This is a genomic window from Aeromicrobium sp. 636 (assembly GCF_024433585.1).
Classification (GTDB): Bacteria; Actinomycetota; Actinomycetes; order Propionibacteriales; family Nocardioidaceae; genus Aeromicrobium; species Aeromicrobium senzhongii.
The window spans coordinates 340,429-568,651 of record NZ_WNJU01000001.1 but is presented as its reverse complement, the minus strand read 5'-3'; the positions used below and the strand labels follow the sequence as shown (position 1 = coordinate 568,651).

Annotated in this window: 224 protein-coding genes, 2 tRNA genes, 1 pseudogene and 2 riboswitches (2 of these 229 running past the window's edge); of the genes and pseudogenes, 127 read left to right on the top strand and 100 right to left on the bottom strand. The window is 69.3% G+C overall.

The features are described 5' to 3' along the window. From carB to GL325_RS02745, 3 genes are all read left to right on the top strand, one after another. Positions 1–2,123, top strand: the 3' portion of a protein-coding gene (gene carB, locus GL325_RS02755) for a carbamoyl-phosphate synthase large subunit (RefSeq protein ID WP_187411891.1). The gene continues 1,192 nt to the left of window position 1, outside the view; 2,123 of the gene's 3,315 nt are visible here — the last part of the coding sequence; its start codon lies off the left edge, out of view; its stop codon occupies positions 2,121–2,123. Beyond that, on the top strand, positions 2,120–2,941 hold the full coding sequence (gene pyrF / locus GL325_RS02750; protein WP_154595114.1) for an orotidine-5'-phosphate decarboxylase: 822 nt from the start codon (positions 2,120–2,122) through the stop codon (positions 2,939–2,941). Before carB ends, pyrF begins: the two co-directional genes overlap by 4 nt. Positions 2,942–3,059: 118 nt before the next feature. Continuing rightward, a complete protein-coding gene (locus GL325_RS02745; RefSeq protein WP_187768527.1) occupies positions 3,060–3,374 on the top strand; it encodes a hypothetical protein in 315 nt (104 codons plus the stop codon). 84 nt (positions 3,375–3,458) lie between these two features. Here GL325_RS02745 and GL325_RS02740 read toward each other — a convergent pair whose 3' ends face one another. Genes GL325_RS02740 through GL325_RS02725 form a run of 4 tightly spaced genes read right to left on the bottom strand, consistent with a single transcriptional unit; the run spans position 3,459 to position 8,593 of the window. After that, positions 3,459–5,909, bottom strand: coding sequence for a CHAT domain-containing protein (locus GL325_RS02740; protein ID WP_187768526.1), 2,451 nt, complete (start codon positions 5,907–5,909; stop codon positions 3,459–3,461). A 7-nt stretch (positions 5,910–5,916) separates the two neighbouring features. Continuing rightward, entirely contained in the window at positions 5,917–7,545 is a 1,629-nt protein-coding gene (locus tag GL325_RS02735; protein WP_154595112.1) for a S8/S53 family peptidase, read from the bottom strand. An 8-nt stretch (positions 7,546–7,553) separates the two neighbouring features. Beyond that, on the bottom strand, positions 7,554–8,000 hold the full coding sequence (locus GL325_RS02730) for a hypothetical protein (RefSeq protein ID WP_154595111.1): 447 nt from the start codon (positions 7,998–8,000) through the stop codon (positions 7,554–7,556). Beyond that, entirely contained in the window at positions 7,997–8,593 is a 597-nt protein-coding gene (locus GL325_RS02725) for an RNA polymerase sigma factor (RefSeq protein ID WP_255467395.1), read from the bottom strand. The genes GL325_RS02730 and GL325_RS02725 overlap by 4 nt, the downstream gene beginning before the upstream one ends. A 103-nt stretch (positions 8,594–8,696) precedes the next feature. Here GL325_RS02725 and GL325_RS02720 point away from each other — a divergent pair, with 103 nt between their 5' ends. From GL325_RS02720 to GL325_RS02635, 18 genes are all read left to right on the top strand, one after another. Further along, positions 8,697–9,128, top strand: a complete 432-nt coding sequence (locus GL325_RS02720) for a hypothetical protein (RefSeq protein ID WP_154595109.1) — start codon at positions 8,697–8,699, stop codon at positions 9,126–9,128. 10 nt (positions 9,129–9,138) lie between these two features. After that, a complete protein-coding gene (gene mihF / locus GL325_RS02715; protein ID WP_187411893.1) occupies positions 9,139–9,459 on the top strand; it encodes an integration host factor, actinobacterial type in 321 nt (106 codons plus the stop codon). After that, positions 9,452–10,048 (top strand): guanylate kinase, encoded by a 597-nt coding sequence (gmk, locus tag GL325_RS02710; RefSeq protein ID WP_222865873.1) that lies wholly within the window; start codon positions 9,452–9,454, stop codon positions 10,046–10,048. The genes mihF and gmk overlap by 8 nt, the downstream gene beginning before the upstream one ends. Positions 10,049–10,074: 26 nt before the next feature. Beyond that, on the top strand, positions 10,075–10,365 hold the full coding sequence (rpoZ, locus tag GL325_RS02705) for a DNA-directed RNA polymerase subunit omega (RefSeq protein ID WP_187411894.1): 291 nt from the start codon (positions 10,075–10,077) through the stop codon (positions 10,363–10,365). 10 nt (positions 10,366–10,375) lie between these two features. Continuing rightward, complete coding sequence (coaBC, locus tag GL325_RS02700; RefSeq protein ID WP_154595107.1) at positions 10,376–11,578, top strand: bifunctional phosphopantothenoylcysteine decarboxylase/phosphopantothenate--cysteine ligase CoaBC; 1,203 nt, start codon at positions 10,376–10,378, stop codon at positions 11,576–11,578. A 78-nt stretch (positions 11,579–11,656) separates the two neighbouring features. Next, entirely contained in the window at positions 11,657–12,844 is a 1,188-nt protein-coding gene (gene metK, locus GL325_RS02695; RefSeq protein ID WP_187411895.1) for a methionine adenosyltransferase, read from the top strand. Positions 12,845–12,849: 5 nt separating this feature from the next. Next, positions 12,850–14,739: a primosome assembly protein PriA gene (locus GL325_RS02690; RefSeq protein ID WP_255955437.1), complete on the top strand. Its 1,890-nt coding sequence runs from the start codon at positions 12,850–12,852 to the stop codon at positions 14,737–14,739. Between the two features lie 31 nt (positions 14,740–14,770). After that, on the top strand, positions 14,771–15,694 hold the full coding sequence (gene fmt / locus GL325_RS02685; RefSeq protein WP_187768525.1) for a methionyl-tRNA formyltransferase: 924 nt from the start codon (positions 14,771–14,773) through the stop codon (positions 15,692–15,694). Then, positions 15,691–16,962, top strand: coding sequence for an RsmB/NOP family class I SAM-dependent RNA methyltransferase (locus GL325_RS02680; RefSeq protein ID WP_187768524.1), 1,272 nt, complete (start codon positions 15,691–15,693; stop codon positions 16,960–16,962). Before fmt ends, GL325_RS02680 begins: the two co-directional genes overlap by 4 nt. 18 nt (positions 16,963–16,980) lie before the next feature. Further along, positions 16,981–17,637, top strand: coding sequence for a ribulose-phosphate 3-epimerase (gene rpe / locus GL325_RS02675; RefSeq protein WP_154595105.1), 657 nt, complete (start codon positions 16,981–16,983; stop codon positions 17,635–17,637). Between the two features lie 33 nt (positions 17,638–17,670). After that, a riboswitch (FMN riboswitch) is annotated at positions 17,671–17,799 on the top strand. Between the two features lie 89 nt (positions 17,800–17,888). Next, positions 17,889–18,896, top strand: a complete 1,008-nt coding sequence (gene ribD, locus GL325_RS02670; RefSeq protein ID WP_255499382.1) for a bifunctional diaminohydroxyphosphoribosylaminopyrimidine deaminase/5-amino-6-(5-phosphoribosylamino)uracil reductase RibD — start codon at positions 17,889–17,891, stop codon at positions 18,894–18,896. Further along, on the top strand, positions 18,896–19,495 hold the full coding sequence (locus GL325_RS02665; protein ID WP_154595103.1) for a riboflavin synthase: 600 nt from the start codon (positions 18,896–18,898) through the stop codon (positions 19,493–19,495). The genes ribD and GL325_RS02665 overlap by 1 nt, the downstream gene beginning before the upstream one ends. Next, positions 19,492–20,733: a bifunctional 3,4-dihydroxy-2-butanone-4-phosphate synthase/GTP cyclohydrolase II gene (locus tag GL325_RS02660; RefSeq protein ID WP_187768522.1), complete on the top strand. Its 1,242-nt coding sequence runs from the start codon at positions 19,492–19,494 to the stop codon at positions 20,731–20,733. Before GL325_RS02665 ends, GL325_RS02660 begins: the two co-directional genes overlap by 4 nt. 1 nt (position 20,734) lies before the next feature. After that, a complete protein-coding gene (gene ribH, locus GL325_RS02655; protein WP_187768521.1) occupies positions 20,735–21,214 on the top strand; it encodes a 6,7-dimethyl-8-ribityllumazine synthase in 480 nt (159 codons plus the stop codon). A gap of 10 nt (positions 21,215–21,224) precedes the next feature. Next, entirely contained in the window at positions 21,225–21,488 is a 264-nt protein-coding gene (locus tag GL325_RS02650; protein ID WP_154595100.1) for a phosphoribosyl-ATP diphosphatase, read from the top strand. A gap of 7 nt (positions 21,489–21,495) precedes the next feature. Further along, positions 21,496–22,341, top strand: a complete 846-nt coding sequence (gene hisG, locus GL325_RS02645; protein ID WP_154595099.1) for an ATP phosphoribosyltransferase — start codon at positions 21,496–21,498, stop codon at positions 22,339–22,341. A 5-nt stretch (positions 22,342–22,346) separates the two neighbouring features. Next, the gene (locus tag GL325_RS02640) at positions 22,347–22,760 is read left to right on the top strand and encodes a PH domain-containing protein (RefSeq protein WP_187768520.1); all 414 of its coding nucleotides are present in this window, start codon (positions 22,347–22,349) and stop codon (positions 22,758–22,760) included. Further along, entirely contained in the window at positions 22,757–23,233 is a 477-nt protein-coding gene (locus GL325_RS02635) for an SseB family protein (RefSeq protein ID WP_187768519.1), read from the top strand. The genes GL325_RS02640 and GL325_RS02635 overlap by 4 nt, the downstream gene beginning before the upstream one ends. Before the next feature lie 485 nt (positions 23,234–23,718). Here GL325_RS02635 and GL325_RS02630 read toward each other — a convergent pair whose 3' ends face one another. Both GL325_RS02630 and GL325_RS15885 read right to left on the bottom strand, forming a co-directional pair. After that, positions 23,719–24,441, bottom strand: coding sequence for an AIM24 family protein (locus GL325_RS02630; protein ID WP_187768518.1), 723 nt, complete (start codon positions 24,439–24,441; stop codon positions 23,719–23,721). Between the two features lie 19 nt (positions 24,442–24,460). Continuing rightward, positions 24,461–25,768, bottom strand: coding sequence for a M15 family metallopeptidase (locus tag GL325_RS15885; RefSeq protein WP_187768517.1), 1,308 nt, complete (start codon positions 25,766–25,768; stop codon positions 24,461–24,463). Positions 25,769–25,996: 228 nt separating this feature from the next. Between GL325_RS15885 and infC the strand changes: the two genes are divergently transcribed. The 10 genes from infC to GL325_RS02575 all read left to right on the top strand — a co-directional run bounded on the left by infC (position 25,997) and on the right by GL325_RS02575 (position 37,014). Continuing rightward, positions 25,997–26,701 carry a translation initiation factor IF-3 gene (gene infC / locus GL325_RS02620; RefSeq protein ID WP_222865912.1) on the top strand — a complete coding sequence of 235 codons (705 nt, stop codon included), beginning with the start codon at positions 25,997–25,999 and terminating at the stop codon, positions 26,699–26,701. Positions 26,702–26,703: 2 nt separating this feature from the next. Next, positions 26,704–26,898 (top strand): 50S ribosomal protein L35, encoded by a 195-nt coding sequence (gene rpmI, locus GL325_RS02615; RefSeq protein ID WP_187411898.1) that lies wholly within the window; start codon positions 26,704–26,706, stop codon positions 26,896–26,898. A 36-nt stretch (positions 26,899–26,934) separates the two neighbouring features. After that, positions 26,935–27,327, top strand: coding sequence for a 50S ribosomal protein L20 (rplT, locus tag GL325_RS02610; protein ID WP_146825451.1), 393 nt, complete (start codon positions 26,935–26,937; stop codon positions 27,325–27,327). A 22-nt stretch (positions 27,328–27,349) separates the two neighbouring features. Further along, entirely contained in the window at positions 27,350–28,138 is a 789-nt protein-coding gene (locus GL325_RS02605) for an RNA methyltransferase (RefSeq protein ID WP_187768516.1), read from the top strand. 10 nt (positions 28,139–28,148) lie between these two features. Then, positions 28,149–29,186, top strand: coding sequence for a PAS domain-containing sensor histidine kinase (locus GL325_RS15880; protein ID WP_187768515.1), 1,038 nt, complete (start codon positions 28,149–28,151; stop codon positions 29,184–29,186). 21 nt (positions 29,187–29,207) lie between these two features. Next, positions 29,208–30,311 (top strand): phenylalanine--tRNA ligase subunit alpha, encoded by a 1,104-nt coding sequence (gene pheS / locus GL325_RS02595; RefSeq protein ID WP_187411901.1) that lies wholly within the window; start codon positions 29,208–29,210, stop codon positions 30,309–30,311. A gap of 1 nt (position 30,312) precedes the next feature. Further along, entirely contained in the window at positions 30,313–32,823 is a 2,511-nt protein-coding gene (pheT, locus tag GL325_RS02590) for a phenylalanine--tRNA ligase subunit beta (protein ID WP_187768514.1), read from the top strand. A gap of 36 nt (positions 32,824–32,859) precedes the next feature. After that, entirely contained in the window at positions 32,860–34,293 is a 1,434-nt protein-coding gene (locus GL325_RS02585; protein ID WP_154595090.1) for an aspartate ammonia-lyase, read from the top strand. Between the two features lie 167 nt (positions 34,294–34,460). Then, on the top strand, positions 34,461–36,062 hold the full coding sequence (cimA, locus tag GL325_RS02580; protein ID WP_187768513.1) for a citramalate synthase: 1,602 nt from the start codon (positions 34,461–34,463) through the stop codon (positions 36,060–36,062). Positions 36,063–36,072: 10 nt separating this feature from the next. Continuing rightward, complete coding sequence (locus GL325_RS02575) at positions 36,073–37,014, top strand: hypothetical protein (protein WP_187768512.1); 942 nt, start codon at positions 36,073–36,075, stop codon at positions 37,012–37,014. Here GL325_RS02575 and GL325_RS02570 read toward each other — a convergent pair. The 3 genes from GL325_RS02570 to GL325_RS02560 form a co-directional block, all read right to left on the bottom strand. Then, positions 37,007–38,185, bottom strand: a complete 1,179-nt coding sequence (locus GL325_RS02570) for an HNH endonuclease signature motif containing protein (RefSeq protein WP_187768511.1) — start codon at positions 38,183–38,185, stop codon at positions 37,007–37,009. The two genes, GL325_RS02575 and GL325_RS02570, sit on opposite strands and share 8 nt — an antisense overlap. 74 nt (positions 38,186–38,259) lie before the next feature. Continuing rightward, positions 38,260–38,811 (bottom strand): hypothetical protein, encoded by a 552-nt coding sequence (locus GL325_RS02565; protein WP_187768510.1) that lies wholly within the window; start codon positions 38,809–38,811, stop codon positions 38,260–38,262. Between the two features lie 42 nt (positions 38,812–38,853). After that, on the bottom strand, positions 38,854–39,291 hold the full coding sequence (locus GL325_RS02560) for a VOC family protein (RefSeq protein ID WP_154595085.1): 438 nt from the start codon (positions 39,289–39,291) through the stop codon (positions 38,854–38,856). 56 nt (positions 39,292–39,347) lie between these two features. On the opposite strand from GL325_RS02560, the gene GL325_RS02555 reads away from it, so the two are divergent. Next, on the top strand, positions 39,348–39,764 hold the full coding sequence (locus GL325_RS02555) for a GNAT family N-acetyltransferase (RefSeq protein WP_187768509.1): 417 nt from the start codon (positions 39,348–39,350) through the stop codon (positions 39,762–39,764). Between the two features lie 11 nt (positions 39,765–39,775). Here the strand turns inward: GL325_RS02555 and GL325_RS02550 are convergent, their stop codons facing one another. Genes GL325_RS02550 through GL325_RS02515 form a run of 8 tightly spaced genes read right to left on the bottom strand, consistent with a single transcriptional unit; the run spans position 39,776 to position 46,555 of the window. Continuing rightward, on the bottom strand, positions 39,776–40,177 hold the full coding sequence (locus tag GL325_RS02550) for a YccF domain-containing protein (RefSeq protein ID WP_187768508.1): 402 nt from the start codon (positions 40,175–40,177) through the stop codon (positions 39,776–39,778). 50 nt (positions 40,178–40,227) lie between these two features. After that, a complete protein-coding gene (locus GL325_RS02545) occupies positions 40,228–41,040 on the bottom strand; it encodes an ABC transporter ATP-binding protein (RefSeq protein ID WP_187768507.1) in 813 nt (270 codons plus the stop codon). After that, entirely contained in the window at positions 41,037–42,029 is a 993-nt protein-coding gene (locus GL325_RS02540; RefSeq protein ID WP_223110951.1) for an iron chelate uptake ABC transporter family permease subunit, read from the bottom strand. The genes GL325_RS02545 and GL325_RS02540 overlap by 4 nt, the downstream gene beginning before the upstream one ends. Beyond that, positions 42,019–42,978: an ABC transporter permease gene (locus GL325_RS02535; protein WP_187768506.1), complete on the bottom strand. Its 960-nt coding sequence runs from the start codon at positions 42,976–42,978 to the stop codon at positions 42,019–42,021. Before GL325_RS02535 ends, GL325_RS02540 begins: the two co-directional genes overlap by 11 nt. Before the next feature lie 2 nt (positions 42,979–42,980). After that, positions 42,981–43,943, bottom strand: a complete 963-nt coding sequence (locus tag GL325_RS02530; RefSeq protein WP_187768505.1) for a siderophore ABC transporter substrate-binding protein — start codon at positions 43,941–43,943, stop codon at positions 42,981–42,983. Between the two features lie 60 nt (positions 43,944–44,003). Beyond that, the gene (locus tag GL325_RS15875; protein WP_187768504.1) at positions 44,004–45,404 is read right to left on the bottom strand and encodes an ATP-binding protein; all 1,401 of its coding nucleotides are present in this window, start codon (positions 45,402–45,404) and stop codon (positions 44,004–44,006) included. Between the two features lie 52 nt (positions 45,405–45,456). Next, complete coding sequence (locus GL325_RS02520) at positions 45,457–45,969, bottom strand: 2'-5' RNA ligase family protein (protein ID WP_187768503.1); 513 nt, start codon at positions 45,967–45,969, stop codon at positions 45,457–45,459. A 31-nt stretch (positions 45,970–46,000) separates the two neighbouring features. Next, complete coding sequence (locus GL325_RS02515; protein WP_255955423.1) at positions 46,001–46,555, bottom strand: GNAT family N-acetyltransferase; 555 nt, start codon at positions 46,553–46,555, stop codon at positions 46,001–46,003. Positions 46,556–46,666: 111 nt separating this feature from the next. Between GL325_RS02515 and GL325_RS02510 the strand changes: the two genes are divergently transcribed. Next, positions 46,667–47,497 (top strand): SDR family NAD(P)-dependent oxidoreductase, encoded by an 831-nt coding sequence (locus GL325_RS02510; protein WP_187768502.1) that lies wholly within the window; start codon positions 46,667–46,669, stop codon positions 47,495–47,497. 18 nt (positions 47,498–47,515) lie between these two features. On the opposite strand, the gene GL325_RS02505 is transcribed toward GL325_RS02510, so the two are convergent. Then, a complete protein-coding gene (locus tag GL325_RS02505) occupies positions 47,516–49,093 on the bottom strand; it encodes a Na+/H+ antiporter (RefSeq protein WP_187768501.1) in 1,578 nt (525 codons plus the stop codon). A 292-nt stretch (positions 49,094–49,385) separates the two neighbouring features. Between GL325_RS02505 and GL325_RS02500 the strand changes: the two genes are divergently transcribed. Further along, positions 49,386–49,658: a hypothetical protein gene (locus GL325_RS02500; protein WP_187768500.1), complete on the top strand. Its 273-nt coding sequence runs from the start codon at positions 49,386–49,388 to the stop codon at positions 49,656–49,658. Positions 49,659–49,667: 9 nt separating this feature from the next. Here the strand turns inward: GL325_RS02500 and GL325_RS02495 are convergent. The 3 genes from GL325_RS02495 to GL325_RS02485 form a co-directional block, all read right to left on the bottom strand. Further along, a tRNA-Gly gene (locus tag GL325_RS02495) sits at positions 49,668–49,741 on the bottom strand. Positions 49,742–49,815: 74 nt separating this feature from the next. Further along, positions 49,816–50,535 carry a GAF and ANTAR domain-containing protein gene (locus GL325_RS02490; RefSeq protein ID WP_187768499.1) on the bottom strand — a complete coding sequence of 240 codons (720 nt, stop codon included), beginning with the start codon at positions 50,533–50,535 and terminating at the stop codon, positions 49,816–49,818. A gap of 195 nt (positions 50,536–50,730) precedes the next feature. After that, positions 50,731–51,387 carry a response regulator transcription factor gene (locus GL325_RS02485; protein ID WP_255955420.1) on the bottom strand — a complete coding sequence of 219 codons (657 nt, stop codon included), beginning with the start codon at positions 51,385–51,387 and terminating at the stop codon, positions 50,731–50,733. Positions 51,388–51,476: 89 nt separating this feature from the next. On the opposite strand from GL325_RS02485, the gene GL325_RS02480 reads away from it, so the two are divergent. Further along, positions 51,477–52,457 carry a TIGR03557 family F420-dependent LLM class oxidoreductase gene (locus tag GL325_RS02480; protein ID WP_187768498.1) on the top strand — a complete coding sequence of 327 codons (981 nt, stop codon included), beginning with the start codon at positions 51,477–51,479 and terminating at the stop codon, positions 52,455–52,457. 52 nt (positions 52,458–52,509) lie between these two features. On the opposite strand, the gene GL325_RS02475 is transcribed toward GL325_RS02480, so the two are convergent. The 4 genes from GL325_RS02475 to GL325_RS02460 all read right to left on the bottom strand — a co-directional run bounded on the left by GL325_RS02475 (position 52,510) and on the right by GL325_RS02460 (position 60,689). Then, a complete protein-coding gene (locus GL325_RS02475; RefSeq protein ID WP_187768497.1) occupies positions 52,510–53,292 on the bottom strand; it encodes a CPBP family intramembrane glutamic endopeptidase in 783 nt (260 codons plus the stop codon). A 38-nt stretch (positions 53,293–53,330) separates the two neighbouring features. Beyond that, positions 53,331–55,841 (bottom strand): ATP-dependent helicase HrpB, encoded by a 2,511-nt coding sequence (gene hrpB / locus GL325_RS02470; RefSeq protein WP_255955417.1) that lies wholly within the window; start codon positions 55,839–55,841, stop codon positions 53,331–53,333. Positions 55,842–55,859: 18 nt separating this feature from the next. Next, positions 55,860–58,991 (bottom strand): M14 family metallopeptidase, encoded by a 3,132-nt coding sequence (locus GL325_RS02465; RefSeq protein ID WP_187768496.1) that lies wholly within the window; start codon positions 58,989–58,991, stop codon positions 55,860–55,862. Positions 58,992–59,069: 78 nt separating this feature from the next. Further along, complete coding sequence (locus tag GL325_RS02460; protein ID WP_255955414.1) at positions 59,070–60,689, bottom strand: helicase; 1,620 nt, start codon at positions 60,687–60,689, stop codon at positions 59,070–59,072. 253 nt (positions 60,690–60,942) lie between these two features. Between GL325_RS02460 and GL325_RS02455 the strand changes: the two genes are divergently transcribed. The 4 genes from GL325_RS02455 to GL325_RS02440 all read left to right on the top strand — a co-directional run bounded on the left by GL325_RS02455 (position 60,943) and on the right by GL325_RS02440 (position 63,806). Next, a complete protein-coding gene (locus GL325_RS02455) occupies positions 60,943–61,317 on the top strand; it encodes a PaaI family thioesterase (protein WP_222865876.1) in 375 nt (124 codons plus the stop codon). Between the two features lie 382 nt (positions 61,318–61,699). Further along, positions 61,700–62,278, top strand: coding sequence for a dihydrofolate reductase family protein (locus tag GL325_RS02450; RefSeq protein WP_187768494.1), 579 nt, complete (start codon positions 61,700–61,702; stop codon positions 62,276–62,278). 53 nt (positions 62,279–62,331) lie between these two features. Next, a complete protein-coding gene (locus GL325_RS02445) occupies positions 62,332–62,778 on the top strand; it encodes a hypothetical protein (protein ID WP_187768493.1) in 447 nt (148 codons plus the stop codon). Positions 62,779–63,026: 248 nt separating this feature from the next. Further along, positions 63,027–63,806, top strand: coding sequence for a hypothetical protein (locus GL325_RS02440; RefSeq protein ID WP_187768492.1), 780 nt, complete (start codon positions 63,027–63,029; stop codon positions 63,804–63,806). A gap of 339 nt (positions 63,807–64,145) precedes the next feature. Here the strand turns inward: GL325_RS02440 and GL325_RS02435 are convergent, their stop codons facing one another. The 12 genes from GL325_RS02435 to GL325_RS02380 form a co-directional block, all read right to left on the bottom strand. After that, on the bottom strand, positions 64,146–64,793 hold the full coding sequence (locus GL325_RS02435; RefSeq protein WP_187768491.1) for a hypothetical protein: 648 nt from the start codon (positions 64,791–64,793) through the stop codon (positions 64,146–64,148). A gap of 356 nt (positions 64,794–65,149) precedes the next feature. Then, positions 65,150–65,995, bottom strand: coding sequence for a hypothetical protein (locus GL325_RS02430; protein ID WP_187768490.1), 846 nt, complete (start codon positions 65,993–65,995; stop codon positions 65,150–65,152). Positions 65,996–66,034: 39 nt separating this feature from the next. Next, positions 66,035–68,674, bottom strand: a complete 2,640-nt coding sequence (locus GL325_RS02425; protein WP_187768489.1) for a TrlF family AAA-like ATPase — start codon at positions 68,672–68,674, stop codon at positions 66,035–66,037. Positions 68,675–69,106: 432 nt separating this feature from the next. Then, entirely contained in the window at positions 69,107–69,829 is a 723-nt protein-coding gene (locus GL325_RS02420; RefSeq protein WP_187768488.1) for an alpha/beta fold hydrolase, read from the bottom strand. 20 nt (positions 69,830–69,849) lie between these two features. After that, complete coding sequence (locus GL325_RS02415; RefSeq protein WP_187768487.1) at positions 69,850–70,674, bottom strand: alpha/beta fold hydrolase; 825 nt, start codon at positions 70,672–70,674, stop codon at positions 69,850–69,852. A 118-nt stretch (positions 70,675–70,792) separates the two neighbouring features. Then, positions 70,793–73,546: a helix-turn-helix transcriptional regulator gene (locus GL325_RS02410; protein WP_187768486.1), complete on the bottom strand. Its 2,754-nt coding sequence runs from the start codon at positions 73,544–73,546 to the stop codon at positions 70,793–70,795. A 73-nt stretch (positions 73,547–73,619) separates the two neighbouring features. Further along, complete coding sequence (locus GL325_RS02405; RefSeq protein WP_223110950.1) at positions 73,620–74,066, bottom strand: GNAT family N-acetyltransferase; 447 nt, start codon at positions 74,064–74,066, stop codon at positions 73,620–73,622. Then, a complete protein-coding gene (locus tag GL325_RS02400) occupies positions 74,063–74,923 on the bottom strand; it encodes a 3-methyladenine DNA glycosylase (RefSeq protein ID WP_187768485.1) in 861 nt (286 codons plus the stop codon). The genes GL325_RS02405 and GL325_RS02400 overlap by 4 nt, the downstream gene beginning before the upstream one ends. Beyond that, entirely contained in the window at positions 74,911–75,300 is a 390-nt protein-coding gene (locus tag GL325_RS02395; protein WP_255467461.1) for a Fur family transcriptional regulator, read from the bottom strand. The genes GL325_RS02400 and GL325_RS02395 overlap by 13 nt, the downstream gene beginning before the upstream one ends. Next, on the bottom strand, positions 75,293–76,123 hold the full coding sequence (locus tag GL325_RS02390; protein WP_154595057.1) for a metal ABC transporter permease: 831 nt from the start codon (positions 76,121–76,123) through the stop codon (positions 75,293–75,295). The genes GL325_RS02395 and GL325_RS02390 overlap by 8 nt, the downstream gene beginning before the upstream one ends. After that, a complete protein-coding gene (locus GL325_RS02385) occupies positions 76,120–76,899 on the bottom strand; it encodes a metal ABC transporter ATP-binding protein (RefSeq protein WP_187768484.1) in 780 nt (259 codons plus the stop codon). The genes GL325_RS02390 and GL325_RS02385 overlap by 4 nt, the downstream gene beginning before the upstream one ends. Next, the gene (locus tag GL325_RS02380) at positions 76,896–77,828 is read right to left on the bottom strand and encodes a metal ABC transporter solute-binding protein, Zn/Mn family (RefSeq protein WP_187768483.1); all 933 of its coding nucleotides are present in this window, start codon (positions 77,826–77,828) and stop codon (positions 76,896–76,898) included. Before GL325_RS02380 ends, GL325_RS02385 begins: the two co-directional genes overlap by 4 nt. A 134-nt stretch (positions 77,829–77,962) precedes the next feature. Here GL325_RS02380 and GL325_RS02375 point away from each other — a divergent pair, with 134 nt between their 5' ends. From GL325_RS02375 to dusB, 3 genes are read left to right on the top strand one after another with little or no spacing between them, the layout of a single operon-like run. After that, complete coding sequence (locus GL325_RS02375; RefSeq protein ID WP_187768482.1) at positions 77,963–79,348, top strand: glycine--tRNA ligase; 1,386 nt, start codon at positions 77,963–77,965, stop codon at positions 79,346–79,348. A gap of 2 nt (positions 79,349–79,350) precedes the next feature. Then, on the top strand, positions 79,351–79,908 hold the full coding sequence (locus GL325_RS02370; RefSeq protein WP_187768481.1) for a hypothetical protein: 558 nt from the start codon (positions 79,351–79,353) through the stop codon (positions 79,906–79,908). After that, positions 79,905–81,032: a tRNA dihydrouridine synthase DusB gene (dusB, locus tag GL325_RS02365; RefSeq protein ID WP_308209231.1), complete on the top strand. Its 1,128-nt coding sequence runs from the start codon at positions 79,905–79,907 to the stop codon at positions 81,030–81,032. Before GL325_RS02370 ends, dusB begins: the two co-directional genes overlap by 4 nt. Here dusB and GL325_RS02360 read toward each other — a convergent pair. Further along, entirely contained in the window at positions 81,019–82,329 is a 1,311-nt protein-coding gene (locus tag GL325_RS02360; protein WP_187768480.1) for a PH domain-containing protein, read from the bottom strand. The genes dusB and GL325_RS02360 overlap by 14 nt on opposite strands. Further along, positions 82,313–82,819, bottom strand: a complete 507-nt coding sequence (locus GL325_RS02355) for a PH domain-containing protein (protein WP_154595051.1) — start codon at positions 82,817–82,819, stop codon at positions 82,313–82,315. Before GL325_RS02355 ends, GL325_RS02360 begins: the two co-directional genes overlap by 17 nt. A gap of 122 nt (positions 82,820–82,941) precedes the next feature. On the opposite strand from GL325_RS02355, the gene GL325_RS02350 reads away from it, so the two are divergent. The 3 genes from GL325_RS02350 to GL325_RS02340 are packed head-to-tail and all read left to right on the top strand — an operon-like array spanning position 82,942 to position 87,150. After that, positions 82,942–83,142, top strand: a complete 201-nt coding sequence (locus tag GL325_RS02350) for a hypothetical protein (protein WP_154595050.1) — start codon at positions 82,942–82,944, stop codon at positions 83,140–83,142. 52 nt (positions 83,143–83,194) lie between these two features. Further along, positions 83,195–86,737 (top strand): chromosome segregation protein SMC, encoded by a 3,543-nt coding sequence (gene smc / locus GL325_RS02345; protein ID WP_187768479.1) that lies wholly within the window; start codon positions 83,195–83,197, stop codon positions 86,735–86,737. Next, a complete protein-coding gene (locus tag GL325_RS02340; RefSeq protein WP_255467484.1) occupies positions 86,734–87,150 on the top strand; it encodes a thioesterase family protein in 417 nt (138 codons plus the stop codon). Before smc ends, GL325_RS02340 begins: the two co-directional genes overlap by 4 nt. Position 87,151: 1 nt before the next feature. On the opposite strand, the gene GL325_RS02335 is transcribed toward GL325_RS02340, so the two are convergent. Beyond that, entirely contained in the window at positions 87,152–87,973 is an 822-nt protein-coding gene (locus GL325_RS02335) for a hypothetical protein (RefSeq protein WP_187768478.1), read from the bottom strand. Between the two features lie 100 nt (positions 87,974–88,073). Between GL325_RS02335 and GL325_RS02330 the strand changes: the two genes are divergently transcribed. From GL325_RS02330 to glsA, 15 genes are all read left to right on the top strand, one after another. After that, a complete protein-coding gene (locus GL325_RS02330; protein ID WP_187768477.1) occupies positions 88,074–89,504 on the top strand; it encodes a cytochrome ubiquinol oxidase subunit I in 1,431 nt (476 codons plus the stop codon). Between the two features lie 10 nt (positions 89,505–89,514). Next, a complete protein-coding gene (gene cydB / locus GL325_RS02325; RefSeq protein WP_154595047.1) occupies positions 89,515–90,510 on the top strand; it encodes a cytochrome d ubiquinol oxidase subunit II in 996 nt (331 codons plus the stop codon). Beyond that, positions 90,507–92,102 (top strand): thiol reductant ABC exporter subunit CydD, encoded by a 1,596-nt coding sequence (gene cydD / locus GL325_RS02320; protein ID WP_187768476.1) that lies wholly within the window; start codon positions 90,507–90,509, stop codon positions 92,100–92,102. Before cydB ends, cydD begins: the two co-directional genes overlap by 4 nt. After that, the gene (cydC, locus tag GL325_RS02315; protein WP_187768475.1) at positions 92,099–93,727 is read left to right on the top strand and encodes a thiol reductant ABC exporter subunit CydC; all 1,629 of its coding nucleotides are present in this window, start codon (positions 92,099–92,101) and stop codon (positions 93,725–93,727) included. The genes cydD and cydC overlap by 4 nt, the downstream gene beginning before the upstream one ends. Before the next feature lie 9 nt (positions 93,728–93,736). Then, positions 93,737–94,921, top strand: coding sequence for a signal recognition particle-docking protein FtsY (gene ftsY / locus GL325_RS02310; protein ID WP_187768474.1), 1,185 nt, complete (start codon positions 93,737–93,739; stop codon positions 94,919–94,921). A 140-nt stretch (positions 94,922–95,061) separates the two neighbouring features. Continuing rightward, a complete protein-coding gene (locus GL325_RS02305; protein WP_187768473.1) occupies positions 95,062–96,321 on the top strand; it encodes an ammonium transporter in 1,260 nt (419 codons plus the stop codon). An 18-nt stretch (positions 96,322–96,339) separates the two neighbouring features. Then, positions 96,340–96,678, top strand: coding sequence for a P-II family nitrogen regulator (locus GL325_RS02300; protein WP_154595043.1), 339 nt, complete (start codon positions 96,340–96,342; stop codon positions 96,676–96,678). Further along, a complete protein-coding gene (locus GL325_RS02295; protein ID WP_255955699.1) occupies positions 96,612–98,924 on the top strand; it encodes a [protein-PII] uridylyltransferase in 2,313 nt (770 codons plus the stop codon). Before GL325_RS02300 ends, GL325_RS02295 begins: the two co-directional genes overlap by 67 nt. 26 nt (positions 98,925–98,950) lie before the next feature. Next, positions 98,951–100,537, top strand: a complete 1,587-nt coding sequence (gene ffh / locus GL325_RS02290; protein WP_154595041.1) for a signal recognition particle protein — start codon at positions 98,951–98,953, stop codon at positions 100,535–100,537. 37 nt (positions 100,538–100,574) lie between these two features. After that, positions 100,575–101,087, top strand: a complete 513-nt coding sequence (locus GL325_RS02285) for a gluconokinase (RefSeq protein WP_187768471.1) — start codon at positions 100,575–100,577, stop codon at positions 101,085–101,087. Further along, positions 101,080–102,414 (top strand): GntP family permease, encoded by a 1,335-nt coding sequence (locus GL325_RS02280; protein ID WP_187768470.1) that lies wholly within the window; start codon positions 101,080–101,082, stop codon positions 102,412–102,414. Before GL325_RS02285 ends, GL325_RS02280 begins: the two co-directional genes overlap by 8 nt. Before the next feature lie 4 nt (positions 102,415–102,418). Continuing rightward, positions 102,419–104,152 carry an ABC transporter ATP-binding protein gene (locus GL325_RS02275; protein ID WP_187768469.1) on the top strand — a complete coding sequence of 578 codons (1,734 nt, stop codon included), beginning with the start codon at positions 102,419–102,421 and terminating at the stop codon, positions 104,150–104,152. Further along, complete coding sequence (locus tag GL325_RS02270) at positions 104,149–106,059, top strand: ABC transporter ATP-binding protein (protein ID WP_154595038.1); 1,911 nt, start codon at positions 104,149–104,151, stop codon at positions 106,057–106,059. The genes GL325_RS02275 and GL325_RS02270 overlap by 4 nt, the downstream gene beginning before the upstream one ends. A 9-nt stretch (positions 106,060–106,068) precedes the next feature. Further along, a complete protein-coding gene (gene der / locus GL325_RS02265) occupies positions 106,069–107,391 on the top strand; it encodes a ribosome biogenesis GTPase Der (RefSeq protein WP_255467485.1) in 1,323 nt (440 codons plus the stop codon). After that, positions 107,391–108,524 (top strand): glutaminase A, encoded by a 1,134-nt coding sequence (gene glsA / locus GL325_RS02260; protein WP_187768468.1) that lies wholly within the window; start codon positions 107,391–107,393, stop codon positions 108,522–108,524. Before der ends, glsA begins: the two co-directional genes overlap by 1 nt. Here glsA and GL325_RS02255 read toward each other — a convergent pair. The 3 genes from GL325_RS02255 to GL325_RS02245 all read right to left on the bottom strand — a co-directional run bounded on the left by GL325_RS02255 (position 108,521) and on the right by GL325_RS02245 (position 111,514). Further along, positions 108,521–109,711, bottom strand: a complete 1,191-nt coding sequence (locus tag GL325_RS02255) for an HNH endonuclease signature motif containing protein (RefSeq protein ID WP_187768467.1) — start codon at positions 109,709–109,711, stop codon at positions 108,521–108,523. The two genes, glsA and GL325_RS02255, sit on opposite strands and share 4 nt — an antisense overlap. 62 nt (positions 109,712–109,773) lie before the next feature. Further along, a complete protein-coding gene (locus GL325_RS02250; RefSeq protein ID WP_154595034.1) occupies positions 109,774–110,739 on the bottom strand; it encodes an L-lactate dehydrogenase in 966 nt (321 codons plus the stop codon). Between the two features lie 37 nt (positions 110,740–110,776). Then, complete coding sequence (locus tag GL325_RS02245) at positions 110,777–111,514, bottom strand: CAP domain-containing protein (RefSeq protein ID WP_154595033.1); 738 nt, start codon at positions 111,512–111,514, stop codon at positions 110,777–110,779. 139 nt (positions 111,515–111,653) lie between these two features. Between GL325_RS02245 and GL325_RS02240 the strand changes: the two genes are divergently transcribed. Beyond that, a tRNA-Pro gene (locus GL325_RS02240) sits at positions 111,654–111,727 on the top strand. A gap of 110 nt (positions 111,728–111,837) precedes the next feature. Here the strand turns inward: GL325_RS02240 and GL325_RS02235 are convergent. Further along, positions 111,838–112,413 (bottom strand): TetR/AcrR family transcriptional regulator, encoded by a 576-nt coding sequence (locus GL325_RS02235; RefSeq protein ID WP_187768466.1) that lies wholly within the window; start codon positions 112,411–112,413, stop codon positions 111,838–111,840. A 20-nt stretch (positions 112,414–112,433) separates the two neighbouring features. Between GL325_RS02235 and GL325_RS02230 the strand changes: the two genes are divergently transcribed. Further along, positions 112,434–113,609 (top strand): SDR family NAD(P)-dependent oxidoreductase, encoded by a 1,176-nt coding sequence (locus tag GL325_RS02230; RefSeq protein WP_187768465.1) that lies wholly within the window; start codon positions 112,434–112,436, stop codon positions 113,607–113,609. A gap of 78 nt (positions 113,610–113,687) precedes the next feature. On the opposite strand, the gene GL325_RS02225 is transcribed toward GL325_RS02230, so the two are convergent. Further along, positions 113,688–114,293: a TetR/AcrR family transcriptional regulator gene (locus GL325_RS02225; RefSeq protein WP_154595023.1), complete on the bottom strand. Its 606-nt coding sequence runs from the start codon at positions 114,291–114,293 to the stop codon at positions 113,688–113,690. 110 nt (positions 114,294–114,403) lie between these two features. Between GL325_RS02225 and GL325_RS02220 the strand changes: the two genes are divergently transcribed. Further along, on the top strand, positions 114,404–116,044 hold the full coding sequence (locus GL325_RS02220) for an FAD-binding protein (RefSeq protein WP_187768464.1): 1,641 nt from the start codon (positions 114,404–114,406) through the stop codon (positions 116,042–116,044). A gap of 222 nt (positions 116,045–116,266) precedes the next feature. Next, entirely contained in the window at positions 116,267–116,458 is a 192-nt protein-coding gene (locus GL325_RS02215; protein ID WP_223110949.1) for an AlpA family transcriptional regulator, read from the top strand. Positions 116,459–117,042: 584 nt separating this feature from the next. Here the strand turns inward: GL325_RS02215 and GL325_RS02210 are convergent. Then, positions 117,043–117,903, bottom strand: a pseudogene (locus GL325_RS02210) (transposase). A gap of 468 nt (positions 117,904–118,371) precedes the next feature. Between GL325_RS02210 and GL325_RS02205 the strand changes: the two are divergent. The 9 genes from GL325_RS02205 (at position 118,372) to GL325_RS02165 (ending at position 128,187) form a co-directional block, all read left to right on the top strand. After that, positions 118,372–120,489, top strand: a complete 2,118-nt coding sequence (locus GL325_RS02205; protein WP_187768463.1) for an acetate--CoA ligase family protein — start codon at positions 118,372–118,374, stop codon at positions 120,487–120,489. 35 nt (positions 120,490–120,524) lie between these two features. Then, positions 120,525–121,658, top strand: coding sequence for an extracellular solute-binding protein (locus tag GL325_RS02200; protein WP_187768462.1), 1,134 nt, complete (start codon positions 120,525–120,527; stop codon positions 121,656–121,658). Positions 121,659–121,709: 51 nt separating this feature from the next. Beyond that, positions 121,710–122,567 (top strand): ABC transporter permease, encoded by an 858-nt coding sequence (locus GL325_RS02195; protein ID WP_187768461.1) that lies wholly within the window; start codon positions 121,710–121,712, stop codon positions 122,565–122,567. Continuing rightward, positions 122,564–123,361, top strand: a complete 798-nt coding sequence (locus tag GL325_RS02190) for an ABC transporter permease (RefSeq protein WP_187768460.1) — start codon at positions 122,564–122,566, stop codon at positions 123,359–123,361. The genes GL325_RS02195 and GL325_RS02190 overlap by 4 nt, the downstream gene beginning before the upstream one ends. A 31-nt stretch (positions 123,362–123,392) precedes the next feature. Then, entirely contained in the window at positions 123,393–124,505 is a 1,113-nt protein-coding gene (locus GL325_RS02185) for an ABC transporter ATP-binding protein (protein ID WP_187768459.1), read from the top strand. 61 nt (positions 124,506–124,566) lie between these two features. Next, positions 124,567–125,334, top strand: a complete 768-nt coding sequence (locus GL325_RS02180; RefSeq protein ID WP_187768458.1) for an enoyl-CoA hydratase/isomerase family protein — start codon at positions 124,567–124,569, stop codon at positions 125,332–125,334. A 117-nt stretch (positions 125,335–125,451) separates the two neighbouring features. Then, a complete protein-coding gene (locus GL325_RS02175) occupies positions 125,452–126,615 on the top strand; it encodes an acyl-CoA dehydrogenase family protein (RefSeq protein WP_187768457.1) in 1,164 nt (387 codons plus the stop codon). A gap of 34 nt (positions 126,616–126,649) precedes the next feature. Further along, positions 126,650–127,450 carry an SDR family oxidoreductase gene (locus GL325_RS02170; protein WP_187768456.1) on the top strand — a complete coding sequence of 267 codons (801 nt, stop codon included), beginning with the start codon at positions 126,650–126,652 and terminating at the stop codon, positions 127,448–127,450. After that, on the top strand, positions 127,447–128,187 hold the full coding sequence (locus tag GL325_RS02165; protein WP_187768455.1) for a VOC family protein: 741 nt from the start codon (positions 127,447–127,449) through the stop codon (positions 128,185–128,187). Before GL325_RS02170 ends, GL325_RS02165 begins: the two co-directional genes overlap by 4 nt. 98 nt (positions 128,188–128,285) lie before the next feature. Here GL325_RS02165 and GL325_RS02160 read toward each other — a convergent pair whose 3' ends face one another. The 3 genes from GL325_RS02160 to GL325_RS02150 all read right to left on the bottom strand — a co-directional run bounded on the left by GL325_RS02160 (position 128,286) and on the right by GL325_RS02150 (position 132,690). After that, positions 128,286–129,551 (bottom strand): CdaR family transcriptional regulator, encoded by a 1,266-nt coding sequence (locus tag GL325_RS02160; protein ID WP_187768454.1) that lies wholly within the window; start codon positions 129,549–129,551, stop codon positions 128,286–128,288. A 90-nt stretch (positions 129,552–129,641) separates the two neighbouring features. After that, positions 129,642–131,108, bottom strand: a complete 1,467-nt coding sequence (locus GL325_RS02155; protein WP_255499313.1) for an MFS transporter — start codon at positions 131,106–131,108, stop codon at positions 129,642–129,644. A 133-nt stretch (positions 131,109–131,241) separates the two neighbouring features. Continuing rightward, positions 131,242–132,690: an aldehyde dehydrogenase family protein gene (locus tag GL325_RS02150; protein ID WP_187768453.1), complete on the bottom strand. Its 1,449-nt coding sequence runs from the start codon at positions 132,688–132,690 to the stop codon at positions 131,242–131,244. Between the two features lie 223 nt (positions 132,691–132,913). Between GL325_RS02150 and GL325_RS02145 the strand changes: the two genes are divergently transcribed. From GL325_RS02145 to GL325_RS02130, 4 genes are read left to right on the top strand one after another with little or no spacing between them, the layout of a single operon-like run. Beyond that, the gene (locus GL325_RS02145) at positions 132,914–133,135 is read left to right on the top strand and encodes a hypothetical protein (protein WP_187768452.1); all 222 of its coding nucleotides are present in this window, start codon (positions 132,914–132,916) and stop codon (positions 133,133–133,135) included. Between the two features lie 22 nt (positions 133,136–133,157). Next, positions 133,158–133,814, top strand: a complete 657-nt coding sequence (locus GL325_RS02140) for a type II toxin-antitoxin system RelE/ParE family toxin (RefSeq protein WP_187768451.1) — start codon at positions 133,158–133,160, stop codon at positions 133,812–133,814. Then, complete coding sequence (locus tag GL325_RS02135; protein ID WP_255955395.1) at positions 133,741–134,343, top strand: DDE-type integrase/transposase/recombinase; 603 nt, start codon at positions 133,741–133,743, stop codon at positions 134,341–134,343. The genes GL325_RS02140 and GL325_RS02135 overlap by 74 nt, the downstream gene beginning before the upstream one ends. A 38-nt stretch (positions 134,344–134,381) precedes the next feature. Next, entirely contained in the window at positions 134,382–134,837 is a 456-nt protein-coding gene (locus GL325_RS02130; protein WP_187768449.1) for a serine hydrolase, read from the top strand. On the opposite strand, the gene GL325_RS02125 is transcribed toward GL325_RS02130, so the two are convergent. Further along, positions 134,738–135,580, bottom strand: coding sequence for a gamma-glutamyl-gamma-aminobutyrate hydrolase family protein (locus GL325_RS02125; protein WP_187768448.1), 843 nt, complete (start codon positions 135,578–135,580; stop codon positions 134,738–134,740). The genes GL325_RS02130 and GL325_RS02125 overlap by 100 nt on opposite strands. Positions 135,581–135,791: 211 nt before the next feature. Between GL325_RS02125 and GL325_RS02120 the strand changes: the two genes are divergently transcribed. Beyond that, positions 135,792–137,165: a hemolysin family protein gene (locus tag GL325_RS02120; protein WP_223110947.1), complete on the top strand. Its 1,374-nt coding sequence runs from the start codon at positions 135,792–135,794 to the stop codon at positions 137,163–137,165. Then, positions 137,162–138,193 carry a CNNM domain-containing protein gene (locus tag GL325_RS02115; RefSeq protein ID WP_187768447.1) on the top strand — a complete coding sequence of 344 codons (1,032 nt, stop codon included), beginning with the start codon at positions 137,162–137,164 and terminating at the stop codon, positions 138,191–138,193. The genes GL325_RS02120 and GL325_RS02115 overlap by 4 nt, the downstream gene beginning before the upstream one ends. On the opposite strand, the gene GL325_RS02110 is transcribed toward GL325_RS02115, so the two are convergent. Beyond that, positions 138,190–139,656, bottom strand: a complete 1,467-nt coding sequence (locus tag GL325_RS02110; RefSeq protein WP_187411917.1) for an APC family permease — start codon at positions 139,654–139,656, stop codon at positions 138,190–138,192. The genes GL325_RS02115 and GL325_RS02110 overlap by 4 nt on opposite strands. A 222-nt stretch (positions 139,657–139,878) precedes the next feature. After that, positions 139,879–141,285 carry a glutamate decarboxylase gene (locus tag GL325_RS02105; RefSeq protein ID WP_154595016.1) on the bottom strand — a complete coding sequence of 469 codons (1,407 nt, stop codon included), beginning with the start codon at positions 141,283–141,285 and terminating at the stop codon, positions 139,879–139,881. Between the two features lie 287 nt (positions 141,286–141,572). Here GL325_RS02105 and GL325_RS02100 point away from each other — a divergent pair, with 287 nt between their 5' ends. Beyond that, entirely contained in the window at positions 141,573–142,148 is a 576-nt protein-coding gene (locus tag GL325_RS02100; RefSeq protein WP_255499310.1) for an MOSC domain-containing protein, read from the top strand. On the opposite strand, the gene GL325_RS02095 is transcribed toward GL325_RS02100, so the two are convergent. Further along, a complete protein-coding gene (locus GL325_RS02095) occupies positions 142,145–142,612 on the bottom strand; it encodes a PPOX class F420-dependent oxidoreductase (RefSeq protein WP_154595014.1) in 468 nt (155 codons plus the stop codon). The genes GL325_RS02100 and GL325_RS02095 overlap by 4 nt on opposite strands. On the opposite strand from GL325_RS02095, the gene GL325_RS02090 reads away from it, so the two are divergent. Beyond that, a complete protein-coding gene (locus tag GL325_RS02090) occupies positions 142,611–143,054 on the top strand; it encodes an NUDIX hydrolase (protein ID WP_255499309.1) in 444 nt (147 codons plus the stop codon). The two genes, GL325_RS02095 and GL325_RS02090, sit on opposite strands and share 2 nt — an antisense overlap. 6 nt (positions 143,055–143,060) lie before the next feature. Here GL325_RS02090 and GL325_RS02085 read toward each other — a convergent pair whose 3' ends face one another. Beyond that, positions 143,061–143,927 (bottom strand): class II glutamine amidotransferase, encoded by an 867-nt coding sequence (locus GL325_RS02085; RefSeq protein ID WP_187768445.1) that lies wholly within the window; start codon positions 143,925–143,927, stop codon positions 143,061–143,063. Between the two features lie 144 nt (positions 143,928–144,071). On the opposite strand from GL325_RS02085, the gene GL325_RS02080 reads away from it, so the two are divergent. The 5 genes from GL325_RS02080 (at position 144,072) to GL325_RS15870 (ending at position 149,052) form a co-directional block, all read left to right on the top strand. Then, complete coding sequence (locus GL325_RS02080) at positions 144,072–144,569, top strand: DUF1269 domain-containing protein (protein ID WP_187768444.1); 498 nt, start codon at positions 144,072–144,074, stop codon at positions 144,567–144,569. 45 nt (positions 144,570–144,614) lie between these two features. Continuing rightward, the gene (locus GL325_RS02075; protein ID WP_187768443.1) at positions 144,615–145,886 is read left to right on the top strand and encodes a hypothetical protein; all 1,272 of its coding nucleotides are present in this window, start codon (positions 144,615–144,617) and stop codon (positions 145,884–145,886) included. A 9-nt stretch (positions 145,887–145,895) separates the two neighbouring features. After that, entirely contained in the window at positions 145,896–146,141 is a 246-nt protein-coding gene (locus GL325_RS02070; protein ID WP_187768442.1) for a hypothetical protein, read from the top strand. Continuing rightward, positions 146,138–146,362 (top strand): hypothetical protein, encoded by a 225-nt coding sequence (locus tag GL325_RS02065; RefSeq protein WP_154595009.1) that lies wholly within the window; start codon positions 146,138–146,140, stop codon positions 146,360–146,362. The genes GL325_RS02070 and GL325_RS02065 overlap by 4 nt, the downstream gene beginning before the upstream one ends. A gap of 116 nt (positions 146,363–146,478) precedes the next feature. After that, the gene (locus GL325_RS15870) at positions 146,479–149,052 is read left to right on the top strand and encodes a LuxR C-terminal-related transcriptional regulator (RefSeq protein ID WP_187768441.1); all 2,574 of its coding nucleotides are present in this window, start codon (positions 146,479–146,481) and stop codon (positions 149,050–149,052) included. Between the two features lie 4 nt (positions 149,053–149,056). Here GL325_RS15870 and GL325_RS02055 read toward each other — a convergent pair whose 3' ends face one another. Together GL325_RS02055 and GL325_RS02050 are read right to left on the bottom strand one after the other, a co-directional pair. Then, positions 149,057–149,593: a potassium channel family protein gene (locus GL325_RS02055; protein WP_187768440.1), complete on the bottom strand. Its 537-nt coding sequence runs from the start codon at positions 149,591–149,593 to the stop codon at positions 149,057–149,059. 169 nt (positions 149,594–149,762) lie between these two features. Further along, the gene (locus GL325_RS02050; RefSeq protein WP_187768439.1) at positions 149,763–151,304 is read right to left on the bottom strand and encodes a protein kinase; all 1,542 of its coding nucleotides are present in this window, start codon (positions 151,302–151,304) and stop codon (positions 149,763–149,765) included. A 111-nt stretch (positions 151,305–151,415) separates the two neighbouring features. Here GL325_RS02050 and GL325_RS02045 point away from each other — a divergent pair, with 111 nt between their 5' ends. The 6 genes from GL325_RS02045 (at position 151,416) to GL325_RS02020 (ending at position 158,950) form a co-directional block, all read left to right on the top strand. After that, on the top strand, positions 151,416–152,927 hold the full coding sequence (locus GL325_RS02045; RefSeq protein WP_187768438.1) for a SulP family inorganic anion transporter: 1,512 nt from the start codon (positions 151,416–151,418) through the stop codon (positions 152,925–152,927). Positions 152,928–152,963: 36 nt separating this feature from the next. Next, on the top strand, positions 152,964–153,773 hold the full coding sequence (locus tag GL325_RS02040) for an aldo/keto reductase (RefSeq protein ID WP_187768437.1): 810 nt from the start codon (positions 152,964–152,966) through the stop codon (positions 153,771–153,773). Positions 153,774–153,790: 17 nt separating this feature from the next. Beyond that, complete coding sequence (locus GL325_RS02035; protein WP_187768436.1) at positions 153,791–155,281, top strand: hypothetical protein; 1,491 nt, start codon at positions 153,791–153,793, stop codon at positions 155,279–155,281. Then, positions 155,278–156,126 (top strand): ABC transporter ATP-binding protein, encoded by an 849-nt coding sequence (locus tag GL325_RS02030; protein ID WP_187768435.1) that lies wholly within the window; start codon positions 155,278–155,280, stop codon positions 156,124–156,126. Before GL325_RS02035 ends, GL325_RS02030 begins: the two co-directional genes overlap by 4 nt. Beyond that, positions 156,123–156,911 carry an ABC transporter permease subunit gene (locus GL325_RS02025; RefSeq protein ID WP_187768434.1) on the top strand — a complete coding sequence of 263 codons (789 nt, stop codon included), beginning with the start codon at positions 156,123–156,125 and terminating at the stop codon, positions 156,909–156,911. Before GL325_RS02030 ends, GL325_RS02025 begins: the two co-directional genes overlap by 4 nt. A gap of 197 nt (positions 156,912–157,108) precedes the next feature. Further along, on the top strand, positions 157,109–158,950 hold the full coding sequence (locus GL325_RS02020) for a phosphoenolpyruvate carboxykinase (GTP) (RefSeq protein ID WP_154595002.1): 1,842 nt from the start codon (positions 157,109–157,111) through the stop codon (positions 158,948–158,950). Between the two features lie 72 nt (positions 158,951–159,022). Here GL325_RS02020 and GL325_RS02015 read toward each other — a convergent pair whose 3' ends face one another. Together GL325_RS02015 and GL325_RS02010 are read right to left on the bottom strand one after the other, a co-directional pair. After that, positions 159,023–159,946, bottom strand: a complete 924-nt coding sequence (locus GL325_RS02015) for an EamA family transporter (protein ID WP_187768433.1) — start codon at positions 159,944–159,946, stop codon at positions 159,023–159,025. Between the two features lie 111 nt (positions 159,947–160,057). Then, on the bottom strand, positions 160,058–162,055 hold the full coding sequence (locus tag GL325_RS02010) for a peptidoglycan DD-metalloendopeptidase family protein (protein WP_187768432.1): 1,998 nt from the start codon (positions 162,053–162,055) through the stop codon (positions 160,058–160,060). 197 nt (positions 162,056–162,252) lie between these two features. Here GL325_RS02010 and GL325_RS02005 point away from each other — a divergent pair, with 197 nt between their 5' ends. Beyond that, on the top strand, positions 162,253–162,738 hold the full coding sequence (locus tag GL325_RS02005; protein WP_187768431.1) for a copper resistance CopC family protein: 486 nt from the start codon (positions 162,253–162,255) through the stop codon (positions 162,736–162,738). Continuing rightward, the gene (locus GL325_RS02000; protein ID WP_187768430.1) at positions 162,725–164,704 is read left to right on the top strand and encodes a bifunctional copper resistance protein CopD/cytochrome c oxidase assembly protein; all 1,980 of its coding nucleotides are present in this window, start codon (positions 162,725–162,727) and stop codon (positions 164,702–164,704) included. Before GL325_RS02005 ends, GL325_RS02000 begins: the two co-directional genes overlap by 14 nt. Positions 164,705–164,785: 81 nt before the next feature. Here GL325_RS02000 and GL325_RS01995 read toward each other — a convergent pair whose 3' ends face one another. After that, on the bottom strand, positions 164,786–165,403 hold the full coding sequence (locus GL325_RS01995; protein WP_187411920.1) for a superoxide dismutase: 618 nt from the start codon (positions 165,401–165,403) through the stop codon (positions 164,786–164,788). Between the two features lie 299 nt (positions 165,404–165,702). Here GL325_RS01995 and GL325_RS01990 point away from each other — a divergent pair, with 299 nt between their 5' ends. From GL325_RS01990 to GL325_RS01930, 13 genes are all read left to right on the top strand, one after another. Next, entirely contained in the window at positions 165,703–166,272 is a 570-nt protein-coding gene (locus tag GL325_RS01990) for a CDP-alcohol phosphatidyltransferase family protein (protein ID WP_154596173.1), read from the top strand. Continuing rightward, positions 166,269–167,072, top strand: coding sequence for a DUF881 domain-containing protein (locus tag GL325_RS01985; RefSeq protein WP_187768429.1), 804 nt, complete (start codon positions 166,269–166,271; stop codon positions 167,070–167,072). The genes GL325_RS01990 and GL325_RS01985 overlap by 4 nt, the downstream gene beginning before the upstream one ends. Next, positions 167,069–167,401, top strand: coding sequence for a small basic family protein (locus GL325_RS01980; protein ID WP_187411921.1), 333 nt, complete (start codon positions 167,069–167,071; stop codon positions 167,399–167,401). Before GL325_RS01985 ends, GL325_RS01980 begins: the two co-directional genes overlap by 4 nt. Next, on the top strand, positions 167,394–168,104 hold the full coding sequence (locus GL325_RS01975; protein ID WP_154594996.1) for a DUF881 domain-containing protein: 711 nt from the start codon (positions 167,394–167,396) through the stop codon (positions 168,102–168,104). Before GL325_RS01980 ends, GL325_RS01975 begins: the two co-directional genes overlap by 8 nt. A 23-nt stretch (positions 168,105–168,127) precedes the next feature. Next, positions 168,128–168,505 carry a glycine cleavage system protein GcvH gene (gcvH, locus tag GL325_RS01970; protein ID WP_187411922.1) on the top strand — a complete coding sequence of 126 codons (378 nt, stop codon included), beginning with the start codon at positions 168,128–168,130 and terminating at the stop codon, positions 168,503–168,505. 133 nt (positions 168,506–168,638) lie between these two features. Then, positions 168,639–169,028, top strand: coding sequence for an FHA domain-containing protein (locus GL325_RS01965; RefSeq protein ID WP_255467508.1), 390 nt, complete (start codon positions 168,639–168,641; stop codon positions 169,026–169,028). Further along, on the top strand, positions 169,025–169,741 hold the full coding sequence (locus tag GL325_RS01960; RefSeq protein WP_187768428.1) for a MerR family transcriptional regulator: 717 nt from the start codon (positions 169,025–169,027) through the stop codon (positions 169,739–169,741). Before GL325_RS01965 ends, GL325_RS01960 begins: the two co-directional genes overlap by 4 nt. A gap of 12 nt (positions 169,742–169,753) precedes the next feature. Continuing rightward, on the top strand, positions 169,754–170,233 hold the full coding sequence (locus GL325_RS01955; protein ID WP_154594994.1) for a bifunctional nuclease family protein: 480 nt from the start codon (positions 169,754–169,756) through the stop codon (positions 170,231–170,233). 140 nt (positions 170,234–170,373) lie between these two features. Then, positions 170,374–170,949: a MerR family transcriptional regulator gene (locus GL325_RS01950; RefSeq protein ID WP_154594993.1), complete on the top strand. Its 576-nt coding sequence runs from the start codon at positions 170,374–170,376 to the stop codon at positions 170,947–170,949. 50 nt (positions 170,950–170,999) lie between these two features. Next, a riboswitch (glycine riboswitch) is annotated at positions 171,000–171,086 on the top strand. 81 nt (positions 171,087–171,167) lie between these two features. Further along, positions 171,168–174,005 (top strand): aminomethyl-transferring glycine dehydrogenase, encoded by a 2,838-nt coding sequence (gene gcvP / locus GL325_RS01945; RefSeq protein ID WP_187768427.1) that lies wholly within the window; start codon positions 171,168–171,170, stop codon positions 174,003–174,005. Positions 174,006–174,198: 193 nt separating this feature from the next. Further along, the gene (locus GL325_RS01940) at positions 174,199–174,561 is read left to right on the top strand and encodes a hypothetical protein (RefSeq protein ID WP_154594991.1); all 363 of its coding nucleotides are present in this window, start codon (positions 174,199–174,201) and stop codon (positions 174,559–174,561) included. Beyond that, positions 174,554–174,943: a hypothetical protein gene (locus GL325_RS01935; RefSeq protein WP_187768426.1), complete on the top strand. Its 390-nt coding sequence runs from the start codon at positions 174,554–174,556 to the stop codon at positions 174,941–174,943. Before GL325_RS01940 ends, GL325_RS01935 begins: the two co-directional genes overlap by 8 nt. Before the next feature lie 100 nt (positions 174,944–175,043). Next, positions 175,044–175,499: a hypothetical protein gene (locus GL325_RS01930; RefSeq protein WP_187768425.1), complete on the top strand. Its 456-nt coding sequence runs from the start codon at positions 175,044–175,046 to the stop codon at positions 175,497–175,499. Here the strand turns inward: GL325_RS01930 and cobA are convergent. Beyond that, positions 175,447–176,652, bottom strand: a complete 1,206-nt coding sequence (gene cobA, locus GL325_RS01925; RefSeq protein WP_187411356.1) for a uroporphyrinogen-III C-methyltransferase — start codon at positions 176,650–176,652, stop codon at positions 175,447–175,449. The genes GL325_RS01930 and cobA overlap by 53 nt on opposite strands. Next, the gene (locus GL325_RS01920; RefSeq protein ID WP_187768424.1) at positions 176,649–177,440 is read right to left on the bottom strand and encodes a phosphoadenylyl-sulfate reductase; all 792 of its coding nucleotides are present in this window, start codon (positions 177,438–177,440) and stop codon (positions 176,649–176,651) included. The genes cobA and GL325_RS01920 overlap by 4 nt, the downstream gene beginning before the upstream one ends. Positions 177,441–177,546: 106 nt before the next feature. On the opposite strand from GL325_RS01920, the gene GL325_RS01915 reads away from it, so the two are divergent. Together GL325_RS01915 and GL325_RS01910 are read left to right on the top strand one after the other, a co-directional pair. Further along, positions 177,547–177,693 carry a GPGG-motif small membrane protein gene (locus GL325_RS01915; RefSeq protein WP_187411358.1) on the top strand — a complete coding sequence of 49 codons (147 nt, stop codon included), beginning with the start codon at positions 177,547–177,549 and terminating at the stop codon, positions 177,691–177,693. A gap of 178 nt (positions 177,694–177,871) precedes the next feature. Next, complete coding sequence (locus tag GL325_RS01910; RefSeq protein WP_154594988.1) at positions 177,872–178,495, top strand: L-threonylcarbamoyladenylate synthase; 624 nt, start codon at positions 177,872–177,874, stop codon at positions 178,493–178,495. Here the strand turns inward: GL325_RS01910 and GL325_RS01905 are convergent. From GL325_RS01905 to GL325_RS01870, 8 genes are all read right to left on the bottom strand, one after another. Next, positions 178,455–179,033 carry a DUF1992 domain-containing protein gene (locus tag GL325_RS01905; RefSeq protein ID WP_187768423.1) on the bottom strand — a complete coding sequence of 193 codons (579 nt, stop codon included), beginning with the start codon at positions 179,031–179,033 and terminating at the stop codon, positions 178,455–178,457. The two genes, GL325_RS01910 and GL325_RS01905, sit on opposite strands and share 41 nt — an antisense overlap. Before the next feature lie 40 nt (positions 179,034–179,073). Then, complete coding sequence (locus tag GL325_RS01900; protein ID WP_255955379.1) at positions 179,074–179,379, bottom strand: DUF1905 domain-containing protein; 306 nt, start codon at positions 179,377–179,379, stop codon at positions 179,074–179,076. A gap of 2 nt (positions 179,380–179,381) precedes the next feature. Further along, positions 179,382–180,086: an anti-sigma factor gene (locus GL325_RS01895; RefSeq protein WP_187768422.1), complete on the bottom strand. Its 705-nt coding sequence runs from the start codon at positions 180,084–180,086 to the stop codon at positions 179,382–179,384. Further along, a complete protein-coding gene (sigK, locus tag GL325_RS01890) occupies positions 180,083–180,673 on the bottom strand; it encodes an ECF RNA polymerase sigma factor SigK (RefSeq protein ID WP_255467008.1) in 591 nt (196 codons plus the stop codon). The genes GL325_RS01895 and sigK overlap by 4 nt, the downstream gene beginning before the upstream one ends. Before the next feature lie 28 nt (positions 180,674–180,701). Further along, the gene (locus GL325_RS01885) at positions 180,702–181,319 is read right to left on the bottom strand and encodes a fasciclin domain-containing protein (RefSeq protein WP_154594984.1); all 618 of its coding nucleotides are present in this window, start codon (positions 181,317–181,319) and stop codon (positions 180,702–180,704) included. A gap of 68 nt (positions 181,320–181,387) precedes the next feature. Further along, complete coding sequence (locus GL325_RS01880; RefSeq protein ID WP_187768421.1) at positions 181,388–182,896, bottom strand: molybdopterin-dependent oxidoreductase; 1,509 nt, start codon at positions 182,894–182,896, stop codon at positions 181,388–181,390. A 62-nt stretch (positions 182,897–182,958) separates the two neighbouring features. Next, entirely contained in the window at positions 182,959–183,216 is a 258-nt protein-coding gene (locus GL325_RS01875) for a hypothetical protein (protein WP_154594982.1), read from the bottom strand. 48 nt (positions 183,217–183,264) lie between these two features. Beyond that, positions 183,265–184,083, bottom strand: coding sequence for a DUF1206 domain-containing protein (locus GL325_RS01870; RefSeq protein ID WP_187768420.1), 819 nt, complete (start codon positions 184,081–184,083; stop codon positions 183,265–183,267). Between the two features lie 143 nt (positions 184,084–184,226). Here GL325_RS01870 and GL325_RS01865 point away from each other — a divergent pair, with 143 nt between their 5' ends. The 3 genes from GL325_RS01865 (at position 184,227) to GL325_RS01855 (ending at position 188,635) form a co-directional block, all read left to right on the top strand. Beyond that, positions 184,227–187,049, top strand: a complete 2,823-nt coding sequence (locus GL325_RS01865; protein WP_187768419.1) for a thioester domain-containing protein — start codon at positions 184,227–184,229, stop codon at positions 187,047–187,049. 111 nt (positions 187,050–187,160) lie between these two features. Beyond that, positions 187,161–187,703, top strand: a complete 543-nt coding sequence (locus GL325_RS01860) for a sigma-70 family RNA polymerase sigma factor (protein WP_187768418.1) — start codon at positions 187,161–187,163, stop codon at positions 187,701–187,703. Then, complete coding sequence (locus tag GL325_RS01855; RefSeq protein WP_187768417.1) at positions 187,703–188,635, top strand: hypothetical protein; 933 nt, start codon at positions 187,703–187,705, stop codon at positions 188,633–188,635. The genes GL325_RS01860 and GL325_RS01855 overlap by 1 nt, the downstream gene beginning before the upstream one ends. 87 nt (positions 188,636–188,722) lie before the next feature. Here the strand turns inward: GL325_RS01855 and GL325_RS01850 are convergent, their stop codons facing one another. Genes GL325_RS01850 through GL325_RS01830 form a run of 5 tightly spaced genes read right to left on the bottom strand, consistent with a single transcriptional unit; the run spans position 188,723 to position 190,935 of the window. Beyond that, positions 188,723–189,109, bottom strand: a complete 387-nt coding sequence (locus GL325_RS01850; protein WP_187768416.1) for a VOC family protein — start codon at positions 189,107–189,109, stop codon at positions 188,723–188,725. Next, positions 189,106–189,627, bottom strand: a complete 522-nt coding sequence (locus GL325_RS01845; RefSeq protein ID WP_187768415.1) for an SRPBCC family protein — start codon at positions 189,625–189,627, stop codon at positions 189,106–189,108. Before GL325_RS01845 ends, GL325_RS01850 begins: the two co-directional genes overlap by 4 nt. Next, positions 189,624–189,941: a helix-turn-helix transcriptional regulator gene (locus GL325_RS01840; RefSeq protein WP_154594978.1), complete on the bottom strand. Its 318-nt coding sequence runs from the start codon at positions 189,939–189,941 to the stop codon at positions 189,624–189,626. Before GL325_RS01840 ends, GL325_RS01845 begins: the two co-directional genes overlap by 4 nt. 41 nt (positions 189,942–189,982) lie before the next feature. Further along, the gene (locus GL325_RS01835) at positions 189,983–190,507 is read right to left on the bottom strand and encodes a TIGR03086 family metal-binding protein (RefSeq protein WP_187768414.1); all 525 of its coding nucleotides are present in this window, start codon (positions 190,505–190,507) and stop codon (positions 189,983–189,985) included. Positions 190,508–190,515: 8 nt separating this feature from the next. After that, entirely contained in the window at positions 190,516–190,935 is a 420-nt protein-coding gene (locus GL325_RS01830) for a VOC family protein (protein WP_154594976.1), read from the bottom strand. Between the two features lie 98 nt (positions 190,936–191,033). Between GL325_RS01830 and GL325_RS01825 the strand changes: the two genes are divergently transcribed. The 3 genes from GL325_RS01825 to GL325_RS01815 are packed head-to-tail and all read left to right on the top strand — an operon-like array spanning position 191,034 to position 192,611. After that, positions 191,034–191,486 carry an OsmC family protein gene (locus GL325_RS01825; protein ID WP_187768413.1) on the top strand — a complete coding sequence of 151 codons (453 nt, stop codon included), beginning with the start codon at positions 191,034–191,036 and terminating at the stop codon, positions 191,484–191,486. After that, positions 191,486–191,869, top strand: a complete 384-nt coding sequence (locus GL325_RS01820; protein WP_187768412.1) for an amino acid-binding ACT domain-containing protein — start codon at positions 191,486–191,488, stop codon at positions 191,867–191,869. Before GL325_RS01825 ends, GL325_RS01820 begins: the two co-directional genes overlap by 1 nt. 10 nt (positions 191,870–191,879) lie before the next feature. Next, complete coding sequence (locus GL325_RS01815; RefSeq protein ID WP_154594973.1) at positions 191,880–192,611, top strand: VOC family protein; 732 nt, start codon at positions 191,880–191,882, stop codon at positions 192,609–192,611. Here GL325_RS01815 and GL325_RS01810 read toward each other — a convergent pair. The 3 genes from GL325_RS01810 to GL325_RS01800 form a co-directional block, all read right to left on the bottom strand. Beyond that, a complete protein-coding gene (locus GL325_RS01810; protein WP_187768411.1) occupies positions 192,589–193,473 on the bottom strand; it encodes a GNAT family N-acetyltransferase in 885 nt (294 codons plus the stop codon). The genes GL325_RS01815 and GL325_RS01810 overlap by 23 nt on opposite strands. Before the next feature lie 6 nt (positions 193,474–193,479). After that, on the bottom strand, positions 193,480–194,334 hold the full coding sequence (locus tag GL325_RS01805) for an alpha/beta fold hydrolase (protein WP_223110946.1): 855 nt from the start codon (positions 194,332–194,334) through the stop codon (positions 193,480–193,482). Between the two features lie 111 nt (positions 194,335–194,445). Next, a complete protein-coding gene (locus tag GL325_RS01800; RefSeq protein WP_255955373.1) occupies positions 194,446–196,800 on the bottom strand; it encodes an excinuclease ABC subunit UvrA in 2,355 nt (784 codons plus the stop codon). Positions 196,801–196,982: 182 nt separating this feature from the next. Here GL325_RS01800 and GL325_RS01795 point away from each other — a divergent pair, with 182 nt between their 5' ends. Together GL325_RS01795 and GL325_RS01790 are read left to right on the top strand one after the other, a co-directional pair. Next, positions 196,983–197,408, top strand: coding sequence for a YciI family protein (locus tag GL325_RS01795; RefSeq protein WP_187768409.1), 426 nt, complete (start codon positions 196,983–196,985; stop codon positions 197,406–197,408). After that, positions 197,386–198,648: a sigma-70 family RNA polymerase sigma factor gene (locus GL325_RS01790; protein ID WP_255955371.1), complete on the top strand. Its 1,263-nt coding sequence runs from the start codon at positions 197,386–197,388 to the stop codon at positions 198,646–198,648. Before GL325_RS01795 ends, GL325_RS01790 begins: the two co-directional genes overlap by 23 nt. A gap of 16 nt (positions 198,649–198,664) precedes the next feature. Here GL325_RS01790 and GL325_RS01785 read toward each other — a convergent pair whose 3' ends face one another. Continuing rightward, the gene (locus GL325_RS01785; RefSeq protein WP_187768408.1) at positions 198,665–199,318 is read right to left on the bottom strand and encodes a 4a-hydroxytetrahydrobiopterin dehydratase; all 654 of its coding nucleotides are present in this window, start codon (positions 199,316–199,318) and stop codon (positions 198,665–198,667) included. A 111-nt stretch (positions 199,319–199,429) separates the two neighbouring features. Between GL325_RS01785 and GL325_RS01780 the strand changes: the two genes are divergently transcribed. Further along, positions 199,430–199,993: a dihydrofolate reductase family protein gene (locus GL325_RS01780; protein WP_187768407.1), complete on the top strand. Its 564-nt coding sequence runs from the start codon at positions 199,430–199,432 to the stop codon at positions 199,991–199,993. Between the two features lie 7 nt (positions 199,994–200,000). On the opposite strand, the gene GL325_RS01775 is transcribed toward GL325_RS01780, so the two are convergent. The 3 genes from GL325_RS01775 to GL325_RS01765 are packed head-to-tail and all read right to left on the bottom strand — an operon-like array spanning position 200,001 to position 201,880. After that, the gene (locus GL325_RS01775; RefSeq protein WP_187768406.1) at positions 200,001–201,020 is read right to left on the bottom strand and encodes an LLM class flavin-dependent oxidoreductase; all 1,020 of its coding nucleotides are present in this window, start codon (positions 201,018–201,020) and stop codon (positions 200,001–200,003) included. Between the two features lie 27 nt (positions 201,021–201,047). Further along, entirely contained in the window at positions 201,048–201,272 is a 225-nt protein-coding gene (locus tag GL325_RS01770) for a helix-turn-helix transcriptional regulator (protein ID WP_154594965.1), read from the bottom strand. Continuing rightward, a complete protein-coding gene (locus tag GL325_RS01765; protein ID WP_187768405.1) occupies positions 201,272–201,880 on the bottom strand; it encodes a DUF2975 domain-containing protein in 609 nt (202 codons plus the stop codon). The genes GL325_RS01770 and GL325_RS01765 overlap by 1 nt, the downstream gene beginning before the upstream one ends. Positions 201,881–201,984: 104 nt before the next feature. On the opposite strand from GL325_RS01765, the gene GL325_RS01760 reads away from it, so the two are divergent. Both GL325_RS01760 and GL325_RS01755 read left to right on the top strand, forming a co-directional pair. Further along, positions 201,985–202,521 (top strand): GNAT family N-acetyltransferase, encoded by a 537-nt coding sequence (locus tag GL325_RS01760; RefSeq protein ID WP_187768404.1) that lies wholly within the window; start codon positions 201,985–201,987, stop codon positions 202,519–202,521. Beyond that, positions 202,518–202,928, top strand: coding sequence for a MauE/DoxX family redox-associated membrane protein (locus GL325_RS01755; protein WP_154594962.1), 411 nt, complete (start codon positions 202,518–202,520; stop codon positions 202,926–202,928). Before GL325_RS01760 ends, GL325_RS01755 begins: the two co-directional genes overlap by 4 nt. Here GL325_RS01755 and GL325_RS01750 read toward each other — a convergent pair. From GL325_RS01750 to GL325_RS01740, 3 genes are read right to left on the bottom strand one after another with little or no spacing between them, the layout of a single operon-like run. After that, the gene (locus GL325_RS01750; protein WP_187768403.1) at positions 202,894–203,514 is read right to left on the bottom strand and encodes an alpha-ketoglutarate-dependent dioxygenase AlkB; all 621 of its coding nucleotides are present in this window, start codon (positions 203,512–203,514) and stop codon (positions 202,894–202,896) included. The genes GL325_RS01755 and GL325_RS01750 overlap by 35 nt on opposite strands. A gap of 55 nt (positions 203,515–203,569) precedes the next feature. Beyond that, positions 203,570–204,712 (bottom strand): serine hydrolase, encoded by a 1,143-nt coding sequence (locus GL325_RS01745; protein WP_187768402.1) that lies wholly within the window; start codon positions 204,710–204,712, stop codon positions 203,570–203,572. Positions 204,713–204,722: 10 nt separating this feature from the next. After that, positions 204,723–205,214 carry a phosphoribosyltransferase gene (locus GL325_RS01740; RefSeq protein WP_154594959.1) on the bottom strand — a complete coding sequence of 164 codons (492 nt, stop codon included), beginning with the start codon at positions 205,212–205,214 and terminating at the stop codon, positions 204,723–204,725. A gap of 26 nt (positions 205,215–205,240) precedes the next feature. On the opposite strand from GL325_RS01740, the gene GL325_RS01735 reads away from it, so the two are divergent. The 5 genes from GL325_RS01735 to GL325_RS01715 all read left to right on the top strand — a co-directional run bounded on the left by GL325_RS01735 (position 205,241) and on the right by GL325_RS01715 (position 210,114). Beyond that, the gene (locus tag GL325_RS01735) at positions 205,241–205,879 is read left to right on the top strand and encodes an MBL fold metallo-hydrolase (protein WP_154594958.1); all 639 of its coding nucleotides are present in this window, start codon (positions 205,241–205,243) and stop codon (positions 205,877–205,879) included. 78 nt (positions 205,880–205,957) lie between these two features. Continuing rightward, positions 205,958–207,496 (top strand): UDP-N-acetylglucosamine 1-carboxyvinyltransferase, encoded by a 1,539-nt coding sequence (locus GL325_RS01730; protein WP_187768401.1) that lies wholly within the window; start codon positions 205,958–205,960, stop codon positions 207,494–207,496. Between the two features lie 40 nt (positions 207,497–207,536). Then, entirely contained in the window at positions 207,537–208,298 is a 762-nt protein-coding gene (locus tag GL325_RS01725) for a glycerophosphodiester phosphodiesterase family protein (protein WP_187768400.1), read from the top strand. Next, a complete protein-coding gene (locus GL325_RS01720) occupies positions 208,295–209,641 on the top strand; it encodes an MFS transporter (RefSeq protein ID WP_187768399.1) in 1,347 nt (448 codons plus the stop codon). Before GL325_RS01725 ends, GL325_RS01720 begins: the two co-directional genes overlap by 4 nt. 83 nt (positions 209,642–209,724) lie before the next feature. Beyond that, positions 209,725–210,114 carry an RNA polymerase-binding protein RbpA gene (locus GL325_RS01715; RefSeq protein ID WP_154594955.1) on the top strand — a complete coding sequence of 130 codons (390 nt, stop codon included), beginning with the start codon at positions 209,725–209,727 and terminating at the stop codon, positions 210,112–210,114. On the opposite strand, the gene GL325_RS01710 is transcribed toward GL325_RS01715, so the two are convergent. Genes GL325_RS01710 through GL325_RS15865 form a run of 3 tightly spaced genes read right to left on the bottom strand, consistent with a single transcriptional unit; the run spans position 210,104 to position 213,359 of the window. Then, complete coding sequence (locus tag GL325_RS01710; protein ID WP_187768398.1) at positions 210,104–210,829, bottom strand: polyprenol monophosphomannose synthase; 726 nt, start codon at positions 210,827–210,829, stop codon at positions 210,104–210,106. The two genes, GL325_RS01715 and GL325_RS01710, sit on opposite strands and share 11 nt — an antisense overlap. Then, complete coding sequence (gene lnt, locus GL325_RS01705) at positions 210,826–212,283, bottom strand: apolipoprotein N-acyltransferase (protein WP_154594953.1); 1,458 nt, start codon at positions 212,281–212,283, stop codon at positions 210,826–210,828. Before lnt ends, GL325_RS01710 begins: the two co-directional genes overlap by 4 nt. Then, on the bottom strand, positions 212,280–213,359 hold the full coding sequence (locus GL325_RS15865) for a Xaa-Pro peptidase family protein (protein ID WP_187768397.1): 1,080 nt from the start codon (positions 213,357–213,359) through the stop codon (positions 212,280–212,282). Before GL325_RS15865 ends, lnt begins: the two co-directional genes overlap by 4 nt. A gap of 83 nt (positions 213,360–213,442) precedes the next feature. On the opposite strand from GL325_RS15865, the gene GL325_RS01695 reads away from it, so the two are divergent. Then, a complete protein-coding gene (locus GL325_RS01695) occupies positions 213,443–215,005 on the top strand; it encodes a M28 family metallopeptidase (protein ID WP_187768396.1) in 1,563 nt (520 codons plus the stop codon). A 73-nt stretch (positions 215,006–215,078) separates the two neighbouring features. Beyond that, a complete protein-coding gene (locus GL325_RS01690) occupies positions 215,079–215,978 on the top strand; it encodes a 5'-3' exonuclease (protein ID WP_187768395.1) in 900 nt (299 codons plus the stop codon). On the opposite strand, the gene GL325_RS01685 is transcribed toward GL325_RS01690, so the two are convergent. The 13 genes from GL325_RS01685 to arc form a co-directional block, all read right to left on the bottom strand. Beyond that, positions 215,968–218,688, bottom strand: a complete 2,721-nt coding sequence (locus tag GL325_RS01685; RefSeq protein ID WP_187768394.1) for an RNA helicase — start codon at positions 218,686–218,688, stop codon at positions 215,968–215,970. The two genes, GL325_RS01690 and GL325_RS01685, sit on opposite strands and share 11 nt — an antisense overlap. Before the next feature lie 19 nt (positions 218,689–218,707). Beyond that, positions 218,708–219,550 carry a twin-arginine translocase subunit TatC gene (tatC, locus tag GL325_RS01680; RefSeq protein WP_255467010.1) on the bottom strand — a complete coding sequence of 281 codons (843 nt, stop codon included), beginning with the start codon at positions 219,548–219,550 and terminating at the stop codon, positions 218,708–218,710. A 5-nt stretch (positions 219,551–219,555) separates the two neighbouring features. Further along, positions 219,556–219,780, bottom strand: a complete 225-nt coding sequence (gene tatA / locus GL325_RS01675; protein ID WP_255499288.1) for a twin-arginine translocase TatA/TatE family subunit — start codon at positions 219,778–219,780, stop codon at positions 219,556–219,558. A 10-nt stretch (positions 219,781–219,790) separates the two neighbouring features. Further along, the gene (locus tag GL325_RS01670; protein WP_187768392.1) at positions 219,791–220,753 is read right to left on the bottom strand and encodes a YafY family protein; all 963 of its coding nucleotides are present in this window, start codon (positions 220,751–220,753) and stop codon (positions 219,791–219,793) included. Further along, positions 220,750–221,706, bottom strand: a complete 957-nt coding sequence (locus GL325_RS01665) for a YafY family protein (RefSeq protein ID WP_154594947.1) — start codon at positions 221,704–221,706, stop codon at positions 220,750–220,752. The genes GL325_RS01670 and GL325_RS01665 overlap by 4 nt, the downstream gene beginning before the upstream one ends. Before the next feature lie 10 nt (positions 221,707–221,716). Further along, positions 221,717–222,598 (bottom strand): FKBP-type peptidyl-prolyl cis-trans isomerase, encoded by an 882-nt coding sequence (locus GL325_RS01660; protein WP_187768391.1) that lies wholly within the window; start codon positions 222,596–222,598, stop codon positions 221,717–221,719. Between the two features lie 96 nt (positions 222,599–222,694). Next, positions 222,695–224,056, bottom strand: coding sequence for a Pup--protein ligase (gene pafA, locus GL325_RS01655; RefSeq protein WP_154594945.1), 1,362 nt, complete (start codon positions 224,054–224,056; stop codon positions 222,695–222,697). 73 nt (positions 224,057–224,129) lie between these two features. Beyond that, positions 224,130–224,822, bottom strand: coding sequence for a proteasome subunit alpha (gene prcA, locus GL325_RS01650; RefSeq protein ID WP_154594944.1), 693 nt, complete (start codon positions 224,820–224,822; stop codon positions 224,130–224,132). A 10-nt stretch (positions 224,823–224,832) separates the two neighbouring features. Then, positions 224,833–225,645 carry a proteasome subunit beta gene (prcB, locus tag GL325_RS01645; protein ID WP_187768994.1) on the bottom strand — a complete coding sequence of 271 codons (813 nt, stop codon included), beginning with the start codon at positions 225,643–225,645 and terminating at the stop codon, positions 224,833–224,835. Then, positions 225,645–225,839: a ubiquitin-like protein Pup gene (locus tag GL325_RS01640; RefSeq protein ID WP_154594943.1), complete on the bottom strand. Its 195-nt coding sequence runs from the start codon at positions 225,837–225,839 to the stop codon at positions 225,645–225,647. The genes prcB and GL325_RS01640 overlap by 1 nt, the downstream gene beginning before the upstream one ends. 9 nt (positions 225,840–225,848) lie before the next feature. After that, positions 225,849–227,351, bottom strand: coding sequence for a depupylase/deamidase Dop (gene dop, locus GL325_RS01635; protein ID WP_187768390.1), 1,503 nt, complete (start codon positions 227,349–227,351; stop codon positions 225,849–225,851). Between the two features lie 64 nt (positions 227,352–227,415). Then, entirely contained in the window at positions 227,416–227,868 is a 453-nt protein-coding gene (locus GL325_RS01630; RefSeq protein WP_255955362.1) for a GNAT family N-acetyltransferase, read from the bottom strand. A gap of 14 nt (positions 227,869–227,882) precedes the next feature. Continuing rightward, positions 227,883–228,223 carry the 3' portion of a proteasome ATPase gene (gene arc, locus GL325_RS01625; RefSeq protein WP_154596161.1) on the bottom strand. 1,309 nt of this gene lie beyond the right edge of the window, so the window shows 341 of its 1,650 coding nt (coding positions 1,310–1,650); its start codon lies beyond the right edge, outside the window; its stop codon occupies positions 227,883–227,885.

Sequence of the window (228,223 nt, the reverse complement as noted above, 5' to 3'; positions counted from 1 at the left end):
CCCTGCAGAAGGCGCTGCGTTCGCTCGACCGGCCCGCCGCCGCGTTCTCGTGGGAGCGCGAGTGGGTCGATCTGGACAAGGACGACCTGCTGCAGCGCGCCTCCGTGCCGCACGACGGCCGGCTCAAGCTGGTCATGGACGCGCTGCGTGCCGGCGCCACCGCCGACGAGGTCTTCGAGGCCACTCGCATCGACCCGTGGTTCGTCGACCAGCTGGCGCTGCTCAACGAGGTCGCGGCCGAACTGACGGCGGCCGAGCGGCTGACGCCCGACCTGCTGCGCCACGCCAAGCGCCACGGCTTCTCCGACGCGCAGATCGGTCGCATCCGCGGCATGTCCGAGGACGTCGTCCGCGGCGTCCGGCACGCCCTGGGCGTCCGTCCGGTCTACAAGACCGTCGACACCTGCGCGGCCGAGTTCGCGGCCAAGACGCCGTACCACTACTCGTCCTACGACGAGGAGACCGAGGTCGAGCCGCGTGAGCGTCCGGCGGTGCTGATCCTGGGCTCCGGCCCGAACCGCATCGGCCAGGGCATCGAGTTCGACTACTCGTGCGTCCACGCGTCGCTCGCGCTGTCCGATGCCGGGTACGAGACCGTCATGGTCAACTGCAACCCCGAGACCGTCTCGACCGACTACGACACGAGCGACCGGCTGTACTTCGAGCCGCTGACGCTCGAGGACGTGCTCGAGGTCGTGCACGCCGAGTCGCAGGCCGGCCCCATCGCGGGCGTCGTCGTGCAGCTCGGTGGCCAGACTCCGCTGGGCCTCGCAGCCGGGCTCAAGGCCAACGGCGTGCCCGTCGTGGGCACCCAGCCCGAGGCGATCGACCTGGCAGAGGAGCGCGGTGCCTTCGGCCGCGTCCTGGCCGAGGCCGGTCTGCCCGCGCCCAAGCACGGCACCGCCACCACGTTCGACGGTGCCAAGCGCATCGCCGACGAGATCGGCTACCCGGTCCTGGTGCGCCCGTCCTACGTGCTCGGCGGCCGCGGTATGGAGATCGTGTACGACGAGGAGTCGCTCTCGTCCTACATCGAGAACGCCACCGAGATCTCGCCCGACCGGCCCGTGCTGGTCGACCGCTTCCTCGACGACGCGGTGGAGATCGACGTCGACGCGCTGTTCGACGGCGAGGAGCTGTTCCTCGGCGGCGTCATGGAGCACATCGAGGAGGCCGGGGTCCACTCCGGCGACTCGGCGTGCGCCCTGCCCCCGATCACCCTGGGCAGCCTCGAGATCGACCGGATCCGCGCCTCGACCGAAGCGATCGCCCGCGGTGTCGGTGTCCACGGCCTGCTGAACATCCAGTTCGCGCTCAGCTCGGACACGCTCTACGTGCTCGAGGCCAACCCGCGCGCCTCGCGCACCGTGCCGTTCGTCTCCAAGGCGACCGCGACGCCGCTGGCCAAGGCCGCCGCCCGGATCATGCTCGGCGAGTCCATCGCCGACCTGCGCACCGCCGGTGTCCTGCCCGCCGAGGGTGACGGAGGCCGACTGCCGGCCACCGCGCCGATCGCGGTCAAGGAGGCGGTCATGCCGTTCAACCGCTTCCGGACCTACGACGGTCGATATGTCGACACGTTGCTCGGCCCCGAGATGCGCTCGACCGGTGAGGTCATGGGCATCGACGCCTCGTTCGGCTCGGCGTTCGCCAAGAGCCAGTCGGCGTCCGGTCCGCAGAACGGCCTGCCCACCTCGGGCACGGTGTTCGTGTCGGTCGCCAACCGCGACAAGCGCCACATGATCTTCCCGATCAAGCGTCTGGCCGATCTCGGCTTCGAGATCCTGGCCACCAGCGGCACGGCCGAGGTCCTGCAGCGCAACGGCGTCCAGGCCACGGTCCTGCGCAAGCTGCACGAGGAGGGCTCGACCGGCAGCACGGTGGTCGAGAAGATCAACGACCGCGAGGTCCAGCTGATCGTCAACACCCCGCACGGCCTGGGCAGCGGTGTGAACGCGCGCATCGACGGCTACGAGATCCGCACGGCCGCCGTGGCCGAGGGCATCCCGTGCCTCACGACGGTGCAGGCGCTCGCCGCGGCGGTCCAGGGCATCGAGGCCGAGATCGCCGGCAGCATCGGCGTCCGCTCGCTGCAGTCCTGGGCGGAGACGGTGACGCGATGAGCTTCGGCAGTCGCGCCCAGGTGGCGATGCAGGCGTACGGTCCGCTGTGCGTCGGCATCGACCCCCACCCTCATCTGCTCGAGGAGTGGGGGCTGGAGGACTCGGTCGAGGGACTCGACCGGTTCGCCGCCACCTGCGTCGAGGCGTTCGCCGGCAAGGTCGCGTTCGTGAAGCCGCAGTCGGCCTTCTTCGAGCGCTTCGGCGCCCGCGGCGTCGCCATCCTCGAGCGCACGCTGCAGGACCTGCGGCACACCGGGTCGTTGACGATCCTGGACGTCAAGCGCGGGGACATCGGCAGCACCACCGAGGCCTACGCCGACGCCTACCTCGACGACGACGCCCCGATGGCCGCCGACGCGATCACCGTCAGCCCGTACCTGGGCTTCGGGTCGCTGACGCCGTTCTTCGCGGCCGCCGAGAAGAACGACGCCGGCGTGTTCGTGCTGGCGTTCACCTCGAACCCCGAGGCGATCCGCCTGCAGACCGCGACGACCTCGTCGGGGATGACGGTCGGCGACCAGACCTTGGCCCAGTTGGCGCTGGCCAACGAGGGTGCCGAGCCGATGGGCTCCTTCGGTGCCGTCATCGGGGCGCGCGTGGCCCACGTCGACGCGCGGCGCCTGGACATCAACGGGCCGATCCTGGTGCCGGGCTTCGGCGCCCAGGGCGGCACGGTCGAGCACCTGCGCGAGCTGTTCGGGTCGGTCCTCGACTCGATCATCCCCAGCACCTCCCGCGAGGTGCTGGCGAAGGGCCCCGACGTCATCGCGCTGCGTGCCGCCGCCGCTGCGGCTAACGACTCGCTGTCCCTGCTCTAGCCCGGGATCTCGGAGAAAAGCGGCCTCGCCTGCCCCTGGTGACTCTCATGTCGCAACGCGACCGCATCGTGGATGATCGGTTTGTCGTCCCACGCTTCTGACCGGTTACGTTCCTGGCGTGCCGAACTCGGGGGAGTGGCTGATCATCGGCGTCGTGATCGCGATCGCGATGACGCTTGTCGTCGCCGCGTCGACCCACCATGCAGGCCTGGACACGACCACTCTGGCGCCAGGTTACGTCTGGGCGGAGCCCGCAGCCCTCATCGACTGGGCGTTCGGTGACTCCATCCCGGTTCGCCCGCTCGCCGCAGTCATCAGCGTGGGCGATGTCCTGCTGCTGCTCGGCTTCGGACCCCTGCTCGTGTGGTTCCTCGTCGGCGTGACCGCCTATGCCGTGGTGGCTTTCGCTGCGCCGTTCACCCGTGGTGCCTGAGCGAAGATGAGTTGTGGCGTTGCGCACCTTCTGAGGCCTCAGAAGGTGCGCAACGCTGCACATCGTGCGCGGCGGGGCTACGAGTCACCAGCCGGCGCCGAAGCAGACGAACGAGGTCGGCCGGTCGGCCGTGGCCTCGGCCAGCGCGACGGCCGGGGGAGTGCCACCGGCCATGAGCCGGTGTACGTCCTGCAGGAGCTCGCAGGCCTCGTCGTCGGCGACGGCGGCCGGTGAGGCGATGACGCAGCGGGCGCCCGCGTGCAGCCACGCGTTGACCATGCCGAGCGACTCCTCGGCCCAGCGCTGCGTCGATCGGCCCACCTCGCAGGCCGAGAGGATCACGACGTCGGGCACTCGGGCCAGTTCGTCGAGGTCGTAGCCGAAGAGGGGTCCGTCGGCCAGCCGGAGACCCGAGAAGAGGGGGTTCTCCACCGCGTGGCGGCCATGCGCGGAGATGTGCAGCAGGTCGACCTGTCCCGCGGCGGCCAAGGTGGCGGCGACCGTCGCTGCGTCGTCGGTGAGCGTCACTGCTCGCGGCCATCGCGCCGCCGACTGCTTGACCTCCTCCGTGGCTCGGACCACCTCGGGCCCGGCCACGAAGGCTGCTCGGCGCGGCTGCGGCAGGCCGCGGGTGGCCAGCCAGCGGGTGGCCGCGGAGGCGACCGTGACGGGCCGTCCCGCGAAGCCGGGAAGCATCGACCACGGGATGCCGGCGAGGACGCCGGCCTGGGTGACGACGACGCGCCGATCGCCGACCCGGTCGAGGAGCGGCGCGACGAGCGCATCGCCCACCTCACCCAGACGACGCAGCAGACCTGCCCGCACCACGCGAGCGATGGCGTCACCGGAGCGCCCTGCGCTGACGTCGAGGTCCGCACGCAGGCCGCCGAGCAGGCGCAGGATCGGACCGGACGCGCCCAGGTCGACCACGGAGCGGGCCGCATCGGTGACGACGAGGGCGCTGATCCGCGCGGCGCCGTCCCACACGTAGCTGACCAGGGCGCTGTCGTGACCCAGCGCCCGTTCGAGGTCGTCGAGCGCGCAGATCTCGTTCACCTCGCCGGAGCCCGCGTCCAGCCACGCCCGTTGCCGGACGCGCTCGCGCAGGTTCTCGAGTCGCCGGGCCGCGCTCGTGTCCGGTTCGGGCTCGGCCACGGTCAGCGCACGGATCTCCATCAGGTCTGCGGCCGTGGCGCCGTCGCGGGGCGGTCGCACGGGAACGACCCGTGTCGTCAGCGCCCGGGCGCGCTCCGACCACTCGAAGACCAGCTCGGGCGATCCGCCGTCCAGCGTCAGGCGGATGCCCGATGCGGCGAGTCCGCGGCCGTGGCCGACCACCGAGCTCATCATGTCGAGGCTGCCGAACGTCGACTGCCAGTCGTGGAGGAGACCCAGTCCCGCGCGCAGATGCGCCAAGGCGTCGTCACGGGACCCCTCGGCCAGCGCGAGATCGGCCATTGCGGCCCGCTCGAGCAGCCGCTCGGTGAGGGAGTCGGTGCTGGTGGTGCGGCTGCGCTGCATCCGGTTCCGTGCCGCGGTCAGGTCGCCCACGGCGATCGCGGCGCGGGCGGCGTTGAGATCGAGCAACTGTGCCTCGTGATCGAGGCGGCGCTCGCGCAGGGCGGCAGCCAACCGGTCCGTCCACGGCAACCAAGCCGCGGGCACGGTGGCGATGCGCGCCTGCGCGACCGCTTCGAGGATCTCGGCGCGAAGAGCCCATGACTCGCTCCCGATCCGGCGCAGTCGCTGTGCCGTGAGGCGCGCGAGTCGCCGGGACCGCTGCGGGTCCGTGGCCAGCAGGGCTCGGGCGGCGACCAGGTCGCACTCCGCCCGCATCTGGTGGTGGCGGTGTCGTCCCAGGATCGCGGCGCTGGCCTCCAGCAGGCCGATCGCCTCGCTGGCCATGCCGGCGTTGAGCAGTGCCTCGGCCCGGTCCTGGTCGACGAGCGCCAGCGCCACCTGCGAGCCCTCGGCCAGGACGGGACGTGCCGCCTCCATCAGGCGCAGTGCGGTGGCGAGGTCCCACCGGCGCATCGCCGCGTAACCGCTGTTGTGCTGCGCCGTCGCGTGGCCCACCGCGTCGCCAAGTTGTTGGAAGGCGGCAGCGGCGCGGGCGAAGTCGCGCTCGGCCGCGGCGAAGTCGCCGAGTCGCAGCCGGACGACACCCAGATCGTTGAGGCTGTTGGCGAGCTCCAAGGACGCGTCGGGCAGGTGGTCGATCGACTGCTCGTAGAGCGCCAAGGATCGGTCGTACTCGCCGCGCCGCTGGTGCAGCGCCGCCTCCTGGCTCGTGATGAGCGCGGTGACCTGCGGCGAGTCGACGCCGAGGCCATGGGCCTGCCCGCACAGTTCGAGACCTGTCTCGGGCTCGCCCAGCTCCGTCACTGCCAGGGCCAGGCTGACCAGGATCCGCGCCTGCAACTCCAGCGACGGGTCGCGGGTCAGGGCGCGCTGGAACTCACGGCGTGCCGAGGCGTACCGCCACTGGTGGAGGTGTTCGAGCCCCCGACGGTGCAGCTCCTGCGCGGTGAGCATGCCTCCATCATGGTCGAGCGGCGACGAGCTTGGCCACGACCGACGCGTTCTGCTGGACGATCTCCTCGGCCGGACGTTCAGGTGCGTCGGGTGGCGGCAGCTCGCGGCTGAGACGCTGGGCGAGCTCCGCCGCGAACACGGGGGCGGCGAACGAGGTCCCGCTCCACACGGCGAAACCGCCTCGGTAGTCGTCCGGGTCGATCGCCTCGCGGACCCGCGAGCCATGGCGGATCCGAGCGACGGGCTCGAGTCCGCCCTGGAACGGTGGCACGGTGCTGACGAGGGACGAGCCGGGGCGATGCACGGCGACCCAGGGCCCGGCGTTCGAGTACAGCGCGTCGGTGACGGCGTTCGGGTTGAGCGCGCCCACCGCCACGATCGGAGTGCTGCGGGGGTCGTGGACCACGATCTGGTCGGCGCCGTCCCACGGAGCGAACGCCGCCGGGAACATCGGGCGAGTGGTGGCGTCGTTGCCCGACGAGCAGACGACGACGGTTCCGGTCCGGCCGATCGCGGCGAGGATCTCGTAGAGCGTCGGGTCGAAGAGGTGGTCGACCGGTGTCTCGTGGTAGTACCCGAACGAGAGGTTGAGGACGTCGAGGTCGAGTCCGCCACCGGTGTCGCCGAGGCGCACCAGCTGGGCGATCCGCATGAGCACCGTCGCGAGGTCGGACTCGGGCGTGGTGCCGTCGGAGTCCAGGACCCGCCACCAGTGGATGTCGGCGTCGGGCGCACCCTGATGGAGCAGACCGACGATGAACGTGCCGTGACCGGAGGCCTCGTCGAGCGAGCCGTCCAGCGGTCCGGAGACGTCACCCACGGACTCGGGGTCGGTGGCCGTGTCGGTCCGGCCGATCGTCGCGCCCGGCAACAGCCCGCTGCCGTCGTGCACGGCGACGGTGAACCAGGGATGGGCCCCGCAGCCCGTGTCGACCACTCCGATCCGGGCGCGACGCGGCCCGTCGGGGTCGTCCGGGGCACGGCCCGGAGCCGGGCCGACGTACGAGACGGGTTGACGGCCCCCGCTGCCCTGGTCGGCGTACGAGTCGACTCCGTTGCCTCGCGTCAGGGGATTGCCTCGGGTCAACGGGTTGCCCCGGGTGAGCGGGTTGCCCCGCGTGAGGGGGTTCCCGCGGGTGAGCGGCGAGGTCGACAGGACGTGGTCCAGGCCGATGCCCCGCAGCAGGTCGCCGTCCGGCGAGCTGGCTCGCGCCGCCTGCAGGAGCGTCCAGGCGTCCGGCGGGCGCGTGGGGGAGTTCTGGGTGGCCGAGATGACCACCCGGGCGAGGCCGAGCACACCGGCGGCCCACGGGTAGCGCTCGAGGCGCTCGCGACGCTCCTGGGGTGACTCGTCGAGCGTGATGCGGGGGAAGTCGGGGTCCTCCTCGACGAGCCAGTCGAACGCCCGCGCGGCATCGCGCAACAGGGCGATCGCCGCGTCGACGTCGATCAGCGTCGACACCAGGAGCCGAGTGCTGAGGTAGGCGGTCGGGTTCGCCCGCACACCGTCGACCAGCGCCCCGGACTCGGCCGCGAGCAGGCGGCCCTGCTCCTCGGCGATCGATCGGGCGCGCGTCCAGTCGTCGAACGACTCGAACCGCGGGGTCCGGCGGTGGCCGTTGTCCTCGGGGGCCATGGTGCTCCTCAGATCTCGAAGGTCGGGGTGGCGAGGTTGTCGCGGTCCGCGACCTCGAACCAGATGCGCACCAGGCCGGCGGGCACCTCGTCGAACTCGAACCGTCCGGCGACGAGGTCGGCCGTCAGGGCATCGTCTCCGCGCTGGAGCCGGGCCCCGCCGTCGTGGGCCGGGGTGACCCAGCCGTCGATGCGGCGGGTGTCGGACGTCGGTCCCTCGGTCACGCGCACCAACACCGTGACGTCGTCGTAGGCGAACTCGATCGTGAGCGGGCCGGAGCCGCGCGTGCCGACCAGCGCCGTGCTGCGGTTGACCAGGCTCAGCAACTCGTACTCGTTGTCGAGGTCCTCGGCGGCGATCACGGCGATCATGGCGTCGGCCAGGTGCGCCGGCGGCGGGTCGATGGCCTCGTACATGGCCCGGAGGTCGCTGAAGACCGGTTCGCGTTCAGTCATGACGAGGCCCCCTTGGCGATGACGGACTTGAGCTTCTCGAGGCAGCGGCGCCGCGTCGGGCCGATGCTGCCCACGGGCATGCCGAGGTCCTCGGAGATGTGGTGGTAGTCGGGCCGGTCGTCGAACGCGATCACCCGCAACAACCGCTGGCACCGTTCGTTCAGCTGCGCGACCGCGTGCCAGAGCCGATGGTTCTCGTCGGCCTCGACGGCCTCGGACTCGGCGGCGCGCGTGGTCGGCAGGACCGGCGCCAGCACCTCGTCGTCGGTGGCGTCCTCGCGGCGGTTGCGCGTGGCGACGCGCCACGCCTGGCGCCGGGCGGTGATGATCAACCACGACGCCACGGCGCGGGGGTTCTCGACCGCGTCGGCCTTGCGCACCAGGGTCAGCCAGGTGAACTGGATGACGTCCTCGCAGACGTCCTCATCGAGCCGGTAGGCGCGGACCACGTGCCACAGCACCGGGGTCATCTCGCGCACGAGCTCGTCGATCGCTGCTCGGTCTCCGTCACGCCAGCGTGCGAAGGCCTCGCCGGAGCGGATCCACGGGCCGTCGTCGGCTTCTGCTGGTTCGTGTGACTTGCTGTCGGTCACAGGTTTCATTGTGCGCACATCCGGGACGAGTCGAGAAGGGGTCGGCCTGATACACGCCGACACGGAGCGCTGTCCAATCGACCCGCGCAGGTAGCCTGTCGGGGTGCGACGACCCATCCTGATGCTCTGCCTGGTCCTCGGTCTCGGCACGGTGGCGGGATGCTCCGGTGGCGGTCCGTACTGCGACGCGATCGACGAGGCCAAGGAGCCGTTGACCTCCTTCGGCAAGCAGACCGACACCGCCTTCGCCTCGTACGCCGAGGTCACGCAGGACATCGCCGAGGTCGCACCGGCGGAGGTCAAGAAGGAGTGGCAGGCGATCGCCAAGGCCACCCGCAGGGTCGTCGTCGCGCACCGCAAGGCCGACTTCCGCCTCCAGGACATGAAGGACGAGGTGAAGGTGAACGCGCTGTCCAAGGAGGACATCGACCGCATCACCGCGGCCCACGAGGCCTTCAACGACACGAAGTCCCAGCGGGTCACGGTCGTCGAGAACGTGGACGCCGAGTGCGGCATCGACCTGTCCCAGAAGTGAGGAGTTGATCGTGGCACTGCCCGAACTGACCGACGAACAGCGCCGCCAGGCGCTGGCCAAGGCTGCCGAGGCGCGCCAGGTGCGCGCCGAGGTGAAGAACCGGCTGCGTCACTCCGGTGCCTCGGTCGCCCAGGTGCTCGCCGAGGCCGAGCGCAACGAGGCGATCGCCAAGATCAAGGTGCTCGACCTGCTGCAGAGCATCCCGGGCATCGGCAAGCTGACCGCCCAGCAGATCATGGACGACCTCAAGATCGCCCAGAGCCGGCGCCTGCGCGGCCTCGGGGCCAACCAGGCCAAGGGCCTCATCGCCGAGATCGCCCGTCGTGGCTGACCGGCACGGGGCCGTGCGCGGCCGACTGATCGTCCTGGCCGGCCCGACCGCCGTCGGCAAGGGCACCGTCGCGGCGTGGGTGCGCGAGCACCACCCCGAGATCTGGATGTCGGTCTCGGCGACGACGCGTCCGCCCCGCCCCGGCGAGATCGACGGCAAGCACTACCACTTCGTCTCGAACGAGGAGTTCGACCGGCTGGTCGCCACCGACGGTCTGCTCGAGTGGGCCGTCGTCCACGGGGTCAACCGCTACGGCACCCCGCGCGCCGCGGTCGAGGCGAAACTGGCCGAGGGCGAGTCGGTCCTGCTCGAGATCGACCTGCAGGGCGCTCGCCAGGTGCGCGAGCACATGCCCGAGGCGTACCTGGTGTTCCTGGCACCGCCCAGCTGGGAGGAACTGGTCAAGCGCCTCGTCGGGCGCGGCACCGAGACCGAGGCCGAGCGCGAGCGACGCCTGGAGACGGCGCGCGAGGAGTTGGCGGCGGTCTCGGAGTTCGACACCACCATCGTCAACACCGAAGTCGATGAAGCGGGGCGCGAGTTGGTAGACTTGTTCAGATCCCACCCGACGGCCGACCCTGCCGGGTGACCCCACCACACTTCTGGAGATTCTGAGTGTCCACGACACGTTCTGCTGCCGAAGGCATCACCAACCCGCCGATCGACGACCTGCTCGAGAAGGCGGACTCCAAGTACAAGCTGGTCCTGTACAGCGCCAAGCGCGCCCGTCAGATCAACGCCTACTACTCCCAGCTGGGCGAGGGCCTGCTCGAGTACGTCGGCCCGCTGCTCGAGACGCAGGTCCAGGAGAAGCCCCTGTCGATCGCGCTGCGCGAGATCAACGCCGGCCTGCTGACCGTCGAGGACATCACGCCCGACGCCGCCGCGTCCACCGACGAGGCCTGAGCCTCTCGCGATGAGTCGCATCGTCCTCGGCGTCACCGGAGGCGTCGCCGTCTACAAGGCGGCGCTGCTGCTGCGGCTGTTCACCGAGGCGGGGCACGACGTCCGCGTCGTCCCCACCGATGCCGCACTCGAGTTCGTCGGCGCGCCGACGTGGGAGGCGCTGTCGGGCCACCCGGTCCAGACCGGCGTCTTCGAGAACGTCCCCGAGGTCCCGCACGTCAAGCTCGGCCAGACCGCCGACCTCGTCGTCGTGGTGCCGGCCACCGCCAACACCCTGGCGCGGGCCGCCCACGGGCTGGCCGACGACCTGTTGACCAACACCTTGCTGACGGCGCGGTGTCCGGTGGTCATGGCCCCGGCCATGCACACCGAGATGTGGCAGCACCCGGCCACCGTCGCCAACGTCGAGACGTTGCGTGAGCGCGGCGTCCTGGTGATCGACCCCGACTCCGGGCGCCTCACCGGCACCGACACCGGTCCGGGACGCCTGCCCGATCCCGAGGCGATCTTCGCCTTCTGCCTGCAGGTCCTGCACGGGCGCCCGCGCGATCTCGCCGGCCGGCACGTCGTCGTCTCGGCCGGCGGCACCCGCGAGTTCCTCGATCCGGTGCGCTTCCTGGGCAACCGGTCGTCGGGCCGCCAGGGGATCGCCCTGGCCGAGGCCGCGCTGGCCCGCGGCGCCTCCGTCACGCTCGTCGCCGCCAACGTCAGCCTCGACGTCCCGGCCGGTGCCGAGGTCGTGCGTGTCGTCACCACCGCCGAGCTGCGCGAGGCGATGCTCAAGGCCTCCGCGTCGGCCGACGCCGTCGTCATGGCGGCCGCCCCGGCCGACTTCCGGCCCGTCTCGATGGCCGACGCCAAGATCAAGAAGCAGGCCGACGGCGTCGCGCCCACGATCGAGCTGACCGAGAACCCCGACATCCTCGTCGAGCTCGTGCGCACCCGCACGGGTCGATCCCCGGTCATCGCCGGCTTCGCCGCCGAGACCGGCGACGCGAACGGCACGGTCCTGGACCACGCCCGCGCCAAGTTGGCCCGCAAGGGCTGCGACCTGCTCGTGGTCAACGACGTCGGATCCGAGCGCGTGTTCGGGCGCCCCGACAACGAAGTCACCATCTTGTCCGACGATGGATCCGAGCAGCCGGTGCCCCGGGCGGCGAAGGGCGAAATCGCCCACGCCATCTGGGACGCGGTCGTCCAACGGGTGGAATGAACCGGGCGCGTCACCGTACGCCCACTACAGTCGACACGACGTCCGCGACGTCGTAGCCCATCAGCCAGAGAGGTAACCGTGAGCCGTCTTTTCACCTCCGAGTCCGTGACCGAGGGTCACCCGGACAAGATCGCCGACCAGATCAGCGACAGCATCCTGGACGCCCTGCTCGCGCAGGACCCCAAGAGCCGTGTCGCCGCGGAGACGTTCGTGACCACCGGTCTGGTCCTGGTGGGCGGCGAGGTCACCACCGAGGCCTACGCCGACATCGCACGGATCGCCCGTGACCGCGTGCTCGAGATCGGCTACGACTCGTCCACCAAGGGCTTCGACGGCGAGTCCTGCGCCGTGCAGGTCACGCTGGACGCGCAGTCGCCCGACATCGCCCAGGGCGTCGACACGGCCGAGGAGGCCCGCGTCGGCGGCGCCACCGACCCGCTCGACCTGCAGGGCGCCGGCGACCAGGGCCTGATGTTCGGCTTCGCGTGCGACGAGACGCCTGAGCTGATGCCGCTGCCGATCACGATCGCGCACCGCCTCTCCGAGCAGCTGACCAAGGTCCGCAAGGACGGCACGCTCCCGTACCTGCGTCCTGACGGCAAGACCCAGGTCACCATCGAGTACGACGACAACGACCGGCCCGTCCGCGTCGAGGCCATCGTCATCTCGACCCAGCACGAAGAGGGCGTCGACCTCGAGACCCAGCTGCCCGCCGACCTCAAGAAGCACGTCATCGACGAGGTCCTGAGCCAGTACGACATCGACGCATCGAACTACAAGTCGCACATCAACCCGACCGGCAAGTTCGTCATCGGCGGCCCCATGGGCGACGCCGGCCTGACCGGCCGCAAGATCATCGTCGACACCTACGGCGGCTACGCCCGTCACGGCGGTGGCGCCTTCAGCGGCAAGGATCCGAGCAAGGTCGACCGCTCGGCCGCCTACGCGATGCGTTGGGTCGCCAAGAACATCGTCGCCTCGGGTCTGGCGACCAAGGCCGAGGTCCAGGTCGCCTACGCGATCGGCGTCGCCCGCCCTGTCGGCTTCTACGTCGACACGTTCGGTACCGAGACCGTCCCGGTCGACACCATCCGCGACGCCGTGCTCGAGGTCTTCGACCTGCGTCCGGCCGCGATCGTGCGCGACCTGGACCTGCTGCGTCCGATCTACGCCGCGACGGCCGCCTACGGTCACTTCGGCCGCCCGGGCCTGCCGTGGGAGAGCACGGACCGCGCCGACGCCCTGCGCGCGGCAGCCGGCCTCTGACCGGAGTGAGTCCCGCCCAGCGGCGTGTCGCGAGAATCCTCGTCGACACGCCGCTGTCGCATCTGGACCGCCCGTTCGACTACGCCGTCCCCGACGACCTCGAGGTCGTGGCGGGGTGCCGCATCAAGGTGCGGTTCGCCGGGCGCCTCGTCGACGGCTACGTGCTCGAGCTCGCCGACGACACCGCCCACGAGGGCAAGCTGGCGACGATCGCGAAGGTCGTGTCGCCCGAGCCGGTCCTGACGCCCGAGATCGCGCGGCTGGCCCGTGACGTGGCCGACCGGTACGCCGGCACGATCGCCGACGTGCTGCGCCTGGCGATCCCGCCGCGGCACGCCCGCGCCGAGGCCCATCCCGGCGGTGCGACGCCGCCCGGGCCGCCCGACATCGGTGACGCGTCGTGGCACGCCTACGTGCACGGCGCGGCCTACGTGCAGGCGCTCGCCGCCGGCCAGTCGCCCCGCGCCGTCCTCAACGCCCTGCCGCGCCACGAGCCCGAGCGCGCCGTCGCCGAGGCGGTGTCCGCCGTCGTCCGCGCGGGCCGCGGTGCCGTCGTCTGCGTGCCCGACGTGCGCGACGTCGCGCGCTGGGACGCGGTCTTCGCCGAGGCGCTCGGTCCCGGCGCCCACGTGACCCTGACCGCCGCAGACAAGCCCGCGGCGCGCTACCGCAACTTCCTGCGCGTGTCCCGCGGCGAGGTGCGCGTGGTGTTGGGGACCCGAGGCGCCGCCTACGCGCCGGTCCATGACCTTGGTCTCGTCGTGATCTGGGACGACGGTGACGACCTGTACGCCGAGCCGCGCGCTCCCTACCCGCACACCCGCGAGGTGCTGCTGACCCGCGCCGTCGAGACCGGTGCCGCCGTCCTGATCGCCGGACACGCCCGCACGGCCGAGGCGCAGTCGCTCGTCGAGCAGGGCTGGTGCGCCGAGATCGTGGGCGACCAGCCCGCCCGCCGGCGGGAGTGGCCCGTGGTCGACGTGACCGACGGGACCGAGCACGGCGCCGCGCCGGCACGGCTGCCCGCCGCGGTCTTCGAGATGGTCCGAGCCGCTCACGGCCCGGTGCTGATCCAGGTGCCCCGGCGCGGCTACCGGACCTCACTGGTCTGCGACCGCTGCCGCACCCCGGCCCAGTGCCCCGCGTGTGCCGGACCGCTCGTGCAGCACCGTGCCGACGCACCCCTGGTCTGCCGCTGGTGTGCCACGACGGTGGCGCAGTGGCAGTGCGGCGAGTGCCACGGCACGCGGCTGCGCGCCCCCGTGGTCGGGCAGCTGCGCACGGCGGAGGAGTTCGCCGCGGCGTTCCCCGGCCGCGCGATCGTCACGTCCGGCGGGCAGACGGTGCTGGACCGCATCGAGCGCGACGAGACGGCTCTCGTGCTGGCCACTCCCGGAGCCGAGCCGGTGGTGCCCGGCGGCTATGCCGTGGTCGTGCTGCTCGACACCTGGCTCATGCTGGCGCGCGACGACGTCCGGGTCTTCGAGGAGTCGCACCGGCGGTGGTTCAACGCCCTCGCGCTGGCCGCGTACGGCGCCCGAGCGGTCGCGGTGGGCGACAGCGGCATTCTGCAGGGACTTGTGCGCGCCGACCCGGCGGGCGTCGCGGCGCGCGAGCTGGCCGACCGCGCCCAGACCCACCTGCCTCCGGTCGGTCGGCTGGCCACGGTCGACGGTCCCGCGGACGTCATCACCGGGCTCTCGACACGCGAGTGGCCGCCGTTCGTCGACGTGCTGGGTCCGGTCCCGGTCGAGCCGGGCCGGGACCGGCTCATCCTGCGCGTGCCACGACGCGAGGGCCTGGCGCTGGCGAAGGTCCTCAAGGGCGTCGCCGCCGAGCGCAGCGCGGCCAAGGAACCGCCGGTGCGGATCCAGGTCGACCCCGTCGCCTTCTGAGCCCCGGGTGCCCACGACCTAGACTCGGCGGGTGAAGATCGTCTTCGCCGGCACGCCGGCCACCGCAGTCCCGACGCTCGAGGCGCTCGTCGCCAGCCGCCACGAGGTCGCCGCCGTCATCACCCGTCCCGACGCGCGCGTCGGCCGGGGACGGTCACTGCAGCCGTCGCCGGTCGCCGTCGCCGCCGAGGCCCACGGCATCCCCGTCCTGAAGCCCACGTCGACGTCCGACCCCGAGTTCCTCGACGAGCTCGCCGCGACCGAGGCGCGCGTGGGCGTGATCGTCGCGTACGGTGCGTTGCTTCGCCGCGACGTCCTGGACGCGCTCGAGTTCGGCTGGATCAACCTGCACTACTCGGTGCTGCCGTCGTGGCGCGGTGCCGCGCCCGTCCAGCGGTCGATCATGGCCGGCGACGAGGTCACCGGTGCCACCGTCTTCAGCCTCGTCGAGGCGCTCGACGCCGGTCCGGTGCTGGGCACGATCACCGAGCGCATCCGCGAGGACGACACCACGGGCACCCTGCTGGACCGGCTGTCGGACCAGGGCGCACGGCTCGTCGTGGACGTGGTCGACCACATCGAGGACGGCGACATCGGTGCAGTGAGCCAGCCCGAGGACGGCGTCTCGTACGCCCACAAGCTCAGCACCGAGGACGCCCGCATCGACTGGCGTCGTCCGGCGTTCGCCATCGACCGGCACGTGCGCGGGTGCACGCCGGCGCCGGGCGCCTGGACCGAGGTCGACGGCGCCCGTCTGAAGGTCGGGCCGCTCACGATCGCCGAGGACTCGACGCTCGAACCCGGTGTCGCCGCGATCGGCAAGCGCGAGGTGCGCGTCGGCACCGCCACCACGGACGTGATCCTGGGAGAGGTGCAGCCGCACGGCAAGAAGGCGATGAACGCGGCCGACTGGGGCCGAGGACTCGGCGGAGCCACGGAGGTGGTGTTCGCATGAGCAACGCCATCACCGATCCCCGCGAGGTCGCCTTCGAGGTCATGTCGGCGGTCCGGACGCGCGAGGTGTACGTCAACCTGCTGCTGCCGACGCTGCTGGGCGGACTGTCCGAGCGGGACGCCGCGCTGGCCACGGAGCTGACCCACAACACGATCCGCAACCAGGGCACGTACGACGCGATCATCGACCGCGTCGCGACCGGCACGGTCCACCCGGCGGTGCGCGACGCGTTGCGGCTGGGCACCCACCAGCTGCTGGCGATGCGCGTGCCCCCGCACGCCGCCGTGGACACCACCGTGAACCTGGTCCGTCGCCGGATCGGGCACCGGCCCGTCGGGTTCACCAACGCGGTGCTGCGCAAGATCGGGCAGAAGGACCTCGGCATGTGGATCAACGAGGTCACGGCAGGGCTGAGCCGGCTCGACGCGCTGGCCGTCCGGTACTCGCACCCCACATGGGTCGTCGAGGCGCTGGAGCAGGCGGTCGGGGCGGACCAGCTCGAGGACCTGCTCGAGGCCGACAACGTGCCGCCGTACGTCACGCTGGTCGCCCGCCCGGGCCTCGTCGACCCGCGGTCCCTGCCCGGTGAGACGGGACGGCTCAGTCCGTACGCCCGGGTGATGACCGGTGGCGGCGACCCCGGCTTCGTCCCGGCCGTGCGCGACGGCCGCGCGGGCGTGCAGGACGAGGGCTCGCAGATGGTCGCGATCACGACCGCCGAGGCCCCGATCGAGGGCTACGACACCCACTGGCTCGACCTGGCTGCCGGTCCCGGCGGCAAGGCCGCCCTGCTCGGCGCCCTCGCGGCGCAGCGCGGGGCCACCCTGGTCGCCAACGAGATGCAGCCGCACCGGGCCGAGCTGGTCCGTCAGTCGGTGAAGGCGCTGAAGAACGTCGAGGTCACCGTCTTCGACGGCCGCGAGGGTCCGTGGGAGGAGGAGTCCTTCGACCGCGTCCTGCTGGACGCCCCGTGCACCGGGCTCGGCGCGCTCCGCCGGCGTCCGGAGGCCCGCTGGCGTCGCAAGCCTGAGGACGTCCCCGAGCTCGTGACGTTGCAGCGCGAGCTGCTGGGCCGCGCCGTCGACCTCGTCCGTCCGGGCGGCGTCGTCGGCTACGCGACGTGCTCGCCGCTGCTGGCCGAGACCCGCGAGGTCGTGGACGCTGTTCTCGCGGACCGTCCCGATCTCAAGCTCGAGTCCGAGCACCACTGGTGGCCGCACACCGACGGCACCGACGCGATGTACCTCGCCATCGTCCGGCGCTCCTGATCTCGGTACCCTCGCCCCATGCGCATCACCCCGAGCCTGCTGAACGCCGACTTCGCGAACCTGGCGGGGGAGGCGGCACGGATCCCCAGTGCCGACTACCTGCACATGGACGTGATGGACAACCACTTCGTGCCGAACCTGACGCTCGGCGCTCCGGTGATCGAGGCGCTGGCGAAGGCGGCCCCGCAGCCGATCGACGCGCACCTCATGATCGAGGAGCCCGACCGCTGGGCCCCGCAGTTCGTCGAGGCCGGGGCGTCCAGCGTGACGTTCCACGTCGAGGCAGCCCAGGCTCCCGTACGGCTCGCTCGTGAGATCCGTGCCCAGGGTGCGCGTGCCTCGATGGCGCTCAAGCCCGCGACGCCGATCGAGCCCTACGAGGACCTGCTGCCCGAGCTCGACATGGTGCTGATCATGACCGTCGAGCCGGGATTCGGCGGCCAGAAGTTCCTCGACCTGTGCCTGCCCAAGATCCGTCGCACCCGCGCGCTGCTCGACAAGGTCGGCGGCGACATCTGGCTTCAGGTCGACGGGGGAGTGTCGCTGGAGACCATCGAGCGTTGCGCCGAGGCCGGCGCCGACACCTTCGTGGCGGGCTCCGCGGTCTACGGTGCGGACGACCCGGGCGCGATGGTCGAGCGTCTGCGTGAGACGGCCGCCGGCGCTTGTCACTGAGCCGGTAGACTCTCCGCAGAACGAGCTAATGCTCGCGTGCTCCGGGGTCGGTGAAAGTCCGAACCGGCGGTGACAGTCCGCGACCCGAGGCCCTCCGGGGCCGAGGTTGAACCGGTGGAACTCCGGTACCGACGGTTAAAGTCCGGATGGAAGGTGCACGCTGCTCGGGCGCGACGCGTCCGAGCCGTCCCCGGTGCGTCGTGAGCCCGACCGCAGGGGGCCCGGTGGCCAGTCAGACCGAGATCGACGCGATGCGTCGAGCGATCGACGCCGCACGCACGGTGGGCCGCACGCTGCCCAACCCGCCGGTCGGCTGCGTCCTGCTCGCGCCGGACGGCACCGAGCTGGCGGTCGGCGTCCATCGTGGCGCCGGCACCGACCACGCCGAGGTCGACGCCCTCAAGCAGGCCGGCGACCGGGCCCGCGGCGCCACTGCCGTCGTGACGCTCGAGCCCTGCGACCACACCGGCCGGACCGGCCCGTGCACCCGCGCTCTGCTCGACGCGGGTGTCGCCCGGGTCGTCCACGGCTCCGGCGATCCCGCGGAGGGCGCCGGGGGAGCGAAGGCGCTGATCGACGCCGGGGTCGACGTCGAGAGTGGTGTCCTGGTCGACGAGACCGACGAGCTGATCCGGTTCTGGGCCTTCCGTCACGTCCACGGCCGGCCGTTCGTGACCTGGAAGTACGCCGCCACCCTCGACGGGCTCAGCGCGGCGCCGGACGGCACGAGCCAGTGGATCACCAGCCAGACGGCACGCCGCGACGTGCAGCAGTTCCGGGCCGAGTGCGACGCCATCATGGCGGGCACGAACTCGGTGTTGACCGACGATCCCCGGCTCACGGTGCGCGATGACGACGACCGGCCCCTGCCGTACGACCGCCAGCCGCTGCGGGTCGTGGTGGGGGAGTCGAAGATCCCGCAGTACTACCGCGTCCTCGACCGCGTGGCGCCCACCCGCCTGATCCAGTCCCGTGACCCGCACGAGGTGCTGGGCCTGCTGAACGAGGCCGGCATCCACCACGTGTGGCTCGAGGGCGGACCGCGTCTGGCGGGCGCCTTCTGGGGCGCAGGCCTGATCGACCGCGTCATCGGCTACCTGGCGCCGGCGATGCTCGGCTCCGGCCGTGCCGCGCTCGAGGGCGAGGCCACGACGCTGGCCGACATCCGCCCCATCGCCATCACCGACCTGAGCATGGTCGGCCCTGACATCCGCATCATCGGCACGCCCGGCCGGGCGCCCAGAGAGGACATGGACTGATGTTCACCGGACTGGTGGAGGAGAAGGGCACCGTCGTGGCCCTGGACGACCTCGGCGACTCCGTGCGGATCACGATCCGCGGACCCGTCGTGACCTCGGACGCCGCCCACGGCGACTCGATCGCCGTCAACGGCTGCTGCCTGACGGTCGTCGACCCCACGCAGGACACCTTCAGCGCCGACGTCATGCGCGAGTCGCTCGACCGGACCAGCCTGGGCGACCTGACTCCGGGCGCCGAGGTCAACCTCGAGCGCGCGATGCAGGCCGGCGCCCGCATGGGCGGCCACATCGTCCAGGGACACGTCGACGGCACGGCGACGTTGCTGGACCGCACCCCCAGCGAGCACTGGGAGGTCGTCCGCTTCAGCCTGCCGCCCGAGCTCGCCCGCTACGTCGTCGACAAGGGATCGATCACCGTCGACGGCACGTCGCTCACGGTCGTCGAGGCCGGCGACGACTGGTTCAGCGTCTCGCTGATCCCCACCACCTTGGCCGACACCGTGCTCGGCACCCGTCAACCCGGCGACCGCGTCAACCTCGAGGTGGACGTCATCGCCAAGTACGTCGAGCGGCTGCTCGAGAAGGGAGCTCACGCATGAGCGAGCAGTACTCCGGAGTCCGCCTCGACAGCATCGAGCGCGCGATCAACGACATCCGCGAGGGCAAGGCCATCGTCGTCGTCGACGACGAGGGCCGCGAGAACGAGGGCGACATCATCTTCGCCGCGTCCAAGGCCACGCCCGAGCTCATGGCCTTCCTGGTCCGTTACTCCAGCGGTCTGGTCTGCGCGCCGGTCACCGGCGAGATCCTCGACCGGCTCGCGATCCCGCTGATGACCCCGCACAACCGCGACCGGTTGCGTACCGCGTACACGGTCTCGATCGACGCCCGCGACGGCGTCACCACGGGCATCTCGGCCTCCGACCGCGCCCGCACCTGCCGCGTCCTGGCGGACTCGGCGACCGAGCCGTTCGAGATCACCCAGCCCGGCCACATCGTGCCGCTGCGCGCGAAGGCGGGGGGAGTGCTGGAGCGTCCCGGTCACACCGAGGCCGCCGTCGACTTCGCCCGCCTGGCGGGCCTGACGCCCGCGGGCGTGATCGGCGAGGTCATGAACGACGACGGCACGCTCAAGCGCGCGCCCGAGCTGCGCGAGTTCGCCGACGAGCACGGACTGGCGCTCGTGTCGATCGCGGATCTGCAGGTGCACCTGCGGCTGCACGAGTCGCAGGTCGACCGCCTCGCCGAGACCCGGCTGCCCACCGAGTTCGGCCAGTTCCGTGCGCTCGGGTACCGCGACCGGATCGACGGCGCCGAGCACGTCGCCCTGGTCCACGGCGACCCCGGCACCGAGGACGTGCTGGTGCGCCTGCACTCCGAGTGCCTGACCGGCGACGTCTTCGGCTCGCGCCGCTGCGACTGCGGACCGCAGTTCGAGGCGGCGATGGCCGCCGTCGTCGCCGAGGGCGCGGGCATCGTCGTCTACCTGCGCGGCCACGAGGGCCGCGGGATCGGCCTGCTGCACAAGCTGCAGGCCTACGAGCTGCAGGACGAGGGCCAGGACACGGTCGACGCGAACCTCGCGCTGGGATTCGGCGAGGACGAGCGCGACTACGCCGCGGGCGCCCAGATCCTGCGCGACCTGGGCATCACCTCGGTCCGGCTCATGACGAACAACCCCGACAAGTCGACCCAGCTGGAGCAGTACGGCGTCAAGGTCGCCGAGCGTCTCCCGGTGGTCATCGCGCCCACCCCCGACAACCTGCGGTACCTGCAGACCAAGGCCGCGCGCATGGGTCACGACCTGCCCGACCTGCACATCGACGAGGAGAGCTGACATGGCCGGACACGGCGCCCCCGAACTGACGGTCGACGGGACCGGCGCGAAGGTCGCCATCGTGGCGTCCAGCTGGCACACCGAGGTCATGGACGGCCTCGTCGCCGGTGCCGAGCGCGCCCTCAAGGAGGCCGGGGTCAGCGACCCCACGCTCGTGCGCGCCGCCGGCTCGTTCGAGCTGCCGATCATCGCCCAGGGCTGCGCGAAGGCCGGGTACGACGTGGTGGTGGCGCTCGGCGTCATCATCCGCGGCGGCACGCCGCACTTCGAGTACGTGTCGGCCGCGACCACCGACGGACTGTCGCGCGTCGCGCTCGACACCGGCGTCCCGGTGGGCTTCGGACTGCTCACGTGCGATGACGAGCAGCAGGCGCTGGACCGCGCCGGACTGCCCGGATCGAACGAGGACAAGGGCCGTGAGGCTGCCGAGGCGGCGCTCGCGGCATGGGTGACCCTCCGGGGTCTGACCCCTCGCCGATAGGATCGACGCGATGAAGACGTTCGATGGCCTGTTCGCGGAACTGTCCGAGAAGGCCGCCACCCGCCCCGAGGGCTCCCGCACCGTCGCGGAGCTCGACGGTGGCGTGCACGCGATCGGCAAGAAGCTCGTCGAGGAGGCCGCCGAGTCGTGGATGGCCGCCGAGCACGAGGGACCTGCGCGTGCGGCCGAGGAGATCAGCCAGCTGCTGTACCACGCGCAGGTGATGATGATCGCCGCTGGCATCTCGCTCGATGACGTCTACTCACACCTCTAGGAACCACATGCTCAAGGTCGCCGTCCCCAACAAGGGGGCCCTGTCCGAGGCTGCTGCCGAGATGCTGGCCGAGGCCGGCTACCGCCAGCGCCGCAACGCCAAGGACCTCGTCTGCGTCGATGCCGACAACGACGTCGAGTTCTTCTACCTGCGTCCGCGCGACATCGCGATCTACGTCGGCGAGGGCACCCTCGACGCCGGGATCACCGGCCGCGACCTGCTGCTGGACTCCGGCGCCAAGGCCGACGAGGTCATGACGCTGGGCTTCGCCGGCTCGACGTTCCGCTTCGCGGCACCTCGCGGCACGCTGACGTCCGAGGCCGAGCTGGCCGGTCGTCGCATCGCCACCTCGTACCCGGGCATCGTCCGGGCGCACCTCGAGACCCTGGGCATCGACGCCCAGGTCGTGCGCCTCGACGGCGCCGTCGAGACCTCGATCCGGCTGGGCGTCGCGGACGCGATCGCCGACGTCGTCGAGACCGGCACCACGCTGCGCCAGGCGGGGCTCGAGGTCTTCGGCGAGCCGATCCTGCAGTCCGAGGCCCTGATGATCACGCGGTCCGCCGCCGAGGCTCCCGCCGGCATGGAGGTCTTCCGCCGTCGCCTCGAGAGCGTCATCGTCGCGCGCACCTACGTGATGATGGACTACGACATCCGCGTCGAGAACGTCGAGAAGGCCGTCGGCCTCACGCCCGGCATCGAGTCGCCCACGGTCTCGCCGCTGCATCGTGAGGGCTGGGTCGCGGTGCGGGCGATGGTCCCGCGCGACGCCAGCCAACGGATCATGGACGACCTCTACGCGCTCGGCGGTCGCGGCATCCTCGTCACCGACATCCTGTCGTGCCGGATCTGATGGATATGACCGCTCGCCGCACCTTCCGTCCCACCGGTGTCATCGTCGTGATGTGGGCGATGGTGGTCGTGCTCACCGTCATGGCCTTCGTCATCGGCACCCGACTGCCCGAGGGCTACCAATTCCGCACGTCCGAGACGGTCACGATCGGCGCGCTGATCGGCGCCGTGGCGATCTTCGCGCTGGCCTGCACCCTGAGCCGGGCCAGCGGCGACGAGGAGTCGCTGACCTTCGTCAACGGGTTCCGCAAGCACGTCCTGCGCTGGGACGAGATCGCCGTCATCTCGATGCGCGCCGGTGCGCCGTGGCCCACCGTCGAGACCAAGGACGGCCGGCGGCTGCCGGTGTTCGCGATCCAGGGCAGTGAGGGCGGCTCCGCGCGCGACGCGGTGTCGTGGCTCGTCGGGCACCTGCGATGAGCGTCCACGGCGGCGGCCGCTCGCTCGCCTCGCCGGCGTTCCCGGACGACGACGGCTCGACCGATCCCACCCTGGATCTCACCGACGACACGACCGTGCTGGCGACCCTCGGCGCCGCCCGGGTGTTCGTGCCCGTGGTCGCGGTGCTGGGGGAGCAGGCCACCGACGGCAGCGACAAGAACTCCGACATGGCCGCGGTGCTGATGACCGGAGCCGACGGCCGCACCGCCCTGCTGGCGTTCAGCTCGATCGAGACGATGACGCGCTGGAACCCGAACTCGCGCCCCGTCCCCGTCTACGGCCGGGACGCCGCGCGTGCCGCGATCTCGGAGGGCGCCTCGGCCCTGCTGCTCGACCTTGCCCAGCCGTCGTTCAGCGTCGTCGAGACCGAGGACCTCGAGCACTTGGCCGCCGAGCACGTCCTGGTCAGGACGCCCGCCGGCACCGCGTGGGTCGAGCCGGCCCAGTCCTGATCGATGCGCGTGGCCGGCAGATTGACGAGGTTCACGTCGGCCTCGTACGTGATTGCCGAGGCCGGTAGACCCGCGAACCGCGCGAGCTCGCGCTGCTCGTCCTGACTCGGCACATCGGCGGTCACGCCGACCCGCACGCCCGATCCGTCCGAGTTCACCGAGACCTCCGTGAGGCCGAGGGCTCGACCCTCTGTCGAGTCGGCCAGCCTCCGCGCCACCTTCTGCAGCTCGGAGCGGGGGTAGGCGGCTTGGGGCGTCGCGACGATCCGGATGCCCCCTGGAGTCTCGGCCGCGTACTCCGTCACCCTGGCCGGTACCGACCCGTGCCATCTGGCGGTGATGACCTTCTTGTCGGCGATCTCGGCGATGCTGGGCGAGGCGGCGCAGGAGAGGCGCCCGCTTGGGCAACGCCGAACCCGCCGGCCGCCACGGCGAGAGCGCCAACGGCGAGCGATGTCATCGTGCGAAGAGCGCTCATGGTCAGGTCAGCTGAACAGGTCGCCGATGATGCCGCCACCGCCGCCGCCGGAGGACCCGCGGGACGAGCCGCTGGCGCCGCTGTCCCACTCGCTCGGCTGGACGACCACGAAGCCCTGACCGTGGTAGCGGTACTGGAACGCCTCGCCCGATCCGCCGCGCAGCATGGAGCGCACGTTCATCGAGTTGACCAGCTGCGGCTGCAGGTGCGACGACCAGGCGACCGCCGCGTTCACGTCGACGTGGGTGGGCTGCTGGGCGCAGTCGAGCACCACCGGCTGACCGACGGCGTGCAGCGCCACGGTCCCGGTGCCGGAGAGCTCCATGTTGAACAGGCCGCCGGCCATCATGCTGCCGGCCTTGACCCGCTTGATGTCCCACTTCAGGGACGAGTCGAACGCCAGCAGGTTGCGGCCGCTGACGCTGAGCGCGTCACCGGTCAGCTGGACGAGGAACACGTAGCCGGCGGTGTCGGCGAAGAAGACCTCGCCCTGACCGGAGACCCGCATGAGCGGCACGTCGTCGCCGCTGACGGCCTTCTTCAGCAGGCGGCCCATCGAGCCCGCGCTCTCGTGGTTGAACGTGACCGCACCCTGGTACGCCACCATCGCGCCCTTGACGGCCAGCACGTCCTCGCCGAGGGAGACGCGCAGCATCTGGGGGTTCTGGACGACGAAGCGCTCGTTCGTCTGCTTCTCGAGGTTGGCCTGGCCGAACAGTTCGCTCTGCATGGGCACAGCCTAGGGGGCGTCAGCCGTCGAAGTGATGCATGTCGGAGCGTCCGTACGACCACCGGAAGCCGTGCTTGCGCATGAGCTTCACGACGGGGTCCGACGAGCTGCGCCACGTGACCCGCGCGGGGCTGGAGTGCGTGACGAACCACCGGTTGGGCACCCATCCACCGGAGGAGCGGAACGGGTTCTCCCACGGGTTCACGTCGATCGCGCGGCCATAGGCGTGCGGGCTGCGCACCGACCGGCCGACGACCTTGCGGCAGTTGAATCCCGAGGTGTTGTCCGCCCGCATCGACTTGCGATCGTCGGCGCCCTTCAGTGACTTCGACCAGCCGAACCGGTCGACCCGGTACATGTGCCGGATCGGGTGCCGGCCCTTGAACATGGCGGTGAAGGCGCGCGCGGTCTTGCCGGCGACCTTGCGATGAACGACGATCTCGCCGCGCCGCACGTACCCGTCGAAGGCCCAGTAGTTGACCCGCACGATCCGCAGGTCCGAGCGGCCGACGGGGCAGCCGGCGTGCCAGCTGCGGCCCTTCATCGACTTCCAGACCGAGTCCGAGAGCCTCGAGATCTTCGCATCGGCGGCCTGACGGGACGCCCGGGGCTGGGCCGGGAGGCTGCTGGGCCGGGGAGCGCCCCGGGGGAGCACCACCTTGGCGCCGGGCGGGACGTTGTCGAGAGCCCTGGTCGGCGACGTCGCCCGGGCGTAGGTCCGGGTTCCGGCGAACCGCAGCCGGTACCGGCCGTCGTCACGGGGCGCGAAGGTGACCGAGCCCGTTCCCTTCCGGACGCTGATCGTGCGGGCCTTGCGCCAGGTCTTCGTTCCGGCCTTGCGGAACTCGAGCCGCACGGATCCCGTGGGCGCCGGGCCGTGGGCGGCCCGCCAGGTCGCGACGAAGCGCGCCTTGCGGTGGTCGACGACCCGTTTCGGACTCTGCAGCTGCAGGGACGTGGCGATCGCGGTGCCCGTGACGGTGGCCGTGCCCGAGGTCGCCACGACCGCTCCGGCCGCATCGACGACCTGCAGGCGCAGCCGCACGGGATCCACCGCGGTGCGCACGCGCACGGTGACGCGAGGCCCGTCGACGCTCAGCGCGCCGGTTCCCTCCAACCGCACGGTCGCACCCTGCGGCAGGTCGGCAGCCGTGCCGGTGAGGGTGACGTCGGTGCCGATGGGACCCGAGGCGCTGGCACGAGCCCACGCGATCGAGGGAGCCGCAGGCTCCTCGGCCCGTGCCGTCGCCGCAGAGCCCAGCACGAGTGCGCCGATCACGGCGGGCAGGACGAGTCGACCGGTCCACCGCGCGATTCCCGGGGTCACGGGCTCAGGGTAAGTCAGACACGCAGGGGAGTGCGATTTCCGTTGGGAAGGATCTGGCTGCTAGCATGGTTGATCGAAGTGGAGGTCACTCCCACCTGCCGGGTTTTTGATCCGGGGGTCACCCATTGCGGGTCGTCTCTGACGATCGTGCGGTGTGCGGCACCGTAGGGTGCGTGTGGTGACTTTCGCTTCGACGGAGGTCACCTTTTTTCGTGTCCTCCACCACCGATCTCAGGAGGATCCATCAGCACAGATCTGCGCGTCAACGAGCGCATTCGCGTACCCGAGGTCCGGCTCGTCGGACCCAGTGGTGAACAGGTCGGCATCGTTCGTATCGAAGATGCCATGCGCCTGGCTGCAGAAGCCGATCTCGACCTGGTCGAGATCGCGCCCCATGAGCGCCCCCCGGTGTGCCGTCTCATGGATTTCGGAAAGTTCAAGTACGAATCGGCGCAGAAGGCTCGCGAGTCCCGTCGCAACCAGACGAACACGGTCATCAAGGAGATGAAGCTCCGCCCCAAGATCGACCAGCACGACTACGCCACGAAGAAGGGCCACGTCGTGCGGTTCCTGCAGGCGGGCGACAAGGTCAAGATCACGATCATGTTCCGCGGCCGCGAGCAGCACCGTCCCGAGCTCGGGTACCGGTTGCTGCAGAAGCTGGCTGCCGACGTCGAGGATCTGGGCTTCATCGAGTCCAATGCGCGCCAGGACGGCCGCAACATGACGATGGTGCTCGCTCCGCACAAGAAGAAGTCCGAGGCGCAGGCCGAGGTCAAGGCCGCCAAGGCCGTGACCACCGCCGCGCGTGAGGCTGAACGCGAGGCCGAGGCCGAGGCCGAGAAGGCGCATCGCGAAGAACACAAGAAGACCGCGACGGCGAAGAAGCCCCGTCGTCGCTCCGAGAACCTCGACCCAGACATGGAGGCATAACCGTGCCGAAGTTCAAGCCCCACTCGGGCATGAAGAAGCGCATCAAGGTCACCGGCAAGGGCAAGCTCCGCCGCGAGCAGACCAACCGCCGCCACCTCTTGGAGGTCAAGTCCTCGACCCGGAAGCGCCGCCTCGCCGGCACGACCGAGGTGTCGAAGGCTGACACCAAGGCGGTCAAGAAGCTGCTCGGTCTCTGAGCGCCCCACCCCCCAAAGATTTGAAGGAGTAACACTGTGGCACGCGTCAAGCGTTCAGTGAACGCGCAGAAGAAGCGCCGCGAAGTCCTCGAGCGGGCCTCCGGTTACCGTGGCCAGCGCTCGCGGCTGTACCGCAAGGCCAAGGAGCAGGTCACCCACTCGCTGGTCTACTCGTACAACGACCGCAAGGCTCGCAAGGGCGACTTCCGTCGTCTCTGGATCCAGCGAATCAATGCCGCGGCTCGCGCCCAGGGCATGACGTACAACCGCTTCATCCAGGGCCTCAAGGCCGCCGAGGTCGAGGTCGACCGCAAGATCCTCGCGGATCTGGCCGTCAACGACATCGCCGCGTTCAACGCTCTCGTCGAGGTCGCCAAGGCGAACCTGCCCGAGGACGTCAACGCCCCCAAGGCCGACCAGGCCGTCTGAGCTCCGGCTCAAACTCTCACTCGTGGCGAGCCCCGGCGATCTCACCGTCCGTTCCGGACGGGTCAAGGTCGCGCGGCGGCTCGCCACGCGTGCGTTCCGGGTCAAGACCGGCGAGTTCCTCGCCGAGGGACCCCAGGCCGTGCGTGAGGCTCTCGCAGAGCCCGGCGTGGTGATCGAGGTCTTCGCGACCGTCGACGCCACCGAGCGGTACCCCGAGCTCGCGGACATGGCCGAGACGTGGCACGTCGTCACCGACGACGTCGTCGCCGAGATCGCCGACTCCGTCACGCCCCAGGGCCTCGTCGCCCGCTGTCACTCGGTGCTGACCACGATCGAGGACATCCCCGAGGACGCGCGCCTCGTGCTGGTCTGCGCCGAGATCCGCGACCCGGGCAACCTCGGTGCGGTCATCCGCTGCGCCGACGCGGCCGGGGGCGCCGGCGTCATCGTCGCGGGCGAGAGTGTCGACCCGCTCAACCCCAAGGTCGTGCGCGCCACCGCCGGCTCGCTGTTCCACCTGCCGATCGCGGTCGAGGACGACGTCGAGGCCGTCATCGCCGAGTTGCAGTCCCGCGGCGTCCAGGTGCTCGCCGCCGACGGCGCGGGGGAGACGGGCCTGTTCGACGCCGATCTCGACCTGACGGCGCCCACCGCCTGGATGATGGGCAACGAGGCCCACGGACTGCCCGACGAGTGGTCCGCGCTGGCCGACCGGGTCGTCCACGTGCCGATCCTGGGCCGGGCCGAGAGCTTGAATCTGGCCACCGCCGCAGCGGTCTGCCTCTACTCCTCAGCCCGCGAGCAGGGTTAGGCTCTGGCCCGTGCCCTCAGACGAGTACCCCGACGGCATCATCGTCGCCGACGCCGACGGGCGGGTGACGTACGTCAACGAATGGATCAAGCACTGGGCCCGCGCCGAGGGCGACGAGATGCTCGGCATGCATCTGAACGACGCCGTGCCGTTCGACGATCTCGCGGGCAACAGCTGGTTCGACTCGGTCCACCCGTACGACGGGCTCGCGATCCGCACCCGCATCAGCGAGGCGTCCTGGTACTCCCCGCGGGGGAGTGAGTACCTGATCACCGCCGCTCTCGTGCGCGACCGCCCGGCCGGCAAGGTCATCAAGGTCGTCGTCTCGGTCCGCAACGCCCGCGTCCGCCTGCAGCGCGACCGCGAGAAGTCCGACATGGTCGCCACCGTCGCCCACGAGCTGCGGTCCCCGCTGACCGGCATCAAGGGGTTCACGGCCACGCTGCTGAGCCGCTGGGACGCGTTCACCGAGGAGCAGCGCCTCTTCATGCTGCAGACCATCGATGCGGACGCCGACCGGTTGAGCCGCCTCATCACCGAGCTGCTCGACGCCGCCCGGATCGATGCGGGTCGCTTGTCCCTGCGCACCGAGCCCGTGCGGCTCGACGAGCTGGCCACGCGGGTCCTCAAGTCGGTGTTCTCCACGGCGGACGACGTGCCGACGCCCCGGGTCATCGGCGATGTCCCGGTCGTGTGGGGCGACGCCGACCGCGTCACCCAGGTGCTGACCAACCTCATCGAGAACGCCATCCGCCACGGCGAGGGCCTGCGCGAGGTCGTGATCTCGCCGGAGGGTCGCGGTGACACGGCGGGCGTGGCCGTGCGCATTGTCGACAACGGCCCGGGCATCCCGGAGGAGTCGCGGGTGCGCATCTTCAGCCGGTTCTGGCGCTCGGGTCCCGGCGCCGGCAGCGGCCTGGGGATGTTCATCGTGCGCGGCGTGGTGGACCAGCACGGCGGCTCCATCTCGATCGAGGACGCCGACGGCGGGGGAGCCTCGATCTGCGTGTGGTTCCCGGTCAACGAGCCGGACTCCCTGACCTCCTGACCCGCCGATAGACTCGACGGCGTGTCTGCGCCCAATTCCGACTACGACCCGGTCGAGGTGACGCCTCTGCGCGCCGACGAGGTCGAACGCATGCGTGACGAGGCCCTCGCGGCCATCGCCGCGGCCGACTCCCTCGACGCCATCAAGCAGGTGCGCATCGACCACACCGGCGACCGCTCGCCGCTGGCGCTGGCCAACCGCGAGATCGGTGCGCTGCCGCCCGCCGCCCGCAAGGAGGCCGGCAAGCGCGTCGGCCAGGCCCGCGGCGCCGTCAACCAGGCGCTGGCCGCCCGCACCGCCGAGGTCGAGGCCGTCGAGTTCGAGCGTCGCCTGGCCGCCGAGACGGTCGACGTCACGCTGCCGACCGACGTCGAGCCGGTGGGCGCCCGCCACCCGATCACCACGATCCAGGAGCACGTCGCCGACATCTTCGTCGCGATGGGCTGGGAGGTCGCCGAGGGTCCCGAGGTCGAGGCCGAGTGGCTCAACTTCGATGCGCTCAACCTGGGTCCGGACCATCCCGCCCGCACGATGCAGGACACGTTTTGGCTCTCGCCGGAGTCCGCGGCGATGGTGCTGCGCACCCACACCTCGCCGGTGCAGGCCCGCACGATGCTCACGAACGAGCCTCCCATCTACATCGTGTGCCCCGGCCGCGTCTACCGCACCGACGAGGCCGACGCGACGCACATGCCCGTGTTCCACCAGGTCGAGGGCCTGGCGATCGACAAGGGCCTGTCCATGGCGCACCTCAAGGGCACGCTCGACCACTTCGCGCGCGCCATCTACGGCACCGAGATCACCACCCGGTTCCGCCCGTCGTACTTCCCGTTCACCGAGCCCAGCGCCGAGGTCGACCTGCTCTGCTACGTCTGCCACAACGATCCGGCCGAGGTCGCCTCGTGCCGCACGTGCGGCGGCGAGGGCTGGGTCGAGTGGGGCGGCTGCGGTGTCGTCAACCCGCGCGTCCTGATCGCCTGTGGCGTCGATCCCGAGGAGTACTCGGGCTTCGCGTTCGGCATGGGCCTGGACCGCACCATCACCAGTCGTTACGACATCGCCGACCTGCGCGACCTGTGGGACGGCGACGTTCGCTTCACCGAGCCCTTCGGAGTTGGTCTCTGACATGCGTGTCCCCGTGGAGTGGCTGCGGTCACTCGTCGAGTTGCCCGATGCCGTCACGACGGAGCAGTTGGCCGATCGCCTGACGATGTACGACCTCAAGCTCGAGGAGATCGTCGGCGGCGGCCTGTCCGGCCCGCTGACGGTCGGCCGCGTGCTGGCGATCTCGCCCGAGGAGCAGAAGAACGGCAAGACGATCAACTGGTGCCGCGTCGACGTCGGTGCGCACAACGAGCCGTCGGTGCCCGACGCCCCCGGTGACGACGTGCCCTCGCGCGGCATCATCTGCGGCGCGCACAACTTCGGTGTCGGCGACCTCGTCGTCGTGTCGCTGCCGGGCACGTACCTGCCCGCGCTCGGCTTCGAGATCGGCTCGCGCAAGACCTACGGCCACGTGTCCGACGGCATGATCTGCTCGACCACCGAACTCGGTTTGGCCGAGGACGAGTCGACCGCCCACGGCATCGTCGTGCTCGAGCCCGGCTCCGCGGAGCCCGGCGACGACGCGATCGCGCTGCTGGGCCTGGCCGACCAGACCCTCGACCTCGAGGTGAACCCCGACCGTGCCTACGCGCTGAGCCTGCGTGGCGTCGCCCGAGACGCCGCCCTGGCGTTCGACGTGCCGTTCACCGACCCCGCCGACCGTCCCGTGCCGTCCACCGATACCGCCGCCTACCCGGTCCGCGTCGAGGACCCGATCGGCTGCCCCGTCTTCACGACGCTCGTCGTCGAGGGCATCGACCCGTCCGCGAAGACGCCGGCGTGGCTGGCCAAGCGGATCACCGACGCGGGCATGCGTCCCATCTCGTTGACCGTCGACGTCAGCAACTACGTCATGCTCGAGCTCGGTCAGCCGAACCACTGCTACGACCGCGCCAAGCTGAGCGGCGACATCGTCGTCCGCCGCGCGCACGAGGGCGAGACCCTGCGCACGCTCGACGACGTCGACCGCAAGCTGAGCACCGACGACCTGCTCATCACCGACGCCGCGGGCCCCATCGGCCTGGCCGGCGTCATGGGCGGCGACCGCGTCGAGATCGACGCCACCAGCACCGACGTCGTCATCGAGGCCGCGCACTTCGACCCCGTCACGATCTTCCGCACCCAGAAGCGTCACAAGCTGCCCACCGAGGCCGCCAAGCGCTTCGAGCGTGGCGTCGACCCCGAGCTGCCGCTGCGCGCCGCCACCCGGGTCGCCGAGCTGCTGGTGGAGCTGGCCGGCGGCACCCTGGCCCCCGGCGCCACCGTCGTCGGCACCGCTCCCGAGCGGAAGCCGGTCACGTTCTCGACCGAGCTGCCCGCCCGGATCAGCGGCCTGCCGATCACGACGGAGCAGGCGCGTGACACGTACGAGCGCAACGGCTGCCTCGTCGAGGTGGCCGGTGACCGGTTCACCGTCACGCCGCCGTCGTGGCGCTTCGACCTGAACGACCCCTACGACTTCGTCGAGGAGGCGCTGCGCACCGCCGGGTACGAGAACGTCCCCTCCGTGCTGCCCACGCCGACCGGCGGTCGCGGACTCACCCGCTCGCAGGAACTGCGGCGCCGGGTCGGCCACGTGCTGGCCGGTGCCGGCCTCGTCGAGGTCACGACGCTGCCGTTCGTCGGCGACGCCGACCTCGACCGGCTCGCGCTGCCGCAGGGCGACCCGCGACGCGACCTCGTCCGCCTGGCGAACCCGCTGTCGGCCGAGGAGCCGGGCCTGACCCCGACGCTGCTGATCGGCCTGCTGCGCGCGGCCTCGCTCAACATCGGTCGCGGTCACGACTCCGTGCAGATCAGCGAGATCGGCCGTGTGTTCCACCCCCGCTCCGGCGACGCCGTCGCGCCCATCTACGGCGTCGACCGTCGTCCGACGGCCGAGGAGCTGGCTGCCCTCGACGCCGCCCTGCCCGAGCAGCCGCGCCACGTCGGCTTCGTCCTGGTGGGCGAGCGCGAGCGCTCCGGCTGGTCCGGCCCCGGTCGACCCGTCGCCTGGACCGATGCTCTGGAGATCGCCCGGCTCCTGGCCCAGAACCTGCACGTCGAGCTGACGGTCGAGGCGGCGCAGCTGGCGCCGTTCCACCCCGGCCGCTGCGCGCAGCTGAGTGTGGGGGAGCAGGTCGTCGGCCACGTCGGCGAGCTGCACCCCAAGGTCGCCGAGGCGTACGGCCTCCCGGGCCGGGTCGCCGTCGGCGAGCTCGACCTCGATGCGCTGATCGACGCGGCGCCGCTGGTCGGCCCCAAGCCCGACTTCTCGGCCTTCCCGGTCGCGAAGGAGGACTTCGCGTTCATCGTCGACGAGGCGCTGCCCGCGGGCGAGCTGGAGTCGGTCATCGCCGGTGCCAGCGACCTCTTGGAGTCGGTGCGACTGTTCGACGTCTACACGGGCGACCAGGTGGGCGAGGGCAGCAAGTCCCTGGCCTTCAAGGTGCGCCTGCGTGCGGATGACCGGACGCTCACCGAGGCTGACATCAAGGCTGCGCGCGACCAGATCGTGGCGGCTGCCGCGACACTCGGAGCGCAGCTGCGCTGACCGGCACCCGGGTGGTCGGTCTGGTTACATGGCACCATGACCGACCACGAGCGCGTTCGGACCGAGCATGACCTGCTGGGGGAGCGCGAGGTACCGGCGGACGTCTACTGGGGAGTGCACACCCTGCGCGCCCTGGAGAACTTCCCGATCACCGGTGTGCCCATCGCCATCAGCCCGTACCTCCCGCAAGCCCTCGCGGCGGTGAAGGAGGCGGCGGCCGAGGCGAACCACGACCTCGGCCTGCTGGACGACGAACGCCATGCGGCGATCGTGCAGGCCTGCCGCGAGATCCGGGCCGGCGAGCTGCACGACCAGTTCGTCGTCGACGTCATCCAGGGTGGCGCCGGCACGTCGACGAACATGAACGCCAACGAGGTCATCGCCAACCGGGCGCTGGAGATCCTCGGGCACCGCTTCGGCGACTACGACCGCCTGCACCCGAACGAGCAGGTGAACCTGAGCCAGTCGACGAACGACGTCTACCCGACGGCCGTCAAGATCGCGGTCATCAACGCGACGTACGACCTGATCGACTCCATGGGTCGCCTCGAGGACGCCTTCGCCGAGAAGGCGGTCGAGTTCCACGAGGTCCTCAAGATGGGCCGCACGCAGCTGCAGGACGCCGTGCCGATGACACTCGGCCAGGAGTTCGGCACCTACGCGCTGATGATCGGCGAGGACCGCGAGCGCCTGCGCGAGGCCGTCCTGCTGCTGCACGAGATCAACCTCGGTGCCACCGCGATCGGCACTCAGCTCAATGCCCCGCAGGGGTACGTGCCCCGCGCCCGCGAGCACCTGTCGCGCATCACCGGCCTGCCCCTGCGTACGGCCGTCGACCTGATCGAGGCGACGCAGGACTGTGGCTCCTTCGTGCAGATGTCGGGTGTGCTCAAGCGCGTCGCGGTGAAGCTCTCGAAGATCTGCAACGACCTGCGTCTGCTGTCGTCCGGCCCGCGGGCCGGCCTCGGCGAGATCAACCTGCCCGCGCGCCAGGCCGGGTCCAGCATCATGCCGGGCAAGGTCAACCCGGTCATCCCCGAGGTCGTCAACCAGGTGGCGTTCCAGATCATCGGCCACGACGTCACGGTGTCGATGGCGGCCGAGGCCGGACAGCTGCAGCTCAACGCCTTCGAGCCGGTGATCTGCTACTCCCTGTCGGCCGGTCTCTACCGGCTGCGGATGGCGATCGAGTCGCTGACCGAGCACTGCGTCCGGGGGATCACCGCCAACCGCGAGCACCTCGCGGCCGAGGTCGCCAACTCCGTCGGCCTCGTCACGGCCCTGAACCCGTACCTGGGCTACCAGACCGCCACCGAGCTGGCCAAGGAGGCGTTGCTCAGCGGGCGCGGCGTCGCCGAGCTCGTGCTGGAGAAGGGCCTGCTGCCCGCGGACGAGCTCGAGCGGATCCTGCGGCCCGAGACGCTGGCCCATCTGGGGCCCAAGCCGGCGGACCGCTCCGGCGGTGTCTGAGGCCTCGCGGGGTGGCCGCAGCGTGCGTGTACGCTGTGGCCATGACCACATCGGTGATCATCATTGGAAAGCGCGTCTGAAGCACCATCTCAGACGCGCCGCCTCCCGTACCCGGGGGGCTTTTTTTGTGAACGAACAGTGTGTGGAACGAACAGAGCAGGACGACCATGAGCACGAGCTTCGGCAAGCACGACCCGGCGGACTTCCACGTCTATGACACGACGCTGCGTGACGGCGCCCAGCAGGAGGGCCTGAACCTCTCCGTGCAGGACAAGATGGCCATCTCCCAGCATCTCGACGAGCTGGGCGTGGGCTACATCGAGGGCGGCTGGCCCGGCTCGAACCCCAAGGACACCGAGTTCTTCGCCCTCGCGGCCAAGGAACTGGACCTCAAGCACGCGACCCTGGCCGCGTTCGGCTCCACCCGCCGCGCCGGTGCGGTCGCCGCCGACGATCCGCAGGTCGCCGCGTTGCGCGACTCCGGCGCGTCCGTCGTGACCGTCGTGGCCAAGAGCCACGACCAGCACGTGCTCCGCGCCCTGCGCACCACCCTGGACGAGAACCTCGCGATGGTCCGCGACACCGTGACCCACCTGCGCGAGGAGGGCCAGCGCGTCTTCCTGGACTGTGAGCACTTCTTCAACGGCTTCCTCGACAACCGCGACTACGCGATCGAGGTCGTGCGCACCGCCGCCGAGGCCGGCGCCGAGGTCGCGGTGCTGTGCGACACGAACGGCGGCATGCTGCCGCACTGGGTGAACGAGATCGTGGCCGATGTCCTCGCCTCGACCAACATCCGCTTGGGCATCCACGCCCACAACGACACCGGCTGCGCCGTGGCGAACTCGATCGCCGCCGTGCAGGCCGGCGCGACCCACGTGCAGGGCTGCATCAACGGATACGGCGAGCGCACCGGCAACGCCGACCTCGTCACGTGCGTGGCGAACCTGGAGTTCAAGCTGGGCATGAGCGTCATGCCCGAGGGCGTGCTGGCCGATGCCACGCGCATCTCGCACGCGATCAGCGAGATCACGAACTACCCGCCCGTCGCCCGTCAGCCGTACACGGGAGTGTCGGCGTTCGCGCACAAGGCCGGGCTGCACGCCAGCGCGATCCGGGTCGATCCGGACCTGTACCAGCACATGGATCCGGCCCTGGTCGGCAACGACATGCGCCTGCTGGTCTCGGAGATGGCCGGTCGCGCGACGATCGAGCTCAAGGGCCGCGAGTTGGGCTTCGACCTCTCGGGCGACAACGACCTGCTGACCCGCATCACCGACCAGGTCAAGAAGATGGAGCAGGACGGCTACACGTTCGAGGCGGCCGACGCCTCGTTCGAGCTGCTGCTGACCGAAGCGGTCACGGGCGTGCGCCCGGCCTACTTCGACGTCGAGTCCTGGCGCGTGATCGCCGGCTCTGCCGGTGACGGTGGTGCCGAGGCGATCGTCAAGGTCGTCGCCGGCGGCCGCCGGACCGCCGTGGTGGGCGAGGGCAACGGCCCGGTCAACGCGCTCGACCACGCACTGCGTCAGGCGATCGAGCGGATCTACCCCGACGTCGCCCAGTTCCACCTGATCGACTTCCGCGTGCGCATCCTCGACCAGGGGCACGGCACGGACGCGGTGACGCGCGTGCTGATCGAGACGACGGACGGCAAGAGCTCGTGGGTGACCGTGGGCGTGGGCCCGAACATGATCGAGGCGTCTTTCGAGGCGCTCGTGGATGCACTGACCTACGGTCTGCGCTCTCACGGGGTTGAGACGCCCTAGTCTTCGGCGCATGAGTGACGCGCTGCAGGGGTTGAGAGAGCTCGCCAGGGTCGAGGTCGAACGCGACGGTCTGCAGCAGCAACTGCAGGCAGCCCGGCAGCAGGTGGACGAGGCGGCGCGCCGTTACGTGGACGCCGCGGCGAAGCTGGAGCAGGAGAAGTCGGACGTCGCGGAACTCGAGTCGTTCTCGATGGCCCGCATCCTGGCCGGGCTGCGCGGCACCCGCGACGTCGACCTGTCGCGTGAGCAGGCCGAGTACCTGGCCGCCCAGTACGCGACGTCGGATGCCGAGGCGCGCCTGGCTGCGGCGCGACGCGAGGTCATCGACCGCGAGACACGGCTGGACGCGATCGGCGACCTCGAGGCTCGCCGCGTCGAATTGCTCAACCAGCGCGAGCGAGAGCTGGCGGCCGATCCGGGATCGCTCGCGGTCTCGACCGAGTTGACCGAGCTCGCTGCCCGGCAGGGCGTCCTCGAGGCCGAGGTCGTCCAGCTGCAGGAGGCGATCACCGCGGCCAGCCAGGCGAGCGAGGCGCTCCGTGAGGCGTCGCTCCACCTCGGCAATGCCGGCAGCTGGGCGACGTACGACACCTTCTTCGGCGGCGGGCTGGTGGCCGACCTCGCGAAGCACAACCGTCTGGACAAGGCTGGTGAGCTGATGCATCGGGCGGACGCGGCGCTGGCGCACCTCTCGGCCGAGCTCGCTGACGTGCGCGTCGACGCGGTCGGGTCGGTGGGTGTCACGGAGCTCGCCCGCACCTTCGACATCTGGTTCGACAACATCTTCAGCGACCTGCAGGTCCGGGGTCGGATTCACGACGCGGCGGCTCGGGTGGACGGGTTGCTGCGGGACGTCGAGTCGGTCGGGCGCGATCTGACCAGGCGGCTGGCGGATGCCGAGCGGTCCGTGAGCGCGGTGGAGGACGCGCGTCGCGATCTGCTCGTCACGTGACGCTGAGCGAGGCCGACGCGGGCATCGCGTACTGCTCGCTCCACTGAGCGGGCGGAGCGAGGTGGCGCTCGGCGAGGTGGCCGTGCGACTTCATGTTGTGGTGCTTGCGACACAGGCACCGCAGATTGTCTCCCGAGGTCTGGCCGCCGGAGTCGTAGGCGACGGCATGGTCCTGATCGGTCCCCGAGGCTGGAGCACGACACCCCGCGACTCTGCAGGTGCCGTCTCGCCATCGGAGCGCCTGACGTAGATCCTCGGTGGGTCGATATCGCAGGACCGTGGTGTCGAGCACCCGGCCCCTCGGGTCGAGGACGAGCCGGCGGAACAGCGTGTGCTCGGACTGAGCCAGTTCACGGACCCACTCGCTGCCGATCGGCTCGCCGTCGAGGGCGATCCCGGGACCGTCGGTGAGCCCGATCAGATCGGTGGCCGCGATCGAGATTGCGATCTCGGCGCGGACGTCGGTCTCCGTGCCGGTGCAGGACGTGAGCCAGTGCGCGACCAGGTCGGCCTGCTTCTGGTCGCGGGTGCGGCGGTCCCGCTCGTCGGTCTCGGGGTCCATCGCGGGCAGTGCCTTGGCCGCCCGTCGGAGCCGCTCGCCGACGGCGATGGCGACGCCAGTGGGCAGGAGTGCGTTCAGCCAGGAGGTGCCGTCGTCGTTGTGGGTGATGGAGACGCGCCGCTCCTCGAGGGCACGCGCGCGCTCGACTGCGGTCTGCTCGGGTTCGAGGCGCTCCCGCAGGCGGCGTAGCCACGAGCGCAGCTCACCGACGGTGTGGGTGGCGGCGTACTGGACCGCGGAGCGGGCGAGAGCGAGCCAACTCTCGGCCCTGGTGAGGCGTTCGGCCGTGTAGGCGATCGCGCTGGCCCGGCCAGCGTCGAGGTCGCCACGTCCGAACGCCGCCCACACCTCGGGTGTCCGCTCGCGGAGGGTTTCGGTCTCGGAGACGATCGCCCACACCTTATGCTCGGTGACCCGCAGGGCTTGGGCGATCTCGAGCGTGACCTCGCGTCGGGCCAACTCCTTGCTCAGGACGATGTCGTCGGAGCGATCGATCTCGGCGACCCGGCGGTCGTGATGCCGGGCGATCAGCTGCCACTCCGCGAACTCCGCCATCGCCCGGGCGCGACGGACCTCGTCGAACGCACCAGCCGTGGTCTCGAAGTTCATGCACCCAACCTAGTGGGCGCCAGCGACACTTCCGATGGGCCGCTGCATCAGCCTTTCGACGTCTCAATCGGCGGTCATCGGTGGTGAGGATGCCGGAGGCGGTGACGGACGATGCGCTGGATCATGATCGGATACGCGTGAAGTGGGAGACCGACCAGAATGATCTGGACGGCTCCGGCGACATGCGCTGTGCCGACAGCCGCCGCGGCCAGCAGAAGCGTCGCCACTCCCGCGATGATGTGCCCTGTTTCGGAGAGTTCTGTGCCTCGGAGCAGGCGGGTCCGGCGTGTGTGACCCTCGCCGTGTTCACGCAGGCTGTCGATGACCGAGTTCCAGCCGATGCGTCCGAGCAACCGACGCAGCGCGTCGGCCCCGAGCAGTGCATGGATTCTCGGTTCCGCGCTGCTGACCGCGTATCGGCGGCGTGCGGTGTCGACGAACAGTGGCCCCGCGAGCAGTCCCAGGAAGGTGAATCCACCTTGTACGACCACCGCGTAGACGATGTGGTCCGGCCCGATGAAGCGCCATCCTGTGACCGCCAGACCGGCCGCCACAATGGTGCCGATCGCAGCCGCCACGCCGGGTTGAGCAGCTGTCTCGCTCGTTCCCTCGCCGCGCGATCTCACACGTCACAGGCTAGTCGTGAGGCTGAACGGCTCCGGCGGGGATCAGGACTTCTGGAGGGCCTCGGCGAGCATCACGATGATGCCGCTGGGCCCGCGGACGTAGGTGAGCTTGTAGATGTCCTCGTAGGTCGCGACCCCGCGCAGCGGGTGGCACCCATGCCGCGCGGCGATCTCGAGGGCCTCGTCGATGTCGTCGACGGAGAAGGCCACGCGATGCATGCCGATCTCGTTCGGACGGGTCGGCTCGGTCTCGATCGGGTCGGGGTGGATGTACTCGAACAGCTCGAGGCGGCCGTGGCCGTCGGGTGTCTGGAGCATCGCGATGCGCACGCGGTTCCCGTCGAGGCCGACGGCGGTCTCGGCCCACTCGCCGCTGACGGTGTCACGACCGAGTTCCGTGAGCCCGAGGTCGGTGAAGAAGGCGATGGCGGCGTCGAGGTCGCGGACGGCGATGCCGACGTTCTCGAGCGTGATGGGCATGCTCGCACGCTATGCGGCAACGGCCGCGAAAGCCATGGTGCGAGGGTGGGGGAGTGATGGACGAGTACACGCTGATCGAGTCGGCCCCCGATGTCACGGACTACCTCCACCTGCGGCGCGTGTCGGGGCTCACGCCCAAGTCGCCCGAGCAGGCCCGACCGGCGGTCGCGGGAGGGTGGGCCGCCTGTCATGTCCGGCACTCCAGTGGTCAGACGGTGGCGATGGGGCGCGTCATCGGCGACGGTGGCTGGTACTTCCACATCGTCGACATGGCCGTGCTGCCGGACCACCAGCGGCGAGGGCTCGGTGATCGTGTCCTCTCGCATCTGCTGGACGTGATCCGCCGGGACGCCCCTCCGGGCGCCTACGTCTCGCTGATGGCCGATCCGCCGGGGCGACGACTCTACGAGCGTCACGGCTTCGTCGAGAGTGCGCCGCACTCGGTCGGGATGGTGCTGGCCACGGGGACCTGACCCTCGTCTCGTCAGGTGGCGACCAACGGCGGATGAGCCGCGTCCACCGGGACGATGTCCCGACCCAGGGGCCACAGCGAGACGGGGATCAGCTTGAAGTTCGCCAGGCCCAGCGGGATGCCGATGATCGTGATGCAGAGCAGAGCTCCGGTCACGGCGTGCCCGATCGCGAGCCACAGGCCCGAGAAGATGAACCAGATGACGTTGCCGACCCCGGAGCCGACGCCGGCGGTGGGCTTGGTGACGACCGTGCGCCCGAACGGCCAGAGGGCGAACAGGCCGATCCTGAACGACGCGATGCCGAACGGGATGCCGATGATCGTGATGCACCAGAGTGCTCCGGCGACCATGTAGCCGAGGAACATCCAAAAGCCCGAGACGACGAGCCACAAGATGTTGAGCAGTAGTCGCATGGTTCCCCCACGTGAGTTCGGACTCTCAGAATCTCACGCATGAGGTCGGTTCAGCCGTAATAGGTGGCGATCAGCTGGCCGTCGAGCTCGTGCACGCGGACCGGCAGGCCGTAGATCTCCTCCAGCAGTTCGGGGCGCATGATGTCGGCGGGAGACCCGCAAGCAGCGACGGTGCCGTCGCGCATCGCGACGATCGTGTCGGCGTAGCAGGACGCCACGTTGATGTCGTGCACGACGACCACGACGGTCCGGCCCAGTTCGCGCGCGGCGTCGCGCAGGCGGCCCATCATCGAGACGGCATGGCGCAGGTCGAGGTTGTTGAGCGGCTCGTCGAGCAGGACGACGTCGGTGTCCTGGCACAGCACCATCGCCACGAACGCCCGCTGGCGCTGACCGCCCGAGAGCTGGTCGAGGAAGCGGTCGGCGAGGTCGTCGAGATCCAGGTAGTGCAGTGCCTTCTCGACGTGCTCGAGATCGTCGGCCGTGGGTCGTCCCTTGGAGTGCGGGTAGCGGCCGAAGGTGACCAGGTCGCGCACGGTGAGGCGGATGTCGAGGTGGTTCTCCTGGCGCAGCACCGCCATGCGCTTCGCCAGCTCGTCGCTGCGGGTGGTGGCCACGTCGAGGCCGGTGACGGTGACGCGGCCTCCGTCGGCGGTCAGCAGCCGGCCCACGATCGAGAGCAGGGTCGACTTCCCGGCGCCGTTCGGTCCGATCAGCGCGGTGACCCCGCCGAGCGGCAGGTCCAGGTGCACGTCGTCGACCACGACCGTGCGGCCGTACCGCTTGGTGACCCCCTCGGCGCGGATGGCGGGGTGGCCGGTGTCGACGCAGGCACGAGTGTCGGCGGCGGGCGTGAGGGTCATGCGAGGTTCCTCCTGGCGCGACGGATCAACAGGGCGATGAAGGTGAGGCCGCCGACGAGCTCGATGACGACGGACAAGGTGGTGGTCACCTCGAGCAGGCGCTCGAGCACGAACTGCCCGCCCACGAGGCAGATCACGGCGGACAGGCCGGCCATCGGCAGGACGACGGCGTGCCGATGGGTGCCGGCCAGCTGGTAGGCGAGGTGGGCGACGAGCAGGCCGAAGAAGGTGATCGGGCCGACCAGCGCCGTCGAGACCGAGACGAGGACGGCGACGAGAGCCAGCACCCGCGTGGTCTCGCGGCGGTGGTCGACGCCGAGGCTGGTGGCCGGTCCCGCTCCCAGGGCGAGCACGTCGTAGACCCGCAGCCGGCGGACCACCAGAACGGTGGCGACGGCCACGACCGCGGCGGTGACCCACACCAGGTCCTCGTCGACGGTGGTGAACGAGGCGAACATCAGGTTCTGCAGCACCTGGAACTCGCTGGGATCGATCAGTCGCTGGAGGAAGGCCGCGATGCTGCGGAACAACGTCGCGAAGACCATGCCGACCAGGATCAGCACGTGCAGCTCGTAGCGTCCGGACGAGAACAGCCAGCGGAACAGGGTCAGCGCGAAGCCCAGCATCAGCAGCGTCTCGAGGACGAACTGCAGGCGCGTGTCCGTGGCGTTGAGCAACGAGGCGGAGAACGCGAAGACGACGACCGTCTGGACCAGGACGTAGAGCGCGTCGAACCCCATCAGTGCCGGGGTGAGGATGCGGTTGCCCGTGACCGTCTGGAACAGCACGGTCGACAGGGCGATCGCCCAGCCGACCAGGACCAGCGCGACGAGGCGCCGCACCCGCAGCGGCACGACGAAGTCGGCGTAGCCGTGGGTGTCGGCGAACAGGAAGCCCGCGATCACCGCGAGGGCGATGGCCCCGGCGATCGCGACCCGGGTCCACGGGTTCAGTCCGGGGGAGACCCGGGTGGCTGTCTCAGTCGGCACGGGGAGCACTCCTCAACAGCAGGAACAGGAAGAAGCCCGCGCCCAGCACGCCCATGACGGTGCCGACGGGGATCTCGTAGGGATAACGCACGACCCGCCCGACGATGTCGCAGGCCAGGACCAGGCCCGAGCCGAGGACGGCCACCCAGGGCAGTCCGCGCCGGGCATTGTCGCCGACCAGCGTGCTGACGATGTTCGGGACGACGAGGCCGAGGAACGGGATGACCCCGACGGTCACCACCACGACGGCGCTGACGACCGAGACGATGGTCAGGCCGACCGCGACGACCGTGCGGTGGTCGAGGCCGGCGTTGGTCGAGAAGGTGTCTCCCATGCCGGCGACGGTGAAACGGTCGGCCGCCAGGAACGCGATCACGACCAGAGCGGCCACCAGCCAGAGCAACTCGTACCGGCCTCGCAGGACTCCGGAGAAATCGCCGGTCATCCAGCTGTTGAGGGTCTGGAGCAGGTCGTGGTGGAAGGCCAGGAAGGTCGTCATCGCGGCGATCACGCCGCCGAGCATCAGCCCGATCAACGGCACGAGGATCGTCTCGCGCACGGGCATCATCCGCACGACGCGCAGGAACAGCCAGGTGCCGGCCAGGGCGAAGAGCGCAGCGGTGATCATCTTCACCATCAGTGGCGCGCCGGGAGCGAGGAGGGTGATGGCGATCAGTCCCAGGCCGGCGGCCTCGGTGGTGCCGACGGTCGAGGGCTCGACGAAGCGGTTGCGCACCAGCAACTGCATCAGCAGGCCGCAGACGGCCAGGGCCGCGCCGGCGAGCACGAGCGCCACGGTGCGGGGGATCCGCGAGACCCAGAGGATCTCCCACGACAGCTCGGCGACGCCCACCATCGTGCTGATCACGGCCAGGACGACCAGCCCGACGACCCCGCCGGCCAGTGCGGCCGGCGGGGTGGTGCGGGTGGTGTGACGGGTGACCGTCATGGTCAGGCCAGGCTCTTCTCGACGTCGTCGATCAGGGTGCCGAGGCTGGTCAGGCCACCGATGACGATGTACCAGGCCTCCGCGTCGACGTAGGTGACCTTCTCGTTCTTCCAGGCGTTGGTCTTCTTCACGAGGGCGTTGTCGAGGATCTCCTCGGCCGACTTGCCGTCCTCGCCGATGGCGGAGTCGCGGTCGACGACGTAGAGCAGGTCGGGGTTGACCTTGCGGATGAACTCGAAGGAGACGGCCTCGCCGTGGCGGGACTCGCTGTCACCCAGCTCGCCGGTGGCGGCGGGGACGCCGAAGACGTCGTGCACGAATCCGAAGCGCGAGTTGAGGGAGTAGGCGGTGACCTCGCCGCCGCTCGTCAGCAGGACGAGGCCCTTGCCGGCGCTGCTCGCCTGCTTCTTGACCGCGGCGATCCGCTCGTCGTAGCCGGCGAGGATCTCCTCGGCCTGCTTCTCCTTCTCGAAGATGCTGGCCAACGTGAGGATGTTCTTGCGCGAGCTGTCGAGGTAGGCGTTCTGGTCGACCGACATGTCCAGCACCGGGACGCCCTCGAAGGTGTCCTCGAGGGTGTCGTGCATGGAGGCCGAGCGGCCGCCGACGATGATCAGGTCGGGCTTGGCGCGGGGGATGGCCTCGAGGTTCGGCTCGAAGAGGTCGCCGACCGCGACGTAGTCGTCGCCTTCGTACTTCTTCAGGTAGGAGGGGGTCGCGCCGCCCTTGGCGACGCCCGTGACCGCGTCGACACCGAGCGTGTCGAGCGTGTCGAGAACGCCCATGTCGAAGACCACGACGCTCTTGGGGTTGAGCGGGACCTCTTCATCGCCGAGGGCATCGGTCACGGTGATCGTCTCGGTGTCACCACCGGACGCGGACTCGTTCTCGTTGCCGCACGCGCTGAGCGCGAGGCCGAGGAGGGGAAGAGTGAGAACTGCCGCGAAGCGACGGCGCAGGGACATGAGTAGTCCTTTCGAACTAGTTGGTTAGGTAAGGCGACACTAACCAATAGCTCTCCCGGGTCAGTCGTCGGGCCAGTCGTCCGCCTCCGGTGAGTCCTCGAAGCTGCGCGGCCCGGACGCGAGCAGGCTCCTCGTGAAGGAGTCCTGGTCGGACAACAGCTCGTCGAGCGCAGCGGTCAGATCCGCGTCGCCGGGCGGCCGGTGGGCGATCGCGGCCGACAGCACCGCGCGTCGGACCAGCTCCTTCGCGAAGGACGCCGTCACGCCCTCGGCCCGGTCGGCGGCGAGGTCGAGCGCCTCGGCCGAGAAGCCCAGGCCGTCGGCGTACAGGGCGAAGAGCGCACGGCGGGCGTCGAGGTCCGGAAGGGGGATCTCCACCGCCAGGTCGATGCGGCCCGGACGCTGCGACAACGCCCGCTCCAGCAGGTCGGGCCGGTTCGTCGTCATGAGGAAGGTGACGTCGGCGTCCCCGTCGAGTCCGTCCAGCGCTTCGAGCAGCTCGAAGAGCATCGAGTCGGGCGAGTCGACCATGTCGCGGTCCTCGGCGACGAGGTCGCAGTCCTCGAGGACGACGATGGCCGGCTCCATCGCGCGGGCGATCTGCGTCGCCTCCTTGACCAGGCCCAGGGTGTTGCCGCTGAGCAGGATCGCGGTGATGCCGGGGGAGCGACTCAGCAGGTGCCTGACGGTGTGGGTCTTGCCCGTGCCGGGCGGGCCGTAGAGCAGGATGCCGCGCTTGAGGTGCTGGCCGGCGCGCAGCAGCTCGTCACGGAACTCGCCCATCGCCAGGGCGTGCCGCTCGATCCTGCGCAGCGACTCACCCGGCAGCACGACGGCGGACGCGGGAACGGTGGGTCGCTCGTGGAACGTCACCCCGCCCAGCGACGACCCGTACTCGTCCCCGGCGAAGGACAGGACCTGCCCGCGCAGCACGCTGTTCTCGCGCATGAGCGTGCGGAGGCGAGCCAGGAACGCGCTGGTGGTCTCGCGGTCGGCCGCCATGATCTCGAGGGTGGGGGACGAGCGTCCCCATTCGGGGTTGGCGTCCCGTTGGAGCAGCGCGAGCGCCGTGCCCTCGAAGGTCAGCAGCCGAACGGCGCTCGCCACGACCTGACGATCCTGGTTCGGGCCGACCGGCGAACTCACGTACTCGACCGGTCCCAGGTCGACCGGGCCGTGCTCGCCGCGCACGAGGCCGAGGAACCCGAGGTCGTGTCCACGGCCGCCGAAGCCGATCACTCGAGCATCCGGGTCGATGAGATCGAGCGCGATGTCCGCGTCGACCAGCTGGGCGCGGCTCAGCCGCTCGGTGACGGCCGTCAGCTCTAGGGCATCCACGCCGAGGTGCTCGGTCAGGGCCGTCGTCAGCTCGCCCGGCCCGTGAGGCGCCGCACCGTGCTGCTCGACCACGTCACGCAGGAACGCGGTGAATGTCTCGATGAAGTCGGTCTGCTCGGTCACGCAGACACCTTCGCAGAGCGGAGTGCTCCGCGCGGCCGTTCGACCGATCGCGTCACGTGGTCGCGAGGTCCTCGATCAGGTCCTGGGACGGGTCCCACCAGCGGAGGCGGTCGCAGGTCAGCTCGACCGGCGCCTCGGTGGACTCCAGGACCTCGAGGGCAGTCGGCAGCAGGCGCCGAGGGACACGTCGGGCGAGGGTCACGTGCGGAGTCCAGACGGGATGCCGCACGGTCGGGACCAGCTCGCGGATGCGTGCCGTGGCAGCCGCGAGTGCCGGATCGGGCTCGATCAGGTGGGCGATGGTCACGCGAGGGCCTTGGCCGAACAGGACGAGTCCCCGCACTCCGATGCGTGCTGGCAAGAACGGTCCGATCGCGTCGCGCGCGGCGCCCACCACCGCCGGCGCGATGCCGACGGCTGCAACCAGGGTCAGGTGCGGCGCATTGGTCATCGACCGGTGGTCCGCCTGCGACGGGATGCCGGCTGCCTTCAGCGCCTCCCACTGGGCCACGACCGCAGCATCGGACGTGGGCTCGAAGCTGAGTTCGAGGGCTTGGTCGGGCACACGTGGAGGATAGGTCAACCTCGGTCACGACTCATGGCGCCGGCCGAGTGATCCGGTAGAGCACGTGGCGCACGGGTGGGCCGTCCGGGGCACTCGCGTCGTCGAAGTCGTCGGCCGGATCTCGGGTCATGCCGATGCGCTGCATCACGAGCTGCGACCGGACGTTGTCCACGGTGGTGATGGCGAGGACCTCACGCAGGTCGAGGGACTCGAAGGCGAAAGTGAGGGTGGCGATTGCGGCTTCCGTGGCGTAGCCCTGGCCCCACGCGGAGCGGGCCAACCGCCAACCGATCTCGACGCCGCTGAACGGCAGGTGCTCATCGACCTGGTCCAGTCCCGCGAAGCCGATGAACGCACCGGTCGCCTGCTCCTCGACCGCCCACCAGCCGTAGCCGCGCTGAGCGAAGTCGGCTTGGAACCTCGCGACCGAGGCGTCGCTCTGGGACCGGGTCAACAGGCCGCCGAGGTGTTCTCGAACCTCGGGGTCGGCGTTCATGGCGGCCCACGGCTCGAGGTCGGACTGGCGCCACGGGCGGAGCAGCAGACGAGTCGTCCGGATCTCGGTCATGGCGCTGGGGTCGGGCACACGTGGAGGATAGGCCGGGGTGCCGTTCGGCGAACACCCACGCTCGACCTCAGAGTGCCTCGTCGTCGCCCGCTGATGTGCGGGATCTTCGAATCCGGGTACTCCTGGGTCATGGAGCAGAAGACCATCGTCATCACCGGAGCCAGCGACGGGGTCGGCGCCGCGGCCGCTCAAGCCCTCAGCGATCACGGTCACCGGGTGGCCATCGTGGGACGGGACCCGGACAAGACGCGCACCGTGGCCGAGGAGTTGGGAGTCCCGTTCCATCTCGCCGACTACGCCGACCTGGCCCAGGTCCGGCGCCTCGGGGCAGAGCTCGCCGAGGCCTACCCGCGTATCGACGTCCTGGCGAACAACGCCGGCGCGTTGACGGACCACCGGACCATCACCGTGGACGGGTTCGAGAAGACCTTCCAGGTGAACCACCTCGCCGGGTTCCTCCTGACGCAACTGCTGCTTCCACAGCTGATCGAGAGCCGCGCCACCGTCATCCAGACCGCGTCGATCGCGGCGAAGCTGTTCAGTGACTTCGACATCGACGACCTGCAGAACACGAGGCACGACGGAGGCCAGCGGGCGTACGGGAACACGAAGCTGGAGAACATCCTGTTCACCCGAGAGCTGGACCGGCGTTACCGCGACCAGGGGATCTCGGCTGCGGCGTTCCATCCCGGCCTGGTCGGCTCCAACTTCGCCCACGGCACGAAGTCGCCGCTGAACTTCGTCTACCACACGCCGATGGTGAGCAAGCTCTTCACGATCTCGCCCGAGCGCGGGGCGGAGCAACTCGTCTGGCTCGCCACGTCGACGCCCGGCACGGACTGGGAACGCGGTCAGTACTACGAGAAGAAGAAGCCCGCGAAGTCGGCGCCCGAGGCCCACGACGGCGAGCTGGGGCGGCGACTCTGGGAGGAGTCGATGCGGATGGTCGCGCCGCTCTGAGTCGCCCGACTCGCCACCTCACTCCGGGGGAGCGGCACGGGTGAACCGCACCTCCTCGATGTCCAGTCGGGCCTGCACCTGACGCAGCACGATGTCGTCGATCCGCCGCTCGTCGCGCAGCTGCAGGAGCGCGTCGCGCCGCAGCGCGAGCAGTGCGAGCGACAGGCTCGTGTACTCGCTGGTGTGCTGGACGAGCGGGTCGTCGCCGGCCCCTTCGGCGTCCACGAGTCGTCGCTGCTTGTCGAGCTCCTTCCGGACCCGCTCGGTCACGCGCCCGTCGACGCCGAGATCGGCAGCAGCGTCGTCGAGGGCCTCGATCGCCGCGTCCAGGGTGAAGACCTCGGCGAGCTGGATCTCGTCGATCACGGACTGGTCGCTGGGCAACCGGGCGTAACGGACGACGGCGGGCAGCACCAACGCCTGCAACAGGCTCAGCACGATGACGCCGCAGGCGATCACCACGATCAGGTCGCGGTCGGGGAAGGGCGCGCCGGACTCGAGGGTGCGAGGGACCGCCAGCACCGCGGCGAGGGAGATCGCTCCGCGGAAGCCGGCAGTCGCGCTGACCGTGCGCTGGCGCGCGCTGACCCGACGCTCGCGCTGGGAGGGACGCCGGTCGACGGCCCGGATCAGGTACGGGGTCGTGTAGATCCATGCCCAACGCACCCCGATGACGACGGCGGTGACCAGCAGGATGTCCAGCCACGCACGTTGCAGGGTCGTGCTCGACAGGCCACGGAAGGCGGACTGGGCCTCGAGCCCGATCAGCACGAACAGGGCGCTGCTCAGCACCGTCGTCGAAAGTGTCCAGAACGGGGTCACGAGGTGCCGGGTGGCCGCCGTCGTGATCCGGGGCGCGACCTGGCTGATGAACAGGCCGCAGGCCACGACGGCCAGCACGCCGGACGCCTCGATGAGCTCGGCCGCGAGGAAGGCGGCGAACGGCGTGACGAGCATCGCGATGCCCTCGAGCATCGGGTCGTCCATCCGGCGGCGGATCTGCCAGCTGAGCAGGCCGACGACACCGCCGGCCAGGACGCCGCCGCCGTAGGAGACCACGAGCAGCCACGTGACGTGCCAGCCGGTCAAGGTCTCCTCACCGACGGTGACGCCCACGGCGAGTCCGTAGAGCACCAGCGCCGTGCCGTCGTTCACGAGGCTCTCGGCGCGCAGTGTCGTGACGGTCCGGCGCGGCAGATTGCGCGCCAGCACGCCCACCGCGGTCGCGTCGGTCGGGGCGAGTGCGGCGCCGAGCACCCACGCGGGACCCCACGGCATGCCCAGCGCGTGCGCGGTCGCTGCGACCGCTCCTGCGGTGGCCAACACCAGTGCCGTGCTGGTGAGCACCACCACCCGTAGGTTGTTGCGGATCTCGCGCAACGAGGTGGTCAGGCTCTCCCAGTAGAGGATCGCGGGCAGGAAGACCAGGAGGATGACCTCGGGCGGCAGATGGGCATGACGTAGGTGGGGCACGAACCCGATGAGGATGCCGGCGATCACGAGCAGGATCGCCGGGGCGATCGGGTAGCGGCGGGCGAGCGCGCCGCACACCACGAGGGCGATTCCCAGCAGGACGACCATCTCGAGTCCGAGCACGGGTCAATCTTCGTCTCGGTGCTGCAACTCGACCACCCCTCGACGTTCCGCCGGGCATGATGAGCAGGTCGACGGGAGGGGGAGGGAATGGCGCGTCATCGCCTGTCCGTCCGGTTCGTCCCGGACTGGTCGGCCCGGGGCGGCCAGTGGGTGGCCACGCCGCCTGAAAGATCAGGCGGCGCTCGTCACCGTCGGTTGGCGCGACGAGCCCAGTCGGCGCGAGTTCCTCGCAGTCCTCGATCGCATCGAGAGCTCACTGCGCCTTCGTCTCGGCGGGGAGTGGGATGTCGTCGTGAGCCGCAGCCCAGGTGTCAACGAGGTCAGGCTCATGGGGGAGTACGGGTGCGACTGGCCGCTGTGGACCGATGACGGTGACAGCGACCGCAGCGACTGGCCGATGCTGTCCGATGCGATGGCCGAGCGGCTGCGCGCATGGGCGGTCGAGGCCGAGCCGGACCACCGGGTGAATCACCTGCCGGGGCCGGACCCGGAGGTGACCCGGGGACTGCTGTGCGATCTGCGCCGCGAGCTGGGCGACCGGTACAGGATCGTCACCGTCCTCTAGGTCGGCCGGTGGAGCGGACGCGAGGATTTGAACCTCGACCCATTCCCTGGAAGGGAAGCATGCTGCCACTACACCACATCCGCGACGCCGGTCTCTGCCGAGACCGACAGGTGCCAGTATGCCGACTCCGGGACCACTCGGATGCCCGGGGTGAGTTCTAGCCGGCCGCCAAGTCCTGGGAGGCGAGCCTGATCCTGCCGCCGGAACGGGGGTGAGGATCGTTGTGGCTCTCGACCCGGAACGAGCCGTCGAGGACCTGTTGGGCCAGCACTCGGAGCTTGACGTTGCGATGCTGCGAGTTGCGTACGAGAAAGCCGAACGCTCGGTCCCAATCGAGTCCGTAGCGCTCCATGAGGATGCCGACCGCGGCGCCGATGTCCTGCCGAGAGTCGACGGCCCTGCTCAGGTGCTCCACCTGGTGCACGGAACGGAGCAGGACGGCGCCGTAGCTGGCGAAGAGCTCGACGAGGTGCGTGGTCAACTCGTCGAAGGCGCCACGTCGGCGGGAGTAGAGGTTCAGCCCGGCGACCTGATCGGTGTGGGTGAGCTGGACGGCGGCCTGGGAACCGACGCCGCGTCTGGCTGCGAGCGGGCCGTAGTGGCTGAAGGGCTCCGCATGGACCAGGTCGTTGACCAGGACCAGGCGTTCGTGGGTGACCGCAGCGACGCAAGGACCCTCGCCGACGTCGTACTGGAGCTGGTCGCACTCGTCCGCCAACGCATCGGTTGCCGCGACGGTCCGAAAGCCACCGTCAACGTGGACGGTGATGCTGGCGAAGTCGACACCGGGGATGCTCTCTGCGGCCAGGTCAGCCAATGACGTGAGTGCCGCCGCCCGCGCCGAGGGCGCGGGGGAGCGCATCGTGTCAGCCGCCATGTGGCGTGTCTCCATCCGATCGACGTCCGAAGCCGACGTCGAGCCTCTCGAGGCTGGACCGTGGCGTCCCATCAGGCGAGACCGGGAGCCGCAGTTGCGGCCCCACTGCGCATCACCGGTGCCAACCTAGGGTTTCGCGCCGGGCCCACACCTCACCCTTAAGGGTGAATCACTGCCGGAGGCGGGCGGGATGGATCACTCGCTGGCTGCGTCAGGCCTTGCGGCCTTGATGGCGTCAGGTCGAAACCCGTGATCGACACCCCAGAGGACCGCCCGAGTCCGACTGTCCACGCCGATCTTGCGATAGGCCGTCCGGATGTTCGTCTTCACGGTGTTGATGCTGGTGAAGGTGCGTCCGGCGATCTCCTCGTTGCCGAAGCCCTGGGTGATCAGCGCGATCACCTCGGACTCACGGGCACTCAACCCGTACTCGCGGCCGGGCCACTCTCCGAGGTCCGCGTCGGGCGACGCCGGATAGTCGGAGCTGACGACGCCGCTCTCGCCACGAGCGATCCGCTCGAGCGCGTCGGCCAGCTCCTCGGCCGTCAGTCTCTTGTCGAGGAAGTCGATCACCCCGAACCGCGACCAGGTCTCGATGAGCTCGGGTTTCAGGCTCCAGCTGTAGAAGACGTACCGCTCCGCGTTCGCGGCGGCCAGGACCTCGTTGATGTCGCGCGTCTGTGCGAACGAATCGATGAGCGCGATGTCCACCCGTTCGCGGCCGGGCTGATTGGTGGAGACCTCCACCACCTGGATCCGATCCTTGAACGGCTCGAACATGCGCGCCAGGCCCTGAACCACCACGTCGTAGTCGTTGACGATGGAGATGCGGACCGGCGTCTGGGGCTTCACCACCCCACGGTACGGGACCGGGCTGGTCCGAGGCGGCCGCGACCTCGGTGGCCGAGAGTGAGACGTGCTGTCCCGGGTACACGAGCACCATGAGCCTCTCCATCGGATGCACCCTCATGTGCGAGCAGTCCCCGCCGACGAAACTGGTGTCGTACGCCCAGGCGGCCGAGGAGGCGGGGTTCCCCTTCGCCGTCATGAGCGACCACTTCAACCCGTGGCTCAAGGAACAGGGTCACAGCCCGAACGCGTGGGTGACCCTCGGAGCGGTCGCCCAGGCGACGCAGACGCTCGAGCTGATGACGTACGTGACGTGCCCGATCGGGCGCTATCACCCGGCGGTGGTGGCGCAGCAGGCCGCGACCCTCGGGGCTCTGAGCGAGGGACGCTTCTCGTTGGGCCTGGGTGCGGGGGAGAACCTCAACGAGCATGTCGTCGGCGAGGGCTGGGACCCGGTCAACGTGCGCCACGAGCGGTTCTCCGAGGCGCTCCAGATCATCAGTGCCCTCCTCGACGGCGGGTACGTCAACTTCGTCGGTGACCACTACCGGGTCGACTCGGCGAAGCTCTGGGACCTGCCGGAGTCGCGGGTGCCGATGGGCGTCGCGGTCAGCGGGCCCCAGTCGATCGAGGTCGCTGCTCCGTGGGCCGATTTCATGATCGCGGTCGAGCCCGACGGCGATGCGGCCACGGCGTTCGACGAGGCGACCCGCGCGAGGACGTCGGCTCGCAAGATGGGGCAGCTGCCGATCTCGTGGGACACCGACGCCGACCGGGCCGTCGCTCGGGCCCATGAGCAGTTCCGGTGGTTCGCCGGTGGCTGGAAGGTCAACGCCGAGCTCCCGGGACCCTCGGCGTTCGACGCGGCCACCCAGTTCGTCCGGCCGGAGGACGTGGCCGACCAGATCCCCTGCGGCAACGACATCGACGCGGTGATCGAGGCCGTGCGGCCGTTCGCCGAGGCGGGCTTCACCGACCTCGCGCTGATCCAGATCGGCGACGAGGGGCAGGACCCGTTCTTCGAGGCTGCGCCCGACATCCTGGCGGCGTTGGAGCAGGAGTTCGGGGCCTGAGCGAGCGGGGGCGGGCTCGGACGGTCGGAGGTCCTCGCCGTGATCCCGCTGCTCAGCGGTCCGCTGACGATGCTCCAGGTGCGGCGCGCCGTGCTCGGGTCTTGCGACCCGACGACGCAACAACGGCGAACATCACGAGTTGGGCGGCCAGGACCGTCATGCCGGCCACCACTTCGCCGCGACCGAAGCTCAAGCCTGCATCGATGCTGCCGATCCCCGAGCTGATGGCCCAGGTCAACGGCCACATCGACAGCAGGTTGTTGGTGAGGGCGAAGACCGCGCCCAGGACCAGTCCGACCGCGGCGAAGCCGAGCGCGGTGCCCACGGGCACGGAGCCCAGGTGATAGACGCCGAACGCGAGGGCGGTCAGCACGGGAGCACACAGGTAGCCGAACGCTCGCTCGAAGCTGAGCTGCAGCCAGCCGAACAGGAAGAGCGGTTCCCACAGGACTGTGAGGTTGTAGAGGAGGTGCGTGGCCGGATCCACGCCGGCGCCGCTGGCCCGGTCGAGCAACGCAGGCAGGCTGCCCATCGAGACCACGGCGATCAGCAGCGCCCAGCGCCACCGGTGGCGCGTGATGCCCAGGCCCGAGAGGTTGCTGCCATCGGCCCGGTTGGCCAGGAGTGGCAACAGCGTCGCCACGAGCAGACACGCGCCGCCGAGGAAGAGCACGAGCGACAACGGGACGGACCAGTCCCGCACGACTGACTCGCCCCAGTAGAAGAGCCACATCGCCGGGACCGAGGCGATGGCGAGCCACGTCCGGCGGGTGGGTTCGAAGGCGGTCGCACGACGCGCGGCGACCGGCGCGTCGTCGGTGATGAAGTCCGTCATGGTGGCACGAACCTAGCCGAGGCTCTGCTGGCGGCGGCTCACCTTCGAGCGCGGGGCGTGTTCGTGCGTCGGGTGGCAGGGGCGTTGCGGGGATCGTCGGGCCAGGAGTGTTTGGGGTACCGCCCGCGCAGGTCCGCGCGCACGGCCGGGTAACCGGTGTCCCAGAAGGAATCGAGGTCGGCCGTGATCGCTGCCGGGCGGCGGGCGGGGGAGAGCAGGTGCAGCAGGAGCGGCACCCGGCCACCGGCGAGGGCGGGCGCCGAGGACCAGCCGAAGACCTCCTGGAGCCTGACCGCGAGCACCGGTTGCTCCTGGGAGTAGTCGATCCGCACGACCGATCCGCTGGGGACCTCCACGCGCTCCGGGGCCAGCTCGTCGAGCCGGCTCGCCTCGGGCCACGGCAACAACGCCCGCAGGGCGCCGAGGATGTCGATGCGACGGAGGTCCTGCGCCGATCGGACCCGCGCCAGCTGCGGTCCCAACCACGACTGGAGGTTCTGCGACAGGGCCTCGTCGCTCACGTCGGGCCACGGGTCGCCCAGTGCGCGGTGCAGGAAGTCGAGACGCGCGCGCAGCGCCGTGGCCGCCTCGGACCAGGTGAAGAGACCGATGCCTTCTGTCTCCAGTGCCTGTCGGATGGCCTCGGTCACGGCCTCGGCTGGCGGGTCGCTGAGCCGGACGGAGCCGAGCTCGATCGCACCCAGCAGCGTGCGTCGGCGCGCCAGCACCCGCCCGCCGGTCCAGCTGACCTCGTCCACCTCGGTCCACAGCGAGCCGGCAGCCTCCAACGCGAGGTCCTCGGTCAGCGGGGCCGCCGACCGGATCCGGGCTTCGCGCTGCCCGGACCGGCGATCCGCATCACCGATCGCAAGCCACTCCAGGCCGGCCAGGGGACCGGGGTCGCGCTGATCGAGCGCCGCGCCCGTGCCGGAGGTCATCAGGTAGCTGGAGGAGCCGGAGCGCTTCCGCGCGATCCGGTCAGGGTGTGCCAGCGCGACCACCAGCCCCACCGCCACGTCATCGGTCAGCGCCCCACCGCGCTTCTCGGCGCCATGCTCCTTCGCGATGGCCTCCAGTCGGGTGACCTGGGTGCGCCACCCGCCCGCCCGGTGGCCCCCGCGCAACGAGCGAAGCGCAGCCACCAGGTCGGCGCCGGGAGCCCGGACGTCCTCGCTGAGCATCGCCACGACCTCGGCGGCCCGCCTCGTCCCGACGAGCCCGGCCCCGTCGATCAGGGCGCGCGCCAACCGTGGGTCGACTGGCACGCCGGCGATGATCCGGCCTCGGGCAGTGGCCCGTCCGTCATCGGTGATCGCTCCGAGGTCCAGCAGCACCTGCCGAGCGGCCGACATGGCGTGCTCCGGCGGCTGGTCGAGCAGCGCGAGGTCGCGCACGTCGTCCGTTCCCCAGCACGCCACCTCGAGCGTGAAGGCGGTCAGGTCGGCGGTGGCGATCTCGGGCTCGGGGTGAGCGGCCAGATGCGCGTGCTCCGCCTTGGACCAACACCGCAGCACGGCGCCCGGACCCAGGCGGCCGGCGCGGCCCGCGCGTTGCTCGGCGGCGGCCCGGCTCACGGCGACGGTGACGAGGGAGGCCAGTCCGCGACGGTGGTCGGTGCGGGGCTCGCGCGAGAATCCGGCATCCACCACGACACGCACGCCGGGCACCGTCAGCGACGACTCGGCGACGGCGGTCGAGACGATCACGCGGCGACGTGGGCCCTCGGTGAGCGCACGGTCCTGCTCGGCGCCGGACAGACGTCCGTGCAGGGGATGCACGTCGGCGTCGACGCCGGTGAGACGACGCATGGTCGCGTCGACCTCGGCGACACCCGGCACGAAGACCAGGACGTCACCCTCGTGCTCGGCCAGAGCCCGGCGCACGGTCGCGGCGACGTGGTCGTGGAAGGCGGGGGTGATGCCTCGATCGTCGGTGCGGCGCGATCCCGGCGGCAGCGGACACCAGACCGTCTCCACGGGGTGCAGGGCACCGGGGACGCTGATCACCGGAGCGCCACCGATCAGCGCGGCCGTCCGTTCGGCCTCGATGGTGGCCGACATCGCCACCAGGGCGAGGTCCTCGCGGAGGTTGGCCCGGATGTCGACGAGCAGGGCCAGGGTCAGGTCGGCGTCGAGATGGCGCTCGTGCACCTCGTCGAGGACGACGGCGCCCACGCCGGCCAACTCCGGATCGTGCTGGATCCGCCGCAACAGCAGTCCGGTCGTGACGATCTCGACCCGCGTGCGTCGACTGGTGCGCCGGTCTCCGCGGACGGAGTATCCGACGGTCTCGCCGACCTGTTCACCCAGCAGGTGCGCCAACCGGCGGGCAGCGGCGCGGGCCGCGATGCGACTCGGTTGCGTGACGACGACCCGTCCAGCGACGACGTTCGCGACCGCGGGCGGGACCAGGGTCGTCTTGCCGGTGCCGGGGGGAGCGTGGACCACGGCGATGCCGCTGGCGCGGAGCGCCTCGTCGAGAGCGGGCAGGCCCGCAGTGACCGGGAGGTCGGGCGGTGCGGCGAGCAGACGGCTCAGCGGGTCGGACACCCCTGCAGTCTGCCTGCCTCAGTCGAGCAGGTGCGCCATCACCCGCTCGACGAACTCCGCCCGTTGCGCGGCGGTCTGGAGCCCTTCGGCGCCGAAACCGGTGAACACGGTGTCCTTGGTCAGTGTCGCCGAACCCTCTTCGAACGCCCGCTGCGAACGCTCCCAGGTGTTGGTCTCGCGGGATCCCTCGGGCGCCGGCGGGGTGGTCCAGCCGCCCAGGTCGGTCTCGAAGGACGTCGCCGTCGTCTCAGCGCCGTCCACGATGACGTGGGCATCGTCGACGAACACGCCGAGACCCTGGGTGACCCAGTCGCTGATGTAGCTGATCGACACCTCGACCTGCTTGCCGGCGAACGGCGTCAGGTCGAGGTTCCAGTCCTGCCAGCCGTTGCTGCTTCCGGTCGCCGCGTTCCACTCCCCGGTGGAACCCGCCGGCGAGCAGTCCGCGCCCTGGTAGTGCGCGACCTGCGGGTGGATGTCCACCCAGCCCTCCGGGCACGATGCGCCCGTGGACTGTGTCGTGTGGCCGTTGGTCTCCGGAAGCGTCGTCCAGTTCTCGGTGCCGACCTCGCGGGCCTCGACGACGAGGAAGTCCCAGTCGGTCTCGGTGTCGTACGAGACCTGGAACTGCAGCGCACCCGACGTCGCACCGGTCAGGTCGACCGTGCGGGCGAGCCGCTTCCAGCCCTGGTCCGCCACCTGGCTGAAGGCGTACCAGTCGCCGTCGACCGGATCGAACGGAGCCGCCCCGGGCCGGTCCCATTTCAGCGGAGCGGAGCTCCTGAACTGGGGGAACTCGTCGGGGGGCAGGAAGCTGGACGTGGACAGCAACGAAGCCGTGTGCTCCTGGTTGTCGGGGGAGTCCCCGCCGTTGAGGGCGCTGGCGAAGCCGGCGAACGGTCCGCCGTCCTCACCCCGCACGCCGTACGGTCCGTCCTCGCCGGTGGCACCGTCGCTGACGTAGTTGTAGGCGCCGAGCCAGTACTGCTGGAAGTCGTTCTCCAGCGTCAGGCAGGGTTCGGCGCGCACGGTGCACTCCGGTGGTGCGGTCGGACTGAAGAAGTACGACGCCGCGGTCGCCTGGCCGTACTGGTTGTACTGGCCGGTGACCAGCGCCTTGCCACCCTCGTTGAGGTAGTCGCGGACGGTCAGCTCGAGGTCGTTGGCCAGCTTGGCCGCGGTGCCGCCGGGTTGCCCGACGGCGCGGGTGATGATGTCGTCCCCGGACTCCCAGACGATCGCGTCGTAGTGGGACAGCACCCCGAGGTGATGGGGAGCGACCCGGCCGTTGACGTCCACGTCGTAGACGTCCGAGGAGTACCCGGCGGCGGTGAGCGCCGCGGCGTAGTCGTCGGCGTACTTCGCGCTGGCGACGCCTTGGACCGGACTGATGCCGGTGACGTCCTCGGCGGCCAGGATCAGCACGTCGCCTCCGATGTCGTTCGCCACTCGATAGGTGAACGGCGTGCTGCTGACGCTGGTGCCCTTCCGGCCGCCGTGCCTGCCGCGGCTGCCGTGGTGACGGGAGCGCGGCTCGGTGCCGGTGAACCACACCTCGACCGAGTCGCCCGGACGGGCACGTTCCACCTTCCCGCGGAACTCCGCGTAGTAGTCGTCGTGGGTGTCGCCGTAGCGCTCGCCGCCCCTCCACTCGCGCACCTTCACCGACTGCGTGCGACCACGGTTGATCCGGTAGCGCAGCCGCAGGTCCTTGAGGGCGCGCTTCGCGGTCACTGCAACCGGCTGCGTCCTGCCGTGCGACACGGAGAAGGGGTCGGCCACCAGCGCCGGGGTGTCACGCCCGACGACCGAGACCGGGTCGTCCGGATCCTGGGCCGAGGCGGCCGTGGCCAGTGCGAAGGGGATGTTCTTCTCGAACTCGGCCTGGATGAGCTCCTCGTCGTCGGGGAAGTTGAAGCCGCTGACGCAGTCCTCACTCACCCACTCGTCGCCCGGGACCGCATCGGAGACCGTCTCGCAGGTCGTCATCTCGGGGGTGAAGCCGAGGGTTCCGTACTTCACGGTCGCGTGCGTGTCGGTGTCTCCGTTGGTGGTGTAGAGCTCCGCGGAGATGTCCGGGTCGTAGCCCGGAACGGCCGGCTCGGCGTCGTCGCCGGCCATGGCCACGTTGATCACGTCGTCGGGGGAGGGAGTGGAGACCTGCCAGCCGATGCCGTAGAGGAGGAGCTCGGCGGCTGAGTGGTAGTTGATGTAGAACTCGAAGCCGACTTTCTTGAACAAGGAGTCGAGCGCCTTGGTCTCCGGCTCGGAGCCGGCGCTCGGCCCGCGGTACGTCTCACTGGTCGGGTCGGGGGAGGAGCCCTCGTTGTCCCAGCCCCACTTGGTCTTGAAGTTGCGGTTCGGGTCCACGCCGTCGCCGGGCGTGATGGCGCCGTCGCCGTTGTTGTCGCGCACGTTCTTGCGCCAAAGCCGGTTGCCCTCGGTGAAGGTGAGGTCGTAGCCGTCGGGGTTGGACACCGGCAGGAACCACAGCTCGGTGGTGTTCACCAGCCGGGTGATCTGCGGGTCGGTGCCGTAACCGTCGAGGAAGTGGTGCATCAGCCGGCGCACCATCTCGGGGGTGATCCACTCGCGGGCGTGTTGTGCGCCGCCGTACAACACGGCCTTGCGCGAGCCGTCCCTCATGTTCCGGGCGTTCTTGGTGACCTTGAGGGCGAGGATCTCCTTGCCCTGGACGGTTCGACCGATGCGGACGAGCTTGGCGATGCGGGGATTCGCGGCCGCGGTGGCGCGAAGCTCGTCCGCGATGCCGCCGTCCTCGCTCCAGGAGCGGTAGACCGAGTAGCCGGCACGCTGCTGGGCGCGGGCAGCCTGCGAGGCCTTCTTGCCGTCGACTTGCTTGACCTTGGCCTGGAAGCCCGCGTCGCGGACCTTGGCCGCCTGGCGGCCCGTGACGATGAGCTCGAGGCGTATCTTCCCGGCTCCGGTGCTCTCCTGCGTCACGTGCTGGGTGTCGATGCCCAGCTCACCGAGTTGCCCCAGGTTCGCGGTGGGGCCTTCGACGACGTACACCTCGAGGGTGTCGTTCTGTCGTGGGGCTGCCGCGGGTTGGCTCGCCGCGGGCAGGGTGGAGAGACTGAGTCCGGCCACCAGGACCAGGGCACCGAGGGGAATGGTCAGGGATTTCATGGGGCCCTCCGGGGAGCGATGTTACGTTCCAACTTGATGTGAGCCAGGTCACACGTCAAGAGGTCAGAGGATCCGGATTCAGGCGCCCTCCTCGGTCAGGGTCGTGGGCGGGAGCCAGTCGGCCCCGAGCAGCTCGGCGAGTTCGGACAGGCCGGTGGTGTCGCTGCCGGCCGTGTCGGAGGCGGCGGCGATCCGCTCGACCATGACCTTGCCGACCTGTTCCTCGACGGTGCCCTCGGCGTAGGCGATGTGCCACGGCGAGACCTGGTGGTCGCGGTGGGTCCGTCCGGTCACCTGGCGTCCGGCGATGCCCGAGAAGCGCGCCTGGTGGAAGACGCCGACCCGCGGCTCGGTGCTCGCCTGGCTGCCGTCGGCCAGGGTCTCGCCGGCGTGCAGGCTGATCGAGGCGACCGTCGTGAACACACAGACCTTCGCCTGCCCGGTCTGGAACCGGAGCCGTTCCGCCTCGACGTCGAACCGGTCGCGGCCGTAGATGGTGGCGACCTCGATGCCGCTGTCGCGCAGCCGGTCGGCGATCGGGTCGGCGGCGGTGGCGACGAACTCGACGGAGCACGCGACCTGCCGCTCGGCCTCGACCTGCTGGGCGATCCAGGCGACGGTCGAGTCGACGCGGATCAGTCCGGCCTTCTGCCGGAAGCGCAGCAGTGCGGACCGGCCCTTCGCGACACTGCGGCCGCGCCGGGCGATGTCCATCTCGCGGCAGAACTCGCCCCACTCGGCCTCATAGGTGGTGCGCTCGGTCGGCGTGAGCGTCACGGGCATGCCGGAGATCGGCACCGGTCCCCACGGCGCCGCGCGGTGCAGCATCGCCGGCGGTTGTTCCTCGGCCAGCCAGCCGCGCACGAGTTTGAGATCGGCCGCGCGCCGGGCCGGATCGGTGGTCCAGGTCGCGCCGTAACGTCCACGTTCCACCCCGACGCCGTGGCGCTCGAGCGCGGTGGCGAACGCGGTCCCGGGCTGCGTGGCTGAGGTCCACTCCTTCATCGGCTCGCCGAGCACCTGCGCGTAGGCCGGAGCGAGGTAGGGCAGCTCAAGCGGCGTGTGCCCGGGTGTCGCGGTCGTCGCGATGACGAACGGCGCCTGGTCGGGCGGCCGCCCGTGCCCGGAGATCCGCGCCCAGTGCTTCCACCGCTTCGTCGTCGTGCGTCGCAGCGCGTGGGCCTCGTCCGCGATGATCACGTCCCAGGCGTGGTCCTTGACCTTCTCCAGTCGATCCCAGGTGATCACCACCCACTCGAGGCCGCCGTCGCCCAGTGCCGTGATCGTGCGGCACCAGTGGCCGATGGTGATCGCAGCGGGCCGGTCGGCCACCACGAGGACTCGTCGAGCGCCACGGAGGTCGCCCACCGCCGTGGCGCCGAGGACGGCCGAGATCGTCTTGCCGACACCCGGCTCGTCGGCGAGCAGGAACTGCCGCCCGCCCGCAGCGGCCCGCGCGGCGATCGCGTCGGCTGCTTCGTACTGAATCTGCCGGGGCTCCAGGTCACCCGTTGCCTCGGGCTGAGGTGTCGGATCGCCGGGGTTCAGCGAGTTCTCGATGAATCGACCGAGCGTGTACGGCCCGGGGGAGTAGGGCGCGAGGTGCGCGGGCAGCCCGCGCCCGACGTGGAGATGGGTCTTGACCGCCGGATGCCACGTGGCACCGTCGACCTGGGTCCCGTAGGGGACGTCGAGCACCCATACCCGCTCACCCGGTCCGGCCGTCGGCAACGGGCGCGGTTGCTGCCGCGGCTTGCCACGTCGGGTCGAGGGGCTGCGCCGACGAGCACTGGATCGGCGAGTAGTGGCCACCCTCGGACGCTACCGGGGCACCCGCGGTGAGCAGAGTTGGCTCGCCCGAGTCCGCTGCCCGGTGACCCAGGCGCGGACGTGTCGCGCCACACCCCGGCGCGAACGCATCTTTATGGGGGTCACGGGGTACAGAGACCTCGTGACTGACACCAAACACGGCTTTCTCACGATGATCGGCGCCCCTTCCCCTGAGGCAGCCGACGGACAAGCGACGTTGACGATGGATGCCGATGAACGGCATCTCAATCCGGCTGGCACGGTTCACGGCGGAATGCTCGCCACCTTGGTCGATACGACGATGGGCGCAGCCATCCTCAGCGTCGTGGAGGACGAGACGCCCGCCACCAGTCAGCTCACGGTCACCTACCTCCGGCCCGGGAAGCCTGGTCCGCTCACGGTCACTGCCACGGTGCGCAAGCGCGGCGACAGGCTCACCATCTGCGAAGCCGAGGTGGAGCAGGATGGAAAGTCGCTCGTGCACGCGCTGGCCACCTTCGCACTCAAAGAGACCTGACAGGCCGACACGCGGTGGAATGGGCGACCGTTGGTCGTTTCAGTTGTCGGACATGGAGGCGAGGTCGCCGCCTCTCGTCATGGCCGTACTCCACGACGAGGCCAGACGAATGCAGTGCGGTCTGAAGAACGATGTGCGTACAACTGTTCCGCGCGGACACCCGCTCGCGGCACTCGCGGTGGTAAGACGCAGATCCTGGAGTGCGCGACTTGCGGCAGATGCGGGCGCGCCACTGAGCCTGGGCCTCGGGACATGTCTGCGCACATCCGTCTTGCGGTTCCGCGCGGCTGCAGGGGCGACATCTGCTTGCTTCGTCAACTCGGATAGTTGATGGTCGAAGTCACAGCAGATAGCCGCCGCTTCCGTGGCAGAGGAGTACACGATGACCGCGACCTACACCTGGGACGTCTTCTCCACACTGGACGGCTATGGCTCGTTCGGCCCGGAGGGCGACTGGGGCGGCTACTGGGGCAAGCAGGGACCTGAGCTGCTCGAACACCGCGCCGCTCTCTTCGACACCGAGCAACGGATGATCTTTGGAGCCACCACTTTCCGGGAGAACGCCGAGATTCTGTTTCGCACCGACGACCCGAACAATCAGGACGAGTGGAACCTTCGGATGCTGCGAATGCCCGCCACCGTCATCTCCTCCACCCTGCATGACACCCTCGGCTGGCCGAACGCGACCATCGTCAGCGGCGACGCTCTCAACATTGTCTCCAGACTGAAGGACGAATCAGACATCCCTCTGCGCTCACAGGCCAGCTTGTCGCTGAACTGGTCGCTGATGGCCGCAGGTCTGGTCGACCGCCTTCAAGTCACGATCTTCCCTGCGATCTCAGGGCGGACCGGAACCAGCCCCATCCTCAAGGGAGCGGGCGATTTCGACCTGGAGCTGCTGGAGAGCCGCACCTTTGACCGGCGCACCCAAGAGCTGGTCTACCGACCTAGTCGCCGCTAACCACATACAACCCAGGCAACTTTCGCCAACTCCGCCAGTGAGAGGTGATGAACATGTCTGACAATGACGAGATCGGAAAGCTCTCGGCTACGCAGCCGAACACCGATCTGAAGACGCTCGACAAACTGGTCGGCACCTGGACCGTGTCGGGTGGGGCTGAGGGCACGGTCATCTACGAGTGGACCGAGGAAGGGTTCTTCCTGCTGCAGCACGTCGATCTGGGCGACAACCAGGGCCTCGAAGTCATCGGTCACGAATCCAAGTACGGCGAGGAACCGAGCGTCGACATCCGGTCTCGTTACTACGGATTCTCGGAGGGAGAGACCCTCGACTACACCTATGAGGTCCTCGACGACACGCTCACGATCCGGATGGGCGAACGCGGATCGCTGGCGTACTACCAGGGCACGTTCGATCAGGCGGGAAACACCCTCACGGGCGCGTGGCACTATCCGGGCGGTGGCGGATACTCGACGACCTCGACCCGCGTGGTCGACTGAAAATCGAATCTCGGCATGAGCGGATGTGCACCTGGCGTGCGTGCCCATAAGCGGTGTTATGACGCGAGGCCTTCGGCGAGCGTCCCGTCGCGCGATGATCACGCGGGCGGGAGTGTGGACGGCCTCGTCCGGAACACATTCGACGGACATCGGGCGGCACTCGACCCTAGGCTGACCTCGTGCCGACCGCCCGTGTCCTGACTGGTCTGAGCCGCACGGTCCCTCCGGGCGTGGGCCTGGGTGTGTGCGTGGCGCTCAACTACGTGGTCGCGTACGCGATCCTCGAGTCGCGCTACGGGTCGGTGTTCTTCATGTCGGACGACACCCGCAGCAGCGTCGTGTGGGTCCCGCTCCTGGTGGGCGTGGTGGTGGGCTGCGCCCAGTCGTTGTCGTTCGGCTTCCGTGTCGCGGCGGGTGCTTCGGTTCTCACCGTTGTTCTCAGCTATGCGTTCCTCTTTACACGCCTGGGTCTGCTTTCGGGGACGCTGATTCTGTGTGCCATGGGTACTGCCGCGGGATGGGCAGTGGCATGGGCTCTTGCCCGGTTGACCTCGAGGCTCGTGCCGGCGTCGCGCCTTCTCCTGGCGGCCGTCGTGGTGGCCTCGCCGGTCAGCGTCGTCGTTTCCAAGGCGACTGCCGCCGGTGATGAGGACTTCGCTCGCGTCCACACGTCGTCAGATGGGCCGGCCGTGCTGATCCGGGTAGGGGGCGACGCCCATCAGCACGCCGTCACCGGACGACTGGCCGACGTCGACGGCTGCCTGGGGATCGTCGACGCGGCTCCCGTGCCCGTCCGTGGCAGGGATCCCCGATCCCTGATCGAGGCAGCCGAGTCAGGCAGGGCCGTGGTGATCTGGCCGTCGGGGACGACTGTCGGGTCCGATCCGTACACCGTGTCCAGCGAGGGACGCACCTATCAACTTGGCGACCACGTGACCGTCGGTGGGTGGTGGGTCCAACTTGACGAGGAAGACCCGTTCTACAGCCAGACACCCGAGGCGTGTCTCGCGAACATCTTCATTTCCTAGTTCGACGCCGTCTTGTCTCGGGTCCTCCTGCGTAAGCGCACACTCGCGGCGGAGTGACGCGGTCGGGAGCATGGCCAACCCGCAACCACTACGGGTAGGTGATGGGCCGCCACAGCCAGCATTTTCAAAACCTCTCCCTCGCCAACGAACGCGTTACGACTGCTGGGAGTGCTGACCGTTGAGCAGCCGGGGAAGGCGATGTCCGCTGGGGCAAGACGGTCGATTAGCCCTCAGAACTAGTTGTCTGACCGCGGTTGGACCCATATGCCAATCCAAGTAGGGGAGTCGCTGGGCGGCCTTGGGCTCTTGGTCCCCGATCCTGCTCGGGTTGCGGGTGCGTTATGCCTCATCATGGAAGTCCGCCATACGTTCAAGGACGTCATAGAGAAGAAGGCCTAGCTCGGTGATCGTGAACCGAGTCCCTCCGAGAACGCTCATCGACGAAACGAACCCTTGGTTCTCGAGCCGCCGGAGCCCGAACGCCACGCTCGCTTTAGCGAGATTCAGACGATCGGCGATCCCAAGAACCGTGGCTGCTTCGTTCGACTCTGCAGTGATCTCGTCGTCGGTCTGTTGGTGGAAAACGTGGCGATCGCGAGCTTCTTTCAGAACCAGAATGTCTGTTCCGGTGAGGGACGACAGGCCGGTCAGCACCATCTCGTAGTCGGGAAGGTGCTCGAGGTCATCGATTGCCGCGCCGAAGACTGCACCCATGCTTTCAAGCAACTTCGTGCGGCCGGTCATGGCTGCCTCCCAGAGCACCCGCGTAAGCGCGGGGACGAGTTCTGGGTAGGAGTCGATCCGCTCGGCAAGATCCTCCCGGGAAAGTCCGGAGATTTCTTGGGCGGCGCGCAAAGCTATCGACCGGTTGGTTTCCCATTCGCGAGTCATGCCTTCCCACAGCCGACCGACGAGCGCACCCATGCCGGGAACCGCGGACGATGCGGCCTCAGATACCAAGTCCTTGCCGAGGTCGCCGACTGCCATGGCCGCAGAGTACTCGTTCGCCAGGCTTCATCGGGACGCATTTGTGCGGTGCCGAACAAAGGGCCTTCGTGAATGTGCTGCGGGACCTGACGAGTTCCTGTGGTGACCTTCCCCGCTTGGATGCAGGTGCTCCCGGAGTGTTGTGCCGCGCTCTGGCACTAGGATCCGTACGAGTGGATAGCAGTGACATGACTCGACCTCGCGGAGCCACCCCACTGCGCGGACCGGCGCAGCCGTCAAGTAGCGCCGCGTTGGTGCACAAATGATCGCTGGCGAACACCACCACGCTGTCGATGCTTACGTCGTGACCGCACGTCTCGATGTCGAAGAATCCGGTGAAAGTAGAGTGGCTGAAGTTACCTTTTCGTGAGCGTCTCCAAACGCGCTTGCACCTTGGCCTTGAGCGCATTTACTCCTTCGGTATTCGGGTAGTACTGAACCGCCCGAAGGCCAGTCAGATCGAAAGGTATGTCCTTTAGATCCTGACAAATCAAGATGACATCGCGACCTAGTGTATTCGCGATGCCGACCTCGTAGAAGACGTTCGGGTTCCTGCCGCTTAGGTCCGCAATGACGACACGCGACCTCCAGATCAGGCTGATCACGTCCGCCATAATCGCGTGGTTGTTCCAGATCTCATCGGCGCGCACGCAGCGCAACCCGGCTCCTACCGTCGCGTCCTTTAGTCCCGTGTAGACGTCCGCGAACGCGCCGTCGAATGGCATCATGACCGCCACCAAATCGTTCTCACGGGGTTCCGATGTTGGCAGTTGGAACACGTGGGGAGTTGGAACCGGTTGTGCAATCGAACGGATCACAGCGTCCAGATCAATGTCTTTGACTGCCCAATAGGTGCGGTGAAGACCCCACTCGCCCTGGACCCCGATCGCGGGGGCGTGAGCGATGATCGTCGTCGCGGGGATCGGTGGCACGGACGGGTCAGGGGTGAAGTCAAACTCTACGGTGGCGTTGCGACCTGACTTGGTTACGCGGATGTCGCTGACACGACCTCGCCGCGCGTGGCCCTGGGGATCATTCGGGCTGATCTCTGGCATCAGCAAGGTTGGAAGGTTCCGCAAGCGGTCGACATTCAGGACACCTGAGCTCTTGATGTACGCGGTGAGGTGCGTATCGGTGGATTCGCCCACTCTCTCGAGCGGTACCGACATATCGGTATCGGCGCCGACGATCAGGTTGAACAAGCTCAGTTCTCCTCATGGCCTGGTGGCTCAATAATCCGACTAAAAATCGTATAGGCGCTTGCGCGCATCGAACGCAATGCGCCCACCTTCCAGAAGGTCCTCCGCGTACTTTCGCACCTTCGGGTCGTCCAGTGATCCGACGCCATCAGCGACTGTACGGCCATGATGGCCGTCGGCTTCGAGGGTCACCACCAACTCTGCGTCGCCCAGGACGGGCACGTTCGCGTTATGAGTGCTCACAATCAGCTGCCGGGTGCCTTTGAGGGATCGCAGCTTCTGAACGACGCCGTCGTAGACGAATCGGTTGTCGAGGTCATCTTCGGGTTGGTCAATTACAAGGGGGCTCATCGATGCTCCGAGCAAAAGCAGCAGCAGCGCTGTAGCACGCTGGCCTTTCGACAGATCTTCAAGGCGGCGCCAGTCCGCCGGGGCACCGTTGGACGCGACGTTGAGCTGTACCTCGACAGCGAGGCCGACCGACTGCTCTTCCAGCTCTCTAAACAACGGTTCTCCGGCGTCCACGATCGCCTTCGCCTGAGCGCCGGTGATGTTCAGTCCCGCCAGTGCGTCCGTCCCCGACCTGGCAGCAGCCACGAACGTCGCCACACTGAAGTCATCGCGATCGATGGCGGCGAAAACCTGGCCGCGCTGTGTTGTGAAGTGGTGGGAGATCACCGTCTTGATGTGGCTGCGATCGGGTGATGCGATCGGCTTGACGATCACGGCTCCCGTCGTAGCAGCGTTGGATGCCTTGATTGCGTCCTTGAGCTCGTTCGCGATCTGCTTATCGATATCGGCCAGCGAGCGAAGCAGAATCGTTCTCTCGTCGGTCAATTTCTTGTTCGCCTTTTCGAAGACAGGCCTCTTCTCAGCCCGCTTGGTGAGCCGGTTGAGGTTGGCTTGCAGAGTCAGGTACTCATCTGGCTTGTGCCCTTGCTCGACTAGTTCGCGCAGCACCGCAGAGACTCCGTCACGTTCGGTCTTTGTCGCGGACTCCCATGACTGCCTGGTCGCTTCGATCTTGGTCTTGGCCTCAGCAATGGCGGCTTGCACGGATGACGAAGCCTGCTCGAGCGCCTCGGCGAGTTGTCCGAGGATGGGAGACAGATGCTCTAGGTCCGTCTTGCGAGGAGAGTCGTTGACGTCGACCATCTCGGCGCGTAGTTCTTGGACGGCTGTTTCTAGACCCCACTCGCCGACCAGATCCTCCACGGATTGAACCCTTTCGGACGCATCCGTCAGGACGGCGCCGTCCTTATCTAGCCGAGTCTTCTGGTCAAGTCTTGCCGCGAGATCCGTCTCGTCGAACGCTTCCATTTTCTCGGCCAGGCGAGGGATATCCGCGAGTTCGGTCTCGAGCGCCTCCCGGTCTCGTTCGTGCTTAGCGAGCGCATCACGGTTGTCGGCTAGGTCCTTCAGGACATCGTCTCGTTCGGCGGGCGAGGCTGGCCCGCCTGCGACGCGTGCGACAAGCTCAGCCATCAAGTCCTTGTCCTGCGCGAGCTCGGCCAGTTCGTGTTGGCCGAAAATCTCAAGGTTGCCGACGACGTCGCGTGGGCGCTGGTTCGTATGTGTGCCGCTGGAGTCACGAACAATGGCTGGACTGTTAGTGGTGCGCTCGATAGTGAAACGCGCCGGCCTCGGTGACACCACGTCGACGACCAGCGAAACGACCGTTCCAGCGCCAAGCACGTTCTTGACCATCTCATTGTGGTCCTTGCTGGCTGCCTCGCCGATGGGCGCGATGTCCAGCACGTAGCGGAGACTCTCGATTGCGGTGGACTTTCCGGTTCCGCGTCCACCGATGAGGGCAGTGAGGTCCTCAGCGAGGTGCAGTTTCTGACCGTCGAGGTAGCCGCCGTCCCACGCGATCTCGCGAAGTAGTACCCGAGATGTCGACGACGGATCGGTCGTGCTGACTCGGGTCTCCGGAGTCTTCACCGCATGGCGAAGCCCTAGCAGGCTGGGGGTGCTCATCTTGAACCACGTGCTCGCGCCAGGAGAGGCGAGTGTCGCCGGGTCGCAGATGTCATCGGCATGGATAGCCACTAGCGGATGTCGGCGATTGTAGGGCCTGGTCCCCTTGAGGATCTTGGTCTGGTCCCCCAGCTCAGCGGCCGACGGGGTGATGCCGATAGCTAGCAGGTCACGGTGTTTGATCATTTCGACAAGCGAGTCACCTTTCGCTCTACTCAGCAGTCCAGCGTTGGCGACGTTGGCGTGGGCCGGGATCACTAACGCCCCGCGGGCACTCATGTCAGTCAGGATGTCCCCGTACGACTTCGTTGTTGTGCCCTTCGCGGCCCCGGGTGTCAAACCGCACGCTCCGATTGAAGCGGTGACCTGTTCGATCGCGGTGCCACGTTCAAACATCACCAGCAGGTGGATGCCTTCAGAGGTGTTGGCCTCGAAGCCCGGGAGTGCCGCCACGCCGGCAGCCTCCGCGTCGGCAATCAGTTGCGATGCACTACTGGCGCTCCAATGATCAGTGACCGCTATCAACTCAATCTGCTGCGCCTGAAGCTCGGCAATCAGGGCGGAGTTGTACGTTGCCTCATCCGCGTAGCTCTTGGAGGGCGACGAGTTACCGACGTAACCGAAGGGATTCACCTGGAGCGCCGCGCGAATCCAGCGGGCGCCACGCTGAACGTCAGCGGCCGGTGAGTCGTCCGTCACCATGGATGGACCTCGGTTCTCTATTTAGTGCGAAGACTTGTATCGAGAGTCAGCAGCGCTTCGCGTCACCACTCAGGCACGATCCGAGCCATTCTGCCTTGGGCCCGCGACGGGCGTCGCAACTCTTCCAACATTTTCGTAAGCGACCGCCGCGCCGCACGTTCGAGTCACGCCGCCCGCACGGTGGCGTTACGAGATGCAATTCCGGCCATGTGGGTACCTACGACGTTGCTTTGCCAGCTACTCACACGCATCTTTCTGGGCGGAAGGACTCAAAGCGCAGGCCCGGTAGTGCGGCCTGGGACCGCCAGCCTCAGCCCTTGGGACATCGGGATCTGTATCGGATCCAGAATCCGAATCGCTGCTCGCGCAACGAGTGACCGGCCCTCCATGTCGTTGCATGCATGGAGGACCGCCGCTCGCCGTCGAAGCACCTCAGTCGGCGGTGGCCTTGGCTGCCTCGTCGATGACGAGCGCGACGGTCTCGGGACGTGAGACCGTGACGGCGTGCGAGGCGTCGACCTCGATGTTCTTCGAGCCGGCGCGGTCGCCCATGAACCGCTGCGACTCGGCCGGGACGGCGAGGTCCTGGAGCGTGACGATGTTCCACGTCGGGACGTTCCTCCAGCCCGCCTTCGTGGCCTTCTCCTCGAGGGCGTCGCCGATGATCGGCCGTTGCGTGACGGCCATCAGCACGGCGTCCTCCTCGGGGACGTCGGCGGCGAAGACCGCATGGAACTTGTCCTGCTCGATGAAGAGGTCGACCGCCTCCGCGTTGTCCGGCGTCGCCACCGGCACGGAGTGCAGCGCCGACCCCAGCTCTGCGCCGGGGAACTTGGCCGAGAGCTCCCCGGTGCTCTCGCCCTCCTCGAGGATGAAGCTGGCCACGTAGACCAGCGCCTTCACGCCGGGGTGACCGTCGATCGCCTGGCTCATCACACTGCCGCCGTAGGAGTGGCCGGCGACGACGATCGGGCCCTCGATGCTGTCGAGGACGGTGCGCAGGTACTCGGCGTCGCCGTGCAGGGTGCGGAGCGGGTTCGCCGCCGCGATCACGGGGTAGCCGTCGCCCCGCAGCGTCGCGATCACCTCGTTCCAGCTGGAGGAGTCGGCGAAGGCGCCGTGGACCAGGACGATGGTCGGTTGGGTGGTTGCCATGATGGGTTCCTTTCGGTGGGTCAGCTCTGGATGAAGGCGAGGAGGTCGGCGTTGATGACGTCGGCGTTGACGGTCGCCATGCCGTGGGGGAAGCCGGGGTAGACCGTGAGCGTCCCGTTCGGCAGCAGCTTGATCGCGACCTCCGCCGAGGCGCCGATCGGCACGACCTGGTCGTCGTCGCCGTGCATGAGCAGTGTCGGCACGTCGATGGCACGCAGGTCCTCGGTGAAGTCGGTCTCGGAGAAGGCCTTCACACCGTCGTAGTGCGCCTTCGCACCGCCGGCCATGCCCTGTCGCCACCAGTTCCAGACGATCCCCTCCGAGGCGTTCGCGCCCGGCCGGTTGAACCCGTAGAAGGGACCTGAGGCGACGTCGAGATAGAACTGCGACCGGTTGGTCGCGACGCCCTCGCGGAAGCCGTCGAAGACCTCGATCGGCAGGCCGCCCGGGTTCGCCTCGGTCTGCAGCATCAGCGGAGGAACGGCGCCGATCAGCACGGCCTTGGCCACGCGGCCGTCACCGTGTCGAGCGACGTAACGCGCGACCTCGCCGCCGCCGGTGGAGTGCCCCACGTGCACGATGTCGTGCAGGTCGAGGTGCCGGACCACGGCGGCGGCGTCGGCGGCGTAGTGGTCCATGTCGTGCCCTTCGGCGACCTGGCTGGACCGGCCGTGGCCGCGCCGGTCGTGCGCGATGACGCGGTAGCCGTGCTGGACGAAGAACAACAACTGGGCGTCCCAGTCGTCCGAGCTGAGCGGCCAGCCGTGGTGGAACATGATCGGCTGCCCCGACCCCCAGTCCTTGTAGAAGATCTCGGTGCCGTCGTCGGTGGTGATGGTCGCCATGGCGGACTCCTCGCAGGTGGCGACCGGCGATCTGCCGGTGTCCCACCACGGTGTTCCGGTGCGAGGCTGACAGCGTCAGTCAGATGACTGCACGTCCACTCGGCGATGACTGCAGTCGTCAGTGACGGGCTGCGTCGCCGAGGGCGTCGCGCAGTGCCGCCCGGCTGGTGATCCCGAGCTTGGGGAAGATCCGATAGAGGTGCGCCGACACGGTGCGCGGGGAGACGTAGAGCCGGGCCGCGATCTCACGGTTGGTCAGGCCGCTCGCCGCCAGCTCGGCGACCTCCGTCTCCTGCGGAGTCAACGAGTCCGCACCGGTCACCGTGGCGGTGCCACGGCTGACGCCGGTCGCGCGCAGCTCGGTCGCCGCTCGGTGCGCCCACGGTACGGCGCCCAACCGCTCGAACCCTGCGCGGGCGGCGTCGAGCTGCCCGCGCGCGTCACGCGTACGGCGCAGCCGACGCAGGCGCTCACCGAAGGCCAGGCGCACCCTGGCCAGCTCGAACGGCCACGACTCGACAGCCGGGAGGGCCACCGCCCGTTCGAACAGCCCGGGCGCCTCAGCGTCGGGGGCCACCATCGCCGCCGCCGCGGCCGTGGTGAACGCGAACCGCGGGGTGATCCGGCCGAGATCGGCCTGCTGCAGGACGGCCGCGTGATCGCGTGCCTGAGCCGCGCGGCCCGTGTGGTGCGCTGCCTCCACCAGGTCGAGTCCGGTCCAGACCGCCTCTGGGTTGTGGGTGCCGAGGCTGCCCGGCTCCGTGATGCTCACGGCGTGGGCGTAGGCGGTCTCGAAATCACCGTGTGCGAGGGCGGCTTCGGTCAGCGCGTGCCTGGCCCAGTTGGCCACCCATCCGAACTGGCGCGGCTCGGCCCAGTCGAGCATCGCCCGGCACTGGGCGATGCACGCGTCCCGGTCGCCCCGATTGGCCGCGACGAGAGCTAGGCCGTACAGCGGGCCCCAGGTGTAGAGGCGGTACCCGAGGTCGGCGCACAGGTCCTTGGTCTCGTGAGCCGCCCGAGCAGCTGCGTCCCACCGTCCCGACCGGTAGTCATCGAACGCCACCATGGTCAGGGCCAGGACCGCCGAGCCGACGGCACCGCCCTCCCGGCCGTCGTGGACGACGCGGTCCAGCGCGCCTCGGCAGCCGGCCAGACGGTCCACGTTGAAGGCGGCGATCACGGTACGGACGATGTGCGCGACGTCCATCGAGTCATCGAGCCCCGTGATGGCCCGATCGAGCTTCTCCAGCGTGGCGGGGGGTACCACCAGCGGGTCGCCCTGCGCCGCGGCGATCACGACCGCGTCGGTGATCGCGGATGGGGGGAGGCGCGCGACGATCTCGCGCAGGCTCTCCCAGTAGTCCGCGCGTCCGGCGAACTGGCACACGGAGGACAAGGTGTAGACGGCCTGGGTGAGGTCGTCCCCGCATGCTTCCGGCCGATCCAGCGCGGAGCGGATCGCATCGGTCAGCAGTTGGTGGGCCGTCGTGACGTCGGCCTCGCTCGTGAGCAGCAGATAGCTGGCCGTGACCGTCGCCTGCAGCGTCTCGGCCGCCGTCGGGTCGCCGCGCGTCACGTCGCGCAACAGCCGGGACGCGTCCTCGAGTCGGCCCGTGGAGAACGCCCCGATGAACGCGGCGTCCGCCAGCCGACGGTTGCGCTGGGTGCGGTCCGGGCTCAGGTCGGCGGCCCGCATCAGTCGGGTGACGGCTCCGACGACGTCACCTCGCTGGAGCGTGCTGCGAGCGCCGGCCTCCACGGCCGCCGCCGTGTCCTCGTCCGGGCAGAGCGCGGCCTCGGCCAGGTGGTGTCCGCGTCGCTCGGGGTCGGTGAAGACCTCGGCGAGTGCCAGGTGCACGCGGCGGCGTTCCTCGAACGTGGAGCGGTCGACCATGACGCTCTTGATCAGGGGATGGCGGAAGGTCATGTGGCCCGCCGCGTCATCCACGAGGACGAGATGGTCGAGCTCTGCCGGAGCGAGGTCGTCGGGGGCTCCGGTCGGGCTGGCTGCGGCGATGACCGCCAGGTCACCGGACCCCTCGAGCGCGGCGAGCAGCATCAGCGAGCGCGTCGCGCTGGGCAGCACGGCGATCCGGGCGTTGTACAGCGCCTTCACCTCGCGCACCGTCCCGTCGACCTGGCCGCCGGTCCCGGTGGGTCCTCGTCCAGCCGAGGCGAACTCCAGCAGGGCCAGCGGGTTGCCCTGCGCCTCGTGGGCGATCTCGCGGTGCACCCTGATCGGGAGGTGCGCGAACTGGTGCGCCAGCAACTCCAACGACTCCGCGTCCTCCAGCGGCGGGACGACGACGTCGCGCCAGCCGGTGCGGTCGAAGAACCCGCCGGCACCGGGACGCGCCGCCGCGAGCAAGCCGAGCCGGGAGTCGTCCAGGCGCCGTCCGACGAAGCCGATGACCGACGCGCTGGCTCGGTCCACCCAGTGCATGTCGTCGATCACCACCAGCAGAGGCAGCTCGGCGGCGGCCAGGCGGAAGAGAGTCAGGGCGGCGTCGAACACGGCCAATCGGTCGGGGATCGGCGCGGACCCGATGCCCAATGTCGTCTCGAGGATCGCGCGGGTCGCGTCCGGCAGCCGGGGCAACCAGGTGGCGAGCGGGACGACCAGCTGGTGCAGGGCGGAGAAGCTGACATCGGACTCGTACTCGACACCGGCGCCGCGGACCACCCGCATCCGCTCGGCCTCGGCGACCTCGCAGGCGGCCTGCAGGAGGGCTGACTTGCCGACGCCCGGCTCGCCCGTCAGCAGCAGGGCGGAGCCGTCGACCGCGGCCTTGCGCACGAAATCGGTGAGGGCGGCCACCTCGCGCGCGCGTCCCACGAGGCGGGGTGTCGGCGGATGCGCGTTGGCCATGGTGCTCCAGGAGCTGCTGGTCAGTGACCCAAGGCTAGAGGCTCCGGGACCGCGTCCGCACCCCTCGTCCGGACTACTGCGGCTGGGCCGACGCCTGTCGCACCATGGGGATGTGGTCGATGCCGGCGTCCAGGTAGTGGGGGCCGGAGGTGACGAAGCCGAAGGTGCCGTACCAGTCCTCGAGGTAGGCCTGGGCGCCGATGTGGATCTCCTCGGTGCCCCAGCGGTCCAGGACCTCACGCAACAGCGAGCCCGAGAGCCCTTGTCCGCGGGCTTCCTTGAGCGTGGCGACTCGGCCGATCTTGCGGTGGCCGTCGGCCACGTAGGTGCGCAGGTACGACTGGATGATCCCGTCGTCGTCGGCGATCCACAGGTGGATGCAGTCGTCGCGCAGGTCGACACCGTCGACGTCGGGCTCGTCGCACTGCTGCTCGACGGCGAAGACGACGTCGCGAATGCGCCAGATCTCGTAGACCTCGCGGGCGGTCAGCTCGGCCGCGGGTCGGACGGTGATGCTCACGCGTCGACTGTAGTGAGCAGTCCCTCGACCAGCTCGAGCAACCGGGCGCGCAGGGGAGCGGCGGCCTCGGTGAAGCCGCGCTGGCGACGCACGTACTCGGCCTTGCCCTCGGGCGTCTCGATCGCGATCGGCTCGTAGCCGAGGTCGGACAGATCGTAGGGCGAGGCCATCATGTCGACCTCGCGCACGGCGAGCGCCAGCTCGAACGTGTCGAGCACGATCGTGGCCTCGACGAACGGCAGCAGCCGGAACGCGATCCGGTACAGGTCCATCGTGGCGTGCAGGCAGCCCGGCTGCTCCCACTCCAGCTGGTGCTCGCGGCCCAGCTCCTCGATGTTGAGCGGTCGCGCCTCGTCGGTGAAGAACCGGAACGCGTCGACGTGGGTGCATGTCAGCTTGTGTGACTCGACGACCTCGTCGGTGCCGGCGGCACCGAGGCGCAGGGGAGCGGGGTGGCGGCGGTCGTCGGCGTCGCGGTAGACCATGGCCCACTCGTGCAGGCCGAAGCAGCCGGTGCGGGCGGGACGCGACGCGGTTCGCGAGAGCAGGTCGCGGGTCCACCGCAGGCCCGGCAGCCGCTTCGCCAGCCGAGCCTCATCGACCGAGGCGACGCCGTCGACCTCGACGTAGGCGCCCAGCGCCGCGTACTCCGGGGCGTCGGCCAGTCCCACGCCGAGTCCGGGGTGCCAGCGCTCGAGCTGGCCGGGGGAGAGGTTGTAGTACTCGAACAGGAAGTCGGCGACGGGGTGCTTCTCGCCGTCGGCACGCCGCGCCAGATGAGGACGCGTGTGAACCTGCGCCCGCTCACGGTGCGCCTCGGCCAGCGGCAACCACTCGGAGCGGCTCAGGACCTGCATGATCCGCAGGTGCCGAAGATCTCGAGCGTGTGCGAGACGTCGGCGAATCCGTTCTCCTCGGCCACGCGGTCGGCCCAGCGCTCGACCGTGGGGCCCTCGACCTCGACCGTGCGGCCGCAGTCGCGGCACACCAGGTGATGGTGATGACCGTGGCTGCACCGGCGGTACAGCGTCTCGCCGTCGTCGGAGCGCAGCGCGTCGATCTCGTCGGCGTCCGCCAGGGCCTGCAGCGTGCGGTACACCGTCGACAGGCCCACGTTCTCGCCACGCGACGCCAGCATCGCGTGGATCTGCTGCGCCGAGCTGAACCCGTCGAGGTCCTCCATGAGGTCCGCGACGGCGCGACGCTGACGGGTGTTGCGGGGGGCCTCAACCACGGGGTGCCTCCTGGCGGGTGCGGATGTGCGACAGCGCATGGACCAGCGCGGTGACGATGAAGACGGCCAGCGCGATGACCACGATCGTGGGTCCGGGCTGCGTGTCGATCTGGTAACTCGCCAGCAGACCCGCGACCGCGGAGAACAGACCGATCGCCATGGCCGCGAGGTGGGTCGAGCGGAAGCTGCGCGTGACCTGTTGGGCCGCCGCCACCGGCACCACCATCAGTGCCGACACCAGCAGTAGACCGACGGTGCGCATCGCGACGGTGATCGTCACGGCCGCCAGGACCGCGATGAGCATCCCGTACAGCCGCACGGGGATGCCCATGACGCGCGCCTGCGCCTCGTCCTGGCACAGCGCGAACAGCTGCGGCCGCAGGGCGATCGTCGTGACCACCACGACCAGCCCGAGCACGGCCACGATCGTCAGATCGGTGGGGCTCATCGTGATGATCGATCCGAACAGGTACTGGTTCAGGGCGGCGGCGGACTCGTCGGCGAGGTTCGCCAGCAGGACGCCGCCGGCGATGCCGCCGTAGAACAGCATCGCCAGGGCCAGGTCGCCGCTGGTGCGGCCGACGCTGCGCAGCACCTCCAGCAGGATCGCTCCGGCGACGGCCACGATGATCGCCGTCGTCAGCGGTGCGACGCCGGTGAGCATGCCCAGCGCGACGCCGGTCAGCGCCACGTGGCCCAGGCCGTCGCCGAGGAGGGCCAGCCGGCGCTGCACGATGAAGGTGCCGACAGCCGGTGCCGACAGCCCGGTGATGATCGCCGCGGCCAGCGCGTACTGCATGAAGGGGTAGGACAGGACGCTCATGCGTCGCCTCCCGGGAGCGGCCCCTGCGAGGGGACGGGGCGCGTCACGGCGGGCTCGCTGCTGTGCGCGTGGTCATGGGCGTGCTCATGGGTGCCCGGCCCGTGCGCCGGACCCTCGTACTCCACGAGCCCGGCGTCGAGATGGACCGCCCGGTCGACCAGCGGCGCCAGCGGGCCGAGCTCGTGCGCCACCATGACGATGGCGGTGCCGCGCTCGTCGAGCTCGCTCAGCAGGCCGGCGAACACCTCGGCGCTGTGCGCGTCGATGCCGGCCATCGGCTCGTCCATCACGACCAGGTCGGGATCGGCGACCAGAGCGCGGGCGATGTGGGCCCGCTGCTGCTGCCCGCCGGACAGGTGGGTGATCGGTCGCTTGGCGAGGCGCGCCAGGCCGACGCGCTCGATCAGCTCGGCGGCGGCGGCGCGGTCGGCGCGCGTGGGCCAGCCGAAGCGGGGTCGGCGGGACAGGGCACCGCTGACGACGACCTCGGTCACGGTGGCCGGAACGCCGGAGAACACCTCGGGGCGCTGGGCCATGTAGCCGACGCGCTGGTGGTCGTGGAAGCGGTCGAGCGGCGTGCCGAACAGCTCGATCGAACCGCGGTGCGGGATCAAACCCACGAGCGCCCGTACGAGGGTGGACTTGCCCGAGCCGTTGGCGCCCAGGATCGTCACGAACTCGCCGGGCATGACCCGCAGGTCGACCCCGCGCAGCACCGGCGTGCCGGCGAGGTCGACCATGACGCCTTGGGCGTCGATGACGGGGGTGGTGGTCATGCGCAGCCGTTCGCCTTCTGCAGCGCGGCCAGGTTCTGTCGCATGAGGGAAACGTAGTCCTCGTCGGCGGTCTCGTCCGAGAGGCCCTCGATCGGATCGAGCACCGCGGTGGCCACGCCGGTCTCACGGGCGACGGTCTCGGCCAGTGCCGAGGAGGCGAGTCGTTCGGTGAAGACCGTCGTGATCCCGTCGCGCTTGACCAGGTCGGTGATCTCGGCCAGCGCCGCGCTCGACGGCTCGGCCGTCGGGTCGATGCCGCTGATCGCGATCTGCTCGAGGTCGTAGGCGTGGGCGAGGTAGGCGAAGGCCGCGTGCGAGGTCACGAAGTCACGGCGCTCGCAGTCGGCCAGACCGCTCTCGAAGTCGGCGTTCAGCGACTCGAGCTCGGTGACGAGCGCGTCGGCGTTGGCCTCGAACTGGTCGCGGCGATCCGGGTCGGCGGCGATGAGGGCGTCACGGACGTGGCCCGCGGCGATGACCATGTTGGCCGGGTCGAGCCAGACGTGCGGGTCGTCGCCGCCGTGGTCGTGGTCGTGGCCGTGGTCGTCCTCGTGCGCGTCGTCGTCCTCGCCCTCGTGCAGCTCGGGCACGCCCTCGGCGATGTTCACCGTCGTCTTCGCGTCGCGGTCGGCGTCCTCCAGGGCCTTGTCGACGGCCGGCTGGAAGTGGTCGAGGTACACGACGACGTCGGCCTCGTTCACCTTGACGACCTGCTTGGCGGTCAGCTCCAGGTCGTGCGCCTCGACACCGGGGGAGGTCAGCGTCGTGACGGCGACGTCGTCGCCGCCGACCCGCTCGGCCAGGAACGCCGCGGGGTAGAAGGAGGCGACGACCTGGGTGCGGCCGTCGTCCTTCGCGTCGGTGCCGCAGGCGGACAGGGACAGACCGGCGAGCAGGCACGCGGCGGCGACGAGGGGGAGACGCTTCATGAGAATCATTCTCAACTCGATTGAGAACGATTGTCAAATCCTGCTGCGGTAGAGTGGGCGGTTGATCTCGGGCGCGCCTCGTCACGACGACGCGCAACGGCCCGCCGACATCCAGCCGGACAGGAATTCCCCCCATGGCCTCAGTCATCGACACCGTCATCAGCCTCTGCAAGCGCCGCGGCTTCGTCTACCAGTGCGGAGAGATCTACGGCGGCACCCGCTCCGCCTGGGACTACGGCCCGCTGGGCGTCGAGCTCAAGGAGAACGTCAAGCGCCAGTGGTGGCGTTCGATGGTGCAGAGCCGTGACGACGTCGTCGGTCTCGACTCGTCGGTCATCCTGCCCACGCAGGTCTGGGAGGCCTCCGGCCACCTCAACGCGTTCGTCGACCCGCTGGTCGAGTGCCTGAACTGCCACAAGCGGTACCGCCAGGACCACCTGCAGGAGGCCTACGCCGAGAAGCACGACATCGCCGACCCCGACTCGGTCGAGATGTCGCTGCTGGTCTGCGCCAACTGCGGCACCCGCGGCGAGTGGACCGAGCCGCGCATGTTCAACGGCCTGCTCAAGACGTTCCTCGGCCCCGTCGAGTCCGAGGAGGGCCTGCACTACCTGCGTCCCGAGACGGCCCAGGGCATCTTCGTGAACTTCGCCCAGGTCATGAACTCCTCGCGCAAGAAGCCCCCGTTCGGCATCGGCCAGATCGGCAAGAGCTTCCGCAACGAGATCACGCCCGGCAACTTCATCTTCCGCACGCGCGAGTTCGAGCAGATGGAGATGGAGTTCTTCGTCAAGCCCGGCGAGGACGAGGAGTGGCACCAGTACTGGATCGACACCCGGCTGAAGTGGTACACGGATCTCGGCGTCAACCCCGACAACCTGCGCCTCTTCGAGCACCCGGCCGAGAAGCTCTCGCACTACTCCAAGCGCACCGTCGACATCGAGTACCGCTTCGGCTTCGCCGGCTCGGAGTTCGGTGAGCTCGAGGGCGTCGCCAACCGCACCGACTTCGACCTGTCGACGCACGCCAAGCACTCGGGTCAGGACCTGTCGTACTTCGACCAGGCCAACAACGAGCGCTGGACGCCGTACGTCATCGAGCCCGCAGCCGGCGTCAACCGCTCGCTGATGGCGTTCCTGGTCGACGCGTACACCGAGGACGAGGCCCCCAACGCCAAGGGCGGCGTCGACAAGCGCACCGTCCTGCGCCTGGATCCGCGCCTCTCGCCGGTCAAGGCCGCCGTGCTGCCGCTCTCGCGCAACGAGGCGCTGTCGCCCAAGGCGCGCGACCTCGCTGCCGAGCTGCGTCAGAACTGGAACGTCGACTTCGACGACTCGCAGGCGATCGGCAAGCGCTACCGCCGTCAGGACGAGATCGGCACGCCGTACTGCATCACGGTCGATTTCGACACGCTCGAGGACGACGCCGTGACGATCCGCGAGCGCGACTCGATGTCGCAGGAGCGGATCGCCCTGGACCAGGTGAGCGGCTACCTGGCGTCGCGTCTCATCGGTTGCTGAGCATGCGCGCGCTGGCCGCCGCCGTCCTGCTGTTCGCTCTGACCGCGTGCTCGGGCGGGGACACCGAGGAGTCGTCGGACACCCAGCCGGGCTTCGACGTGCCCACCGGTCTCACGCTGTCCGATCCCGGCACCGAGAAGAAGGTCGGCGAGAGCCTCGCGATCGGCTACCCGTCCGCCGAGGACGAGGCCGGGACCGCGTTGGCCCTCGGGGTCACGAAGGTGGTGCCAGCGCCGCGCAAGGACCTGTCGCTCTACCGGATCCCGGCCGGGATGCAGCCGTACTACGTGCGCGTCATGGTCGGGAACCGTGGCCCGGCGGAGGCCTCGTTCCCCGAGGGCCTGCCGTGGTGGCTGCACGTCGCCGGCGACACGCTGATCCCCGCGACCCCGACGCCCGGCGGCTTCTCGAAGTGCGCGCCGCCGCAGGTGGGTCGCACGATGGCGGCCGGCACCACGGCCAAGGGCTGCCTGCTGTTCCTCGTCCCGCGAGGGACGGCGGTCGAATCGGTCGACTTCCAGCCCGGCGGCGTCGCGACGGCGGTGCGGTGGCGACCGTGACGGCAGGGCTGGACCTGGGGCGCGTCCACGTGGACGTGCCGGTGGTGCTCGCCCCGATGGCCGGCGTCACCAACGTCGCGTTCCGCCGGCTGTGCGCCGAGCAGGGCGCGGGTCTCTACGTGTGCGAGATGATCACCAGCCGTGGCCTGGTCGAGAACGACCGGGTCAGTCTCTCGATGCTGACGTTCGCCGAGGGCGAGCAGGTGCGCTCGGTGCAGCTCTACGGCATCGATCCCGAGACCGTCGGCAAGGCCGTCGAGATCCTGTGCGCCGACCACGGTGTCGACCACGTCGACCTCAACTTCGGCTGCCCCGTCCCCAAGATCACGCGCAAGGGCGGCGGGTCCGCGCTGCCGTGGAAGGCGACGCTGCTCGGCCAGATCCTCACCGAGGCCGTCCGCGCCGCCGAGCCCTACGGCGTCCCGGTCACGATGAAGACCCGCAAGGGCATCGACGAGGATCACCTGACCTACCTCGACGCCGGACGCATCGCCCAGGACACCGGCTGCGCCGCGATCGCCCTGCACGGTCGTACCGCCGCCCAGCACTACAGCGGCCAGGCCGACTGGAACGCGATCGGCGAGCTCAAGGCCGCCGTCGACATCCCGGTGCTGGGCAACGGCGACATCTGGGAGGCCGCCGACGCCCTGGCCATGGTCGAGCAGACCGGTTGCGACGGCGTCGTCGTGGGACGCGGCTGCCTCGGCCGGCCCTGGCTCTTCCGCGACCTCGCGGCCGCGCTCGAGGGGCGCACGGTCGCCACCTTGCCGAACCTCGGCGAGGTCACCGCGGTCATGCGCCGGCACGCCCAGCTGCTGGGGGAGTGGCTCGGCGAGGAGCGCGGCTGTGTCGAGTTCCGCAAGCACGTCGCCTGGTACCTCAAGGGGTTCCCGGCCGGCTCCAGCGTGCGCGAGCGACTGGGTCACGTGAGCTCCTACCGGGCCCTGGACGAGCTGCTCGAGGACCTCGATCCCGACGTGCCGTTCCCGGTCAGCGAGCTGGGCGTCCCGCGCGGGCGTCAGGGCTCGCCGCGCAAGGTCGTGCTGCCCGAGGGCTGGCTGGACTCGCGCGAGATGGTGGGCGTGCTCGACGCGGCCGCCGAGGACGCGGTCAGCGGCGGCTGAGCCGCCGGGCCAGCCGGGCCCGCTCGACCTCGTCGAACGTCACGTCGAGCGCGACGGGCGCGTCGAGGTGCTTGATCTTGGCCGAGACGGGGCCGTCGGGCGTGTGCACCTGCACCGTGGCCACGCCGCGCCGCCGCTGCAGCGGCCCCTGGGACAGCCCCACCGACTGCACCTTGTGGTGCGGCACGATCGAGCGGTGCCGGGTGATCCAGCCCGTGGTGGTCGTGACGGTGTGCAACGTGGCCGCGAACGACCGGAACTTCCAGCCGATCGGCGCGAAGATCCAGGAGCGCCGCGTCGGGCGGACCTCGGGCGCCGTGCCGCGCTCCGGGTCGGGGATGAGCTCCTCGACGATCCGGCGGGCGACGTCGTCGTTGGCGATCGGCAACAGCGTCGTCGACGCCACGCCGCCGCTGTCGTCGCTGGCGTTGCCGTAGCCGGCTACGTCGACGTCCAGTCGCGACCAGCCGAACCGGCGCCACACGATCGGCTCGACCACGCCGATGCCCTGCACCCGGTCGTAGGGAATCGTCTGGGAGCTGCGGCTCAGCAGGCCGCGCTCGATCCGCACGCCGCGCTCGCCGCGCGACACCGTGAAGTTCCATTGGGCGACGATGCGGGTCATGATCATCTGCGCGACGGCCCAGGACGAGGGGATGATCAGGCCGAGCAGCGCCCAGCCGCCGTCCTCGAGCAGCACCGCCGCGACGATCGAGCCGACGGTGGTCAGGACCGTGGCGGCGAAGTCCAGCGACAGCAGGGTGCCGATGATGATCTGATCGGGCGTCACGACGTGCAGGATCGTGCGGTGCTCCTCGACGAGCGACTCGCCGGACTCGTCGGTCGCCTCGGTGCCCTGGGCGCGCGCGAGCAGCAGGCGGCGCAGCCGCCGGGACTCCACGAGGGTCAGGAAGCGCAGCGTCGTGCGCGAGTCCGACCCGCCGGCCATCTCGATGGTCAGCTCGGACAGGCCGACGACACGAGCGATGAGCGGCTCGTTGATGTCGACCGACTGCAGACGCTCGAAGGGGATCCGGCGCGACGAACGGAACAGCACGCCGCGCTCGATGCGGATCTCGGCGTCGTCGATGACGTAGCGCGTGAACAGCCAGCTGACGTAGCCCGCCAGCACGCCGACCACGAACCCGCCCGGTACCGCCAGCAGCGTCCACCACTGGGGGTCCTGGACGTCGAAGACCTGCCAGGCGACGGCCACCGCGACGCCCGCACCCCAGATGAGCCCTTGCAGCAGTGCGGTCAGGGGGTGGGTGCGGTGCGCGTCAGACGCCGGCGCCATGGCTCTCGCCCAGATCGGTGAGCCGGTCACGCAGGCGGGCCGCCTCGTCCAGGGGGACGCCGGGGATCGCGGCGGCCGTGGCGGTCGAGGCGGTGTGCAGGGTGACCGTGCCGAACCCGAACCAGCGCGCGAGGGGACCGGACTCGACGTCGACGAACTGCATGCGGCCGTAGGGGACCACCACGAGTCGGCGGAACATGATGCCGCCGCGCACCAGGAAGTCGTCCTCGGCCTCGGCGTAGCCCCAGCTGCGACGGTTGCGCGGCGCCCACCACCACACCCAGGCGGTCAGACCGACGCCGATGACGGCCGGGACCCACAGCACCGGCTCCCACGCGCCGGCGGCGTCGGCGAACACCAGCCACAGGCCGAGCGACACGAGCACCAGGACCACTCCCGTGATGGTGCCGATGAGACCGCGTACCGTCGCGAGTCGGGACGAGACCGGGGTCCACTGACCCTCGGTGCTGGTGAACAGGTCCTGACGCATGACGTACACCCTAGGGGGCGCGACGCGCGAGGGCGGTTGACCCTTCCGTATGGGCGGTGAGACACTGATAGACGCAGCCTTCGGGCTGCAACACCACCTGATTTCCCTGCTGAAGGATCACCATGGCCAAAGCCCTGTACGGCTACCTCGGCGGCCCGTCCCCGGAGCACGCCCACGAGGTCGCAGTCCTGCGCCGCCGCATCGGAGACCTCGAGAACGAGGTCCTGCGACTGAAGGCCGAGAACGACGGCCTGCTGGCTCGCCTCGCCGAGACCGCCCACGACGGCGATCTGGCCGAGCTGCTCGAGTCCGCATCGCGCTGACCTGCGGCGTTTCCCCTGCGGTGGCCCCCACCGCAGGCACTAGGCTGACGTCGTGTACCTGAAGACCCTGACGCTGCGGGGATTCAAGTCGTTCGCCTCGTCGACGACTCTGGCCCTCGAACCGGGCATCACCGCGGTCGTCGGCCCCAACGGCTCCGGCAAGTCCAATGTCGTCGACGCCTTGTCCTGGGTCATGGGCGAGCAGGGCGCCAAGACCCTGCGCGGCGGCAAGATGGAGGACGTCATCTTCGCCGGCACCGCCGGTCGCGCCCCGTTGGGCCGCGCCGAGGTCGTGCTGACGATCGACAACACCGACGGCGCGCTGCCGATCGAGTACTCCGAGGTCACGATCAGCCGCACGATGTTCCGCAGCGGCGGCTCCGAGTACGCCATCAACGGCAACACCTGCCGGCTGCTCGACGTCCAGGAGCTGCTGAGCGACTCCGGCATCGGCCGCGAGATGCACGTCATCGTCGGCCAGGGACAGCTCGACTCGGTCCTGCGGGCCACGCCCGAGGAGCGCCGCGGCTTCGTCGAGGAGGCCGCCGGCGTCCTGAAGCACCGCAAGCGCAAGGAGAAGGCGCTCCGCAAGCTCGACGCGACGCAGGACAACCTCACCCGCCTCAACGACGTGCTGACCGAGCTGCGCCGCCAGCTCAAGCCCCTGGGTCGCCAGGCTGAGGTCGCGCGCCGGGCCGCCGGCATCCAGGCCACCGTCCGTGATGCCCGCGCCCGCCTGCTGGCCGATGACATCGTCGCCGCCCGCACCACCATCGAGACCGAGCTGGCCGACGAGCACGCCCTGCGCACCCGCCGTGAGGAGGTCGAGAAGGCTCTCGCCGAGGCCCGTCAGGTCGAGACCGAGCTCGAACAGGCGCTGGCCGCCGACGCCCCGTTGCTGGCCCGCGCCCGTGACACCGTCTACGCGCTGGGCAGCCTGCGCGAGCGGTTCAACGGCACCGCCAACCTGGCGCGCGACCGCATCCGGCTCGCTGCCGACGCCACCGACGACCGGGTCGACGGCCGCGACCCCGAGGAGCTGGAGGCCGACGCGCGGCGCGCCCAGGAGCGCCTCGTCGAGCTCGAGGCCGACGTCGCGACGTCCGGCGAGGGACTGAAGGAGGCCGTCGCCGCCCGTGGCGAGGCCGAGCAGGCGTACTCCACCGAGGAGCGGCGCATCGCCGGGCTGCTGCGCGCGGCTGCCGACCGTCGTGAGGGCTTGGCCCGGCTGCACGGCCAGGTCAACGGTCTCAAGAGCCGCGCCGCCGCGGCCGACGAGGAGATCGGTCGATTGACGGCCGCCCAGGCCGAGGCCCGCCAGCGCGCCGACGACTCCCAGCATGAGTTCAGCGCTCTCGAGAGCACGATCGCGGGCCTGAGCGCCGGCGAGTCCGGCCTCGACGAGGAGCTGGAGGACGCCGAGGAGGTGCTCGCCCGCGCCGAGGCCGAGGAAGCCGAGATCGCCACCCGCCGGGGCGAGCTGGAGCGTCGGCTCGCGACGGCCACCGCCCGCAAGGAGGCGCTCGAGCTGGGCCTCAACCGCAAGGACGGGTCCGGCGCCCTGCTGGCCGCGTCCGACCGGCTCAACGGCGTCCTGGGTTCGCTCGCCGCGCTCATCACCGTCACCGGAGGCCATGAGGCCGCGGTCGGTGCCGCGCTGGGCTCGGCCGCCGATGCCGTGGCGGTCGACCGCGTCGACTCCGCGATCGACGCTCTGCACCTGCTGCGCGAGGAGGACCTGGGCCGGGCCGGCCTGCTGCTGGGCTCGGGCGACGTCTCCACCGACGACTGGCCGGCGCTGCCCGCCGGCGCCGTCTACGCCGAGTCGCTCGTCGAGGCGCCCGCCGAGCTGCGCGGCTCGATGCGTCGGTTGCTGCACAAGGTGGCCGTCGTCGAGGACCTCGCCGCCGCGAAGCGTCTCGTGGCCGACCTGCCCGACGTCACCGCGGTCACCGCCGCCGGCGACCGGATCGGGGCGCACTTCGCCGAGGGCGGCTCCACGTCGACGCCCAGCCTGATCGAGGTCACGGCCGCGATCGACGAGGCCACCGACACGATCGAGCGCACCGGACGCGAGCTGGAGGCGCTGCGCTTCGAGACCGAGAAGGCCAAGGCGGCCACGCAGGCTGCCCAGGACCGCGTCGACGCCGCGCTGGCGCGCCTGCACGAGTCCGACGCGTCGATGTCGGCCGTCGCCGAGAAGCTGGCCCAGCTGGGCACCACGAGCCGCTCGGCAGCCGCCGAGGCCGACCGCCTGCAGGCCGCGATCGTCGCTGCCGAGGAGGCGCGCGACCGCGACGTCGCCGGTCTCGCCGAGCTGGAGGAGCGCCTCGCCGCCGCACAGGAGGCGCCCGACGAGGAGCCCGACACGACCGAGCTCGAGCAGCTGGCCGAGCGCGCCTCGGCCAGCCGTCGGGCCGAGATGGACGCGCGGCTGGCGCTGCGCACCGCCGAGGAGCGCGCCAAGGCACTGACGGCGCAGGTCGCCTCCCTGCTGCAGGCCGCCGAGGCCGAGCGCGAGGCGCGGGAGCGTGCCCGACTGCGGGCCGAGCGTCGTCGTCGCGAGGCCGAGACGGCCACGGACGTGCTGCGTGCCGCCGAGATCACCATGCAGCGGCTGCAGCAGTCGCACGACGAGGCCACCCGCACCCGCATCGAGATCGAGCAGTCGCGGGCCGACCGCGAGCAGCGCCTCAAGGAGGCCCGTTCGACCGTCCGTGGCCTGTCGTCGGACCTCGAGGGCCTGACCGACTCGGTGCACAAGGACGAGATGGCCCGTGCGCAACTGCGGCTGCGCCTCGAGGGCCTGCAGGAGCGGGCCCTGGAGGAGCTGGGCATCGATCCCGACACCCTCGTGGCCGAGTACGGACCCGACCAGCTGATCCCGCCGATCGGTGGCGACGACACCGACGAGGCCCCGTCGATCCCGTTCGACCGCGCCGAGCAGGCCAAGCGCCTCAAGACCGCCGAGCGTGAGCTGGCGATGCTGGGCAAGGTCAACCCGCTGGCGCTCGAGGAGTTCTCCGCGCTGGAGGAGCGCCACCAGTTCCTCTCCGAGCAGCTCGACGACCTGAGGAAGACCCGCGAGGACCTGCTGGGCATCGTCTCGGACGTCGACGCGCAGGTCGAGCGCGTGTTCACCGAGGCCTGGGCCGACGTCGAGCGCGAGTTCGACGACGTCTTCTCGCGGCTGTTCCCCGGTGGCGAGGGCCGCCTGATCCTGACCGATCCGTCCGACATGCTCGCGACCGGCATCGACGTCGAGGCGCGGCCGCCGGGCAAGAAGGTCAAGCGGCTGTCGCTGCTGTCCGGTGGTGAGCGCTCGCTGGTCGCCGTGGCGTTCCTCGTGGCGCTGTTCAAGGCCCGGCCCAGCCCGTTCTACATCCTCGACGAGGTCGAGGCCGCCCTGGACGACACCAACCTGGGCCGCCTGCTGGAGATCTACGAGGAGTTGCGCACCAACTCCCAGCTCATCGTCATCACCCACCAGAAGCGCACGATGGAGGTGGCCGACGCGCTCTACGGCGTCTCGATGCGAGGCGACGGCGTCTCGGCCGTCATCAGTCAGCGCATGCGCGAGGAGGCATCAGCGTGACCCTGGCCGAGTATCGCGGCACCTACACGATCTCGACCCGTTGGGAGGACGAGGACGTCTACGGCCACGTCAACAACGTCAAGTACTACTCGTACTTCGACACGGCCGTGAACGGCTACCTGATCCGCGAGACCGGGATCGACATCCGGACCCTGCCGGCCTACGGCATCGTCGCGGAGTCCTCGTGCCGGTTCCAGCGTGAGCTGAAGTTCCCGCTCGACGTCGTCGCGGGCCTCAAGGTCACCAAGCTGGGCAACTCCAGCGTCGTGTACGAGATCGCCCTGTTCCAGGGCGACGAGCCCGAGCCGGCTGCCGTCGGCCGGTTCGTGCACGTGTACGTCACCGGGTCGGACCGCAAGGTCACACCCGTTCCCGCGCAGATCCGCGCGGTGCTGGAGCCGCTCGCCGGCTGAGTCAGCCCGCGGTCGTGCGGTAGTGCAGCCAGCTGCGGCGCAGCCGCCGGGCGACCTCCTCGATCGTCTCGACATCGGTCAGGTGCTCGCGCGAGAGGTCGGCGCGGACCGCGTCGACGTGATCGAACTCGCGGGCGGTCTCGAGGGTCTCGTCGCACTCGCCGGGCGAGCGGTTGAGCGCGATCTCGTCGTGGCTGCGCACGTCGAAGCCCGTGCGGTGCGAGTCGGCCAGCAGGCGCAACCGCTCGGGATCCATCGTGACGAACGGGTCGAGCGGACGCGGGTTGCCGGCCCGGTCGCCGCGATTGCCCAGGGTCATCACCGCGGGCTCGTCGGGAGGTGTCACCTCGTCGTGGAGGGTCACAGCCGTCAGGGTCCGCATCGGGCGGTTGCCGCGCGCCAGCACCAGCCGGCGCACCAGCTCGAGGCGCGTCGCGCGGTAGACGTCGGCGCCCCGGGCGGCGACCTCGGCCACGACGTCCGGGTCGGGGGAGAGCAGGACGGTCGGGTCGGGGTGCGAGACGACGCGCGGGTGCGGGTTCTCGATGTAGATGACGGTCGGGTCGATCATCGCCCAGCGGCGAGCGACGAGCCGAGCACGACCGCTGGCGACGTCGTCCTGCCGGCGCCGGGTCAGGGTGGGAGAGACCCACGGCTCGAGCTCGGCCGGCCACGGCGCGGTGGCGTCCGGACAGGTCACCAGCACCTCGGCGTCGGCCACCGCGTCGGCCAGCGATCTGTGCCGTGAATCAGCGAAAAAAGTGATGTCAGCCACATCAAAGGCGGCTCCCGCGGTGATGTACGCCACTGCGTCCTCGTGCACCCCCTCACGGTAGTGCTCAACGGTCGTTTCGTGACCCCCGCGCGACCTACCATCACCGTGGAGTCACAACGTCGTGACTCATGGATCTGAAGGGACCAGTGTGGATACAGCACTCGACCTCGCGCGGTGGCAGTTCGGCATCACGACCGTCTACCACTTCCTCTTCGTCCCGATGACGATCAGCATGGCGTTCCTCGTCGCCATCATGCAGACCGTCTGGTGGAAGACCGGCAACGAGCGGTGGCTCAAGCTGACCCGCTTCTTCGGCAAGCTCTTCCTCATCAACTTCGCCATGGGCGTCGTGACCGGCATCGTGCAGGAGTTCCAGTTCGGCATGAACTGGAGCAGCTACTCCCGCTTCGTCGGCGACATCTTCGGTGCGCCGCTGGCGATCGAGGGCCTGCTGGCCTTCTTCCTCGAGTCGACGTTCCTGGGCCTGTGGATCTTCGGCTGGGACCGGCTCAAGCCCGGCCTGCACCTCATGACGATCTGGATCGCCGCGATCGGCACCGCACTGTCGGCCTACTTCATCCTGGCCGCCAACTCCTTCATGCAGAACCCGGTCGGGTTCACGATGAACGAGGAGCGGGGCCGCGCCGAGCTGACCGACTTCATGGCGGTGCTGACCAACAAGGTCGCCCTGATCACCGTGCCGCACACCCTGTTCGCGGCCTTCATGGTCGGTGGCGGCTTCGTCGCGGCCGTCGCCATGTGGCACCTGCTGCGCCGGCCCGAGCAGGACGTCGAGGCGTTCCGCAGTGCCGCCAAGCTCGGTGCGGTCACCCTCCTGATCGCCGGCATCGGCGTCGTCCTCACCGGCGACATCCAGGGCAAGATCATGACCGAGGTCCAGCCCATGAAGATGGCGGCCGCCGAGGCGCTCTACGAGGACGCCGACTCGAACGCGCCGTTCTCGGTGTTCACCGTCGGTACGCTCGACGGCACCAAGCCGCTGTTCAGCATCGAGGTGCCGGGCCTGCTGTCGCAGCTGGCCACGGGCAGCTTCGACGGCGAGGTGCGCGGCATCAACTCCCTCAACGAGGAGTACGCCACGAAGTACGCCGACTCCGGCATCACCGACTTCGCGCCGAACATCCCCGTCACGTACTGGAGCTTCCGCCTGATGATGGGTCTGGGCTTCGCCGCGATGGCGGCCAGCGCCTGGATCCTGTGGGTGCTGCGCAAGGGCCGCGTCCCGAACACCGCTGCGCGCTCGACCCGTTGGCTGCTCTGGACCGCGCTGGTGCTGCCGCTGATGCCGCTGTTCGCGAACTCCTTCGGCTGGATCTTCACCGAGATGGGTCGCCAGCCGTGGGTCGTCTTCGGCCTCATGTCCACCGAGACGGGCGTCTCGCCGTCCGTCTCCTCCGCCCAGGTCTGGACCTCGATGATCGGCTTCACGCTGCTCTACGGCGCCCTGGCCGTCGTCGAGGTCAAGCTGCTGCTGACCTTCATCGGCAAGGGCCTGCCGGAGGCGAACCCGCCCCAGCTCGACGACGACTCCGACGCCCCGCTGGCGTTCGCATACTGAGGAGCACGACATGGAACTCACCACCGTCTGGTTCATCCTGATCGGCGTCCTGTTCGTCGGCTACTTCGTCCTCGAGGGCTTCGACTTCGGGGTCGGCATGCTCGTCGGCCTGCTGGCCAAGGACGAGAAGGAGCGCCGCGTCCTCATCAACACCATCGGCCCCCTGTGGGACGGCAACGAGGTCTGGCTCCTGGTCGGCGGCGGCGCGCTGTTCGCCGCCTTCCCCGAGTGGTACGCCACGTTGTTCAGCGGGTTCTACCTGCCGCTGTTCCTCATCCTCGTCGCGCTGATCATCCGCGGCGTGGCCTTCGAGTACCGCGGCAAGCGCGACGACCAGGCCTGGCGTGACCGCTGGGACTGGGCCATCATCATCGGCTCGTTCCTGCCCGCCCTGCTGTGGGGCGTTGCCTTCGCGAACATCATCCGTGGCGTCCCGATCGACTCCTCGCACGAGTACGTCGGCGGATTCTTCAACCTGCTGAACCCGTACGCGCTGCTCGGCGGCCTGCTCACGACCACGGTCTTCCTGGTCCACGGTGCGGTCTTCGTCGCACTCAAGACGGTCGGCGACATCCGCGAGCGCGCCCACGTGTTCGCCCAGAAGGTCGGCGCCGTCGCAGCGGTCCTCGCCGTGCTCTTCATCGGCTGGACGGCCATCCGCGACGGCGACCTGGCGGTCTGGTTGATCGGCGCCGTGGCGGCGGTCGCGTTCCTCGGCGGGCTGGCGGCCAGCCGGGCAGGCCGCGACGGCTGGGCCTTCATCGGCACGGCGGTCGCGATCGCCGGGGTCGTCACGATGCTGTTCGTCGCGCTGTTCCCCGACGTCATGCCCTCGAGCCTGGACGCCGCGTACAGCCTGAACACCGAGAACGCGTCTTCGACGCCGTACACGCTGAAGATCATGACCTGGGTGGCCGTGGCCTTCGTGCCCATCGTGCTGATGTACCAGTCCTGGTCGTACTGGGTGTTCCGCAAGCGCATCGGCGTGCAGCACATCCCGGCATGAAGCCCCTGGACCCCCGGCTGGTCCGCCGTTCGAGCACCGTCCGCACCCATCTGGTGTGGTCGGTGCTCCTCGGCGTCCTGACGGCCCTGCTGGTCATCGGCGTCTCGTGGTGTGTCGCCGAGGTCGTCGCCCGGCGCTTCGACGGCGACGAGGTGCTGCTGTTCCCGATCGCCATCGCGGCCGCCTTCGGGCTGCGTGCGGCGATCGCCTGGGCGCACGGGGTGGTCAGCGAGCGCGCTGCCATCCGGGTCAAGGCCGAGCTGCGGGCCGAGGTGGTCGACGACCTCCTCGACCCGCGGCGGGTCGGCCCGCGTCCCGAGAGCGGTCGACTGGTGGCCCTGCTCGGACCGGGCATGGACGCCTTCGACGGGTACGTCGGGCGCTTCCTGCCGCAGCTCGGGCTCGCCGCGATCGTGCCCGCCGCCGTCGTCGCGTCGATCGCGTGGGTCGATCTGCTGTCGGCCGTCATCATCGTGGTGACGCTGCCGTTGATCGGGCTGTTCATGTGGCTCGTCGGCGTCCTGACCCGGGACCGGGTCACGCGCCGGTGGGCCGCGATGGAGCGCCTCGCCCGGCACTTCACCGACGTGCTCGACGGCCTGGTCGTGCTCAAGGTGTTCGGGCGTCGCCAGGAGCAGGGGATCCGCGAGGTCGGGGACCGGCATCGCGTCGAGACGATGCGCGCCCTGCGGCTGGCGTTCCTGTCCTCGCTCGTCCTCGAGCTCATCTCGACGATCTCGGTCGCTCTCGTGGCCGTCAGTGTGGGGCTGCGCGTCGTCGACGGCGGACTGGGCCTGCGTGACGCGATGTTCGTGCTGCTGCTGGCGCCGGAGGCGTACCTGCCGGTGCGCCGGGTCGGGATGATGTTCCACGACAGCACGGAGGGCGCCACCGCGACCGCCGAGCTGCTGGACCTGCTCGACCACGACCGCCACCACGGCACCGTCGCCCCGCCGACGGCACCTGCGCCGATCGCGGTGCGGGGAGCCCGCCTGACGCATCCCGGCCGCACCGCCGTGTCGCTGGCCGTGGACGACCTGCACGTCGCACCGGGGGAGTTCGTCGCGGTCGTCGGTCCCTCCGGGGGCGGCAAGTCGACCCTGTTGGACGTCCTGCTGGGCTTCGAGCGCCTGGACGACGGTGAGGTCACCGTCGGCGGCACGTCGCTGGCCGACCTCGACGTGGCCGCGTGGCGCGAGTCCGTCGCCTGGGTGCCCCAGACGCCGCATCTGGTCGGTGGCACCCTCGCGGACAACGTCGCCCTCGGCCAGCCCGGCGCCGATCGCACCGAGATCGCCGCCGCCACGCGGGACGCCGGCCTGGACCTGGATCTCGATCGGGTCGTCCGCGAAGGCACGACCGACCTGTCGGCGGGGGAGCGGCGCCGTCTCGCCGTCGCCCGGGCCCTGTTGCGGGTCCGCCGTCGTGGAGCGTGGCTGGTCCTGCTGGACGAGCCCACCGCCGGGCTCGACGCCCACCACGAGGCTCAGGTGCTCGAGGCGCTGCGTGCCTCGGGCGGAACCGTCCTGGTGGTGACGCACCGGCCCGAGTCGGTCGCCGCCGCCGATCGCGTCGTGGAGGTCGCATCATGAGCCGCACGTATCCCCGCCGGGCGCGCCTGGCGTACGGCGTCACCATGGGAGTCGCCGCCCAGCTGGCCGCCGTCGGTCTGCTGCTGGCCTCGGCCTGGCTCATCGTCCGCGCGGCCGAGCAGCCGCCGGTCCTGTACCTCATGGTCGCGATCGTCTCGGTGCGCTTCTTCGGCATCTCGCGCTCGGTGCTGCGTTACCTCGAGCGTCTCGCGACCCACGACGTCGCTCTGGCCGACGCGGTCGAGCAGCGCGTCACGACGTACGTCGCTCTGGACCGTGCGGCTCCCGCCGGCCTGGGCGGCCTGCGCCGGGGCGACCTGGTCAGCCGCGTCGTCGCCGATGTCGCCCGGATGCAGGACCGGCTGCTGCGTCTGCGCGTGCCGTGGTGGGTCGGCCTCGTGGCGACCCTCGTGGTCGTGGGCGTGGTGGGCGTCCTCGACGCGCGCTCCGGCCTCGTGATCCTCGCCGGCGTCGCCGTCTGCGCGATCGCCTTGCGCCGCCTCGTGCCGCTGGTCGGGGCTCGCCGCAGCGGCCGGGCCGAGGCCCAGGGCCGACTGTCGGCCGAGGTCGCGGCGTCGGCGGTCGCAGCCCGTGAGCTGGTCGCGTTCGGTGCTGCCGACGAGGCGCGCGCCAAGGCCCGGGCCGCCACGCAGGACGCGCAGTCGGCACAGTCCGGCGGTGCGAGCGTCGCCGGGATGGGCTCGGCGATCGTGCTGGCCGTCGCCGGCCTGACCGTCGCCCTCCTGGCCGCGTGGTCGGCCGGGATCGACCCCGTCGTCATCGGCGTCATCCTCCTGGCGCCCATCGCGCTGGTCGAGCCGTGGGACGGTTGGTCCGAGGCCGAGCGGCTCCGACCCGAGATCGCGGCCGCGGGGGAGCGGCTGGCGGCACTGGCCGCGCTGTCGAACCCGGTCGTGGATCCCGAACGCCCCGCGGATCTGCCCGACTCCTACGACCTCGTCGTGGACGACGTCGTCGTCGGCTGGGAGGGGCCGGTGACCGCACCGATCTCGTTCCGCGTGGGCGAGGGCGAGGTCGTCGCCGTCACCGGGCCCAGCGGGGTCGGCAAGTCGACACTCGCCTACGCGCTGGCGCGGCTGCTGCCGACCTGGCAGGGCGACATCGTGCTGGGCGGGGTGCCGACGCGCGACATCCTCGCGGCCGACGTGCGTCGTCGGGTGGGCTACCTCGGTCAGGACGATGCCGTCTTCGACACGTCCGTCCGCGAGAACCTGCGGATCGCGGACCCCGACGCGGACGACGACCGGCTGCGTGCCGCTCTGGCGTCCGCCGGGCTGCTGGCCGCGGTCGACGCCATGCCGCAAGGGCTCGACACCCCGGTGGGCGAGCACGGCGGGCGCCTCTCCGGGGGCGAGCGCCAGCGCCTGTGCCTGGCGCGGCTGCTGCTGGCCGACCACCGGGTCCTGGTGCTGGACGAGCCGACCGAGCACCTGGACGCTCCGACGGCCGCGGCGTTGATGGACGACGTGCTCGCCCTGGCGGGTCCGGGGGGTCGCAGTCTCGTCGTCATCAGCCACAGCCCCAGCGTGCTGGCGCGGTTCGCGTCGGTGATCGAGGTGCGACCCGCCGACAGGCCCGTCGTGACCCACGCGGTCCCTGTCTAGGGTGGACCCGTGACCAACGAGAGCCTTGTCCTGCTTGTCGTCCTGATCGCCGCGGCCGTCGTCGTCCTCGGCGCCGGCATCGCCTATCTCGTCGCGCGCCGGCACCGGGAGCTGCCTCCGCCGGACGTCATGGACGAGCTGACCGAGCGGGAGATCGAGCATCCCGAGCTGCGCGAGGTCGACCTCGACGAGGTCGAGGAGCTCGAGGCCGGTGTCCTCGAGGAGGAGCCGGTCGCCGAGCCCGCGCTGGCCACGCCCACCATCGAGCGTCCCGAGACCCCGCAGGGCCGGCTCGCACGGCTGCGCTCGCGGCTCTCGCGCTCGCAGTCCAGCCTGGGTCGCGGCCTGCTGACCCTGCTCGGCGGTGGCGACCTCACCGAGGACGAGTGGGAGGAGATCGAGGACACCCTGCTGGCGGCCGACGTCGGCGTCGGTCCCACCACCGAGCTCGTCACCAACCTGCGGGCCCGGCTGGCCGCGGAGGGCGCCAAGGACCCCGCCCGCGCGAAGGCGGTGCTCCGCGAGGAGCTGCTCGGCCTCGTCGGCCCCTCGCTGGACCGCACCCTGCACGTCACCGGCGACGACGACAAGCCCGGCGTCGTCCTGGTGGTCGGCGTCAACGGAACCGGCAAGACCACGACCGTCGGTCGCCTCGCGCGTGTCCTGGTGGCCGAGGACCGCTCCGTGCTGCTCGGCGCGGCCGACACGTTCCGCGCCGCCGCGGCCGACCAGCTCGAGACCTGGGGCGGGCGCGTCGGCGTGCCGGTCGTCCGCAGCCACGAGGGCGCCGATCCGGCCAGCGTCGGCTTCGAGACGGTCAAGCAGGGCATCTCCGACGGCGTCGACGTCGTCCTGGTCGACACGGCCGGCCGCCTGCACACCAAGTCCGGCCTGATGGACGAGCTCGGCAAGGTCAAGCGCGTCATCGAGAAGCAGGCCCCGGTCACCGAGGTGCTGCTGGTCATCGACGCGACCACCGGCCAGAACGGCCTCACCCAGGCCCGCGTGTTCAGTGAGGTCGTCGACGTCACCGGCATCGTCCTGACCAAGCTCGACGGCACCGCCAAGGGCGGCATCGTCATCGCCGTCCAGCGGGAGCTGGGCGTCCCGGTGAAGTTCGTCGGCCTGGGGGAGGGCCCCGACGATCTGGCCCCGTTCGAGCCGGAGGACTTCGTCGACGCCCTCCTCGACTGAGCTCCCGCAGCTGTCGCGGCGTCTACCGTACGGACGTCTCCGGTTGACGAAACATTCGTGAAATCTGCGCCGAAACACGAAACGGAGACGAAATCCGGTGGCGCCGTTCCGCGAAATCCACGTCCGCCACAGTGACGCTCATGGATGGTTACTACGCCTGGATGCTCATGGCCACAGCCATGGTGCTCCTCATGACTGTGCCCGCGCTCGCCCTCTTCTACGGCGGCATGACCCGAGCCCGATCAGTGCTCAACATGATGATGATGTCCTACGCCGCCGCGGCGGTCGTGGGTCTCGTGTACGTGCTGTGGGGCTGGTCGATGTCGTTCGGCACGCAGAGCGCCGGCGGCTTCTTCGCCAATCCCTTCGAGCTCTTCGGCCTCGAGGGAGTCGAGTGGGGCGACTACATCTCCGTCGCGTTCCAGATGACCTTCGCGATCATCACCGCCGCCCTCATCTCGGGCGCGATCGCCGACCGCGTCAAGTTCTCCGCCTGGCTGGTCTTCCTGCCGCTGTGGGTCACGTTCTCGTACTTCCCGATCGCGCACATGGTGTGGGGCGGGGGCTTCATCCACGAGCACTTCCCGGCGCAGGACTACGCCGGCGGCACCGTCGTCCACATCAACGCCGGCATCGCGGGCGGCATCCTCGCCCTGATCATCGGCAAGCGCATCGGGTGGCCGCGTGAGCAGATGCGCCCGCACAACCTGCCGCTGACGATGATGGGCGCGGCGCTGCTGTGGTTCGGCTGGTACGGCTTCAACGTCGGCTCGATCGTCTTCGCCGAGGGTGCCTCCGACGCCGAGATGACGGCTCAGTTCATGACCGAGACCGGTGTCACCTTCATGAACACCACGGTCGCCACGATGGCCGCGATCCTGGCCTGGCTGCTGGTCGAGAAGCTGCTGCACGGCAAGGCCACCTCGCTCGGTGCGGCCTCCGGCATCGTCGCGGGCCTGGTCGCGATCACCCCCGCCGCCGGTGCGGTCAACATCGTCGGCGCCATCGCGATCGGTGCGATCTCGGGCGGTCTGTGCGCCTGGGCCGTCGGGCTCAAGTTCAGGTGGGGTCTCGACGACTCGCTCGACGTCGTGGGCGTCCACCTCGTCGGCGGCCTCGTCGGCACGCTCCTGATCGGCTTCCTGTCCACCTCGTCGGCTCCCGGTGGCATCGACGGCCTCCTCTACGGCGGCGGCTTCGACTCGCTGTTCAACCAGACGATGGCCGTGGTCATCGCGGTGATCTGGACCGGCGTCTTCACCACGCTGATCGCCGTGGCGATCAAGCACACGATCGGCTGGCGCGTCGAGGACGAGGACGAGGTCACGAACGGGATCGACTTCTCCGAACACGGCGAATCCGCCTACGACATCGCCGGGTCCTCCGGCACGATCCTCTGAGAACGGGAGAATGAACGCATGAAGCTCGTCACCGCAGTGATCAAGCCGCACAAGTGGGAAGAGGTCCGCGAGGCTCTCGCCGCCTCGGGAGTCGCCGGGATGACCGTCACGGAGGCCAGCGGCTACGGCCAGCAGAAGGGACACACCGAGGTCTACCGCGGCGCCGAGTACGACGTCTCGCTGGTTCCGAAGATCCGCCTGGAGGTCGTCGTCGACGACGCCGACGTCGAGGGGGTCGTCTCGACGATCGTCTCGGCCGCCCAGACGGGCAAGATCGGCGACGGCAAGGTCTGGGTCATGCCGGTGGACTCCGTCGTGCGCGTGCGCACCGGCGAGACGGACGAAGCGGCACTCTGAGCCCCACGCTGGACCTGGCCCGCCGGGGCCGGGCCGAGGAGATGGACCGGCTGCTGCGCGACGCGTTCGCGGCAGTGGCCGGTGACATCGAGACCGGCCTGGCCCTGGCGGCCGTCGGCGGTTACGGGCGTGGTCGGCTGTCGCCGCACAGTGACGTCGACGTGGTCCTGATCCATTCCGACCAGCTCGATCCCGCCGAGGTGGACACCCGCGCCGCGCAGTTGTGGAGCCGGTTGTGGGAGGCGAAGGTTCCCCTGGACCATGCCGTCCACTCGATCACGGAGGCCGAGCACCTGGCCTCGACGGACCATCGCGTGGCGGTCGGTGTCATCGACGCCCGTTGCGTGGCCGGGGACGCCGGCGCGGTCGTCGCGATGCGCTCCACGGTGCTGGCCGGCTGGCGGCGTGAGGCGCGACGCCGGTTGGTCGCCGTGCGAGAGGACCGCGATGCCCGGCTCGAGCGTTCGGGCCAACTGGCCTACGAGGCCGTGCCGGACCTGAAGAACTCCGGCGGAGGGCTGCGCGACACCGTGCTGCTGAAGGCGATCGCGGCCACCTGGCTGGTCGACGTGCCCACCCACGAGGTGTCCCAGCTGACCGACGAGCTCCTCGACGTCCGCGACCTGCTGCACGAGGTCGGCGGGCGCCGCTCCGACAAGCTGCTGCCCGAGCTGGTGTCGGACATAGCCGCTCGGCTGGACCGGTCGCCCGTGGACCTCGACGTCCACGTCCGGGACCTGGGCCGCCGCATCGACCACCTGGTGGCGCGTGCGTGGCGCCGCCTCGACGAGCTCGACCGCGACCCGCACCGCTCGGTCGGCAGCCGGGGCCCGGTGATCGAGCGGATCGTCCCGGGCGTGGGCGTCCTCGACGGTGAGATCGTGTTGACGGCGGACGCCAAGCCGGCCGAGGATCCCGAGCTGCTGTTCCGGGTCGCGACCTCGTCGGCGCGGCGCAACCTGCCGATCAACCAGGCGTCGCTGGACCGGCTGGCCCGCGACATCCGGTGGCCCGACGAGCCGATGCCGCCGTCGACCCACCGCTGGCTGCTGGAGTGGCTGACGACGGGCCGCCGCCTGGTGCCGGTGTGGCTCCAACTGGACTTCGCCGGCTTGATCGACTCCTTCTGTCCCGAGTGGGCGGGCATCCGGCTGCGGGGCTCGTCGTCGCCGATCCACCGGTTCACCGTCGACCGCCACAGTCTCGAGGCGGTCGTGAACGCCGACGAGCTCAACCGCGACGTCGCCCGTCCGGACCTGCTGGCGGTGGCGTGCCTCCTGCACGACATCGGCAAGGGAGCCGAGGGCGATCACAGCGAGGTCGGCGAGCCGATGGCCGTGGCCATCGCGCGGCGCTGGGGCTTCGACGACGAGGACGCGCGGACGGTCGGCTGGCTGGTCCGGCGGCACCTGTTGCTGCCCACGATCGCGACCCGGCGCGACATCGAGGACCCCGTCACGGCGGCCAACGTCGCCGAGTTCATCGCGGACGAGGGCGCGCTGGACCTGCTGGCGGCCCTGACGGCCTGCGACGCTCGAGCCACCAGCGCCGGGGCGTGGAGCGACTGGCGCCGGAGCCTGATCGAAGGGCTCGTCGGCAAGGTCCGCGACCAGCTCTGCGGGCGGGCGCCTGTCGAGGAGGTGGAGTATGCCGGCTGGCCGGCGCACGTCCCGGTCCCGCAGATCCAGTCCGTGGCCCCCGACGAGCTCATCGTGACCGCTCAGCCGCACCACGACGGCTCGCTCATCACCATCGTCTCGGCCGATCGCCGCGGCATGCTCGCGGACCTGGCCGGCGGGCTGACGGTCGCCGGGCTGAACATCCGGTCCTGTCGCAGCGTCACGATCGGCAGCGTGGCGGCGACGTTGTGGGAGGTCTCCCGGCCCCAGGTCGACACGGCGGCGCTCACCCAACGGCTGAAGCCCGTGCTCGAGGGCCGGATGGACCTGTCGCAGCGTCTCGCCTATCGCCTCGAACGCGACGAGTACGAGCCGCGCGTCAGCGTGCTGGACACCTCCGAGCAGTCCGCCACCCTGGTGCAGGTGCGCACGCTGGATCGCCGGGGTCTGGTGTGGACGGTGTGTCACACGATCGCGTCGCTGGGGCACCACATCCGCTCGGCGCACCTGTCGACCTACGGCGACGAGGCCCGCGACGTCTTCTACGCGACGGACGACGACAACCGGGCCCTGACGGACGAAGCGGCACAGGTGTTGCGCCAGGCGGTGAGCGACGCCCTGTCCTGACGAGTGCTCGGCTACTCTGGGGACCTATGTTCGATTCGCTGCAGGACCGGCTCCAGTCGGCATTCAAGGGACTCCGCGGCAAGGGCAAGCTGTCCGACGCCGACATCGACGCGGTCGCCCGCGAGATCCGCGTCGCTCTGCTCGACGCCGATGTCGCCGTGCCGGTCGTGCGCGAGTTCATCTCCAACGTCAAGGAGCGCGCCCGCGGCGCCGAGGTGAGCCAGGCGCTCAACCCGGCGCAGCAGGTCATCAAGATCGTCAACGACGAGCTCGTGCGCATCCTCGGTGGCGAGACGCGTCGCATCCGCTTCGCCAAGAACCCGCCGACCGTCATCATGCTGGCGGGCCTCCAGGGCGCGGGCAAGACGACCCTCGCGGGCAAGCTGGGTCGCTGGCTCAAGGCCCAGGGTCACTCGCCCATGCTGGTCGCGGCCGACCTGCAGCGCCCCAACGCCGTCACCCAGCTGAAGGTCGTCGGCGACCAGGCCGGGGTCACCGTCTTCGCGCCCGAGGCCGGCAACGTCGGCGGGGTCCAGACCACCTCGGGCACCCAGAGCATCGGCGACCCGGTCCAGGTCGCGCGCGACGCCATCACCGAGGCCAAGCGCACGCTGCACGACGTCGTCGTCATCGACACCGCCGGCCGCCTGGCGATCGACGCCGACCTGATGAAGCAGGCCCGGGACATCCGCGACGCCACGCAGCCCGACGAGGTGCTGTTCGTCATCGACGCGATGATCGGCCAGGACGCGGTCGGCACGGCCGAGGCCTTCCTCGAGGGCGTCGACTTCACCGGCGTCGTCCTGTCGAAGCTCGACGGCGACGCCCGCGGCGGTGCGGCTCTCTCGGTCCGCTCGGTCACCGGCCGCCCGATCATGTTCGCCTCCACGGGCGAGAAGCTCGACGAGTTCGACGTCTTCCACCCCGACCGCATGGCCTCGCGCATCCTCGACATGGGCGACGTCATGACGCTCATCGAGCAGGCCGAGAAGGTCATGGACGCCGAGCAGGCGGCCGCCGCGGCCGAGAAGGTCGCCGGCGGGTCGTTCACGCTGGCCGACTTCCTCCAGCAGATGGAGGCCCTGTCGAAGATGGGCTCGATGACCAAGATGCTCGGGATGCTCCCGGGCATGGGTCAGTTCAAGGACCAGCTCGCGAACTTCGACGAGAAGGACATCGACAAGATCAAGGCGATCATCCGTTCGATGACGCCCGCCGAGCGCGACAACCCCAAGATCATCGACGGCTCCCGCCGCGCCCGCATCGCGCGGGGCTCGGGCACGCAGGTCAGCGACGTCAACCAGCTGGTCACCCGCTTCTTCGAGGCGGCCAAGATGATGCAGCGCATGGCCAAGGGCGGCGGAATGCCCGGCATGCCCGGTATGGGTGGCATGCCCGGGATGCCCGGCATGGGTGCGGGCAAGCGCGCCGGCGCCAAGCAGCCGAAGCAGGCCAACAAGAAGAAGGGCAAGCGCGTGTCGGGCAACCCCGCCAAGCGCGCCGCCGCGGCCAAGGCCGAACCGACCAAGCCCGCCGGTGCGGGCGCGTTCGGGTTCGACGCCAACTCCGCCGACGACTTCGAGTTGCCCAAGGAACTGCGCGACCTGCTCTGACGCGACGGTCGCCGCGTTGCGGCGTAAGGTTCTGGCCATGAAACCGGTCCTGGTCGTGGTGATGGGGATCTCCGGGGTCGGGAAATCGGTGGTCGGTCATGCCGTCGCCGACCGTGCCGGTGTCCCGTACGCCGACGGAGACGATTACCACCCGAAGGCCAACATCGAGAAGATGTCGGCCGGCCAGGCGCTCACCGACGAGGACCGCTGGCCCTGGCTCGAGCTGATCGGCCAGTGGCTGGCCGATCACGACGCGACCGGCGGCGTGGTGAGCTGCTCGGCCCTGCGCCGGGTCTACCGCGAGGTGTTGACCCAGCACGCGCCCCGCACCGTCTTCCTGCACCTCGTCGGCGACCACGCGCTGATCCAGTCGCGCATGGAGGCGCGCGACCACTTCATGCCCGTGTCGCTGCTGGAGTCCCAGGAGGCCACCCTCGAGCCGCTCGAGGCCGACGAGAACGGCGTCGTCTTCGACGTCACGGAGACGCCCGATCGGATCGCTGCGGCGTTCCTGGTCTGGCTGCGCAGCCAGGAGGACCTGCATGAGTGACTCGACCCAACTGATTCTGGCGGCGCTGCTGGGCATCACCGTCATCGTCGTGCTGATCACGGTGGCCAAGCTGCACCCGTTCCTGAGCCTGACGCTCGGCTCCCTCGTGGTGGGCGCCGCGGCCGGCATGTCGCTGACCGACACGGTCGAGAGCTTCAGTGCCGGTGTCGGATCGACCGTCGCCGGGGTGGGCATGCTGATCGCGCTGGGCGCGATGTTCGGCAAGCTGTTGGCGGACTCCGGGGGAGCGGACCAGGTCGTCGACACGATCATCGGCAAGTCGCCCGAGAAGCTGCTGCCCTGGGCGATGGCCGCGATCGGGGCGATCATCGGCCTGCCGATGTTCTTCGAGATCGGCCTCGTGCTCCTGATGCCGGTCATCTTCCTGGTCGCGCGCCGATCGGGTCAGTCGCTGATCGCGTTGGGCATCCCCGCGCTGGCCGGCCTGTCGGCGATGCACGGCTTCGTGCCCCCGCACCCGGGTCCGCTGATCGCGGTGGACGCGCTGGGGGCCGACCTCGGCCTGACCCTCGGACTGGGTGTCCTGGTGGCGATCCCGACGATCATCGTGGCGGGCCCCCTGTTCGCCCAACTCGCGACCCGCTGGGTCGACGTCCCGACGCCGACGCTGTTCGAGGCCGAGGAGCCGCGCAAAGCAGAGGACCGTCCCTCGTTCGCCATCACGCTGGCCACCGTCCTGCTGCCCGTCGTGCTGATGCTGGCCAAGACCGTCGCGGACATCGTCGACGCCCAGGGCACCGTTCGCGCGACGCTCGACTTCATCGGCACGCCGCTGATCGCCCTGCTGATCTCGGTCCTGGTCGCCCTGTTCACCTTCGGCAAGGGCGGCCGGATGAGCTGGCAGAGCATCAACGACAGTGTCGCCAACTCCCTGGGCCCGATCGCGGGCATCGTGTTCATCGTCGGCGCCGGCGGCGGCTTCAAGCAGACGCTCGTCGACACCGGCATCGCCGACGTGATCGCGGAGTGGGTCGAGGGGACGGATCTCTCGGTGCTGCTCGTGGCGTGGCTCGTGGCCGTGCTGATCCGGCTCGCCACCGGCTCGGCCACCGTGGCCACGGTGACCGCCGCGGGCATCATGGTGCCGCTCGCCGAAGGGCTCAGCACCCCCGAGACCTCGCTCATGGTGCTGGCGATCGGCGCCGGATCGGTCTTCTTCAGCCACGTCAACGACGCGGGCTTCTGGTTGGTCAAGGAGTACTTCGGCATGACCGTCGGCCAGACGATCAAGACGTGGTCTCTCATGGAGACGGTGCTCTCGGTGTCGGGACTGGCGTTCGTCATGTTGTTGAGCCTCGTAGTGTGACCACGTGCTGATCGCGCTCCTGCGCCACCACCTGCGCCCCTACCGGGTGTCGATCCTGGTGGTCTGCCTCTTCCAGTTGATCCAGACCGTCGCCACGCTCTACCTGCCAGGGCTGAACGCCGACATCATCGACGAGGGCGTGGCCCAGGGCGACGTCGGCCACATCTGGCAGGTCGGTGGCCTGATGCTGGGCGTGACGGTGCTGCAGGTCGTGTGCAACGTGGTGGCCGTCTTCGTCGGTTCGCGGGTGGCGATGGCGGTCGGCCGGGACCTGCGCCGCGAGGTCTTCGGCAAGGTGCAGTCGTTCGGCAGCCGCGAGGTCGCCTCGTTCGGGCCGCCGACACTCATCACCCGGAACACCAACGACGTCCAGCAGGTCCAACTGCTGCTCTTCATGGGCCTGACGATGATGGTCGCCGCGCCGATCACGGGGATCGGCGGGCTGGTGCTGGCGTTGCGCGAGGACGTGCCGCTGTCGGGCGTCTTCCTCATCGTGCTGCCGGTGCTGGCGATCTCGTTGGGCCTGATCATCGCCCGGATGCGGCCGCTCTTCCGGCTGATGCAGGTCCGGATCGACACCCTGAACCAGATCATGCGCGAGCAGATCACCGGTGTCCGTGTCGTGCGCGCGTTCGTGCGTGAGGACCAGGAGGCCGCCCGCTTCGCCGAGGCCAACGAGCTGAACCGCCAGGTCGCCGTCGGCGCCGGTCGGCTCATGTCCTCGTTCTTTCCTCTGCTGATGGGAATCATGAATCTCTCGGTCGTCCTGGTGCTGTGGTGGGGCGGCTCGCGGGTGGGCGCGGGGGACCTGCAGATCGGTCAGCTGACGGCGTTCCAGCAGTACCTGATCCAGACCCTGATGGCCGTCATGATGGCGACCTTCATGTTCATGCTGTGGCCGCGCTCGGAGGTCTCGGCCGAGCGCATCACCGAGGTCCTGAGCACCGAGCCCGCGATCGACCTCGATCCCGAGGTCCCGAGCGTCGACCTCGTCGGTGGGCGCGTCGACGTCGAGGGTGCGGCGTTCGCCTACCCGGGCGCCGAGCACGCCGTGGTCGAGGACGTGTCCTTCATCGCCCGCCCGGGCCAGACCACCGCGATCGTCGGGTCGACCGGCAGCGGCAAGACGACCGTGCTGGGCCTCGTCGCGCGGCTGTTCGACGTCACGGCCGGACGGGTCCTGATCGACGGCCTCGACATCCGCGACGTGCGACCCGCCGACGTGTGGCGGGCGGTCGGACTCGTGCCGCAGAAGGCGCTGCTGTTCAGCGGCACCATCGCGGACAACCTGCGGTTCGGTCGCGCCGACGCCACCGACGACGAGCTGTGGGACGCGCTGCGGATCGCCCAGGCCGAGGACTTCGTGCGCGCGATGCCCGACGGCCTGGAGTCGTCGGTGTCCCAGGGCGGCTCGAACTTCTCCGGCGGCCAGCGTCAGCGCCTCGCGATCGCCCGGGCCGTGGTGAAGCGACCGCGGATCTACCTGTTCGACGATTCGTTCTCGGCCTTGGACTACGCCACGGACGCCGCCCTCCGCTCCGCGCTCAAGCCGGTGACGGCCGACGCGGCCGTGCTGATCGTCGCCCAGCGGATCAGCACGATCCGTCAGGCCGAGCGCATCGTGGTCCTCGACGAGGGTCGCGTCGTCGGCACGGGCACGCACGACGAGCTCATGGACGACTGTGAGGTCTACCGCGAGATCGTCCTGTCGCAGCTCTCGCAGGAGGAGGCCCGATGAGCTGGCACGGGTCGCCGCAGAAGCCGGCGAAGGCGAACAACTTCCGTGCGACGTCCGGCCGGGTCTTCCGCCGACTGTTGCTCGATCGCACGATGGTGCTCTCGCTGGGCCTCTTCGGACTGATCGGTGTGACGCTCTCGGTCATCGGGCCCAAGGTGCTCGGTCACGCGACGGACATCATCTTCGACGGTTTCATCTCGAGCCGGTTCCCCGAGGGCATGACGAAGGCCGAGGCGGTCGCGTCCCTGCGTGCCGACGGGCAGGACCAGCTGGCCGAGCTCGTCGGAGCGCTGGACCTGCGCCCGGGCGAGGGCATCGACATGCGCGAGCTGGGCACGGTCCTGGCGATCGTCGCCGTGATCTACCTGGTGTCGTCGCTGTTCATGTGGCTGCAGGGCGTCCTGGCCACCACGGTCGTTCAACGCATGGTCGCCGACCTGCGCAACGACGTCGAGGACCAGTTGAATCACCTGCCGCTGGCGCACCTGGACGGCCAGGAGCGCGGCGAGATCATGTCGCGGACCACGAACGACCTCGACAACCTGGCCCAGTCGCTGCAGCAGACGCTGAGCCAGATGATCACGAGCATCCTCATGGTCATCGGCACCCTGGCGATGATGTTCTGGATCTCGCCGCTGCTGACGATCATCGCGCTGGTGACGATCCCGGTCGCGCTTGTCATCACCGGTGCGGTGATGAAGCGCTCGCAGCCGCAGTTCGTGGCCCAGTGGACGCAGACCGGACGGCTCAACGCGATCGTCGAGGAGTCGTTCACCGGTCACGAGGTCGTCAAGGTCTTCGGGCGCCAGCAGGCCGCCGAGGAGGAGTTCGCCACCACCAACGATGCGTTGTTCGGGGCCGCGTTCCGCGCGCAGTTCATCTCCGGCGTCATCCAGCCCCTGATGATGTTCGTCTCCAACCTCAACTACGTGCTGGTCGCCGTCGTGGGAGGTCTGCGCGTCGCCTCCGGATCGTTGTCGCTGGGCTCGGTGCAGGCGTTCATCCAGTACTCGCGCCAGTTCACCCAACCCCTGACGCAGGTCGCCGCGATGGTGAACCTGCTGCAGTCGGGGATGGCCTCGGCCGAGCGCGTCTTCGCCTTCCTCGACGAGGAGCGCGAGCGCCCCGACCGCGAGGACGCCCCGGCGCCCGATCCGCTGCGCGGCCGCGTCGTGTTCGACCACGTCGACTTCTCGTACAGCGACGAGCCGCTGATCGAGGACCTGTCGTTGGTCGCCGAGCCGGGCCAGACGGTCGCGATCGTGGGTCCCACGGGCGCGGGCAAGACGACGCTGACCAACCTCGTGCTGCGCTTCTACGACGTCGACGCCGGGCGCATCACCCTCGACGGTGTCGACATCGCCGAGATGAGCCGCCGCGAGCTGCGTGACGACTTCGGGGTCGTGCTGCAGGACACGTGGCTCTTCTCGGGGACGATCCGCGAGAACATCGCCTACGGCGCCGACGACCCCACGGAGGAGCAGATCCTGGCCGCCGCGAAGGCCGCCTCGGTCGACCACTTCGTGCGCACCCTGCCCGACGGCTACGACACGGTGATCACCGACGACGGCGGGGGAGTGAGCGCCGGTCAGCGGCAGTTGCTGACGATCGCCCGCGCGTTCCTGGCCGATCCGGCGATCCTCGTGCTGGACGAGGCGACCAGCTCGGTGGACACCCGCACCGAGGCGCTGGTGCAGGCGGCGATGAACGATCTTCGCTCCGGTCGCACCAGTTTCGTGGTGGCGCACCGGCTCTCGACCATCCGCGACGCGGACCTGATCGTGGTCATGGAACAGGGCCGGATCGTCGAGCAGGGGACCCACGACGAGCTCATCGCGGCCGAGGGCGCGTACCAACGGTTGTACTCGGCCCAGTTCGCCTCCACGACGTTCACACCGCCCCGATAGGCTGGGGTGGTGTCCACCCAGCCTGTTCTCGCCGTCATCGGCCGTCCCAATGTCGGTAAGTCGACTCTCGTCAACCGCATCATCGGTCGCCGCGAAGCCGTCGTGGAGGACGTTCCCGGCGTGACCCGCGACCGCGTCCCCTACGACGCGATCTGGAACGGCCGTTCCTTCACGGTCGTCGACACCGGCGGCTGGGATCCCGACGCCAAGGGCATGGCCGAGCGCATCGCCGCCCAGGCCGAGGTCGCCATCGCCGTCGCCGACGCCATCTTGTTCGTGGTCGACGCCACGGTCGGCGCCACCGACATCGACGACAAGGTCGTGAAGCTGCTGCGCGCCTCCGGCAAGCCGGTCGTGCTGGCCGCCAACAAGGTCGACGACCAGAAGGGCGAGCTCGAGGCAGCCTCGCTGTGGAACCTCGGACTCGGCGAGCCGTACGCCGTCTCGGCGCTGCACGGCCGTGGCAGCGGCGACATGCTCGACGCGATCCTCGACGCGCTGCCCGAGGCCCCGAAGGAGGACTTCGACGCCCCCCGCGGCCCGCGCCGGGTCGCGATCGTCGGCAAGCCGAACGTGGGCAAGTCCAGCCTGCTAAACAAGTTCGCCGGTGAGGACCGCGTCGTCGTCGACAACGTCTCGGGCACGACCGTCGACCCCGTCGACGAGCTGGTCGAGCTCGGTGGCCGCGTGTGGACCTTCATCGACACCGCCGGCATCCGCAAGCGCGTGAAGACCGCGACCGGTCACGAGTACTACGCCAGCCTGCGCACCTCCGCCGCGATCGAGCGCGCCGAGGTCTGCGTCATGGTGATCGACGCCAGCGAGTCCATCAGCGAGCAGGACCTGCGGATCATCAACTCGATCGAGGAGACCGGCCGCGCCGTCGTGCTGGCCTTCAACAAGTGGGACCTCGTCGACGACGAGCGCCGCTTCTACCTCGAGCGCGAGATCGAGCGCGACCTCGTCCAGATCCCGTGGGCGCCGCGCATCAACGTGGCGGCCCGCACGGGCTGGCACATCGACCGCCTCGTGAAGGCGCTCGACGCCGCCCTCGAGGGCTGGGAGACCCGCGTGTCGACCGGCGCGCTCAACTCGTTCCTCGGCCGCCTCGTGGCCGAGCACCCGCACCCCGTGCGTGGCGGCAAGCAGCCGAAGATCCTGTTCGGCACGCAGGCCTCCACCGCGCCGCCGACCTTCGTGCTGTTCACCTCGGGCAAGCTCGAGGCGGGCTACCTGCGATTCATCGAGCGCCGCCTGCGCGAGGAGTTCGGCTTCGTGGGCAGCCCGATCCACCTGACCCAGCGCCCCCGCAAGAAGCGCGAGCGCCGCTGATGCGGTCGCCGGTTCCGGAGTATCTCGACGCGGTCCTGCGCGACTGCGCCCAGGACGACTCCGAACCGGCGGCCATCGCGATCACGACGATCGACGACTCCCACCACGCGGCCGGCGATGTGGAGCAGCGCTTCACCATCCAGTCGATGTCGAAGCCGTTCGCGTACGCCCTGGCGATCGAGCGGCTGGGCTGGGAGGCCGTGCACGACAAGATCGACGTGGAGCCCTCGGGTGAGGCGTTCAACGAGATCTCGCTGGATTCCAAGACCGGGCGTCCGCACAACCCGATGATCAACGCCGGCGCGATCGCCACCGCCGGGCTCATCGGCTCGTTCGAGACGTTCGCCGAGTTCGCCTCGAAACTGGCCGGCCGCGAGCTGGAGATGGACGAGGCGGTGTTCGAGTCCGAGATGGACGACGCGCATCGCAACCTCGCCCTGGCGCACCTGCTGGCCGCCTACGAGATCATCGACGACCCGGTGGAGGCGGTCGACCACTACCTGCGCCAGTGTGCGCTCTCGGTGGACGTCCGCGACCTGTCGACGATGGCGTCCGTGCTGGCGAACGGGGGAGTGCACCCCGACTCCGGTGAGCGGCTGATGGCCGAGCAGACCGCCATCCAGGTGCTCAGCGTCATGGCGACGTGCGGCATGTACGACGACGCGGGCGACTGGCTGGCCTCGGTCGGCATCCCGGCCAAGAGCGGCGTGTCCGGCGGGATCATCGGGGTGCTGCCCGGACAGGTCGGTGTGGCTGTCTTCTCGCCCGGCCTGAACGACCACGGCACCAGCACCGTGGGTGTGCAGATGATGCGCAAGCTCTCGAGCGACATGGGCATGCATCTGATGAACCCCGGCCGGCCGTCGCGATCGGCACTGGCGGAGGTCAGGGTCGACGATGACGAGACCGTGTACGTGCTGACCGGCGATCTGCTCTTCTCGAGCGCCGAGTCGCTCTTCCGGCGCCTGCTGGCCGAGCCACCCGAGACGGGGACGGTCGTCCTGGAGATCTCGCGGGTCGGCGAGGTCAGCGAGGTGGGTCGCCGTATGGCCTTGGAGGCGAAGAGCCGCCTGGAGGAGGACGGGTTCACCGTTCGGGTCAACGACGGGGACGAGACGAACCGGCTCGACTAGCCGGCGCACAGGTCGACCTCGATCACCAGGGGCGAGGGCAGGTGCCATCGTTCGCGATGCTCGATCGGCGGTGCGATGTACTTCTCGGGCAGTCGTCCGTGCGACTTCATGTTGTGGTGTTTGCGGCAGAGGCAACGCAGGTTCGCCGCGGTCGTGCCGCCCCCTCGGTCGTAGGCGAGCTCGTGGTCGAGGTCGGTCTCTGATGCCGGTGCCCGGCATCCCGCGACGCGGCAGGTGCCGTCACGCCAGTGCAGCGCGGCCCGGAGCGCGCCGGGTGGTTGATACCCCAGCGCCGTGGTGTCGAGGACGTTGCCCACGGGGTCGAGCACGAGGCGGCGGAAGAGGGTCGTGTCAGAGGCGGCCAGTTCACGGACCCACTCGGGCGGGACCGGATGCTCGCCGTCGCGGGTGTTCCCGGGGCCGTCGGTGAGGCCGATCAGGTCGGCGGCATCGATCGCGATGGCGATCTCGGCGTGGATCTGCGTCTCGGTGCCGGTGCACGACGTGAGCCAGTGCCCGACGAGGTCGGCCTGCTTCTGGTCGCGAGTGCGGCGGTCGCGGTCGCCCGTGTCGGGGTCGTACTTCGGCAACGCCTTGGCAGCGCGACGCAGACGTTCACCGACCGCGATCGCGACAGGCGTGGGGAGCAGCGCGGACAACCAGGACGTGCCGTCGCCGTTGTGGGTGATGTCGACCCGGCGTGTCTCGACCGCCCGGTCGGCCTCGGCCTGGACCTCGGCCGGCTCGAGCCGGGCGCGCATGCGATTCAGCCAGCTGCGCAGCTCTCCCACCGTGTGGGTGGTGGCGTAGGAGACCACACTGGCGTCGAGTGCCTCGACCGAGGCGGTCGCGGTCAACCGGTCGATGGTCGCGGCGATCTGGGAGACGCGTGCGGCATCGAGGGAGCCGTCATGGAAGGCGATCCAGACCCGGGTCGCTCGATCGCGCACGGTGCGGGCGTCGTTGACGATGGCCCACACGCGGTTCTCGGTGACGTGGAGGGCTTGGGCGATCTCGAGGGTGACCTCGCGGCGGCCGAGTTCCTTGCCGATCGGCGGCGCGTCCTGTGCATCGACCTCGTCGGTGCCGAGCGTGTGTGCGGCCAGGATCATCGACCACGTCGCGTACTCCGCACGCGCCTGCACCCGGGCCGCGTGATGCAGCATCAGGGTGGTCGAGGTGTCCATGCAGACAACCTACGAAGGACCTCCGACACTGCCTCGGGGCCGTTGCACCACCGACGGGCGCGTCAGATTCCGAGGTCCTCCTGGACCTTTTTCAGTGCCTCGGCCGAGGCGTGCAGGTGCCGATCCTCCTGCGCCGACATGCGCACGTCGAGGACCTGGGCGACGCCGCGGGAGTTCACGACACTCGGTAGGGACAGGGCGACGCCGTCGATGCCGTGGTGACCGCGGTGGACGATGCTCACCGGCAGGACGGCGTTCTCGTCGTTGAGGATCGCCTCGACGATGCGGGCAGCCGAGATGCCGATCGCGTAGTTGGTGGCCCCCTTGCCCTCGATGACCTTGTACGCCGCGTTGCGGACGGTGTCGGCGATCTCGTCGAGCTCGGCGTGGGTGAAGGGGCGACGTTCGGGGGCGGTGCTGGAGGGCTGCCAGTCCAGGATGGGCACGGGGCCGATGCGTGCCTGGGACCAGAGGGCGAACTCGGTGTCGCCGTGCTCACCGACGATGTCGGCGTGGACGCTGTTGGGCGCGATGCCTGCCCGGGTGGCGAGCAATTGGCGAAGTCGTGAGGTGTCGAGCACGGTGCCCGACGCCATCACCCGCTCGTCGGGCAGTCCCGTGATCTGCTGGGCGGCCACGGTCAGGACGTCGCACGGGTTGGTCACCAGCATGTAGACGGCATTCGGGGCCTGCTCCATCAGGACGGGAAGCAGGCTCTCGAGGATCCGGACGTTCGTCCCCGCCAAGTCGATGCGCGACTGGCCCGGGTCCTGCTTCGCGCCCGCCGTGATCACCACGAGATGCGCGCCGGCGACCACGGAGGGGTCGGCGCCGCCGATGATCTGGCTGCTGCCCGTGTAGAGCGCACCATGCTGCAGATCGAGGACCTCTGCCTCGACCTTCGCCTGGTTCACGTCGTACAGCGCGATGGTGCGCGCCGATCGACGGATCAGGCAGGCGTACGCGATCGCGGTGCCCACACTGCCGGCTCCGATGACGGCGACCTTGGAGTTCTCGATGACGGCCATGTCTCCAGTGTGTGCGCACCAGGGCCCTTGCGCTGGGTCAGCCCCCGTACGGCTCCTCGTACCACGGAGTCACGGCGACGAAGGAGATCCAGTCCCGCGACGCCACGTAACCGGCTCCGAACAGCGCGTTCCCGGTGAGGAGAGCCCGTCGTGTCGGCCGGTCCGCCCGCCAGGCGGCGATCCGACCGCGCGCTCCGGATTCGGCGCTTTCGTGCGCGGCACGCAAGGTGACGCCGTCGGGGATGTAGTCGTGCGGCTGAGGATCCGGCGCCGCGACGGCGAGGTCCCTGACCCAGAGCTGGGCACTGCGGTTGAGCGATGGGATCAGCGCGATCGGGCCGCGCCCGTGCTTCTTGCGGTACGCGTTGACGTCGCGCTCGATGATGGCGCGCGCCTTCTCACCCTCGGTGCGTGCCTTCGCCGCCCTCACGATGACGCGGCGCGAGTACGCAGTCCTCACCTTCTTCGTGGCATGGAGCTTGACGCGGTACGTGGACTTCCTCGCGGTGACCCGGACGGTGGCGGAGTACCTGGACCACCGATCGACCTTGGTGGTCTTGACGGTTCGCCAGCCCTTGGCCGTCTTCCGCTGCAGGGCGACCTTGGCCCCGATGGCCTTCTTCGAGCCGACCCGTCCGGCGAACATCGACTGGGAGCCCAGCGTGACCTTGGCGATGTGGAAGGACAGCTCGACCTTCGGCTTCGTCCTGGCCTCGGCCGCGCCGGGCGCGAGTGCGACCATGAACGCGGCGAGCGCCGCGACAACGGCGGTCATTCTGGGGGTCATGGAGTTCCTTCCGTCGGACACCTCACTATCCACCCGGCTCGGCGGATGGTCCAGTGAGAACGCCCACCACGGGGCGGGGTCCGTAGCGGGAGTCGGCGAGGCGTGGGGTAGGATCGGAGAGTTGTCACGGGCTGTAGCGCAGCTTGGTAGCGCACCTGACTGGGGGTCAGGGGGTCGCAGGTTCAAATCCTGTCAGCCCGACAACGGAAAGCCCCGGGAGACCGGGGCTTTCGTCATTTCCGGACACCGGAGCAGACGAAAGTCGGCAGCGGGCAGCGCGTGTGCAAGCCGTTCATCATGTGCCCACGTTGTCACCCAAGGTTCGGCTGCGAGGCCTCCGGTCTGGCCGCCAGTCCGTCGCGCACGATCCGCATCGCGCGAGTGATCAGCTCCTCGGGTTCCCGGTGGTTGGACAGGGTCATGGCGCCCACGATCATCTCGATGGCGAGAAGCAGGTCTTCCTCATCAACCGAAGCGGCCAATCGGCCGTCCCGTCTGCCCTGAGCCACCGGACCGCTCAGCAGGTTTCTCGTGCGGAGCCTGATCGATTCAACCTCTTCGACACGGTCGGCATCGAGCGCAGCAAGCACCCGACTGGATCCGGCATGAAACGAGATGATCTCGTTCAGGATCAGCAGTGCCGCATCCGGTTCATCCGCCACCGCGTGGGCCAGGTCCTCGACGCGGGCGAGATTCTCGAGATAGATGGCGGCTGCAAGATCGTGTCGATGAGGGAAGTGTCTCTGCAGCGTTGCGCGGCCGACGCCCGCCCGCTCGGCGATGCGTGCGAGAGGCACGTCCGCGCCCTCGGAGGCGAAGAGGTCGCGAGCAGCATCGAGGATGGCGGCGCGATTCTGTACCGCGTCGGACCTCTTCTTGGACGGCATCGCGGACTTCCTCCGGGTTGGTGCTGCTGCAGTCTAGTAGGGCACGCCAGGACGTCGGCGCCTACGCCAGACGCTCTCTTCTGTTGCTCTCCCGCGTATTGCCTGCCGGGCGCACCAGGGCTACGTTAAGTGGGCATCAATGCCCACTTAATTCAGTGACCCGAGAGGTCGAGATCATGGTTGAAGAGCTTCGGTACGACGGACGAGTAGCGATTGTCACGGGAGCAGGTATCGGAATCGGCGCGGCGCACGCTCGTCTCCTGGCTTCGCGCGGAGCGCGTGTGGTCGTGAACGAGCTGCCGCGGAACATCGAGCGTGCCGAACTCGTGTGTGAGCAGATTCGGTCTGCCGGGGGAGACGCCATCGCGGTTGCCGGTGAGATCGGGATCGACGACGACGCACGCGCGTTGGTCGACGCAACGATCGCGAAGTATGGACGGGTCGACATCGTGGTCCACAACGCCGGCGTGCCGTTGGGGCGCGACATGGATGGTTCCGGCCTGGTCCAGGAGGCGCCGTCGCCGAGGTTCGACAGGTACATGGACGTCAACGTGCGCGGGTCGTTGCAGTTGAACCGCGCTGTCTGGCCGCACTTCGTCGCGCAGAAGTACGGGCGCGTCCTGTTCACCTCGTCCGCTGTGGGAACCGGGTTCTGGTACAGCCCGACCGGGTATGAGCTCGACTACGCGACGTCGAAGTTGGCGGTCTTCGCCTTGGCCAGGCAGGTGTCCGCAGCAGGCCAGGAGCACGGCATCATCGCCAATACCGTGATGCCGTGGGCCTTCACCGAGACGGTCGGCGACAGCGCCGACGGCGAAGAGACGGAGTTGATCACCTTCATGCGCGCGACGCTCCAGCCGGAGAAGGTGGCGATCGCCGTCGCCCCGCTGCTCCACGAGAACGCGCCCACCACGGGCGAGGCCTTCACCGCCGGGGGCGGCCGGATCGCCCGAGTGTTCCTCGCGGGCGTCCGTGGCTACTTGAACCCTGAGCTCACGCCGGAGGATGTCGTCGAGAACTGGACACAGGTCTTCGGCGAGACGGGTGCCTCGGGCGAGATGCTCGACGTCTTCGAGCAGAGCCAGCCTCGCGAGGAGCGCATGTTCATGAAGACGCTCGAGACGCAGACGATGCCCGACCTCGCCTGGATCGCGGAACAGTCGGTCAAGGACTCCACTCGCTCGGCTGCGTTGTAGGCGCCGAGGGTCGCGCAACACCAGACGTGTCGTTTGCGGGCCTCCCGCGTTCGCAGCAAGCGGACGCGGGGTGCCCCGTCACCGCCGGTCGCGCGGGTGAAGTTGAGCGAACGCCCAACGCAAGGGGCCATCCACGTCGATACTCGGGTCGAGCATCTGCCGGATCATCAGTCCCTCGTTCAACGCGAGCAGTCCGCGGGCGGCGTCGATGCAGTCGAGATCGGCAGCGATGACGCCCTCGCGCTGGGCGCGATCGAACAGGTCGACCAGTTCCTGCTCCCAGGCTTCGACCCGACGGCGAACGTGGTCCGCTGCGATGTGCTCCGGTTGCGCGGCGACACTCAACTTGAGGCTGATCCAGAGCCGGACCCAGGCGGGGGTGGATCGACGGCGCTCGGCGACACGCGTATATGCGTCGATGAGGTCGTCGACGTCGAGCGGAGCGTCCGCATCGAAGAACTGCCGGTCAGCCTCCTCTTGAGCCAACAGCACGCCAAGCAGCAGGTCGTCCTTGGACGCGAAATGGTGCTGCAGTCCGGCGTGGGTGATGCCCACCCGGGTGGCGATCGAGCGCAGCGAGGCCGCCTCGAACCCCACGACCGAGAACTCCTGGAGAGCCGCGTCGAGAATCTCAGCGCGCTTTGCCAGTCCGACCTTGTACGGCCCACGTCCAACCTTGGTCACCGGACCACTATCTCCCACCCCCACGCGGCGGCGTCGAGGTGTGGGTGGATCGCCGTGCCGCGAAAACCTGCCATGTGATAAGTATTAGTCCGCAAACGGAGGAGTGTGAGATGGATAACAAGTCATTCGACCTGGTGGTCGTGGGAACTGGCACAGGGATGCTGGCCGCGCTTGCGGCGGCGGAGGCAGGACTGTCGGTTCTCCTGGTGGAGAAGTCGGAATACGTCGGCGGTTCGACCGCCCTGTCCGGCGGTGGTTTCTGGGTTCCGAGCAACCCGATGCTGACCGAGGCCGGCGCGGAGGACCCGATGTCCGAGGCGACCAAGTACCTGGCTGCGGTGACCCGCGGGGAGGCACCCGAAGCTCGCTGGAAGTCGTTCCTGTCCCACGGCGCCGAGGCCGTGAAGGCGCTGGCGCGCCTGACGCCGCTGAAGTTCGGTCACATGACCGACTACGCGGACTATTTCCCCGAACTCCCGGGCGGGTCGACGGCCGGTCGGGCCATGGAACCGAAGCCGTTCAACGCGCGCAAGCTCGGCGCCGACCGGGGCAAGCTGCGTCCGCCCGCGCTGGAGGCACCGTTCCCGATGCCCGTGAGCGGCACCAGCTACAAGTGGCTCAACCTCGTGGCGCGCACCCCGCGCGGCATCTTCGTCGCCGCGCGCCTGCTGGGGATGGGCGTCGGAGGTCTGGCCATCAAGCGCGAGTACATCGCCGGGGGCGGCGCGCTGGCCGCCGGGCTGTACGCCGGGGTCCGGGCCCGGAACATCCCGGTCTGGCTGGAGTCCCCGCTGAAGGAACTGATCGTCGAGGACGATCGAGTCGTCGGCGTCGTGGTCCAGCGCGACGGCAAGGACATCAGCGTCCGGGCCAAGCACGGCGTGATCCTCGCGGCGGGTGGTTTCGACCGCAACGAGGCGATGCGGCACGCCCACCAGTCCGAGAAGCTGGACACGGACTGGGCGCTCGGCAACCCCGCCAACACCGGCGACGCGATCACCATCGCCCAAGGGATCGGCGCGGACCTCGCCTTCCTGGAAGAGGCCTGGTGGTTCCCGGCGGTCCCCATCCCCGGCCCCATGCCGGGCACGCTGCTCGCCGAGCGTTCGCTGCCCGGCCAGATCATCGTCAACCAGGCCGGCGAGCGCTTCATGAACGAAGCTGTCAACTACATGTCGGCCGGCAAGGACCTCCTCGCGCAGGACCTGCCGGTGTGGATGATCTTCGACCAGCGCTACCGCAACCGGTACGTGTTCGGCGGATCCATCTTCCCTCGCCAGTCCTTCCCGAAGGAGTGGTACGACGCGGGCGTGGTCAAGAAGGCCGACTCGCTCGAGAAGCTGGCCGCCGACCTGGGCATGCCGGCCCTGCCGCAGAGCGTCGAACGCTTCAACAACCTGTGCGCCTCCGGGCACGACGACGACTTCGGTCGCGGCGACAGCGCCTATGACCGCTACTACGGAGACCCCGGCATCAAGCCGAACCCGTGCCTGGGCCCGATCGACAAGGGTCCGTACTACGCGGTCCAGGTCGTGCCCGGCGACCTCGGCACCTGCGGTGGCGTGAAGGCCGACGAGTTCGCCCGTGCCCTGCGCCCCGACGGAACGACCATCGAGGGCCTGTACGCCATCGGCAACGCGGCCGGCAACGCCTTCGGCCGGGTCTACCCCGGACCGGGTGCGACGATTGCCCAGGGCCTCGTGTTCGGCTACATCGCCGCCAACCACGCCGCCGGGCGGTTGCGCGCCTGACCCATGTCCACTACGGACACCGGAGTCGACGCTGCGGTTCAGCCCACACGCTGGACCGCGGCGGCCGACAGATGACCTTGTGTCCACATTGGATGCCAGGGCCGCCCTACCCGCTGCTTCCACTCCCGTACAGTCTTTTGTGGTGCGTGACCGAGTGGCGCGGTCGAGTGCGCACACCTAATCGGCATGAATGACACCCACACCCCTTCCACACTGGAACCGATGATGAGCGTCGAGGAGCTCTCGACCTACCTCGACGTCCCGATCCGCACCCTGTACGACTGGCGTAGCGTCGGACCCGGTCCGTGTCCTATCCACGTCGGCCGGCAACTGTGTTACTTCGTCAGCGACGTAAAGCAGTGGCTTGCCGACCAGTGCGAACTGAGGGGCGGGGTGAACGCGGCCACGGACTGAGGGGCGCCCGGCGGTGACCAGCCACGCCTGGCGATCGGCACCTACGGGTCCATTGCCTTCACCCTCACCGACTCGGGACAGGTCCAGGCCGCGACGCGGTTCCGGGACGAAGACGGCACCGTCCGTCGAGTCCGGGCCACCGGAGCATCGCGCAGCGCCGCCGACCGTGCGCTGAAAGCCAGGATCGCGCCCGCCGGATGCACGGCGAGTTCGACGACATCACGGCCGACACCAGGTTCGCCCGGCTCGCCACGATGTGGCTCGCGGACCTCAAGGAGGAGGGGCGGACGTCGTTGAATACCCAGTCCCCCTGTGAGCGCGACATGCGCACCTTGGTGCTGCCGGCGTTCGAGCACCTGCTGCTGCTGCGAGAGATCACAGTCCGGCGAGTGGACACCTTCCTCAAGACGACCTTGCGGAACGGGAGCTACTCCCGGGCGAAGCTCGCGAGAGCGGTGCTCAGCCTCGCACTAGTCATGGCGGTGCGATACGACGCAATCCCAAGAACTCCGTCGCGGATGCGGCGCCGTTCCACAAACCCAAGTGGCCGCCGACGTCGCGGTGAATCGCGCTGGGTTTCGTTCCTATGTGTTTCCTTGGCCAGCGAGTGCCGCCCGGGATGACTCTTGGGCAGCGTAGGACGCCGCCTCAACCTCGAGCGGGGTCAACATGTCGAGCTCCCCGCGAAGGCGCTGGTTGTTCCACCAACCACACGTACTCCAGCGTGGCGAGTTCGGTGCGCCACGCCCCTCGTCGGCGGATCAACTCGGTCTTGTACAGGCCGTTGACGGCCGCGGCGAGGGCATTGTCGTAATTGTCCGCGACCGTGCCGGTCGACGGCTTCGCGCCGAGCTCTGCGATCCGGTCGGTGTAGACGATGAGAGGTAGTTCGAGCCGTGGTCGGCATGGTGGACCAGCCCGGTGAGGTCGACCGCGCCCTCGCACGTGGCTTTCCAGCCGGACGATCTCGGGCACCAGCAACTCATCCCTGAGCGAGCGTGCCGAGGGCGGCCTCGTCTTCGCGGCCCGGTGGCCGCGGGAGGTGATGGACCTGCGATCCGCCGGGCGCACCACCCGGCAGATCGCCTCGACCCCGAACTGGTCCTTGTGCTCGTCGATGTAGCGGGACCATCTCGTCGTGGGGCGGTCGAGCTCCTTGGCAAAAACGCTGATGCGGACTTCAAGATCTCGTTCGCACGACGAAGTTCGGCGACCTCACGCTTGAGGCGCATGATCTCTTCGGCTTCGGCTTCGGCGGTCGTGGTTCCGGGCCGCTTGCCGGCGTCGATCTCGGCACGGTGGACCCAATGCCGCAGGGTCTCGGTGTTCATCCCCAGCAGTCCCGCGACGTGCCGCAACGCGGCGGTCTCATGCGGGTGCTCAGGGCGGACCTCGAGGACCGTACGCACTGCCCGCTCACGCATCTCGTTCGTATGCTTGGCCATCGTTCCATCCTGACTGATCAAGTGGAACGAAACCCAGCGCGATTCAGGGGTCGAGGGTTTCAACAACATGGACGGGGCCTATGGCCAAGGCAATGCAGGCGGTTTGGACCCAAAGCCAAGTCTCTCCAGCACTGAGGCGCGCGGCCCGCTCATCCTTTGCTTGGTGATGCAAGTCGCATACCAAGAAATTGTTCGAGCTGAGGACCGTCAACCTCCCTTTGCACCAATTGAATCCGCAAATACGGCGGATTACGAGCGAAAGTATCAACAGGCTTTTGAGCGAGAGATCCACGTTAGTGGAGTCGCCTGCCGCCCAGCATGTCACGAAGATCACACCAATTCGTTGTGTCCCGTCGCCAAAGACGTGGCCCAGATCACGAACTTAGAGTTCTGGCAACTGAGAGAGCCGGAGCAACCGAATCCGACGGCGGGCGGCCTCCCAAACCCAAGAGATAAGGCAGCACGTAGATGACTCAAGGTGCCTGGCGCTCCGAGGCTGTTCGGGCGTTGATGAAGCCGAGGAGCGTTGCCGTGGTTGGTGCACGCCCACAGGACAGCATCGGCGGCGCGATTCTTCGGAACCTGGCCAACTCCGACATTCCAGGCGGCGTGACGGGGATCAGTCGTCGCGCTGTTGAGAACCAAGCATTTCCATTCGTGGAGTCCTTGGAGGAAGTGACGGAAGTCCCCGAGATCGTGCTCGCGGCGGTCGGTTCGCGCCACGTCCCGGAAATTGTCGAAGCATCGGCGCGACTCGGCGCGAAGGCCGTTGTGATCTTTGACGGTGGGTTCGCCGACATCGGCTCGGAGGGCCTTGAGCGGCAACGGGCGCTCAGGGCGACTGCCGATGAGGCGGGGATGGCGCTGCTCGGCCCCAACTGTTACGGGATCGCCAATCGCGTCGACGGCGTCGCACTGTTCGCCCAAGAGGTGCGGTTCGATCCGCAGGGGACGTTCGCGTTGATCTCGAACAGTGGCGGCGTGACCGACCAGATCGTCGGGGACGGTGAACAGAACGTTGAGTGGGGTTACATCGTCACGACCGGCAACGAGGCCTCCCTCAGTTCGGCCGATTTCCTTGCGGAGTTGGTGGACCGCGAGAACTGCGAGGGCATCTGCCTATTCGTAGAGACCATCCGCGATCCGGAGCGGTTCTTCGAGGCGTGCGAGAAGGCCAGGTCGCTTCACAAGCCGATCATCGTGCTGCGGGTCGGTCGTACTGACCTGTCGCGCGATGCGGCCGCAGCGCACACAGGCGCTCTGGCTCCTCCGGCGCGATTGCTCGATGCCAAGTTGAAACACCACGGAGTCATCGTGGTCGACACGATCCGCGAACTCCTCACGACGGCTGCGTTGTTCCAAACCGGGCATCGGCCGACGTCGGGTGTCGCGCTTGCGGCACAAAGTGGCGGATTGATTGAATTGCTTCACGATTCTGCCCCGGACGTCGCGCTGACCTACCCCGGTTTCCATCCGAGCACGGTCGAAAAACTCAACGAGTGCCTCGGTCCCTACATCCACAAGTCGAACCCGCTTGACTGGTATCCGAGTCCTCGCGAGGGAATCCTGCAGGCTCTTGACGCGGTGGGACACGATCCGAACGTCGACACCGTTGTCATCGTCACCCAGTACAACTACTTGGGACCCGTCGGCTCGCCCGACTTCGGCGGCGGTTCGATGAGCCTCGAAGCCGCGTACTCCCTGCGCGACAGCGGAAAACTGGTCATTCTCCCGGATCCGCTTGCAGCCCCCGCTGAAGCAGTCGCCGCGGCCAGACTGAACGGGGCAGTCGTGACGGCGGATTTCGGAACAACCTTGCTTGCCTTGAACCATCTGTATGAGTTCTCACGCAGCCATGACAGCGCCGAAGCGCCAACCACCCGTCGGTCCGCTGTCTCGTTCGGCAGGCTTCCGCGCTCCGGCCAGGGGGCCATGGATCTCTTGGGGAAGTATGCGCCGGTTTCCGCGAGCGTCGTGGTCGATTCGGTCGAAGAAGGGCTTCGAGCGGCCCAACGGATGGGCTTCCCGTTGGTCGCAAAACTGGGCAGCGAAGACATCCAGCACAAGTCAGATATTGGTGGAGTCAAGCTCGGGATCGAGAATCCGGAGGACCTCACGCAGGCCTTGACCGAGCTCTTGGGACTGGATTGCGGCCCGATCCTGGTGCAGCAGCAGGCTTCCAAGGGGATCGAAGTGATCGCGGGAGTCCACACTGATCCGGCACTCGGCGAATTCCTCGTCGTTGGCGCGGGCGGTGTCTGGACCGAGATCCTGAAGGACTCTCAAATCTCGGTACTCGGTATCTCCCGGAAAGCCATCTACGACATGCTCACGCGGCTTCAGATCTGGCCGTTGCTTCAAGGAGCTCGAGGTGAGAAGCCTGTCGACATCGAGGCACTCATCGATGTGATCGAAGGTGTCGACCGGCTCGGGCAAGACCTCTCCGGCCAGATCGAATCCATTGACGTCAATCCGATCATCGCCACGCCTGGCGGTGCAGTAGCAGTTGATATTGCCATCTTCCCTCGTGACGAGGGCGATGCCACACACTCGGGAACCCGCGTAGACAAACTGGAGGATCAATGAAAAGCAGGGTCACAATCGTCGCTGGTCTGCTCGGCATGCTCGTGCCGCTCGCAGCCTGCGCCAGCGAAGATGGAACTGTCGATCAAGCGGCGCTCAGCGCCGAGACGTGCCTGGACGAAGCGCCCGCGGGAGGTGTCCAGGCGGGCACCGTCGTCCGTGATTCGTTGAAGGGTGAGACGCTCACGTTCGCAGGGTGGGGTGGCGAGTACACCGACGCGCAGGTTGCGGCTTTCGTGAAGCCTTTCGAAGCGTGTTCCGGTGCCAAGGTGGCGGTGGACATGCCAACCTCGTTCCCGAAGCTTCAGGCGATGGTCGAGTCGGGCAATGTGCTGTGGGATGTGGTCTACGGATTGAACCTCGACTCGAAGAAGAAGTGCGCCGACTGCCTCCTGGAGATTGACACCGACAAGGTCGACATCTCGAATCTCTCGCCTACGGCCGTGGAGGATGCGCGAGATCGTCAGGGCGCCCTGCGTGCCATGCCGATCGATCTCTCGCCCTCGTACCTGCTGTACAGCGAAGAGAAGTTCAAGAGCGACCCGCCGTCTTCACCCGAGGACTTCTTCGACGTCGACAAGTACCCCGGCAAGCGCATGCTGATCGGTGACGCGGCGTTCCCCGACACACTGACGTGGACGATGGCGGCGCGTGCTGCCGGCTTCACGGACGAGCAGATCGCAGCCGACTTCCCGTTCGATGAGGCAGCTGCCGTCATGGAGAAGATCCGGACCGAGATCGTGTATGCCGCGACCTCGGCCGACCAACAGCAGCAGTTGGAGCAGGGCCGAGTCGCCATGGCCTCCGCTTACTTGGGTCGGGCGTACAACGCGGCTCAGAACACGGGCTCGGCGTACGTGCCGATTGACGGTACCGGTGCGGTCGGTGTCGGAACCGTTTCCATCCCTCGGGGCTCGAAGAACGTGGAGGCGGGCTGGGCGCTGTTGAACTTCATGGCGGGTCCGGCACAGCAGTCGGAGGTCGCCGAGACCCAGATCTACAGCCCGGCGAACCTGGTCGCCGAGCCCAGCGTCCCGGAGTCGATGAAGCCCTACTACGTGCCGAGCGCTGAAGCTCAGGACATGTTGATGGTTTGGTCCGAGACGTACGGCGGATCTGACTTCGTCGCCGAGATCGCGAAGCATCACGCCGACTTCATGACGAAGGGCTGAGGTGCGCCAGTGTCCGTCCGGATAGGCGAACGCGAACGTGCAGTCCCCGGCTTGAAGGAGAGCTCCTCCCCAACCACGCGACGTGGTTGGGGAGGGGCGGGCGCGACAGCTGGCCTGCTCGCGCCCGCAGCGCTTCTTCTTCTCGTCGGCTTTGCATATCCGCTCCTGAAGACGATCAATCTGTCGTTCACCGAGGGTTTGGACGACTACGTATGGGTGATCAGCGACTCGTTCAACCAGCACGTGATCAAGCAGACCGTTATGACAGCAATCGTGGTGACGGTCACCTGCGTGATCATCTCGTACCCGTACGCCTACTACATGACCATCGCATCGAAGAGAGTGAGGCTGCTTCTCTGGGTGATTGTGCTCCTGCCGTTCTGGACGAACGCGTTGGTGCGTCTCTTCTCGTGGCTCGTGATCTTGCAGCCCGAGGGAATCTTGGACCGGATGCTCGCGGTCTTCGGGATTCCGGAGGCCGAGATTCTCGGCACGATGCCAGCAGTGGTGCTGACCATGGCCCAGATGCTTCTTCCGTTCTGCCTCCTGCCGATGTACGCGACGATGTCCAAGATCGATCCGCGCACGTTGGCCGCGGCGAGCAGCCTGGGCGCTCGAGGGCTCCGGGCCTGGCGGACCGTTCACCTTCCCCTCGCTCTGCCGGGCGTCATGGCCGGAGCGGTGACGACCTGCATTCTCTCGCTGGGGTTCTACCTCACGCCCCTGTTGATGGGTAGCCCACGGAACACCATGATCTCTGTTCTCATTCAGCAGCAGGTCGTCACGACAGGCGATCTCCCGAAGGGCGCAGCACTAGGCGTGACGCTCTTGGTCGGTTCGATCGTCTCCATCGCGGTCGTTCGGCTCCTGCTCATTCCGGTAACTCGTTGGCAAGGGAGGCAGGGATGAGGTCCCATCGCTTTTTCAGAAGCAGCCTGGTCGTGGCGTGTGTGTTCGTCGCGGTGGTGTTGGTGGCTCCGTTCGTCGTGGTGTTCCCCTTGGGTTTCTCGGAAGCGCGATCCTTCCACTTCCCGCCGGCCGAGTACTCCCTCAAGTGGTACGAAGAATTTTGGAGTAGCCCGGAGTGGGCGTCCCGGGTGCGAAACAGCCTGCTGATCGCGACGCTCTCGACGGTTGTTTCGGTCGTCGCGGGAACCATGGCAGCGCTCGGCGTGAGGAAGTTGACGCCGAAGCGCCAGATCATGGCGATTGCGATGATCATCGCTCCCATCGTCGTGCCGACCGTCCTCATCGCATTCGCGAACTACTCAGTGTTCCTCGAACTGAACATGGTCGGCACCTACCAAGGCTTCGTCCTCTCACACTCGATGATGGCGCTTCCGATGGTGTTCATTCCCGTGTGGGCTTCACTCCAGGGATTTGATTCCACCGTCGAGCGTGCATCCGCAAGTCTGGGAGCCAATCGCACTCGGACCTTCATGAAGGTGACCTTGCCGTTGATCGCGCCGGGCGTGATTGCCGGCTCGGTCTTCGCCTTCATCACGAGTTGGGACGAGGTCGTCGTCGCGAGCTTCATTAGCAGCCCGAGCTTGCAGACCCTACCCGTCCGACTCTTCATTCGGATCTCCGAATCGACCGACCCGACCGTCGCCGCCATCGCCTCGATGCTCGTCGTCGCGATCTTGATCGGCGTGGTTGCGGTCGTAGCAGGCCAGAGGGCACGTACGCGCGTGAGCGCATGAGACATCAAATTACCAATGGGACGGATGAGAAATGACTGAACTGTCGCGAGCAAGCGTCGATGCCGAGTCTGGCGGTATCGAACTCGAGTCTGTGTCAAAGACCTACGGGAACATGCGTGCAGTTGACGAGGTGAACCTTCAGGTGATGCCGGGAGAGTTCCTGAGTTTCCTGGGGCCCAGTGGCGGTGGCAAGACCACCACGCTCAACATGATCGCAGGATTCGAGCAGTCGGAGACGGGGTCCATCCGTCTCGGCGGCCGGCAAGTCGATCGGCTTCCGCCGTACAAGCGGAACATCGGCATGGTGTTCCAGAACTACGCACTGTTCCCGCACATGACCGTCCGCGGAAATCTGGAGTACCCGCTCAAGACGAGGAAGGTGCCCAAGGACGAGCGCGCGAAATTGGTGGATGCGGCATTGGAAACCGTGCGTCTGAACGGGAAGGGCGATCTCTACCCGAAGGAACTCTCCGGCGGTATGCAGCAGCGTGTGGCACTGGCGCGAGCCATGGTCTTCGGCCCGAATGTGCTCTTGATGGACGAACCGCTCGGTGCCTTGGACCGGAAACTGCGCGAAGAGCTGCAGTTGGAGATTCGCCGCATCCATCGAGAGATCAAGAGTACGTGCATCTACGTCACGCACGACCAAGAAGAAGCGCTCGTCCTGTCGGACCGTATCGCGGTGTTTAACCGAGGCAGGATCGAACAGCTCGGCAACGCCGATGACCTCTATTACCGGCCACAGACCCTGTTCGTCGGAACCTTCCTCGGCGAATCCACGGTGCTCCCCGCCGTGGTCGTGGAAGCGAGAGCGGGCCGGGTGAAACTGGCGACAGTGGGCGGTGCGCATGTGTGGGCTGAGGAGAACACGTCACTGGCCGGGAGCAAGTGCTCGTTGCTGATCCGCCCCGAGTCGTTGGATCTCTTCGCGTCTGAATCCGAAGTGCCGGAGGACTGGAACTTCGTCGACGTTCACCTCGAAGAAGAACTGTTCCTCGGCTCCTCCTGGAAGCAGCGGGTCCTGCTGAACGACGGCACCCCCGGGATCGTCCGCAGTGCTTCCTCGGTGGCAACTCTCGATGGATCTGCAGGTTTCGTCATGGCGTGGGACCCGGCCGCAGGCGTGGTCCTCGCCAACGACTGAGGCTCGTTTGAGCCTTTTCACACATCAAGAGATTGGATGGCGCGTGTCAAATTCTGAACTTGTGAGCTGGTCCGTAGTCGGCAACGTCGGCGTGATCACCCTCGACCGACCGGAGAAGTTGAATGCCTTGAACCTCGAGGTGCTTCAGCAGTTGTCAGGCGCGGTCAACCGAGCCTGGGGTGAGAAGTCGGTGCGCGCCGTGGTGCTGACCGGAAATGGGCGCGCCTTCTCCGCTGGTGCGGACATGGCCTACTCCTCGGATCATCATGTCGACCGTTCGACGCCTGACTGGACGTCCGAACTGCACTCGGTGATGTCGCGGCTCTACTGGCTGCCGAAGCCGGTCGTCGCAGCCGTCAACGGACTCGCCTATGGGGCGGGATGCGATCTGACGCTTGCAGCCGACGTCAGGTTCGCGTCATCGGTGGCACGTTTCTCCGAGGCCTACACCGGAATTGCCTACTCGCCTGATGGTGGCGGCTCCTACCTGCTTCCCCGAATCGTCGGTGAGGCCTGGGCGGCGGACATGGTGTTCACAGGTCGCGTCGTGGAGGCCGATGAGGCACTGCGCCTGGGCCTGGTCTCACGCGTTCTCGATCCCGATGCCCTCCTTTGCGCGGCCATGGAGCAAGCCACGACCTACGCAGCCGGCCCGACTGTTGCTCTTGGTCTGGCCAAGCGCAACATGCGCTCGGCGTACGGACTGGCATTCGAGGCGGCGCTTCAGAACGAACGCGCCGCAGGCGACATCTGTCGCCAGACCTGGGACCACGTCGAAGGGGTGACGGCACTCTCCGAACGTCGTCCAGCGCGTTTTGAAGGCCGCTGAACCGATCCCTGGAAGTGACTCATGCGCGGGTGCCCGATGGGTTCTCGTGCGCATCCACGACCGCCAGCGATCCGTTGAGACCGCTGGGACCACGACATACGACTTGAAAGGCATGTAATGGACTTCTCGATCCCCGAGGAACTCGTTGATTTTCGACGGACCATCCGAAAGTTTGTGGAAGAAGACCTGATCCCGCAGGAAGACTACGTGGAGGAGCACGATGGTCTGCCTGCCGACGTTTTCGACAAGCTGAGGCGTCGCGCTGTCGACCTGGGTCTCAATGCGCTCAGCCTTCCCGAGGAGGTTGGCGGTTCCGGCATGGGGGCCTTGGCGGGTGCGTTGGTGCGCGAGGAGCTCTCTCGGGCGCATCCGGGAACGCTGACGGCGATTCCGCACACCTCCGCCATCTTGCTGGCCTGTGAAGGTGACCAGCGCGAGCGGTTCCTGTTCCCGTCCATCCGGGGCGAGAAGGAGGAGTGCTTCGCGCTCACCGAACCGGATACGGGCTCCGACGCCGGTGCCCTCAAGACACGCGCAACCCGGCAAGCCAACGGCGATTGGCTGATCAACGGTCGAAAGCGGTTCATCACGCGCGGCGGTGCCGCCGATTTCGCCACGGTCTTTGCTGCAACGGACCCGGGCAGTGCGAATCCGGGAATCACGGCTTTCCTCGTGGAGAAGGGAACCCCTGGCTTCACGGTGGGCCAGAAGCACAAGACGATGGGACTTCGAGGCGACGAGCAGGTGGAGCTCCTGTTTGACGACTGCGTTGTTCCTGCGGGGAACGTGCTGGGTGAGGTCGGCGGCGGATTCAACATCGCCAAGGACTGGCTGCAGCACGGGCGCATCATGACTGCCGCGAACTGCGTCGGTCCCATGGCGCGACTCATTGACGACGCGCTCGAATGGTCCCAGCAGCGTGTTCAGTTCGGCGAGCCGATCGGCAATTTCCAAGCCGTCCAGATCATGCTGGCTGACTGTGCGATGGACCTCTATGCCACGCGCATGATGGTCTACAACGCCGCGTGGGACGTCGACCAAGGTGTCGATCCCCGCCGGCTCAATGCCAAGGCGTCAGCTGTGAAGGTGTTCGCGAGCGAGGCCGTCGGCCGCGTCGCGGATCGGGTCCTTCAGATCTTCGGCGGTTCCGGATACATGAACGACACATTCGTGGAGCGTGCCTACCGGAACGTCCGTATCGAGCGCATTTGGGAGGGAACCTCCGAAATCAACCGAATGCTGATTGCCCGGAACATTCTCAAGCGCGGAATGTTCAGTTGATCTCGATTTCTGTCAATCATCAGGAAGTTGGAAAATGACCATGAGTGAAAACGCCGAGAACCGCGTCATTCTCGTGACTGGTGGCGGCGGCGGTATCGGCGCTGCGATCGCGGAGGACCTGGCTGCCTCGGGCGCTATGGTCGTCGTCGCTGGACGCACACAGGAGACTCTCGACGAAGTCGTCAGCAAGATTGAAGCAGTTGGCGGTCGTGCCTGGGCGCGCACCTTCGACGTTCGTGATGCCGAGGCAGTTCAGTCGGCAGTCGAGGATGTCGTCGAGAAGTACGGGCGAATTGACGGGCTCGTCAACAATGCCGCGGGGAACTTCGTCTGTCGAGCCGAAGAGTTGTCCGCGAACGGCTGGCGAGCCGTCGTCGACATCGTTCTCAATGGCACGTGGAATTGTACGTCCGCGGTGGCCCGCGAGATGATCGCGCGCCAGACTCCCGGAGCGATCCTGAGTGTCATTGCCACCTACGCCTGGACTGGACATCCGGGCACGGTCCACAGCGCGGCGGCGAAGGCCGGCGTGCTCGCGATGACCAAGACCTTGGCCGTCGAATGGGCGCAACACGGAATTCGATTGAACTGCATCGCACCGGGACCCACCCTCACCGAGGGTGCGGGCGCTGCGCTGTGGGGGACCCAGGAGGAGTACGACCACGTGGCCGCCTCCGTTCCGCTCGGACGGTTCGCTGAGCCCGCTGAGATCGCTCGGCTTGCTGGCATGTTGATGAGCGATGCCGCAGCCTATGTCACCGGTGAGGTGCTCACCGCAGACGGCGGACAGGTACTCGGCAAGCAGGTCTATGGCCCGCCTCTTGGTGGCGCGTGAACGTACACATCGCCGACGGTGTCGGTCCGCTGCGTCAGGGACCTACACCAATCGGGGGCGCTGTTCTCGATCACGTCGCTGTCGGGGTCGGGGATCTCGCGCTTCCCCGCCCGTTTCTCGAGAGCATCGGTGCTTCGCCGCTTTCCATTGGAGATGCGCCCGGATTTCGCGCCCAACAATGGTTGTTCCGATCAGGCATTCGGTTGGAGATCTTGGCACCTGCCCGTGTGGCGGAGAACGACTTTCTTGAGCGGTTCATTCAGCGGGGTGGGCCCGGCCCGCATCACCTGACGTTCCTTGTAGACGATCTGTCTGAGGCAGTCGCCACATCCGAGAGTGCAGGGTTTCCCATTCTGTACGCCAACTTCGACAACCCGTTGTGGCAAGAGGCGTTCATTCATCCTCGGCATGCGTGCGGGACCGTCGTTCAGTTGGCCCAGGCGCCCGACTGGAAGGTGCCCGACGTCGATCCGCCATCGGCGGATCTACCGGTGATCAACTTCGATGTCTGTGATGAGTCACGTGCGTTGGCGCTGTATGGCGATCTGCTCGGGGGAGTCGTTTCCGTCGAGGAACAGGGTGTGCTCCTCTCATGGCCGGGGACTGCGTCGATCGCCTTGCACCGGACTGAACGGGAAGATCTTCCCGGCAGGATTCGATCGTTTGCGGTTCGTGGGCCCCACGTCACTGCTGCGCCGACGACACTGATGGGCGTGGAGTTCGAGGTTCTCACGTAGGGTCGTAGGCAGCGCTGTGGCGGTGACGCCTGCACGTGCGCGACCCTCGGTGCCACCCGACGTTCGTGGCCCGGGGGTCGTGCGCTTGTCGTGCCTCGTCAATCGATTCGCGCGTCGGCACCGGCCAAGATGGCCGAGTGCAGGTTCGTGCTCTCAGCCCCCGTGTTGCCGTACATCTTGATGACGTCCAGTGCTGCAAGGGCGACCGAGAGGTCCGCCAAATCTGAAACGTTTCGCATGTCTCGACCGGTCAGTTTGGTGATTTGGCGCAAACGGTAGGCGACGGTGTTGGGATGTACGAAAATTTCCTCGGCCGTACGCTGAAGAGACATGTTGCAGTCGATGTATGCACGAAGCGTTTCGATGATGTTGGGCTTCCCTACGAGCGGCCCGAGCCGCGAGTCGATGAGTCGGTGCGACACCCAGTGGTTGTGTGTCAGTAGAACTTCCAAGATGACGTCGGTGCACTGCGTCACCTTCCCCTGCTGTTCGCGGAACATTCCGATCTCGAGCGCGGAAAGAGCCTGTCGGCAGCTGCGGCCGGCGTCGGCCAAGCAGTCCACCGTCTCTCCTGTGCCGACGTACAGCGTTCGTTTGAGCTCAGGGTCGTCCAGCAGCGACTCCAACATCTGGACCAACTCAGCATTTGACGTGGCGGGCGAGATCAGCGCGAGCAGGAGTCCCTTACGCTCTTGCACCAGCGGATTCGGCTGAGAGTTCAGACGCGTCACGACCGTGACGAGCCTGTGACGAATGAGCGCCCATCGATGAGCCGAGATGCCAGAATCCGCTCTGATGGCGATGGCGCGATAGGGGAGGCGCGGATCCAACCCGAGCTTTCTGGATTGCCGGTTGACCGAGCCTTCATCGACTGCGGCTCCCGACGTCAGATAAGCCACCATGTCGTTGGCCACTGCGGAATACCACGTCCCCAACTCGTCGAACGTGTTCTCGAAGTTCTGCAGTTCCGAACTGCTCGACGCGTCAAAGAACGCCGAGACCCGGGAATGGGTCTGACGCACGATGTGCAGGTCGATCTCGTCGAGGCCGAGTACGAAATCGGTGATCGTGCTCTCAAGCCCGCGAAACCAGTCCAACACCGTAGTTGCCGACAACCCAGCTTCTGCGAACCTCTGGCCAGGCCCGGACAAGTCCGAAATGTCCACGTCGGCGATGACGTCTGCCATGAGCGAATGTGCGCACCGCTGCACCACGTCCCGTGCGCTGTGGGTCTCTGATTCCAACTCGCCCGTGTCTTGGTTGTCTCGCCACCACTGCCGTGCGAATGCGCTGCCGATCTCGACTTCCGCTGACAGCAATGCCGCCGCCACGTCGCTGATCGCTTGGATTCTGCCGGAGGTCATATTTCTCCTTGGACCGTCTGAAAAACACAAACTCGTCGGCCCATGAAGACCTCCGTTGTGATGCGCATCATATCTGGGTGGGGGTCACCACTAGCCTCTGCGGGTCCGATCCGACCTTGGTGCGTTCGCGGCCAGGAACGGCTCGTCCGGTCCCATCGAGTCCGGAGGATTTCCGGCTTTCGCGGATGACGGAATCAGAAAGCCGACAAAGCCCGCACACGAGGTGACCGCCGCCAGCACGGTGAAGGCGGCGACGTAAGCGGACTCCAGGGGAAAGCCATCTGCATCAACAGCAGACGTCAGGATGGTGGCCATGACGGCCGCGCCGATCGCGCCGCCGATGGTACGGATATTCGTGTTCATTCCGTTGGCGACGCCGGACTGCTCTGGCGGAACGGCCGCCAGGATCAAGGGGGCGAGACTCGCGAACACTAAACCAGTGCCGAACCCCGTCAGGCCGTTGACGATCATCACCTGGATGTGCGTCTCGTGCAGTTGCGTGAAGGCCAAGATGGCGCCGGCGCCGATCCCACTGCCTGCGATGACCACCGTCTTGGCGCCAATTGCTCTCGCGAGTGGAGCAGCGACGAGTCCGCAGACAAAGGTTGCCACTGCATTGGGGAGTGTCAGCAAACCGGACTCCGTGACGGTGAGGCCAAACCCGTAACCCGTGGACCCGGGCGTCTGCAGAAATTGGGGCATGAAGCCGAACAGGGCATACAGCGAGAACCCGATCAACAGGGCGACCAGGTTCGTTGTCCACACGCCGCGACGTTTCATCATGTGTATGTCGACGAGAGGGACCGGAATCCGCCGCTCCACGGCGACCCATGTCGCCGCGATGGCAGCCGCGGCGACCATCGTGAGGACGAGAGGCGGTGAAGTCCAACCCCATTCGGGCGCCTCCTTCAAGCCGAGAAGAAGTACGAGCAGCCAGCCAGCCAACAGCATGGCCGGCAGGATTGGAACATGTCCGGGGGTACGCACCGGCGACTCTGGCACGAAGACGATGGTTGCCACGGCTGCCACGCCAGTCAGGATGAACGGAATCCAGAACAGCCAGTCGAAGCCCAAGCCGTCGATGATCGGACCGGCGATCACGATTCCGAGGCCAAAGCCCACAGCCATGAGGGATGAGACGAATGACGCGGCGGAGCCGATTCGGTGCTCGGGGAACTCGTCTCGAATGATGCCGAACGCCAGCGGCAGTACGCCGCCACCCACACCAGAAATCATCCTTGCCGTGATCATGACTTCGATGGAGGGGGCCACCGCAGCAAGTAGTGATCCCAGGCACAGGAACATCAGGGAGATCACGAGCATCCGCTTTTTTCCATAGGCATCCCCGAGACGCCCGATGATCGGGGTGGCCACCGCGGCGGCGAGTAGATATCCGGTCAGAACCCAGGTGACCGTCGCCAAGTCGGTATTGAGTTCCAACGCGATCCTCGGAAGGACCGGCACCGTCATGGATTGAAGGAGGGAGAACGAGACAGCAGCGACGGCGAGGATGGCGTAGGTCGACTGATAGGAGGTACGTCGCGGAGAAGAGGTCAAGTCATTCCGATCGGTCTGGCGCGGCGAAGGCCGTGCTGTGGGATGGAGGAGGGGCAAGAATTCGTCGCGTCGGCAGACGCTCGGTCCTCTCCCCTCTGGCGCGGTTGCTGGCGTTCGCCGGACTCAATCAGCGTCAAGATCGCGGCATCTGGACCGACTTGATTTCGGTGAATCCCAGGATTCCGTGAGCGCCAAGTTCTCGGCCGATCCCGGACTGTTTGTATCCGCCGAAAGGCGCGAGACCGTTCCAGTTGGCGCCGTTGATGTCAATGGAGCCGGCCTGGACCTTCGAGGCGAAACCACACGCTTCGTCATCGGTGCGAGCCCATACTGCCGCGTTCAGTCCGTACTCGGTGCCGTTCGCGATGGCAACCGCGTCGTCCTCCCCGGCATACGGGAGGATGGTGAGCACTGGACCGAACACCTCTTGCTGTGCCAGAGCGATATTCGGGTCAGGGGCGGTGAAGATGTGCGGCGCCACGAAGTAGCCACGGGTGGGCAGCGCATCGGAGGGGTACGACCACACGACACGTGCTCCATCAATGTGGGCTCGTTCAATGTGGTCGGTGACCCGATGCCGTTGATTCAGATTTGCAACCGGTCCCAGGTCCGAATCGGCCAGGTCGGCAGGGCCCACGACATACTTCGCAGCCGCGGTTGCCGCAAGGTGCTCGACAAACGCGAGGTCTTCCATGGGAACGATGAGCCGGCTGAGCGCGGTACACCGCTGGCCGCTGTTGATCATCGCGCTGTGAACCGTGGCGGCAACAGCGGCTTCCATTTGGCTGCTGGGCAGCACGATGGATGGTGACTTTCCGCCAAGTTCCAAGCTTAATCGCTTGATTCGGCTGGCGGCGAGCGCCGCGACGCGGCGTCCCGCGTGAGTTGAGCCAGTGAAAGACACCATGGAGACACGGGAATCGCGAATGAGCTGTTCGCCGATCTGCGGACCCGTTCCGAAGGCCAGATTTACCGCGCCCGGTGGGAAGTCAGCAGCCTCGAGAGCTTCAGCCAGGATCAGTGCGTCTACGGGCGTCACTTCGCTCGGTTTGAGAACGACGGGGCACCTGGCGGCGAACGCCGGCGCAATCTTGCTCAGCATTTGAAAAAGTGGATAGTTCCACGGCGTTATCGCGGCAACCACGCCGACCGGTTCGCGAGTGACAACGGACCGGCCGATACGTTCTGTGAAGTCGAGGGACCTCAACGCCTCGATTGTTTGGGGAACGACTGCGATGGCTCCGGCAATCTGGTGGTTCAGGCAATGTTGGAGAGGCATTCCGATCTGCTCGGAGATCGCGAGCGCGAGTGCCGGTGCGCGTAGTTCGAGTTCGCGCTCCAGCGCTTCCAAGCGAGCGATGCGCCCCTCAATCGACAAGTTGCGCAGAACCGGGAGTACCGCAGCGGCTGCCGCAACCGCCTCGTCGACGTTCTCTGGACTGCTTTCACGCACGAAACAGATCGGCCGATCATAACTCGGGTCAGTCACGCGGATCAATTGATCACCCGTGGAAGCGACCCATTTCCCGCCGATCAGGGTCTCGTGTAATCGTCGAGACGAGATCCCCCATCGATCATCCATATGGGCACGGTACGGCTTCGGTACTCGTTGGTCTTCGGATTAGATACTCAAAGATCTCGGCGGAACTTCGTGGCTGGCGCACGATGCCTGGGCGTGCTGCATGGACGCGCGACAGCTTGCAAGGGCTGGAGTGCCCTTGGCAGGCAACCTTCCGCCGAGAGTGGGCAGCGAAGGCTGATGTAACGAGCCGTTCCGAGTCGCTCGTGGGGCATACATTTGTGGCATGACGGTGAGTGAGTCCGAGTTCTACGAGGTCGGCATGTCGTTGCCCGCTGACGTGCGAAAGCACGTCGCTCTGCGACTCCTCGAAACCGTTGATCCCGACGAAGCCTTCCACCTGGCGTCAGAGGCATGGCTGCGGACGGAGGCGGCCGCGGCATACGACCGCCTCAAGGCGGACCCAAAAACCGCGCGATCCCGGCAACAGACGTCAGGCAGCGCCTGACGTCAAAGTGGGCCGCCCGTTCATGACGGGCCACATCCACTACACCCCCGAAGCCAAACAGCATCGACAAGGCATTGACGACTGGATCGCCGAGAATTCCAGCGCCGATGCCGCGCGGCGCGCGGTCGAGGCGATCCTTGATCACATCGACTCCATCCTCGAGTTTCCCCATGCCGGGCGAGCTTTGGATGACATACGCTCAAGCGTGCACACGATGACCTACAAGAAGCGGACCCTCACCGCGTACGAAGTCGATGAGTCGTCCGACGACATCGCAATGAACATCGCAAGCGAAGCTGCCGGGAAAATGAGCTACCCGCTCGTCCGCGAGCTGGCCGCCGATGGGATCCCCGTCGCGGTGACGTGCCGGGTGCTCAAGATCGCCCGCCAGCCCTACTACCGCTGGCTCGCCCGTCCGGTCACCGACGCCGAACTAATCGAAGCGTATCCGGCGAACACGTTGTTCGACGCCCATCTCGACGCCCCGGAGTTCGGCTACCGGTTCTTGGTTGATGAGGCACACGATGCCGGGCAGCCGATGGCAGAGCGGACCGCCTGGCGGATCTTCTCGACCCAGGGTTGGTGGTCAGCGTTTGGCAAGAAGCGTGGCAGAACGGCAAGAAGCCCGAGCCACCGGTCGACGACGACCTGTGCTCCTTCGTGGCCAGGTACGGCGTGACCCGGCACGAGTTCGCCGCCGGCGCCCCGAACGAGTGTGGTTGGCCCACATCACCGAGCACTGGACCGGCGAGGGCAAGCTCTATCTCTGTGCGATCAAGGACGTCTACTCCAACCGGATCGTCGGCTATTCGATCGACTCACTGATGAAGTCCCGTGTCGCTGTCGAGGCTCTCAACAAAGTGGTCGCCAGCCGAGGCGATGTGGCCGGATGCGGGCTTCAAACCGACCGCGTGTCCCAGCTTCGCAGCAGGAAGTTCGTCCACGCCCTCCACCGTCACGCCATGATCGGCTCGATGGGCCGCGTCGGCTCTGCCGGCGACAACGCCGCCATGGAGTCGTTCTTCTCGCTGCTGCAAAAGATCGTCCTGGACCGTCGCTCCTGGTCCACCCGAGAGGAGTTGTGCACCGCGCTCGTCCGCTGGATCGAAAGGACCTACCACCGACGCCGGAGGCAAGCCGCCCTCGGACGTTTGGCCCCGGTCGAATACGAGATCATCACGGCCCCAACCGCGGTCCAAGCGGCCTAACCGAAACTGTCACCAGGTCGTGCAGCAGACCCAACCTCGTGCTCCGGTCCGTGGGTGGCCCTGAGGCGGTCGAGAAGTTCCTGCGAACCCTGGGCGACGACCGCACGCAGCTCGACTCCTACGAGCCGGACCTGAACACCGTCACGCCGGGCCAGGCCGCGAACACGACGACGCCGACCGCGTTCGCGACGGCGCTGCAGGCGGCGGTGGAGACGAAGGCGCTCGCGCCTCGGGAACGTCGCACCCTGCTGGACTGGATGGGCGGCAACAGCACGGGTGACACGCTGATCCGTGCCAGCCTCCCGGCCGGGTGGGAGGTCGCCGACAAGTCCGGTGGTGCCGGCGGCATGCGCAACGACATCGGCGTGGTCACCGGCCCCGACGGTCAGACGGTCTACCTCGCGGTGTTCACGTCGACCAACGATCCCGAGGCCGAGTACGACGACGTCGTGGTCGAGGAGGCCGCGCGCGCGGTGCTGGCCGAGTACTCCTGACCAGGCCGCTGCGGCACGCCGGCCTGCTCGGCGAGACGCCGCAGCAGGGGAGCGAGCTGGCGCTCGGCCACCGCAGGATGCTCGGGGTGCCACTGGATCCCGGTGATGGGTGCGCTGTCGTGGACGACCGCCTCCACCACGCCGTCGACGCCGTGCGCGACCACGCGGAGTCCGTCGCCGAGCCGGTCGACGGCCTGGTGATGGCTGCACAGCACGTCCCGGGCGACCTCGACCGACGAGGCCAGCGTCTCACCGCGGAGCTCGACCCGATTCGGGACGAAGGGGTCGTCGCCGTCGGCTCGGTGCGCGTGGCCGGTCTCGAGGTGGGGCACGAGCGTGCCGCCCAGCGCGACGTTCAGGAGCTGCAGTCCCCGGCAGATGCCCAGCAACGGGGTCCCGGAAGCCAGGCACCGGCGCACGGCCTCGATGTGGGCGCGGTCGGCCTCGGGCTCGTGGTGGCCCGCCCCGGGGTAGTCGGTGACCCCGTCGTAGAAGGTCGGGTCGACGTCCTCACCACCCATCAGCACGACCGCGTCGGCACGCAGGACGGCGGCCATCGTCACCTCGGGCTCGACCTCCGCCGATGCGACGGCCCGGACCCGCCATCCGAGGCCCCGCGCCACCGCCGCGGTGGCGCCGTTGAGGGCGTCCAGCTCCTGCTGGAACCGGGCCGCGTGAGGGCGGCTCGTGCGCAGGTGCAGGAGTGCCAGCGTGGGGCGCGAGGTGGTGGTGGGGGAAGACATGCCCCGAGCCTAGAGATCACGTGTGACGCACATGTTTCAGATTCGTGGCCTCCAGACGGCTGGGGTCGGGTCCCGTAGGTCGCCCCCTCTAGACTCATGCTTCACACTGCGGCGCCCGCCGCGATCCTCGACCAAAGAGAGACATGGACATACACAGTACGAACCCCCTGCCTGCAGCTGAGCGACACGCGGTCGGGGGGAGTGGGAACTGATGTGGTTGCTGACTCTGCTGCTGGGCGTCCTGGTGGTGTTGCTGATCACCGCGGTGACCGGCTACTTCGTCGCCCAGGAATTCGCCTACATGGCGGTCGACCGGGCCCGGTTGGGCTCGCTGGCCGAGCGCGGTGACCGCCGCGCCGAGCGCGCGCTGTCGGTGACGGGCCGCACCTCCTTCATGCTGTCCGGCGCCCAGCTGGGCATCACCGTGACCGGCCTGCTCGTGGGTTACGTGGCCGAGCCGTTGATCGGTGCGTCGCTGGGCACCGCCCTGGGCGGCGTCGACGTGCCGACGGGTGTCGGCATCGCGATCGGCACCGTCCTGGCCCTGCTGTTCTCGACCTTCGTGCAGATGATCTTCGGCGAGCTGTTCCCGAAGAACCTGGCGATCGCGAAGCCCGAGCCCGTCGCCTTGTGGCTCGCTCGCTCGACGACCCTCTACCTCGCCGCGTTCGGCTGGCTGATCACGCTGTTCGACGCGGCCTCCAACGCGCTGCTGCGCGTCCTGAGGATCGAGCCCGTCCACGACGTCGAGCACGCCGCGACCCCGCGCGACCTCGAGCACATCGTCGAGCACTCCGGACGCAGCGGCGACCTGCCGCACGAGCTGTCGACGCTTCTGGACCGGGTGCTGGACTTCCCCGACTCCGACGTCGAGCACGCCATGATCCCGCGGTCGCGAGTCGACGTGCTGCGCGCCGACGACACGCTGGCGGAGGTGCGCGCCGTGATGGCGTCGGGCCACTCCCGGTACCCGGTCCTCAGCGAGGACGAGCAGATCCTGGGCATCGTCGAGCTGGCCGACGTCCTCGTCGCGGACGACCCCGGGCGCACGGCAGCCACCCTGGCGCGTCCGGCGCTGATCCTGCCCGCGACGATGAACCTCCCGATGGCCCTGCGAGAACTACGGGGGTCCAAGCGTCAGCTGGCCTGCGTCGTCGACGAGTACGGCAGCTTCGACGGTGTGCTGACGATCGAGGACATGGCCGAGGAGCTCGTCGGTGAGATCACCGACGAGCACGACCCGGCAGATCCGTCCGTCGAGTCGATCGACGACGACGGCACCTGGGTGATGGGCGGCGACGTCCACATCGACGAGGTCGAGCGCGCCGTGGATCGCGAGTTGCCGCACGGCGACTACGAGACCATCGCCGGCCTCGTCATCGCCGAGCACGGCACGCTGCCCGACGTCGGCTCCACGATCGAGGTCGACCTGCCGGTGGATCCGGCGACCCTGGCCGAGATCGGTGCACCGGCCAGGACGCGGATGCGCGTGGAGGTGCTCGAGATCGACCGGCACGTCCCCGCGCTCGTGCGCATCACGTGCCCGATCGACATCACCGACGAGAACGAGGAGAACGACCGATGAGCGACCCCTGGCTGATCGGTCCGGCGACCGTCGCGCTCATCGCACTGAGCGCCTTCTTCGTCGCGGTGGAGTTCGCCTTGCTGGCCGCCAAACGGCACCGACTCGAGGACGCCGCCGCCACCAGTCGCTCCGCGCGCGCCGCTCTGCGCAGCTCGGGCGAGCTCACACTGCTGCTCGCGGGATCGCAGCTGGGCATCACGGCCTGCACCCTGGCGCTCGGCGCCATCACGAAGCCGGCCGTCCACCACTGGCTGACACCGTGGTTCGAGACCTGGGGCATGGCGCTGTGGGTCGCGGACGTCGCCGGCTTCGCGCTGGCGCTGGTGATCGTGACGTTCCTGCACCTCGTGGTGGGGGAGATGGCGCCGAAGTCCTGGGCGATCGCGCACCCGGAGCTCTCGGCCACCGTGTTGGCGATCCCGATGCGCGGGTTCATGTGGCTGACGCGTCCGCTGCTGATCGGGCTCAACGAGATGGCGAACTGGTGCCTGCGGAAGGTCGGCGTCGAACCGGCTGACGAGCTGTCGGCAGGGCAGAACTCCGATGATCTCCGGCACCTGGTGGCCCACTCGGCCACCGCCGGCACCCTGGACCCGACCTACTCCAGTCAACTGGCGGTCGTCCTCGAACTGGAGTCGTTGACCGTGGCAGACCTGGTCGAGCCGGGAACGCGGCCCACTGCTGTGGCGACCGACGCCTCGGTGGCGGAGGTGCGGCAGGCGGCCCTGCACTCGGGCCACCTGCGGATCCTCCTGGCCGATGACGAAGGAGCCCGCGGCTTCGTACACGTGCGCGACACCCTGCTGCACGCCGACGACAGCAACGCCGATGCGCTGCTGCGGCCGGTGTTGGCCCTCGAGCCGTCGACGCCGGTCTACCAGGCGTTGACGTCGATGCGCGAGACCCGGAACCACCTCGCCGTCGTGGCCGCAGCGGGCGAGGCGACCTACGGCGTGATCACGATGACCGACGTCCTGGACCGGCTGTTCCCGTCCGCGCCGGTCGGCGCGGACGGGGCAGCGAACTAGGTGCCGGTGCCGCCGGGCGTCGCCGTTCCGGCGGTCGTCGTCTGCGCTCCGGTGGCGGGTGGCGGGTTGACCAGCACGGTGTCGGCCGTCGCCCGCTCGGCGTCGGTGCGCTGGTCCCAACCGGGCCGGCGCAGCGCGTAGAAGATGAGCGGTGGAGCACCGAGTCCGATCACGACCAGGAGCACCACGAGCGGGTACCCATATTCGGACAGTCCGCTGAAGCCGGACGGACGGACGAAGGCCAGGATGAACGCCACGGCGCAGGCCACGAAGCCCAGCCCGCCGACGAAGGTCATCGCCGGCGTCCGGTAGGTCCGCACGACGTCGGGCTGGGACTTCCTCAGCTTCAGCGCCGCCGCGAACATCAGCATGTACATGATCAGGTACAGCGCGGCCGCCATGTCGACCAGTGCGATGAACGCCGTGTTGCCGTTGGGCAGGAGCACGAACAGCAGCGCCAGCAGCGTCACGATGAGCCCCTGGACGCCGAGGATGCCGACCTGGACGCCCGCCTTGTTGCGGCGCTGCAGCAGCGGCGGCAGCAGGCCCCTCCGCGCCGCGGCGAGCAGACCACGCGAGGGACCGGCGATCCACGTCACGACGGACGCGAACGCGCCCAGCGCGATGAGCGCGGAGATCACCGGGGTGCCCCAGGACATGTCCCAGTGGTCGAAGAACTCCTGGAACGCGAGGTTGATGCCGTTCGTCAGCCCGAGCTCCTTCTTGGGCACGGCCAGGCTGATCGCGATCGTCGGCAGGATGAACACCAGCAGGATCAGCCCCGTGGCCAGCGCGATGGACTTGGGGAACCCGCGACCGGGGTCCTTCATGTCGTTCGCGTGCACCGCGTTGACCTCCATGCCGGCGTACGCCAGCACGTTGGAGACGATCAGCACGATCGACGCGAGCCCGGTCCACGGCGGGATGACGGCCTCGGCCTCCAGGGGCGTCTGCGACTTCTCTCCGGTGGTGAGCCACACGATGCCGAAGATGATCAGCAGCGCCGCCGGCAACAGGGTGCCGAAGATGCCGCTCCACGAGCCCACCTTGGCGAACAGGTTGCCGCCGGCCAGGGTGATCATCGTGGATCCCCAGTACAGGACGAGGATGACCGCCGCGGTGTAGAGGCCCTTGTTCGCGAGCCCTTCGTCACCGATCACGAACGACAGGCTGGCCGCGATGAACGCGATCTGGGTCGGGTACCAGACGACGTTCTGGATCCACTGCAGCCAGATCGCCAGGAATCCCGCCCGGTCGCCGAACGCCTCGCGCACCCAGGTGAAGACGCCACCCTTCCAGCCGGTCGCGAGCTCGGCCGCGACGAGCGCCGTCGGCACGAGGAACACGATCGCAGGCACGATGAACAAGAAGATCGACCCGAGCCCGTAGAGGGCCATCGCCGGAAGGGAGCGCAAGGACGCCACGACGACCACGGTGAGCATCGCCAACTGGGCGACGGACATCGCGACGTTCGCGCTGGCCGCCGGCGCGCCGATCGCCGGACCCGAGTGCTCCGGTGGGTTGCGGTGCCCCGGCTCCCCGTAGGGATGAGGCTTGACGTGCTCCGCCGACGGAGCGTGTGTCCCGTCGGCCCGGACATGCTGCCCGGTACCGCTGTTCGTGTTCGCTGTCCTATGCCCTGTCGCCATGGTCTCGCCCCATCAGTCGGTGCTCGTGCAACTCGGTCAGTGGTGGAAGCCGGAACGCTGCCCCTCGGTGGGCATCGGACCGGTGAGGGCGTCGAGGTAGGCCACCTCGTCACGCAGATCCGCGAGGAACGCCGCCGCGAGATCATGGCTGAACCCGTTGCGCACCACGATGCGCTGCACCGTGAGCTCGGGCAGGTCGTCCGGCATCGGGTAGGCCGGAACCAGCCAGCCCTTCGTCCGGAGCCGGTCCGACAGGTGATAGAGGTTCCAGTTCTGGGTGTGCCCCTCGCGCAGGGCCCAGGCGAAGACCGGGATGTCGGACCCGTCGTTCCAGAGCTCGAACGCCGGCATCTTGGCGATCTCGCCCGAGAGGAAGAGCGCGACGTTGCGGGAGTTCTCCTGGACCGCCGTGTAACCGGTCCGGCCCAGGCGCAGGAACATGTAGTACTGCAGCAGCACCTGCGAGCCCGGCCGCGAGAAGTTCAACGCGAACGTCGGCATGTCGCCACCGAGGTAGGACACCCGGAAGATGAGTTCCTCGGGCAACGACTCCAGATCGCGCCACACGACCCAACCGAGACCGGGGTACACGAGTCCGTACTTGTGACCCGAGGTGTTGATCGACACCACGCGCTCGACCCGGAAGTCCCAGGCGAGGTCGGGCTGGACGAACGGTGCGATCATGCCGCCGGAGGCTCCGTCGACGTGGATCTTGACGTCGAGCCCGGTCGACTCCTGGATCCGGTCGAGTGCCTCGGCGATCTGGGTGACCGGCTCGTACATGCCGGTGTAGGTGACGCCCATGATCGCCACGACGCCGATGGTGTTCTCGTCGACGTAGGACTCCAGGTCGTGTCCGTCGAGCACCTTGTGCTCGAGCGAGATCGGCACGTAGCGGGCCTCGACCTCGAAGTAGTTGCAGAACTTCTCCCAGCAGACCTGCACCGCCGTGGAGAGCACGAGGTTCGGCCGGTCGGTCGACTTCCCCTCAGCGCGGCGGGCGGTCTGCCACCGGCGCTTGAGCGCCAGTCCGCCGAGCATCGCGGCCTCCGACGACCCGATGGTGGACGTACCGATCGTGTGCTCGTGGTCCGGTGCGTGCCACAGGTCGGCGAGCATCGTCCAGCAGCGAGTCTCGACCGCCGCGGTCTGCGGGTACTCGTCCTTGTCGATCATGTTCTTGTCCGCGGCCTCGCTCATCAGGCGCACGGCGTGATCGTCCATCCAGGTGCCGACGAAGGTCGCGAGGTTCAGTCGCGCGTTGCCGTCGAGCATCGCCTCGTCGTGGACGATCTGGTAGGCGGTCTCGGGAAGGGACTCGCCCGGTGGGAAGTCGTACTTCGGCAGTTCGGTGGCCTCTCCGGGCCTGGCGAAGATCGGATTGAGCTCGACAACTCCCGGCTCTTCGGCGCGGTGTGCTGCTCGGGTGGAATTCGTAACCATGACGCCCCCGTGGCGAGTCGGTACCTCCGGTGAGGGGGACCTTTTTCAGGTTAAGCCCGACTCGATGAAGTGCAAAGCCGAACACGGGAGAACGGTGGAATTCGCAGTGATCGCAGGGTTATTACATGAGGGCCGACGCTCGCTCAACCGCCCATGGGAGCCGGGTCGCGTCCATCTCGTCACGGCATGCGATGAGCTCGGGGCCCTGCTTGCCCCAGTGAAGAGTCTCACCGAGTGAGCACCCACGACGTCCGGGTCGGAAGGGCTGCTCTGGCAGCATGGAGCCCGTGTCCGAGCCCCGTGTCGTCGCCGTCAGCCGGGACGACCGGCACCGCTTCAGCAAGGTGCCCGCCACGTCGATCCACCTGGTCGCCGGCCACGGGGTGGACGGTGATGTCCATGCCGGAGCGACGATGAAGCACCGGTACGGGCCGCACCGTGGACAGACGCTCCCGAACCTGCGCCAGGTGCACCTGCTGGCCGCGGAGCTCTTCGAGGAGGCGCGCTCCGCGGGCTACGAGCTGGGGCCGGGCGATCTCGGCGAGAACGTGCTCACGGAAGGCGTCGACCTCCAGGTCCTGCCGGAGGGGACCCTGGTGGACCTCGGCGGGCCCGTCGTGCGGCTCACCGGTTTGCGCAATCCGTGCGTGCAGATCAACCGGTTCAAGCCGGGCCTGATGAAGGTCGTGCTGTCGAAGGCCGACGGCACGCCCTCGGAGCGTCCCGTGCCGCTGAGCCGGGCGTCGGCCGTCCGCAAGGTGGGCGTGATGGCCGTGGTCGAGATCGGCGGTGACGTCGCTGCAGGTCAGCCGATCGCCGTGACGCTGCCGGACGGTCCCCACATGCCGCTGGCTCCGCTCTAGTCCTGGACCAACCGCGCCGGGAAGCCGCCCGTGGCGACCGGGCCCCACGAGGTCGGGGTGATGCGGATGATGCTCTTGCCCTGGTCGAGCATCGCCTGGCGGTACTCGTCCCAGTCGGGATGCTCGCCCGAGATGTTGCGGAAGTACTCGACGAACGCGTCGAGGGCCTCGGGAACGTCGAGGACCTCGGCGGTCCCGTCGACCTGGACCCAGGCGTCGTTCCACTCGTCCGACAGGACGACGACGCTGACCTGCGGGTCGCGGCGGGCGTTGCGGGTCTTCGCTCGCTCGGGGTAGGTCGAGATCACGAGACGTCCGGAGTCGTCGACGCCGCCGGTGACGGGCGAGGCCTGGGGGCGTCCGTCGGCGCGACGCGTGATGAGGATGAACCGATGACGCGGCCGGACGAACTCCAGCAGCTCGTCGAGGTCGACGTGGGTGTTCGTGGCGATGGAGCGAGGCATGGGCTCACGCTACGCCCGGGGCATCATGGACGGCATGTCCGAATCCACGGTCCTGGCCGCCGGCGCCGTCATCGTGGACCCCGCCGGCCGTCTCCTGCTGGTCCGTCGCGGCCACGATCCGGGACGCGGTCTGTGGTCGGTCCCCGGAGGAAAGGTCGAGCCGGGGGAGACCCTCGCCGAGGCCACCGCGCGCGAGGTGCTGGAGGAGACCGGACTGGACGTCACCGTCGGCCGCGAGCTCTGGGTGGCCCGGGTGCCCACGGGCGACGGACGTGAGTACGAGATCCACGACTTCGTCGCCAGGGTCGTCGGCGGGACGCTGCGCGCCGCCGACGACGCCGACGACGCGGCGTGGTTCGAGCCCGGACAGCTGGAGCGACTTCCCCTCGTGGACACCCTGCTCGACCACCTGCGCCGGGCCGGATTCGTCGCCGACGGCTGATCGCGCTCAGGGGTCGCGCGGGGTGAAGTCGCCCATCACGTCGTCGCCGGGCTGCACGATCCCGAAGCTGGACTCGGGGAAGGGATGCCACACGCCCGACAGGGCGCCGACGGGCTCGGACACCACGACGCGCGTCTCCTCGGAGAGCCCGACGAACGCGGGATTGTCCGGGTAGAGGGAGCGCAGGGTCGCCATCGCGGTGCTGACGTACAGCGTCCGGCTCTGGCGCTCAGTCGAGTATCGGAAGGCCCACAGGCTCTCGCCGTCGGACGTCGCGACCGTCATCTGCATCGGGTTCTCGACCCCGTGACGGCGCCCCGTCGCCTCGACGAAGCCGACCATCCGCTCGACCGCCGCGACCGGGTCGTCCTCGAGCCCGAACGTCAGGGCGAGGTGGAACATCACCTCGGAGTCGGTCGAGCCCTCGACGCTGGAGAAGAGCGCGGGGTCGATCGCCAGGAACAGGTCGCGCTTCATCCGCCCGAACTCGCGGATCGCGCCGTTGTGCATCCACAGCCAGCGACCGTGACGGAAGGGGTGGCAGTTCGTCTGCTGCACGGGCGAGCCGGTGCTGGCTCGCAGGTGCGCGAAGAACAGGCCCGACGAGGTCGATCGCGCCAGCTCGCGCAGGTTCTGGTCGTTCCACGCCGGCTCGACGCCGCGGAACAGCACCGGGACCTCGGGACCCCGCGTGTCGGGCATGGACCGAGTCGTCGTGTCCAGGCCGTACCAGCCGACTCCGAAGCCGTCCCCGTTCGTCGCCTCGGCCCCCATCTGCGCGTGCAGGCTCTGGTCGATGAGGGAGGGCGACGGCCGGTAGAGCAACTCCTCGAGCAGGATCGGACTGCCCGAGTACGCCAGCCACCGACACATCGTGAGCTCCTCCCGCAGGCCATGCCACGGGCAGCGTCTCCCAGATCGCGAGCCGGCGCATCATCCGCTGGGGATGAGGCGGATCGGCGCGGTTCGGCGTGGACTCGGGATGTCACACCCGTACCACCGACAAGGAGACCGACGATGGCGCAATCGACATTGACCGTCTGGAAGTTCAACACCCCCGAGGGAGCGGAGGAGGCCGAGCACACCCTGCAGGACCTGAGCAAGCAGAACGTCCTCAACCTGCTCGACGCCGCGACCGTCTCCTGGCCCGAGGGCAAGAAGAAGCCGAAGACCAAGCAGCTGTACTCGACCACCGGCGTCGGGGCCCTCGGTGGGGCCTTCTGGGGCCTGCTCTTCGGGATCATCTTCTTCCTGCCGGTCATCGGCGCGGCCGTCGGGATGGCGGCCGGAGCCCTGGCGGGCGCGCTGACCGACGTCGGGATCGACGACGACTTCATCAAGAAGGTCCGAGACAAGGTGACGCCCGGGACGTCGGCGCTCTTCGTGCTGACCTCCGACGTGGTGCTGGACAAGGTCAAGGACGCGTTCGCGAGCCACGAGCCCGAGGACCTGCTCTTCACCAACCTCAGCAGCGACCAGGAGGCCGCGCTGCGGGAGGCCTTCGGCACCGAATGAGCCACGCCTGAGACCGGCCGACGCGCGACGCACGAAGGGGGACCGATGGACGACAACAACACCGGCGTGGCCGAAGGTCAGCCGTCACGCGGCCGATCGGCGGCGGCGGTGCTGTGCCTGGTCGTGGCCGCCCTGCTCACGATCCCGGCGGGCGTCGCGTACTGGGGGCAGCGGACGCTGAACGACACACAGCAGTACGTCGAGACGGTGGGCCCTCTCGCGAAGTCGCCCGAGCTGCAGGACGTGATCGCGAGCACCGTCACCGGCGCGATCGAGAAGCAGGTCGACGTCCGGCGCCTGCTGGACGACGTGTTCGCGCGGACCGGCACGGAGGCCGCGCGCCTCGACCTGCTCGCCGGACCGCTGGTCGCCGCGATCGACGCGGCGGTCGACCGCGAGGTGCGGGCCGTCCTCGCGTCCTCGACGTTCGACGAGATCTGGGTCCGCGTGAACACCCGCGTCCAGCAGCTGGTCCACCGGCTGCTGGCCGGAGGGGGCGGGGGCCTGGTCTCGCTCCGGGGCGATGACGTCGTCCTCGACGTGGGCGAGATCATCGACGAGGTCAAGTCCCGGCTCGCCGCGCGTGGGCTGACCTTCGTGCAGGACGTGTCCGTCCCACGCGAGGACCGCGAGGTCGTGCTGATGAAGGCGCCCCGGCTCGAGGAGGTCCGGACGATCTACGCGTTCGCCAACCCGGTGGCCCGCTGGATGCTCCCGGCGGTCGCGGTGCTCTTCCTGGCCGCCTTCGTCCTGGCGGGCCGCCGGGCGCGCATGGCCGTCGCGATCGGGATCGCGGTGGCGCTCAACGCCCTCCTGCTCGCGCTGGCGCTGTCGGTCGGGCGCCAGCTGTTCGTCGACGGACTCTCCGACACCTCGTTCGGCCCGGCCAGCGGCTCCTTCTACGCCACCTTGCTCGCGTACCTCTACCGCGGCCAGACGGTCGTGCTGTGGCTGGGGATCACCCTCATCGTGGCCGGCTGGTTCGCGGGACGGAACCGGTACGCCACGGCCGTGCGTGAAGCGGTCCGCGATGGGCTGGAGCGGGCGGGCTCGACCGTGCTGGGCCGGCAGGGACACGAGGCGGGGAGCTGGGTCGCGGCCAATGCGGCGTGGCTCCGTGTCACGGCGGTCGTCGTGGCCGCGGTCGTCCTGCTGTGGGGCGGCGATGTCGACCTCTCCCGGTGGTGGTGGTCGCTCGCGCTCGCCGTCGGGTTGCTCGCGGTGGTGCAGTTCCTCATCGGCGCCGCGCGCCCAGGAGCCCGGTCGGCGGAGCCGACCGCCTCGACCGATCCGCTGCCTGCCCCGTCCTCGAGGTGACCCGGGCCCATGACCCCACAGCCCCAGCCCCGCCAGGTCTTCGAGATCCGCATCAGCGGCGCCGTTCCCGACGCCGTGATCGCCGAGGTCGGCGGGATCGAGGTGGTCAACCGCGAACTGCTCACCGCGGTCCGGACCCGGCTGCGCGACCAGGCCGACCTCCACGGATTCCTTGCGACCCTGCGCACGTACGGTCTCGAGGTCGTCGAGGTCCGCCGACTCACCCCGGCGGCCGATGACGCGGACGCACCATGAGCACCCCCGAAGACGGCGAGGAGTACGAGTTCACGATCGTCGGCGACCTGGGCCCGGTGTTGCGGTGGGCCCTGCGGCCCGGCCGCGTCGTGGAGTCGCACCCGTGCACGACCTTCGTGACGGTCACATCGGCGGACCTGGGGGCCATCGTCGCTCGGCTCGATCCGCCGGGACTTCGGCTGGAGAGCGTACGCCTGCTCCGCGGCGCGAGGACCGGCTGACCGTCGGCCCGGGGCTCGTCCCCGGTGGCACGAGCCGGATGTCGGTGTTTCATTGGAGACCAAGGACTCGGCGCGCGTCGCGCGTCGCTCACCGGGGATTCGGGGAGGTGGACACCGTGTCCGCGTCATCGGCTCCGCGCCCGTCAGGGGACGACCACGCATGGCCCGGCGCCACCGCGCCGCACGGCTGGCACGGCGTCCCGGAGCTACCCCGCCAATTCCATCCGCGGCCCGACCTGCTCACGCGGCTCGACGCCGAGCCGGGGTGCCGCCTGGTCCTGGTCAGCGCTCCGGCCGGCACGGGCAAGACCGCACTCGTGACCGACTGGGTGAGGACGCGCCGGCCTGCGGAAACCGCGTGGATCACGTTCGACGAGGACGATGCGTTCTGGCCCGGACTGGGCGCCGCCCTCGTGCGGCTCGGACTGGACGTCCCGGTGGCCGCGCTGCCCACCGCGGAGGTGGCACTCGACCTGGACGTGCGGCGTCGCCTCGCTCTCGCGGTGGCCTCGTCCGCGCACCCGGTCACCGTCGTCGTCGACGGGTACGAGGTCGACTCCGCCGCCGTCGCCGGCGATCTGGACTATCTGCTCAAGCACAGCGGACGCCGGCTCCGGCTCGTCCTGCTGACCCGAGCCGACCCGGTGCTGCCGCTCTACCGGTACCGACTCGACGAGACGATCGTGGAGGTCAGGATGGCGGACCTGGCGTTCACCGATCACGACGCCGAGGCGTTGTTCGAGGCGATGAGGGTGCCGCTCGGGCGGGCCGACGTGCGGCTGCTGAACGACCGTGCGCGCGGCTGGGTCACGGGGCTGCGACTCGCGGCCAAGTCGTCGGCCGGGCCGGCGGACGCGACCCAACGGCTCGCCGGCGCCCAGGGCAGCATCGCGGAGTACCTCGTGGGCGAGGTGCTGCAGGCCCATCCGCCGCGGGTGCGCGACCAGCTGATGGCGCTCAGCGTCCCCGACACCATCGAGCCGGGACTGGCCGAGGAGTTGGTCGGCCAGCGGGCGGGCCGGACCCTGGCGGCCCTCGAGCATGTCAACGTGTTCATCGAGCCCGTCCCCGAACAGGCGGGGCACTACCGGTTCCAGCCGTTCTTCCGGGACCTGCTGCGCGCGGAGCTGGCCTACCGGGCGCCCGCGACCCTGCTCGATCTGCACGTGCGGACAGCGGCGTGGTTCGCCGGCCGGGGCATGCTCGGCCCCGCGGTGCACCACCACGGCGCCGCGGGTCGTTGGGACCTCGCGGCCGAGGCCGTCGTGCGTCAGGCGATGATCGGGCGGTTGCTGGCGGACCCCGGAACGAGCGCTCTGGTTCAGACGCTGCGCGCGATCCCCGACGACCTCGACCACGACGCCGCGGCCGTCGTGCGTGGCGCGCTGGCGCTCTTCGACGGGGACGTCCAGCGGGTCGACGTCGAGCTGACCCGGTTCGAGGGACGTCGTGAGCCGCGCGACGAGAGCATGCGACACGCGGTCGTCACGCTCCAGGCTGCCCGGGCACGCAGAGCCGTCGATCCGGTCGTGTCGCTGGCTCTGGCGCGCCGCGCCGCGCGTCTGATCGGGACGGAGCAGCCTGCTCCCGGCCGGTGGCGCGCACCCCGGGCTCTCGTGGCTTTGGTCGAGGGCCACGCCGAGCTTCGCCTGGGTCGTCCCGGCCGTGCCGAGGACTCCCTGCGGCGCGCCTCGTCGGTGAGGGAAGCCGGCACGGTGCGGGTCGAGAGCCTGGGACTGCTCGCCCTGCTCGCTGGCCTCTCGGGCGACCTCGTACGCGCTGACGCGCTCGCCTCCGAGGCGATCGCCGCCGGTGGGAACGAGGGTGCGGGACCGGGGGAGCGGCCGGCCTACGGCGACCTCGCACTGGCGTGGCTGGCCACCGAACGGTCGGATCCACGCACCGCCGGTGAGCACGTCCGGGCCGCCCGGAGGACCGACCTCATCGCATCGGATCCGGTGGCACGGGCGGTCGCGACCTGGGTCGACACCCGGCTGGGGCAGACCCGCGCAGACACCTCCGGCGCCCTCGCCGCGCTCCGTGAGCTGGTCGCCGGGCTCGCGGCCGCCGACGTGTGGATCGCCGACCGGACCCGTGAGGAGATCGTCCGCCTGCTGCTGCTCAGCGGCGATGCGCCGGGCGCGCTGGCAGAGCTCGACGGGCGTCCCGTTTCACCGTCGATCGCGCTGCTGACCGCTCGGGCGAGGGCCGATCTCGGCGATGACGAGGGCGCCACCCGGGCGCTCGTGCTGGCGTGTTCTGCCCGTGCGTCGCTGCCGGTGCGCGTCGGCGCGATCCTCGTGCGGTGCGAGCAGTTGCTGGGCCAGGGCGATGCGACGCGTGCCCGCGAGTGCCTGGGGACGGCGGTGACGCTGGCGCGGCGCTCCGGCCTGAGGCGCCCGTTCCGCGAAGCGGCTCCCGCGGTTCGACGCCTCCTGGCGCGTGAGGAGTCGGCGCCGGTCCCGACCGCCCTGCCATCCGGCGGCCCGCTCGAGGAGCTGACCGCCAAGGAGCTGGAGGTGCTCGAGCACCTCGGCGAGCTGCTGACGACGGAGGAGATCGCCGCGGCCATGTACATCTCGGTGAACACCGTGCGGACGCACGTGCGCCACATCCTGCGCAAGCTCGGGGTGTCGCGCCGCAACGCGGCGGTCCGGGTCGCCCGGCAGTACGAGCTGCTGGGCCACTGAGACCTCAGTGCTCACCCTCGGGCGACCCGCGACGGTCCGTGCGAGCCCACCGGACCGCTGAGACGAACAGCTTGACGACGACGCCGAGCAGGATGAGGTTCAGCAGGATCTGGGCCGTCACCAACAGCCGCATCGACTGGGTCACCGGGACGATGTCGCCGAAGCCGACCGTGGCCAGACAGGTCACCGTGAAGTAGAGCGCGTCCGTGCGGGGCAGCGGCTCGTTGAACGCCGCCGGGTCGCTGGTCGACGCGGCGAGATAGGTCCGCGCGAAGATCACGAGGAAGACGGGCACCACGAGCGCGAGCGCCTCCACCGCCCGGATGGTCGGGTGGCTCGAGCGCACGATGAGGGGGACCTGGACCGCGGCCACGGCACCGAACGCGACCAGCGCCACGGCCAGCCCCGTGAACTCCGTCCCGGCGGATCGCAGGGGCACGAGGCAGTAGGCGGCAGCCAGGGCGGCGAGTGAGACCGCGACGCGCACGGCGGCGATCCAGCCGAGCCGGCGCACGGAAGGGGACGACCGCGCTTCGCTCATGTGATCGCGCCTCCTGCGGGCCGAGGTGTCCTGCGACGGGGTGCGCTGCCGGGGAGCTGCGGAAACGCTGGCTCGAGCGTAGTCAGAACATCCGCCCCTCCCGTGGCTCGGTCCCTGAGCCTGCGGTTCGAGCCCTCCGCGCCGCCATGGCGCCGCACCGGCTGAGTGGTCAGCCGTTGCCGCGGTTCTTGCCCTTCGCCTTGCCCTTGTCGCTGTTGCCCTGCCCCCGGTTCGCGGGGGTGGCGTCCTTCGGGGCACCCGGGGAGGGAGGCCGCACGGCGCCGCCCGACCGGGCGATGGTGATCGACGGGGCCACGGCGACCGACAGCGTGATCGTGGCGCCGTCGGGGAGCCGGCCGGACTTGTCCACCGCCACGACCTGGCCGATGTCGCTCGGCCGCGTGACCTCCTTGCGTCTCACCACGAACCCCTGCTCCTCCAGCTCGGCCGCCGCCTTCGCGTAGCCCTTGCCGATGACCGAGGACGCCGACACGGGCACCTTGCCCGAGGCGACCGAGATCTCGATCGCGGTGTCCTCCGGTGCCTCGTCACCCGGCTCGGGGGACTGCGCGATGACGTTGCCCTGCGCCCGGGTGGCCACGTCGACCACGACGGCTCGCGGGATGAGACCGGCGGCCCGGATCTCCTCGGCCGCGTCCAGCGCGCTCATCCCGACCACGTCGGGCACCTCGGGATCTCCGCCCAACAGCTGCCGCGCGCCCAGCACGACCACCAACGCCAGGACCACCGCGATAGCCGCATAGGCCGGGACGGGCCCCCCGCGCCGCCGCGGTGCGTCGCGTGCCGGGCCGGGAGTGGGAGCCGTGTTGAGGTCGGCCGTGGAGTGCCAGGGCTGGGGCAGCGAGATCTCGAAGGTGGCCGGCAGGTCGATCGACTCGGCAGCGCCCAGCGCGGCCGCCTGGTGCGCCACGTCGGCGGCCGTGGCCGGTCGGTCGGCCGGCTTCTTCGCGGTCATCGTGCGGAGCAGCCGCTCGACGCCGGCCGGGACGGGCGGCTCCAGCGCCGGGAGCTCGTCGTGCAGTTGCGCCACCGCCGTCGCGACGGGGGTGTCGCGGCGGAACGCGGAGCGGCCGGTGAGGCAGTGGTACGCCACCAGGCCGAGGGAGTAGAGGTCGGACTGCGGGCTCGCGGCCTGACCGCGCACCTGCTCGGGGCTGATGTAGTCGGTCGTGCCGACCAGCGCGTCGGTGTCGGTCAGCGGATCGCTCGTGGCCGCCTGGGCGATCCCGAAGTCGACCAGCACCGTGCGGCCGGCCGGCGTCAACATGATGTTCGCGGGCTTGAGGTCGCGGTGGACGATCCCGGCGTCGTGCGCGGCCTGCAGACCCGCGGCGACCTGCTGGACGATCGACATCACCTGGTCGGGGGGAAGAGGACCCCGCTCCTTGAGCAGTTCCGACAACGAACGACCCTCGACGTACTGCATGACGATGTACGTCGAGCCGTCCGACGACGGGTCGTCCTCCTCGAAGTCGAAGACCTGCGCGACCCCGGGATGCTGGATCGACGCCGCCAGGTGCGCCTCGCTGCGCAACCGCGCCCGGGCGACCTCGTCGGCGCTCCGGTCCGCGCGCAGGACCTTGACGGCCACCGTGCGGCCCAGTCGGGTGTCCGTGGCGCGGTACACGGCTCCCATTCCCCCGGAGCCGACCACCTCGTCCAGCGTGTACCGCCGGTTGTGGACCGCCATGCTTGAACTCTAATTCCGCAGACAGGGGCCTGCATGACATGAGCGCCCCCGCGGGCGCCGGGTTAGAATCGCAGGTCGCCCCCACGATCGCCGCCCCCCGAACGGAACCGCATGTCCCTGCCCGCGCCCGCCCACGTCCCCGAGTCCGACCAGGTCCACTCGGTCCGCGCGGCGCTGAAGTCCCCGAGGATCCTGCGCACCGAGGTCCTGGCCGGACTCGTCGTCGCGCTGGCGCTGATCCCCGAGGCGATCTCCTTCTCGATCATCGCGGGCGTCGATCCCCAGGTGGGTCTGTTCGCCTCGTTCACCATGGCGGTCACCGTCGCGATCCTCGGCGGCCGGCCCGCCATGATCTCGGCGGCCACCGGAGCCGTTGCACTGGTCGTGGCCCCGGTCATGCGCGACCACGGCTTCGACCACCTGATCGCCACCGTGCTGCTCGGCGGGCTCCTCCAGATCGTGCTGGCGATCGGCGGCGTCGCCAAGCTGATGCGCTTCATCCCGCGCTCGGTGATGGTGGGCTTCGTCAACTCCCTGGCGATCCTCGTCCTGCTGGCGCAGCTCCCGCACCTGATCGACGTGCCGTGGCTGGTCTACCCGATGACCGCCGTCGGCCTGCTGGTGATCGTGCTCCTGCCCCGGATCACGAACGTGGTGCCCGCACCGCTGGTGGCGATCGTCATCCTGACCTCGATCACCGTGGTCGCCGCGCTCAACGTCCCGGACGTGGGTGACGAGGGCGAGCTGCCCAGCAGCCTGCCGGCGCTCTTCACGCCCGATGTTCCCCTGACCTTCGAGACCTTGAGGATCATCGCGCCGTACGCGCTGGCGATGGCCCTCGTGGGGCTCATGGAGTCGCTGATGACGGCCAAGCTGGTCGACGACGTCACCGACACCCACTCGGACAAGACCCGTGAGGCGTGGGGCCAGGGCGTGGCCAATGTCGTCACCGGCCTCTTCGGCGGCATGGGCGGCTGCGCGATGATCGGCCAGACGATGATCAACGTGAAGGTCTCGGGAGCCAGGACGCGGATCTCGACCTTCCTCGCGGGCGTCTTCCTGCTGATCCTGGTCGTCGGCTTCGGCGACGTCGTCGCGACGATCCCGATGGCCGCCCTGGTGGCCGTCATGATCATGGTGTCGGTCGGCACCTTCGACTGGCACAGCGTCCGGCCGTCCACACTGCGGCGCATGCCCCGCAGCGAGACCTTCGTGATGCTCACGACCGTCGCGGTGGTCGTCGCCACCGAGAATCTCGCGATCGGCGTCGTGACCGGCGTCGTCGTGGCCTCCGTCATGTTCGCGCGGCGCGTCGCGCACTTCACCCAGGTGATCGACGTGGCCCATCCCGACGAGGACACCCGCGTCTACAAGGTCGTCGGAGAGCTCTTCTTCGCCTCGAGCAACGATCTGGTCTACCAGTTCGACTACGCCGGCGACCCGCGTCACGTCGTCATCGACCTGTCGGACTCGCACGTCTGGGACGCCTCGAGCGTCGCCGCCCTGGACGCCATCGAGACGAAGTACGCCGCCAAGGGCAAGACGGTGACCATCGAAGGGCTCAACGAGGCCAGTCGCACCCGGCACGAGCGCCTGGCCGGCCGGCTCGACGGCGGTCACTGAGCGCCACGCCACGGCCGCGGCCCCTAGAGTCGAGGCGTGACTCTCGACCTGCCCGCCGTCGGCTTCGGCACCTACAAGCTCAACGGCCTCGCCGGTGTCGAGACGATCCGTTCGGCGCTGGACGTCGGCTACCGGGTGCTCGACTCGGCGATGAACTACGAGAACGAGGGCGCCGTCGGCGCGGCGGTCCGCACGTCGAGCGTGCCTCGCGACGAGATCGTCGTGACCTCGAAGCTGCCGGGACGCCACCACGGGTACGAGCAGGCGATCACCTCGATCGAGGAGAGCCTGCTGCGGACCGGTCTCGACCACCTCGACCTGCACCTGATCCACTGGCCGAACCCGTCGCGCGGGCTCTACGTCGAGGCGTGGCAGGCCCTGATCGACGCCCGGCGCCGCGGGCTCGTCCGTGAGATCGGCGTCTGCAACTTCCTGCCCGAGCACCTCGACCGGCTCGAGGCCGAGACCGGGGTCCTGCCTGCCGTCAACCAGATCGAGGTCCACCCGTACTTCCCGCAGGTCGGGGCGCTCGCCGACCACCGCGCCCGGGGCATCGTCACCCAGGCGTGGAGCCCGCTCGGGCGCAAGAGTGATCTGCTGACGAACCCGGTCGTGACGGAGGTGGCGCACCAGCACGGCGTGACACCGGCCGAGGCGGTGCTGGCGTGGCACGCCGCGGTGGGCACGCTTCCGCTGCCGAAGGCGTCGACCGCCGAGCGGCAGCGCCAGAACCTGGCGGCCGTCGAGATCGAGCTGGACCCGGCGGCGGTGGACCGACTCACCGCGCTGGGCCGCCCCGACGGGCGATTGTTCGACGGCGATCCCGCCGTGTGGATCGAGGACTGAGAATCGGTCGGGGGACCATGGGCACGACGAGGACCGTACTGCTCGCCGTCGCGGTGGCGATCGCCCTGCGCCTGCCGTTCCTGGGCGTCCTGCCGAGCCCCGACGAGGCCGGTCTGCTGATCGTGGGCGGGCAGTGGGGCCCCGGAACGTCGCTCTACGGCGACCACTGGATCGACCGCCCGCCGATCCTGCTCGCCTGGGCCTGGCTGGCGGCGCACACCGGGGGAGTGGTGGCGCTGCGGGTCCTGGGGCTGATCCCCGTCGTCGTCACGATCGTCGCCTGCTCCGCCGCCGCGGGACGGATCGGCGGCGGCCGTGCCGCTCGGTGGGCGGCCGTCGCGGCGGCCGTCCTGACCGTCAGTCCGTGGGTCGGCGCCGACCGGGTGAACGGCGAGCTGCTCGCCGCTCCGTGGCTGGCGGTGGGGGTGTACGCGGCCATCCGCGCGGTCGAGACCCCGACGGCACGGTGGGGAGTCGCGACGGGTGCGGCGGTCGCCGGCGCCGTCCTGACGAAGCAGAACCACGGCGACGCCGCGGTCTTCGCGGTGGTGCTGCTGGCCGGTTGCCTGATGACGGGTCGGCTGCAGCCTGCCGCCGCGCTGCGACTGGCGGCCTCGGCCCTGCTCGGCGCCCTCGCGCTCACCGCCGTCGTGGTGCTCGCGGCGTGGACCCGCGGAACCACCCCGGGCGAGCTGTTCGACGCGCTCTTCGCGTTCCGGCTGCGGGCCGCGGAGGTGATGGGCGCCGACCCCGAGGGTGCGCGGGACGGGCGCCGGGACGAAGTGCTGCGGCGCGCCGTGCTCGGTGGACAGGTGCTCCTGGTCCTGATCGTCCTGGTGATGCCCGTGGCACGCCGATTCCGCTCACCCGTGCACTGGGCCCTGGCGGCGATGGCGGCATTCGGCTGCCTCTCGGTGATCGGCAGCGGGAGCTGGTGGAACCACTACCTCGTCGAGCTGGCGGTGCCGGCGGCGGTCGGTGCCGGAGTCATCGCCGCGCGCACGCGGGTCGTGGTCCCGCTGGTCGTCGGTTACGCGGCCGTGGCCGCGGTGGTCGGGGCGTGCTTCCTGCTGCCGGCCATCGGCGCCGTCGACGCTCCGGCGGCGGTCGGGCGGGCGATCGCGGACGCCGCCGAGCCCGGTGACTCGGTGGTCAACGCCTGGGGCCGGGCCGACCTGGTCTACGCGACGGGCCTCGACTCGCCCTATGAGCACCTGTGGAGCCTGCCGGTGCGCACGGACGACCCGCGACTGGCATCGTTCGCCGCGCTCGTCGCGGGGCCGGAGGCGCCCACGTGGCTGGTGGTCCGTCGGCACCTGGAGGGCTGGGGCATGGACGCCGCCGGCACGCAGGCGCTGGTGGATCGCCGGTACCGGCAGGTCGCCACCTTGTGCGACTACCGCGTCTACCTGCTCGGCGGCGTCGATCGCCGCGCGCCGAAGCCGCCCCCGGTCGATCGCTGCAAACCGTCGACGTCGCTGCGTCCGACCGCCATGATGGAGCCATGACGGGCGGACCGGTGGTGCGCGCGGCCGGTCTGACCCGCGTGTTCGAGGGTCGCGTCGCCGTGGCCGCCCTGGACCTGACGGTCGAGCGGGGCCGCGTGCTCGGCGTTCTCGGACCGAACGGCGCCGGCAAGTCCACCACCGTCCGCATGCTCACCGGACTCCTGCGGCCCACGTCCGGGACGGTCGACCTGTTCGGCGAGCGCGTCACGCCGCGCACGGCTCCGCTGCTGCGGGCCCGGGTCGGTGTGCAGACCGAGGCGAACCTCTACCACCGGCTGACCGTCGCCGAGAACCTGCGCACGTGGGGCGACCTGCACGGCCTGCCCCGCCGGACGACCGAGCGCCGCCTGACCGAGGTGCTCGAGATCCTGGGCCTGGCCGATCGTCGCGACACGCCGGTCGGCTCCCTGAGCAAGGGGCTGCGCCAGAAGGCCAAGATCGGTCGTGCGCTGCTCGCCGAGCCCGAGCTGCTCTTCCTGGACGAGCCGACCGCGGGGCTCGACCCCGCATCGGCACTCGACGTGCTCGACCACCTGGCCAAGCTGCGCGCCGAGGGCGGCACCACCATCGTGCTGTGCACCCACCAGCTGCACGGGCTGGAGTCGCTGTGCGACGACGTCGTCATGCTCGATCGAGGTCGCGTGGTCGCGGCCGGGCAGGTCGACGACCTGCTCGCCAGGCACTGGCCCACCCGCGAGTACGTCATTCGCGTGGGTGATCGAGCCCTCGCCGACAGCGTCGTCGCCGATCTGCGTGCGTCCGGGCACGCGGTGCACGAACCCGAGAGTGCCGATCCGTCGCTGCACGACCTGTACTTCCGCATGCTGGCGGGGGAGCAGCAGTGAACGCCGGCCGCGTGCGTGCGCTGATCGTCAAGGACTGGATCGAGCTGAGCCGCAATCGCCAGACCCTGGCGCCGGTCATCATGCTGCCGATCGTCTTCGCCGTGCTGCTGCCGACGACCATGATCGCGGCGACGAGCCGTCCCGAGGCGCTCGCACGACTGGACTTCATCAACTCCTACCTCGAGAGCCTGCCGCCGGCCATCGCCGCCGATCCCACCCGCGCGATGGTCGAGTACTTCATGGCGCCGATCTTCCTGATGATCCCGGTGGTGGTCGCGACGGTGCTCGCGACGGCCGCGTTCGTGGGTGAGAAGGAGCGCGACACGCTCGAAGGGCTGCTGTTCACGCCCCTGACCGACCGCGAGCTCGTCGTCGGCAAGATCCTCGTCTCGTGGGTGCCCGCCGTCCTGGTCACGTGGCTGTCGACGGCGATCTACGCGGTGGTCGTCGCGGTGTTCGCCCGCCCCTGGCAGGACGGGTGGGCGTTCCCCAACGTCACCTGGCTCGCCCTCGTGGGCATCATCGCGCCGCTGGTCTCGTTCTTCGCCATCGGCTGCATCGTGCTGATCTCGCACCGTGCGTCGACGTTGCAGGGCGCGCAGGCCGTCGCGGGTCTGCTCGTCCTGCCGGTCATCGTGCTGATCATGTCCCAGGCGTCCGGCGCGATGGCGTTCGACCGCGGGGTCGTCGTGGTGGTCGGAGTCGTGGCGGCGATCGGTGATCTGATCGTCTTCCACCTCGCGGTCCGGCGCTTCGATCGCGACCGTGTCGTCACGCGACTGTGAGCGCAGCGTCACACGGCTGTGACCGTCTTAGGCTGTGGCATATCCCACAGGGGCGCACGGAGCGTGGCCCCTTCGGCGCGGTAAGGTCGCGGTAATCTCCGGGATCGTGCCGTCGGGAACTTCCGTCGGCACGCGACGGAACATCGACGTGACCGGACCAGCCGGCGGGCTGGTCCAGGAGAGGAACAGGCAGACCGATGGTCGACGTGGACAAGGTCCTGGATGACGCGGGGTTGAACAACCCTCACGTCCATGAGTTCGTGAAGCACTGGGCGGGAGTCACCCAGCCCGATCGCATCGAGGTCGTCAGCGCCAGCGACGACGCTCGGCTGCTGCAAGAGGCGCTCGACGCCGGCGAGCTCGAGCCGGCCGGCGAGGGTCTCTACTACTCGCAGAGCTACTGGAAGGACACGGCCCGCTCCGAGGAGCGGACCATCGTGGCCACCAGCAACCCCGAGGACAAGGGCGTCTACAACAACTGGCGCCACGCCGACGAGATCAAGCCGGTCGTCATCGGCAACATGACGGGTGCCTCGCAGGGCAAGACGATGTACGTCATCCCCTACCTGATGGCCGCTCCCGGCTCGCCGCTGGAGGCGTACGCCGCCGGCGTCGAGCTGACGGACAACCGCAACGTCGTGCTGCAGATGATCCGCATGGCCCGCGTGGGTGTCGACCTGTTCGAGGACCTCAAGGATCCCGAGAGCTTCGTGCGCGCGGTCCATGTCACCGGTGACCTCGAGAACCTCGGTCAGGGCACGCCCGACGACAAGCGCTACTTCGTGACCGTCGCCGACGAGCGCACCATCTTGCACTTCGGCTCGTCCTACGGCGGAAACGCGCTGCTGGGCAAGATCGCCCACGGCCTGCGCCAGGCGAACTGGGACGGCTGGGCGTCGCGCAAGTTCCTCGCCGAGCAGTACATGCTCATCGCGATCCAGGACAAGGAGACCGGCAAGAAGTACCACATCGCCGGTGGCTTCCCGAGCGCCTCGGGCAAGACCAACCTCGCCATGATGGTCGCGCCGGAGGCGCTGGGCGACCGCTACTACGTCGAGTTCTTCGGCGACGACATCGCGTGGCTGTGGGTCGGCGACGACGGCAAGCTCTACGGCATGAACCCCGAGTTCGGTGTGTTCGGCGTGGCGATCGACACCAACGCGATCACCAACCCGAACGCCCTCGCGGCGGTCGAGGCCGGCACCGGCGCCATCTTCACCAACACGGCGTACAACGTGAACACGCACGAGACCTGGTGGGAGGGCAAGACGCCCGACTACCCCGAGGACGTCGAGGGCTGGCGCGACTGGAAGGGCCACCTGATCTCGGAGCGTCCCGTCGAGGAGCAGCGTTCCAAGGACCACGTGTGGGCCCACCCGAACTGCCGCTTCACGTCGACGATGTCGAACGTCCCGAACGAGTCGCCCGACTACAACGACCCGGCGGGCGTCCCGATCGACGGCATCATCTACGGCGGCCGCACGCGTGACCGCGAGCCGCTGATCCGCGCGATCGAGGATCCGGCCGAGGGCGTCTACGACGGTCTGACGCTGGGCGCCGAGGCCACGGCCGCGGCCGAGGGTGTCGCCGGCCAGCTGCGCTACGACCCGATGTCGATGCGTCCGTTCCTGGCGCTGCCCGAGGGCCGCTACGCCCAGCACTGGCTCGACATCCTCGACCAGGTCGAGGACAAGCCGCTGTTCGCGCACGTGAACTGGTTCCAGCGCGACGCCGACGGTGGCTACCTGTGGCCGGGCTACAGCGAGAACCTGCGCGCCCTGCTGTGGATGATGGACTACCGCGAGGGTCGTGTCACCGGCACGAAGACCCCCGTGGGTGTCGTCCCCACCAAGGACGAGCTGAACCTCGACGGCCTCGAGATCGACGACGCCGTGCTCGAGCAGCTGCTGGCGATCGACGTCGAGCGCTGGAAGCAGGAGATCGACCTGCGCGAGGCGCACCTCAAGGCGTTCGACAACCTGCCCGAGCGGATCTGGGAGGCGCACCGCCGCGTCGCCCAGGACCTCGACCAGGCCTGACGCACCGAACGAAGGGGCTCACCGCGCGAGCGGTGGGCCCCTTCGTCGTGTCCGGGGAGCCGGCGCCGGGCCTCATCGACGGGCGGGCCGCTCGGCCCGGACCACCAGGGCGACGCCCACCACGACGATCGCGCCACCGGTGAGGATCGCGGTGGTGATCGGCTCGGCGAGGATGAGAGCGCCGAGGAACACCGCGACGACGGGGTTCACGTAGGCGTAGGTCGACACCAGCGACAGCGGTGCGTTCTGCAGCAGCCACACGTACGCCGAGTAGCCCACGATCGACCCGAACACCACGAGGTACCCCAGCGCGATCCAGGAGGACGTCGAGGCGTCGCCGGAGTCGCTCGGCCGCTCACCCCGCGCCGTCCCGAGGACCAGGAGCACGATCGCGGCGGCCAGCATCTCCCAGACGGTCGCGACGAACGGGTTCGCCGGCATCGCCATCTGCTGCGACATGAACGAGCCGACCGACCAGCTCAACGACGCACCGACGATGAGCAGGATGCCGGTCGCCGTGCCGCCGGCGCCGCCGCCGGGGAGCACGAGCACCCCCAGCCCCACGAATCCGAGGAGGACTCCGGCCCAGGTCAGCAGCCGCGGACGGGCCCCACTGGCGAAGCGGAGCAGGATCAGCCAGAGCGGGACCATCGCGACGAGCAGTGCTGCCAATCCGGACGGGACGGTGCGCTCGCCGAGCACCACGCCGCCGTTGCCCCCGGCGAGCAGGAGGATCCCGACGACTGCTGCTCCACGCAGCTCACCGGGCCGGACTCGCAGGGACCGTGGACCCGACCGGGCGGCCAGGAATGTCCCCATCAGCACGGCGGCGGTGAGGAAGCGGGCACCAGCCGAGATCAGCGGCGGCATGTCCTCGACGACGACTCGGATCCCCAGATAGGTCGAGCCCCAGGCGATGTAGACCACGACGAGCGCCAGCCACAGTGCGCCGGTGCTGACGTCGGCCCGGTGGCCGGTGGCGGGCTGGGCTGTCATGAGCGTCCTGTCCTCGTGGTCCTGACACCCATCGAACCGGGACGCACCCCGGCACGCCAGCAGATCCCCGCCAGCACCCGCAGGGTTCCCGCCGAAAACCCGCAGGGGGCGTCAGGCGGTGGGCAGGGACCAGCTCAGGTCGCCCTCGGGCTTCAGGCCCAGCCCTCGGGCGCGGGTCTCGACCCACGCCTGCTGGGCCTTCGAGAGCGAGCCGACCGAGAAGCGCGTGCCCCAGCCGAACGGCGACGTGCCCGGGATGTCGACCAGGGTGCCTTCGGGGCCGCGTTGGATCTGGCCCACGATGTCGCGGTAGCCGGCGGTGAACTCCAACGGCGCGCCGAACTTGCGGTTGAAGGCGACCGACAGCTGCTTGGCCCGCTTGGCCACGTCGCAGCGCAGCAACGTGTCGCCGGTGGCGCACAGGACGCCGCGGGGGACCTGGCCGTTGCTGTAGCCGCCCCAGCCCGTGCCGGCGCCCTTGTTGGTCAGGTACTGCACCAGCACCGGCATGGGATCGATGAAGCGACCGGCGACCATGATCTCGAAGTGCAGGTGGGGGCCGGTGGAGTTGCCGCGCGACCCGACCAGGGCGATCTCGTCGCCGGAGTTCACGGTCTGGCCGTCCTGCACGAGGACCTTGGAGGAATGGGCGTAGCGCTCGGCGGTGCCGTCGGGGTGCGAGATGGTGATGAGGGTCCCGGCCCAGCCGATCTCCTGCAGGCTGACGACGCCGCCGCGGGACGCGTAGATCGGTGTGCCCATGGGCGCCGCGAGGTCCTGCCCGGTGTGGGTCGACTGCCACATGCCGCCGCCCATGCCGAAGCCGGCCGAGATCGAGTAGCTGCCCTGCTTGAGCGGGAACGTCCATCCCTGTCGCGTGGCGGCGATGGGCTTGGTCGCGTTGCAGACGGTGGTTGGCGCCTTGGCCGTGCCGCGGGGCAGCACGTTGTTCGCCTTGCCGAGAGCCGGACGCGTGACGGCGAACGGCTTGGCCGGCACCAGCGAGACGCCCACCTGGGCACGGGTGCCGGGTGCGTCGATCATCTTGCCGTCGCCGATGTAGACGCCCACGTGGTGCACGCCCGACTCACGGTTCGCGGTGAAGACGAGGTCGCCACGTCGGGGCTTGGCCGGGTCGACCTTGACCGTTCGGGCGTAGATCTGCGCGGGGGTGCCCGTGAGGTCGTACGAGCCCTTGACCTGCACGAGGCCACCGCAGCTCCAGGCGCCGCGGGTGTTCTCGGCGGCGTAGTCGTCGCCGATGCGCTCCACCACGGCGTCGAGCAGGCGGATCGTCTGCACCGGGAGGACCTCGACCGTCCGCGACCCGACGGTGGCCTTGCCGACGCCGCCGGTGGCCTTCAGGCGCCGGGCACTGGGCGCCTTGACGCCCAGTCGTGCCAGCTGCTTGCGGTAGCGCGTCCAGGACGTGGCCGGCGTGGCGTTCCACGAGTCCTGTTCGGTGCGGGTCTGGGGGAGTCCCTCGGGGGTCGACGACGCGCCCAGACCGAGCTGCTCGGCGAGCTCGCCGATCTGCTTCAGCTGGCGAGCCGCCGTCTCCTCGGCCTTCTCGGCTGCGCGGGTGGCGCGGTCGGCCCGGGCCTGAAGCTCCTGCGCGGCGTCGAAGGCGCGCTTGGCGTCGCTGAGGTGTCCCTCCTGGGCATCGGTGACCTGCTCACTGCTGAACATCCCGGTGATGAGGTCCTCGGGCTCCTCCGCGGCCGCGAGCGCGGTGAGCTTCTGGGCGAACGGATCGCCGCTGGGCGACATCGCGTACTCGACGACCTGGTCCACGTACGCACGGGCGATCCGGCGCTGGCGGTCGGCGTCACGCTTGCGCTCGGCTGCTTCCCGGCGCCGCTCCTCGGCCACGCTGAGGTTGGCCTCGTAGCGCAGCGCCAGCGTCGTGAGCTCGGTGATGGCGCTGGGCGCGATGGCCAGCGGGTCCGGCACGTCCACGCTGGGGGAGGACGCCGTGGGGGAGGACGAACTGGCGGTGGGGACGCCGCTGACCGGAGGCGTGGTGGGGTCGGCCCCATGGGCGGCGGTCGGGAACGCCAGCGTGGCGACCAGGACCGACACCCCAGCGAAGACCCGAGTCCTACGCATCAGTGCGACACCTCCAACCGCGAGTGAACCATGCCGCCCCACCGGCCGCTCACCCAATGCCCACAAGTCACTCCTGTTAAGCCATCGGCCATGGTGCCGATGGGCCACGCGGCCTGCGAACAGGCGCCGGATACGCTGGAGTGGTGCGTCTGACTCGTCTTGTTCTCCTCGTCACTGCCGTACTGGTCGGGTGGTCGATGCCTGCCCAAGCGCACACCTCCCTGGTCTCGTCCGACCCCGCTCAGGGGGCGCGGCTGGAACAGGCTCCCGAGCGGATCGTCCTCACCTTCACCGAGTCGCTGCGTCAGCCGTCCGAGGCCAGCCTGCTGGTCGACGGGACGGCGCTGACCGCCGAGATCGATGTCGACGGCCCGCGTGTCGTCGTGACCCCGCCGGCCGATGCGGCCGACGGCAACTATGAGGTCAACTATCGCGTGGTCTCGGCAGATGGGCATCCCGTGACCGGCACGATCGAGTTCGCGGTCGGCGACGCCGATGCCGTCGTCGACGACGAGCCGACGGCCGGTGCACGCTCCGATGCCGGCGATTCTGACACGGACGACGGATCCGTCTGGACCTCGCCGCTGCTGCTGGGAGTCCTCGTGGCCGCGGTCGCCCTCGGTGTCGCCGTGCTCCTGCTGGTGCGGGGTCGTTCCCGCACGTCGGGCCATGAGCGTTCCTGAGCGCACGGCCCGGCCCGGCGTCGCCGGCCTGGGTCTGGCCGGACTGGTCGGCGTGGGCCTCATCGCCGTCGTCGGACTCGTCGTGGGCACCGGTGCGACGCCCGAGCCGCCGCCGGCCGGCCTGCCCGACCCGGGGGTCTTCGTCGCGTGGGCGTTGCCGATCGGCCGCTTCCTGTCCCACCTGCTCGCCACGGTCACGGTCGGCTTCCTGCTGGTCGCGGTCGTGCTGCTGCCCTCGGGGGACCGTCTCGAGGGCCTGGCCGTCCAGGCGGTGCGGATCGCCTCGCGTGCCGCGTGGGGCTGGTTCGCGGCCGTGGCGCTGTTCTACTGGGCCAACGTCGCCGACCTCTACGCGCGTCCGCTGAGCGACGTGGGCCTGGGACAGCTCGTCGACTTCGCGTCCGTCTTCGCCACCGGCCGAGGACTGCTCGTCCAGGCGGTCGCCGCCCTCGTCGTCGCCCTGTGGTCCCACTGGACCTTCTCGGTGCGCCAGCTGGCGATCTGCGTCCCCGTCGCGGTGGTCGGTGTCGCGGCCGTCGGCCTGACCGGCCACTCGGCGTCGGCCGGCTCCCACATGCTCGCCACGACGAGCCTGGTCCTGCACCTGGTCGGCGTCGTCGTCTGGGTCGGCGGGCTGATCGCGCTCGCGTGGGTCGCCCTGCGGCGCAGCCGCCGGCTCGACGACGCCGTGGCGCGCTACTCCACGCTGGCGGCCTGGTGCTTCGCCATCGTCGCGATCTCCGGCATCATCAGCGCCGGCGTCAACCTCGGCTCGTTCGGGGGGATCGACTCCACGTACGGAGCGCTCGTGATCGTCAAGGCGCTCGCGCTGGTCGGGCTGGGCGCCTTCGGCGTCGCCCAGCGCCGCCGCCTGCGACTCCAGTCGGCCGGGTTCACCCGATTCGCGGTCTCCGAGGCCGTCCTCATGACGCTCACGATGGCGGTCGCGGTCGTGCTCGGTCGTACGGCCACGCCCGTGGGCGAGGACGTCCTGACCAGCCCTGCCGAGCTGCTGCTGGGCCGCGAGCTGCCGCCCGAGCCGACCGTGGGCCGGGTGCTGGTCGGCTTCTACCCCGACGGCATCGGCCTGGCCGTGGTCGCCCTGGGAACGGCGCTGTACATCACCGGCCTGGTCATGATGCGCCGCCGCCACGACCGCTGGCCCGTCGGCCGGACGATCAGCTGGTTCTTCGGCCTGGCGATCGTCGGCTGGGCGACGTTCGGGGGACTGGGCGCCTACTCCAGCGTCACGTTCAGCCTGCACATGGTGTCGCACATGATGCTGTCGATGATCGCGCCCATCTTCCTGGTGCTCGGGGCTCCGATGACCTTGGCGCTGCGCACCCTGCCGGGTCCGCGCCGGCCGGGCGAGCACTCGCCGCGATCGCTGCTGCGCGACGCACTGCACTCGCCGGTGTCGAAGTTCTACACGAACCCGATCGTCGCCGCCGTGATCTTCCTCGGCACGCTGTACGCGGTCTACTACAGCGGCTTGTTCGAGTCGATGATGCGCACCCACTCCGGGCACGCGTTCATGGAGCTGCACTTCCTGATCTCGGGATTCCTCTTCTACTACGTGATCATCGGCATCGACCCGTCACCGAAGCGGCTCAGCCCGCTGGCCCGGTTCGGCGTGCTGATGCTGTCCGTGCCGTTCCACGCCTTCTTCTCGGTGGCGCTGATGTCGTCGAGCGTCATCATCGCGGAGTCCTACTACCAGGCGCTGGACCGTCCGTACGCCACGGACCTGGCGCAGGACCAGTACCTCGGCGGCGGCATCGCCTGGGCGATGGGCGAGGTCCCGCTGCTGCTGGTCATCGGCGCGATCTTCATCCAGTGGTTCCGGTCGGACGCGCGCGAGGCCACGCGGAGCGACCGGGCGGCCGACCGCGACGAGGACGCCGCTCTGGCGAAGTACAACGCGTACCTGGCACGGCTGGAGGACGACAGTCCCGCACCCCGTTGAGAGCCGGTGAGACGCCACTGCCCGGTCACCGTGAGGTGACCGGGCAGTCGTGTCTGTCTCGCCCGAGGGCGAGGACGGATCTCAGAACAGGATCTGTCCGCCGCTGGTGGCGGCGGTGAAGCGCTCCTGCGCGTCGGCCCAGTTCGCGATGTTCCAGAACGCCTTGACGTACTCGCCCTTGACGTTGAGGTAGTCGAGGTAGAAGGCGTGCTCCCACATGTCGAGCTGGGAGATCGGGATGAGCGTCGCGGGGATGTTCGACTGCTGGTCGTAGAGCTGGACGATGACCAGCCGCTGACCGAGCGTGTCCCACGCGGTGATGGCCCAGCCCGAGCCCTGGATGCCGAGGGCGACCTGCTCGAACTGCGCGCGGTACGCGTCGAACGAACCGAAGTTGTCCTCGATGGCGGCCGCCAGCTCGCCGGTCGGCTTGTCGCCGCCGTCCGGCGAGAGGTTCTTCCAGAAGATCGAGTGGTTGATGTGACCGCCGAGGTTGAACGCGAGGTTCTTCTCGAGCAGGTTGATCGTGTCGAACTCCTGGACCGAACGCGCCTCTTCGAGCTTCTCGAGGGCGGTGTTCAGGCCGTTGACGTAGTTCTGGTGGTGCTTGGTGTGGTGAAGCTCCATGATCTTGCCCGAGATGTGGGGATCCAATGCCCCATAGTCATAGGGCAGTTCCGGCAGCGTGTAATCGGCCACTGGTCCTCCTGGTCGTCGTAGGTGATCGTCTTCAGGGTCAAGTCTCAGTCTGTCAGTTGAATTCCCTCGGGCAAGGTCGGGCCGGATCGCGGGACACCCGGCAGTAGGCTGTTCCCGTGGCAGGCAAGCGGATCCGCCGGGTCGAAGGCTCGGACGACGTCGAGGCCACGACGCCCTCCGAGGACGTCGTGGTCTCTCAGGCCGCGCCTGCTCCGATCGCCGAGCCCCGCCGTCCTGCCGCCCCCGCGGCCTCGAAGCCGGCCGCACCCGCCGCCGAGGAGAGGGAGCCCCAGCCGTCGCTGAAGGACGAGCTGTTCACGATCCCGAACCTGCTCAGTGCCGTCCGGATCGTCCTGGTCCCGGTCTTCCTGTGGCTCGTGCTGGTGCCCGAGGCAGACCTGCTCGCGATCGGCGTGCTCGTGGTCTCGGGGATCACCGACTACCTCGACGGCAAGATCGCCCGCGCCACGGGTCGCACCACACGGCTGGGCGCTCTCCTGGATCCGGTCGCCGACCGGCTCTACATCCTCGCCGTCGTCGTCGGTCTCGGTCTGCGCGACATCATCCCGTGGTGGCTCGCGGTGATCCTGCCCCTGCGGGACGTCGTGCTGTTCTCGCTCGTACCGTTCCTGCGCACCCGCGGCTTCAGCGCCCTGCCCGTGCACTTCCTGGGCAAGGCGGCCACCGCCGGCCTGTTGTACGCCTTCCCGCTGCTGCTGCTGGGCGACGGGGACGGGGCGGTGGCCAACCTGGCCCGGGTCTTCGGCTGGGCGTTCACCATCTGGGGCGTGGCGCTGTACTGGTGGGCCGGAATCCTGTACGCCGTGCAGGTGCGCCGCCTGCTGGCCTCGACCCCGCGGACGCCGTGAGTCGCCAGTCCGTCTCCGGCTCGTCGGTCGAGGAGGCCGAGTCCATCCTCGAGCGGTTGGCCGCCACGGCTCTCGACGACGACTACTACGTCGCCCACGACACCCCGCCGCGACCCGTCGCCAAGGTGCTCACCGCGGTGATGGCGGGCGTCTTCGGTCTGCTGGTCACGGTCGCCGCGGTCCAGACGCGCATCGACCGGCCGGCGACCGAGGCCGAGCGGAACGCGCTGATCGAGAACATCCGCGTGCGTGAGGATCTCGTCAAGAGCAAGCAGGAGACGGTCGTGGGTCTCCAACAGCAGATCGCCGACCTGCAGGCCGAGTCCGTCGTCGACGGCCCGGGAACCGCCGGGCTGCGGGTCGCCGCCGGTTCCGTCGCCGTCGAGGGACCGGGTGTCGTCCTCACGGTCGAGTCCTCGGCGAACGAGGACCGCCCGGGTGGGCGACTCACCGACACCGACCTGCAGTTGGTCGTCAACGGACTGTGGCTCGCGGGCGCCGAGGCCGTCTCCGTCGGAGGGCACCGGCTGACCGCCACCTCCGCGATCCGTTCGGCGGGGGAGGCCATCACGGTGAACTACCGGTCCGTGACCGAGCCGATCGTCGTCGAGGCGATCGGTGACGAGGACGTGCTCCGCAGCCGGTGGGAGGAGGGTCCGTCAGGTCGGTATCTCGCCGCGCGGGCCGAGGCCGATGGCATCTGGTACGACGTGCAAGGATCAGACGACGTCGAGCTGGACGCCGCTCCCGAAGCGCGGTTGTCCGTCTCGGCCGAACCACTCAGGAGGAGCGAGTCGTGATCCCGGTCATCGGTCTGGTCGTCGGCGTCACGATCGGCCTGATCCTGCAGCCGACCGTCCCCACGAGCCTGCAGCCCTACGTGCCGATCGCGATCATCGCCGCGTTGGACGCCGTGCTCGGGGCCGCACGGGCGTTCCTGGAAGGCCGCTTCGACGACCGGGTCTTCGTGATCTCGTTCGTCTCGAACGTCGCCATCGCCGCGGTGATGGTCTTCGTCGGCGACCAGCTCGGCGTGGGCTCGCAGCTGTCGACCGGTGTCATCGTCGTCCTGGGCATCCGCATCTTCGCCAATGCCGCCGCGATCCGCAGGTTGATCTTCCATGCCTGAGACGTTCTCCTTGCGCACCGCCCTGCGCCGCCGGTCGAGCTGGATCGTCGGTCTGCTGATCGGCCTGCTCGCCTTCACCGTGACGGTCCAGTGGCGCGAGGGCGACGAGACCGACGACTTCAGCGGCGTGCGCGGTATCGAGCTGGCCGAGCTGTTGAAGTCGCTCGACGCCACGAACGCACGGCTCACCCAGCAGATCGAGACCCTCGAGGCGTCCCGCGACGACCTGCGCGACTCGACCAAGAGCACCGCTGAGGCGCGCGAGGCCGCGGTCCTGCGCGCCAACGCCCTGGCGATCCTCTCCGGCACGGTCGGCGCCGAGGGCCCCGGCATCGAGATCACGATCACCGCGCCTCCCGGGGCGGTGACGGCGTCGGTGCTGCTGGACGCCGTGCAGGAGATGCGCGACGCCGGCGCCGAGGTGATCTCGCTGAACGGGGTCGCCCGCGTGGTCGCCCAGACCTGGTTCCTCGACGACGACGCCGGCGTGCGGGTCAGCGGACGCCTGTTGAAGCCGCCGTACGTCATGGAGGTGATCGGCGACCCCGACACCCTCGCCGATGCGGTGACCTTCCGCGGCGGCCTGGCCGACCGCGTCGAGGGACGCGGGGGAGAGGTCGGCGTCGAGGAGCGTCGCCGGATCCGGATCACCGCCGTGGCCGATGACCCCGAGCCCCAGTACGCTCGACCCGCGAACGACTGACGCGTGACGATGGAGGAGCCAGCGTGATCCCTGAGGACCTGTTCTACAGCGCAGAGCACGAGTGGGTACGCCTGGAGGGCGATGTCGCCATCATCGGCATCACCGACTTCGCCCAGGACCAGCTCGGCGACATCGTGTACGTCGATCTGCCCGCCGAGGGCGAGTCCCTCGAGTCGGGCACCGTGGTCGGCGAGCTCGAGTCCACGAAGTCGGTCTCCGACGTCTTCACGCCCGTCTCCGGCGAGGTCATCGCCCGCAACGACGCCCTCGAGGCCACGCCCGAGGTCATCAACTCCGACCCCTACGGCGAGGGCTGGCTGATCAAGGTCCGCACCAGCGGCGAGGACCCGACCGACGGACTGCTCACGGCCGAGGCGTACTCGGCTGTGGTGAGCGCCTGACCCTGCCCATGGGCGGGTGTTAGGTTGGGGGCGAACGAACCTTGAACCCCGACTTGAGCGAAAGCCTCAAGTTGTACTTGAGACGGAGTTGATCGCGGTGACGACGCCGGACGGTTTCGACGACACGAACTTCATCCCGGTCATCGACGCCGACACCGAGGAGATGTCGGCGGGCGACGTGTTCGCCGTCGAGAATCTGCCGGTCGGCAACGCGATGCTGCTCGTCCAGCGCGGACCGGACGCCGGCTCACGCTTCCTGCTCGACCAGGACGTGGTCTCGGCGGGACGTCATCCCTCCAGCGACATCTTCCTCGACGACATCAGCGTCTCGCGCCGGCACGCGACCTTCTCGCGTCGTGGCGGCGGCTACGTCGTCACCGACCTGGGCAGCCTCAACGGCACCTACGTCAACCGCGACCGCATCGACGGCGACATCCCGCTGGCCGGCGGCGACGAGGTCCAGTTGGGCAAGTACCGCCTCATCTACTTCCCGGGCACCGTCGTCTCCGAAGGTGGTCAGTGAGCGGCAACGAGGCCGCGCGCGAGCAACTGCTCGGCATCGGCCAGGTCATCGCCGAGCTCTCCGAGGAGTTCCCGGACATCTCCCAGAGCCGGATCCGTTACTACGACGAGCAGGGTCTGGTCGAGCCGCGGCGCACGCCCTCGGGCTACCGCAAGTTCACCTACGGTGACGTCGAGCGGCTGCGGTTCGTGCTGCGGATGCAGAAGGACCGCTATTGGCCGCTGAGCCACATCCGTCAGGTCCTGGACCAGATGGACTCCGGCGAGGTCCCCGACACCGAGCTGCGCGCCACGTTGCGCGTGCCCCAGGTGACGCTCGCGGCCGACGGCACCCCGACGGCGCAGTCGATCACCGAGGGCGCCGGATCCACCCGCATGACCCGCGACGAGCTCCTCGACGCCGCCGGCATCGACGCCGCGACGCTCGACGAGATCGAGCAGTTCGAGCTGATCCGCCGACGCCCGCAGCAGCGGTACTACGACACCGACGACCTCGTCGTGGCGTCCCTCGTGGGCGAGCTGGCCAAGCTGGGCCTCGAGCCGCGACACCTGCGCGGCTTCCGCAGCGCGGCCGACCGCGAGCTCGGCCTGCTCGACCAGGTCATTCCTCCCGCTGCCCGCCAACAGTCCGGCGCCGCCGCCGAGCTGGCCGAACTCGCCGCGTTGGCCGTGCGCCTGCACACCGTGCTCGTCCGCGCCGGCTTGCGCGGCTGAACGGAGCCACCGATGCGTGAACTGCAGATCGTCGGAGTCCGGGTCGAGATGCCCACGAACCAGCCCTTGGTGCTGCTGCGTGAGCTGGAGGGCACCCGGTACCTGCCGATCTGGGTGGGCGCGATCGAGGCCTCGGCCATCGCCTTCGCCCAGCAGGGCACGGTGGCGCCGCGGCCGCCGACGCACGCGCTCATGGCGTCGATCATCGAAGGGCTCGGCGACGAGCTCCTGGAGGTCCGCATCGTCGACGTGCGCGACGGCGTCTTCTTCGCCGAGCTGGCGTTCGCCGGGGGAGCGGTCATCGACGCCCGGCCGTCGGACTCCATCGCCCTGGCGCTGCGCACGGGCGTGCGCGTCGTGTGCGCCGAGGACGTCCTGGACGTCGCGGGCTTCGCCCAGACCCCCGACGAGGACGAGGAGATCGCGAAGTTCCGCGAATTCCTCGATCACGTGGATCCCGAGGACTTCGAGAAACCCTCAAGTGAAGGTTGAACGTAATAGACGGGCCGACACGCGCGTCGGTGCGTGCGTCGAGAGACTCTCACGTCTAACTTGAGGGTACGCAAGACCACAGCGGTGTGGTTCTCTTGTTGTGGGAGGCCGGTCCAACCGGTCGCCAGGAAGGCGTGATCATGATCGATCCTCGTGACGAGGCAGCAGAGGCACAGGCGCAGGCCAGTGCCCAGGGCCTGTTGTTCGACGACGACCTCGCGCCCATGCCCCAGGACACGGGATTCCGCGGGCCGACGGCCTGCAACGCCGCCGGCATCACGTACCGCCAGCTCGACTACTGGGCCCGCACCGGCCTGGTCGAGCCCACCGTCCGCTCGGCCACCGGCTCGGGCACGGCACGGCTGTACTCCTTCAAGGACATCCTGCTGCTCAAGATCATCAAGCGTCTGCTCGACGCCGGTGTCTCGCTGCAGCAGATCCGCACCGCGATCGACCACCTGCGCGAGCGCGGCACCGAGGACCTGACCCAGGTCACGCTCATGAGCGACGGCGCCAGCGTCTACGAGTGCCGCTCCGCCAACGAGGTCATCGATCTCCTCCAGGGTGGACAGGGCGTCTTCGGCATCGCCATCGGCGGTGTCTGGAAGGAGATCGAGGGCACGCTGCACGAGCTGCCCACCGAGCGCGCCGAGGCGGCCGAGCCGCTGGCCGGCGACGAGCTCGCCGCGCGCCGCGCCGCCCGCAAGGCCAACTGACCTGTCGTCAGCCGTTCCGGCTCCGGTCGGGGTAGGCTGACGACTGCCGTTTGAAACGTGCGGGAGAGTCCCGTTCAGGGCGCCGAAGGGGCAATTCCTCCCCGGAACCTCTCAGGCCACCGGACCGCACGTCACAGGCGACTCTGAAGGCATGCCGACACCATCGGCACGACGACAGAGGGGGAGGGCCCTGTTCGTCGAGCCCTCGGAGTGACCCCATGTCGCAGCACGACCGCCAGCCCGCCACCCGCTTCGTCGACCGTCACATCGGTCCACGCGCGACCGACCAGGCCGCGATGCTCGAGCGGCTCGGGTACGACAGCCTCGAGGCGCTGATGCAGGCCGCCGTTCCGGCCGGCATCCGCTCGGCGCTGGACGGGCTGCCCGCCGCCGCGAGCGAGACCGAGGCCACCGCCCGGTTGCGCGAGCTGGCCGACCGCAACCATCCCGGCGTCTCGATGATCGGTCTGGGCTACCACCCCACGACCACGCCCGCGGTCATCCGCCGCAACGTGCTGGAGGATCCGGCCTGGTACACCGCCTACACGCCGTACCAGCCCGAGATCTCCCAGGGCCGCCTCGAGGCGCTGCTCGCCTTCCAGACCATGGTCGAGGACCTGGTCGGGCTGCCGACCGCGAACGCGTCGCTGCTCGACGAGGCGACCGCCGCCGCGGAGGCGTTGACCCTCGTGCGTCGCGCCGACCGCAAGCGCACCGACCTGCCGGTCGTCGTCGACGACGGGCTGCTGCCGCAGACGCTCGCCGTGCTGCACACCCGCGCCGAGGCGGTCGGTCTGCCGCTGGTCGAGGCCGACCTGCGTGAGGGCCTGCCGCAGGGCGACTTCAGCGGCGTCATCATCGCCTACCAGCGTGCCGACGGCGCCGTCATCGACCTGGCCCCGGTGATCGAGCAGGTCCACGCCGCCGGTGCGCTCGCCGTGGTGGTCACGGACCCGCTGGCGCAGGTGCTGCTGCGATCGCCGGGCAGCCTCGGTGCCGACGTCGTCGTCGGCTCGACGCAGCGGTTCGGCGTCCCCATGTTCTACGGCGGGCCCCATGCCGGCTTCATGGCCGTGCGCGCGGGCCTGGAGCGTCACCTGCCGGGTCGTCTCGTCGGAGTGTCCGTCGACTCGGCCGGCCGACCGGCCTACCGCCTGGCGCTGCAGACGCGCGAGCAGCACATCCGCCGGGAGAAGGCCACCTCGAACATCTGCACCGCGCAGGTGCTGCTGGCGGTGGTGGCGGCCATGTACGCCGTCTATCACGGGGCCGAGGGCCTCCGGGCGATCGCCCAGCAGGTCAACGGCCACGCCACCCGGCTGGCCGACGGCCTGCGCGCCGCGGGCATCGAGTTGGCGTCGGACCGGTTCTTCGACACGGTCACGGCGATCGTGCCCGGGCGCGCCGACGAGGTCGTGGCGGCTGCTCGCCGGTCCGGGATCCACCTGTGGCGCTTCGACGCCGACCGGGTCGGCGTCGCCGTCTCGGAGCCCACGACGGTCGAGGACCTCAACGCCGTCCTCGCGGCCTTCGGCGGGGGTGAGCTGCCGGCGCAGGGGGAGACCTCCCTCGACGCCGACTGGCTGCGCGACGACGAGATCCTGACCCACCCCGTGTTCGTCGAGCACCGGAGCGAGACGCAGATGCTGCGTTACCTGCGTCGGCTCAGCGATCGTGACTACGCCCTCGACCGCGGCATGATCCCGCTCGGCAGCTGCACGATGAAGCTCAACTCCACGACCGAGATGGAGCCGATCAGCTGGCCCGGCTTCGCGGACCTGCATCCCTTCGTCCCGGCCGAGGACGCCGCCGGGATGATCGAGCTGGTGGAGACGCTCGAGTCCTGGCTCGCCACGGTGACCGGGTACGCCGCCGTCTCGGTGCAGCCCAACGCCGGCTCGCAGGGCGAGTTCGCCGGATTGCTCGCGATCCGCGAGTACCACCGCAGCCGGGGCGAGCAGGCCCGTGACGTGTGCCTGATCCCCAGCTCGGCGCACGGCACCAACGCCGCGTCGGCCGTCATGGCCGGGATGCGGGTCGTCATCGTCAAGGCGACCGATGCCGGCGAAGTCGATCTGGACGACCTGCGCGCCCAGTGCGAGAAGCACGCCGACGACCTCGCCGCGATCATGGTGACCTACCCCTCGACGCACGGGGTCTACGAGCACGGCATCGGCGAGCTGTGCGACATCGTCCACGAGCACGGCGGGCAGGTGTACGTCGACGGTGCCAACCTGAACGCCCTCCTCGGCCATGCCCAACCCGGACGGTTCGGCGGCGACGTCTCGCACCTCAACCTGCACAAGACGTTCTGCATCCCGCACGGTGGTGGCGGCCCCGGCGTGGGCCCGGTCGCGGTGGGGGAGCACCTCGTGCCGTTCCTGCCCAAGCACCCGTTCCACCCCGACGCCGCCCGGCGCGGGAGCGCGGGCACGATCAGTGCGGCCCCCTACGGGTCGGCCGGCATCCTGCCGATCCCGTTCGCCTACGTCGCGATGATGGGCGCCGACGGCCTGACCGACGCGACGTCGGTGGCCGTGCTGGCGGCCAACTACGTCGCGGCGCGACTGGGCGACGCGTTCCCGGTGCTCTACACCGGCGACCACGGCCTGGTCGCCCACGAGTGCATCCTGGACCTGCGCGAGATCACCAAGAACGCGAAGCTCTCGATCGACGACGTCGCCAAGCGACTCATCGACTACGGGTTCCACGCACCGACGATGAGCTTCCCGGTGGCGGGGACCCTCATGGTCGAGCCGACGGAGTCCGAGGACCTCGCCGAGCTCGACCGGTTCTGCGAGGCGATGCTGGCGATCCGCTCGGAGATCGACCGGGTCGCGGCGGGCGAGTACGACGACCGGGACAACCCGCTGACGAGTGCGCCCCACGCCGCGCACGAGCTGGTGGACTGGACGCACCCGTACCCGATCGCCGAGGGCGTCTTCCCCGCCGGGACGACGCAGGACAAGTACTGGCCGCCGGTGGGACGCATCGACAACGCCTACGGCGACCGCAACCTGGTCTGCTCCTGCCCGCCGGCCGAAGCGTTCGCCTGATCGGCCCACCGCAGTGGAGAAGCCGTCCCCGGCCAGCTGCACGGACAAGGCGGGCGCCGTGGCCCGGCGGCCGACCTCGAAGGCCTCGACGAACGGGGCGTAGAAGGACGACGGGACCGCCATGGCGGGCGAGATCAGGACGATCGGGGTGCTCGCCGGGTCATTTTGGCACCGTGAAAGACTCGGCTCTGACATGCCTGACGCACTGGTGTACGTGACCTCCGCCGCCGCCTTCGTCGCATCGTTGTTCGCTGCGTGGCACACCGCGAAGTCCTACCGGTTCAGCAACCCGCTCTTCTACGCCGTCGCGCTGGTCGAGGCGCTGCTGGTCGTGGCGCTGATCTGGGGGATCGTGGCCGTCTCCGGCACCGATCGCGACATCGAGAAGGCGCTCTACCTGTCCTACCTGGTGACGACCGTGCTGATCCCCCCGGCGGCCGTCCTGTGGGGGGTGGGTGACAAGACGCGCTGGGGCACGGGCGTGGTCGCCGTCGCCCTCTTCACCGTCTCGGTCATGCTGATCCGGACGCACCAGATCTGGCAGGGACATGGCTGAGCACGCAGGCGACACGCAGCACGGGTTCGGGCGCGCGCTGGTCGCCGTCTACGCCGTGTTCACCGTCGCGGCCACGGCCCGGTCGGTCTACCAGCTCATCGTGAAGGCCGACGAGGCGCCGGTCGCGTACGCGCTCTCGGCGGTGGCCGGTGTCGTCTACGGCGTCGCCACGTGGGCGCTGGCGACGGGCAACCGCCGCGTCGCCACCGCAGCCGTCGGATTCGAGTTGGTCGGAGTGCTGACCGTCGGCGTGCTGAGCCTCGTCGACGACGGGCTCTTCCCGGACGCCACCGTGTGGTCCGGGTTCGGCGCGGGATACGGCTACATCCCTCTGGTCCTGCCGTTCATCGGGCTGTGGTGGCTGCGGCGGACTCGCCGATGACCCGCCCCCGGGACCAGAAGAGCCCCGCACGCTCATACCGTGCAGGGCTGGCTCCATTCAATCCCCGCGCCGTCGCGTTCCCCGGCACCGACACGGCCCCATGAGCGACCGATCGTACGAGTTCCGGTCGGTCTGGGACGTGGCGGAGCCGCCCGAGCGGCTGTGGCACACCCTGGAGCAGTTCCTCGAGCAGGACGACCCGCTGCCGTGGTGGGACGCGGTGCGCGTCACCGCGCACCACGGTGAGGAGATCGACCTCGTCGCCCGGAGCGTGTTCGGGTACCGACTGCGATTCACGGTCTACGACCTCGAGCTCGAGCCGACCAGCGCGATGCGCTTCCGTTCGCGCGGGGACCTCGAGGGGAGCGCGGCACTGTCGTTCGAGCCGGGCCGGCCGGACCGCACCGACCTCACGATCGACTGGCGCGTCGACGCCACGGCGCCGTGGATGCGCCGCTCGGAACGGGTGCTGCGCCCGGTCTTCGTGCTGGCACACGACCTGGTCATGAGGTCTGGCGAACGCCGACTGAACCGGTGGTTGCAGCAGCGAGGCTGACCACGTCGCCGATCACGGTGATCGCGGGCGACACGGCATCGGACGCCCGGTCGGCGATCGTGCCGAGCGTCGCGATCGTGGTGCGTTGATCGGGGGAGAACCCTCGCTCGATGACCGCGGTCGGCGTCTCGGGGTCGTGTCCGGCGGCGATGAGCTCGTCCGCGGTGCTGCGCAGGCGCTTGACGCCCATGAGCATCACCAGCGTGTGGTCGCCCCGCCGCGGGAGCTCGCCGAGTGACTCGTGCCCCGTGACGACCGAGAAGCCTCGCGCGACTCCGCGGTGGGTCACGGGGATTCCGGCGGCCGCCGCCACGGCGATCGCCGACGTGACGCCCGGAACGACCTCGACCTCGATGCCGGCCTCACGGCACGCGAGCAACTCCTCCCCGCCGCGTCCGAAGACGTACGGGTCTCCGCCCTTGAGGCGGACGACGACCTTGCCCTCGCGGGCGCGGTCGACCAGCAGCGCGTTGATCTGCTCCTGAGGGATCGGGTGGTGGTCCGGCTGCTTGCCGACGTCGATGACCTCGACATCGGCCGCCAACTCGGCCAGGACCGACTGGGGTGCCAACCGGTCGAAGACCACGACGTCGGCCTCCGCCAGCAGGCGGCGTCCGCGAGCGGTCAGCAGCCCGGGGTCGCCGGGACCACCGCCCACGAGGGCCACCAGGCCGCGCGGATGCGTGCGGTGCCGCAGGGGGAGGTCGCCGGTCTGCAACGCCGTGGCCAGCGCGTCGCGCAGCGCGGAGGCGCGGCCGGCGTCGCCGCCCCCGCTGACGGCGATCGTCACGTCGTCGACCCGCGCGACGGCCGGGGTCCACGCCGTGGCCCGCTCGGGGTCGCCGCCCTTGAGGCAGAAGATCTGGCGCGCCTCGGCGTCGTCGGCGACGAGGTCGTCGACCGCCGGGACACCGGTCGCGGTCTGCACGAGCCACGCGCCGTCGAGGTCGCCGCAGTGATAGGCGCGTTCGTGCCAGGTGATCGTGCCGCGGCCGATGGCCGACGCGAGCGAGTCCGAGACGGCGGGGGAGACGACGTGGACGTCGGCGCCGGACTCGACCAGCGCGAAGGCGCGGCGGGTGGCCACGTGACCACCCCCGACCACGACGACGCGGCGTCCTTCCAGGCGCAGTCCGAGAGGGAAGATGCTCACGTGTGCAGGCCACACTCCGACTTGTCCAGACCGGCCCACCGACCGGCCCGGGGATCCTCTCCCGGTGCGACGCGGCGCGTGCACGGCGCACAGCCGATCGACGGGTAGCCGTCGTTCAGCAGCGGATTGAGGATCACGTCGTGTTCCGCCGCGTAGTCGAGCACCCGGTCGAACGTCCAGTCGGCCAGCGGGTTGATCTTGACCAGGCCGTTCTTCTCGTCCCACGTCACGAACGGGGTGTCGGCGCGCAGCGGGCTGTCGTCACGGCGAACCCCGGTGATCCAGGCCTCGTACCCGCCAAGCGTCTCGGTCAGCGGCTCGACCTTGCGCAGCTGGCAGCACAACGCGGGGTCGCGCTCGAAGAGGCGCTCGCCGTACTGGGCGTCCTGCTCGGCGACGCTCTGGCGGGGCTGCACGTCGACGATCGTGAGCTGCATGGAGGACTCGACCGCGTCTCGGGTGCCCACCGTCTCGGCGAAGTGATACCCCGTCTCGAGGAAGAGCGTGTCCACCCAGGGGATGTGTCGGGCGACCACGTGGGGGAGAACGGCGTCGGCCATCGAGCACGCGACGGCCGTCAGGTCACCGAACTCCTCAGCCACCCAGGACAGCAGGGTGTCGGTGTCGCCGTCGGCGAATCGATCCTCGGCCTCCAGGGCGATCACGCGGAGTTCCGGTGTGGTGCGTCGTGTCCTGGAGATCTCCGCACGGTGGGCCAGATGGGCCGCGCGATCCCGCTCGTGCGCGAGCTGGCGCTCGCGCCGCTCGGCCAGGCTGGGGGTGCTCACGAGGCCGACACTAATGCGCGCGGGAGCACGGAGCGGTTCCGTCCAAAATGCGAACACCGGGAACCTACGGCAGGGTAGGGGCGAACCTATTGAAGGGAGTCACCCCATGTGGGACACCATTTTGTGGATTGCCGCCGTGATCATCGCGATTTTCGGCATCCTCCGGCTTGTCCAGCGCGACTTCGTGATGGGCGCCGTGCTCATCGTCATCGCACTGCTCGTCGGCCCCGGCGGCGTCAGCCTCTTTACCTGATCGACTGACGTCACGGATGGCGAACGAGGTTCGCTACACATCGACATCCATCCCGTCGGCTCTCGGCCCCGCATCGTCCTCGGACGATCGTGGTGCCAGGGGCCGGCGGGATGGTCGTTGGTGGGGCACCGCCACGCGCGCGATGCAGGGCCGGGCCGCCGACGTCTAGGGTGGCCACATGGTCCGCTACATCGACATCCACCCCGTCGACCCCCAGCAGCGCACCGTCGACCAGGCGGTCCAGGTGCTGCGCGACGGTGGACTGATCGCCTACCCCACTGATTCGGGTTATGCGCTCGGCGCCCAGATCGGCAATGCCGACGCCCTGCAGCGCATCCGCACCATCCGCCAGCTCGACGACAAGCACCACTTCACGCTCGTCTGCTGCGACTTCGCCCAGCTGGGCCACTTCGTCAACGTGGCCAACACGGTGTTCCGCGCGGTCAAGGCCGCCACGCCCGGGCCGTACACGTTCATCCTGCCCGGCACCCGCGAGGTGCCCCGGCGGCTGCTGCAGGCCAAGAAGAAGACCGTCGGCGTGCGCATCCCCGACCACAAGGTCTCCTTGGCCCTCGTCCAGGCACTCGGCGAGCCGCTCTTGTCATCCACCTTGATCCTGCCCGGCGAGACCTCGCCCATGACCGAGGCATGGCAGATCGGTGAAGCCCTCGGCGACCAGATCGACGCCATCGTCGACTCCGGTGTCGAGGTCATCGGTGAGCCCACCACCGTCGTGGATCTCTCCAGCGGCTATGCCGAGGTCATCCGTGTCGGCGCAGGCGATCCCACGCCCTTCGAATGACGCCCGGCGGGGACGGCTCAAGCGCTGGCACCGACGTCGCCTGAGCTCTGCGCCCTCGGCGCGCTCGCCAGGCAGCGAGCTCGACCTCGATGTCGCGCAACTGCGTCACGACCGGCGGACCACCCTGCAACTGGCGACGCGCCGCCACGATCCCACGATCGAACTCTTCGACGGCCTCGCGCACGGCACGCTCGGACCGCAGGCTGTCCAGCTGCTCGTCCAGGATCGCGTCGTCCTTGCGCAGCTGCAGCGCCTCGGGCAGGACTCCGGTGATCTGCTCGCGCTCGATGAACCGCTTGAGCCACCAGTCGGGCTCGGCGGCCGTGTCGATGTGGGGGAGGGGCTTGCCTGCGTGGGGCAGGTCGTCGAACTCGCCTCGCGCCATCGCTGCGCGGACCTGCTGGTCGACCCACAGCGTCTGGTCCTCGGGGCGGCGCGGCGGCGGGGCCGGCGCTTCGTCGTCCGCTGACTCATCGACCCGCTCGGCGTCCGGATCCATCCGGTACCGGGCGGCGCGGTTGCGGGCGTCCTCGTCCATCGGGTCAGCGGTGTCCTGTGATGCGGTCCACGTCGGCAGTTTACGACTGGACCGACAGTCGCACCCGGATCCGATCGCCCGCCTCGCACGCCTCCGCGACCCGGACGGAGCGCTTCACCGGCATCACGAAGGACCGCTGCTCCTTGCTGGGGAACAGGGACGTCCGCCACGAGGTTTCGCCGACCGTGACCTCGACCTTGACCGAGCCGAACCCGCCGCGCGGGCCGGCCAGGTCCTCGATCTCGTCGCTCACGGCCTCCGGGACCGTGAGGAAGTGCCACGAGCCGTCCTCACGCCAGAGCCACAGGTCCGCGTCGAACTCGAACACCCGTCCGTCGTCGCGCACGCTCAGAACTCGAACAACGCGATCGGGTCCTGGGTCGGCTCGTCGACGTCGGGGTTGGACTCGACCGTGACGCCGGCCGCCGAGGCGGTCGCCGCGTCACCGGAGAGCAACACCGTCTGGTCGGGGCTCTGGGCCATCGCTCCGGCGTTCACCATCGCATCGCCCTGCTGCAACCACACGACGTACGAGTGGCCCTTGGGCGGGGGCGGCATGTCGCGCGTGACCAGCACCGCTCGGCCGACCGAGGGGGAGCGGACCACGGTCGCCTTGGCGCCGCCTTCGAACTCCAGGGTGATGCGCTGGGCGTCGGCGGCACGCATCACGCGGTCGGCCACGCTGACGGTCTGGCCGGAGCCCGGGTCGTCCTGCCAGGGGCGGGCCACGCCCACGCCGACTCCCACCACCACGACGGCCGCGGCGGCGGCCACGAGCAGGCGCTGGGGAGACCGGCGGGCCGGCGCGGGCCGGTGCCGGACCACGGGGGGCAGCTGTCGCACCTCGGACAGGGCGGAGAGGACCGAGCCACGCAGCTCCCGCGGCGGTTCCTCCACCGTGAGGGCGGAGAGCTCTGCCGCAGCCTCACGCAGCGAGGCGACCTCCTCGGTGCAGATGTCGCACCCGGCGAGATGGCGTTCGAACTGTTGGCGCTCGATGTCGGTGACCGCGTCGAGCGCGTAGGCACCTGACAGGGCGTGCACGTCGCTCATCGTTCACCTCCGATCGTGTCGCGCAGTCTGATGAGGCCGTCGCGGACGCGGGACTTCGCCGTTCCCAGCGGCACTCCCAACATCGTGGCGACCTCCGTATGGGTACATCCCCGGAAATAGGCCAGCTCGATGGCTTGGCGTTGCGTGTCCGTCAGGCTTCCCATCGCCTTGCGGACCCGCTGTGCGTCCATCCGGGACTGGACCACTTCACTAGTTGAATCGTATTCCACGGCCTGATGACGGTGGCCGTATTCCACGTCACGCGTGCTGGTGGCCTCGACGCTGCGGACCCGGTCGACGGCGCGGCGGTGCGCGATCGTCATCATCCAGGCGAGCGCCGAGCCCCGCGCCAGGTCGAACCGAGCCGCCTGACGCCAGATCTCGAGGAACGCCTCCTGGGTGACCTCCTCGGACTGGGCCGGGTCACGGATGATCCTCTTGACCAGACCGAAGATGCGCGGTGAGACCTGGTCGTACAGGTCGGCGAACGCATACTCGTCGCCCAGTCCGCACCGCTTGAGCAGCGGCGCGAGCGCCTCGGGCGGCGAGGTGTCGCCGCCCGAGGTCGCTGCACGCAGTTGATTCACCAGTTCATCGCCCTCGTGGGATGGATGGTCAGGGCATCAGCACGGAATCGACCACGTACACCTTGGCGTTCGCCGTGTCGACGTTGCCGCAGATGACGCTGGCCTCTCCGACGGTGAACTCCTCGCCGGAGCCCTCCACGGTGATCGTGTCACCCGCGAGCGTCTTGTGCTCGCCGGCCACGTCCTCGGGCGACAGCTCGCCCTCCACGACGTGGTGCGTCAGCACCTTGGTCAGCGCAGCCTTGTCGGCCAGCAGGGCGTTCAGGTCGGCGGCGGGGATCTTGGCGAACGCGTCGTTGGTCGGCGCGAAGACCGTCAGCGACTCGGCGCTGTTGAGGGTGTCACCGAGGTCTGCGGCCGTGACGGCCTTGACGAGCGTGGTGAGCAGCGGGTTGTTCGAGGCGGCGGTCGCGACCGGGTCGTCGGCCATGCCATCGACGGAGCCTTCACCCTCGGTGGGGACGGCGGAGCAGCCGGCGCCGAACGGGCCCATGGCCTCGTCCATCTCCTCGGTCGCGGAGCTGGAGGGAGTGCTGGCGCTCGAGTCGCTGGACGAGTCGTCGCTGCTGCTGCAGGCAGCCAGACCGAAGCACATGACGATGGCGGCGGTGGCTGCGGCGGCGCGGTGGGGGAGCAAGCGGTTCATGGTCGTGCCTCTCATTGGTGACGATGTTGCAAGTGGTTCGACACCGTCGGGAGATCGGATGGGTCTGATCACCGAACGTTCACGACGATCTGCTGCAAACCGCTGGAACCGTCGGGAAAAGGCGGCTCGCGCTCATCGGTCTGGACCTCGCCGTCGGGGGTGCGGGCGCGGACGGTCAGGGTGTGCCGGCCGGAGTCGGCGTCCCACAGCAGGTACCACTGACGCCAGTAGTCCACGCCCGCATCGGGTCCGAACTGCGCCTCCTGCCAGGGACCGTCGTCGACCCGGACCTCGACGGCGGAGATCCCGCGTCCCGGTGCCCAGGCGACGCCCGCGACGACGATGCGACCGGCATCGACCGCCTTCAACGCGGCGGGGGTGTCGATGCGCGACGCGATCTTGATCGGGCCGTCGGTGGCCCACTCGCGATCGGTCCAGTACGCCTTCTCCTCGCGATAGGTCGTCACCGTCATCCTCGAGAGCCACTTGGTGCTGCCCACGTAGCCGTACAGGCCGGGCGTCACGAGGCGGGCGGGGAAGCCGTGCTCGCGCGGCAGCGGGTCGCCGTTCATCCCGACGGCGACGATCATGTCGCGGCCGTCCTGAGCCGCGGACAGGGGAGTGCTGATGGTGAAGCCGTCGGTCGCCGTGCTGAGGATCTGGTCGGCCCCCGAACGCACTCCGGCCCGCTCCAGCAGGTCCGAGACGCGCACCCCGAGCCAACGGGCACCGCCCAGGTACGGGCCGCCGACCTCGTTGGAGACACAGCACATCGTGATGTCGCACTCGATCATCGGCAGCTCGAGCAGCTCGTCGAACGTCAGCTCATAGGGCCGGTCGACCATCCCGTCGATGCGCAGGGTCCAGCTCTCGTGGTCGACGATCGGGACGGTGAGGTTGACGTCGACGCGGTAGAAGTCCTCGTTCGGCGTCTGGAAGCCGGTGACACCACGGAAGCGGCCCTCGAGGCCCCGCGGCAGCGGTGGCAGGGGACGACGAGCCCGGGGGAGCGCGATGTTCTTGACGTCCTGGACCCGCGCGACCAGCCATTGTCCGGCGGTTCCGGCGACCAGTGCCCCGCCGGCGATCACTCCGGCGCGGACCAGCAGGCGGCGACGCCCCATGCCGTCGACGACCTCCCGCGGCCCTGTGGTGTCGGGGGACAGCCACCGCAGCGCTCCCAGCGCGACGGCCGCGGTCACGATCGCGGGGACCACGTCCACGGGCCGAGCGGCCGGACGAGAGAGAGCGGCCCAGCCAGCCACGGCGACCAGGAGCAGGACCACGCCGGCGCCGACCGGGAACGACCGGCGCGCGACCACGCCGCCGAGCGCCGCCAGCAGCAGGGTTCCCGCCAGGACGCTGCCCAGCAGGACCGGCTTGTCGGCGTTCCCGAGCGTCTCGACCGCCCACTGCTTCAGCGGGGTCGGCGTCCGGTCGATCACCGCGCTGCCCACCGCCAGGACCGGCGAGGCGGCCGGACCGATCAGTGCGGCGACGAGGTGGCCGGCCGAGAGCCCGGCGGCAGCCGACAGCAGGCCCGCGCCCGCCCCGAGAACGAGATCATGGCGATTCATGCGTGTGGTTCGTTGCGAGACGGCCGCCGGATGGGTTCGCGGGCGCGAGCGTCCTCAGTCCTTCACGTCAACGGCTTCAATCGCATGGCCGGCAGCCACCCGGTGTGCACGACGCCGTCCGGTGAGGCCCAGGTGCACAGCGCCTCCCACCCCTTCACCACGGGGCGCCACTCCACGAGCACACCCGGGTACACCGCCGAGGCGTGCTGGACGGTCGAGAGATTCACCCAGACGTGTTGCGGACGGATGCGGGGCGGGGGAGCGACGGCCGGAGGATCCAGTGCCGACAGGCGGTCGCCGTACCTGCGGTTGTGGCCCATGGGACCACTGTAGAACGTGTGTTCGACAACCGAGGGATACGGCCCGACTCACCGGTCGATGTGGCGGGCCCATGCGAAGCAGAACAGTCCGAACGCGACGAATCCCGCGCCGACGAGTGCGGTCACGACGGGCCCGAACGGCTGGTCCAGCACGGTGAGCAGTGCCTCGTCGATGCCCCCGGACTTCTTCGGCTCGTGCGTGACCGCGGCATAGCCGAAGAGCGCACCGACACCCACGATCGCCACACCCTTGGCGACGTACCCCACGGTGCCCAGCCAGACGTAGGCCGTGCCGACCCGGCCGCTGGCACCGCCGGCCTCGATGTCCTTGAGGAAGCGCTGGGTCGCGCCCTTGTAGATCAGGTAGACGCCGACGGCCGCGATGCCGAGAGCCACGAGGCCGACGATGACCTGGCCCATCGGCAGGTCCATCAGCTTCACGCTCACCGGGGTCGTGCCGTCCTTCTTGGACGAGCCCGAACCGGTGACCACCCTGATCGCGCTGATCGCGATCGCGAGGTAGATGACGACCTTGCCCAGGCTCGTCAGTCGCTTGCGCAGCCGTGTGGTGCCATCGTCCTCGCGGTGTCCGACCGCGGCCTCGATCGCCTGCCAGGCGGCGAGCAGGATCATGCCGACGGCGACGGCCCACACGATCGCCCCACCGAAGGGCTGCTCGGCCAGCTCCTGCACCGCGCCGGTGCTGTCGGCCTTGTTCTCGCGGTCCCCGAACGCGAGCTGCAGCGTGAGCCAGCCCATGACGACGTGGACGACACCGAACGCGACCAGTCCGGCCCGCGCCACGTAGTCCATGGCGGGATGCTGGTCGACGGCGCGCGCGGCAGAGGGTGCAGATCCGGGGGTCATGGCGCGAGCCTACGGCTTCTGCGGCCCCGCGGCCCGTTCACGGCTGACGCCTCCGCGCTTGCGGTTCTCCTGTGACCGTGACCACACTCGAATACCGGGATCCCCGTCGGGGAGCCAGGTGAACCGGACCCTGGGGGGACTCGATGACCGAGACCAGTGGAGTGACCAACCGCGGTCGTCGAGGTGCGGCCGGGCTGCTGGTCCTGACCCTGCTCGCGGGCCTGCTGTTCGCGATGACCCCGGCCCAGGCTCAGCCGATCATCGGTGGTGAGGACGAGCCGTTCCCGGTCGGCTCTCCGTTCACCGAGCTGCAGATCGGACCGCTCACCGGAGAGCTCGGCGTGCTCGACGTTGACGGCTACACCGGACCCTCCACCTTCGATCCGGTGACCGAGGGCTACCCGGCCGCGACCGACGTCCCGACCACGTGGCCCACCCGCAACGACGGCTATGCCGGCGTCATCCCGGCCAACGATGCCGAGGGCAACGAGGTGCTGACGTACTGCATCGACGTCTTCACCTCGACCCAGACGGGCATCCCGTACGAGCGAGGGGAGTGGAACGAGTCGAACGTCAGGAACCTCGGCTACGTCGCCTACATCCTGCAGAACTACTACCCGACCGTGCCCGACGTGCCGGCCGGAGTCGCCGACAACGTCCGGGCCGGCGCGGTCCAGTCGGCGATCTGGTTCTTCAGCGACAGCTTCGTGCTCGATCCCGACAACAACCCCCAGCTGTTCGACCTCACGTCGGAGATCGTCGCGGACGCGATCGCGAACGGACCCTTGGCCGAGCCCGCACAGCCCGACCTCAGCGTCTCGCCGCAGACGGCACAGGCACCCGCCTCCGGCGACCTCGTCGGACCCTTCACGGTCACGGCGGACGGTCCGTCGACTTTGCGCCTCGAAGGTGTGGAGGTCTTCGCCGACGCCGCGGGCACCCAGCCGCTCGCCGAGGGCGCGACGGTCCAGCCCGGCGCACAACTGTGGACGCGAAGCGCCAGCACGGCCGCCTCCCAGGGCTTCTCCTTGCAACGCGAGGTGCCCGTGCGGGAGAGCACTGTCTATCTCTACGACGGTTCGATCCCGGGGCGGAACTCTGCCCAGAGCCTGATCCTCGCCGAGAACAGCACCATCGCGGCGGTTGCCAGCGTGCGCATCACGCGCGTGGCCAGTGGCGGCATCGAGGTCACCAAGACGATCAGCGGCGACGCAGCGGGACTGCAGAGCGCGGTCGAGGTCCTGGTGACCTGCACCCCCCAGGGCGGCGGTCCCGTCGTCGAGCGGACCCTGACGGTGCCGGCCGGAACGGCCGCCGGGTCGCAGGCGGAGACGTTCACCGGACTGACCACCGGGTCGTCCTGCGTCGTCACCGAGCCCGAGGACGGCGACAACGGGCTGGTGGTCGTGACCGCCACGTCCATCGAACCCGAGACCGTGTCGGTCGTGGCCAATCAGACCGCGTCCGTCGCGGTCACGAACGAGTACGCGCGCGCCACCGGCGGGGTCCGGGTCACCAAGACGATCACCGGCGAGGCGGCGGGTCTGCAGGGTCCGATCGAGGTCCTCCTGACCTGCACCCCACCAGACGGGGGCGCCGAGATCCAACGAACCCTGACGATCCCGGCCCAGTCCCCAGCGGGCTCGCAGTCGGAGGACTTCATCGGCCTGCCCTCGGAATCGGAGTGCGTCGCCACGGAGCTCGAGAACGGTGACAACGACCAGGTGAGCGTCACGGCCACCTCGATAGAACCCGGGACCGTGACCGTGCTCGAGGGCGCCGGCACACCGGTGACGGTCACGAACGAGTACGCGCGGGCGACCGGCGGACTCCAGGTCACGAAGACGATCACGGGCGACGGCGCGGGCCTGCAGGGTCCGATCGAGGTCTTGGTGTCGTGCACTCCCGAGGGCGGGGGCACCGCACTCGAGCGGACCCTGACGATCCCCGCGGGGAGCCCGGCGGGCACGGTGTCGGACACCTTCTCCGGGCTCCCGGTGGGTGCGACCTGCGCCATCACCGAGCCGGAGGACGGTGACAACGGCCGGGTGACCGTGACAGCCACGTCCATCGCCCCAGAGACGGTCACCATCGCCGAGGGCGCGACCCCTGCCGTGGCCGTCACGAACGACTATGACGCCACGGTCGGCGGGATCACCGTCACCAAGACGATCAGCGGCGGGGGAGCCGGCCTCCAGGGGCCGGTCGAGATCCTCGTCGCCTGCACCGACCCCGAGGACGGCAGCACGATCGAACAGGCCGTCACCATCGCGGCCGGCACCGGCGCGGGGATCGAGACGACCACCCTGACGGCATTCCCGGCCGGCTCGACCTGCACGATCACCGAGCCCCAGGACGGCGACAACGGACTCGTCAGCCTGACCGCCTCGTCCATCGACCCCGCGACCGTCACGGTCGTGGAGAACGCGAACGAGCCGGTCGCCGTGACGAACGAGTACGCCCGCGCCGTCGGAGGGCTGCAGGTCACGAAGATCATCGGTGGACCGGCCGCAGGGGAGCAGGGCGAGGTCGTCCTGGACATCGACTGTGACGATGCGGACAACGCCTTCGACCAGCAGTTCACCATCCCGGCAGGCTCGCTCGCGGGCGGCTACGTCGAGACGCTGGAGGGCATCCCGGCCGGCACGAACTGCGAGGTCACCGAAACCGCCACCGGCGAGACGGACACCGTCGTCCTCTCGACGCCGGTGACGATCACGCCCGGACCGGTCACGATCGTGGAGGAGCTCGTCGGCGAGGTCGTGGCCACGAACACGTACCGGACGCAGGACCAGGGTGGCGACGATGAGGAGCAGGGCGGCGGCGGTGGCAGCGACTACGGCGGCTACTACGACGACTTCCTGGCCAGCACCGGCGGTCCGTGGGGTCCGGCCTGGGGAATCGGCGTCGCACTGCTCGTCGCCGGTGGCGGCGCGCTGATCGTGCATCGTCGCCGCAGCATGTGAGGTCAGGCTCGCCCGCGGACGCGAGTGATGGTGGCGCGGCGCGGCACAGGCCGGTTCGAAAAAACTCCGTCCCCGGGGGTAAGGACGCTCGGCGGCTGGACACTACGGGGTGTGGAGCATTCGATGCGCGAGCCCGGCGGGCACGAGTCGCTGGTCAATCAGATCGGCCGGGGGAGCGAGCCCGCATTCGATGCCCTGTACGCGGGCACGGCTCCGGCGGTCGCCCGATTCGCGTGGTCGCTGACGGGTACGCGCGACGCGGCCGAAGAGCTGTTGCAGGAGACGTTCCTGACGGCATGGCGCAAGCACGGCTCGATCCAGCTCGTGAACGGATCGGCCTTGCCCTGGCTGTTGGTGACCTGCCGCAATCACGCCCGCAACCACGTCAGACGAGAGATCAGACAGCGCGAACTGTTGGAACGCCACGACCAATCGGTCGCCGCCGATCCGATCAACGGCGAGGCCGCCACACAGCTTCGCGCTGCCCTGGACTCCATCCGAAGTCTTCCCGAGGTCGATCGATTGCTGTGCGAATGGTGTCTGCTCCAGGGATACAGCTACCGAGAGGCCGCCCAGCGGTTGGCGATCAGCGAGGCTTCCGTGGGCAAGCGGTTGCATCGGTCGCGCCAACAGATCAGAAGGGATTCCCACTGATGGCCAGTGACGCTCTGGAAGACCGGCCGAGCGAGGCCGAGTTCGACGACATGGTGGCCCGGATGCACGCGACGATTCGCCGAGCGATGCGGGTGGAGTCCGTGCCCTGGTGGCGAAGGGTGTCACGGCTGACGACGGTTCTGAGTGCGCTGGTGGCGACCGGCGCGGTCGCTGGGGGCGCCTACGCCGCCACCCACCTGTTCACTCCACCGCCACCGCCGGAGGTTCTCACCGGGAGTACCGTCATCGAACTCGATGCACCGGCGCCCGAGGACAAGTGGCTCAACGTGCAGATGGCCTACACCTGCAAGCCGGGGGAGCGCTTCACCCTGCAGGACGGCGAGCGCGTGATCTTCGATGAAGACTGCGACGCCGAGTACTACAACACCGACGAGTCCATGTCCGGATCGCCCTCGGACGTGGCAGCAACGGCGGATCCGGGAGCAGGTAAGGGCCGGGCCCAACGGGGGATCTTCAAGAGCATCCCGGTGGCAGAGGTCGATGGTGCCGAGCTGGTCCTGGACTCGACCCTCAGCCGGGAGTACCGACTCGTGGCGGTCTTCAGCCCCACAGCAGCGATGACACCCCTTGTCCTCCCGGGTCGAAGGGCCGATGGGCAGACCGACTGGGCCACACCCGATTACACCGTCAACCAGTACGGCCTCACCGTCGGGCACCCGAGAATCAACACCCCCGAAGACCAGTGGCCCGATCTCATCCCGACCACGTTCAAGGGTCGTGAGGCCTACCTTCTGGGCGATGACGTGATGACGGCTCGCGCCATGAACCCGGACCAAGCCGAAAATGACACGGACCGCCTGCGCCGGGAAGGCCTCATCGACGACGAAGGGAACCTCTACAAGAAGGTCTACGCCGCTGACGGAACAACCATGCTCGGCCGATTGCTCGTCGGCAGCGTCAGTGAGCGTTGACGAGGAGTCCAGAGCCGTCGATCTCGGGGGGGTCTTCCGCGTAACTGACATAATGTGCATTATCGGACAAATAGGCAGACCGGGAAATCAGTGAGTCGGGGCCAGCGGATCGTCCCACAGTGTCAGGCAGAACGGATGCCCGACCGGGTCGGCATAGACCAGGCAGTGATCGGCGTTCGGTTGCCACTGGAAACGCGTCGCACCGGCGGTGAGCACTCGTGACTCGGTGGCCACCAGGTCGTCGACCAAGAAGTCCAGATGCATCTGCATCGGCACGGCGCCGTCGGGCCAGGTCGGCGGCCTGAAGTCGGCGTCCTGCTGGAACCCGATCTGTCCGCCCGGGCCGGTGACCCGGGCCCAGGCCGACGTGCCGTGCGCCTCGCCCCGAGTGATGACGGCGTAGAACCGTGCCAGCGCGAACGCGTCGGGTGCGTTCAGCGTGATGTCACTCAGGGTGATCGCGTCAGACGTCACGACACGTCGGCGTTCTTGAAGGACGGCGCCAGCTCGGTCCAGCGGCGTCGCCAGTGCGGCGACGGTTCCGTGGCGGACCAGCCGTCAGGATGCGCCGTCCCATCGAGCTCGAGCGACCGACCCAGATCCTCGAGGTGGGCCTGCCAGCCCGCCCCGTGGACGTGGAGCTCGTCCAGCGGCAGGCCGCGTTCCTCCACGACCAATCGCGTTTGCTCCCCCTCGGCGGTCAGCCACGCCTCGATCTCGCACTCCTGGTCGGTGCCGGCGGAGGTGGTGACGAGCAGATGATGCGGCCGGTCGCAGACGTCGATCCGGCCCGGACTGCTCCACGTGCTGGTGAACGTCATCTCGACCGTGCCGCCGACCCGCAGGTCACCGGACACGTGCGCGATCCATCGCGCGAGCCGCTCCGGCACCGTGCACGCGTCCCACAGGTCGTCGATGTCGGTGTCGTAGACGTCCTCGACCCGCACCGCGCCTGTCGTGGCGTCCAGTGCGCGCATCGTCGTCGTGGTCATGAGCCCGCCTTCTTCCCTCGAGCGATCTCGGTGTGCAGGGCGTCGAGGCGGTTCTGCCACAACGCGCGGTAGTCGTCGAGCCACTCGTCGACCTCGATCAGCGCCTCCGGCCGCAGGCGGTAGATCCGCCGCTGCGCCTCCTGGCGTGCCTCCACCAGGCCGGCCTCACGCAGCACGCGCAGGTGCCGCGACACTCCGGGGCGGGCGATCGGCAGAGCGTCGGCCAACTCCCCCGCGGTCGCCTCGTGGTCGCGCAGGATCTCGAGCACGGTGCGCCGACTCGGGTCGGCCAGCGCTTGCAGTACGGCGTCCATGAATCGAACGTACCAAGGCGGTTACGTAACGTCAAGGGTACTTACGGGGCGAGGAACGGAACCTCGCGGCCGGTGAACGCCGCGAGCCGCTCGTACGGGTTCGCGCCGTCCGGTGCCGGCTGCCGGGGCCCGAAGGCCCGGCCGCGCTGCTCGTCGGTGAGGGCCGCCGACATGAAGTCGTAGCCCGTCTCGGCGATCTCGGGGTCGAATCCCGACGTGTCGCCACCCACCGCGGAGGCGAGGTCCCAACTGTGCACCGAGAGCTCGCCGGCCAGCATCCCCTCCGGAACGGACTCGGGGTGCTGACCGAGCGTCGCGAGCAGCCGGTTCGCGTGCGCGTGGAAGACCGCGGTGGGGTCGTCATGACGGGGCGTCGGAACGGACCAGTCGACCGACTCCCCCGCCGCCATCGTCGAGAACTGCGCGGGGAGGTTGACCAGATGGTCCACGAGGTCGCGGACGGTCCACTCGACGCAGGGAGTCGGCGCGTCCCACGCGTCCTCGGGGACGTCGGCCAGCAGTGCCTCGGCCTGCTCGAGGGCTCGGGCGATGACGGAAGAGCTCATGGCGCCACTCAACCCCGGTGCTCCGACAGTTCCTCGGCCGTCGCCGACCACAGGTGTCCGTCCGGGTCGGCGAAGGTGCCGGTGTAGCCCCACGGCTGCGCCGCCGGCTCGCTGACGATCTCGGCGCCCGCAGCCCGCGCGCGAGCGATGAGCTCGTCGACCTCGGAGCGGGTCGTGGCCGACCAGGTGAAGAGGCACTCGTGCTGCTCGACCGGCGCCACCGGGCGCCCGCCGGTGACCCAACCGAAGCCGCCGGACGGGATCAGCATCAGCTTGACGGTCTCGGACAGCGAGAACTGCAACGGCTCGGGCACACCGTCGTCGGCCGGCTCGCCCGGCGCCGTCAGGTCCAGGACGCGCTCGTAGAAGTCGCACGACGTCCTGCGGTCGGAGATCGGCAACGAGATCACGACGTTCTGGTGGGCCATGGGTCCAGCGTGGCCCACCCGACCGCAGGTGGGAACCCGTGACCGGTGCTGTTGCCGTGCCGGCGAGAACTGTCGGCGCGTTCTCCTAGCGTCGGGACATGGCCACTCACGAGTACTCCACGCGGCTGGCGTGGGCGGGTTCCACCGGCGACGGCTACCGAGCGTACGACCGAGCACACGAGGTCGAACTCGCCGGCGGCACGCTGGCCGTCAGCGCGGACGCGTCGTTCCGCGGTGATGGAAGCCTCACGAATCCCGAGCAGTTGCTGCTCGCCGCAGCCAGCTCGTGTCAACTGCTGTCGTTCCTGTCCGTCGCCGCGCTGGCCAAGATCGACATCGTGGCCTACGAGGACGAGGCCACCGCCCTCATGCCGCAGACCTCCGGCCCGATGCGCATCACCGAGATCGTCCTGCGGCCACGCATCACGGCGCGTGGGGCGGACGAGTCCACGCTGGCGCAGCTGGTCGAGACGGCGCACCGACAGTGCTTCATCGCGAACACCCTCAACGCCCCCGTGCGCGTCGAGCACTCGGTCGAGTGGGCCTCCTGATGCGCGACATCGCCATCCCGGCGCCCGACGGTGCGGCGTCGCTCGAGCGCATCGGCACGATCCTGGGCGCCGCCGGCGTGGACCTCCTTGGCGGTGGGATGTGGGAGCACACGGCGCACTACCTCGTCGCGGACGCGGACACCGCGACCCGTGCGCTGCAGGACGCCGGCATCGAGGTGGTCGCTGTCCGTGACGTGCTGCTGGTCACCCTCGATGCCGACGTCCCCGGCGCCCTCGGACGGCTCATGCGCCAGCTCGCCGCCGCCGACGTCCGACTCGACGTCCAGTACACCGACCACCACGGGCGCAAGGTCCTCGTGGTCGACGACCGGTCCCGCGCCGCCCACGCCGTGGGGCTGACCGACGGCTCCGCTCCGACGTAACGTGGCTCACATGACCAGTCGATTGGAAGCCCTTGTCGTCGACGCGAACGATCCCGCGCGGCTGGCGGCGTTCTGGGGCAGCGTCCTCGAGCGCAACATCGTCGAGAGCCCGGACGACGACGGCGTCCTGACCCTGACGGCGCCGGACGACGTCTCGTTCCCGATCGACATCGAGCCGACACGCCATCCCAAGACCCTCCTGAACCGGATGCACTTCGACCTCACCAGCTCGTCCCCCGAGGATCAGCAGGCGACGGTCGAGCGTGTGCTGTCGCTCGGCGGCAGTCACCTCGACGTCGGGCAGCTGCCGACCGAGCCGCACATCGTCCTCGCCGACCCCGAGGGCAACGAGTTCTGCGTGCTGGGCCCCGACAACCGGTTCACCGCGGGGTGCGGACGCATCGGCGCGCTCTCGTGCGACGGCAGTCGGGCCACCGGCGAGTTCTGGCAGGCGGCGCTCGACTGGCTCATGGTGTGGGACGAGGGCGACGAGACCGCGATCCAGTCGCCGCACGGCGGGACGAAGATCTCGTGGGGCGGACCGCCCCTGATGGAGAAGCCGTCGAAGAACCGCTGGCATCTCGACATCCGCCCCTACGGCGACCAGGCGGCCGAGGTCGAACGGCTCGAGCAACTGGGTGCCGCCCGCACCGACATCGGCCAGGGAAAGGTCAGCTGGGTCGTGATGCGCGATCCGGACGGCAACGAGTTCTGCGTCCTCAGCGGAGCACGACCGGCTTGACCCACCGGCTCCACTCCCCCTGCGGTGCGTAGCCGGCGGAGCGCCACAGCGAGACGCCGGGATCGTTCTCGTCGAGCACCATCGCGCACATCCGCGTGGCACCGAGGGCGGTCAAACGGCGCTCGGCCTGGTCGAGCAGGCGAGACCCCACTCCCCTCCCCCGCTGCTGCGGGTGCACCGCCAGCCGGTAGAGGTTCGCCCGCCACCCGTCCCAGCCCGCCACGACGCAGCCCACGATCTCGCCCGCCTGCTCGGCCACGATGACCGCCGCCGGGTCGCGCGCCAGCAACTGCGCGACGAGGCGGGCCTCATCGGCTGGCCGCGCGGCGTTCTCGGCCGAGTTCGCCCAGAACGCCAGGAGGATCTCGATGTCGGCGACCTGCGCGTGGCGGAGCTCCAGATCCCCCTCGCGAACGCGCAGGGGGTGCTCGGCGAAGGTCGGTACCTCGAAGCCGTCGACGTGCGCCACGACCTGCTCGTCGGAGAGCTGCAGGTCGTCCGGACCTGATCCCGTGCGGGTGCGGACGCGGGCCAGCGCGGTCTGGCGATCGACGGGGAGGAACACCGTCTCGGCCAGGACGCCGATCTCGGCCGCCAGCGCGCGGTAGGCGTCGCGCAGGGCACGGGTGCTGAACGAGAAGTCCACGACGACGTCCTCGCCGTGGATGACCGACTCCACGAGTTGTCCGCGCAGGTCCTGCTCGATCTCGACCAGGACGTCCTGCGGCACGTCCAGGCTCCGGAACCCGTGCCGCCACGTCTCGACGTCGAACGAGAGTCGCAGCCACCCCGCGTCCGCCAGCTTTCGGGCGTACGTCGACTTGCCGGCGCCCGTCGCACCGCACATCAGCACCACCGTCACGGCGGGCTACTCCTGGATCGCCGTCGACGCGATGAAATCGGCCAGCACGTCGGCGAACCGGTCGGGGTCGTCGAGGTGCGGGAAGTGGCCGGCACCCGGGAACAGCTCGACGCGGCAGCTCGGCACCGACTTCTGGGCATTGATCGCGTGCCAGGCGGGGATCATGCGGTCCTTGGTCCCCCACACCAGCAGCACCGGGATCGGCCGCACGTGGGCGAGGTGGTCGTGGGCACTGATGGTCTGCCCACCGGGATCGACCACGGCGCGGGTCGTGGCGAGGAAGGCCTTGCGGCTCTCGCGATCACCGAGCGACGTGAACCCGCGCCAGATCGCCCCGACATCGGCTCCGGGCTTCCAGCCGATCCTGGCGGCCGTGCGGCCGACCGACTCGACCTTTCCGAGCACCCAACCCGACGCGACGACGCTGAGCACCTGCTCGGCGCCGGGCAACGTCGCGGACCGCAACAGCGGGCTGACCTCGCGACCGAGCCCGCCGCTGGCGACCAGCACGAGCCGCTCGACGCGCTCGGGGAACAGGTAGAAGAACTGCATCGCGATGCCGCCACCCAGGGAGTGCCCGACGACGGTGACGGTGTCGATCCCGAGGCGGTCGAGCAGATCGCGCAGCGTCGCGGCGTGGGAACTGAGCGAGTAGTCCCCCATCGGCTTCGCGGACGCCCCGTGGCCGAAGAGATCCGGCACGATCACCCGTTGGGTGTCGTCCATCCGGTTCACGAGGTGCTTCCAGTTGTGCTGCGAGCCCAAGATGCCGTGGATGAACAGCACGACGGGACCGTCGCCGCGATCGAGGTACGAGAGTCGATGGCCGTGCAGGACCATCGTGTGGGGCGAGCTCGGCACAGGGCCTCCTAGACCTGGAACGGTCGGGTTACCCCACGGTAACCCTGTTTGGCGGATGCGTGCGGCCGATCCGCCGCACCGGTGACGCAGATCGCGCCGGGAGCGAGGCATTCAGGGCCCGACGTAGGCCGCCAGGTGCTCTCCCGTCAGGGTCGACCGCTGGGCCACGAGATCGCTGGGCACGCCCTCGAACACCACCCGTCCGCCGTCGTGACCCGCGCCCGGGCCCAGGTCGATGATCCAGTCGGCGTGGGCCATGACGGCTTGGTGGTGCTCGATGACGATGACGGACTTGCCCGAGTCGACGAGGCGGTCGAGCAGGCCCAGCAGTTGCTCGACGTCGGCCAGGTGGAGACCCGACGTGGGCTCGTCCAGGACGTACGTGCCGCCCTTCTCACCCATGTGGGTCGCCAGCTTGATCCGCTGGCGCTCGCCTCCCGAGAGGGTCGAGAGGGGCTGGCCCAGCGTCAGGTAACCCAGCCCGACGTCCTCGAGCCGCGCGAGGATCCGGGCGGCCGCGGGCACGTTGACGCCGTCCTTGGCGAAGAAGGCGTGGGCCTCGGCCACGGGCATGGCCAGCACCTCGCTGATGTCACGCTCGCCGAGCGTGTACTCCAGCACCGCGGCGTCGAACCGCCGTCCCTCGCACACCTCGCAGGGCGACTCGACCGTGGCGAGGATGCCCAGGTCCGTGAAGACCACGCCCACGCCGTTGCAGTTGGGGCACGCGCCCTCGGAATTGGCCGAGAACAACGCCGGCTTGACGCCATTCTCCTTCGCGAAGGCCTTGCGGATCGGGTCGAGCAGGCCGGTGTAGGTGGCGGGATTGCTGCGTCGCGATCCGCGGATCGCCCCCTGGTCGATGGCGACGACGTCCTCGAGCTTCGCGACCGAGCCGTGGATCAGCGAGCTCTTGCCCGATCCCGCGACGCCCGTCACGACCACGAGGACGCCCAGCGGGATGTCCACGTCGACGTCCTGGAGGTTGTGGCTGTTCGCGCCCCGGATTTCCAGCTGGCCGGTGGGCTTGCGGACCTCGTCCTTGAGCGAGGCGCGGTCGTCGAGGTGCCGCCCGGTGACCGTGGCGCTCTCGCGCAGGCCGTCGACCGTGCCCTCGAACATGATCTGTCCACCGCCGCTGCCGGCGCCCGGGCCGAGATCGACGACGTGGTCGGCGATCGCGATCACCTCGGGCTTGTGCTCGACGACGAGCACGGTGTTGCCCTTGTCGCGCAACTGCAGCAGCAGCTGATTCATGCGATCGATGTCGTGCGGGTGCAGCCCCACGGTGGGCTCGTCGAAGACGTACGTGACGTCGGTCAGGGACGACCCCAGGTGGCGGATCATCTTGGTGCGCTGCGCCTCGCCACCGGACAGGGTGCCGGCCGGACGATCCAGCGACAGGTAGCCCAGCCCGATCTGCACGAACGAGTCCAGCGTGTCGGACAGCACCTTCAGCAGCGGCGCCACGGACGGCTCGTCGAGGTCGTGGACCCAGGCCGCCAGATCGGTGATCTGCATGGCGCCGGCGTCGGCGATGCTGATGCCCCGGATCTTCGAGGAGCGAGCGCCCTCGTTCAGTCGGGAGCCGTGGCACTCCGGACACGTCTGGAACGTGATGGCCCGGTCGACGAACGCCCGGATGTGGGGCTGCATCGACTCGCGGTCCTTGGAGAGCATCGACTTCTGGATCTTCGGGATGATCCCCTCGTAGGTGACGTTGATGCCGTCGACCTTGATCTTCGTCGGCTCCTGGTGGAGCAGGGCGTCCAGCTGCTTCTTCGTGAAGTCCTTGATCGGCTTGTCGGCGGGGAAGAAGTCGCCGTTGCGGAAGATGCGGCCGTACCAACCGTCCATCGTGTATCCGGGGATCGTCAGGGCGCCGTCCTCGAGCGACTTCGTCTCGTCGTACAGGGCCGTCAGGTCGAAGTCCGAGACGGCGCCTCGCCCCTCGCACCGGGGGCACATGCCGCCGGTGACCGAGAACTCACGGCGCTCCTTGACGGTGCGCCCGCCGGTCTCGAACGACACGGCTCCGGCGCCGCTGATCGACGCCACGTTGAACGAGAACGCCTGCGGCGAGCCGATGTGGGGCTCGCCCAACCGGCTGAACAGGATCCGCAGCATGGCGTTCGCGTCGGTGGCGGTGCCCACGGTCGACCTCGGGTCGGCGCCCATGCGCTCCTGGTCCACGAGGATCGCGGTGGTCAGGCCGTCGAGGACGTCGACGTCCGGGCGCGCGGTCGTGGGCATGAAGTTCTGCAGGAACGCGCTGTACGTCTCGTTGATCAGCCGCTGGGACTCCGCAGCGATCGTGCCGAAGACGAGCGAGCTCTTGCCCGAGCCCGAGACTCCGGTGAAGACGGTGAGCCGCCGCTTGGGCAGCTCGACGTCGACGTCCTTGAGGTTGTTGACGCGAGCGCCGTGAACACGGATGAGGTCGTGGCTGTCGGCTGGATGGGGCACGCGGTGGTTCCTCCCGGTGAGCGGTTCCTGAACGATAGTCGCGCCAGTACGGTGAGGGGAACGACCGAAGGCGTCCGGATCCGGACCCGCGTCAGAAGTCCCGCGACGGTGTCGATCCCGGCCGACGCCGTTCGACGTCATGGTGAGAGGGCGCACGAGGCGCCCGGCGGAAGGGGACCACGATGACCAAGTACATGCTGATCATGCGCACGACGGACGCGGCACTCGAGGCCACGAAGGACGCCGACTTCGAGGAGATCATCAACGCGATGGGCGCCTACAACGAGGCGATGATGAACGCCGGGGTGCTCATCGGCGGCGACGGCCTGACCGATCCGTCCGAGGGGTTCGTCGTGGACTTCTCCGGTGAGGAGCCGATCGTCACCGACGGCCCTTACGGCGAGACGCACGAGCTGTTCAACGGCTTCTGGCTGCTGCAGGTCGGCTCCCGCGAGGAGGCGGCAGAGTGGGCCAGGCGCTGCCCCCTCGGGCCCGGCTCGAAGTTGGAGGTCCGCCGGGTGACCGACGAGTCCGACTTCGCGGACTACGCCGACAACGAGTACGTGCAGAAGGAAGCCGGCTGGCGTGAGCAGCTCGGCACCGCCTGAGATGGACGACGTCTCCGGGACCCTCGATGCGCTGTGGCGCATCGAGGGCTCGCGGGTCGTCGCCACCTTGGCCCGCGTCACCGGCGACCTCTCCGAGGCCGAGGACCTGGCGCAGGAGGCGCTCGCCGAGGCCCTGCGGTCGTGGCCGACCGCGGGGATCCCGCGCAACCCGGCGGCCTGGCTGACGACGGTGGCGCGACGCCGCGCGATCGACCGGTGGCGCCGGCGCGAGGCTCTGGACGACCGCCATCGCCGACTCGCCCGGGACCTCGAGTCACTGACGGACGACGCCTGGCAGCCGATCGAGGACGACCTGCTGCGGCTGGTCTTCACGGCGTGCCATCCGGCCCTTCCCCGTGAGGGACAGGTCGCGCTGACGCTGCGCGTGGTCGCCAGCCTCTCGACCACCGAGATCGCGCGTTTGCTGGTGGCCTCCGTCCCGGCGGTCCAGCAGCGCGTCGTCCGGGCGAAACGGACGCTGACCGAGGCCCGGGTCCCCTTCGAGGTTCCCGACCACACCGAGTGGAAGCCGCGGCTGGACGCCGTGCTGACCGTCGTCTACCTGCTCTTCACCGAGGGCTACGCAGCCACGAGCGGCGACCGGTGGGTGCGGCGCGACCTCGCCGACGAGGCGCTGCGCATGGGGCGCGTCCTGGCGCGGCTGCTGCCCCGCGAGCCCGAGGTGCACGGCCTCGTGGCGCTCATGGAGCTGCAGTCGTCACGGTTCATGGCGCGCACCGGTGCCGGAGGCGCCCCCGTGATCCTGGCGGACCAGGACCGGCGGCTGTGGGACCACGGCCGGATCCGCCGCGGTCTCGCCGCGCTGAATCGGGTCGACGCCCTCGGCCGCGGGCGCGGCCCCTATGCGCTGCAGGCGGCGATCGCGGCCTGTCACGCCACCGCCGCGTCCTTCGCCGACACGGACTGGGAACGGATCGTCGTCCTGTACGACGCGCTGCTGGCCCTCTCCCCCGGTCCCGTCGTCCGGTTGAACCGCGCCGCTGCCCTGTCGATGACCACCGACGGGACGCGGCCTGCTCTGGCCGAGGTCGAGGCGATCGCGGCCGGCGGCGACCTGTCCGCCAGTCATCTGGTCGCGAGCGTCCGGGCCGAGCTGTTGCTGCGCCTGGGCCGCACCGCCGAGGCCCGTGGACAGTTCCTCAGTGCCGCCGAGCAGGCCGCCAATGACCGTGAGCGGGCCTGGCTCGAGGCCAAGGCGGCGTCGCTCGCCACCCCGTGATCGCGATGGATCGCGGTCAGGAGCGGTCCAGGACGGTGCACAGGCATGCCTTGTTGCCCTCGGCATCCTCCAGGACGACGAACGACGGTGACTCCGAATCGTCGACGACGCGGCCCCCGGCGGCGACGGCCGCCTCGATCCGGGCCGGCAGCTGACCGGCCGGGATCCAGATGTCGAGGTGGAAGCACATCTGCGGGACGTCGTCGCGTGGCGGCGTGGGCTGGAACCACAGCAGCGGCACCTGCTCGGTCGGATCGGCGACCTGATCGCCGTCGTAGGCCTGCGCCTCACCCGTCAGGACAGCGCCCCAGAACGGCCCGATCGCGTCCTTGTCGGCGGCGTTGAGGGCGATCTCGAGCCGGGTCAGCCGGCCGGGATCGGCCTCGAGCCCGCGCTCGGCCGCCAGATCGCTGATCGTCCGCGCCATCTCGAGATCACGGTCGGTCACAGCTCCCGCGTCGTGACTGGTCAGCGTGATGTCGACGTGGGTGTACGTCAGATTCACGTCGGGGTGGTGGTTCGCGGCCTCCGCCGCCGCCCCGACGTCGACGAGGAAGTCCATTCCGGTGGCGAAGTCTCCCGTGCGGAACCGGGCGTGCAGGCTGTGGACCAGCGGCCGCCAGTCGTCCAGACCGGCAGCGATGATCGTCGGGGCGTCAACCGTGCTCATGGAGCCAATATCACCCCGCCGTCCGCTGCGCGCCAGCCCAGCGTGTTCGGCTCTTCCAGACACCCCGACACCGGTTGTAGCCTCAGAACCCGGTCCACACGGGGGTGCGGCATGCGCAAGGTGATCTTCTCGATGGGCGTCTCGCTGGACGGCTACGTCTCCGGACCGGACGGCACCTTCGACTGGCCCGGGTTCGGTGAGGAGGTCTTCGCCTTCAGCATCGAGGAGATCCGCGGGGTCGGCGTGCACCTGATGGGCCGCAGGCTCTACGAGACCATGAGCTACTGGGACGATCCGGCGCAGCAGGCCGGATTCGGCGAGGCGGAGTGGACCTGGGCGCGGCTGTGGAACCCGCTGCCGAAGGTGGTCTTCTCGCGCACCGTGTCGAGCGTGGGCGCAGCCGCCACGCTGGCGACGCGCAGCCTCTCCGACGAGATCGAGGCACTGAGAGCCGAACCCGGCGAGGGCGACATCGCCATCGGCGGTGCGACCCTCGCCCAGCAGGCTGCCGAGCTCGGACTGATCGACGAGTACCGGATGCGGGTGTTCCCCGTCCTGGTCGGCGGCGGCAACACCTTCTTCCCGCACGACCGGAGGCGCGTCGACCTGGAGTTGCTCCAGACGCACACGTTCGCCTCCGGCGTGCAGTTCCTGCGCTACGGCGTCGTGCGCTGACTGCCGCTCAGCGCCAGCCCAGCGCGGGCGCGACGTGCGTCAGCAGGCTCTCGATCACGTGGGCGTTGTAGTCCACGCCGAGCTGGTTCGGCACGGTGATCAGCAGCGTGTCCGCAGCGGCGATCGCCTCGTCCTCACGCAGCTCCTCGATCAATCGGTCGGGCTCGGCGGCGTACGTGCGGCCGAACCTGGCCGACCCGCCCTCGAGGAACCCGACCTGGTCGGTGCTGCCCGACTCACGCCCGAAGTAGGCGCGGTCCACGTCCGAGACCAGGGGGAAGATGCTGCGGCTCACCGAGACCCGCGGCTCGCGCTCGTGGCCGGCGGCCGCCCACGCGTCACGGAATCGCTGGATCTGCTCGGCCTGCAACTGGTGGAACGGCACGCCGGTGTCCTCGGTCAGCAGGGTGGAGCTCATCAGGTTCATGCCCTGGGCGGCCGTCCACTCGGCGGTCGCGCGCGAGCCCGCGCCCCACCAGATGCGGTCGCGCAGCCCCGGCGAGCGCGGCTCCAACGGGAGCCGTCCCGGCGGATTCGGGAACATCGGCCGCGGGTTCGGCTCGGCGAAGCCCTCGCCCTTCAGCACCTCGAGGAGCACCTGCGTGTGGCCACGAGCCATGTCGGCGTCGGACATGCCCTCGGGCGGCTCGAAGCCGAAGTACTTGTACCCGGCGATGACCTGCTCCGGTGATCCTCGACTGATGCCCAGTTGCAGCCTGCCACCGGAGATGAGGTCGGCAGCCGCCGCGTTCTCGGCGAGATGGAGGGGATTCTCGTACCGCATGTCGATGACACCCGTGCCGATCTCGATCCGCGAGGTCCGTGCTCCGATCGCGGCCAGCAGCGGTAACGGCGAGGCCAGCTGCCGGGCGAAGTGGTGCACCCGGAAGTACGCGCCGTCGGCCCCCAGCTCCTCGGCGGCGACGGCCAGATCGATGGACTGGAGCAACGCGTCGGCACCGGAGCGGGTGGCCGACTGCGGCGAGTCCGACCAGTGGCCGAAGGACAGGAACCCGATGTTCTTCATGTCCGGGTCAACGTCCTCGCGCGGGAATCATTCCGTCACCACGAGCAACTCGCCCACTTCGCAGTCCAGTGCGTCGCAGATCGCGGTGAGCGTCGTGAAGCGGATCGCCTTGGCGCGGTCGTTCTTGAGGACGGAGAGATTGACGACGGTGACGCCCACCAGCTCGGCCAACCGCGTCAGGGTCATGCCGCGCTCGGCCAGCAACTCGTCCAACCGGCAGTGCACGCGGTGCTCGTCCTCCCGGGGCGGCATCAGACCAGGCCCTCGGAGTCGCGTTGCATCCGCTCCCCCGTGTGGAACGTGGCGGCGATGCACCCGGCGACCATCGCGGCGAACAGGTACAGGAAGGAGATGTTCATCGAGATCTCGAAACCCGAGGTGTCGTCCGTGGTGAGCGTGGCGAGCGCGCCGTTCGCGGCGCCGGTGGTCGCCACCGTCGTCAGCAGCCAGCCCACGACGGCGGTGAGTGCCGCGCTGGTGACCAGGCGGGTGTTCGTCCGGCTGAAGAACTCCCCGGTTCCGATGTTGCGCAGCAACCAGGTCAGGCACACCAGCACGACGATGATGCTCACCGCAGGCACCACGATCGATGCGATCACGGCGCCGTACGAGGCCGGCGGCAGGTCGCTGACGTGCACCGTGACGCGGTCGATCTCGACCGGGACCGCATCGCCGACACCGGCGATCGCGATCGGCTGGGTCGAAGCCGGGAGATCGACGTCCACCGGGACCTCGCGGTTCGGCAACACCTGCGTCAGTCGCACGACGGCGTCCACGAGTGTGCCGACGATGCCGACGAGCGCGAGTGCTGCGGTGAACCAGACGTCCGCGCGGGTGGCCGTGCCGAAAGGTGCCCTCATGATCACTCCGTCATTTCATATCGAATGTCGATTTTATCGAAACACGATATGCCGTCGTCGTCAAGACGCTCCCCTCCTGCGCACGGGGCTGCCAGACTGGGCCCATGGCCGTCACCCGACTCGTCGCCACCACCGACGCCGAGCCGCTGGCCGACGTCCTGCGCCGGAACCGCAAGGCGATGGCCGAACTGGAGCCGAACCGGCCCGAGGTCTACTTCAGCGCCAAGGGACAGCGCGCGATCATCCAGGATGCGCTGCGGCGCTACGAGGACGGTGTCTCGTTCCCGCGCGTCATCATCGGCCCGGAGGACGAGGTCGTCGGCCGGATCAACCTCAACGAGATCGTCCGGGGCCCGTCGCTCAAGGGTGTCCTGGGCTATTACGTCGACGCGGCGCACCAGGGACGCGGGTTGGCCAGCGCGGCCGTGGGCGAGATGGTGAACCTCGCGTTCCTGCGACTGGGACTGCACCGGATCGAGGCGGCCACCCGCACCGACAACGCGTCGAGCCAGCGCGTGCTGGAGAAGAACGGATTCACGCAGTTCGGCGTGGCCCGCGACTACCTGCGTCTCGCCGGCCGATGGCACGACCACGTGCTCTTCGAGCGGATCATGGGCGACTCGCCTAGCGTCGGAGCATGAAGACGATCGGTCGGATCCTGCTCGGAGCGATGCTCGCGTTCGCGGGAGTCGGTCACCTGACCTTCGCCCGCGACGAGTTCGACGCCCAGGTCCCGAACAGCATCCCGCTCGACGAGGAGTTCGTGGTCGTGGCGTCCGGCGTCGTCGAGATCCTCCTGGGCGCTGCGTTCATGGCCCTGCCGCGGCAGCGGCGGATCGTCGGCCTCATCGGCGCGGCCTTCTTCGTCGCGGTGTTCCCCGGCAACGTCTCGCAGTACCTCAACGGGGTGGACGCGTTCGGCCTGGACAGCGACCGCTCACGCCTGATCCGGCTGTTCTTCCAGCCCGTCCTCGTGGTGTGGGCGCTGTGGTCGACCGATGCGCTGCAACTGGTCAGAGAACGCCGGCAACGCGGAACTGCACGCTGATCCTGGGGCCCACGGCGCGCGCGGTCTTCAAGATCGCGTGCTCCCACGTGCGCTGACAGCTGCCGCCCATGACCGACAGGTCACCGTGACCGAGACTGAATCCGGTCTGGGGTCCTCCGCCGGCGGGGCGCAGACTCAGCTTGCGCTCGGCGCCGAGCGACAGGATCGCGACCATCGTGTCCTCCGTGCGGCTGCGGCCGATCCGGTCGCCGTGCCAGGCCACCGAGTCGTTGCCGTCGCGATAGAAGCACAGGCCGGCGGTGACGAACGGCTCGCCGAGCTCGTCGGCATAGTGCGCCGAGAGGGCGTTCCGCGCCTCCTCCAGTGCGGGGTGGGGCAACGTGCGACGCGGCCCGTAGAAGCACAGCAGTCGCGGGACGTCGACGACCCGCTCGTACATCTCACGGCGCTCCTCGCGCCACGGGACCTCGGTGCGCAGCACGTCGAACAGCTCGTCGGATCCGGTGACCCAGCCCGGGAGTGTGTCCACCCAGGCGCCGTCGGAGAGTTCGTGACGCCGCACTCCGTCGAGCGGACCGACGCGCACCCCGGCGTCACCGTCGAGCAAGGATCCTTGGAGCCACATGACTGCCACTCTACGACGAAACCAGAACAGGTGTTCGATCACGCCGCGCGGCGTGTCACGCGTGGACGGCTCGCCAGAACGCGTCGAGATACTCGGGCGGCTCCGGCGTACCCATCCCCTGGCGCGTCAGCAGCACGCCGCCCACGCCCGCCTCGGGATCGACCCACAGGCTGGTCCCGGTCCCGCCGTCCCAGCCGAAGCGACCGGGATGCGAGGACGGGTAGCGCGCCGTGTTGTCGACGCCGACCCCCAGCCCCCAGTCGACGCTGGGCTCCAGGAACTCGTGGGACATGGCGCGCGCCGACTCCCCCAGCGTGACGGTGCGCAGGGTGTCGAACGACGCCGCGGAGATCACCGGCCCGCGGGGTCCGCGCCCGCCACGCAGCAGCATGCGGACGAACTTCGCGAGGTCGTCGGCCGTCGACAGCAGCCCCGTCGCGGCTGACCGGAAGACCGGCACGTTCATCAGCCGCGGGTCGGCGATCGGCGCGACCTCGACGAAGTCGCCGCGGCGGTTCGGGAACCACGACGACGGGACCCGGTCGACGCTCTTCATCGGGACCGCATAGCCGGTGTCGTGCATGTCGAGCGGAGCGAGCACCTCGTCCCGCAGCACCAGGTCGAGTCGCCGTCGGGTGACCCGCTCGAGGAACACGGCCAGCAGATCGAAGGAGAACTGGTAGAGCCAGCCCTCCCCCGGCTGGTGGGCCATCGGCAGCGGTCCGGCGAGCTGGGCCCACCGGTCCGGGCGCACCACGGGCGGCTTCCAGGTCGAGACCAGGCCGCGGCGCTCGAACTCGCCGGCCAACGGATCCGTCGCGGTCGCCGTCATGTCCCAGCCGAACCCCGAGCCCATCTGCAGCAGGTCGCGGATCGTCGTCGGGCGCGCCGCCGGGATCGTGTCATCGAGGGCGGCGCCACGGGCGCGGAGCACTCTTCGGTCGGCGAACTCCGGCAACCACCGGTCGATCGGCTCGTCGAGGACGAACAGCCCTCGCTCGGCCAGCCGCAGCGTGAGGACCGCGACGATCGGCTTGGTGACCGAGGCGATCCGGAAGATCGAGTCGCGGCCCAACGGTCCGGCGGAGCCGATGCCGATCGTCTGGCGAGGACCGCTGACGACCGCCCACGTCATCCCCGGGACGGACATCCGGCCGACGACCTCCCGCAGGTGCGGGGCGAGGTCGACAGCGGTCATGTCCGGTCCCTCATGCGTCGACGACGCCGGTGCGCGGCGTGATGACGGCTTCGCTGGACCACGGGAAGTTGATCCACCGGTCGGTCTTGCGCCAGACGTAGTCCGGCTTGATGACCGAGCGCGGCTTCTCGAAGATCACGGCCGACCGCACGTCGCCGGCGTGCTCCCAGCAGATCCGCGCGACGAGCTCGAGCGTCTTGCCGCTGTCAGCGACGTCGTCGACCACCAGGACCGAGAGGTCGTCGAGCTCGGCGAGGTCGAGGAACGGAGGCAGCAGGGTCGGCTCGTCGCGGGTCGTTCCGACGCCGGTGTAGAACTCGACGTTCATCGTGAACAGGTTCTTGCAGTCCAGCGCGTAGGCGACCGAGCCGGCGGGAATGAGCCCGCCTCGGGCGATGCCGAGCACGATGTCGGGCCGGAAACCGGAGTCCGCCACGGTCTGGGCAAGCTCGCGGATTGCCGTACCGTAGGTCTGCCAGGTCAGGATCTCGCGCTCGTCCATGGGCCCATCGTGGCACGATGACGAGCATGGACGTCACTCGATTCGGTCACGCCGCCGTGCTCGTGGAGGTCGCCGGCACCCGCATCCTCATCGATCCGGGCAACTTCAGCACCGCCGCCACCTTCGAGCTGACCGGGCTCGACGCGATCATCGTCACCCACCAGCACCCCGATCACCTGGACCGCGACCGCGTCGGTCCCCTGCTGGCGGCCAACCCGTCGGCGCGCCTGCTGGCCGAGCCGGAGACGGCCGCGACCCTGGACGGCTGGGACGCGACCGCGGGCGACGCGACCTTCGAGATCGGTGACGTCACCGTGACCGGCGTCGGCTCCCGCCATGCCGAGATCCTCCCGACCATCCCCCGCGTGGGCAATGTCGGCGTGCTGGTCACGGCGCCGGGCGAGCCGACCCTCTTCCACCCCGGTGACACGTACGAGTACCGCCCGGACGGGGTCGACATCCTGGCGCTTCCGCTCTCGGCGCCGTGGGCGAAGCTCAGCGAGACCGTCGACTTCGTCCGGGCCATCGCCCCCCGGACGGCGTTCCCGATCCACGACTGCACGGTCTCCGAGGCCGGCTATCAGATCTATTGGACGCAGTTGCAGAACCACGCCGGGGTCGAAGACCTGCAGCGACTCCCCCAGGACGGCGCCCTCAGACCCTGAGGCCGGGGTGTTGGTATTCACACCCGCCACACCGGGCAGGAACTGGCTTTATCTCACAACTGATATACGCTGGAGTGCATGACTCAGAACGACTCCTACCTCTCGCGGATCGGCACCCTGATCCGCGACGCGCGCCAGCACTCGGGCCTCACCCAGGCTCAGTTGGCGGCCGAGTTGAAGACCAGTCAGAGCGCGATCAACCGCATCGAGAAGGGTCAGCAGAACCTGACCCTCGACACGCTCGCCCGCATCGGAGCAGCCCTGGACTCCGAGCTCGTCAGCGTCGCCACGTCGACCGGACCGAGCCACCTGCGCGTCAAGGGCGGCACCACGTTGTCGGGCAGCATCGACGTGAAGTCGAGCAAGAACGCGGGCGTCGCGCTGTTGTGCGCCGCCCTGTTGAACACCGGCACCACGGTCCTGCGCAAGGTCGCGCGCATCGAGGAGGTCAACCGCCTGCTCGAGGTCCTGGAGTCCATCGGTGTCCGCACCACGTGGCTCAACGACGCGAACGACCTCGAGCTCGTCGTCCCCGAGACCCTCGACCTGGCCAAGATGGACGCCGAGGCCGCCCGCCGCACGCGCAGCATCATCATGTTCCTCGGCCCGCTGATGCACCGCATGGAGGAGTTCGACCTGCCGTACGCCGGTGGATGCGACCTCGGTACCCGCACGGTCGAGCCGCACATGACCGCCCTGCGCCCCTTCGGACTCAAGGTCCTGGCCACGGAGGGCAGCTACCACGCCTCCGCCGCCCGCGGCGTCGTGCCGGAGCGGCCCATCGTCCTGACCGAGCGCGGCGACACCGTCACCGAGAACGCGCTGCTGGCCGCGGCTCGGAACGAGGGCGTCACCGTCATCCGCAACGCCAGCCCCAACTACATGGTCCAGGACCTGTGCTTCTTCCTCGAGAAGCTCGGCGTCGAGATCGAGGGCATCGGCACCACCACGCTGCGCGTCACCGGCAAGCGCGAGATCCGCGGCGACGTCGACTACGCGCCCAGTGAGGACCCGATCGAGGCGATGAGCCTCATCACCGCCGCGATCGTCACCGACTCGAACATCACCGTGCGCCGCGTCCCGATCGAGTTCATGGAGATCGAGCTGGCACTGCTCGAGGAGATGGGCTTCCGCTACGACCGCTCCGAGGAATACCTCGCCGAGAACGGTCAGACGCGCCTCGTCGACATCACGACGCACCCGTCGAAGCTGCGCGCGCCGATCGACAAGATCCACCCGATGCCGTTCCCGGGCCTCAACATCGACAACCTCCCGTTCTTCGCCGTCATCGCGGCGCAGGCCGAGGGTCAGACGATGCTGCACGACTGGGTCTACGAGAACCGGGCGATCTACCTGACCGAGCTGAACAAGCTCGGCGCCCAGGTGAAGCTGCTCGATCCGCACCGGGTCCTGATCGAGGGACCCACCCGCTGGAGCGGTGCCGAACTGGTCTGCCCGCCGGCGCTGCGGCCCGCCGTGGTGATCCTGATCGCGATGCTCGCGGCCAAGGGCACCTCCGTGCTGCGCAGCGTCTACGTGATCAACCGCGGCTACGAGGACCTGGCCCTGCGGCTGAACGCCCTCGGTGCCGAGATCGAGACCTTCCGCGACATCTGAGTTCCACGGCGGCGGGCCTGCCGTGGCCTAGGTTGGTCGCGTGAGGACACCGCCGTACCTCGAGCACCCGCCGCCCATCGCCTTCGCCCACCGCGGAGGCGCCAAGGTCGAGGTGAATCTCGGGATCGAGAACTCCCTGGCCGCGTTCACCCACGCCTACGAGCAGGGCTATCGGTACCTGGAGACCGACGTGCGCTGCAGCCGCGACGGGGTGGTCTATGCGTGCCACGACGAGAAGCTTGACCGCCTCCTGGGGACCGAGGACGCGATCGCCGACCTCGACTCGGCCACGATCGACAGGGCTCTGCTCGGCGACCGTGAGCCGATCGTCCGGCTCGAGACGCTCGTGGAGGCGCTCCCCGACGCCCGCTGGAACATCGACGTGAAGGCCGACGACGCGGTCGACGCCACCACCGACCTGGTCGAGCGACTCGGCATCCTCGACCGGATCTGCCTCGCGTCGTTCTCGCACGCACGCCTCGTCCGCATGCGCGCCCGCCATCCCCAGGTCGTCACCTCCGCCTCGTCGCGCGAGGTCGCCCAGATGGTGCTGACCCGGCGGGTGCCGGCCGCTCCCCTGATCTTCCAGGTCCCCGTCCGGCACGGGTACGCCCGCATCACGACGCCGGGCTTCCTGCGCCGGGCGCACCGCGCCGGAAAGCACGTGCACGTCTGGACGGTGGACGACCCGCAGGAGATGCACCGTCTCGCCGAGTTGGGAGTCGACGGGATCATGACCGACCGCACGGACGTGCTCAAGTCCGTGCTGCAGGACCGAGGCCAGTGGAAGGAACCCGCATGACCCACGAGCTCGTCGCTACCGAGCGCAACCGAGGACGCGTCATCGCGTGGGGGCTGTGGGACTGGGGCTCGGCCGCCTTCAACGCCGTGATCGTGACGTTCATCTTCTCGGTGTACCTCGTCGAGGGCGTCGGCGACGACGTACCCGGGCCGTTCCGTGCCAGCACGTGGCTGGGCCTCTCCAGCGCCGCCGGAGCGGTGCTCATCGCCGTCCTGGCGCCCGTCCTGGGTCGGCGGGCCGATGCCGGGGGCGCCCGAAAGAAGACGCTGTTCTGGCTCACCCTCGCGGTCGTGGTCATCACCGCGTCCCTGTTCTTCGTCGAGAGCGACTGGCACTTCCTGTGGCTGGGACTGGTCCTCCTGGCCGCCGGGTCCGTGATCTTCGAGCTCACGCAGGTGCCGTACTTCGCGATGCTCCGACAGGTCTCGACCCCCGACGACGTGGGCCGGGTCTCCGGATTCGGCTGGGCGATGGGCTACTTCGGCGGCATCGTCCTGCTGCTCATCTGTTACTTCGGCTTCGTCGCCGGGAGCGGCGACACCCGGGGCTTCCTGGGCGTGTCCACCGAGAACGGCCTCAACATCCGGCTCATCGCGCCGCTGGCGGCCGGCTGGTTCCTGCTCTTCGCCATCCCGCTGTTCCTCAAGGTGCCCGAGCTGCCCGCCACCGCGAACGACGACGCCCCCAAGGTCGGCATCGCCGACTCCTACCGGGGCGTCTGGAACGACATCACGCAGATGTGGCGCGAGGACCGGTCCACGCTGAAGTTCCTCATCGCCAGCGCGTTCTTCCGTGACGGACTCGCCGGCGTCTTCGCGTACGGTGCCGTCCTGGCCGTGTCGGTCTACTCGATCGACAAGGACGACGTGATCCTCTTCGGCGTGGCCGCCAACGTCATCTCGGCCGCCGGCGCTCTCCTCGCGGGACGGTGGGACGACTCGATCGGGCCGCGTGCGGTCATCGTGTTCTCGCTGGTCTCGATGATCGTGTGCGGCACCGTGCTGCTGTTCGTCGACGGCCCCCGCATGTTCTGGATCTTCGGGCTGGGCCTGTGCCTGTTCGTCGGCCCCGCCCAGTCGGCCTCGAGGACGTACCTGACCCGCATCACGACACCGGGCCGCGAGGGTCAGAACTTCGGGCTCTACGCCATGACCGGACGCGCCGTCTCGTTCATGGCGCCGCTGATGTTCGCCCTCACCATCTGGGCGGGCAACCTCGTCCTGGGCACCGACACCGACCGCTGGGGAATCGCCGGGATCATGGTGATTCTGGCGATCGGACTGCTCCTGCTGCTGCGAGTCCCCCGGCACGTCGAGGATCGCGCCCGGGCCATCGTGGGCTGAGTTCCGAAAAGCCGCTCTCAGGGGAATCTCACGAGATTGGCGTACGTTGGAACGGACGGAGACCTTCAGAAGGGGGACCGACAATGGCAGAACGAGCCTTGCGCGGAGCGCGGCTGGGAGCCCAGAGCTTCGAGGACGAGCGCGGAGTCGAGATGGCGCCGCGACAGCAGATCGAGTACGTGTGCGCCGACGGCCACACCTTCACCGTGACGATGTCCGACGAGGCCGAGGTTCCGGCCGAGTGGGAAGATCCGAAGACCGGTCAGATGGGACGCCGGGTCGGCGGAGCCGAGCCGGACCGCAAGGAGGAGAAGGCCGTGCGCACGCACTGGGACATGCTCCTGGAGCGTCGTTCCGAGGCCGAGCTCGAGGAGATCTTGACCGAGCGGCTGGAGATGCTGCGTGGTGGCGAGATCGGCCCCCCGCACCTGCACCGCAAGAGCAAGTCGCGGAAGAAGTCCGTCAGCGCCTAGCGGCGAACGGATTCATCCGCTGGAGGCCCCACACGGTGACCCGTGTGAGGGCCTCTTTCACGATGTCGAGGCTCATCTTCGACTGACCGTGCACCCGTTCGACGAACGTCACGGGAACCTCGGCGACCTCGAGGCCGGCGAGCCGGGTCTGGCGCGTCATGTCGATCTGGAAGCAGTACCCCTGCGACTCGACCGCGTCGAGGTCGATCGCCTCGAGCGTCTCGCGGCGGAAGGCCCGGAAGCCCGCCGTGGCGTCCTTGACACCGAGGTTCAGCATGAGGCGGGCGTAGAGCGACGCCCCCCGCGAGAGGGCCTCGCGCCGCTTGGGCCAGTTGACGACCGAGCCGCCGGGCACCCACCGCGACCCGAGCGTCAGCGGCACGCCCGACCGGGCCGAGTCCAGGAGCTTGCCGAGGTCCTCGGGACGATGGGAGCCGTCGGCGTCCATCTCGACCAGCACGTCGTAGCCACGGTCCAGGCCCCACGCGAAGCCGGCGCGGTACGCGGCGCCGAGCCCTTCCTTGCCCTGCCGGTGCAGGACGTGGATGCGGGGATCGTCGACCGCGAGCTTGTCGGCGATCTCACCCGTGCCGTCGGGCGAGTTGTCGTCGGCGACCAGGATCTCGACGTCGGGCTGCGCCTGGAGCACGCCCTGACAGATCCAACCGACGTTGTCCGCCTCGTTGTAGGTCGGGATGATGATCAACGTCTTCATGGCCGCTCCAGTCGTAACTTCCGTTTACCGAGGGCCCATCCTGCCACGGACATGACGTAGATCACCACCGCCCATCGGGGCCCCCACTCGGTGGCCGGGGTGGTGCCCTGCGCGGCCTGGACCTCGGCGATCACGGTCGCCGGCTCCTTCGGCTCGGCCCGGCCCTCGACGCGACCGCTCGGGTCGACGATGCCGGTGATGCCGTTGGTCGATGCGACCGTCACCCAGCGCCCTGTCTCGATCGCCCGCAGGCGCGAGATCGCCCACTGCTGCTGGGGCTGCACGCCGCGTCCGAAGTCCATGAAGCTGGCGTTGCTGGTCTGAACGGCGAGGATCTCGGCGCCCCGCTCGACGGCACCGTGGACGGCTCCGTCGTAGGCGATGTCCCAGCAGATCGTCAGCCCGATGGCCAGGTCGTCGAGCGTCATGACGCCGGGCTCGTCACCGGCGAGGATGTCGCGCGGGATGTCGCGGTCGAACCGCGGGACGATCGACCCCAGCTGGTCGCGGAACGGCACGTACTCGCCGTAGGGCACCGGGTACTGCTTGAGGTACACGTCGTCGCGGGGACCGTTCTCGTCGATCAGGACCGAGGCGTTGTACGCGGTGTCCTCGCGCGGGCCGTCCAGCAGGGCGCCCACGAGGATGGGTGCGTCGAGGCGCGCCGACAGCTCCATCAGCTCCTGACGCGCCCAGGGGTTCTTGATCACGTCGAGGTCGGAGCCGTTCTCGGGCCAGATCACGATGTCGACCGGCCGGTCGATGCGCTCGGTCTCGGCCAGGTGGAGACGGAAGATCTCGGCACGCGGCCACTGCAGGAAGGGTCCGGGCGTGTTGCCCTGCACCACCGCGACGGTGCGGGACTCTCCCCCGTCGGCGATCCCCACGGGCAGGACGAGCCCGATCGCGGGGATGGCGATCGCGGCTGCCAGGGCAGTGAGCCGGCGATCCTTGACGGCCACCACGAGCAGTCCCGCGACCACCGCCATCAGCCACGACGTGGCGGGCAGCGCCACAAGACGCACCCAGCCCTCCAGGGGCGTGTCCAGCGCCGTGTGGGCCAGCCGGCCCCAGGGGAACCCGCTCAGCGGGAAGGCGCCCCGCAACTGCTCACCGGCGACCCAGACGGCCGCGGCCCAGACGGGCCAGAACGGAGCCCACACGGCCGCGCGGAGTGCCCACGTGATGACGGCGAGGAACAGCGCCTCGATGGACACGAGGGCCACCCAGGCCCACGGGTCGACAGCGTTCATCCACCAGATCAGCGGCCCCATGAAGGCCAGCCCGAACACCAGGCCGGTGGCCAGTACCCGCCACACGGACGCGTCGCGCAGCGTCCGGACGACGGCGAAGTAGCCGGCCAGCGTCAGGACCATCAGTCCCGGGACGGCGAGCGGCTCGAAGGCCGCGGCGGACGCGGCACCGAGCAGGGCGGCCGCGAGGACCTGTCTCACAGGCGAACGAGATCGCGCGGGGTGTTGTTGAGCACCTCGAGACCGTCCTGCGTGCACACGACGATGTCCTCGATGCGCGCACCCCACTGACCCTCGACGTAGATGCCCGGCTCGATGGAGAAGGCCATGCCCGGCTCCAACACCGTCCGGTTGCCCTCGACGATGTAGGGCTCCTCGTGCGTCTCCTGGCCGATCCCGTGACCGGTGCGGTGGATGAAGCGGTCGCCGTACCCGGCGTCGGCGATGATCTGCCGGCCGATCGCGTCCACCGACTCGGCCGTCACGCCGGGTCGCGCGTACTCGCGCTGGGCCTGCTGGGCCTGCTTCAGCACCTCGAACATGGCGATGTAGCCCGGATCGGGCTCGCCGCCCGCGACGTAGTTGCGGGTGGAGTCCGAGCAGTACCCGGCGGCGTTCGTGCCGCCGATGTCGACGACCACGGGCTCCCCGGCGCCGATCACGCGGTCGGAGACCTCGTGGTGCGGCGACGCGCCGTTCGGCCCGGAGCCGACGATGACGAAGTCGACCTGCTCGTGGCCCTCCTCGACGATCGCGCGGGCGATGTCGGCACCGACCTCGCGCTCGGTGCGGCCCGGGCGCAGCCATTCCCCCATCCGTGCGTGGACCCGGTCGATCGCGGCCCCGGCGTCACGCAGCGCCTGCACCTCCTCGTCGTCCTTGACCGCGCGCAGGGCCGACACGAGCTGGCCGCCCAGCACGAGGCTGGCCTCGGGCAGCGCCTCCTGCAGGGCGAACACGCGCGATGCCCACATCTGGTCGTCGACGGCCACGACGTCGGCGTCACCGACCAGGTGGGCGACGATCGCGAAGGGGTCGTCGAGCTCGTCCCAGGTGACGATGGGCATCGACACGCCCGCGGCCTCGGCCGCGGATCGCTCGAGTCCGGGGACCACCAGGTGACTGCCCAGCTGGGTCACCACGAGACAGGTCAGCCGCTCCAGCGGCTTGGCCGCATAGCCGGTCAGATACCGCAGATCCGCCCCGGGAGTCACGAGCAGGGCGTCGACGCCGTTCTGGCTGGACAGGATGCGGGCACGATCAAGGCGTTCGGTCACACCACGAGGCTATCTGGCGGAACCCGATCGGATGTGTGAGCGTAGGGCGTATCTCTCAACACACCCACAGGATCGGGGGATCCATGAAGAAGGCAGTCATCGCCGTATCCACGGCGGTCCTCACCGCCGGCCTCGTGACCGCGTCACCCGCGGAAGCGAAGCCGGGTCCGGCGGCACCGAAGGGTCAGACCACCAAGCTGACCGAAGCCGTCACCGTCAACGGAATTCTCAAGCACCTGCGCCAGTTCCAGTCGATCGCCAACGCGAACGGCGGGAACCGTGCGTCGGGACTGCCGGGATACGAGGCGTCCGTCAACTACGTCACCCGCGAGCTCGAGCGGTCCGGGTACGACGTCACGAAGCAGGCGTTCACCTTCCCGTTCTTCCAGGAGCTCAGCCCCACGGTGCTCACGAGCGGGGGCGCGACGATCGAGAACTCGATCTTCACGTACTCCGGCAGTGGCAGCGTGACCGGACCCATCGTTCCGACGAACGACGTCCAGGTCCCGCCCGGCGCCGAGGCGGGAAGCAGCAACTCCGGTTGTGAGGCCGCCGACTTCGACGCCGCGCCCGCCGAGCCCGCGATCGCGCTCGTCCAGCGCGGCACGTGCGAATTCGCGGTCAAGGTCCAGAACGCGGTGGCCGCCGGCTACGACGCCGTCATCGTCTTCAACGAGGGTCAGCCGGGACGCACCGACATCATCGCCGGCACCCTCGGCGTTCCGCAGGACGTCCCCGTCACGGGCGTCACCTACGAGCAGGGCGCCGCCTTCGTGGCGGCCGGCACGCCCACGGGCACGCTCACGACCGAGGTCGAGGCCGACCTGGACCGCACGACGTGGAACGTCATCGCGGACCTGCCGAAGTCCAAGCTCAAGAAGATCAAGAACGACGACCAGGTCGTGGTCGTCGGCTCGCACCTCGACAGCGTCACGGAGGGCCCGGGCATCAACGACAACGGCTCCGGCTCCGCCGGCACGCTGGAGATCGCCAAGCAGCTCTCCAAGACGGGCCTGGACAAGAAGCTCCAGCGTCCGGTCCGCTTCGCCTTCTGGGGCGCGGAGGAACTGGGCCTGCTCGGTTCGGAGCACTACGTCGCCAGCCTCGATTCCGACGAGCTCTCGGAGATCTACGCGAACCTGAACTTCGACATGATCGGCTCGCCGAACTACGCGCGGTTCGTCTACGACGGTGACGGCTCCGACGGCGAGGCCGGCCCGGCCGGGTCCGGTGAGATCGAGAAGATCTTCACGGACTACTTCGACAGCAAGAGGCTCGCCAGCGAGCCGACGGCGTTCGACGGCCGGTCCGACTACGGTCCGTTCATCGCGGTCGGGATCCCGGCCGGTGGACTGTTCAGCGGTGCTGAGGGTGTCAAGACGCCCGAGCAGGTCGAGCTGTACGGCGGCACCGCCGGTGTCGCCTACGACCCGTGCTACCACCAGGCCTGCGACGACACGACCAACATCAGCGTGAAGGCGCTGAACGAGTTGGGCGACGCCGCCGCCTTCGCGGTGGCCAGCCTGGGTCTGTCGAAGTCGGGCCTGTACCCCGACGGCAGCCGCAAGGCCGCCAAGAAGATCACGGGCAAGGCCTTGGCCAAGGCTCATGGCAAGGCCCACGGTCACGCGGGCGCCGCTCGCTGATCACCCGCGCTCGTCCCCGTCACCGCTCGCGGTGGCGGGGACGACGCATGTCCGGGCGTGCCATCATGGCGCCATGTCCTCGCGACTGCTCCTGCTCGACACGGCCAGCCTCTACTTCCGCGCGTTCTACGGCGTGCCGGACTCGATCAAGGCCGCCGACGGCCGCCCGGTCAACGCGGTGCGCGGCATCGTCGACTTCCTGGCGACGTTGCAGTCGCGCTACGAGCCCGAGGTGGTCGTGGCGGCGTGGGACGACGACTGGCGTCCGGCGTGGCGCGTCGAGCTCCTCGACACGTACAAGACGCACCGGGTGGCCGACGCCGAGGCCGGCATCGAGGAGACGCCGGACCTGTTGGCGCACCAGGTGCCCCTCATCGCCGAGGTCCTCGCCCTGGCCGGGGCCACGGTCGTCGGTGCGCCCGATGCCGAGGCCGACGACGTGATCGGCACCCTCGTGCGGCGGTGGGACACCGGCGTCGACGTCGTCACGGGCGACCGCGACCTGTTCCAACTGGTCGACGACGCGCGCGACGTCCGCATCCTCTACACCGCCCGGGGCGTCAGCAAGCACGACGTCGTCGATGCGGCATGGGTCCGCGACAAGTACGGCATCGAGCCGAGCCAGTACGTCGACTTCGCGGTCATGCGCGGCGACGCGTCCGACGGTCTGCCGGGCGTCGCGGGGATCGGGGACAAGACCGCCGCAACGCTGCTGGGCGAGTTCGGCGACCTGGCCGGGATCCGCGCGGCGGCTGCGGACCCCGAGTCCTCGCTGCGCCCGCGGATCCGCCAGTCGCTGCTGGACTCGGCCGACTACATCGATGCGGCGGTCAAGGTCGTCACGGTACGACCCGATCTTGACCTCGCCGATCCCGTGGCCGGCGCGATCGACGTCGACGGCCTGCGCGCCTTCGGCGAGCAGTGGAACGTCGCGGGCCCCGTCGAGCGGCTGCTGGAGTCCGTCAGGACGTGACGCTGGAGTAGGCGACCACACCGGTCCGCAACTCGTCCAGGGCCGCACGCGCCGAGTCGCGCACCGGACCCGGTCCGGCCGCGTCGGCGATCTGGGCCACGGTGTCGATCAGCTGCTTCATCGCCCGCACGAAGTCCCCGGCCGCCATCTCGGCGGTGCCCAGCACCAGGTCCAGACTCGTGCCCTCGCACCACATCCAGACCGCGTACGCGAAGCCGAAGTCCGGCCGGCGCAGGAACTTCAGCCGGTGCTCGCGCTCCAACTGGTCCAGCTCCAGCCAGAGCATCCCGAGGGACTCCGCCGCCTGGGCGACGGCCTTTGTCGGGAACCGGGGCGGCGGCGCATCATCGGAGTTGCGCGCGGTGTAGGTCAGGCCGCTGGCGACCGCGGCGAACTCCGCGGGCGACAGCCCTTCCCAGACGTCGATGCGCAGCGACTCGCTGACGATGAGGTCCGACTCGCCGTAGATGCGCTGCAGGCGGCGACCCTCCTCGGTGACGTCGTCGCCCTCGAGGTAACCGAGCGCGTCCAGCACGACGCACACCCGGTCGAACTGGCGCGCGACGCTGTTGGTGCGCTGTTCGACACGGCGGCGCATGCTCTCGGTCTCGCGGTCCAGCGCGATCATGCGCTCGGCCCAGCGGGCGTGCGACTCGCGGTCGGGACAGCCGTGGCACGGGTGGTCGCGCATCTGGCGCCGCAGCTCGGCGATCCTCGGGTCCTCGACCGTCGGACCGTCCCGGTACGCCCGCGGGTGGTCCGCCAGGTGTCCGGCGCGGTCACGCAGCGCCGACGCGAGGTCGCGCCGCGACTGCGGGTCCCGCGGGTTGAAGGTCTTGGGGATGCGCATCTGCGTCAACGGCTCGACCGGGCTCGGGAAGTCGACGGCGGCCAGTCGTCGCGCGTGCCGGTTCGCCGTCAGGACCATCGGGCGGGGCCCGTCGCGGTTGCCGGCGTCGGGATCGAGCACGATCGCCAGTCCCGAGAACTTGCCCGCCGGGACGTTGATGACGTCGCCACGCTTCAGCCGGCCCAGCGACTCGAGCGCCTCCTCGCGCTTGGCGGCACGGCGCGATTTCGAGCCCGCCGACTCGATGTCGCTGAGCTGGCGACGCAGGCTCATGTACTCCATGAAGTCGCCCTGCTCGCAGGTCGCGGACTCGCGGTAGGCCTCGATCGCCTCGTCCGCCTTGCGGACCTTGCGGGCCAGCCCGACCACGGCGCGGTCGGCCTGGAACTGTGCGAAGGACATCTCCAGCAGCTCGCGGGCGCGCTCGCGACCCACCTGGTGCACCAGGTTGACCGCCATGTTGTACGAGGGCCGGAAGGACGAGTTGAGCGGATACGTGCGCGTCGATGCCAGGCCGGCCACGTGCCGCGCGTCCAGCCCCGGTTGCCACAGCACGACGCCATGGCCCTCGACATCGATCCCGCGGCGGCCGGCGCGGCCGGTCAGCTGGGTGTACTCCCCCGGCGTGACGTCCACGTGGTTCTCGCCGTTCCACTTCGTCAGCCGGTCGATCACCACGGAGCGGGCGGGCATGTTGATGCCCAGGGCCAGGGTCTCGGTGGCGAAGACGACCTTGACCAGGCCGGCGCTGAAGAGGTCCTCGACGCACTCCTTGAAGGTCGGCAGCATGCCGGCGTGGTGCGCCGCGATGCCGCGCCCGATCCCCTCACGGAACTCGTGGAAGCCGAGAACCGCCAGGTCCTCCTCGGGCAGGTGGGCGCAGGCGGCGTCGACGTGGGCGTGGATGGCCTCGCGCTCCTCCTGCGAGGTGAGGATCAGGCGGGCCGCCAGACACTGCTCGACGGCGGTGGCACAGCCCGCGCGGCTGAAGATGAAGACGATCGCCGGCAGCATGCCCTCGGACTCGAGCTTGAGGACGATATCGATGCGGTCCGGCGTGCGGTGGCGACTGCGCGGCCGTCGGCCGCCCTTCTGGGGGCGGCGCGAACGGTTCTTGGCGAACGCCCGGTTCCACTGCGCGTCGTCGCGGGCCATCTGCTCGAGGGTGTGGTTGACCTCGGTGCTGTTCGGCTCGAACAGGTCGAACATCTTGCGGCCGACCAGGACGTGCTGGTGCAGCGGAACGGGCCGCTTCTCCTCGACGATCGTGTCGGTCTCGCCGCGCACCTCGTGCAGCCAGGCGCCGAACTCCTCGACGTTCGAGACGGTCGCCGAGAGCGAGACGATCGACACCGAGGGAGGTAGGCCGATGATGACCTCCTCCCACACCGCGCCGCGGAAGCGGTCGGCGAGGTAGTGCACCTCGTCCATCACGACATGGCCCAGGTTCTTCAGCGTCGAGGAGCCCGCGTAGATCATGTTGCGCAGCACCTCGGTCGTCATGACGACGATCGGGGCCTCACCGTTGATGGTGTTGTCGCCGGTCAGCAGGCCGACGTTCTCGGCGCCGTACCGATCGGCGAAGTCACTGAACTTCTGGTTCGACAGCGCCTTGATCGGGGTGGTGTAGAAACACTTGCGCCCGGTGGCCAGGGACAGGTGCACGGCGAACTCGCCGACCAGGGTCTTGCCCGAGCCCGTGGGGGCCGCGACGAGGACGCCGTGCCCGTCCTCGAGCGCCTCGCACGCCCGGACCTGGAACTCGTCGAGGCCGAAGGGGTAGAGGTCTCGGAAGGCCGCGACGTGGGGGTGCTGGCGGTCCTTGCGGAATCGGGCGTACTGCTCGGCCGGGGTGGACATGCCTCCAGCCTACGGAGGATCAGTCACCGAGGCCTTCAGGCGCCTCCAGCGGCGAGGCCTCCTCGTCGCCCCACGCCTGCGTGGCCCGTCCGCGCCGTCGGTCGGTGACCCGGGCGATGATCTCGGAGACGAAGTACAGGACGCTCATCGGGATCGCCAGGAACAGGAACGTCACGGGGTCGACGGTGGGCGTCGCGACCGCCGCGAAGACGAAGATGCCGACGATGATCCACGGTCGGGCCCGGATCAACTGGGCACCGCTCACCGCGCCGATGCGGTTCAGGATCACCACCACGACGGGGATCTGCGCGCCGACTCCGAACAGGATGATCATCCGCGTCGCGAAGCTCAGGTAGTCGGCGCCGTTGAGCAGGTTCGTCCACCCTTCGGGGGCGAAGCCGACCAGCAGCTCGATCGCCTTGGGGAACGTCCAGTAGCCGACCCAGGCGCCGCCGAGGAACAACGGCAGGCAGGTCGCCGTGAGCAGGAGGGCGGCGCGCTTCTCGTTCCGGTGCAGGGCCGGCAGGACGAACGCCCACAGCTGCCACATCCACACGGGGCTCGAGAGCACCAGGCCCGCGAGGACGCTGGTCTTGAGCTGGAACTGGAACGCCCCGCCGATCCCGCTGACGACCAGCTCGGTGTCGATGTCCTTGGCCTCGAGCGCGGGGCGCACCTGCTCATAGGGAGCGGTCAGCCACTCGAGGATCTCCGGGTAGAAGTACCACGCCACGCCCACGCCGAGGGCGATCGCGGCGAGCGCCTTCACCAGCCGCGAGCGCAACTCCGCGAGGTGATCGAGCAGCGGCATCTCGCCGCCGGGTCCCGGACGGCGGCGCGCCGCCCCGAATCCGATGACCACCCCGGTCAGGGAGTCTGGTCGTCGCGGCGCTCGACAGCGGCGGGATCGATGGCCCGAGCGGTGGGATCGGCCTTCTTCTCCTCGTGCTCGCTCTCGCGGATCTCGGACTTGAAGATGCGCAGCGCACGGCCGGAGCCGCGGGCGAGCTCGGGCAGCTTGCGGCCGCCGAACAGCAGCAGGACGATCCCCAGGATGATGAGGATCTCGGTGGCGCCGATGCCGTTTAACATGGGGAACTCCTTAGACGGAACTTGTTCCATCGTACGCGGCCAGCGCTGAGCGGGCGGCATCCCGTACCTCCGCGGCGAAACCGGCCGGCTCCACCACGTGCACGCCGCCACCCGCGCGCATCACGACGCGACGCAGCCACGAGGGGTCGCTGCCGAACAGTCGCGCGCGGACGGAGCCGTCGGGGCGCTCCTGCAGGACGTCCATGCGGTACTGCTCGAGCACCCAGACGGCGCTGGGCTCGATCTCGACCACGATCGACGGCGTGTCCGGGCCCTGGGGGAAGAGATCCTCCAGGCGCGTGCGGTGACCGGCCTTGGTCGTGACCGGCGCGTCGAGCACCGTGGCGGCGACGATCCGGTCGACCCGGAAGAGTCGGTCGGCCTCGACCTTGTGGCACCAGGCGGACAGGTAGCGATGGCCGTCCTGGGTGAACGCGCGGTGCGGGTCGACGGTGCGCTCGGTCTGCTCGTCGCGCGTCTCGTTGGCGTAGACCATCTGCAGCTGGCGCTGGCCGGCCAGGGCCTCGGCGACGGCGGTCTGCACGTCCGGGTCGACCTCGGGCAGCAACACGTCGACGGACGTGTCGACGTCGGTGCCTGCGGCCTCGGCGAGCTTGGCCAGCGCCGAGTCGATGAGGGCAGCCTGGTCGCCGGCCGCCGACTGACGCAGGGTGCGCAACGCGACCATGAGCGCCGCGGCCTCGCTGCGCGAGACGCGCAGGGGCCGGGACATGAACTCGGCGTCGCGGATGTAGACGACTCCCTCGTCCTGCAGGGCGGTGACGTCGAAGTCGATGAGCTCGCCGTGGAACTCGCCCCAGCCGGTGAGCATCATGATCTCGAGCTCACGCTGCGCCTGTGCCGGCTTGATGTTGAACTCGCGCGCCAGGTCGGCCAGCGGGATCCCCTGGTTGCTCTGCAGGTACGGGACCATCGCCAGCATGCGGACGACCTGCTTCAGGGACGGGTTCACGCGTGGGCCTCCGCGATCGAACGAAGTCGGTCGATGACGGCATCCCGCAGCTCCGGCGGCGACACGACGACCACGTCGGGGCCGTACGAGGCCACCTCGGCCGCGAGGTCGTCCAGCGCTGCGTAGGCGATCTCGACCTCGTCGGTCGTGCCGTCGACCGGGTCGATCCGCACCGCGTAGCGCCGCAGGGACTGGCCACGGCCTGCGGTCACCCGCAGCACGGCGGACGCGGTCGGCTCGGGCGGGTGGAGGGCGCGGGCGACCTTCTTCAGGTCGGCGTCCGCGGGGACCTCGTACTCCCCCGGCTCACCGTCGGGCTTGACGTCTCCGACGATGCGCGACAGCCGGAACAGACGCGGGCGCCGGCGGTCGCGGTCGAAGCCGCCGACGTACCAACGCTCGCGGAACGAGGTCATGCCCCACGGCTCCAGGTGCCGCACCGTCGTCTCGCCGTCGGGACGGCGGTACTCGAAGGCGATCGGCATGCGGCGGCCGGTGGCGTCGAAGACCGCGTCGAAGGACGGCTCCTCGGCGCTCAGCCGCGCCTCGGTCATGCGCAGCACCGACGGGTCGAAGTCGTTGCCGATGGCCTTGAGCTTGGCCAGGGCGGTCGTGGTCTCGGCGGCCATGCCGGCGTGATCCCACAGCTGACCCGCCAGACCGATCACGGCGGCCTCCTCGACCGTCAGGTCGATCTGCGGCAGCTCGACGTCGGCTCGCAGGAGGCGGTACCCCGGCACACCGCCGAGCGCGTCGTAGGTGCCGGTCTCGATCTCGAGGCCGAGGTCGCGCAGCTCCTGCTTGTCACGCTCGAACTTGCGCTCGAACGCCACGTCCGTGTCCTCGCGGTACTCCGCGATGGACGACCTGATCTGGTCCTTCGTCAGGTACTGGTTCGTCGCCAGGAGGGTGAAGACGAGGTTCATCAACCGCTCGGTCTTCCGCTGCGCCATGAGCGACAGACTAGCTGGCGTCGAGCAGGTCCAGGACGAAGATCAGCGGGCCCTCGGGCTGACCGTTCTTCTTGGCGTCCTTGCCGTAGGCGTCGTCGGTGGTGCAGGTCACGACGATCCGGCTGCCGACGGTGTGCCCGGGCACGAGGTCGGTGAGGCAGGGAACGGCCGAGCCCTCGGCGATCGAGATCTGGCGCGGCCCCGTGGACCAGGACTCGTCGAAGACGTCACCGGCGGGGTACTTCTGGCCGACGTACTGGACGCTCAGCGTGGCGCCCTTCTCGATCGGGTCGCCGGCGCCCTTGATCAGGACGTGCGACGCGGACTTCGTGAGCTTGGTCGCGGTCTTCTTCGTCGTGGCGAACTTGACCGGCTGCTGGTCCTTGCCGTACGTCAGCTTCGGCACCGAGGCCGGCGCCTTGACGGCCTTGCCCTCGGCCTTCGGCGGGATCTTGGCGACCAGGTCGAAGAGGAAGACCATCGTGTCGTCCTTCTCGAGGCCGAGGGACTCGACGCTCTGCAACAGCGACGCGCCATCCTCGGAGGGAACGGACACCAGCACGCGCGAACCGACGTCCTGGCCGACGAGGCCCTTGTAGAAGCCCGGCAGCGCCGTCTTCTCGTTGAGCGTCAGCGTCATCGGCGTCTCGTTCTTGAAGGAGTTGTCGAACTCCTTGCCGGTACGGCCGTTCACGGCGACGTAGTTGATCTTGATCGTGTCGCCGGCCGCGATTTCCTCGCCGCCGCCCTTGGAGACGACCTTCGACTCGGTCTTGTCGGTCGTGTAGTCCTTCTCGACCTTCACCTTCGGCGTACCGGACTTGCTCACCTCGATCCCCTCGAGGTCATTGCCGCCGCCGCAGCCGGTGAGGACGATGGATGCGGTGGTCATGGCAACCACGAGAGCGGTACGACGCACGATGAGGTTCCTCCTGAGGATCGATGCCGTGCCCACAGTAACGGCCGATTCCAAGGAAGAACTGAGAGGTCACATCGAGTCGATGAGGCGCTGCACGCGGTCGTCCTGGGACCGGAACGGGTCCTTGCACAGCACCGTGCGTTGGGCCTGGTCGTTGAGCTTCAGGTGCACCCAGTCGACCGTGAAGTCGCGGCGTCGTTCCTGCGCCCGCGCGATGAAGTCACCCCGCAAGCGGGCCCGCGTCGTCTGCGGCGGGACCGACTTGGCGGCGAACACGTCCAGGTCGTTCGTGACCCGTGCGACCGCGCCCTTGCTCTCGAGGAGGTAGAACAGGCCCCGGTCGCGGCGGATGTCGTGGTAGGCCAGATCGAGCTGGGCGATCCGCGGATCGGACCACGACAGCCCGCGTTGCGTCCGGTAGCGATCGAGCATCCGGTACTTGATGACCCAGTCGATCTCGCGCTCGACCAGGCTCAGGTCCTCGCTCTCGACCGCCTTGAGCGTGCGCTCCCACAGGTCCATCGTCCGGTCGATCGTCGGTGTGCGGAGCCCGTTGCGGTCGATGTACTCAGCCGCCTTTGCGAAGTACTCGGCCTGGATCTCCAGCGCGGACAGCTCGCGCCCGTTGGCCAACTGGACCTTCCGGCGGCCGGTCATGTCGTGCGAGATCTCGCGGATGGCCCGGATCGGGTTCTCCAGGGTCAGGTCGCGCATCGCGACGCCCGCCTCGATCATCTTGAGCACGAGATCGGTCGTGGCGACCTTCAGCATCGTGGTCGTCTCACTCATGTTCGAGTCGCCGACGATGACGTGCAGACGGCGGAAGCGCTCGGCGTCGGCATGCGGCTCGTCGCGCGTGTTGATGATGGGCCGCGACCGAGTCGTGGCGCTGGAGACCCCCTCCCAGATGTGCTCGGCGCGCTGGCTGACGCTGAACACCGTGCCGCGGGGCGTCTGCTGCACCTTCCCGGCGCCGACGATGATCTGGCGGGACACCAGGAACGGGATCAGGACATCGGCGAGCTTGCTGAACTCGCCGCTGCGGCCCACGAGGTAGTTCTCGTGGCAGCCGTAGGAGTTGCCGGCGGAGTCGGTGTTGTTCTTGAACAGGTAGATGTCGCCCTCGACGCCGTCCTCGGCGAGCCGGTCCTGGGCATCGAGCATGAGCCCTTCGAGGATCCGCTCCCCCGCCCGGTCGTGCGTGACCAGGTCGACGATGTCGTCGCACTCGGGCGTCGCGTACTCGGGGTGGCTGCCCACGTCCAAGTACAGCCGCGCACCGTTGCGCAGGAAGACGTTGCTGCTGCGTCCCCACGACACGACGCGCCGGAACAGGTAGCGCGCCACCTCGTCCGGCGACAGACGGCGCTGCCCACGGAACGAGCAGGTCACGCCGTACTCGTTCTCGATTCCGAAGATCCGCCGGTCCATGTCGCCAGCCTAGACCCGTGAGCGCCAGGCGCACGTGACGCAGGTCACGGGCGGGACGCCCGCGCCCGCGCGGTCAGCCGAGCAGCTCGGCGACCCGTGCCTCAGTCAGTCGCTTGAACTTCCGCGGCTGGCTGCGGGTGCGGTCCAGGACCGCCACCTCGAGGTCGCCCGGAGCGATCGTGCGGGCCGGCTCGGTGTCGTTGCCCAACGCGGTCAGGGCGAGCCGCAGCGCATCCGCCAGCGGCAGCTCCGGCGTGTAGTGGGTGCTCAGGTACTCCTCGACCTTGTCGCTCTGGCCGCCCATGACGCCGTAGCTCGGGATGTCCGCGACGGAGCCGTCGTACGTGAGGCGGTAGATCTGGTCGGTCTCGGGCGTCGTCCCGACCTCGGCGACGAAGATCTCGACCTCGTAGGGCTTCTCGCCGCCGCTGGAGAAGATCGTGCCGAGGGTCTGGGCGTAGGCGTTGGCCAGGCCGCGTCCGGTGACGTCGCTGCGGTCGTAGGAGTATCCGCGCATGTCGGCCAGGCGCACGCCCGCGATGCGCAGGTTCTCGAACTCGTTGTACCGACCGACCGCGGCGAAGCCGATGCGGTCGTAGATCTCGCTGATCTTGTGCAGCGCACGCGAGGGGTTCTCGGCGACGAAGACGATGCCGTCGGCGTAGCGGACGACCGCGACGGAGCGGCCCCGGGCGATGCCCTTGCGGGCGAAGTCCGCCCGGTCCTTCATCAGCTGCTCGGGCGAGACGTAGAAGGGGGTGGTCATGGGGGCGCTCCTAGGTCAGCGGGGCGGACGGGCCGTCGGGCGACTGCATGCGGCCGCCGATCACGGCGTCGGCGACGGCGGCGGTCCTGGACTCGTCCCAGGCCCGGTACCCGTCGCGCGTGATGACCGAGATCAGGGGGAAGATCCGACGCGTCAGGTCGGGGCCGCCCGTGGCGGTGTCGTCGTCGGCAGCGTCGTAGAGCGCCTGGATGACGGCCGTGACGGCGTCGGACTCGCTCATGCCGGCGCGGTACAGCTTCTTCAGCGAGCCGCGGGCGAACGTGGAGCCGGAGCCGACCGAGTGGAAGGTCCGCTCCTCGTTCTTGTTGCCCGTGACGTCGAAGGCGAAGATGCGGCCGCACTGCTGCTCGAGGTCGTAGGCCGCGAAGAGCGGCACGACCGCCAGGCCCTGCATGGCCATGCCGAGGTTGCCGCGGATGAGCGTCGCGAGACGGTTGGCCTTGCCATCGGTCGAGAGCGTGATGCCCTCGATCTTCTCGTAGTGCTCGAGTTCGACCTGGAACAAGCGGGTCATCTCGACGGCGATGCCCGCGGTGCCGGCGATGCCGACACAGCTGAACTCGTCGGTCGGGAAGACCTTCTGGATGTCGCGCTGGGCGATGACGTTGCCCATCGTGGCGCGGCGATCGCCGCCCATGACGACTCCGCCGTCGAACGTCGCGGCGACGATGGTCGTCCCGTGCGTCACGTCGAGACCGGTCACGGACCCTCCGGAGGCGTTCGGCAACAGATCGGGTGCCTGGGTGGCGAGGAACTCGGTGAACGAGGAGGATCCGACGGCGCGGAAGCCTCCATCGAGCATCACTGGCCGCCCTTCTGGACGAAGCTGCGGACGAACTCCTCCGCGTTCTCCTCGAGGACGTCGTCGATCTCGTCGAGGATGGAGTCGACGTCGTCGTCGAGCTTCTCCTTGCGCTCGGTGTCGACCTCGGGCGCCTCGACCTGCTCGTCGTCGACGTCGCTCTTGCGCGTGCTCCGGTGCTGTTGCTCGGCCATGATCACACCCTAGCGACCCGTGATGGCCCGGAAGAGGTCTGTGGCCGAATGGATTTGGCCGAACAAACCGTCCACGTGCTCGGCCGTGCCCTTGAGCGGCTCCATGGTCGGGACCCGCTGCAGCGAGTCGTATCCCGGCAGGTCGAAGATGACCGAGTCCCAGGAGGCGGCGGCGATGTCGCCGGCGAACCGCTGCAGGCACCGGCCCCGGAAATAGGCCCGCGTGTCGTGGGGCGGCTCGGTGACGGCCTCGGCGATCGTCTCGTCGTCGAGGAGTCGGTCCATGCGTCCCCCGGCCACGAGCCGGTGGTAGAGCCCTCGCTCGGGCCGCACGTCGTGGTACTGCACGTCGATGAGGTGGAGCTTGGCGTTGTCCCAGTCCAGCCCGTCACGCTCGCGGTACTGCTCCAGCAGCGCCAATTTGGCCACCCAGTCGAGCTCGCGGACGAGGTTCATCGGATCGTCGGCCAGCCGGGTCAGCGCCGACTCCCAACGCTCGAGGACGTCGTCGGTCTGCTCGTCGCTGCCCTCGGACTCGACGAACTTCTTCGCGTGCTCGAGGTAGTCCCCCTGCAGTTCCAGCGCGGTGATCGTGCGGCCGTCAGCCAGCTTGACCGCGGTCCGCAGCGTCGGATCGCAGGAGATCCGGTGCAGCGCACGGACGGGGTCGGCCAGCTCGAGCGGCGCCGGCAGCGCATCGGCCTCGATCATCGCCAGGACCAGTGAGGTCGTGCCGTGCTTGAGGTAGATCGACGTCTCGGACAGGTTCGCATCGCCGATGATGACGTGGAGGCGGCGGTACTTCTTGGGATCGGCGTGCGGCTCGTCGCGCGTGTTGATGATCGGGCGCTTGAGCGTGGTCTCGAGGCCGACCTCGACCTCGAAGTAGTCCGACCGCTGGCTGATCTGGAACGCGTGGACGCTGCCGTCCTGGCGCTGGCCCACCCGGCCGGCGCCGGTGATGATGTTGCGGCTGACGAAGAACGGGGTCAGCTGCTGCACGATCGACAGGAACGGCACGTCCCGGCGCATCAGGTAGTTCTCGTGGGAGCCGTAGGCCGCGCCCTTGTTGTCGATGTTGTTCTTGTAGAGCATGATCGGCGCGACGCCCGGAACCCGGGCAGCCAACCGGGCGCCCCGGGCCATGACCAGCTCGCCGGCCTTCTCCCACCGGACGACGTCGAGCGGGTTCGTGACCTCGGGGCTCGAGTACTCCGGGTGGGCGTGATCGACGTACAGCCGGGCCCCGTTGGTCAAGATGATGTTGGCCAGGCCCATGTCCTCGTCGGTCAGCTGCGACGGGTCGGCGACATCGCGGCCGAGGTCGAATCCGCGCGCGTCGCGCAGCGGGCTCTCCTCTTCGTAGTCCCACCGTGCCCGGCGGGTCAGCCCGTTGGCGGCCGCGTAGGCGTTGACCACGTGGGTCGCAGCGACCATCGGGTTCGCCTGGGGCTGGCCCTGGACGGCGATCCCGTACTCGACCTCGGACCCCTGCACACGTCGGACGCTCACATCTTCACCCTACGTCGTGTGACCTGCGGCACCGTCCGACGCGACGCGACGCCGAGGCCCGGACTCAGAGGAACTTCCCGAGATGGACGGAGTCGTCGTAGCCGGCGTAGTAGCCGAAGGGATCGACGTCCACGTAGCCCGCCGACCGGTACAGCGCGATCGCCTCGGGCTGCTCGGTGCCGGTCTCGAGGACCAACCGCGAGACACCCTGGCGGGCGGCGCTGCGCTCGAGCTCGTCGAGGACCTGGCGCGACAGGCCCTGACCACGGTGCGAGTCCAGCACGAACATCCGCTTGATCTCGCCGTCGGTCTCGCCGTGGGGTCCACCGCGCCGCCAGCCGCCCATCGCCACCGGCACCTCGTCGACGTAGCCGATGAAGAAGATCCCGTTGGGGTGATCGAACTCCGACGGGTCCATGGGCGAGGCGTCGCCCACCTCGCTGGAGTAGCGCCGGACGTACTCGGCCTGGACCAGCTCGGTGAGCTTCACCGCATCCGGGTGGTCGTAGCGGACCACACGCAATTCGAGTGTCAGAGGTACTGTCCCGTGTTCGCGACGGTGTCGATCGAACGACCCGGCTCGTTGCCACCCTTGCCCGTGATGAGGGTGCGGATGAAGACGATCCGCTCGCCCTTCTTGCCCGAGATCCGTGCCCAGTCGTCCGGATTGGTCGTGTTGGGCAGGTCCTCGTTCTCCTTGAACTCATCGACGCACGCCTGGAGCATGTGCTGGACCCGCAGCCCCTTGCTGCCGTGGTCGAGCAGGTCCTTGATCGCCATCTTCTTCGCGCGGTCGACGATGTTCTGGATCATCGCGCCGGAGTTGAAGTCCTTGAAGTACAAGATCTCCTTGTCACCGCCGGCGTAGGTGA

Excerpts from the sequence above, each read along its gene's own strand:
- pyrF (WP_154595114.1), top strand. The coding sequence starts at position 2,120 with ATGAGCTTCGGCAGTCGCGCCCAGGTGGCGATGCAGGCGTACGGTCCG.
- GL325_RS02740 (WP_187768526.1), bottom strand. The coding sequence starts at position 5,909 with ATGCTCACCGCGCAGGAGCTGCACCGTCGGGGGCTCGAACACCTCCAC.
- GL325_RS02735 (WP_154595112.1), bottom strand. The coding sequence starts at position 7,545 with ATGGCCCCCGAGGACAACGGCCACCGCCGGACCCCGCGGTTCGAGTCG.
- GL325_RS02730 (WP_154595111.1), bottom strand. The coding sequence starts at position 8,000 with ATGACTGAACGCGAACCGGTCTTCAGCGACCTCCGGGCCATGTACGAG.
- coaBC (WP_154595107.1), top strand. The coding sequence starts at position 10,376 with ATGAGTCGCATCGTCCTCGGCGTCACCGGAGGCGTCGCCGTCTACAAG.
- GL325_RS02680 (WP_187768524.1), top strand. The coding sequence starts at position 15,691 with ATGAGCAACGCCATCACCGATCCCCGCGAGGTCGCCTTCGAGGTCATG.
- rpe (WP_154595105.1), top strand. The coding sequence starts at position 16,981 with ATGCGCATCACCCCGAGCCTGCTGAACGCCGACTTCGCGAACCTGGCG.
- ribD (WP_255499382.1), top strand. The coding sequence starts at position 17,889 with ATGCGTCGAGCGATCGACGCCGCACGCACGGTGGGCCGCACGCTGCCC.
- GL325_RS02665 (WP_154595103.1), top strand. The coding sequence starts at position 18,896 with ATGTTCACCGGACTGGTGGAGGAGAAGGGCACCGTCGTGGCCCTGGAC.
- GL325_RS02660 (WP_187768522.1), top strand. The coding sequence starts at position 19,492 with ATGAGCGAGCAGTACTCCGGAGTCCGCCTCGACAGCATCGAGCGCGCG.
- ribH (WP_187768521.1), top strand. The coding sequence starts at position 20,735 with ATGGCCGGACACGGCGCCCCCGAACTGACGGTCGACGGGACCGGCGCG.
- GL325_RS02650 (WP_154595100.1), top strand. The coding sequence starts at position 21,225 with ATGAAGACGTTCGATGGCCTGTTCGCGGAACTGTCCGAGAAGGCCGCC.
- hisG (WP_154595099.1), top strand. The coding sequence starts at position 21,496 with ATGCTCAAGGTCGCCGTCCCCAACAAGGGGGCCCTGTCCGAGGCTGCT.
- GL325_RS02640 (WP_187768520.1), top strand. The coding sequence starts at position 22,347 with ATGACCGCTCGCCGCACCTTCCGTCCCACCGGTGTCATCGTCGTGATG.
- GL325_RS02635 (WP_187768519.1), top strand. The coding sequence starts at position 22,757 with ATGAGCGTCCACGGCGGCGGCCGCTCGCTCGCCTCGCCGGCGTTCCCG.
- GL325_RS02630 (WP_187768518.1), bottom strand. The coding sequence starts at position 24,441 with ATGCAGAGCGAACTGTTCGGCCAGGCCAACCTCGAGAAGCAGACGAAC.
- pheT (WP_187768514.1), top strand. The coding sequence starts at position 30,313 with ATGCGTGTCCCCGTGGAGTGGCTGCGGTCACTCGTCGAGTTGCCCGAT.
- GL325_RS02585 (WP_154595090.1), top strand. The coding sequence starts at position 32,860 with ATGACCGACCACGAGCGCGTTCGGACCGAGCATGACCTGCTGGGGGAG.
- cimA (WP_187768513.1), top strand. The coding sequence starts at position 34,461 with ATGAGCACGAGCTTCGGCAAGCACGACCCGGCGGACTTCCACGTCTAT.
- GL325_RS02575 (WP_187768512.1), top strand. The coding sequence starts at position 36,073 with ATGAGTGACGCGCTGCAGGGGTTGAGAGAGCTCGCCAGGGTCGAGGTC.
- GL325_RS02570 (WP_187768511.1), bottom strand. The coding sequence starts at position 38,185 with ATGAACTTCGAGACCACGGCTGGTGCGTTCGACGAGGTCCGTCGCGCC.
- GL325_RS02560 (WP_154595085.1), bottom strand. The coding sequence starts at position 39,291 with ATGCCCATCACGCTCGAGAACGTCGGCATCGCCGTCCGCGACCTCGAC.
- GL325_RS02555 (WP_187768509.1), top strand. The coding sequence starts at position 39,348 with ATGGACGAGTACACGCTGATCGAGTCGGCCCCCGATGTCACGGACTAC.
- GL325_RS02550 (WP_187768508.1), bottom strand. The coding sequence starts at position 40,177 with ATGCGACTACTGCTCAACATCTTGTGGCTCGTCGTCTCGGGCTTTTGG.
- GL325_RS02545 (WP_187768507.1), bottom strand. The coding sequence starts at position 41,040 with ATGACCCTCACGCCCGCCGCCGACACTCGTGCCTGCGTCGACACCGGC.
- GL325_RS02535 (WP_187768506.1), bottom strand. The coding sequence starts at position 42,978 with ATGACGGTCACCCGTCACACCACCCGCACCACCCCGCCGGCCGCACTG.
- GL325_RS02530 (WP_187768505.1), bottom strand. The coding sequence starts at position 43,943 with ATGTCCCTGCGCCGTCGCTTCGCGGCAGTTCTCACTCTTCCCCTCCTC.
- GL325_RS02510 (WP_187768502.1), top strand. The coding sequence starts at position 46,667 with ATGGAGCAGAAGACCATCGTCATCACCGGAGCCAGCGACGGGGTCGGC.
- GL325_RS02490 (WP_187768499.1), bottom strand. The coding sequence starts at position 50,535 with ATGGCGGCTGACACGATGCGCTCCCCCGCGCCCTCGGCGCGGGCGGCG.
- GL325_RS02480 (WP_187768498.1), top strand. The coding sequence starts at position 51,477 with ATGAGCCTCTCCATCGGATGCACCCTCATGTGCGAGCAGTCCCCGCCG.
- GL325_RS02475 (WP_187768497.1), bottom strand. The coding sequence starts at position 53,292 with ATGACGGACTTCATCACCGACGACGCGCCGGTCGCCGCGCGTCGTGCG.
- GL325_RS02465 (WP_187768496.1), bottom strand. The coding sequence starts at position 58,991 with ATGAAATCCCTGACCATTCCCCTCGGTGCCCTGGTCCTGGTGGCCGGA.
- GL325_RS02450 (WP_187768494.1), top strand. The coding sequence starts at position 61,700 with ATGACCGCGACCTACACCTGGGACGTCTTCTCCACACTGGACGGCTAT.
- GL325_RS02445 (WP_187768493.1), top strand. The coding sequence starts at position 62,332 with ATGTCTGACAATGACGAGATCGGAAAGCTCTCGGCTACGCAGCCGAAC.
- GL325_RS02435 (WP_187768491.1), bottom strand. The coding sequence starts at position 64,793 with ATGGCAGTCGGCGACCTCGGCAAGGACTTGGTATCTGAGGCCGCATCG.
- GL325_RS02425 (WP_187768489.1), bottom strand. The coding sequence starts at position 68,674 with ATGGTGACGGACGACTCACCGGCCGCTGACGTTCAGCGTGGCGCCCGC.
- GL325_RS02420 (WP_187768488.1), bottom strand. The coding sequence starts at position 69,829 with ATGGCAACCACCCAACCGACCATCGTCCTGGTCCACGGCGCCTTCGCC.
- GL325_RS02415 (WP_187768487.1), bottom strand. The coding sequence starts at position 70,674 with ATGGCGACCATCACCACCGACGACGGCACCGAGATCTTCTACAAGGAC.
- GL325_RS02410 (WP_187768486.1), bottom strand. The coding sequence starts at position 73,546 with ATGGCCAACGCGCATCCGCCGACACCCCGCCTCGTGGGACGCGCGCGC.
- GL325_RS02400 (WP_187768485.1), bottom strand. The coding sequence starts at position 74,923 with ATGCAGGTCCTGAGCCGCTCCGAGTGGTTGCCGCTGGCCGAGGCGCAC.
- GL325_RS02390 (WP_154595057.1), bottom strand. The coding sequence starts at position 76,123 with ATGAGCGTCCTGTCCTACCCCTTCATGCAGTACGCGCTGGCCGCGGCG.
- GL325_RS02385 (WP_187768484.1), bottom strand. The coding sequence starts at position 76,899 with ATGACCACCACCCCCGTCATCGACGCCCAAGGCGTCATGGTCGACCTC.
- GL325_RS02380 (WP_187768483.1), bottom strand. The coding sequence starts at position 77,828 with ATGAAGCGTCTCCCCCTCGTCGCCGCCGCGTGCCTGCTCGCCGGTCTG.
- GL325_RS02375 (WP_187768482.1), top strand. The coding sequence starts at position 77,963 with ATGGCCTCAGTCATCGACACCGTCATCAGCCTCTGCAAGCGCCGCGGC.
- GL325_RS02370 (WP_187768481.1), top strand. The coding sequence starts at position 79,351 with ATGCGCGCGCTGGCCGCCGCCGTCCTGCTGTTCGCTCTGACCGCGTGC.
- GL325_RS02360 (WP_187768480.1), bottom strand. The coding sequence starts at position 82,329 with ATGGCGCCGGCGTCTGACGCGCACCGCACCCACCCCCTGACCGCACTG.
- GL325_RS02355 (WP_154595051.1), bottom strand. The coding sequence starts at position 82,819 with ATGCGTCAGGACCTGTTCACCAGCACCGAGGGTCAGTGGACCCCGGTC.
- GL325_RS02350 (WP_154595050.1), top strand. The coding sequence starts at position 82,942 with ATGGCCAAAGCCCTGTACGGCTACCTCGGCGGCCCGTCCCCGGAGCAC.
- cydB (WP_154595047.1), top strand. The coding sequence starts at position 89,515 with ATGGAACTCACCACCGTCTGGTTCATCCTGATCGGCGTCCTGTTCGTC.
- cydD (WP_187768476.1), top strand. The coding sequence starts at position 90,507 with ATGAAGCCCCTGGACCCCCGGCTGGTCCGCCGTTCGAGCACCGTCCGC.
- cydC (WP_187768475.1), top strand. The coding sequence starts at position 92,099 with ATGAGCCGCACGTATCCCCGCCGGGCGCGCCTGGCGTACGGCGTCACC.
- GL325_RS02305 (WP_187768473.1), top strand. The coding sequence starts at position 95,062 with ATGGATGGTTACTACGCCTGGATGCTCATGGCCACAGCCATGGTGCTC.
- GL325_RS02300 (WP_154595043.1), top strand. The coding sequence starts at position 96,340 with ATGAAGCTCGTCACCGCAGTGATCAAGCCGCACAAGTGGGAAGAGGTC.
- ffh (WP_154595041.1), top strand. The coding sequence starts at position 98,951 with ATGTTCGATTCGCTGCAGGACCGGCTCCAGTCGGCATTCAAGGGACTC.
- GL325_RS02285 (WP_187768471.1), top strand. The coding sequence starts at position 100,575 with ATGAAACCGGTCCTGGTCGTGGTGATGGGGATCTCCGGGGTCGGGAAA.
- GL325_RS02280 (WP_187768470.1), top strand. The coding sequence starts at position 101,080 with ATGAGTGACTCGACCCAACTGATTCTGGCGGCGCTGCTGGGCATCACC.
- GL325_RS02270 (WP_154595038.1), top strand. The coding sequence starts at position 104,149 with ATGAGCTGGCACGGGTCGCCGCAGAAGCCGGCGAAGGCGAACAACTTC.
- glsA (WP_187768468.1), top strand. The coding sequence starts at position 107,391 with ATGCGGTCGCCGGTTCCGGAGTATCTCGACGCGGTCCTGCGCGACTGC.
- GL325_RS02255 (WP_187768467.1), bottom strand. The coding sequence starts at position 109,711 with ATGGACACCTCGACCACCCTGATGCTGCATCACGCGGCCCGGGTGCAG.
- GL325_RS02250 (WP_154595034.1), bottom strand. The coding sequence starts at position 110,739 with ATGGCCGTCATCGAGAACTCCAAGGTCGCCGTCATCGGAGCCGGCAGT.
- GL325_RS02245 (WP_154595033.1), bottom strand. The coding sequence starts at position 111,514 with ATGACCGCCGTTGTCGCGGCGCTCGCCGCGTTCATGGTCGCACTCGCG.
- GL325_RS02235 (WP_187768466.1), bottom strand. The coding sequence starts at position 112,413 with ATGCCGTCCAAGAAGAGGTCCGACGCGGTACAGAATCGCGCCGCCATC.
- GL325_RS02220 (WP_187768464.1), top strand. The coding sequence starts at position 114,404 with ATGGATAACAAGTCATTCGACCTGGTGGTCGTGGGAACTGGCACAGGG.
- GL325_RS02215 (WP_223110949.1), top strand. The coding sequence starts at position 116,267 with ATGATGAGCGTCGAGGAGCTCTCGACCTACCTCGACGTCCCGATCCGC.
- GL325_RS02205 (WP_187768463.1), top strand. The coding sequence starts at position 118,372 with ATGACTCAAGGTGCCTGGCGCTCCGAGGCTGTTCGGGCGTTGATGAAG.
- GL325_RS02200 (WP_187768462.1), top strand. The coding sequence starts at position 120,525 with ATGCTCGTGCCGCTCGCAGCCTGCGCCAGCGAAGATGGAACTGTCGAT.
- GL325_RS02190 (WP_187768460.1), top strand. The coding sequence starts at position 122,564 with ATGAGGTCCCATCGCTTTTTCAGAAGCAGCCTGGTCGTGGCGTGTGTG.
- GL325_RS02185 (WP_187768459.1), top strand. The coding sequence starts at position 123,393 with ATGACTGAACTGTCGCGAGCAAGCGTCGATGCCGAGTCTGGCGGTATC.
- GL325_RS02175 (WP_187768457.1), top strand. The coding sequence starts at position 125,452 with ATGGACTTCTCGATCCCCGAGGAACTCGTTGATTTTCGACGGACCATC.
- GL325_RS02170 (WP_187768456.1), top strand. The coding sequence starts at position 126,650 with ATGACCATGAGTGAAAACGCCGAGAACCGCGTCATTCTCGTGACTGGT.
- GL325_RS02160 (WP_187768454.1), bottom strand. The coding sequence starts at position 129,551 with ATGACCTCCGGCAGAATCCAAGCGATCAGCGACGTGGCGGCGGCATTG.
- GL325_RS02150 (WP_187768453.1), bottom strand. The coding sequence starts at position 132,690 with ATGGATGATCGATGGGGGATCTCGTCTCGACGATTACACGAGACCCTG.
- GL325_RS02145 (WP_187768452.1), top strand. The coding sequence starts at position 132,914 with ATGACGGTGAGTGAGTCCGAGTTCTACGAGGTCGGCATGTCGTTGCCC.
- GL325_RS02140 (WP_187768451.1), top strand. The coding sequence starts at position 133,158 with ATGACGGGCCACATCCACTACACCCCCGAAGCCAAACAGCATCGACAA.
- GL325_RS02125 (WP_187768448.1), bottom strand. The coding sequence starts at position 135,580 with ATGTCTTCCCCCACCACCACCTCGCGCCCCACGCTGGCACTCCTGCAC.
- GL325_RS02120 (WP_223110947.1), top strand. The coding sequence starts at position 135,792 with ATGTGGTTGCTGACTCTGCTGCTGGGCGTCCTGGTGGTGTTGCTGATC.
- GL325_RS02115 (WP_187768447.1), top strand. The coding sequence starts at position 137,162 with ATGAGCGACCCCTGGCTGATCGGTCCGGCGACCGTCGCGCTCATCGCA.
- GL325_RS02110 (WP_187411917.1), bottom strand. The coding sequence starts at position 139,656 with ATGTCCGTCGCCCAGTTGGCGATGCTCACCGTGGTCGTCGTGGCGTCC.
- GL325_RS02105 (WP_154595016.1), bottom strand. The coding sequence starts at position 141,285 with ATGGTTACGAATTCCACCCGAGCAGCACACCGCGCCGAAGAGCCGGGA.
- GL325_RS02090 (WP_255499309.1), top strand. The coding sequence starts at position 142,611 with ATGGGCTCACGCTACGCCCGGGGCATCATGGACGGCATGTCCGAATCC.
- GL325_RS02095 (WP_154595014.1), bottom strand. The coding sequence starts at position 142,612 with ATGCCTCGCTCCATCGCCACGAACACCCACGTCGACCTCGACGAGCTG.
- GL325_RS02085 (WP_187768445.1), bottom strand. The coding sequence starts at position 143,927 with ATGTGTCGGTGGCTGGCGTACTCGGGCAGTCCGATCCTGCTCGAGGAG.
- GL325_RS02080 (WP_187768444.1), top strand. The coding sequence starts at position 144,072 with ATGGCGCAATCGACATTGACCGTCTGGAAGTTCAACACCCCCGAGGGA.
- GL325_RS02075 (WP_187768443.1), top strand. The coding sequence starts at position 144,615 with ATGGACGACAACAACACCGGCGTGGCCGAAGGTCAGCCGTCACGCGGC.
- GL325_RS02070 (WP_187768442.1), top strand. The coding sequence starts at position 145,896 with ATGACCCCACAGCCCCAGCCCCGCCAGGTCTTCGAGATCCGCATCAGC.
- GL325_RS02065 (WP_154595009.1), top strand. The coding sequence starts at position 146,138 with ATGAGCACCCCCGAAGACGGCGAGGAGTACGAGTTCACGATCGTCGGC.
- GL325_RS02055 (WP_187768440.1), bottom strand. The coding sequence starts at position 149,593 with ATGAGCGAAGCGCGGTCGTCCCCTTCCGTGCGCCGGCTCGGCTGGATC.
- GL325_RS02050 (WP_187768439.1), bottom strand. The coding sequence starts at position 151,304 with ATGGCGGTCCACAACCGGCGGTACACGCTGGACGAGGTGGTCGGCTCC.
- GL325_RS02045 (WP_187768438.1), top strand. The coding sequence starts at position 151,416 with ATGTCCCTGCCCGCGCCCGCCCACGTCCCCGAGTCCGACCAGGTCCAC.
- GL325_RS02035 (WP_187768436.1), top strand. The coding sequence starts at position 153,791 with ATGGGCACGACGAGGACCGTACTGCTCGCCGTCGCGGTGGCGATCGCC.
- GL325_RS02030 (WP_187768435.1), top strand. The coding sequence starts at position 155,278 with ATGACGGGCGGACCGGTGGTGCGCGCGGCCGGTCTGACCCGCGTGTTC.
- GL325_RS02020 (WP_154595002.1), top strand. The coding sequence starts at position 157,109 with ATGGTCGACGTGGACAAGGTCCTGGATGACGCGGGGTTGAACAACCCT.
- GL325_RS02015 (WP_187768433.1), bottom strand. The coding sequence starts at position 159,946 with ATGACAGCCCAGCCCGCCACCGGCCACCGGGCCGACGTCAGCACCGGC.
- GL325_RS02010 (WP_187768432.1), bottom strand. The coding sequence starts at position 162,055 with ATGCGTAGGACTCGGGTCTTCGCTGGGGTGTCGGTCCTGGTCGCCACG.
- GL325_RS02005 (WP_187768431.1), top strand. The coding sequence starts at position 162,253 with ATGCCTGCCCAAGCGCACACCTCCCTGGTCTCGTCCGACCCCGCTCAG.
- GL325_RS02000 (WP_187768430.1), top strand. The coding sequence starts at position 162,725 with ATGAGCGTTCCTGAGCGCACGGCCCGGCCCGGCGTCGCCGGCCTGGGT.
- GL325_RS01975 (WP_154594996.1), top strand. The coding sequence starts at position 167,394 with ATGCCTGAGACGTTCTCCTTGCGCACCGCCCTGCGCCGCCGGTCGAGC.
- GL325_RS01955 (WP_154594994.1), top strand. The coding sequence starts at position 169,754 with ATGCGTGAACTGCAGATCGTCGGAGTCCGGGTCGAGATGCCCACGAAC.
- GL325_RS01950 (WP_154594993.1), top strand. The coding sequence starts at position 170,374 with ATGATCGATCCTCGTGACGAGGCAGCAGAGGCACAGGCGCAGGCCAGT.
- gcvP (WP_187768427.1), top strand. The coding sequence starts at position 171,168 with ATGTCGCAGCACGACCGCCAGCCCGCCACCCGCTTCGTCGACCGTCAC.
- GL325_RS01940 (WP_154594991.1), top strand. The coding sequence starts at position 174,199 with ATGCCTGACGCACTGGTGTACGTGACCTCCGCCGCCGCCTTCGTCGCA.
- GL325_RS01935 (WP_187768426.1), top strand. The coding sequence starts at position 174,554 with ATGGCTGAGCACGCAGGCGACACGCAGCACGGGTTCGGGCGCGCGCTG.
- GL325_RS01930 (WP_187768425.1), top strand. The coding sequence starts at position 175,044 with ATGAGCGACCGATCGTACGAGTTCCGGTCGGTCTGGGACGTGGCGGAG.
- GL325_RS01915 (WP_187411358.1), top strand. The coding sequence starts at position 177,547 with ATGTGGGACACCATTTTGTGGATTGCCGCCGTGATCATCGCGATTTTC.
- GL325_RS01910 (WP_154594988.1), top strand. The coding sequence starts at position 177,872 with ATGGTCCGCTACATCGACATCCACCCCGTCGACCCCCAGCAGCGCACC.
- GL325_RS01905 (WP_187768423.1), bottom strand. The coding sequence starts at position 179,033 with ATGGACGAGGACGCCCGCAACCGCGCCGCCCGGTACCGGATGGATCCG.
- GL325_RS01895 (WP_187768422.1), bottom strand. The coding sequence starts at position 180,086 with ATGAGCGACGTGCACGCCCTGTCAGGTGCCTACGCGCTCGACGCGGTC.
- GL325_RS01885 (WP_154594984.1), bottom strand. The coding sequence starts at position 181,319 with ATGAACCGCTTGCTCCCCCACCGCGCCGCCGCAGCCACCGCCGCCATC.
- GL325_RS01880 (WP_187768421.1), bottom strand. The coding sequence starts at position 182,896 with ATGAATCGCCATGATCTCGTTCTCGGGGCGGGCGCGGGCCTGCTGTCG.
- GL325_RS01875 (WP_154594982.1), bottom strand. The coding sequence starts at position 183,216 with ATGGGCCACAACCGCAGGTACGGCGACCGCCTGTCGGCACTGGATCCT.
- GL325_RS01870 (WP_187768420.1), bottom strand. The coding sequence starts at position 184,083 with ATGACCCCCGGATCTGCACCCTCTGCCGCGCGCGCCGTCGACCAGCAT.
- GL325_RS01865 (WP_187768419.1), top strand. The coding sequence starts at position 184,227 with ATGACCGAGACCAGTGGAGTGACCAACCGCGGTCGTCGAGGTGCGGCC.
- GL325_RS01855 (WP_187768417.1), top strand. The coding sequence starts at position 187,703 with ATGGCCAGTGACGCTCTGGAAGACCGGCCGAGCGAGGCCGAGTTCGAC.
- GL325_RS01845 (WP_187768415.1), bottom strand. The coding sequence starts at position 189,627 with ATGACCACGACGACGATGCGCGCACTGGACGCCACGACAGGCGCGGTG.
- GL325_RS01840 (WP_154594978.1), bottom strand. The coding sequence starts at position 189,941 with ATGGACGCCGTACTGCAAGCGCTGGCCGACCCGAGTCGGCGCACCGTG.
- GL325_RS01835 (WP_187768414.1), bottom strand. The coding sequence starts at position 190,507 with ATGAGCTCTTCCGTCATCGCCCGAGCCCTCGAGCAGGCCGAGGCACTG.
- GL325_RS01830 (WP_154594976.1), bottom strand. The coding sequence starts at position 190,935 with ATGGCCCACCAGAACGTCGTGATCTCGTTGCCGATCTCCGACCGCAGG.
- GL325_RS01825 (WP_187768413.1), top strand. The coding sequence starts at position 191,034 with ATGGCCACTCACGAGTACTCCACGCGGCTGGCGTGGGCGGGTTCCACC.
- GL325_RS01820 (WP_187768412.1), top strand. The coding sequence starts at position 191,486 with ATGCGCGACATCGCCATCCCGGCGCCCGACGGTGCGGCGTCGCTCGAG.
- GL325_RS01815 (WP_154594973.1), top strand. The coding sequence starts at position 191,880 with ATGACCAGTCGATTGGAAGCCCTTGTCGTCGACGCGAACGATCCCGCG.
- GL325_RS01795 (WP_187768409.1), top strand. The coding sequence starts at position 196,983 with ATGACCAAGTACATGCTGATCATGCGCACGACGGACGCGGCACTCGAG.
- GL325_RS01785 (WP_187768408.1), bottom strand. The coding sequence starts at position 199,318 with ATGAGCACGGTTGACGCCCCGACGATCATCGCTGCCGGTCTGGACGAC.
- GL325_RS01780 (WP_187768407.1), top strand. The coding sequence starts at position 199,430 with ATGCGCAAGGTGATCTTCTCGATGGGCGTCTCGCTGGACGGCTACGTC.
- GL325_RS01775 (WP_187768406.1), bottom strand. The coding sequence starts at position 201,020 with ATGAAGAACATCGGGTTCCTGTCCTTCGGCCACTGGTCGGACTCGCCG.
- GL325_RS01770 (WP_154594965.1), bottom strand. The coding sequence starts at position 201,272 with ATGCCGCCCCGGGAGGACGAGCACCGCGTGCACTGCCGGTTGGACGAG.
- GL325_RS01765 (WP_187768405.1), bottom strand. The coding sequence starts at position 201,880 with ATGAGGGCACCTTTCGGCACGGCCACCCGCGCGGACGTCTGGTTCACC.
- GL325_RS01760 (WP_187768404.1), top strand. The coding sequence starts at position 201,985 with ATGGCCGTCACCCGACTCGTCGCCACCACCGACGCCGAGCCGCTGGCC.
- GL325_RS01755 (WP_154594962.1), top strand. The coding sequence starts at position 202,518 with ATGAAGACGATCGGTCGGATCCTGCTCGGAGCGATGCTCGCGTTCGCG.
- GL325_RS01750 (WP_187768403.1), bottom strand. The coding sequence starts at position 203,514 with ATGTGGCTCCAAGGATCCTTGCTCGACGGTGACGCCGGGGTGCGCGTC.
- GL325_RS01745 (WP_187768402.1), bottom strand. The coding sequence starts at position 204,712 with ATGACCGCTGTCGACCTCGCCCCGCACCTGCGGGAGGTCGTCGGCCGG.
- GL325_RS01740 (WP_154594959.1), bottom strand. The coding sequence starts at position 205,214 with ATGGACGAGCGCGAGATCCTGACCTGGCAGACCTACGGTACGGCAATC.
- GL325_RS01735 (WP_154594958.1), top strand. The coding sequence starts at position 205,241 with ATGGACGTCACTCGATTCGGTCACGCCGCCGTGCTCGTGGAGGTCGCC.
- GL325_RS01730 (WP_187768401.1), top strand. The coding sequence starts at position 205,958 with ATGACTCAGAACGACTCCTACCTCTCGCGGATCGGCACCCTGATCCGC.
- GL325_RS01720 (WP_187768399.1), top strand. The coding sequence starts at position 208,295 with ATGACCCACGAGCTCGTCGCTACCGAGCGCAACCGAGGACGCGTCATC.
- GL325_RS01715 (WP_154594955.1), top strand. The coding sequence starts at position 209,725 with ATGGCAGAACGAGCCTTGCGCGGAGCGCGGCTGGGAGCCCAGAGCTTC.
- GL325_RS01710 (WP_187768398.1), bottom strand. The coding sequence starts at position 210,829 with ATGAAGACGTTGATCATCATCCCGACCTACAACGAGGCGGACAACGTC.
- GL325_RS01695 (WP_187768396.1), top strand. The coding sequence starts at position 213,443 with ATGAAGAAGGCAGTCATCGCCGTATCCACGGCGGTCCTCACCGCCGGC.
- GL325_RS01690 (WP_187768395.1), top strand. The coding sequence starts at position 215,079 with ATGTCCTCGCGACTGCTCCTGCTCGACACGGCCAGCCTCTACTTCCGC.
- GL325_RS01685 (WP_187768394.1), bottom strand. The coding sequence starts at position 218,688 with ATGTCCACCCCGGCCGAGCAGTACGCCCGATTCCGCAAGGACCGCCAG.
- tatA (WP_255499288.1), bottom strand. The coding sequence starts at position 219,780 with ATGTTAAACGGCATCGGCGCCACCGAGATCCTCATCATCCTGGGGATC.
- GL325_RS01665 (WP_154594947.1), bottom strand. The coding sequence starts at position 221,706 with ATGGCGCAGCGGAAGACCGAGCGGTTGATGAACCTCGTCTTCACCCTC.
- GL325_RS01660 (WP_187768391.1), bottom strand. The coding sequence starts at position 222,598 with ATGACCACCGCATCCATCGTCCTCACCGGCTGCGGCGGCGGCAATGAC.
- pafA (WP_154594945.1), bottom strand. The coding sequence starts at position 224,056 with ATGGACCGGCGGATCTTCGGAATCGAGAACGAGTACGGCGTGACCTGC.
- prcA (WP_154594944.1), bottom strand. The coding sequence starts at position 224,822 with ATGACCACCCCCTTCTACGTCTCGCCCGAGCAGCTGATGAAGGACCGG.
- prcB (WP_187768994.1), bottom strand. The coding sequence starts at position 225,645 with ATGCTCGATGGAGGCTTCCGCGCCGTCGGATCCTCCTCGTTCACCGAG.
- GL325_RS01640 (WP_154594943.1), bottom strand. The coding sequence starts at position 225,839 with ATGGCCGAGCAACAGCACCGGAGCACGCGCAAGAGCGACGTCGACGAC.